The 226,493-nt window shown below is 60.5% G+C and carries 208 protein-coding genes, 5 tRNA genes, 6 pseudogenes and 1 riboswitch (2 of these 220 running past the window's edge); of the genes and pseudogenes, 108 read left to right on the forward strand and 111 right to left on the reverse strand.

Going from position 1 to position 226,493, the window contains the following annotated elements; all coding sequences use genetic code 11:
* The 3 genes from ampE to QCL65_RS21375 form a co-directional block, all read right to left on the reverse strand.
* Positions 1–317: the beginning of a regulatory signaling modulator protein AmpE gene (gene ampE, locus QCL65_RS21365; protein WP_407312345.1), read on the reverse strand. It extends 520 nt beyond the left edge of the window; 317 of the gene's 837 nt are visible here — the first part of the coding sequence; its start codon is at positions 315–317; its stop codon lies beyond the left edge, outside the window.
* On the reverse strand, positions 314–898 hold the full coding sequence (gene ampD, locus QCL65_RS21370; protein WP_407312347.1) for a 1,6-anhydro-N-acetylmuramyl-L-alanine amidase AmpD: 585 nt from the start codon (positions 896–898) through the stop codon (positions 314–316). Before ampD ends, ampE begins: the two co-directional genes overlap by 4 nt.
* Positions 899–981: 83 nt before the next feature.
* Positions 982–3,204: a DUF1631 domain-containing protein gene (locus tag QCL65_RS21375; RefSeq protein WP_407312349.1), complete on the reverse strand. Its 2,223-nt coding sequence runs from the start codon at positions 3,202–3,204 to the stop codon at positions 982–984.
* 279 nt (positions 3,205–3,483) lie between these two features.
* Between QCL65_RS21375 and nadC the strand changes: the two genes are divergently transcribed.
* Both nadC and QCL65_RS21385 read left to right on the forward strand, forming a co-directional pair.
* Entirely contained in the window at positions 3,484–4,332 is an 849-nt protein-coding gene (nadC, locus tag QCL65_RS21380) for a carboxylating nicotinate-nucleotide diphosphorylase (RefSeq protein ID WP_407312351.1), read from the forward strand.
* Between the two features lie 44 nt (positions 4,333–4,376).
* Complete coding sequence (locus QCL65_RS21385) at positions 4,377–4,652, forward strand: hypothetical protein (protein ID WP_407312353.1); 276 nt, start codon at positions 4,377–4,379, stop codon at positions 4,650–4,652.
* A gap of 14 nt (positions 4,653–4,666) precedes the next feature.
* Here QCL65_RS21385 and QCL65_RS21390 read toward each other — a convergent pair whose 3' ends face one another.
* Positions 4,667–5,452, reverse strand: coding sequence for an EAL domain-containing protein (locus QCL65_RS21390; protein WP_407312355.1), 786 nt, complete (start codon positions 5,450–5,452; stop codon positions 4,667–4,669).
* A gap of 199 nt (positions 5,453–5,651) precedes the next feature.
* Positions 5,652–5,879, reverse strand: coding sequence for a hypothetical protein (locus QCL65_RS21395; protein WP_407316969.1), 228 nt, complete (start codon positions 5,877–5,879; stop codon positions 5,652–5,654).
* 274 nt (positions 5,880–6,153) lie between these two features.
* Here QCL65_RS21395 and QCL65_RS21400 point away from each other — a divergent pair, with 274 nt between their 5' ends.
* On the forward strand, positions 6,154–7,347 hold the full coding sequence (locus QCL65_RS21400) for an O-antigen ligase family protein (RefSeq protein ID WP_407312357.1): 1,194 nt from the start codon (positions 6,154–6,156) through the stop codon (positions 7,345–7,347).
* Positions 7,348–7,359: 12 nt separating this feature from the next.
* Here the strand turns inward: QCL65_RS21400 and QCL65_RS21405 are convergent, their stop codons facing one another.
* Together QCL65_RS21405 and QCL65_RS21410 are read right to left on the reverse strand one after the other, a co-directional pair.
* Positions 7,360–8,250 carry a glycosyltransferase family 2 protein gene (locus QCL65_RS21405; protein WP_407312359.1) on the reverse strand — a complete coding sequence of 297 codons (891 nt, stop codon included), beginning with the start codon at positions 8,248–8,250 and terminating at the stop codon, positions 7,360–7,362.
* 60 nt (positions 8,251–8,310) lie between these two features.
* Positions 8,311–8,386 (reverse strand) — tRNA-Thr (locus QCL65_RS21410).
* Between the two features lie 254 nt (positions 8,387–8,640).
* Here QCL65_RS21410 and QCL65_RS21415 point away from each other — a divergent pair.
* Together QCL65_RS21415 and QCL65_RS21420 are read left to right on the forward strand one after the other, a co-directional pair.
* Positions 8,641–8,709: pseudogene (locus tag QCL65_RS21415) on the forward strand (transcriptional regulator); the annotation flags it as partial.
* A 14-nt stretch (positions 8,710–8,723) separates the two neighbouring features.
* Positions 8,724–8,906, forward strand: coding sequence for a hypothetical protein (locus tag QCL65_RS21420; protein ID WP_407317026.1), 183 nt, complete (start codon positions 8,724–8,726; stop codon positions 8,904–8,906).
* 436 nt (positions 8,907–9,342) lie between these two features.
* Here the strand turns inward: QCL65_RS21420 and QCL65_RS21425 are convergent, their stop codons facing one another.
* On the reverse strand, positions 9,343–9,822 hold the full coding sequence (locus tag QCL65_RS21425) for a pilin (protein ID WP_407312361.1): 480 nt from the start codon (positions 9,820–9,822) through the stop codon (positions 9,343–9,345).
* Positions 9,823–9,995: 173 nt separating this feature from the next.
* On the opposite strand from QCL65_RS21425, the gene pilB reads away from it, so the two are divergent.
* The 8 genes from pilB (at position 9,996) to QCL65_RS21465 (ending at position 18,005) form a co-directional block, all read left to right on the forward strand.
* A complete protein-coding gene (gene pilB, locus QCL65_RS21430; protein WP_407312363.1) occupies positions 9,996–11,696 on the forward strand; it encodes a type IV-A pilus assembly ATPase PilB in 1,701 nt (566 codons plus the stop codon).
* 2 nt (positions 11,697–11,698) lie between these two features.
* Positions 11,699–12,919, forward strand: coding sequence for a type II secretion system F family protein (locus QCL65_RS21435; protein WP_407312365.1), 1,221 nt, complete (start codon positions 11,699–11,701; stop codon positions 12,917–12,919).
* Positions 12,920–13,789, forward strand: a complete 870-nt coding sequence (locus QCL65_RS21440) for a prepilin peptidase (RefSeq protein WP_407312367.1) — start codon at positions 12,920–12,922, stop codon at positions 13,787–13,789. It abuts the gene before it with no gap.
* Positions 13,789–14,412: a dephospho-CoA kinase gene (coaE, locus tag QCL65_RS21445; RefSeq protein WP_407312369.1), complete on the forward strand. Its 624-nt coding sequence runs from the start codon at positions 13,789–13,791 to the stop codon at positions 14,410–14,412. The genes QCL65_RS21440 and coaE overlap by 1 nt, the downstream gene beginning before the upstream one ends.
* Positions 14,409–14,612, forward strand: coding sequence for a DNA gyrase inhibitor YacG (yacG, locus tag QCL65_RS21450; RefSeq protein WP_407312371.1), 204 nt, complete (start codon positions 14,409–14,411; stop codon positions 14,610–14,612). The genes coaE and yacG overlap by 4 nt, the downstream gene beginning before the upstream one ends.
* A 94-nt stretch (positions 14,613–14,706) precedes the next feature.
* Positions 14,707–15,336 (forward strand): DUF1780 domain-containing protein, encoded by a 630-nt coding sequence (locus QCL65_RS21455; RefSeq protein ID WP_407312373.1) that lies wholly within the window; start codon positions 14,707–14,709, stop codon positions 15,334–15,336.
* Between the two features lie 300 nt (positions 15,337–15,636).
* A complete protein-coding gene (locus QCL65_RS21460) occupies positions 15,637–16,935 on the forward strand; it encodes an NAD(P)/FAD-dependent oxidoreductase (protein ID WP_407312375.1) in 1,299 nt (432 codons plus the stop codon).
* Positions 16,936–17,300: 365 nt separating this feature from the next.
* Positions 17,301–18,005 carry an MgtC/SapB family protein gene (locus QCL65_RS21465; protein WP_407312377.1) on the forward strand — a complete coding sequence of 235 codons (705 nt, stop codon included), beginning with the start codon at positions 17,301–17,303 and terminating at the stop codon, positions 18,003–18,005.
* A gap of 138 nt (positions 18,006–18,143) precedes the next feature.
* On the opposite strand, the gene QCL65_RS21470 is transcribed toward QCL65_RS21465, so the two are convergent.
* The 7 genes from QCL65_RS21470 to rluD all read right to left on the reverse strand — a co-directional run bounded on the left by QCL65_RS21470 (position 18,144) and on the right by rluD (position 23,294).
* A tRNA-Pro gene (locus QCL65_RS21470) sits at positions 18,144–18,220 on the reverse strand.
* A gap of 96 nt (positions 18,221–18,316) precedes the next feature.
* Positions 18,317–18,392: transfer RNA gene (locus tag QCL65_RS21475), tRNA-Lys, on the reverse strand.
* Between the two features lie 5 nt (positions 18,393–18,397).
* Positions 18,398–18,474, reverse strand: a tRNA-Pro gene (locus QCL65_RS21480).
* A gap of 10 nt (positions 18,475–18,484) precedes the next feature.
* A tRNA-Asn gene (locus tag QCL65_RS21485) sits at positions 18,485–18,560 on the reverse strand.
* Positions 18,561–18,871: 311 nt separating this feature from the next.
* Positions 18,872–21,436, reverse strand: coding sequence for an ATP-dependent chaperone ClpB (clpB, locus tag QCL65_RS21490; protein ID WP_407312379.1), 2,565 nt, complete (start codon positions 21,434–21,436; stop codon positions 18,872–18,874).
* A 161-nt stretch (positions 21,437–21,597) separates the two neighbouring features.
* Positions 21,598–22,326, reverse strand: coding sequence for a peptidoglycan editing factor PgeF (gene pgeF / locus QCL65_RS21495; RefSeq protein WP_407316971.1), 729 nt, complete (start codon positions 22,324–22,326; stop codon positions 21,598–21,600).
* A 5-nt stretch (positions 22,327–22,331) separates the two neighbouring features.
* Positions 22,332–23,294, reverse strand: a complete 963-nt coding sequence (rluD, locus tag QCL65_RS21500) for a 23S rRNA pseudouridine(1911/1915/1917) synthase RluD (RefSeq protein ID WP_407312381.1) — start codon at positions 23,292–23,294, stop codon at positions 22,332–22,334.
* 149 nt (positions 23,295–23,443) lie between these two features.
* On the opposite strand from rluD, the gene QCL65_RS21505 reads away from it, so the two are divergent.
* The 4 genes from QCL65_RS21505 to QCL65_RS21520 all read left to right on the forward strand — a co-directional run bounded on the left by QCL65_RS21505 (position 23,444) and on the right by QCL65_RS21520 (position 27,705).
* On the forward strand, positions 23,444–24,439 hold the full coding sequence (locus QCL65_RS21505) for an outer membrane protein assembly factor BamD (RefSeq protein WP_407312383.1): 996 nt from the start codon (positions 23,444–23,446) through the stop codon (positions 24,437–24,439).
* Positions 24,440–24,543: 104 nt separating this feature from the next.
* On the forward strand, positions 24,544–24,780 hold the full coding sequence (locus QCL65_RS21510; RefSeq protein ID WP_407312385.1) for a PP0621 family protein: 237 nt from the start codon (positions 24,544–24,546) through the stop codon (positions 24,778–24,780).
* Positions 24,770–26,368 (forward strand): sensor histidine kinase, encoded by a 1,599-nt coding sequence (locus QCL65_RS21515; RefSeq protein WP_407312387.1) that lies wholly within the window; start codon positions 24,770–24,772, stop codon positions 26,366–26,368. Before QCL65_RS21510 ends, QCL65_RS21515 begins: the two co-directional genes overlap by 11 nt.
* Positions 26,365–27,705 carry a sigma-54-dependent transcriptional regulator gene (locus tag QCL65_RS21520; RefSeq protein WP_407312389.1) on the forward strand — a complete coding sequence of 447 codons (1,341 nt, stop codon included), beginning with the start codon at positions 26,365–26,367 and terminating at the stop codon, positions 27,703–27,705. The genes QCL65_RS21515 and QCL65_RS21520 overlap by 4 nt, the downstream gene beginning before the upstream one ends.
* Before the next feature lie 98 nt (positions 27,706–27,803).
* On the opposite strand, the gene thiO is transcribed toward QCL65_RS21520, so the two are convergent.
* The 7 genes from thiO to QCL65_RS21555 are packed head-to-tail and all read right to left on the reverse strand — an operon-like array spanning position 27,804 to position 34,585.
* Complete coding sequence (gene thiO, locus QCL65_RS21525; protein ID WP_407312391.1) at positions 27,804–28,919, reverse strand: glycine oxidase ThiO; 1,116 nt, start codon at positions 28,917–28,919, stop codon at positions 27,804–27,806.
* Positions 28,920–28,933: 14 nt separating this feature from the next.
* Positions 28,934–29,332, reverse strand: coding sequence for a type IV pilin protein (locus QCL65_RS21530; protein ID WP_407312393.1), 399 nt, complete (start codon positions 29,330–29,332; stop codon positions 28,934–28,936).
* 8 nt (positions 29,333–29,340) lie between these two features.
* Positions 29,341–32,415 (reverse strand): pilus assembly protein, encoded by a 3,075-nt coding sequence (locus QCL65_RS21535; protein ID WP_407312395.1) that lies wholly within the window; start codon positions 32,413–32,415, stop codon positions 29,341–29,343.
* Positions 32,402–32,929: a PilX N-terminal domain-containing pilus assembly protein gene (locus tag QCL65_RS21540; RefSeq protein WP_407316973.1), complete on the reverse strand. Its 528-nt coding sequence runs from the start codon at positions 32,927–32,929 to the stop codon at positions 32,402–32,404. Before QCL65_RS21540 ends, QCL65_RS21535 begins: the two co-directional genes overlap by 14 nt.
* Before the next feature lie 8 nt (positions 32,930–32,937).
* Complete coding sequence (locus QCL65_RS21545; protein ID WP_407312397.1) at positions 32,938–33,657, reverse strand: PilW family protein; 720 nt, start codon at positions 33,655–33,657, stop codon at positions 32,938–32,940.
* Positions 33,654–34,124, reverse strand: a complete 471-nt coding sequence (gene pilV / locus QCL65_RS21550) for a type IV pilus modification protein PilV (protein ID WP_407312399.1) — start codon at positions 34,122–34,124, stop codon at positions 33,654–33,656. Before pilV ends, QCL65_RS21545 begins: the two co-directional genes overlap by 4 nt.
* Positions 34,124–34,585 carry a GspH/FimT family pseudopilin gene (locus QCL65_RS21555; RefSeq protein WP_407312401.1) on the reverse strand — a complete coding sequence of 154 codons (462 nt, stop codon included), beginning with the start codon at positions 34,583–34,585 and terminating at the stop codon, positions 34,124–34,126. Before QCL65_RS21555 ends, pilV begins: the two co-directional genes overlap by 1 nt.
* Positions 34,586–34,730: 145 nt before the next feature.
* On the opposite strand from QCL65_RS21555, the gene QCL65_RS21560 reads away from it, so the two are divergent.
* Positions 34,731–35,231, forward strand: coding sequence for a GspH/FimT family protein (locus QCL65_RS21560; protein ID WP_407312403.1), 501 nt, complete (start codon positions 34,731–34,733; stop codon positions 35,229–35,231).
* A 9-nt stretch (positions 35,232–35,240) separates the two neighbouring features.
* On the opposite strand, the gene ispH is transcribed toward QCL65_RS21560, so the two are convergent.
* The 6 genes from ispH to murJ form a co-directional block, all read right to left on the reverse strand.
* On the reverse strand, positions 35,241–36,188 hold the full coding sequence (gene ispH, locus QCL65_RS21565) for a 4-hydroxy-3-methylbut-2-enyl diphosphate reductase (protein ID WP_407312405.1): 948 nt from the start codon (positions 36,186–36,188) through the stop codon (positions 35,241–35,243).
* A 22-nt stretch (positions 36,189–36,210) separates the two neighbouring features.
* Positions 36,211–36,648, reverse strand: a complete 438-nt coding sequence (locus QCL65_RS21570) for a peptidylprolyl isomerase (RefSeq protein ID WP_407312407.1) — start codon at positions 36,646–36,648, stop codon at positions 36,211–36,213.
* Complete coding sequence (gene lspA, locus QCL65_RS21575; RefSeq protein WP_407312409.1) at positions 36,641–37,156, reverse strand: signal peptidase II; 516 nt, start codon at positions 37,154–37,156, stop codon at positions 36,641–36,643. The genes QCL65_RS21570 and lspA overlap by 8 nt, the downstream gene beginning before the upstream one ends.
* Positions 37,149–39,980, reverse strand: a complete 2,832-nt coding sequence (gene ileS / locus QCL65_RS21580) for an isoleucine--tRNA ligase (protein WP_407312411.1) — start codon at positions 39,978–39,980, stop codon at positions 37,149–37,151. The genes lspA and ileS overlap by 8 nt, the downstream gene beginning before the upstream one ends.
* A gap of 11 nt (positions 39,981–39,991) precedes the next feature.
* A complete protein-coding gene (gene ribF / locus QCL65_RS21585; protein ID WP_407312413.1) occupies positions 39,992–40,930 on the reverse strand; it encodes a bifunctional riboflavin kinase/FAD synthetase in 939 nt (312 codons plus the stop codon).
* A 118-nt stretch (positions 40,931–41,048) separates the two neighbouring features.
* Positions 41,049–42,587 (reverse strand): murein biosynthesis integral membrane protein MurJ, encoded by a 1,539-nt coding sequence (gene murJ, locus QCL65_RS21590; protein WP_407312415.1) that lies wholly within the window; start codon positions 42,585–42,587, stop codon positions 41,049–41,051.
* A 253-nt stretch (positions 42,588–42,840) separates the two neighbouring features.
* On the opposite strand from murJ, the gene rpsT reads away from it, so the two are divergent.
* Positions 42,841–43,119: a 30S ribosomal protein S20 gene (gene rpsT / locus QCL65_RS21595; RefSeq protein ID WP_407312417.1), complete on the forward strand. Its 279-nt coding sequence runs from the start codon at positions 42,841–42,843 to the stop codon at positions 43,117–43,119.
* Between the two features lie 115 nt (positions 43,120–43,234).
* On the opposite strand, the gene QCL65_RS21600 is transcribed toward rpsT, so the two are convergent.
* The 5 genes from QCL65_RS21600 to rplU form a co-directional block, all read right to left on the reverse strand.
* On the reverse strand, positions 43,235–43,696 hold the full coding sequence (locus QCL65_RS21600; RefSeq protein WP_407312419.1) for a CreA family protein: 462 nt from the start codon (positions 43,694–43,696) through the stop codon (positions 43,235–43,237).
* An 18-nt stretch (positions 43,697–43,714) separates the two neighbouring features.
* Positions 43,715–44,833: a glutamate 5-kinase gene (proB, locus tag QCL65_RS21605; protein WP_407316975.1), complete on the reverse strand. Its 1,119-nt coding sequence runs from the start codon at positions 44,831–44,833 to the stop codon at positions 43,715–43,717.
* A 106-nt stretch (positions 44,834–44,939) separates the two neighbouring features.
* Positions 44,940–46,160, reverse strand: coding sequence for an Obg family GTPase CgtA (gene cgtA / locus QCL65_RS21610; RefSeq protein WP_407312421.1), 1,221 nt, complete (start codon positions 46,158–46,160; stop codon positions 44,940–44,942).
* A 194-nt stretch (positions 46,161–46,354) separates the two neighbouring features.
* Entirely contained in the window at positions 46,355–46,612 is a 258-nt protein-coding gene (gene rpmA, locus QCL65_RS21615; protein ID WP_407312423.1) for a 50S ribosomal protein L27, read from the reverse strand.
* Positions 46,613–46,645: 33 nt separating this feature from the next.
* Positions 46,646–46,960 carry a 50S ribosomal protein L21 gene (rplU, locus tag QCL65_RS21620; protein WP_003230856.1) on the reverse strand — a complete coding sequence of 105 codons (315 nt, stop codon included), beginning with the start codon at positions 46,958–46,960 and terminating at the stop codon, positions 46,646–46,648.
* Between the two features lie 239 nt (positions 46,961–47,199).
* On the opposite strand from rplU, the gene QCL65_RS21625 reads away from it, so the two are divergent.
* The 3 genes from QCL65_RS21625 (at position 47,200) to QCL65_RS21635 (ending at position 48,933) form a co-directional block, all read left to right on the forward strand.
* Positions 47,200–48,168: a polyprenyl synthetase family protein gene (locus tag QCL65_RS21625; RefSeq protein ID WP_407312426.1), complete on the forward strand. Its 969-nt coding sequence runs from the start codon at positions 47,200–47,202 to the stop codon at positions 48,166–48,168.
* A 105-nt stretch (positions 48,169–48,273) separates the two neighbouring features.
* On the forward strand, positions 48,274–48,615 hold the full coding sequence (locus QCL65_RS21630; protein ID WP_407312428.1) for a zinc ribbon domain-containing protein YjdM: 342 nt from the start codon (positions 48,274–48,276) through the stop codon (positions 48,613–48,615).
* Between the two features lie 75 nt (positions 48,616–48,690).
* On the forward strand, positions 48,691–48,933 hold the full coding sequence (locus QCL65_RS21635) for a hypothetical protein (RefSeq protein ID WP_407312430.1): 243 nt from the start codon (positions 48,691–48,693) through the stop codon (positions 48,931–48,933).
* A gap of 144 nt (positions 48,934–49,077) precedes the next feature.
* On the opposite strand, the gene QCL65_RS21640 is transcribed toward QCL65_RS21635, so the two are convergent.
* From QCL65_RS21640 to QCL65_RS21660, 5 genes are all read right to left on the reverse strand, one after another.
* Positions 49,078–49,695 carry an FKBP-type peptidyl-prolyl cis-trans isomerase gene (locus QCL65_RS21640; RefSeq protein ID WP_407312432.1) on the reverse strand — a complete coding sequence of 206 codons (618 nt, stop codon included), beginning with the start codon at positions 49,693–49,695 and terminating at the stop codon, positions 49,078–49,080.
* A 53-nt stretch (positions 49,696–49,748) separates the two neighbouring features.
* Positions 49,749–50,054 (reverse strand): DUF6482 family protein, encoded by a 306-nt coding sequence (locus tag QCL65_RS21645; protein WP_407312434.1) that lies wholly within the window; start codon positions 50,052–50,054, stop codon positions 49,749–49,751.
* Between the two features lie 14 nt (positions 50,055–50,068).
* A complete protein-coding gene (locus tag QCL65_RS21650; protein ID WP_407312436.1) occupies positions 50,069–50,557 on the reverse strand; it encodes a TIGR00645 family protein in 489 nt (162 codons plus the stop codon).
* A gap of 86 nt (positions 50,558–50,643) precedes the next feature.
* Positions 50,644–50,985, reverse strand: a complete 342-nt coding sequence (locus tag QCL65_RS21655; protein WP_407312438.1) for a hypothetical protein — start codon at positions 50,983–50,985, stop codon at positions 50,644–50,646.
* 154 nt (positions 50,986–51,139) lie between these two features.
* Positions 51,140–53,581, reverse strand: coding sequence for a Lon protease family protein (locus QCL65_RS21660; RefSeq protein WP_407312440.1), 2,442 nt, complete (start codon positions 53,579–53,581; stop codon positions 51,140–51,142).
* A gap of 279 nt (positions 53,582–53,860) precedes the next feature.
* Between QCL65_RS21660 and QCL65_RS21665 the strand changes: the two genes are divergently transcribed.
* The 3 genes from QCL65_RS21665 (at position 53,861) to QCL65_RS21675 (ending at position 57,171) form a co-directional block, all read left to right on the forward strand.
* Positions 53,861–54,349 (forward strand): DUF3015 domain-containing protein, encoded by a 489-nt coding sequence (locus tag QCL65_RS21665; protein ID WP_407312442.1) that lies wholly within the window; start codon positions 53,861–53,863, stop codon positions 54,347–54,349.
* Positions 54,350–54,422: 73 nt separating this feature from the next.
* On the forward strand, positions 54,423–56,276 hold the full coding sequence (locus QCL65_RS21670; RefSeq protein ID WP_407312444.1) for a DUF4105 domain-containing protein: 1,854 nt from the start codon (positions 54,423–54,425) through the stop codon (positions 56,274–56,276).
* A gap of 397 nt (positions 56,277–56,673) precedes the next feature.
* A complete protein-coding gene (locus tag QCL65_RS21675) occupies positions 56,674–57,171 on the forward strand; it encodes a GreA/GreB family elongation factor (RefSeq protein WP_407312446.1) in 498 nt (165 codons plus the stop codon).
* A gap of 92 nt (positions 57,172–57,263) precedes the next feature.
* Here the strand turns inward: QCL65_RS21675 and ettA are convergent, their stop codons facing one another.
* Positions 57,264–58,928 carry an energy-dependent translational throttle protein EttA gene (gene ettA / locus QCL65_RS21680; protein ID WP_407312448.1) on the reverse strand — a complete coding sequence of 555 codons (1,665 nt, stop codon included), beginning with the start codon at positions 58,926–58,928 and terminating at the stop codon, positions 57,264–57,266.
* Positions 58,929–59,980: 1,052 nt separating this feature from the next.
* On the opposite strand from ettA, the pseudogene QCL65_RS21685 reads away from it, so the two are divergent.
* Positions 59,981–62,599, forward strand: a pseudogene (locus QCL65_RS21685) (EAL domain-containing protein); the annotation flags it as partial.
* A gap of 123 nt (positions 62,600–62,722) precedes the next feature.
* Positions 62,723–63,976, forward strand: coding sequence for a serine hydroxymethyltransferase (gene glyA / locus QCL65_RS21690; protein WP_407312450.1), 1,254 nt, complete (start codon positions 62,723–62,725; stop codon positions 63,974–63,976).
* Positions 63,977–64,090: 114 nt separating this feature from the next.
* Here glyA and yjiA read toward each other — a convergent pair whose 3' ends face one another.
* The 3 genes from yjiA to QCL65_RS21705 all read right to left on the reverse strand — a co-directional run bounded on the left by yjiA (position 64,091) and on the right by QCL65_RS21705 (position 67,392).
* On the reverse strand, positions 64,091–65,056 hold the full coding sequence (yjiA, locus tag QCL65_RS21695) for a GTPase (protein ID WP_407312452.1): 966 nt from the start codon (positions 65,054–65,056) through the stop codon (positions 64,091–64,093).
* Between the two features lie 79 nt (positions 65,057–65,135).
* Positions 65,136–65,333: a YbdD/YjiX family protein gene (locus QCL65_RS21700; RefSeq protein WP_407312454.1), complete on the reverse strand. Its 198-nt coding sequence runs from the start codon at positions 65,331–65,333 to the stop codon at positions 65,136–65,138.
* Positions 65,323–67,392 (reverse strand): carbon starvation CstA family protein, encoded by a 2,070-nt coding sequence (locus tag QCL65_RS21705; protein ID WP_407312456.1) that lies wholly within the window; start codon positions 67,390–67,392, stop codon positions 65,323–65,325. The genes QCL65_RS21700 and QCL65_RS21705 overlap by 11 nt, the downstream gene beginning before the upstream one ends.
* Positions 67,393–67,553: 161 nt before the next feature.
* Here QCL65_RS21705 and QCL65_RS21710 point away from each other — a divergent pair, with 161 nt between their 5' ends.
* Together QCL65_RS21710 and QCL65_RS21715 are read left to right on the forward strand one after the other, a co-directional pair.
* Positions 67,554–68,015 carry a methyltransferase family protein gene (locus QCL65_RS21710; protein WP_407312458.1) on the forward strand — a complete coding sequence of 154 codons (462 nt, stop codon included), beginning with the start codon at positions 67,554–67,556 and terminating at the stop codon, positions 68,013–68,015.
* A 42-nt stretch (positions 68,016–68,057) separates the two neighbouring features.
* Positions 68,058–68,426, forward strand: coding sequence for a PilZ domain-containing protein (locus tag QCL65_RS21715; protein WP_407312460.1), 369 nt, complete (start codon positions 68,058–68,060; stop codon positions 68,424–68,426).
* 1 nt (position 68,427) lies between these two features.
* Here QCL65_RS21715 and QCL65_RS21720 read toward each other — a convergent pair whose 3' ends face one another.
* Positions 68,428–69,117 carry an HAD-IA family hydrolase gene (locus QCL65_RS21720; protein WP_407312462.1) on the reverse strand — a complete coding sequence of 230 codons (690 nt, stop codon included), beginning with the start codon at positions 69,115–69,117 and terminating at the stop codon, positions 68,428–68,430.
* A gap of 231 nt (positions 69,118–69,348) precedes the next feature.
* Here QCL65_RS21720 and vapB point away from each other — a divergent pair, with 231 nt between their 5' ends.
* Complete coding sequence (vapB, locus tag QCL65_RS21725) at positions 69,349–69,579, forward strand: type II toxin-antitoxin system VapB family antitoxin (RefSeq protein ID WP_407312464.1); 231 nt, start codon at positions 69,349–69,351, stop codon at positions 69,577–69,579.
* Positions 69,580–69,734: 155 nt separating this feature from the next.
* Here vapB and QCL65_RS21730 read toward each other — a convergent pair whose 3' ends face one another.
* Positions 69,735–70,019 carry a DUF6124 family protein gene (locus QCL65_RS21730; protein ID WP_407312466.1) on the reverse strand — a complete coding sequence of 95 codons (285 nt, stop codon included), beginning with the start codon at positions 70,017–70,019 and terminating at the stop codon, positions 69,735–69,737.
* 444 nt (positions 70,020–70,463) lie between these two features.
* Positions 70,464–71,831, reverse strand: a complete 1,368-nt coding sequence (gene radA / locus QCL65_RS21735) for a DNA repair protein RadA (protein ID WP_407312468.1) — start codon at positions 71,829–71,831, stop codon at positions 70,464–70,466.
* Positions 71,832–72,004: 173 nt separating this feature from the next.
* On the opposite strand from radA, the gene mscL reads away from it, so the two are divergent.
* Positions 72,005–72,415 (forward strand): large-conductance mechanosensitive channel protein MscL, encoded by a 411-nt coding sequence (gene mscL / locus QCL65_RS21740; protein ID WP_407312470.1) that lies wholly within the window; start codon positions 72,005–72,007, stop codon positions 72,413–72,415.
* A 76-nt stretch (positions 72,416–72,491) separates the two neighbouring features.
* On the opposite strand, the gene QCL65_RS21745 is transcribed toward mscL, so the two are convergent.
* Complete coding sequence (locus tag QCL65_RS21745) at positions 72,492–73,268, reverse strand: ferredoxin--NADP reductase (RefSeq protein ID WP_407312472.1); 777 nt, start codon at positions 73,266–73,268, stop codon at positions 72,492–72,494.
* Positions 73,269–73,414: 146 nt separating this feature from the next.
* Between QCL65_RS21745 and QCL65_RS21750 the strand changes: the two genes are divergently transcribed.
* Positions 73,415–74,539 carry a methyltransferase gene (locus tag QCL65_RS21750; RefSeq protein ID WP_407312474.1) on the forward strand — a complete coding sequence of 375 codons (1,125 nt, stop codon included), beginning with the start codon at positions 73,415–73,417 and terminating at the stop codon, positions 74,537–74,539.
* 4 nt (positions 74,540–74,543) lie between these two features.
* Here QCL65_RS21750 and QCL65_RS21755 read toward each other — a convergent pair whose 3' ends face one another.
* The 4 genes from QCL65_RS21755 to QCL65_RS21770 all read right to left on the reverse strand — a co-directional run bounded on the left by QCL65_RS21755 (position 74,544) and on the right by QCL65_RS21770 (position 80,241).
* Complete coding sequence (locus QCL65_RS21755; protein ID WP_407312476.1) at positions 74,544–75,908, reverse strand: DUF1329 domain-containing protein; 1,365 nt, start codon at positions 75,906–75,908, stop codon at positions 74,544–74,546.
* Between the two features lie 10 nt (positions 75,909–75,918).
* Positions 75,919–77,748, reverse strand: coding sequence for a DUF1302 domain-containing protein (locus tag QCL65_RS21760; RefSeq protein ID WP_407312478.1), 1,830 nt, complete (start codon positions 77,746–77,748; stop codon positions 75,919–75,921).
* Positions 77,749–77,877: 129 nt separating this feature from the next.
* Entirely contained in the window at positions 77,878–79,557 is a 1,680-nt protein-coding gene (locus QCL65_RS21765) for a fatty acid--CoA ligase (protein WP_407312481.1), read from the reverse strand.
* A gap of 51 nt (positions 79,558–79,608) precedes the next feature.
* Positions 79,609–80,241: a LysE family translocator gene (locus QCL65_RS21770; RefSeq protein ID WP_407312483.1), complete on the reverse strand. Its 633-nt coding sequence runs from the start codon at positions 80,239–80,241 to the stop codon at positions 79,609–79,611.
* Between the two features lie 110 nt (positions 80,242–80,351).
* Between QCL65_RS21770 and QCL65_RS21775 the strand changes: the two genes are divergently transcribed.
* From QCL65_RS21775 to QCL65_RS21785, 3 genes are all read left to right on the forward strand, one after another.
* Positions 80,352–81,317 carry a 2-hydroxyacid dehydrogenase gene (locus QCL65_RS21775; RefSeq protein ID WP_407312485.1) on the forward strand — a complete coding sequence of 322 codons (966 nt, stop codon included), beginning with the start codon at positions 80,352–80,354 and terminating at the stop codon, positions 81,315–81,317.
* 33 nt (positions 81,318–81,350) lie between these two features.
* Positions 81,351–82,349 (forward strand): methyltransferase, encoded by a 999-nt coding sequence (locus tag QCL65_RS21780; RefSeq protein ID WP_407312487.1) that lies wholly within the window; start codon positions 81,351–81,353, stop codon positions 82,347–82,349.
* A 38-nt stretch (positions 82,350–82,387) separates the two neighbouring features.
* Positions 82,388–82,509: riboswitch (yybP-ykoY riboswitch) on the forward strand.
* A gap of 89 nt (positions 82,510–82,598) precedes the next feature.
* Positions 82,599–83,186 (forward strand): TMEM165/GDT1 family protein, encoded by a 588-nt coding sequence (locus tag QCL65_RS21785; RefSeq protein ID WP_407312489.1) that lies wholly within the window; start codon positions 82,599–82,601, stop codon positions 83,184–83,186.
* A gap of 76 nt (positions 83,187–83,262) precedes the next feature.
* On the opposite strand, the gene QCL65_RS21790 is transcribed toward QCL65_RS21785, so the two are convergent.
* From QCL65_RS21790 to QCL65_RS21805, 4 genes are all read right to left on the reverse strand, one after another.
* Entirely contained in the window at positions 83,263–84,069 is an 807-nt protein-coding gene (locus tag QCL65_RS21790) for a M48 family metallopeptidase (RefSeq protein WP_407316977.1), read from the reverse strand.
* A 102-nt stretch (positions 84,070–84,171) separates the two neighbouring features.
* Entirely contained in the window at positions 84,172–84,792 is a 621-nt protein-coding gene (locus QCL65_RS21795) for an SOS response-associated peptidase (protein ID WP_407312491.1), read from the reverse strand.
* A gap of 30 nt (positions 84,793–84,822) precedes the next feature.
* Positions 84,823–85,083 carry a putative signal transducing protein gene (locus QCL65_RS21800; RefSeq protein ID WP_407312493.1) on the reverse strand — a complete coding sequence of 87 codons (261 nt, stop codon included), beginning with the start codon at positions 85,081–85,083 and terminating at the stop codon, positions 84,823–84,825.
* Entirely contained in the window at positions 85,083–85,265 is a 183-nt protein-coding gene (locus QCL65_RS21805; RefSeq protein WP_407316979.1) for a CPXCG motif-containing cysteine-rich protein, read from the reverse strand. Before QCL65_RS21805 ends, QCL65_RS21800 begins: the two co-directional genes overlap by 1 nt.
* Positions 85,266–85,368: 103 nt before the next feature.
* Between QCL65_RS21805 and QCL65_RS21810 the strand changes: the two genes are divergently transcribed.
* Both QCL65_RS21810 and QCL65_RS21815 read left to right on the forward strand, forming a co-directional pair.
* Positions 85,369–86,532 carry a 1-acyl-sn-glycerol-3-phosphate acyltransferase gene (locus QCL65_RS21810; RefSeq protein WP_407312495.1) on the forward strand — a complete coding sequence of 388 codons (1,164 nt, stop codon included), beginning with the start codon at positions 85,369–85,371 and terminating at the stop codon, positions 86,530–86,532.
* Positions 86,533–86,666: 134 nt separating this feature from the next.
* Positions 86,667–86,873, forward strand: a complete 207-nt coding sequence (locus tag QCL65_RS21815) for a hypothetical protein (RefSeq protein WP_407312497.1) — start codon at positions 86,667–86,669, stop codon at positions 86,871–86,873.
* Between the two features lie 3 nt (positions 86,874–86,876).
* On the opposite strand, the gene QCL65_RS21820 is transcribed toward QCL65_RS21815, so the two are convergent.
* Both QCL65_RS21820 and quiC read right to left on the reverse strand, forming a co-directional pair.
* Complete coding sequence (locus QCL65_RS21820; protein WP_407312499.1) at positions 86,877–87,548, reverse strand: TetR/AcrR family transcriptional regulator; 672 nt, start codon at positions 87,546–87,548, stop codon at positions 86,877–86,879.
* 85 nt (positions 87,549–87,633) lie between these two features.
* Entirely contained in the window at positions 87,634–89,544 is a 1,911-nt protein-coding gene (gene quiC, locus QCL65_RS21825) for a 3-dehydroshikimate dehydratase QuiC (protein WP_407312501.1), read from the reverse strand.
* 590 nt (positions 89,545–90,134) lie between these two features.
* On the opposite strand from quiC, the gene QCL65_RS21830 reads away from it, so the two are divergent.
* Together QCL65_RS21830 and QCL65_RS21835 are read left to right on the forward strand one after the other, a co-directional pair.
* Positions 90,135–91,415 (forward strand): MFS transporter, encoded by a 1,281-nt coding sequence (locus QCL65_RS21830; RefSeq protein WP_407316981.1) that lies wholly within the window; start codon positions 90,135–90,137, stop codon positions 91,413–91,415.
* A 96-nt stretch (positions 91,416–91,511) separates the two neighbouring features.
* Positions 91,512–92,333: an aldo/keto reductase gene (locus tag QCL65_RS21835; protein WP_407312503.1), complete on the forward strand. Its 822-nt coding sequence runs from the start codon at positions 91,512–91,514 to the stop codon at positions 92,331–92,333.
* A gap of 72 nt (positions 92,334–92,405) precedes the next feature.
* Here QCL65_RS21835 and pcaG read toward each other — a convergent pair whose 3' ends face one another.
* Positions 92,406–93,011, reverse strand: coding sequence for a protocatechuate 3,4-dioxygenase subunit alpha (gene pcaG / locus QCL65_RS21840; protein WP_407312506.1), 606 nt, complete (start codon positions 93,009–93,011; stop codon positions 92,406–92,408).
* A gap of 9 nt (positions 93,012–93,020) precedes the next feature.
* Positions 93,021–93,740 carry a protocatechuate 3,4-dioxygenase subunit beta gene (gene pcaH, locus QCL65_RS21845; protein ID WP_407312508.1) on the reverse strand — a complete coding sequence of 240 codons (720 nt, stop codon included), beginning with the start codon at positions 93,738–93,740 and terminating at the stop codon, positions 93,021–93,023.
* 154 nt (positions 93,741–93,894) lie between these two features.
* On the opposite strand from pcaH, the gene QCL65_RS21850 reads away from it, so the two are divergent.
* A complete protein-coding gene (locus QCL65_RS21850) occupies positions 93,895–94,788 on the forward strand; it encodes a neutral zinc metallopeptidase (RefSeq protein ID WP_407312510.1) in 894 nt (297 codons plus the stop codon).
* Positions 94,789–94,829: 41 nt separating this feature from the next.
* Here the strand turns inward: QCL65_RS21850 and QCL65_RS21855 are convergent, their stop codons facing one another.
* From QCL65_RS21855 to QCL65_RS21865, 3 genes are all read right to left on the reverse strand, one after another.
* Positions 94,830–95,417 (reverse strand): HAD family hydrolase, encoded by a 588-nt coding sequence (locus tag QCL65_RS21855; protein ID WP_407312512.1) that lies wholly within the window; start codon positions 95,415–95,417, stop codon positions 94,830–94,832.
* A complete protein-coding gene (tesB, locus tag QCL65_RS21860) occupies positions 95,414–96,283 on the reverse strand; it encodes an acyl-CoA thioesterase II (protein ID WP_407312514.1) in 870 nt (289 codons plus the stop codon). The genes QCL65_RS21855 and tesB overlap by 4 nt, the downstream gene beginning before the upstream one ends.
* A 100-nt stretch (positions 96,284–96,383) precedes the next feature.
* Positions 96,384–96,950 carry a GNAT family N-acetyltransferase gene (locus QCL65_RS21865; RefSeq protein WP_407312516.1) on the reverse strand — a complete coding sequence of 189 codons (567 nt, stop codon included), beginning with the start codon at positions 96,948–96,950 and terminating at the stop codon, positions 96,384–96,386.
* 75 nt (positions 96,951–97,025) lie between these two features.
* Here QCL65_RS21865 and QCL65_RS21870 point away from each other — a divergent pair, with 75 nt between their 5' ends.
* Complete coding sequence (locus tag QCL65_RS21870) at positions 97,026–97,943, forward strand: histone deacetylase (RefSeq protein WP_407312518.1); 918 nt, start codon at positions 97,026–97,028, stop codon at positions 97,941–97,943.
* 34 nt (positions 97,944–97,977) lie between these two features.
* Entirely contained in the window at positions 97,978–99,252 is a 1,275-nt protein-coding gene (locus QCL65_RS21875; protein WP_407312520.1) for a TIGR03862 family flavoprotein, read from the forward strand.
* Positions 99,253–99,416: 164 nt separating this feature from the next.
* Here the strand turns inward: QCL65_RS21875 and QCL65_RS21880 are convergent, their stop codons facing one another.
* Both QCL65_RS21880 and yedA read right to left on the reverse strand, forming a co-directional pair.
* Positions 99,417–100,751 (reverse strand): DEAD/DEAH box helicase, encoded by a 1,335-nt coding sequence (locus QCL65_RS21880; protein WP_407312522.1) that lies wholly within the window; start codon positions 100,749–100,751, stop codon positions 99,417–99,419.
* A gap of 50 nt (positions 100,752–100,801) precedes the next feature.
* Complete coding sequence (yedA, locus tag QCL65_RS21885; RefSeq protein ID WP_407312524.1) at positions 100,802–101,692, reverse strand: drug/metabolite exporter YedA; 891 nt, start codon at positions 101,690–101,692, stop codon at positions 100,802–100,804.
* A 149-nt stretch (positions 101,693–101,841) separates the two neighbouring features.
* Here yedA and QCL65_RS21890 point away from each other — a divergent pair, with 149 nt between their 5' ends.
* Positions 101,842–102,303, forward strand: coding sequence for an Lrp/AsnC family transcriptional regulator (locus tag QCL65_RS21890; protein ID WP_407312526.1), 462 nt, complete (start codon positions 101,842–101,844; stop codon positions 102,301–102,303).
* Here the strand turns inward: QCL65_RS21890 and QCL65_RS21895 are convergent.
* The 3 genes from QCL65_RS21895 to QCL65_RS21905 form a co-directional block, all read right to left on the reverse strand.
* Positions 102,230–102,895, reverse strand: a complete 666-nt coding sequence (locus QCL65_RS21895; protein WP_407312528.1) for a PolC-type DNA polymerase III — start codon at positions 102,893–102,895, stop codon at positions 102,230–102,232. The two genes, QCL65_RS21890 and QCL65_RS21895, sit on opposite strands and share 74 nt — an antisense overlap.
* Before the next feature lie 22 nt (positions 102,896–102,917).
* Positions 102,918–103,397 carry an NYN domain-containing protein gene (locus QCL65_RS21900; protein WP_407312530.1) on the reverse strand — a complete coding sequence of 160 codons (480 nt, stop codon included), beginning with the start codon at positions 103,395–103,397 and terminating at the stop codon, positions 102,918–102,920.
* Between the two features lie 101 nt (positions 103,398–103,498).
* A complete protein-coding gene (locus QCL65_RS21905; protein WP_407312532.1) occupies positions 103,499–104,206 on the reverse strand; it encodes a DUF2076 domain-containing protein in 708 nt (235 codons plus the stop codon).
* 198 nt (positions 104,207–104,404) lie between these two features.
* Between QCL65_RS21905 and QCL65_RS21910 the strand changes: the two genes are divergently transcribed.
* Together QCL65_RS21910 and QCL65_RS21915 are read left to right on the forward strand one after the other, a co-directional pair.
* Entirely contained in the window at positions 104,405–105,070 is a 666-nt protein-coding gene (locus QCL65_RS21910; RefSeq protein ID WP_407312534.1) for a YciC family protein, read from the forward strand.
* A 64-nt stretch (positions 105,071–105,134) separates the two neighbouring features.
* Positions 105,135–106,232 carry an endonuclease/exonuclease/phosphatase family protein gene (locus tag QCL65_RS21915; RefSeq protein ID WP_407312536.1) on the forward strand — a complete coding sequence of 366 codons (1,098 nt, stop codon included), beginning with the start codon at positions 105,135–105,137 and terminating at the stop codon, positions 106,230–106,232.
* 2 nt (positions 106,233–106,234) lie between these two features.
* Here the strand turns inward: QCL65_RS21915 and QCL65_RS21920 are convergent, their stop codons facing one another.
* Together QCL65_RS21920 and QCL65_RS21925 are read right to left on the reverse strand one after the other, a co-directional pair.
* A complete protein-coding gene (locus QCL65_RS21920) occupies positions 106,235–106,432 on the reverse strand; it encodes a hypothetical protein (RefSeq protein ID WP_407312538.1) in 198 nt (65 codons plus the stop codon).
* Between the two features lie 51 nt (positions 106,433–106,483).
* Entirely contained in the window at positions 106,484–107,362 is an 879-nt protein-coding gene (locus QCL65_RS21925) for a manganese catalase family protein (protein WP_407312540.1), read from the reverse strand.
* Between the two features lie 226 nt (positions 107,363–107,588).
* Here QCL65_RS21925 and QCL65_RS21930 point away from each other — a divergent pair.
* A pseudogene (locus tag QCL65_RS21930) lies at positions 107,589–108,020 on the forward strand (glutathione S-transferase); the annotation flags it as partial.
* Positions 108,021–108,077: 57 nt separating this feature from the next.
* On the opposite strand, the gene hrpB reads toward QCL65_RS21930, so the two are convergent.
* Positions 108,078–110,609 (reverse strand): ATP-dependent helicase HrpB, encoded by a 2,532-nt coding sequence (gene hrpB / locus QCL65_RS21935; RefSeq protein ID WP_407312542.1) that lies wholly within the window; start codon positions 110,607–110,609, stop codon positions 108,078–108,080.
* A 159-nt stretch (positions 110,610–110,768) separates the two neighbouring features.
* Here hrpB and QCL65_RS21940 point away from each other — a divergent pair, with 159 nt between their 5' ends.
* Together QCL65_RS21940 and QCL65_RS21945 are read left to right on the forward strand one after the other, a co-directional pair.
* Positions 110,769–111,188: a polyribonucleotide nucleotidyltransferase gene (locus QCL65_RS21940; protein ID WP_407312545.1), complete on the forward strand. Its 420-nt coding sequence runs from the start codon at positions 110,769–110,771 to the stop codon at positions 111,186–111,188.
* 9 nt (positions 111,189–111,197) lie between these two features.
* Positions 111,198–112,091, forward strand: a complete 894-nt coding sequence (locus QCL65_RS21945; RefSeq protein ID WP_407312547.1) for a cation diffusion facilitator family transporter — start codon at positions 111,198–111,200, stop codon at positions 112,089–112,091.
* On the opposite strand, the gene QCL65_RS21950 is transcribed toward QCL65_RS21945, so the two are convergent.
* Positions 112,084–113,085 carry a DUF6515 family protein gene (locus tag QCL65_RS21950; RefSeq protein WP_407312549.1) on the reverse strand — a complete coding sequence of 334 codons (1,002 nt, stop codon included), beginning with the start codon at positions 113,083–113,085 and terminating at the stop codon, positions 112,084–112,086. The genes QCL65_RS21945 and QCL65_RS21950 overlap by 8 nt on opposite strands.
* Positions 113,086–113,528: 443 nt before the next feature.
* Here QCL65_RS21950 and QCL65_RS21955 point away from each other — a divergent pair, with 443 nt between their 5' ends.
* Positions 113,529–114,005: an Lrp/AsnC family transcriptional regulator gene (locus tag QCL65_RS21955; RefSeq protein WP_407312551.1), complete on the forward strand. Its 477-nt coding sequence runs from the start codon at positions 113,529–113,531 to the stop codon at positions 114,003–114,005.
* On the opposite strand, the gene QCL65_RS21960 is transcribed toward QCL65_RS21955, so the two are convergent.
* The 3 genes from QCL65_RS21960 to QCL65_RS21970 form a co-directional block, all read right to left on the reverse strand.
* Positions 113,997–114,566, reverse strand: coding sequence for a pseudouridine synthase (locus tag QCL65_RS21960; RefSeq protein WP_407316983.1), 570 nt, complete (start codon positions 114,564–114,566; stop codon positions 113,997–113,999). The genes QCL65_RS21955 and QCL65_RS21960 overlap by 9 nt on opposite strands.
* Positions 114,567–114,623: 57 nt before the next feature.
* Positions 114,624–116,096 (reverse strand): AMP nucleosidase, encoded by a 1,473-nt coding sequence (gene amn, locus QCL65_RS21965; protein ID WP_407312553.1) that lies wholly within the window; start codon positions 116,094–116,096, stop codon positions 114,624–114,626.
* Between the two features lie 86 nt (positions 116,097–116,182).
* The gene (locus tag QCL65_RS21970; protein WP_407312555.1) at positions 116,183–118,570 is read right to left on the reverse strand and encodes a 7TM diverse intracellular signaling domain-containing protein; all 2,388 of its coding nucleotides are present in this window, start codon (positions 118,568–118,570) and stop codon (positions 116,183–116,185) included.
* A 257-nt stretch (positions 118,571–118,827) separates the two neighbouring features.
* On the opposite strand from QCL65_RS21970, the gene QCL65_RS21975 reads away from it, so the two are divergent.
* The 4 genes from QCL65_RS21975 to QCL65_RS21990 all read left to right on the forward strand — a co-directional run bounded on the left by QCL65_RS21975 (position 118,828) and on the right by QCL65_RS21990 (position 122,301).
* Positions 118,828–119,625: a hydroxymethylpyrimidine/phosphomethylpyrimidine kinase gene (locus QCL65_RS21975; protein WP_407312557.1), complete on the forward strand. Its 798-nt coding sequence runs from the start codon at positions 118,828–118,830 to the stop codon at positions 119,623–119,625.
* Between the two features lie 22 nt (positions 119,626–119,647).
* Entirely contained in the window at positions 119,648–120,274 is a 627-nt protein-coding gene (gene thiE, locus QCL65_RS21980) for a thiamine phosphate synthase (RefSeq protein WP_407312559.1), read from the forward strand.
* Between the two features lie 17 nt (positions 120,275–120,291).
* Positions 120,292–121,572 (forward strand): glutamate-1-semialdehyde 2,1-aminomutase, encoded by a 1,281-nt coding sequence (gene hemL / locus QCL65_RS21985; protein ID WP_407312561.1) that lies wholly within the window; start codon positions 120,292–120,294, stop codon positions 121,570–121,572.
* A 180-nt stretch (positions 121,573–121,752) separates the two neighbouring features.
* Positions 121,753–122,301: a tetratricopeptide repeat protein gene (locus QCL65_RS21990; protein WP_407312563.1), complete on the forward strand. Its 549-nt coding sequence runs from the start codon at positions 121,753–121,755 to the stop codon at positions 122,299–122,301.
* Between the two features lie 3 nt (positions 122,302–122,304).
* Here the strand turns inward: QCL65_RS21990 and QCL65_RS21995 are convergent, their stop codons facing one another.
* Positions 122,305–122,631: a DUF1820 family protein gene (locus tag QCL65_RS21995; protein ID WP_407312565.1), complete on the reverse strand. Its 327-nt coding sequence runs from the start codon at positions 122,629–122,631 to the stop codon at positions 122,305–122,307.
* A gap of 132 nt (positions 122,632–122,763) precedes the next feature.
* Here QCL65_RS21995 and miaB point away from each other — a divergent pair, with 132 nt between their 5' ends.
* From miaB to lnt, 5 genes are all read left to right on the forward strand, one after another.
* Positions 122,764–124,089, forward strand: a complete 1,326-nt coding sequence (gene miaB, locus QCL65_RS22000; RefSeq protein WP_407312567.1) for a tRNA (N6-isopentenyl adenosine(37)-C2)-methylthiotransferase MiaB — start codon at positions 122,764–122,766, stop codon at positions 124,087–124,089.
* Positions 124,090–124,190: 101 nt separating this feature from the next.
* A complete protein-coding gene (locus tag QCL65_RS22005; RefSeq protein WP_407312569.1) occupies positions 124,191–125,180 on the forward strand; it encodes a PhoH family protein in 990 nt (329 codons plus the stop codon).
* The gene (gene ybeY / locus QCL65_RS22010) at positions 125,173–125,667 is read left to right on the forward strand and encodes an rRNA maturation RNase YbeY (RefSeq protein ID WP_407312571.1); all 495 of its coding nucleotides are present in this window, start codon (positions 125,173–125,175) and stop codon (positions 125,665–125,667) included. The genes QCL65_RS22005 and ybeY overlap by 8 nt, the downstream gene beginning before the upstream one ends.
* A 5-nt stretch (positions 125,668–125,672) precedes the next feature.
* Entirely contained in the window at positions 125,673–126,512 is an 840-nt protein-coding gene (locus QCL65_RS22015) for an HlyC/CorC family transporter (protein ID WP_407312573.1), read from the forward strand.
* Positions 126,513–126,533: 21 nt separating this feature from the next.
* Positions 126,534–128,051, forward strand: coding sequence for an apolipoprotein N-acyltransferase (gene lnt, locus QCL65_RS22020; RefSeq protein WP_407312575.1), 1,518 nt, complete (start codon positions 126,534–126,536; stop codon positions 128,049–128,051).
* A gap of 29 nt (positions 128,052–128,080) precedes the next feature.
* Here lnt and QCL65_RS22025 read toward each other — a convergent pair whose 3' ends face one another.
* Together QCL65_RS22025 and QCL65_RS22030 are read right to left on the reverse strand one after the other, a co-directional pair.
* Positions 128,081–128,845 (reverse strand): YdcF family protein, encoded by a 765-nt coding sequence (locus tag QCL65_RS22025; RefSeq protein WP_407312577.1) that lies wholly within the window; start codon positions 128,843–128,845, stop codon positions 128,081–128,083.
* Positions 128,846–128,934: 89 nt separating this feature from the next.
* On the reverse strand, positions 128,935–129,252 hold the full coding sequence (locus tag QCL65_RS22030) for a hypothetical protein (protein WP_407312579.1): 318 nt from the start codon (positions 129,250–129,252) through the stop codon (positions 128,935–128,937).
* A 224-nt stretch (positions 129,253–129,476) separates the two neighbouring features.
* Here QCL65_RS22030 and leuS point away from each other — a divergent pair, with 224 nt between their 5' ends.
* From leuS to QCL65_RS22050, 4 genes are all read left to right on the forward strand, one after another.
* Positions 129,477–132,083, forward strand: coding sequence for a leucine--tRNA ligase (gene leuS / locus QCL65_RS22035; protein WP_407312581.1), 2,607 nt, complete (start codon positions 129,477–129,479; stop codon positions 132,081–132,083).
* A 78-nt stretch (positions 132,084–132,161) separates the two neighbouring features.
* Positions 132,162–132,767: an LPS assembly lipoprotein LptE gene (lptE, locus tag QCL65_RS22040; protein ID WP_407312583.1), complete on the forward strand. Its 606-nt coding sequence runs from the start codon at positions 132,162–132,164 to the stop codon at positions 132,765–132,767.
* A 38-nt stretch (positions 132,768–132,805) separates the two neighbouring features.
* Entirely contained in the window at positions 132,806–133,843 is a 1,038-nt protein-coding gene (gene holA / locus QCL65_RS22045; RefSeq protein WP_407312585.1) for a DNA polymerase III subunit delta, read from the forward strand.
* A 91-nt stretch (positions 133,844–133,934) separates the two neighbouring features.
* The gene (locus QCL65_RS22050) at positions 133,935–135,251 is read left to right on the forward strand and encodes a lytic murein transglycosylase (RefSeq protein ID WP_407312587.1); all 1,317 of its coding nucleotides are present in this window, start codon (positions 133,935–133,937) and stop codon (positions 135,249–135,251) included.
* A gap of 97 nt (positions 135,252–135,348) precedes the next feature.
* On the opposite strand, the gene QCL65_RS22055 is transcribed toward QCL65_RS22050, so the two are convergent.
* The 13 genes from QCL65_RS22055 to QCL65_RS22115 all read right to left on the reverse strand — a co-directional run bounded on the left by QCL65_RS22055 (position 135,349) and on the right by QCL65_RS22115 (position 147,731).
* On the reverse strand, positions 135,349–136,302 hold the full coding sequence (locus QCL65_RS22055; RefSeq protein WP_407312589.1) for an LD-carboxypeptidase: 954 nt from the start codon (positions 136,300–136,302) through the stop codon (positions 135,349–135,351).
* 132 nt (positions 136,303–136,434) lie between these two features.
* Entirely contained in the window at positions 136,435–137,466 is a 1,032-nt protein-coding gene (gene lipA, locus QCL65_RS22060; protein ID WP_407312591.1) for a lipoyl synthase, read from the reverse strand.
* A gap of 1 nt (position 137,467) precedes the next feature.
* The gene (gene lipB / locus QCL65_RS22065; protein WP_407312593.1) at positions 137,468–138,115 is read right to left on the reverse strand and encodes a lipoyl(octanoyl) transferase LipB; all 648 of its coding nucleotides are present in this window, start codon (positions 138,113–138,115) and stop codon (positions 137,468–137,470) included.
* Positions 138,115–138,390: a DUF493 domain-containing protein gene (locus QCL65_RS22070; RefSeq protein WP_407312595.1), complete on the reverse strand. Its 276-nt coding sequence runs from the start codon at positions 138,388–138,390 to the stop codon at positions 138,115–138,117. The genes lipB and QCL65_RS22070 overlap by 1 nt, the downstream gene beginning before the upstream one ends.
* Before the next feature lie 77 nt (positions 138,391–138,467).
* Entirely contained in the window at positions 138,468–139,628 is a 1,161-nt protein-coding gene (locus tag QCL65_RS22075; RefSeq protein WP_407312597.1) for a D-alanyl-D-alanine carboxypeptidase family protein, read from the reverse strand.
* A gap of 165 nt (positions 139,629–139,793) precedes the next feature.
* A complete protein-coding gene (locus QCL65_RS22080; RefSeq protein ID WP_407312599.1) occupies positions 139,794–140,816 on the reverse strand; it encodes a septal ring lytic transglycosylase RlpA family protein in 1,023 nt (340 codons plus the stop codon).
* Positions 140,816–141,826, reverse strand: coding sequence for a lytic murein transglycosylase B (mltB, locus tag QCL65_RS22085; RefSeq protein ID WP_407312601.1), 1,011 nt, complete (start codon positions 141,824–141,826; stop codon positions 140,816–140,818). The genes QCL65_RS22080 and mltB overlap by 1 nt, the downstream gene beginning before the upstream one ends.
* A gap of 17 nt (positions 141,827–141,843) precedes the next feature.
* Entirely contained in the window at positions 141,844–142,947 is a 1,104-nt protein-coding gene (rodA, locus tag QCL65_RS22090) for a rod shape-determining protein RodA (protein ID WP_407316985.1), read from the reverse strand.
* 31 nt (positions 142,948–142,978) lie between these two features.
* Positions 142,979–144,874, reverse strand: a complete 1,896-nt coding sequence (mrdA, locus tag QCL65_RS22095; RefSeq protein ID WP_407312603.1) for a penicillin-binding protein 2 — start codon at positions 144,872–144,874, stop codon at positions 142,979–142,981.
* A gap of 15 nt (positions 144,875–144,889) precedes the next feature.
* A complete protein-coding gene (rlmH, locus tag QCL65_RS22100) occupies positions 144,890–145,357 on the reverse strand; it encodes a 23S rRNA (pseudouridine(1915)-N(3))-methyltransferase RlmH (protein ID WP_407312605.1) in 468 nt (155 codons plus the stop codon).
* 9 nt (positions 145,358–145,366) lie between these two features.
* A complete protein-coding gene (gene rsfS, locus QCL65_RS22105) occupies positions 145,367–145,753 on the reverse strand; it encodes a ribosome silencing factor (protein ID WP_407312607.1) in 387 nt (128 codons plus the stop codon).
* 16 nt (positions 145,754–145,769) lie between these two features.
* A complete protein-coding gene (nadD, locus tag QCL65_RS22110; RefSeq protein WP_407316987.1) occupies positions 145,770–146,411 on the reverse strand; it encodes a nicotinate-nucleotide adenylyltransferase in 642 nt (213 codons plus the stop codon).
* A gap of 48 nt (positions 146,412–146,459) precedes the next feature.
* Entirely contained in the window at positions 146,460–147,731 is a 1,272-nt protein-coding gene (locus QCL65_RS22115) for a glutamate-5-semialdehyde dehydrogenase (RefSeq protein ID WP_407312610.1), read from the reverse strand.
* A 174-nt stretch (positions 147,732–147,905) separates the two neighbouring features.
* On the opposite strand from QCL65_RS22115, the gene QCL65_RS22120 reads away from it, so the two are divergent.
* A complete protein-coding gene (locus QCL65_RS22120; protein WP_407312612.1) occupies positions 147,906–148,625 on the forward strand; it encodes a DNA-3-methyladenine glycosylase in 720 nt (239 codons plus the stop codon).
* On the forward strand, positions 148,601–149,917 hold the full coding sequence (locus QCL65_RS22125) for a bifunctional DedA family/phosphatase PAP2 family protein (protein ID WP_407312614.1): 1,317 nt from the start codon (positions 148,601–148,603) through the stop codon (positions 149,915–149,917). The genes QCL65_RS22120 and QCL65_RS22125 overlap by 25 nt, the downstream gene beginning before the upstream one ends.
* Positions 149,918–149,953: 36 nt before the next feature.
* Here QCL65_RS22125 and QCL65_RS22130 read toward each other — a convergent pair whose 3' ends face one another.
* From QCL65_RS22130 to QCL65_RS22140, 3 genes are read right to left on the reverse strand one after another with little or no spacing between them, the layout of a single operon-like run.
* A complete protein-coding gene (locus tag QCL65_RS22130; protein ID WP_407312616.1) occupies positions 149,954–150,544 on the reverse strand; it encodes an LON peptidase substrate-binding domain-containing protein in 591 nt (196 codons plus the stop codon).
* Positions 150,545–150,553: 9 nt separating this feature from the next.
* Positions 150,554–151,270, reverse strand: coding sequence for an LrgB family protein (locus QCL65_RS22135; RefSeq protein WP_407312618.1), 717 nt, complete (start codon positions 151,268–151,270; stop codon positions 150,554–150,556).
* On the reverse strand, positions 151,267–151,629 hold the full coding sequence (locus tag QCL65_RS22140; RefSeq protein ID WP_407312620.1) for a CidA/LrgA family protein: 363 nt from the start codon (positions 151,627–151,629) through the stop codon (positions 151,267–151,269). Before QCL65_RS22140 ends, QCL65_RS22135 begins: the two co-directional genes overlap by 4 nt.
* Positions 151,630–151,772: 143 nt before the next feature.
* Here QCL65_RS22140 and QCL65_RS22145 point away from each other — a divergent pair, with 143 nt between their 5' ends.
* The 3 genes from QCL65_RS22145 (at position 151,773) to QCL65_RS22155 (ending at position 154,695) form a co-directional block, all read left to right on the forward strand.
* Positions 151,773–152,231: a MaoC family dehydratase gene (locus QCL65_RS22145; RefSeq protein ID WP_407312622.1), complete on the forward strand. Its 459-nt coding sequence runs from the start codon at positions 151,773–151,775 to the stop codon at positions 152,229–152,231.
* A 76-nt stretch (positions 152,232–152,307) separates the two neighbouring features.
* Complete coding sequence (locus tag QCL65_RS22150; protein WP_407312624.1) at positions 152,308–154,026, forward strand: C13 family peptidase; 1,719 nt, start codon at positions 152,308–152,310, stop codon at positions 154,024–154,026.
* A gap of 27 nt (positions 154,027–154,053) precedes the next feature.
* Positions 154,054–154,695: an oxidoreductase gene (locus QCL65_RS22155; protein ID WP_407312625.1), complete on the forward strand. Its 642-nt coding sequence runs from the start codon at positions 154,054–154,056 to the stop codon at positions 154,693–154,695.
* 3 nt (positions 154,696–154,698) lie between these two features.
* Here the strand turns inward: QCL65_RS22155 and QCL65_RS22160 are convergent, their stop codons facing one another.
* From QCL65_RS22160 to QCL65_RS22175, 4 genes are all read right to left on the reverse strand, one after another.
* Entirely contained in the window at positions 154,699–154,986 is a 288-nt protein-coding gene (locus QCL65_RS22160; RefSeq protein ID WP_407312627.1) for a YceK/YidQ family lipoprotein, read from the reverse strand.
* Positions 154,979–155,608, reverse strand: coding sequence for a flavin prenyltransferase UbiX (ubiX, locus tag QCL65_RS22165; RefSeq protein WP_407312629.1), 630 nt, complete (start codon positions 155,606–155,608; stop codon positions 154,979–154,981). The genes QCL65_RS22160 and ubiX overlap by 8 nt, the downstream gene beginning before the upstream one ends.
* The gene (mpl, locus tag QCL65_RS22170; protein WP_407312631.1) at positions 155,605–156,954 is read right to left on the reverse strand and encodes a UDP-N-acetylmuramate:L-alanyl-gamma-D-glutamyl-meso-diaminopimelate ligase; all 1,350 of its coding nucleotides are present in this window, start codon (positions 156,952–156,954) and stop codon (positions 155,605–155,607) included. The genes ubiX and mpl overlap by 4 nt, the downstream gene beginning before the upstream one ends.
* Before the next feature lie 136 nt (positions 156,955–157,090).
* Positions 157,091–159,019 (reverse strand): sigma-54-dependent Fis family transcriptional regulator, encoded by a 1,929-nt coding sequence (locus tag QCL65_RS22175; protein ID WP_407312633.1) that lies wholly within the window; start codon positions 159,017–159,019, stop codon positions 157,091–157,093.
* Between the two features lie 265 nt (positions 159,020–159,284).
* On the opposite strand from QCL65_RS22175, the gene QCL65_RS22180 reads away from it, so the two are divergent.
* From QCL65_RS22180 to QCL65_RS22220, 9 genes and pseudogenes are all read left to right on the forward strand, one after another.
* Positions 159,285–160,805 carry an aldehyde dehydrogenase family protein gene (locus tag QCL65_RS22180; RefSeq protein WP_407312635.1) on the forward strand — a complete coding sequence of 507 codons (1,521 nt, stop codon included), beginning with the start codon at positions 159,285–159,287 and terminating at the stop codon, positions 160,803–160,805.
* A gap of 144 nt (positions 160,806–160,949) precedes the next feature.
* The gene (locus tag QCL65_RS22185; RefSeq protein WP_407312637.1) at positions 160,950–161,597 is read left to right on the forward strand and encodes a DedA family protein; all 648 of its coding nucleotides are present in this window, start codon (positions 160,950–160,952) and stop codon (positions 161,595–161,597) included.
* Between the two features lie 6 nt (positions 161,598–161,603).
* Positions 161,604–162,416: a zinc-dependent peptidase gene (locus QCL65_RS22190; protein WP_407312639.1), complete on the forward strand. Its 813-nt coding sequence runs from the start codon at positions 161,604–161,606 to the stop codon at positions 162,414–162,416.
* Positions 162,417–162,522: 106 nt separating this feature from the next.
* Positions 162,523–163,050, forward strand: a complete 528-nt coding sequence (ppa, locus tag QCL65_RS22195) for an inorganic diphosphatase (protein WP_003317259.1) — start codon at positions 162,523–162,525, stop codon at positions 163,048–163,050.
* A 206-nt stretch (positions 163,051–163,256) separates the two neighbouring features.
* Complete coding sequence (locus QCL65_RS22200) at positions 163,257–163,976, forward strand: helix-turn-helix transcriptional regulator (RefSeq protein ID WP_407312642.1); 720 nt, start codon at positions 163,257–163,259, stop codon at positions 163,974–163,976.
* Between the two features lie 387 nt (positions 163,977–164,363).
* Positions 164,364–164,522 (forward strand): annotated as a pseudogene (locus QCL65_RS22205) (Arm DNA-binding domain-containing protein); the annotation flags it as partial.
* 283 nt (positions 164,523–164,805) lie between these two features.
* Positions 164,806–165,021, forward strand: a pseudogene (locus QCL65_RS22210) (DUF4433 domain-containing protein); the annotation flags it as partial.
* Positions 165,018–165,662: a DUF4433 domain-containing protein gene (locus QCL65_RS22215; RefSeq protein ID WP_407312644.1), complete on the forward strand. Its 645-nt coding sequence runs from the start codon at positions 165,018–165,020 to the stop codon at positions 165,660–165,662. The pseudogene QCL65_RS22210 and the gene QCL65_RS22215, both read left to right, overlap by 4 nt.
* Positions 165,659–166,747 (forward strand): macro domain-containing protein, encoded by a 1,089-nt coding sequence (locus QCL65_RS22220; protein WP_407312646.1) that lies wholly within the window; start codon positions 165,659–165,661, stop codon positions 166,745–166,747. Before QCL65_RS22215 ends, QCL65_RS22220 begins: the two co-directional genes overlap by 4 nt.
* Before the next feature lie 25 nt (positions 166,748–166,772).
* On the opposite strand, the gene QCL65_RS22225 is transcribed toward QCL65_RS22220, so the two are convergent.
* Positions 166,773–167,693: a LysR family transcriptional regulator gene (locus QCL65_RS22225; RefSeq protein WP_407312648.1), complete on the reverse strand. Its 921-nt coding sequence runs from the start codon at positions 167,691–167,693 to the stop codon at positions 166,773–166,775.
* 84 nt (positions 167,694–167,777) lie between these two features.
* Here QCL65_RS22225 and QCL65_RS22230 point away from each other — a divergent pair, with 84 nt between their 5' ends.
* The 7 genes from QCL65_RS22230 (at position 167,778) to QCL65_RS22260 (ending at position 177,875) form a co-directional block, all read left to right on the forward strand.
* A complete protein-coding gene (locus QCL65_RS22230; protein WP_407312649.1) occupies positions 167,778–168,596 on the forward strand; it encodes an NAD(P)H-dependent oxidoreductase in 819 nt (272 codons plus the stop codon).
* Between the two features lie 237 nt (positions 168,597–168,833).
* Entirely contained in the window at positions 168,834–169,529 is a 696-nt protein-coding gene (locus tag QCL65_RS22235) for a CPBP family intramembrane glutamic endopeptidase (protein ID WP_407312651.1), read from the forward strand.
* Positions 169,530–169,665: 136 nt separating this feature from the next.
* Entirely contained in the window at positions 169,666–170,013 is a 348-nt protein-coding gene (locus QCL65_RS22240) for a type 1 fimbrial protein (protein ID WP_407312653.1), read from the forward strand.
* Positions 170,014–170,163: 150 nt separating this feature from the next.
* Entirely contained in the window at positions 170,164–172,980 is a 2,817-nt protein-coding gene (locus QCL65_RS22245) for an ATP-binding protein (protein WP_407312655.1), read from the forward strand.
* Entirely contained in the window at positions 172,977–174,161 is a 1,185-nt protein-coding gene (locus tag QCL65_RS22250; protein WP_407312657.1) for an EAL domain-containing protein, read from the forward strand. Before QCL65_RS22245 ends, QCL65_RS22250 begins: the two co-directional genes overlap by 4 nt.
* A gap of 135 nt (positions 174,162–174,296) precedes the next feature.
* Positions 174,297–177,197, forward strand: coding sequence for an ATP-binding protein (locus QCL65_RS22255; RefSeq protein WP_407312659.1), 2,901 nt, complete (start codon positions 174,297–174,299; stop codon positions 177,195–177,197).
* A gap of 30 nt (positions 177,198–177,227) precedes the next feature.
* Positions 177,228–177,875: a response regulator gene (locus QCL65_RS22260; protein WP_407312661.1), complete on the forward strand. Its 648-nt coding sequence runs from the start codon at positions 177,228–177,230 to the stop codon at positions 177,873–177,875.
* Here the strand turns inward: QCL65_RS22260 and QCL65_RS22265 are convergent, their stop codons facing one another.
* From QCL65_RS22265 to QCL65_RS22290, 6 genes are all read right to left on the reverse strand, one after another.
* A complete protein-coding gene (locus QCL65_RS22265; RefSeq protein ID WP_407312663.1) occupies positions 177,876–178,358 on the reverse strand; it encodes a fimbrial protein in 483 nt (160 codons plus the stop codon).
* Positions 178,355–178,822 carry a fimbrial protein gene (locus QCL65_RS22270; protein ID WP_407312665.1) on the reverse strand — a complete coding sequence of 156 codons (468 nt, stop codon included), beginning with the start codon at positions 178,820–178,822 and terminating at the stop codon, positions 178,355–178,357. The genes QCL65_RS22265 and QCL65_RS22270 overlap by 4 nt, the downstream gene beginning before the upstream one ends.
* 7 nt (positions 178,823–178,829) lie before the next feature.
* Positions 178,830–179,741, reverse strand: coding sequence for a fimbrial protein (locus QCL65_RS22275; protein ID WP_407312667.1), 912 nt, complete (start codon positions 179,739–179,741; stop codon positions 178,830–178,832).
* Between the two features lie 3 nt (positions 179,742–179,744).
* The gene (locus QCL65_RS22280; RefSeq protein ID WP_407312669.1) at positions 179,745–182,348 is read right to left on the reverse strand and encodes a fimbria/pilus outer membrane usher protein; all 2,604 of its coding nucleotides are present in this window, start codon (positions 182,346–182,348) and stop codon (positions 179,745–179,747) included.
* A gap of 29 nt (positions 182,349–182,377) precedes the next feature.
* Positions 182,378–183,073 (reverse strand): molecular chaperone, encoded by a 696-nt coding sequence (locus tag QCL65_RS22285; protein ID WP_407312671.1) that lies wholly within the window; start codon positions 183,071–183,073, stop codon positions 182,378–182,380.
* A 67-nt stretch (positions 183,074–183,140) separates the two neighbouring features.
* Complete coding sequence (locus QCL65_RS22290; RefSeq protein ID WP_407312673.1) at positions 183,141–183,713, reverse strand: fimbrial protein; 573 nt, start codon at positions 183,711–183,713, stop codon at positions 183,141–183,143.
* A gap of 185 nt (positions 183,714–183,898) precedes the next feature.
* Between QCL65_RS22290 and QCL65_RS22295 the strand changes: the two genes are divergently transcribed.
* The 4 genes from QCL65_RS22295 to QCL65_RS22310 all read left to right on the forward strand — a co-directional run bounded on the left by QCL65_RS22295 (position 183,899) and on the right by QCL65_RS22310 (position 190,731).
* Positions 183,899–184,447, forward strand: coding sequence for a TetR/AcrR family transcriptional regulator (locus QCL65_RS22295; RefSeq protein WP_407312675.1), 549 nt, complete (start codon positions 183,899–183,901; stop codon positions 184,445–184,447).
* Complete coding sequence (locus QCL65_RS22300; protein WP_407312677.1) at positions 184,444–185,595, forward strand: YbfB/YjiJ family MFS transporter; 1,152 nt, start codon at positions 184,444–184,446, stop codon at positions 185,593–185,595. Before QCL65_RS22295 ends, QCL65_RS22300 begins: the two co-directional genes overlap by 4 nt.
* Before the next feature lie 265 nt (positions 185,596–185,860).
* Positions 185,861–187,348, forward strand: a complete 1,488-nt coding sequence (locus tag QCL65_RS22305; protein WP_407312679.1) for a SulP family inorganic anion transporter — start codon at positions 185,861–185,863, stop codon at positions 187,346–187,348.
* A gap of 71 nt (positions 187,349–187,419) precedes the next feature.
* A complete protein-coding gene (locus QCL65_RS22310) occupies positions 187,420–190,731 on the forward strand; it encodes a DEAD/DEAH box helicase (protein WP_407312681.1) in 3,312 nt (1,103 codons plus the stop codon).
* A gap of 126 nt (positions 190,732–190,857) precedes the next feature.
* Here the strand turns inward: QCL65_RS22310 and QCL65_RS22315 are convergent.
* The 5 genes and pseudogenes from QCL65_RS22315 to QCL65_RS22335 form a co-directional block, all read right to left on the reverse strand.
* Positions 190,858–191,292, reverse strand: a pseudogene (locus QCL65_RS22315) (PAAR domain-containing protein); the annotation flags it as partial.
* On the reverse strand, positions 191,289–191,900 hold the full coding sequence (locus QCL65_RS22320) for a DcrB-related protein (RefSeq protein WP_407312683.1): 612 nt from the start codon (positions 191,898–191,900) through the stop codon (positions 191,289–191,291). The gene QCL65_RS22320 and the pseudogene QCL65_RS22315, both read right to left, overlap by 4 nt.
* Before the next feature lie 12 nt (positions 191,901–191,912).
* On the reverse strand, positions 191,913–193,763 hold the full coding sequence (gene tssI / locus QCL65_RS22325) for a type VI secretion system tip protein TssI/VgrG (RefSeq protein ID WP_407312685.1): 1,851 nt from the start codon (positions 193,761–193,763) through the stop codon (positions 191,913–191,915).
* Between the two features lie 34 nt (positions 193,764–193,797).
* Positions 193,798–194,499 (reverse strand): hypothetical protein, encoded by a 702-nt coding sequence (locus QCL65_RS22330; protein WP_407312687.1) that lies wholly within the window; start codon positions 194,497–194,499, stop codon positions 193,798–193,800.
* A gap of 2 nt (positions 194,500–194,501) precedes the next feature.
* Positions 194,502–195,521, reverse strand: a complete 1,020-nt coding sequence (locus QCL65_RS22335; protein ID WP_407312689.1) for a hypothetical protein — start codon at positions 195,519–195,521, stop codon at positions 194,502–194,504.
* A 713-nt stretch (positions 195,522–196,234) separates the two neighbouring features.
* Here QCL65_RS22335 and tssB point away from each other — a divergent pair.
* The 13 genes from tssB (at position 196,235) to tssA (ending at position 215,200) form a co-directional block, all read left to right on the forward strand.
* Positions 196,235–196,768, forward strand: coding sequence for a type VI secretion system contractile sheath small subunit (gene tssB, locus QCL65_RS22340; RefSeq protein WP_407312691.1), 534 nt, complete (start codon positions 196,235–196,237; stop codon positions 196,766–196,768).
* 14 nt (positions 196,769–196,782) lie between these two features.
* The gene (gene tssC / locus QCL65_RS22345) at positions 196,783–198,285 is read left to right on the forward strand and encodes a type VI secretion system contractile sheath large subunit (RefSeq protein WP_407312693.1); all 1,503 of its coding nucleotides are present in this window, start codon (positions 196,783–196,785) and stop codon (positions 198,283–198,285) included.
* A 39-nt stretch (positions 198,286–198,324) separates the two neighbouring features.
* Positions 198,325–198,807, forward strand: a complete 483-nt coding sequence (gene tssE, locus QCL65_RS22350) for a type VI secretion system baseplate subunit TssE (RefSeq protein WP_407312695.1) — start codon at positions 198,325–198,327, stop codon at positions 198,805–198,807.
* Positions 198,807–200,627, forward strand: a complete 1,821-nt coding sequence (tssF, locus tag QCL65_RS22355; RefSeq protein ID WP_407312697.1) for a type VI secretion system baseplate subunit TssF — start codon at positions 198,807–198,809, stop codon at positions 200,625–200,627. Before tssE ends, tssF begins: the two co-directional genes overlap by 1 nt.
* On the forward strand, positions 200,591–201,661 hold the full coding sequence (tssG, locus tag QCL65_RS22360; protein WP_407312699.1) for a type VI secretion system baseplate subunit TssG: 1,071 nt from the start codon (positions 200,591–200,593) through the stop codon (positions 201,659–201,661). Before tssF ends, tssG begins: the two co-directional genes overlap by 37 nt.
* Positions 201,658–204,258 (forward strand): type VI secretion system ATPase TssH, encoded by a 2,601-nt coding sequence (tssH, locus tag QCL65_RS22365; RefSeq protein ID WP_407312701.1) that lies wholly within the window; start codon positions 201,658–201,660, stop codon positions 204,256–204,258. Before tssG ends, tssH begins: the two co-directional genes overlap by 4 nt.
* Before the next feature lie 25 nt (positions 204,259–204,283).
* Positions 204,284–205,006 carry a type VI secretion system lipoprotein TssJ gene (tssJ, locus tag QCL65_RS22370; protein WP_407312703.1) on the forward strand — a complete coding sequence of 241 codons (723 nt, stop codon included), beginning with the start codon at positions 204,284–204,286 and terminating at the stop codon, positions 205,004–205,006.
* Positions 205,003–206,346: a type VI secretion system baseplate subunit TssK gene (gene tssK / locus QCL65_RS22375; RefSeq protein WP_407312705.1), complete on the forward strand. Its 1,344-nt coding sequence runs from the start codon at positions 205,003–205,005 to the stop codon at positions 206,344–206,346. Before tssJ ends, tssK begins: the two co-directional genes overlap by 4 nt.
* Positions 206,343–207,059, forward strand: coding sequence for a type IVB secretion system protein IcmH/DotU (gene icmH, locus QCL65_RS22380; protein ID WP_407312707.1), 717 nt, complete (start codon positions 206,343–206,345; stop codon positions 207,057–207,059). Before tssK ends, icmH begins: the two co-directional genes overlap by 4 nt.
* Positions 207,060–207,086: 27 nt before the next feature.
* Positions 207,087–210,800, forward strand: coding sequence for a type VI secretion protein IcmF/TssM N-terminal domain-containing protein (locus QCL65_RS22385; protein WP_407312709.1), 3,714 nt, complete (start codon positions 207,087–207,089; stop codon positions 210,798–210,800).
* A 90-nt stretch (positions 210,801–210,890) separates the two neighbouring features.
* Entirely contained in the window at positions 210,891–213,365 is a 2,475-nt protein-coding gene (gene tssM / locus QCL65_RS22390) for a type VI secretion system membrane subunit TssM (RefSeq protein WP_407312711.1), read from the forward strand.
* Between the two features lie 151 nt (positions 213,366–213,516).
* Positions 213,517–214,035: an Hcp family type VI secretion system effector gene (locus QCL65_RS22395; protein WP_407312713.1), complete on the forward strand. Its 519-nt coding sequence runs from the start codon at positions 213,517–213,519 to the stop codon at positions 214,033–214,035.
* A gap of 97 nt (positions 214,036–214,132) precedes the next feature.
* Positions 214,133–215,200, forward strand: coding sequence for a type VI secretion system protein TssA (gene tssA / locus QCL65_RS22400; RefSeq protein ID WP_407312716.1), 1,068 nt, complete (start codon positions 214,133–214,135; stop codon positions 215,198–215,200).
* Between the two features lie 12 nt (positions 215,201–215,212).
* Here tssA and QCL65_RS22405 read toward each other — a convergent pair whose 3' ends face one another.
* On the reverse strand, positions 215,213–216,331 hold the full coding sequence (locus tag QCL65_RS22405) for a lactonase family protein (protein ID WP_407312718.1): 1,119 nt from the start codon (positions 216,329–216,331) through the stop codon (positions 215,213–215,215).
* A gap of 95 nt (positions 216,332–216,426) precedes the next feature.
* Positions 216,427–216,888, reverse strand: coding sequence for a winged helix-turn-helix transcriptional regulator (locus tag QCL65_RS22410; protein WP_407312720.1), 462 nt, complete (start codon positions 216,886–216,888; stop codon positions 216,427–216,429).
* 152 nt (positions 216,889–217,040) lie between these two features.
* Between QCL65_RS22410 and QCL65_RS22415 the strand changes: the two genes are divergently transcribed.
* From QCL65_RS22415 to QCL65_RS22450, 8 genes are all read left to right on the forward strand, one after another.
* Positions 217,041–218,297, forward strand: coding sequence for an MFS transporter (locus QCL65_RS22415; protein WP_407312722.1), 1,257 nt, complete (start codon positions 217,041–217,043; stop codon positions 218,295–218,297).
* Positions 218,298–218,336: 39 nt separating this feature from the next.
* On the forward strand, positions 218,337–218,699 hold the full coding sequence (locus tag QCL65_RS22420; RefSeq protein WP_407312724.1) for a 2Fe-2S iron-sulfur cluster-binding protein: 363 nt from the start codon (positions 218,337–218,339) through the stop codon (positions 218,697–218,699).
* Positions 218,696–219,448 (forward strand): hypothetical protein, encoded by a 753-nt coding sequence (locus QCL65_RS22425; RefSeq protein ID WP_407312726.1) that lies wholly within the window; start codon positions 218,696–218,698, stop codon positions 219,446–219,448. Before QCL65_RS22420 ends, QCL65_RS22425 begins: the two co-directional genes overlap by 4 nt.
* An 11-nt stretch (positions 219,449–219,459) precedes the next feature.
* Positions 219,460–220,815 carry an acetyl-CoA carboxylase biotin carboxylase subunit family protein gene (locus tag QCL65_RS22430; RefSeq protein WP_407312728.1) on the forward strand — a complete coding sequence of 452 codons (1,356 nt, stop codon included), beginning with the start codon at positions 219,460–219,462 and terminating at the stop codon, positions 220,813–220,815.
* 11 nt (positions 220,816–220,826) lie between these two features.
* Positions 220,827–222,140, forward strand: coding sequence for an acetyl-CoA carboxylase biotin carboxylase subunit family protein (locus QCL65_RS22435; protein ID WP_407312730.1), 1,314 nt, complete (start codon positions 220,827–220,829; stop codon positions 222,138–222,140).
* 25 nt (positions 222,141–222,165) lie between these two features.
* A complete protein-coding gene (locus QCL65_RS22440) occupies positions 222,166–223,395 on the forward strand; it encodes an acetyl-CoA carboxylase biotin carboxylase subunit family protein (RefSeq protein ID WP_407312732.1) in 1,230 nt (409 codons plus the stop codon).
* Positions 223,396–223,463: 68 nt separating this feature from the next.
* Complete coding sequence (locus QCL65_RS22445) at positions 223,464–224,360, forward strand: EamA family transporter (RefSeq protein WP_407312734.1); 897 nt, start codon at positions 223,464–223,466, stop codon at positions 224,358–224,360.
* A gap of 24 nt (positions 224,361–224,384) precedes the next feature.
* Positions 224,385–225,716: an aminotransferase class V-fold PLP-dependent enzyme gene (locus QCL65_RS22450; protein ID WP_407312736.1), complete on the forward strand. Its 1,332-nt coding sequence runs from the start codon at positions 224,385–224,387 to the stop codon at positions 225,714–225,716.
* Here the strand turns inward: QCL65_RS22450 and QCL65_RS22455 are convergent, their stop codons facing one another.
* A protein-coding gene (locus QCL65_RS22455) for a TIGR03915 family putative DNA repair protein (protein ID WP_407312738.1) crosses the window boundary here: on the reverse strand, positions 225,717–226,493 show its 3' portion. It continues 72 nt past the right edge of the window; only the last 777 of its 849 coding nucleotides appear in the window; the start codon falls outside the window, past its right edge — the gene reads right to left on this strand; it ends in the stop codon at positions 225,717–225,719.

The following is a 226,493-nucleotide window of genomic DNA, read 5'->3' on the forward strand; positions in this document are numbered from 1 at the left end:
CGGCGCCAGGCATCACGAAACGGCCCCAGGCTGCCCTGTAAATCGCCGCGGCCCAGGCTGTAGATCACCACCCAGAGGTGCACCGGCAGAGCGAGCAGGCCATAGGCGACGGGCTGCAAGATCATCAGCAGCAGGGCCAGCAGCACAGCGGGTAGCACCACGATGAGCAGCAAGATCGCCCACGGTGAGTCCGCCCATTTGCGCTGGCGTTGCAGGCGCTGCAGTTGGCCGAGGAAAAAACCGTCACGCTGGACACGTTGGCGCAGCGCGGAAAACTTCTCCACCCACAACACCAACATCAGTACCAGAAAACTCATGGTGCGCCTCTCTGCTTAACATGGTCAGCGGGTTCACCCGCCAGCAGGGCCCGGTAACGCGGCCAATCAAAACAAGGCCCCGGGTCGAACTTGCGACCTGGGGCGATATCACTGTGGCCACAAATACGCTCAGCCGTGATCGCCGGATACGCGGCCTGCAACTGCCGGGTCAGGTCCGCCAATGCCAGGTACTGCGCATCTTCGAACGGTTGCTCGCCGGTGCCTTCCAACTCGATGCCGATGGCAAAGTCGTTACAAGCCTCGCGCCCTTGAAAACTGGAGACACCGGCGTGCCAGGCGCGGTCTTGGCAGGACACGAACTGGGTAAGCGTACCATCGCGCTCGATCAAAAAATGCGCAGACACGCGCATTGCCGCAATCCCTTCGAAATAAGGGTGCTGGGTAGGGTCCAACTGGTTCTGAAAAAAAGCATGAACCTGGCCGGTGGCAAATTGCGCCGGCGGCAGGCTGATGTAATGGATCACCAGCAACGAGATTTCGCCACAGGGGCGCTCATTGAAGTTGGGCGATGGGCAGTGCGGGACGTCGTGGCACCAGCCAGTGGCGGGGTCCAGCTGCATGGGAGGATCCTGTGGCCTGAAAACGATGGCCCAGTATGCCGCGCGGGCGGCCCGCTGGGCAGCCCTGTCTGGTTAATGCTTGTTTACTTGGCGTTGTGCTTGCGCAGGTTATTGACCACCGAATCCAGCGCCCGGTCGAACAGCAAGGTGTCATCCAGAACCCGTACAGCCCCCCGACGAAACTCCACGGCCAGGCCCATGCGGGTTTTTTCCAGCACCTTCATGCCGGTGCGATTGACGAAAATATACTTGCCCGACGGCTCGATGATCGCCGTCAGTTTGCAGCGCAGCTTGTTCTCGGCATCTTCCTGCACCTCGACCCAACTGCCGACGCGCAGACGATCCACCTGTTGCAAGCCAATATCGTCGTCTGGCAGGCGTACCTGGGCCTCGGCACTGGCGGTCTCGCCTGGCATGGCCAGTACGATTTCTTCCACCAGTTCGTAGGACAAATCATCCTGCTGGGGATTTTCCGCACCGGTCTCTTCGGCGCCGCGCTGGAATGCCTGCAAATGCAGGATTTCCAGCTGGCTGAAGAATTCGCTGGTGGCGAACGGGTCGAACGCCGAACTGGTCAAGCCGTCGCGCAGGGACTTGAGCAACCCCGGTACCAACTCCAGCAAGCGCATACGCTCCTGGGGGTCATCATGGGGCTCGACGCTCCAGATCAACTCGTCCATGGTTTCCAGGCTGGCCTGCCACTCCTGGGATTGCGCACCGTGCTTGAGGCAGACCAACAGCAAGACCTTGCTCCAGGCCTCACGCAGCAGGCGCACCACCACGTGGGGCAAGCTGCGGCCCATCAGGCGCAGGTTGAGCTCTTCCTGCACTTTCAGGCGCGCCAACTGCGAGCGGGCCCGACCCTCTTCGGCATCGCGGGTGCGCTGCTCGAGCAGTTCGCTACGGCGGCGCTCATCACTGGTGTAGGCGAGGAAGTCCACCAATAGTTCGGAGAACAGCGCCGAATCGTCGACATAGTCGTTAAGCAAGCGCTGCACGATCTGCTCGATGCGCAGGTACAAGGCATCGCGCTGATAATCGTCGCGGTTGCCCCAGCCCATCGCCGCCGAGGCAATTTCGTTCAGCAGGCGCCGGGCGGGGTGGCTGCCACGGCTGAAAAAGCTTTTGTCCAACACCGCCACTTTGATCATGGGGATTTGCAGGCGGCCAATCAGGGCTTTGAGCGAATCCGGCAAGTTGCGGTCATCGAGAATGAATTCAAAGAGCATCGCCACCAGATTGATGACGTCTTCATCGACCACACCAACCACCCGGAACTTCCCGCTTTTCACACTGACGCGCGTGAGCAGTTGCTCCAGCTGCTGGCGCAGGTCGAATGCCTCACGCTCTTGCTTGGCGCTCGGCACGTACTGCTGCAGGTGCGACAACAAACGCATCAAGTCGCTGGTAGAAATCGGCTGCGCTTCGCGGCCCACGTCTAGCTTGGGCGCCACGCTGCCGCGCATGTCGTGCAACAGGTCTTGCAGGGAGGCAAAGACTTCTTTGACGCTCTCATCGATCTGCGCCGCTTTATGGGCGATTTCGCTGGGGGTCATCGGCTGCGTGGAACGCGGCCGATCAGTGGCGCGGTCGGCGGCGCGGCGCGTCGGCGCCATTTTCAATTCAGGAAGGATGTTCGCCGCAATGAGCAAGCGGTTGGCATCGCTGTACAGCTCGTCGGTTTCACTGAGGACGTACTTCTCGAACAATTTGAGGACGATCAGCTTGACCTTGATCTCCACCCCAAGGCTGCGCCCCGCCAACAAAAAGTAGTCGCACAGCAACGCTGGCCCCAACGGGTTAGTGGAGTCTTCCAGGCGCTTGGTGACCAGCACATTAAAGCGCGTGGTCAATTGCCCCAAGGCAAAGCCATCGCGGCTCAACACCTTGGAGACCATGGCGTCCAGCGCTACGGTGCGCTCCAACTCATCGTTGGGCACCAGCGCCAGCTTGTCGTAATTGACCGCATGGGCCACGCTGGGCTCGCTCACTTCGTACTGACCAATGCGCACGAACGCTTCGTTGAATTTTTCGAGAAAGCCACGCTCAATGCTTTTACGCTTTAACCGCAGGTCGCGCATGGCTTCGAAAAAGGTGTTCTGGTCGACGTTGTTTTGCGCCCGGTCGGCCATCTCGAAGAGTGTGTCATCGGCGTTGTCGAACAGCGCCTGCAAACCTTGGCGCAAGCGCTGGGCGGCTTTGTCACGTACCTGCAGGAGAACCACGGGCAGGCGAGCAAGCGGCGCCTGGCTGCCATTTTCGGCAGCCACTTGCTTTAAAGGCACCACTTTCCCGTCGTACGTCATTGCTATCCCCTGATACATGAAAGCCGTGAATGGAAAGAAGCCGGCGCCAACCCGATGACGCCAAATACATGGCAGCCATTATGTTGCAGAAGCTTTCTCTTACACCAGCGCCCATTGTGGCCACATTCTACTGTTGAGGCATAGACCACAAAAAAGCAAAAAAGCTCAGTACTGCAGGCAAATACCTGAACATTACCGCTTGGCGAAGTGTCACCGCCGGGGCTTCGCGCGCGCTAGCCGCCTGCCCTATAATCGCCGCTATCAATTAGGGAGCTACACATGCCGAACCTTCGCCTCGCCGACTTGCATGCCGAAATAGAGGCCAACGTGCGCCGTGCGCTGCTCGAAGACATCGGCAGCGGTGACATTACCGCACAACTGATCCCCGCCGAGCGCCTTGCCAAAGCCACGATCATTACCCGGGAAACCTGCGTAATGGCCGGCAGCGCTTGGGTCGACGCCGTGTTCCGCCAACTCGACCCACGCGTGGCCGTGCATTGGCAGGTTACCGATGGCCAGGTGGCCGACGCCAACCAGCCGTTGTTTCACCTCGAAGGCCCAGCGCGCTCGCTACTCACCGGCGAGCGCAGCGCACTGAACTTTCTCCAGCTGTTGTCCGGCGTCGCCACTCGCGCGCAGCACTTCGCTGCGCAGGTCGCGCACACCTCGGTCAAGTTGCTGGACACCCGCAAGACCCTCCCCGGCTTGCGCCAGGCACAGAAATACGCCGTGACCTGCGGCGGCTGCCACAACCATCGCATTGGCCTGTACGATGCCTTCCTTATTAAGGAAAACCATATCGTGGGCTGCGGCGGTATTGCCCAGGCGGTAGCGGCCGCTCATCGTATCGCTCCCGGCAAACCGGTAGAAGTCGAAGTCGAAAGCCTGGATGAGCTTAGAGAAGCGCTGGACGCTGGCGCTGACATCATCATGCTCGATGAGCTGAGTATGGACGACATGCGCGAAGCCGTACGAATAAATGCCGGGCGGTCGAAACTTGAAGCCAGCGGCGGCATTAATGACACAACATTAGTGAGCATTGCCGAGACAGGGGTGGATTACATTTCCATCGGCGCCATGACCAAAGACGTCAAAGCCATCGATCTGTCGATGCGATTGAGCCTTTAAAAAGCGTTTCACCGAACGACTCAACCAGGTATGGAGTTTTTGCAGTGACCAATACACAACACCCGGGCACCGACACCGTCTACGTGATCCGCATCGACGGCACCCGCTTCGGGCCCTTCGCCACCCAACTGGACTGCACCGAGGAGCCGAGCAAAGCGCTGATCTATGAGGTCACCCTCAACGCGGGCGGCGGAGACACGCTGGAATGGCACAAGGCCGAAGGTGGTGTGGAAAAATTCGACATCATTACCACCCACTTTCAACCGCAGATGCGCGACGTCAAAGCCCACTACACCTTGCGCCTGCGCGCACGGGGCTGATCCGGCTTGGGCGCCTAAGCCCCAAATGGGGCGATGGCCGGCAATACGCCCACTTCGGGCCTAGCGAACAAATAACCCTGCTGGTAGTGAATGCCCAAATCCAGCAGCGCCACGCTCTCCTGCTGGGTTTCCACGCCTTCGGCAATCACCTTGATGCCCAACTGCGCGGTGACCAACACAATCCCCGCCACAATAGCCTTGCGCACCGGGTCGGCATCGATGTGCCGAGTCAGGGCCATGTCGATTTTCAACACATCCGGCTGAAAAGTGGCCAACAGATTCAGCCCTGAATAGCCCGAGCCGAAATCGTCGATGGCCGTAGTAAAGCCTTGGCGCTGATATTCGGTAAAAATCGACTGCAAATGCGCGGGATCTTCGACCTTTTCGCCCTCGGTCACCTCGAACATCAGGCGCTCCAATGGAAAACCAAAGCGTTCGGCGGCCTGCAGGGTGGCGCGGATGCAGGTTTCAGCGCGATACACCGCCTTGGGCAAGAAATTGATGCTCAGCAAGCAGTCAGGGATCTCCAACAAACCCGCCGCCACCGCCAACTCGATCGCCTTGACCCGGCACGACTGGTCGAAACGGTAGCGGTTGGTGTCATTGACCTTAGCCAAAATGACACCGGCCGACTCACCATTGAGCCCACGCACCAGCGCCTCGTAGGCGTAGGGCAGGCGCGAACGCACGTCGATGATTGGCTGAAACGCCATTGTGAACTCAAAATCCAACCCCTCCAGATTGCGGCATTCAGCGCAGCCAACTGCCTTGAAAGGTTGCGCGAAGAGGGTCTGACCCATAAAACGAGCTCCTGCAGACAAACTTGAAATGATACGAATGATGGCATTGTGCCACGTTAGACCGGGAGCCTGACAGTTCGATCCATTCAACGGACCCATCCATGAAAAATATGTCACATGAGCCCAGTTTCGCAAAGTCGTGCAGGTAAAGTCGCCGCGAGGTGCTTTACCTGCATAACTCAGGCTCAGGTATCGCCCGCTACAAGTCCTTCTTTAATTCCTTATCAATATGCTTGTCTTCGCGGTGACGCTCTTTGTCATCATGCTTAAGGCCCTTATCCAGCTCCTTGCCGTCATGGGTCGCGCCCTTGTCGACCTCCTTAGCATCATGATCAACGCCCTTTTCCACTTCACGCCCATCATGGCGAATACCCTTTTCCAACTCACTCTCAGCAACGGCAACGGATGACAGGCCAATCGCGCCCATCAAAACAGCGGCCGAAAGGGCAATAAATGGCAGTTTTTTCACGATCTTTTCTCCTTGTTGGTAAAACCCCCGGCCAATCGTGGGCCGGTCACGCTAAACGGTAGACCAAAGAGAAATCAGAAGCGTGCGCTTCGTCGGGCAATGCGGACAAGCCATTTCAGACAACGCCTAAACTGCGCAGCCTACAGCGGCTGGCAAGGCCAGTAGCCTTTGGCATACAATCCGCGACCCACTAGGCCTCTTATTTGCGATTGATATGCAGACGCCCACAGCTATGCCCCCCACACACCGCCAGCGGGCTGTACAAGCATTCAACGCTTATATACTGCCCGCCGGCTGGGCCTTGTTCTTGACCGGGATGTTCTGGGCTTGGGACCGCACGCTTTACCATAAACTGTTTTACCTGTTCGTCGCCGCCCCGACCCTGATTGCCTTGGTGCTACAACCCAAGCACTGCAAAACACTGGTCTGCAACCCATTATTCGCAGCCTTCGCCTTATTTAGCGCCTATATGATGCTAACCCTCAACTGGACAGAGGGCGGTGATGATTTCGGGTCGCTCATCAAACGTCCGCTATATGTCGCCATGTTGTTAGGCGCTGCCGGCCTGATTGCTTTGAACCGGCCAGAGACATTGATGCGCTGCACCTGGATTGCAGGGCTAGTGGCCGCGCTAGCCGCTGGAGTCTCAGTGCTGTACTTCTACGCTGTAGATTTCAGCCCACTCATCCCGCGGCTGACCGGCTACGGGGCCCTATATAACCCACTCCTGACGGCCCATGTACTGGGTGCATTCGCCAGCTTCTGGCTCGCGACCTGGTTTCTGTCACACAAGTGGTGGGCACCCGTGCCGCTGGTGTGCTTGGCGATATTGGGCGTCGCGCTCCTGGCAACGGGCTCACGCACGCCTCTCGTGGGCCTGTCGGCGGTTATGCTCTGGCTGATGTTAGTGGGAGACAAAAAGCGCGCCGTGGCCATCATCGCCGCGCTGACATTAGCAGCACTGGCCATCGCCCTGATCGCGCCCGAAGTCTTTACCCAGCGGGGCGTGTCCTACCGCCCAAGTATCTGGATGAACGCCCTCGAGCAAATCAGCGCCAGGCCCTGGCTAGGTTACGGCTACGATTACCCCATGGTCATCGCCCTCCCCGAACGCGCTGGCCCCGCCCTAGCAGACCCGCACAACATCGAACTGGGCGTACTCTACGCAGGCGGCATTGTCGGGCTGACACTCTGGATGCTGCTGTATGGGTTAGCAGCTTACTTCTGCTGGAAAAACCGCCACGAGCCCAGTGTCGTCATCTGCGCCAGCTGGCTAATCTTCGGCTTCTTTTCCGGGCTGACAGAGGGCAATGCCTTTATGCCGCGCCCGAAAGAGCATTGGTTTTTGATCTGGATTCCCCTGAGCCTGATCTACGCTCAGTGGCTGGGTAAATGGCAAGGCTGGGCGTTAAAACGCCCTGCCTAATCACCCGCGATCTCAGGCGAATATCAACCGCCCTAAGCCACGTAACGTTTTCATATTCCAGTGGCTGAGCGGAATATTCGCCAATAACTCCTTGGCCAGGGCTTTATCAGTCTTCGCGCATTTCAAAAACATCGAATTGCGAAACTCGTTGCACACCTGGCCATAGGCGGGATGGTCGCGAAAAACCGCCAAGGTCTTGAGCATGCTATCCACCATAAACCGATGGTTCTTATAGGTGTTGGTGGGGTGCGTGCGGTACTGCGCCAAAGGCTCGCTCAGTACATCGATCACATAGCCAGCGCGGGTAATCGCCAATTCGATATAGACATCTTCCAGGCGAATATCAGGGTTGAACCCCCCTACCTTCTCCAGCGCCTCACGCCGAAACGTCAAAGTCGCCGCATTTGCACCCGGCTTGCGATTGAGAAAAACATCATCGAAGTCCAAGCGCCGGAACGGGTCGCTGCGCTTACTCTGATGACGCTCCCCCAGCAACTGCCCCTCGCTATCGATAAACTCGACATTGGCCGCACAAATACCCACCTCAGGCTTACCCTGCAGATACGCCACCTGCGTGGCGAGGCGATGGGGGTACATAATGTCGTCGGAGCCAAACGGGGCAATCAGCGTGCCGCGGCTGCGGGCAATCGCATCATTAAGCGTACGCGACAACCCCTGATTGGCCTGCAACCGCAGATCGAAACCATGCTGGGCACTCAGACGCTGCAACAGCTCGGGGCTACCATCGGTGGAGCCATCATCGATCACCAGCAACTCGATAGGGCTGTAGGTCTGCGCCAACACACTATTGATCGACGCCTCTATATAAGGGGCATGGTTATAGGAGGCGATGATGACAGTCACCAAGGGTTGGGCTGTGCTATCGACGGGATCGGCGGTCATTGTATGGGCTCTGATGGCGAAGCTATTCGAGTGCTGCGGGTGGCAGGAGAAAAGCAGAGATGGTGCCGGGGATAGGAATCGAACCTACGACCTTCGCGTTACGAGTGCGCTGCTCTACCGACTGAGCTACACCGGCGGTGGCGCGTAAATTAGCATTGCGGGGGTGGGGTGGGCAACTGGGGTTGATGTTCGTAATAGGGTGATAGCAGCCGCACCTGCATCCTATCTTGAGTCAATCTCGTGGGGCGGGGTTATCTTTAATGCTCATACGGGTCAACCTTATGGCGCTTAAGGCTCACCTTGGTAGGTATTATGAAAGGCTATTTTCCGGTCGATTGTGCGGATACGCTCAGTAAAATCGGGCTTTTGGTCAAAGCAAGGCGCCTGGCTATGGGCTTGCGACAGGCCGACCTGAAGAGCGCCTTGGGCGTATCGGCGCATACGTTGCGCAAGATCGAGAGCGGATCTGAGAAGTGGACCTTCGCTCATTTATGCTGGTGCTGTGGCGCCTTGGAATTAACGACACCCTGTTCGCCTCGATGGACGGTATTGAGGACCCCTCGCTGGTGACGCGCTATGCCAAGGGTGAGAATACACGGGAGAGTATTGCTTCACGGCGGGTAAGGCTCGTCAAATCGAAGCCTGAGGAGTTTTGATGTATGGTGACTATAGGGGATATCTAATGCAGGAGGCTGGTGGCAGTTGATAGGGTTGGCTATACAACTTACACCTATAGAGCTACGCCAACAGAAGAACAGAGCTTCCACCAATAAATATCTACACGGCCTAGCTCAACAAGCAATTGGCTTATATATTTTGCATACCACTAGCATTCAAGAAATTTTCTCTCATAGGCTGAACACTAGAAATGATAAAACTATAGAATAGTTATAATTAGTGGCCTACCCTACTGAACGCTTAGCCTAAACATCGGAAAGTTGGATATAAAAAATCAGTACTTCTAAATATAAAGCACCCTTGAGGACCAAACGCATAACCGCCTGACCAGGTTACAGCAAATGCTTTTGCCACGGGCGCAATTTTGTGCGAAAGCCCCTATCTAAAAATAGATAGGGGCTCGGTCACGCTTTTTTATGGACGGCAGCTAGCAGGGCGATATTTAGCATCGATAGAGCCCGCACAAGTCCAAGTTATCACGCCAGTTGCGTCTAAGAGTGGTGATAACGTTACAGTCTTCGCAGCGATGACGTTGTTCGCCGCGTTACCCGCAGTTGCCGTAATTTGACCTCCAGCACCGATGTTCACACTTGCGGTGTATTTGCCTGCAGCACCTGCAAAGTTATTAGCTGCCGCGTTATTGGCAGGTAGGATGCCGGTATTATGGTAAGCCTCGACGACCGCTACCTTAGCCCCCTCACTTACGGTGAACAGTTCACTCACCTGCGCCCGCACCGTATAATCCTGATAAGCCGGCAACGCCACCGCAGCCAAAATCCCAATAATCGCCACAACGATCATCAATTCAATCAGCGTAAAACCCTTTTGCCCTTTCATATCTACCCATCCTTTAATCGGAGCACCATGCCCCTTGACCTGAATGGGTAATTGCACAGCCCATGCCAAAACCCAAAACCAGCCAAATAACGCCTTTCCCCGCCCTGTTACTGTCACTTGTGAAGATACTCCGCGACACATACTGACAATTTACGTCACTCCGACGCCAGGCGTTTGGCACTGGGGCTTTACTAGGCTATAAATCACGCATCGCAAGCTCTGGTACCCCCATGAACGACATCGCCCTCACCGGTCTGGCCAAGCAATTGGTGCTGGCCGAGTTGATCACCGATCAAAGCGCCCAGCAGGCCTATCAACAGGCGCAGCGGGCGCGTATGCCGCTGGTGCATTACCTGGTGCAGAACAAGCTGATCAGTAGCCGGGACATTGCAGAGGTCGCGGCGGATCAGTTTGGCGTGTCGTTGCTAGACCTAGACACTCTGGATAAAGAGATTCAGCCCCGTGGCCTGGTGAGTGAGAAGCTGGTGCGTCAGCACCATGCGCTGCCGTTGTGGCGGCGGGGCAATAAATTGTTTGTGGGGGTGTCGGACCCAACCAATCACCAGGCGACGACTGATATTCAGTTCAGTACCGGGCTGACCACCGAAGCGATTTTGGTGGAAGACGACAAGTTGATGCACGCCATCGACCGCTTCTTCGACAATGCGGGCACGGGCCTGGAAGAGTTGACTGACGTTGACCTGGACGGGCTGGACGTCGAGACGGTGGACGAGAACGCCAGCGAAAACGTGTCGCGGCAAGATGCCGACGATGCGCCGGTGGTGCGTTTCGTCAATAAGATGCTGCTCGACGCGATTCGTGGCGGTTCTTCGGACTTGCACTTCGAGCCTTATGAAAAAACCTACCGGGTGCGGTTTCGTACCGACGGTATCTTGCGCGAGATGGCCAAACCGCCGATCAACCTGGCCGGGCGGATTGCCGCGCGCTTGAAGGTGATGGCCAGCCTGGATATTTCCGAACGGCGCAAGCCGCAGGATGGCCGGATCAAGATGCGCATTTCCAAGACCAAGGCCATCGACTTCCGGGTCAATACCTTGCCCACCTTGTGGGGCGAGAAGATCGTGATGCGGATCCTCGACCCGTCCAGTGCACAAATGGGCATCGACGCGTTGGGGTATGAGCCCCACCAGAAAGAGTTGTACTTGCATGCCCTTAGTCAGCCTCAGGGGATGATTCTGGTGACCGGGCCGACCGGGTCGGGTAAGACGGTATCTCTGTATACCGGGCTGAATATCCTCAATACCACCGATATCAATATCTCCACCGCCGAAGACCCGGTGGAGATCAATATGGAAGGTATCAACCAGGTCAACGTGAATAACCGCCAGGGCCTGGACTTTGCCCAGGCGTTGCGCTCGTTCCTGCGTCAGGACCCGGACGTGATCATGGTGGGTGAGATCCGCGACCTGGAAACTGCGGAGATCGCGATCAAGGCCGCGCAAACGGGGCACTTGGTATTGTCGACGCTGCACACCAACAGCGCCGCGGAAACCCTTACCCGTTTGCAGAACATGGGCGTGGCCAGTTTCAACATTGCCACCTCGGTGAACTTGATCATTGCCCAGCGGCTGGCGCGTAAGTTGTGCGGCCTGTGCAAGAAAGAACTGGAACTGCCCCGTGAAGTGCAGATCGAGGAAGGCTTCCCCGAGGCGCAGATTGGCACGTTCAAGATTTACCAGCCCGTGGGTTGTGACCAATGCAACGGCGGCTATAAAGGCCGTCAGGGTATCTATGAAGTCGTGAAAGTGACCAAAGAGTTGCAGCGCCTGATCATGGAGTCGGGCAACTCGATTGAGATCGCTGCGCAAATGCGCAAAGAGGGCTTCAATGACCTGCGCACCTCCGGGCTGGTCAAAGTAATGCAAGGCGTCACCAGCCTGGCTGAAGTTAACCGCGTGACCAAGGACTGATCATGGCGCCCAAAGCAGCCCCCAAGGTTCACCTGTTCGCCTGGGAAGGCGTGGACCGTAAAGGCACGAAAATGAATGGCGAGATGTCCGGGCACAACCCGGCACTGGTCAAGGCTCAGTTGCGCAAACAGGGGGTGAACCCCACCAAGGTGCGCAAAAAAGGCGTGCAGTTGTTCGGCAAGGGCAAACGTATCAAGCCCATGGACATCGCGATGTTCACCCGGCAGATGTCCACCATGATGCGCGCGGGGGTGCCGCTGTTGCAGTCGTTCGACATCATTGCCGAAGGCGCCGACAACCCCAACTTGCGCAAACTAGTGGACGAAATTAAGCAGGAGGTCGCGGCAGGTAATAGCTTCGCCTCGGCGCTGCGCAAGCACCCCAAGTATTTCGATGACCTGTACTGCAACCTGGTGGATGCGGGTGAACAGGCCGGTGCGCTGGAGACCCTGCTCGACCGGGTAGCGACCTATAAAGAAAAGACCGAACAGCTCAAAGCCAAGATTAAAAAAGCCATGACCTACCCCATTGCTGTGGTGGTGGTGGCGTTTATCGTGACCGGTATTTTGTTGATTAAAGTAGTGCCGCAGTTTCAGTCGGTGTTTGCCGGTTTTGGTGCGGAGTTGCCGGCCTTTACTTTAATGGTTATCGGCCTGTCGAACGTAGTGCAGGAATGGTGGTGGATTATCTTGCTCGGGTTCGTTGCTGCGTTCTTTACCTTCAAGCACTTCCATGCCAAAAGTGAGCGGCTGCGGGACTTCGTTGACCGTTCGTTGTTGAAGGTGCCGATAATTGGCAAGCTCTTGTACAAGTCTTCAGTGGCCCGTTATGCACGTACCTTGGCAACCACCTTTGCCGCGGGTGTGCCCTTGGTGGAGGCGCTGGATTCCGTGGCAGGCGCGACCGGTAATGTGATTTTCCGCAACGCGGTGAACCGTATTAAACAGGACGTTTCCAGCGGCATGCAGCTGAACTTTTCCATGCGTTCCACCGGCGTATTTCCTACCCTGGCGGTGCAGATGACCGCCATCGGCGAAGAATCCGGCGCCCTCGACGATATGCTCGGGCGGGTAGCGACGATCTACGAAGAGGAAGTGGACAACCTGGTCGACAGCCTCACCAGCCTGATGGAGCCCATGATCATGGCTGTGCTCGGCATTGTGGTTGGCGGCTTGGTGATTGCCATGTACCTGCCCATTTTCCAACTGGGTTCCGTGGTTTAAATGCCCCTACTCGACTACCTAGCCACCACCCCGCTGGCCTTCATCCTCTGCGCTTTGCTGCTTGGCCTGATCGTCGGCAGCTTCCTCAATGTAGTGATCCACCGCCTGCCGAAGATGCTCGAACGGGACTGGCAGGTCCAGGCGCGGGAAATCCTCAACCTGCCCGCCGAAACTGCCGCGCCCACCTACAACCTGATGTTGCCGCACTCCGAGTGCCCCCATTGCGCCCACCGCATTCGCGCCTGGGAGAACCTGCCCATCGTCAGCTATTTGGTATTGCGCGGTAAATGCTCTAACTGCCGCGCGCCGATCAGCCCGCGTTACCCGCTGGTGGAGCTGGCCTGTGGCGTGATCAGCGCCTTTGTGGCCTGGCACTTCGGCTACGGCTGGCAGGCCGGGGCATTCTTGCTGTTGAGCTGGGGGCTGCTGGCCATGAGCCTGATCGACGCCGACCATCAACTGCTGCCCGACGCCTTGGTACTGCCGTTACTGTGGCTGGGCTTGATCGCCAATGCCTTCGGCCTGTTCACCGACCTGCCCTCGGCCCTATGGGGCGCGGTGTGCGGTTACCTAAGCCTGTGGGCGGTGTTTTGGCTGTTCAAGCTAGTCACCGGCAAGGACGGCATGGGTTACGGCGACTTCAAGCTGCTAGCCATGCTCGGGGCCTGGGGCGGCTGGCAGATATTGCCGCTGACCATCCTGTTGTCATCGCTGGTGGGCGCGGTACTGGGGGTGATCATGCTGCGCCTGCGCAACGCGCAAACCAGCACGCCGATCCCTTTTGGGCCTTATTTGGCCATTGCGGGGTGGATCGCTTTGCTCTGGGGTGATCAAATAACCCGCTCTTATCTGCACTTCGCTGGCTTCTAATGACCGACGCTGTAAACAAACCCTGGATTCTCGGCCTCACCGGCGGCATCGGCAGTGGCAAAAGCGCCGCGGCCGAGCGCTTTGCCGAGCTGGGCATTCACGTGGTCGACGCCGACCAGGCCGCCCGCTGGGTGGTCGAACCGGGGCGCCCGGCCTTGGCTCTGCTGGCCGAACGCTTCGGTGCCAGCCTGCTGCAGGCCGATGGCAGCCTGGACCGTGCCGCGCTGCGCACAATCATCTTTGCCGACGCCGAACAACGCCGTTGGGTCGAACGCTTGCTGCACCCTTTGATCGCCGAGGCCATCAGCGCCTCGCTGGCCACGGCGCAGTCGGCCTATGCGGTGTTTGTTTCGCCGCTGATGATCGAGTCCGGGCAGTCGCGCATTACCCAGCGCTTGCTGGTGATCGACGCTCCCGAGGCGTTACGCGTAGCGCGCACTCTGGCCAGGGACAACACCAGCGCCGAACAGGTGCAGGCCATCCTCAAGGCCCAGGCCAGCCGCGAAGAACGCTTGCGGGTTGCCGACGATGTGCTGGTCAACGACGGCGACCTGGCCAGCCTACGCGCCGGGGTCGAGCGCCTGCACCTTTTTTACCTGACTTTGCGTGGAGGCCAACCATGAGCCAACCTTTGACCGTTGAATGCCCCACCTGCGGCGCCCCTGTCGAATGGGTCGCCAGTAACCTGCAGCGACCTTTTTGCTCGGACCGCTGCAAATTGATCGACCTGGGCGCCTGGGCTTCCGAAGAACATAAAATTCCGGTCAGCCCTGACGCGGAAGATGAGCTGTTTTCTGAAGATCTACCCCCCCGCGGGCACTGAACCTGAACGGGGCGCGGCCCAGGTCGCGCCCTATCAATAAGCAGCAGGCTGTTGCCGGTTCTATTTCGTCACCTTTGGGCGTTAAGATTGGCCCATGGATGACTCCGACTACCTACGCCTCCTCACCAGCCAGGCTGAGCAGGCCAATGCCTTTTTGTCCAATGCCCACAAATGGGAACGTGAGCGTTGGGTTTGCCAACGCCTGCTGCAAGGCCTGAATATCCCCCACCACGGCGAAGACTTCACCGCCGCCGGGCAAGAGCCACCCGACGTGCTGTTTCGCGATGCGCGCTTCGAAGTGTTTTTCGTGCTGGATGAAGGCCGGCGCCTCAACGATGAGTGGCGCGAAGAGCTACAACGGCGGCGCAGTGCGTTTTCCCTGCGCCAGCTAGTGCGCCGCGAAGCACGGCCTCGGCGCATCAGCGCGCCGCTGCTGTTACAGCGCCTGGGGCCGACCCTGGGTAAAAAGGCGCAGAATTATCAGGAACGAGGCATCGACCTTGGGCAGCTCGATATCGTCGCCTTCGCCAGCCTTAAACGCGAAGTGCTGGACCTCAACAGCCATTTCCCGCCCCCCATGGAATACCTGCGCCAGGGCTGGCGCTCGCTGTCATTGGTGGGGCCGACTTTTGCCAGGGTGTTATTCGCTCAGCCGAGCGCGCCGGATTTCCTACGCAGTAACCTGGGGCGCAGTATTGTGTTCGACGTAGGCATCAGCTTGTAATTGGCCACCCTGGCGTAATGGGCCAACGAGTGCTAAAAAGCTCCATCATTCGACTCTGCAAGGCTTTGAGCCCCACCGCGCCACGGAACCGTGCGAAAATTCCACAGTCTGAACGTCGCGCCCTCCGAGGCCCCATGCCCAAGCCGCTCACCCATCGCCAGTCGAGCACGCGTTTAACGCTTGCAGCTCCTGGCGCGCGCGTGCAGCGCAGGGCCAGAACCACCCAGTTGTCGGACGCTTTGAGCTGCCTTGCGCTCGCCCGCCACCTGCCGAATTCCTTAAGCCTTATGAGATATCCCTATGAAACATCGTATCGTTATTGTCGGCGGTGGCGCTGGCGGCCTGGAGTTGGCTACCCGCCTGGGTAAAACCCTGGGCAAGCGTGGCACCGCCAATGTCACCCTGGTGGACGCCAACCTCACCCACATCTGGAAGCCGCTGCTGCACGAAGTCGCGGCCGGCTCGTTGAACTCGTCCGACGATGAACTCAACTACCTGGCCCAAGCCAAGTGGAATCATTTTGAGTTCCAGTTGGGCCGCATGGCCGGCCTCGACCGCGCCAACCAGCAGATTCACCTGGCGGCGACCCTGGATGAAAGCGGTGTGGAACTGGTGCCGGCCCGCTCGTTGAACTACGACAGCCTGGTGATTGCGGTGGGCAGCACCACCAACGACTTCGGCACCCAGGGCGCTGCCGAACACTGCCTGTTCCTCGACACCCGCAAGCAGGCCGAGCGCTTTCACCAGCAGTTGCTCAACCACTATTTGCGCGCCCACGCTGGCCACGATGAGAGCCGGGCGCAGGTCAACGTGGCAATCGTCGGTGCTGGGGCTACCGGGGTCGAGTTGGCCGCTGAACTGCACCATGCTGCCCATGAGCTGGCGGCCTACGGGCTGGGCCGGATCAAACCGGAAAACATGCGCATCACCTTGATCGAAGCGGGCCCACGGGTGCTGCCGGCGTTGCCCGAGCGTATCGGCGGGCCCGTGCACACCACCCTGGAAAAACTCGGCGTCACGGTGCTCACCGGGGCGGCCGTAAGCGAAGTGACAGCCGACAGCCTGATCACTGCCAGCGGCCAGGTGATCCCGGCCGGGCTGAAAGTCTGGGCGGCGGGCATTCGCGCACCGGCGTTTCTGCAGGACATCGACGGGCTGGAAACCAACCGCATCAACCAGCTGCTGGTGCACACCACCCTGCAGACCACCCGCGATGAAAACATCTTTGCCTTTGGCGACTGCGCCGCTTGCCCGCAACCAGGCACCGAGCGCAACGTCCCGCCCCGCGCCCAGGCGGCTCACCAACAGGCCTCACTGCTGGCCAAGTCGCTGAAGCTGCGCATCGAAGGCAAGGCCCTGCCGGAGTACCGCTATAAGGACTACGGCTCGCTGATTTCATTGTCGAAGTTTTCTGCGGTGGGCAACCTGATGGGTAACCTGACCGGCAGCGTGATGCTGGAGGGATGGTTGGCGCGGCTGTTCTACGTGTCGCTTTATCGCATGCACCAGGCGGCGCTGTACGGTTTGTTTCGCACCGCGATGCTGATGCTCGGTAGCCGCATCGGGCGAGGCACCGAGCCGCGCCTTAAACTGCACTGATCTGCAGGCGTAAGCCCGGCGCCGCGGCGCCGGGCTTTACCCGTAACGTTTCATGAAGCATCTTCAACTTGACCCCCTCTTGCAGCGGGGGTATTTTTGCGCACGCATTACTGCACACCACACAGGAGTCCTGCATTGGACAGTAGCCCCAGTCGATTGCGACAGGCACACCCGGCGAGCTAGTCCAGCAGCACTGTCTGCCACTGCCTTGCCGAACCCGGCAGAGCGTGGCGCCCCCAACCTCATCTGAGGTGCCCCCTCTTCTACCTTGCCCCCTCTATCGAGGCGTGGCGTGCCTGCGCAATCCATTTTTTACCCGCGCCCTTGGCGCCTATACCAGCTATCGGCTGGCAAAAGGTAGACACATGGATTGGAAAGTATTTTTGCTGCGCGTTTCCGTCGCCCTCGTACTCGGCGCCCTCATCGGTGCCGAACGCCAACTGCGCCAACGCCTCACGGGCCTGCGCACCAACGCGCTGGTCAGCACCGGCGCCTGCCTGTTTGTTTTAATGACCCAAGCGGTGCCCGGCCTGGCGGGTGATGCCTCACGCATCGCCGCCTATGTGGTTTCGGGCATCGGTTTTCTTGGCGGCGGGGTCATCATGCGCGATGGCTTGAACGTACGCGGCCTCAATACCGCCGCGACCCTCTGGTGCACCGCGGCCATTGGTGTGCTGTGCAGCATGGGGCTGTTGCTGGAGGCCAGTGTCGGTACCCTGGTGGTGCTATGCGCGAATATCCTGCTGCGCGATATCGCCCAGCGCCTCAACCATCAGCAAGTACTGCCCGCCAATGAGGCCGAACAGCGCTACGAGGTGCATATCGTTTGCCGCGCCGAGGATGAAATACACGTACGCAGCTTAATGCTGCATAACATGGGCAACAGCGGCCTGCGCCTGCAGTCGTTGCACAGCCAAGACCAACCTGACCCGGTGCGCTTGGAGGTCCGCGCACAGCTGCTCGGCTGCCCACAGGCGCCTACCGAGTTGGAGCGCCTGGTGAGCCGGGTGAGCCTGGAGAAAGGCGTCAGCTCGGTACGCTGGCAGGTGTTCGAGGTGGCCGTCGACTGACCCTGGCAGATGCCAAATCACTTTCTTCGACCCAATAAAAAACGCCCGGCTCATCGGCTTTTCAGCGCGTGAGGCGGGCGTTTCAGGGTTACTGCATCGCTAGACCGGTAGACCGGTTTAGCGCTGCGTAACTGAATATGGTCGGGGTAAGGGGATTCGAACTCCTGACATCCTGCTCCCAAAGCAGGCGCGCTACCGGACTGCGCTATACCCCGGTACAAAAAAGGCACCTTAGAAAGGCGCCTTTTTTGGTGCCAACCGTGTTACGGGGTGGTCTTTTAAGATCTGACCCAGCGAACTGGAGCCAAAAATGGTGGGTCGTGTGGGATTCGAACCTACGACCAATTGGTTAAAAGCCAACTGCTCTACCAACTGAGCTAACGACCCAAAAATGGTCGGGGTAAGGGGATTCGAACTCCTGACATCCTGCTCCCAAAGCAGGCGCGCTACCGGACTGCGCTATACCCCGATATGAAATTTGGCTCCGCGACCAGGACTCGAACCTGGGACCCAATGATTAACAGTCATTTGCTCTACCGACTGAGCTATCGCGGAACTATCAATTTCAAGTACATCAATTTCAACTACAACATTTACCGCTTCGAAGGTTGTATCGCTACCGCCTTGAACTCTTCGACGTTTGCGCATCGCTGCGTTCGTGTCTCTGAGGCGCGCTATTCTACAATCTTCAAACTCTCTGTCAACCCTTAAATCGCTTTCAAGACACTGATTTGCAACTTTTTTTCAGAAACCCGATGAAGCCAGGGCCCTGCGGGGTAACGGACAGCGGGGCGCACTTTACAAGCGTTGTCGGAAAAATGCAATGGGCAGGTGGGCGGGTCGCCACCTACCTGCCCACTTCAACCTCAGTCGAAGACGATTTCGTCGTTCTCGACCCGCGCCGTCACCGCCGTGCCGGGCAACAGCTGCCCAGAAAGGATCAACTGGGCCAAGGGGTTTTCGATCCAGCGCTGGATCGCCCGCTTCAGCGGCCGCGCCCCGTAAACCGGGTCGTAGCCCACCGCGATCAGCTTGTCGAGCGCCTCCTGGCTTAGCTCCAGGCTGAGTTCACGCTCGGTCAAGCGGCTGCGCAGGCGGCCCAGTTGAATTTCGGTGATGCCGGCAATCTGGTCGCGTGCCAGCGGCTCGAAGATCACCACCTCGTCGATGCGGTTAACGAACTCGGGGCGGAAATGCGAGCCCACTGCGTCCATCACCGCCGCACGCTGTGCCTCGCGATCGCCCACCAACTCCTGGATACGCGCCGACCCCAGGTTGGAAGTCATGACGATCACCACGTTGCGGAAGTCCACGGTGCGCCCGTGGCTGTCCGTCAGTCGGCCGTCTTCCAGCACTTGCAGCAACACGTTGAAGACGTCCGGGTGGGCCTTCTCGACCTCATCCAGCAGCACCACCGAATAAGGCTTACGCCGCACAGCTTCGGTCAGGTAACCGCCCTCCTCGTAACCGACATAGCCTGGCGGTGCACCGATCAGCCGGGCCACGGAGTGCTTCTCCATAAACTCGGACATGTCGATACGCACCATGGCCTCTTCGGTGTCGAACAAGAACTCGGCCAGAGCCTTGCACAGCTCGGTCTTACCCACCCCGGTGGGGCCCAGGAACATAAAGGAGCCGCTGGGCCGGTTGGGGTCAGACAGCCCCGCCCGCGAGCGCCTTACGGCATTGGAGACCGCCACCACGGCTTCCTCTTGGCCGATCACGCGCTGGTGCAGCAGGCTTTCCATCTTCAACAGCTTTTCGCGTTCGCCTTCGAGCATTTTCGCGACCGGAATGCCGGTCCACTTGGACACCACCTCGGCGATTTCTTCCTCGGTCACCTTGCTGCGCAGCAACTGATTGTCGCTTTTGCCGTGCTGGTCGACCATCTGCAGGCTGCGTTCGAGGTCGGGTATCACCCCGTACTGCAACTCGGCCATGCGGCTCAAGTCGCCTTTACGCCGGGCCGCTTCCAGCTCTTGGCGAGACTGCTCGATTTTCTGCTGAATTTGCGCAGACCCCTGCACCTCGGCTTTTTCCGAGGTCCAGATTTCTTCCAAGTCGGCGTACTCGCGCTCCAACCGGGTGATTTCCTCGGTCAGCCGTTCCAGGCGCTTGATCGCTGCTTCGTCGTCTTCTTTTTTCAAGGCCTGGGATTCGACCTTCAACTGAATCAGGCGCCGCTCCAGGCGGTCGAGCACTTCCGGCTTGGAGTCGATTTCCATACGGATGCGGCTCGCGGCCTCATCAATCAGGTCGATGGCCTTGTCAGGCAATTGCCGATCGGTGATGTAGCGATGGCTTAACTTAGCCGCCGCAATGATCGCACCGTCGGTGATGGCGACTTTGTGGTGAACCTCGTAGCGTTCCTTGAGGCCCCGCAGAATCGCGATGGTGTCTTCCTCGCTGGGCTCTTCCACCAATACTTTCTGGAAGCGCCGCTCCAGGGCGGCGTCTTTCTCGATGTACTGGCGGTATTCGTTCAAAGTAGTGGCGCCCACGCAATGCAGTTCGCCACGGGCCAGCGCCGGCTTGAGCATATTGCCGGCGTCCATCGAGCCCTCGCCTTTGCCCGCACCGACCATGGTGTGCAATTCGTCGATAAACAGAATGATCTGCCCGTCCTGCTTGGACAGCTCGTTGAGCAGCGACTTCAAACGCTCTTCGAACTCGCCGCGGAACTTCGCCCCGGCAATCAGCGAGCCCATGTCCAGGGACAGCAAACGCTTGCCCTTCAAGCCATCCGGCACTTCGCCGTTGATGATGCGCTGGGCCAAGCCTTCGGCAATAGCGGTCTTGCCGACACCGGGCTCACCGATCAATACCGGATTGTTCTTGGTCCGCCGTTGCAGCACTTGAATGGTCCGGCGGATTTCATCGTCGCGGCCGATCACCGGGTCCAGCTTGCCCTCTTCGGCACGCTTGGTCAGGTCGACGGTGTATTTTTCCAAAGCCTTGCGCGATTCTTCGGCGTTCGGGTCGTTGACCGCCGCACCGCCGCGCAGGTTGCTGATGGCGTTTTCCAGGGCTTTTTTGCTGACACCCTGGCCCAGCAGCAATTTGCTCAACTTAGAGTTTTCGTCCATGGCGGCCAGCAGGACCAGTTCGCTGGAAATGAACTGGTCACCCTTCTGTTGCGCCAGGCGGTCAGCCTGGTTGAGCAGGCGCGCCAGTTCCTGGGACATATTGACGTCGCCCGTGGGGTTCTGGATTTTTGGCAAGCGGTCGAGCTCTTTGGTCAGCTCTTTGCGCAAGCTGGCCACGTCGAACCCCACTTGCATCAACAACGGCTTGATCGAACCGCCCTGTTGGTCGAGCAACGCCTGCAATAAATGCGCAGGCTCGATGGCGGGGTGGTCAAGGCCTACCGCCAGGGACTGAGAATCGGATAACGCTAACTGTAATTTACTGGTTAAACGGTCTATACGCATAAATCACCTTCCTGAAGGGCAGGCCGGAGCGATGGACACACCTTAAAAAGAAAACCTGCCAGAGATGTTCAAATAGATGCGGGCGTTTATTGAGTATTCAAGCAGATGTGCGCCAGGCGGGTGAAAAGATCGAAGCCAAGGCTACCGCCCTGGCCTTGTGCTCACCCCTGCAACCACACCAAAGAGGCAAAGCGGCCCGTGACCGGGGCGCGCCGGTAGGAGAAAAACTGCGGATCGGCCACGGTGCACAAGCCACCGCCGTAAACGGCCGTGACGCCTACCGCTGCCAGGCGCAGGCGCGCCAACGCGTAAATATCGGCAATGAATTTGCCTGGGCTCGCCCCTGGTACGAACGCCTGAGCGGTTTGCGGGTGGGTGGCCGTGAAGGCATCACGCACTTCGCTGCCCACTTCGAAGTTGCGCGGGCCAATGGCCGGCCCGAGCCAGACCAGTACATCCTCACCGGGCACCGCCAGGCTGGCCGCCGTGGCCTCTAGCACCCCCGCCGCCAAGCCTCGCCAACCGGCGTGGGCGGCGGCCACGCGGGTGCCGGCGCGGTCACAGAACAAGGCAGGCAGGCAGTCGGCGGTCATCACGGTACAGGCCACACCCGGGGTGCTCGTCCAACTGGCATCGGCCTCATCGACCTGCCCAGGCGTGGCATGCACGACATTCACGCCGTGCACCTGCTTCAGCCAGGCCGGCCGGATGGCAAAGTGGTCTGCCAGGCGTCGACGATTTTCCGCCACCGCAGGCGCGGCATCGCCCACATGGTCGCCTAGGTTGAGGCTGTCGAACGGCGCCGCACTGACCCCGCCTGCGCGGGTGGTCACGCACGCCCGCACCCGATCTGGCGCAGGCCAGTGCGGAATCAGCAGGGTGTGCGCCAGCGGGTTCACCCGACGAAGGCCTCGCGGTCCTGCTTGAGCAGCGACAGCAACCAGACGAAGTCGTCCGGTAGTGGCGATTCCCAGCTCATACGTTCGCCGGTGACCGGGTGGGTCAATTCCAGGAAGCGTGCGTGCAGGGCTTGCCGTGGAAAGGTCTTCAGGGCATCGACCATGGTCGCGCTGGCCGCCGGCGGAATGCGGAAGCGCCCGCCGTAGGCCGGGTCGCCGACCAGGGGGAAATTGATGTGCGACATGTGCACGCGTATCTGGTGGGTGCGCCCGGTTTCCAGCTTGACCCGCACATGGGTGTGGGAGCGGAAACGCTCCAGCACGCGGTAATGGCTGACCGCCGGCTTACCGCCTTCCATCACCGCCATGCGCTGGCGTTGCTGACCGTGGCGGCCGATCGGCGCATTGATTTTGCCGCCCGCGGTGACGACACCGATGACGATACATTCATAAATGCGACTAACGGTACGCTTTTGCAGCTGATCGACCAGCTGCGTCTGCGCCTGAATGGTTTTGGCGACCACCATCAGGCCGGTGGTGTCCTTGTCGAGCCGGTGCACGATGCCGGCGCGGGGCACGTTGACGATGTCCGGCACGTGGTGCAGCAAGGCGTTGAGCAGGGTGCCATCGGCATGCCCCACCGCCGGATGGACCACCAGGCCTGCTGGCTTGTTGATGACCATCAACTGGTCGTCTTCGTAGACGATGTCCAGTGCGATGTCCTGGGCCACCCACTCGCCCTGGGCTTCCTGCTCGGCCTCGAGCAGCAGCACAGCGCCGCCATGCACAATGTCACGGGGGCGCAGTACGTCCCCGTCCACAGTGAGACGGCCCTCTTTTATCCAGGCGGAAAGGCGCGAGCGCGAGTGCTCAGCGAATAATTGGGCGGCGACTTGGTCGAGGCGTTGACCGCCCAAATCGGACGGAACCTCTGCGCTAAGTTGTATGATCTCGGACATGCTCGGACTAGGCGGCGGCGTAGCCTTTGGTTTCGGCTGCGCGCTTGTGGTTAAATACGGCGTCTTTTGCCCCGAGGATTCCACGGGGCGCCCATCATAACAGGACGGCCACGCCCAAGACAGCGGCCGTCATAGGGACGCTAGCCGCCATGCAAGTGAAACACCTGCTGCTGATCGCCATCCTCGGACTCACCGCTGCCTGTTCATCGAAGGAAGTCGTCGACGAAAACCTGAGCGAGGTCGAGCTGTACCAGCAGGCGCAGGCCGACCTGGATAACAACAGCTATACGAGTGCCACCGCCAAGCTCAAGGCCCTGGAGTCGCGTTATCCCTTCGGGCGCTATGCCGACCAGGCGCAGCTCGAGCTGATCTACGCCAACTACAAAAACGCGGAACCGGAAGCCGCCAAATCGGCTGCCGAACGTTTTATCCGCCTGCACCCACAGCATCCGAACGTCGACTACGCCTACTACCTCAAGGGCTTGACCTCGTTCGACCAGGACCGTGGCCTGGTAGCGCGCTTCTTGCCGCTGGACATGACCAAACGCGACCCTGGCGCCGCGCGTGACTCCTACAACGAGTTCGCTCAGCTCACCAGCCGCTTCCCTACCAGCCGCTACGCGCCCGACGCCAAGCAGCACATGATCTACCTGCGCAACCTGTTGGCGGCGTATGAGATCCATGTGGCCAACTACTACCTCACGCGCCAGGCCTATGTCGCCGCCGCCAACCGCGGGCGCTATGTGGTGGAAAACTTCCAGGAAACCCCGTCCGTCGGTGACGGCCTGGCCGTGATGACCGAAGCCTACATGCGTCTGCATTTGGACGACCTGGCCGCCACTAGCCTGGAGACCCTGAAGCTCAACTACCCGAACCACCCCAGCCTGGACAACGGCGAGTTCGTGCCACAGCAGAACGAAGCCGACAACCGCTCCTGGCTGTCCAAGGCGACTTTGGGCCTGATCGAATCGTCGCCGCCGCTGCCACCGGGTGAAACCCGTGCCAACCAAGACGTGATTCGCCAGTACGAAGACGCCAAGGAAGCCATCCCGCGCGAGTTGCTGCCACCCGAAGCCGACGACGAAGCGGCGAGCAGCTCGGGCCGCTCCTGGTTCAGCTACATGACCTTTGGCCTGTTCGACTAAGCGCCGAGCGGTACCTGCTGATAAAAAAGAGGCCTGCGGGCCTCTTTTTCATTCCTGCCGTTCCACATACACTGCCGCCTCCCCCGCCACCGAAGCTTGCCATCATGATTCGCCTGATTTTCTGGATCGCCGTCATCTTTGTTGCCATCTGGCTGTGGCGCAAATTCAAGTCACCGGCCCGTGAAACGCCGCCCCGTAGCGAGCCAGGGCACACCCACGTGATGGTCCGCTGCGCGCAATGCGGCGTGCACCTGTCCCAGACCAGCGCCCTGCCCCACGACAACCAGTGGTACTGCAGCCGGCCGCACCTCGAGCAGGGCCCGAGTAGCCGTGCACGCTGAGTTTCCCCTGCAAGGCAACCAACAGGCGCGGCGCATGCTGCGCCTTTACCACCTGTATCGCCTGACCATCGGCATTACCCTGGTGCTGTTGATTTCCGCGGACATGGACAACCGCCTGCTGGAGCTGGCCGACGGCGATCTGTTCCGCCTGGGCAGCTGGCTGTACCTGATTCTGAATATTCTCGTGGTGGTGTTGCTCGACCGCCCGCGCAACCCGTTCCAGGTGTTCGGCCTGACCGTGGTCGATATCGTGCTGTTGGCCGGCCTTTTCTACGCCGGCGGCGGCACCCCCAGCGGCCTGGGCAACCTGATGGTCGCTTCGGTGGCCATCAGCAACCTGTTGCTACGGGCGCGCCTGGGCTTGTTGATCGCCGCCCTGGCAACCATCGGCATCATCTACCTGACGTTCTACCTGAGCTACAGCCGCCCCCAGGCGCTGAACGACTACGTGCAGGCCAGCACCCTGGGCGTGTTGTGCTTCGCCGTGTCTTTCATGGTGCAGGGCCTGACCCGCCTGCTGCGCACCAGCGAATCCCTGGCCGAGCAACGCGCCAGCACCGTGACCAACCTGGAGGCGTTGAACGCGCAGATTCTGCAGCGCATGCGCACGGGTATTCTGGTGCTCGACGCCCAGCTCCAGGTGCAACTGGCCAACCAAGGCGCCCTCACGCTGCTGGGCCAAGAGGACATCACCGGGCAGCCGATCGCCGACTACTGCGGCGAGCTGCTGGCGCGCCTGCAGCAGTGGCAGAACAACCCGGCCCTGCGCCTGAAAAGCGTCAAACTGAGCCCAGCCGGCCCCGCCGTGCAGGTCAGTTTCATTACCTTGCGCAACGGTGAAAACGAACAGACGCTGATTTTCCTCGAGGACCTGTCGCAGATCGCCCAACAGGCCCAGCAATTGAAACTGGCCGCCCTGGGCCGCCTGACCGCCAGCATTGCCCATGAAATCCGCAACCCCTTGGGCGCTATCAGCCATGCGGGGCAACTGCTGCAAGAATCCGAAGACTTACCGCCGGCCGACCGCCGCCTGACCCAGATCATCCAGGACCACAGCAAGCGGATGAACCTGATCATCGAGAACGTCTTGCAGTTGTCCCGCCGCCGCCAGGCAGAACCCGAACCGCTGGACCTGAAACACTGGCTGGAGCAATACGTTACAGAGTTTCGCGCCACCGCCCCCGCGCGCCAGCAATTGCACCTGTACGTCACGGATGGCGAACTGGAAACCCGCATGGACCCCCTACAGCTGGGCCAAGTGCTGAACAACCTGGTGCAAAACGGCCTGCGCTACAGCGCTCAGCACAATGACCACGCCCAGGTGTGGCTCAACTTATTCGTTGAACCGACCAACGGCTTACCTGCACTGGAAGTGCTGGATGACGGCCCCGGTTTTGCTACCGATCAATTGCAACATATCTTCGAACCCTTCTTTACCACCGAGGCCAATGGCACAGGCCTTGGGCTGTATATTTCTCGCGAACTGTGCGAAAGCAACCAAGCCCACCTAGACTACAAACCACGCGAGAACGGCGGCAGCTGCATGCGAATCACCTTCGCCCACGCACGCAAACAGAGCGCAACATGAGCCCACGGCAAACCATCCTGATCGTCGACGACGAGCCGGATATCCGCGAACTCCTGGAGATCACCCTGGGGCGGATGAAACTCGACACGCGCACCGCGCGCAACGTCAAGGAAGCCCAGGAATGGCTGGCCCGCGAGCCGTTCGACCTGTGCCTGACCGACATGCGCCTGCCCGACGGTACGGGCATGGACCTGGTGCAGCATATCCAGTTGCGTCACCCGCAAGTGCCGGTCGCCATGATCACCGCTTTCGGTAGCGTCGACACCGCCATTGGCGCGCTCAAGGCCGGTGCCTTCGATTTCCTCAGCAAGCCAGTGGATCTGGCGCGTTTGCGCGAGCTGGTCAGCACTGCGTTGCGCTTACAAACCGCTGGCAACGGCGCGCGCACCATTGATCAACAGTTGCTCGGCGAATCGCCGCCGATGCTGGCCCTGCGCAAACAAATCACGCGTCTGGCCCGTAGCCAGGCGCCGGTTTATATCAGCGGCGAATCGGGCAGCGGTAAGGAACTGGTGGCCCGCTTGATCCACGAACAAGGGCCCCGTGCCGAGCGGCCCTTCGTGCCGGTCAACTGTGGGGCTATTCCGTCAGAGCTGATGGAGAGCGAATTCTTTGGCCACCGCAAAGGCAGTTTTACCGGGGCGGTGGAAGACAAAATCGGCCTGTTCGGCACGGCCAATGGCGGCACACTGTTTCTCGATGAGGTGGCGGACCTGCCCTTGCCCATGCAAGTGAAGCTGCTGCGCGCCATTCAGGAAAAAGCCATACGCGCCGTGGGCGGGCAAAGCGAAGTGGTGGTGGACGTGCGCATTCTCTGCGCCACCCATAAAGACCTGGCCGCCGAAGTGACTGCCGGGCGCTTTCGCCAAGACCTGTATTACCGCCTCAACGTGATCGAGCTGCGCGTTCCGGCTTTGCGCGAGCGCCGCGAAGACATCGTGCAATTAGCCGCCAACGTGCTCAAGCGCCTGGCCGGGGGCAGCGGCCTGCCGCCTGCACGGCTGAGCGCCCAGGCCCTGGAAACCCTCAAGGCGTATCGCTTTCCGGGCAACGTGCGGGAACTGGAGAACATGCTCGAACGCGCCTACACCTTGTGCGAAAACGAGCGTATCGAGGCCGCCGACCTGCGCCTCACCGAAGCGTCAGGCAACACCCAGGAAGGCGAACCGAACCTGGCGCAAATCGATAACCTGGAAGACTACCTGGAGAGCGTCGAACGCAAGCTTATCCTCCAAGCCCTGGAAGAAACCCGCTGGAACCGTACGGCGGCGGCGCAGCGCTTGAATTTGTCGTTTCGCTCCATGCGTTACCGGCTGAAGAAGCTGGGCCTAGACTAGCCGTAGGAGGGGGCTCGCCCCCGAGCTTTTCGCATTCACCGAATTCTGGGCCTGGGATCAAAAGATCGGGGCCTAGCGGAGCGCCGCCCGGACCCCTCCTACAGTTGGGGGGGGTATAGAGTGTTGGTTGGGGAATACGGCTGGGGGTCGATAATCGGCGTTCGCCCCAGCAATAAATCGGCAAATAACTGGCACGACGCCGGTGCCAACACCAACCCATTGCGGTAATGCCCGCAGTTCAGCCAAAGCCCCGGCAGCTGCGGCACCGCGCCGATATAGGGAATACCCTCAGGCGACCCCGGGCGCAGGCCTGCCCATTGCCTGACCACCGCCGCATCGGCCAGGGCCGGCAGCAACTCAATGGCCGAGGCACGCAGGCTGGCCAACGCGACATCGGTGGGCGTCTTATCAAAACCGGCGTGCTCCAATGTGCTGCCGATCAAAATATGCCCATCTCGGCGCGGGATCGCATAGCGGCCCTTGGCCAAGACCATACTGGGCAAAAAGTCTGCCTCGCACTTGAACAGAATCATCTGCCCTTTGACCGGTTCCACTGGCAACTGCAAACCCAGGGTACGCAACAAATCACCACTCCAGGCCCCCGCCGTCAGTACCACATGATCGGCCAGCACATCGCCTGCTCCGGTGCGCACGCCCTGCACCTGGGCGCCACTGCGAACAAACCCGGTCACTTCGCAATGCTCGCGCACGCTCACATTCGGCAGCGCCAGCAAGGCCGCGCGCAGCGACTTGACCAAACGTGGGTTACGCACATTGGCCACCCCTGCCATATGCACCGCCCGGGAATACCCCGGCCCCAGTACCGGCACCGCGTCGTACACCGCCGACAGGTCCACCGCGCTCAGCGGCCGGCGCTCGCGCTCGGCCCAAGCCAATGCCTCGGCCTCATCGTCGAGGTCTAGCCAGTACAGCCCTGTGGTGTGCACCTCTGGATCAATGCCCGTACGGGCGAACAGTTCGCTGGCCAGGTGCGGATAGAAGTCTTGCGACCAATGCGCCAACGCCGTCACAGCCGCGCTATACCGCCAAGGGTACAAAGGCGACACGATGCCACCACCGGCCCACGAAGACTCCTGACCGACAGCGCCGCGGTCCAGCAGGGTGATATGGCGAACATGGGGGGCGAGGTTGAGCGCCGTGAGCAGGCCAATGGCACCGCCCCCGACGATCAATACATCTTGTTGCATGGGCATGAAGGGTCCAGGGGCTAGCGGCCCCAGCAGGTGGCGACGTCGGCACCGGTGTTGCCGCGCTCGCCGGTGTGAGTCAGTGTGAAATTACCGCATTTGTCACCGACCATCATCTGGCCAGCCTTAGGCTGGGCGGTCAGGGTGAATGTCTTCTCATTGCGAACAGCATCCAGCTTGTACCAGGTATTACCCGCCGACAGGTTGAGCTTATTGGTAGCGGTATCACTGTACTGGCCATTCTGCGAATAAAACCGCTCCAACTGCTGAGCCGCCTCCGTCATCGCGCCGGCGATCTCGGCCCGGTGGGTGCGTTTCACATACTCCATGTAACTGGGATAAGCGATTGCACCGAGGATGCCCACAATGGCCACGGTGATCATCAGTTCGATTAGGGTAAAACCGGTATTTTTGCGCATAGAGACACTCATTGTCGTTGTCGCCACATGATCCGTCGGTTGTTGATGATTACAGGCTCCGTGAAGCTCCCCAACGTACCGCTAGTGTCCTGATAAGTCGCTGTGCTTCCGCCCGCTGTCTGTATGAAGCCTGAGATGTTTGGCAACCCTGTATTGACTAGAATTCCGCTGATGCCACGGTTTCCAAATGCAGGAAAGTCGGTGAGAATCGAGCCATTCAGAGCATCCAATTGCAGAATCTTGCCTGATCCCGAGCTAGCGCACGGGTCAGTGGTATCAAGAATAGCGGTGGTGAAATAGATACGTCCAGTGACCAAATCAGCCTGATAAATTACCCGTTCGCCGGTGCTCGCTGAACCGTAAGTCAGGGGTATATACCACCCTTTTTGCGTGGTGTAATCCACCGTATTCGCACTAGTATAGACCTTACCGTCAGTGATATTCAGGATCGTCTGCCGCTGCAATTGCGACTCCGTGTAGTTGGTGCTGCTCGCGTTGCTGTCCAAGATGGCATAGAACGCCTGCCGAGTGGTCGTGGTTTTATCGGCGACCTCGTTTAACTTCCCGGTACCAAAATAGATCAGCTTCCGTCCACCGGTCATGTTACCCACAACCGGCTGGGCCGTGATCGCCTGGCTAGCACCGCCAGAGGCAGTGAACAATGGCGTAGTGGGTACAGCTCCGTTGCTGTTGGAGGTAAAATCGAACTTCCATAAGCGTCCCTTCAGGTCACCGCCGTAAGCCGCTTGTACAACACTCTGGGCATTGACCGACAGTTTTACCGACGACAAACCATTATCAGTTTCCCCAGCGACGACCACCGGCGTGGTGATTTTATTAATCAATTGGCCTGTCGCCAGGTTGACCACATACAGTACAGCTCTCCCAGTATTTCCCCCATAGCCATTACTGATGAATGCGGCCCAGGTCCCATTCGCCAACCGCGCAATCTCTGGCTTCGCGTAGGCATACCCCAGCTCATTGAAGCTGTCCGCAGCGTTGGCCGAGGTAGGAGCGCGAAGCTCCCACAAAGCTTTTATGCTGTTGCCAGCAGTGGCATCGAATAATTGCAGTGCGTAGAACGACTTACCCCCTGCCCCCACCCCACCCACCGCAACGGTTTTCCAGGTAGTTCCGAACTTCGCATCGGCGACGGTGATCGCGCCGTCATTCAGGAATTTATGCGAGGTCCCGTTGATGTAATCGGGGTCTGCAATTTGATACAGATTGGGAAGCACGCTAGACGGCATAAACCCATAACGTCGAGCTCCCGACGTGCTGATGACGTTGACGAAACCATCATTGGAGTTAACCAATAAATTGGGATTCATATTGCTTTTGGTTGTTAGGTAGGTGGTGTAAGTATTATCACCAGCGGAGTCTGATGCGGTTTGATCATTCGGTGAAGCATAAACGAGTGGCGAATTGATGATATCGCCCAGTAGCACCGTTCGCACTTTGAGGCCCGAACGGTTGGTCCCCTTGCTCCAATCAACCAAATTAGCGCCTGTAATACCACTTGGCAAATTGCTGTTTAACTGCGTCTTTTGCGCGTCTGAGAAGCTCGCGTAAGCCAACGGAATCACTGAGCCACTGCCACTGGTGTTCCATGACTCATAGGTCGCCGAGGACCCTGGCCTAATCGTATCGTCCGTCGACCAGACGGTCCGAGCCGTATTCACAGTCCCATCCTCGTTGAATCCAAAGGCTTTGATCGTTCCCCGCCAATCAGTTGGATCATAGAAGGTTTCGTAATACTGAGCATCGCTCGTATAGGTGAACGAACTCGCTACCCCTGCACCGCCGGAACCGGCCTTCGAAGAAATATCATTCAACGCGGCCGTCAAGGCGGTGTTCAAACCGTCCGCGTCGGAGGCTTGGTAATAGACCCCTTGACCGTAAGAGGCTGCATCGGACAACATTTGGTTGGCCGCCGTGAAACCGACGGTATAGGTCGACATGTTCTGCTTGATAAAACCCGTTTCATCCCAACTTTTTCCCGACGCATCCGTTCCGCCAGTACGCATGTCAATGTCATTGGCAAATTTGGCGATGTCATCGAGGTAAAGTGTGTCACCCTCACCATCGCCCTGGAGATTGTTGCTGAGACTGTCGTTATTTCGACCGTCCCAGTTAGGCAAATTCCCCTTACCTAATGGGTCGTCAGTCGGGAAGGTACGGTCGTAGGTTGGTAAACCGTCGGTGATCACTACGCCGTAATTTTTCTGGCAACGGTATTGGATCGGGCTGGTGTAGGTACTGGGTGTCGAGTTGTAGTAAGGCGCCATCCCCCTAAAGTAACGGGTCACTTCATAGTAGGTTTCGGCCAATGGAGTATTCGCAATAGCGCTCAGCCCGTTAATAGCGTTGATCAGTGCATTGTAGTTAGTGTTCGCCTGGGCCGCTGTTGTGGTGGCATTCGCGCTGAGGGCAGTAACACTTCTAGCAATATTGCCGCCTGGGCCCGGATTCCCACTGACGGGCGGGTTGAATGTCGCGAGCCCCATGCGCAGATTACGGTTAGCGGTCACCAATGCTGTAGCAGCGTCGCGCGCCACATTGATACGGTAATCGTTAGGTATGCTGCCATCAGTGTAATTCTTGGTTAGCGTCCCGATGGGCAATCTGTCGATCAGATAGGCGATGTACCGCGCCGAATAGCGCGTATCACCGCCTCCTACCGGGTCAGGAAGCTTGAGGCACCAAACGGTACTTCCTCCTCGTGTGAACCCGCTATAGCCGAAGCTACAGGTCCCCCGCCTGAACGAACTATAAAACACATTTTCGTTGTCACTTTTTATGATGTCGGCAGTTGATTGGCTGCATGAGGAAGATCCATCACAGATATAAACATCCCGACGAGCTACCGATTGGTCAAAATCTGCAGCGCGGATCAAGTTGTTCATACTGCCGGAGTTATCCACCATCAGCATCACATTGGGCGTCACTGCTCCAGCACTGACCAAGGGTGTTTCAGCAGGCGCGAAAGCATATACAGGGGCACTGATATAAAGTGCCCCTAGGACGCCAAGCCACATCTTGACCAGCCATGCCCGTGCTGAAGCCCAGCTATTGTTTCGCATAAATTGTCTCCAGCACCGTGCGTGTGGTGCCGCGAGTGGCGACCCCGGTAATTCTATAAAGTGTATAAGACACACCGTTTTCGGTAATCGGCGCTGAACCCGCCAAAATGACAGGGTCAGTGGTGGTGCCTATTTTCTGAATACCATAAAACCCCGTTCCGACCCCCTCGGTCCCTGGCGTAGCGAACCAGTTAACGCCCGAGGTGCCATTGACCCCAGCCTTCAAATCGGGGCTAGTTGCTTCAGCAGGCGGAGCACACTGCGTGGTGCCTGCACAAACGGGTATTGCGTAACTCGAGGCTGCCACCGCATTTTCACCAAGTCGCAAAGCGACTTCAGCGAGTTGAAACGATTCATTGCGAAACTTGACGCTTCCCGCCATTTTTTCTTGAAGGGTGGCATTCTGCATAGATGACACTCCGATCAGCGTCATCAGCAAGAGAAAAATCAGGCATACCACTAATGTCATACCCCGTTGACGAGCAACGGGTAGAGCGGACGGACCAATGGGCATGGGCATGTTCATAGAAGCCTGTTTCGCAATGAGGCGGCCACGTTGAAGGTCTGGGTACGAGTACGGCCATTAGGGTCTCTGAGTGCCAGCACTATACGCACGCTGCGAACCAATGCTGGGTTGGGCAGCACTGATACATAGCTGGATGCAAGGGTATCGGACGCCCTGGTCGCAACGCCGAACATGATCTGCAGGGAGTCTACGTTATTGACCAACCCAGCTTGGTTGGCCGTTGTGCTGCCCACACTCAGTTGATTGTTCTGGTACGTATACACCACCCGCCGCACCGGGAAAGCTATCTGGCCCGCTGTCAGCGCGGGGGTATTGCCGGCATCGAATGCGGTGGCGCTGGTGAGGCAGTCAGACACGATGTTCCACGTAGGAGTACCGCCTGATGTACCCACATCTGCGGTAACCAATGTTAGGGTAAACCCGCCTGCGGTGGCGGCATAGGTGATCGGCGAGTCAAAGACAGCACTGAATGTACCGCTGGCACTTGAGTCCGTGACGGTTGCTAAACAACCGAACATGCCGACCATGCGTATTTCCTGAAGCATCTTACTCAACAGAAAGCGTGCGTCTTCCTGGATGCCAGCGGACGCATTCTGAGATTGATAAGTAAGGCGCGCTGAAGAGAAGATCTGCGTCACGCCCAATACAACGATCAACCCCAGGGTCAGCGCGACCATCAGTTCGATTAGGCCAATACCGCGTGAAGCTCTTTTCATGGGATGCCCGTGTTGATTGCAACGCGACTGACTAATGTGTACGTCTGCGCCGCATTGGCAGTGTCGCTAGCATTGTTCGAGTTAGCGGCATTAGCGGCACGGCTGTCGTCCCAAGTAATGCTGATAGTGACCAACCGTCCGTTGATCGCAATGCTGCCCTTTGCAGTCGCTCCCCCCATCGCAGTTACGTTGGCTGCGAAGTCGGCGAGATCCTGAGCGCGGACATCCGTGAGATTAGCTGTCGGCGCCGCCGCTAGATTGTCCAGCTTATAGCTGGCGTCTGGGTTGGCGCGGATCCGGTCTAGCATGTCATAGGCGATAAAACTGGCCTGGCTTTGCAACGTCGAACTGTCGGTAAACTTCAACGCATTGAGCTGCATCGCTGCCGCCCCAAGCAAGCCAATGCCCAGCACCAGCAACGAGATCAGCACCTCGATCAAGGTGACACCGCCTTGCGTGCGTTTCATCAGCAACTGCCCCCCTGTACGATGCGGCCACTGAGGCACAGGCTGATGGTGCGGGTGGCGGCGCCGCGGGTGTAGGTCAGTACGGTGTTGACCCCTGGGTTGCTCAAGCCGCCCAGGTTGTTGAATTCGATGTAGGTGAGGGAGCCGGCGGCCAGTGTGGCATTGGCCGACAGGGCCGGAACCAGGCGCAGCGCATCGCCACCAGTGCTCAAAACCACCCTCAATTCGCCGGTCCAAATCGTCCCGGTGGCCGTGGGCCTGAGCTGCACATTCACCCCACGGTTGATCGCTTCCAGCCGCGTATAGCTCAACGCCCGGTAGATGTCGCCTATTTCCGTATCGGCGCGGGAGTTGTTGATCGCCGTGGTGAACGCCGGAACGGCGACGACGGCAAGCACGCCGACGATGGTCACCGTGACGATCAACTCGATCAACGTAAATGCCTTGATACGATGCCGCATTGAAAGCTCCCCTCAGATGCACCGACTATAAACCAGCCCAGACACTGCCCGATGCGGCCACGGGATATACGGTTGTTTGTGCAGGATCAGCGCACGGATCGCGCTCAAAGCCCACGGGCATCGGCCTCCATGGAAGGAGCAGATTATGCTGCAAGGCGGTTTTACGCTGGTGCAATTGCTGGTGGCATTGGTTGTGGCAGCGCTGCTGTTACACCTGGCGACACCGGCGTTTTATCCGCTGGTGCAGGGCCATCGGCGCCAGGTGGCGGCCAATGAATTGCTTAGCGGGCTACGCAGTGCGCGGGTGGCGGCGATTACCGAGGGGCAGCGAGTTTCATTAAGGCCTATCGAGGGTGACTGGAGCCGGGGCTGGCAGATGCTGGTGGAAGCCGAAGGCACCGACCCCGACCGTTATCCAGTGCTGGCGCACCGGCGTAGCAGCGGCGTGCGGATCGTGGGTAATCATTGGGTGGGCGAGGCGGTGCGTTTTAACTCGATGGGGGTGCCGGCCATGGCTAATGGCCGGTTTCACTTCTGCGACCCCGGCGAGGCGCTCAGCCACCTGCAAGTGGTGATCGCCCCCAGTGGGCGAATTCGTTTGCAGGCCGAGCCCAGCCAGCAGCCGCTCTGCGAAAAGGCGCCCTAGTTTCTGTGCCTAGATCAGCGAACGAACGCGCAGCTCTTTAGGCATAGAGAACGTGATGTTCTCTTCACGGCCCGCCAACTCGTCGGCCCCGGTGGCGCCCCAGGCATGCAACTGCTGGATAACACCGCGCACCAGTACCTCAGGGGCCGAAGCGCCGGCGGTGATACCAATGCGCTGAACGCCGTCGAACCAGGCACGTTGCAGGTCTTCGGCTCCGTCGATCAGATAGGCCGGGGTGGCCATACGTTCGGCCAGCTCGCGCAGACGGTTGGAGTTGGAGCTGTTGGGGCTGCCGACCACCAGCACCACGTCGCACTCGTCGGCCAATTGCTTGACGGCGTCCTGGCGGTTCTGCGTGGCGTAGCAGATGTCGTCTTTGCGCGGCCCGCCGATGGCCGGGAAGCGCGCCCGCAGGGCGTCGATGACCCGGCTGGTGTCGTCCATGGACAAGGTGGTCTGGGTGACAAAGGCCAGGTTTTGCGGGTTACGCACCAACAGGCTGGCCACATCGGCCTCGTCTTCGACCAGATAGATCGCACCACCCTTGCTGCTGTCGTACTGGCCCATGGTGCCTTCCACCTCAGGGTGGCCGGCGTGGCCAATGAGGATGCACTCGCGGCCATCACGGCTGTAGCGGGCCACTTCGATGTGCACTTTGGTGACCAGTGGGCAGGTGGCGTCGAACACCTTCAAGCCCCGCCCTGCCGCTTCGTGGCGCACGGCCTGAGACACGCCGTGGGCACTGAAGATCACGATCACATCGTCAGGGACCTGCTCCAGCTCCTCAACGAAGATCGCCCCGCGCGAACGCAGGTCTTCGACCACAAACTTGTTGTGGACCACTTCATGGCGCACGTAGATCGGCGGCCCGAAGACTTCCAGGGCACGGTTGACGATCTCGATGGCGCGGTCCACGCCAGCACAAAAACCACGGGGGTTGGCCAGTTTGATTTGCATAGTTGCCTCGTCCACGCGCGCCCTAGAGCGCCGTGACTGAAAGAATTTCCACTTCGAAGCTTAGCGTCTTGCCCGCCAGCGGGTGGTTGAAGTCCACGGTCACTTCAGCTTCATCGAAGCCTTTGACCACGCCCGGCAGCTCCGTGTTGGCCGCGTCGTTGAAAATCACCAGCAACCCTTCCGACAGCTCCATGCCTTCGAACTGCGAACGCGGCATAACCTGTACGTTTTGCGGGTTGGGCTGGCCGAAGGCGTTCTCCGGCAACACCGTGACGGTGCGCCGATCACCGGCTTTGAAACCGAATATGGCGGCCTCGAAGCCTGGCAGCAGGTTGCCGTCACCGACTTTGAACGTGGCGGGCGCTTTGTCGAAGGTGCTGTCGACGGTGTCGCCGTTTTCCAGGTTCAAGGCGAAATGCAGGGTCACCTCGGTGTTCTGGCCGATACGTTGCTCAGTCATGCGCAGGTTCTCCTGCCTTTTTGGATTTGAACATATCCAGGGCCAACATCACCGCGCCTAGGGTAATGGCGCTGTCAGCCAGGTTGAACGCGGGGAAATACCACTGGTTGCGCCAATGCACCAGGATGAAGTCCACCACATGGCCCAGCAGTACACGGTCGATCAAGTTACCCAGCGCGCCGCCCAGCACCAATGCCAGGGCTACGGCCAACCAGGTTTCATCGCGCCCCAGGCGCTTGAGCCAAACCACCAGAACGGTGCTGACCACAATGGCGATGAGGGCAAACAACCACCGCTGCCAACCGCCACTGTCGGCCAGAAAGCTGAAGGCCGCACCGGTGTTGTAAGCCAGGGTCCAGCTGAAGTAGTCGGGAATGACCACGATCTGCTGATACAGGCTGAGGGTGCCTTCGAAGTAGAACTTGGTGAACTGGTCCAAGACCAGCACCAGCAAGCTCAACCCCAACCAGGGCAAACGCCCGAAGCGGCCGACGGGCTGATTAAGCATAGTGGCGTACCTCGCCTGCACCGCTGATGTTGTCGACGCAACGCCCGCAGATCTCTGGATGCTCCGGGTTGACGCCCACGTCTTCGCGGCAATGCCAGCAGCGCGCGCACTTGGTGTAGCCAGATTTGAGCACTTTGAGCTTCATGCCCGACACCTCAGTCGCCACCGCATCGGCCGGGGCCTGGGCCAGAGGCGCCAGGGTAGCGGCCGAGGTGATGAGCACGAAGCGCAGTTCGTCGCCGAGTTTGCTCAGGCTGTCGTTCAGCGCGTCTTCGACGTAAAGGGTCACTTCGGCCTGCAAGTTACCACCGATGGCCTTGGCGGCACGCTGGTTTTCCAGCTCTTTGTTGACCGCGACCTTGACCGCCATGACCCCTTCCCAATACGAACGGCCCAGCTCGAAGCCTTCTGGCAGTTCGCTCAGGCCTTCGTACCAGGTGTTGAGCATGACCGACTCGTTACGCTCGCCTGGCAGGTACTGCCACAGCTCGTCTGCGGTAAACGCCAGGATCGGCGCGATCCAGCGCACCAGGGCCTCGCTGATATGGAACAGCGCGGTCTGGCAGGAACGCCGAGCCGTGCTGTTGGCGCCGGTGGTGTACTGGCGGTCCTTGATGATGTCGAGGTAGAAACCGCCGAGCTCCTGCACGCAGAAGTTATGCACCTTGGAGTAGACGTTCCAGAAGCGGTATTCGCCGTAGTGTTCTTCCAGCTCGCGTTGCAGCAGCAAGGCACGGTCGACGGCCCAGCGGTCCAGCGCGAGCATTTCTTCGGCCGGCAGCAGGTCGGTGGCCGGGTTGAAGCCGCTCAGGTTGGAAAGCAAGAAACGCGAGGTGTTGCGGATCCGCCGGTAAGCGTCGGCGCTGCGCTGCAAGATGGTTTCGGACACGGCCATTTCGCCGGAGTAGTCCGTGGCCGAGACCCATAAACGCATGATGTCGGCGCCGAGGGTGTCGTTGACCTTTTGCGGGGCGATCACGTTACCCAGCGACTTGGACATCTTGCGGCCGTTCTCGTCGACCGTGAAGCCGTGGGTGAGCAACTCGCGATACGGCGCATGCTCATCGATGGCGCAACCGGTCAGCAACGAGGAGTGGAACCAGCCGCGGTGCTGGTCGGAGCCTTCCAGGTAGAGGTCGGCCCGTGGGCCCTGCTCGTGGCCCATCGGGTGCGAGCCGCGCAGGACATGCCAGTGGGTGGTACCGGAGTCGAACCAGACATCCAGGGTGTCGCTGATCTTGTCGTACTGCGCGGCCTCGTCGCCCAGCAGCTCGGCGGCGTCCAGTTTGAACCAGGCTTCGATACCTTCGGCTTCGACGCGCTGGGCAACGGTTTCCATCAGCTCGACGGTGCGCGGGTGCAACTCGCCGGTGGCTTTGTGCAGGAAGAACGGGATCGGCACGCCCCAGTTTCGTTGCCGCGAGATGCACCAGTCCGGGCGGTTGGCGATCATCGAATGCAAGCGCGCTTGCCCCCAGGCCGGGACGAATTTGGTTTGTTCGATGGCGCTGATGGCGCGCTCGCGCAGGGTGTCACCGTGCACTGGGGCTTTGTCCATGCCCACGAACCACTGCGCGGTGGCGCGGTAGATCAGTGGGGTCTTGTGGCGCCAGCAATGCATGTAGCTGTGGCTGACCACTTCGGTGTGCATCAAGGCGCCGACTTCGCTCAGCTTGTCGACGATGTTTTGGTTGGCCTTGAAGATGAACTGGCCACCGAAAAATTCCAGGGAGTCGACGTACACGCCGTTGCTCTGCACTGGGCTGATGATGTCATCGTTGACCAGGCCGTACTGCTTGCAGATGTTGAAGTCGTCCACGCCATAGGCCGGGGAGCAATGCACCACGCCGGTGCCCGCGCCCAACTCCACGTAGTCCGCCAGGTACACCGGCGACAGACGTTCGTAGAATGGATGGCGGAAGTTGACCAGCTCCAGCTTGGCGCCAACGGTGGTGGCCAGCACCGAACCTTGCAGGTTGTAGCGCGCAAGAGAGGTTTCGACCAGCTCTTCGGCCAGCACCAGCAGGCGGTCGCCGACGTCGACCAGGGCGTAGTTGAACTCCGGGTGCACGTTGAGCGCCTGGTTGGCGGGGATGGTCCACGGCGTGGTGGTCCAGATCACGATGGCGGCGGGCTTGCTCAGCGCCGGCAAGCCGAAGGCGGCGGCCAAAGCTTGCGCGTCAGCGACCGGGAACGCCACGTCGATGGTGGGGGATTTTTTGTCGGCGTACTCGACTTCCGCCTCGGCCAGGGCCGAACCGCAATCGAAACACCAGTTCACAGGCTTCAGGCCCTTGAACACAAAACCGTTACGGACCATCTCGGCCAAGGCACGGATTTCACCGGCCTCGTTGCTGAAATTCATGGTTTTGTAGGGGTTGGACCAGTCGCCCAGTACGCCCAAGCGAATGAATTCGGCCTTTTGGCCCTCGATCTGCTCGCTGGCATAAGCGCGGCACAGCTCGCGGGTTTTATCACCGCCAAGGTTCTTGCCGTGGGTGACTTCGACCTTGTGCTCGATGGGCAGCCCGTGGCAGTCCCAACCCGGAACATAGGGCGCATCGAAACCCGAGAGGGTCTTGGAGCGCACGATCATGTCCTTGAGGATCTTATTGACCGCGTGACCGATGTGGATGCTGCCATTGGCGTACGGCGGGCCGTCGTGCAGGACGAACTTGGGCCGGTCTTTGCCAATTTCGCGAAGCTTCTGGTACAGGCCAATGCTGTCCCAGCGCTGCAGAGTTTGCGGCTCGCGCTGGGGCAGGCCGGCCTTCATTGGGAAGGCGGTGTCCGGAAGGTTTAGCGTGGCTTTGTAGTCGGTCATCTCAGGCTCTTTCAATTTAGCGGTTGGCCGTGCCAGTGGGCACGGGCGGCGGCGACATCCGCATCTATCGCCGACTTCAGCGCCTCAAGGGAGGCGAAACGCTGCTCATCACGCAGCTTCTGGTGGAACGCCACCGTCAAACGCCGGCCATACAGATCACCGGCAAAGTCCAGCAGATGCACTTCCAGGTGGGCTTTGCCATCACCTGCAACGGTTGGCCGCACGCCTATGTTGGCGACTCCCGGCCATTGCACGCCATCGATCGGCACACTGACCAGGTAAACCCCGGTCAACGGCACCCGACGCCGCTTGAGCTGCACATTGGCAGTCGGCCAGCCCAGTTGGCGCGCCAGTTTCTGCCCATGCAGCACCCGCCCGACAATGCGGAACGGGCGGCCGAGCAAACCCTCGGCCAGATTGAAATCAGCCGCCGCCAGGGCCTTGCGGACCTGCGTGCTGCTGACACGCACCCCTTGCAACTCGACAGTTTGCGCCGCTTCAACGGTGAAGCCACGGGTTTTGCCGGCCTGCTGCAAGAATGCGAAGTCGCCTACGCGGTCGCAACCAAAATGGAAGTCGTCGCCGACTTCCAGGTGCTTGATGCCCAGGCCGTCGACCAAAATGGTGTCGACGAACTCGCTGGCACTGAGCTTGCTCAGCCGCTGGTTGAAGGCCAGGCAGAGTACCCGGTCGACGCCCTCAGCGGCCAGCAGGCGCAGCTTGTCGCGTAAACGCGCCAGGCGTGCCGGCGCAGTTTGCGGGGCAAAGTACTCCCGCGGCTGCGGCTCGAAGATCACCACACAGCTGGGCAGGTCGAGTTCCAGCGCACGCTCGCGCAGACGCGCCAGGATCGCCTGGTGGCCACGGTGGACGCCGTCGAAATTGCCAATGGTGGCGACACAGCCCCGATCTTGGGGGCGCAAATTGTGGAGGCCTCGAACCAGCTGCATAACGCGCTTCTTGCTCATAAAGTGGTCGATTATAACCACACCCGCGCCGCAACGACAGGCAACTGCGTCGGCAATCAGCCGGGCCTTTTACAAAACCGACCGCCAACGCCCCTCTGGATCATGCCAAGCCGCGCCGAGCGAAATGCTTCAGGCGAAAGCCCAACGCGAACAGCACACCGAAATACACCAGCACGCCCGCCCCCACCAGCAGCCCCAGGCGCAGGAAACGCTCGAGCATTTGCCCGTCGGCCCACGCGGGCATGACCTGCAACAGCCCTAAAAGCACCGCCGACATGGCCGCTACCGCCAGGACCAGGCGCCCGAGAAAACCGCCCCACCCCGCTTGCGGCTGAAACAATTTTTGCTGGCGAAGCTTCCAATACAGCAAACCCGCATTCAGGCACGCGCCCAGGCTGATCGCCAGCGCCAGGCCGGCGTGTTGCAAATGGCCGATCAAGGCCAGGTTGAACAACTGCGTGGCGACCAGGGTGAAAATCGCAATCTTGACCGGCGTACGAATGTTCTGCTGGGCATAAAAACCAGGCGCCAGCACCTTGACCAGGATGATCCCGAGCAGACCGAAGGAGTAGGCGATCAAGGCCCGCTGGGTCATGGCGGCGTCGAACGCGCTGAACTTGCCGTATTGGAACAACGCCACGGTAAGCGGCTCGGCCAGGATCGCCAAGGCCAGGGCGCACGGCAACACCAGCACGAAACACAAGCGCAGGCCCCAGTCGAGGATGCGCGAATACTCTTCACGGTCTTTGCTGGCATAGGTTCTGGACAAGGTTGGCAGCAAAATCGTGCCCAACGCCACGCCCAGTACTCCGGAAGGCAGCTCCATTAAGCGGTCGGCGTAATACATCCACGACACCGACCCCGCCACCAGGAACGAGGCAAAAATGGTATTGATGATGAGTGAGATCTGGCTGACCGACACCCCTAGGATCGCCGGCAGCATCTGCTTCATCACCCGCAACGCGCCGGTGTCGCGCAGGCTCAAGCGCGGCAGCACCAGCAGGCCGATTTTTTTCAGGTGCGGCAGTTGGTAAAGCAACTGCAACAACCCACCGACCAACACCGCCCAACCCAGCGCCATCACGGGCGGGTTGAAATAGGGCGTCAGGAACAGGGCAAAGCCAATCATCGCCAGGTTCAGCAGCGTTGGGGTAAAGGCCGGCACCGAGAAACGGTTGTAGGTGTTAAGAATAGCGCCGACGAACGACGACAACGAGATCAGTAATATATAAGGAAACGTCACCCTTAATAGGTCAGTGGTGAGCTGGAATTTTTCCGGTGTGTCGGCGAAACCCGGCGCGGTGGCCCAGATCACCCAGGGGGCCGCCAGCACGCCCAGCACGGTCACCACCGCCAACGACAGCGTCAGCAGGCCGGCCACGTAAGCAATAAAGGTACGGGTGGCCTCCTCGCCCTGCTGGCTTTTGTATTCGGCGAGAATCGGCACGAACGCCTGGGAGAACGCGCCCTCGGCAAAGATGCGCCGCAGCAGGTTGGGCAACTTAAAGGCGATGAAAAAGGCATCGGTGGCGGTGCCCGCGCCGAAAATGCGCGCCAAAATGGTATCGCGGACAAAGCCCAACACGCGGGAAACCATCGTAATAGAGCTGACTGCAGCCAACGATTTGAGAAGATTCATCGAAAGATTTTCACGCCCGTAGACAAAGAGCCGCCAATGGCAGGCTCAGGTGTGCGATACTCCGCGCCGCATCAGCAGGCAGAGCCAAAACTCCGCGAGTTTACAGGTCGGGCAGCAGAAGTGAATGCACTTCTCGCCAGCGCGACCACTCAGCGGAACGTATCATGCACCCTTGACAACACGTCAACAGATCGGCATGATTCGCGGCCTTATTTGTTTGCTATTTCAAAAAAGTCTTTCGAGGAGCTCGACGGTGGCCAACACACCTTCCGCCAAAAAACGTGCAAAACAGGCTGAGAAGCGTCGCAGCCACAACGCCAGCCTGCGTTCCATGGTTCGCACCTACATCAAGAATGTAGTTAAAGCCATCGACGCAAAAGACGCCGAAAAAGCACAAGCTGCTTATGTTCTGGCCGTGCCAGTTATCGACCGTATGGCCGACAAAGGCGTGATCCACAAGAACAAAGCTGCTCGTCATAAAGGCCGTCTGAATGGCCACATCAAGGCGCTGAACCTGGCTGCTGCAGCCTAAGCGATACGCCGCGATGCAAAAAGCCGACCCCAGGGTCGGCTTTTTTGTGCCTGCATTTTCGCTATGAGCGTTTGCTGCGCAGGAGACCGAGGGCTCACCCCGGCCTCACCCAAGGTTACTCCGCCACCCAGGGCCGAATCGGAATGGCCGTGACCGCATTCTGCGGGCTGCCTTCGATGACCCGGTCGCTGTAAACCAGATAGACCAGGGTGTTGCGCTTCTTGTCGAGGAAGCGCACCACCTGCATGGTCTTGAAGACCAGCGAGGTGCGCTCTTTGAACACCACGTCGCCGTCTTTCATTTGCTCCGGCAACTTGATCGGCCCCACCTGGCGACAGGCGATCGACGCTTCGGCACGGTCCTCGGCCAAGCCAAGGCCGCCTTTGACGCCACCGGTCTTGGCCCGCGACAGGTAGCAAGTCACGCCTTCGACCTTGGGGTCGTCAAACGCCTCGACCACGATGCGATCGTTAGGCCCTACCCACTTGAACACCGTGGACACCTCGCCCACCACCTCGGCCGAGGCCAGCAGCGGCACACACAACAGCACACCCAGCAAGCCATTTAACCTTCGCATCATAGAACCCTTAGAGGATCAAACCAGAATCAGATTATCGCGATGAACCAGCTCGGGCTCAGCAATGTATCCGAGCAGCCCCTCAATGGCCTCGGAGGACTGCCCAATGATCTTTTGCGCCTCCAAAGCACTGTAATTGGCCAGGCCCCGGGCGACTTCGCGGCCATCGGGAGCCACGCAGACGACCATCTCGCCGCGGCGGAAGCTGCCCTGGACCTGCTTGACCCCTACGGGCAACAGGCTTTTGCTTGAGTGTTCCAAGGCACCCACGGCGCCCGCATCGAGCACCAGGGTGCCACGGGTCTGCAGGTGGCCGGCGAGCCATTGCTTGCGCGCCGCCAGCAGGCTGCGCTCCGGCGACAACAGCGTACCCAGGCGCTCGCCTCCGCGCAGCCGGTCCAGCACGCGCTCGATACGCCCACCGACGATGATCGTGTGCGCACCAGAACGCGCCGCCAGCCGCGCCGCGCGCAGCTTGGTTTGCATACCCCCGCGCCCCAGCGCACCGCCCGTGCCGCCAGCGACTGAATCCAGGGCCGGGTCATCGGCGCGCGCCTCGAAGATCAATTGGGCGTCAGGGTTATTGCGCGGGTCGGCATCGAACATGCCGTCGCGATCAGTGAGGATCACCAACAGGTCGGCCTCGACCAGGTTCGCCACCAGCGCCGCCAGGGTGTCGTTGTCACCGAAACGAATTTCGTCGGTGACCACCGTGTCGTTCTCGTTGATGACCGGCACCACGCCCAGCTCTACCAGCGTGCGCAGGGTGCTGCGCGCATTGAGGTAGCGCTTGCGGTCGGAAAGGTCGTCGTGGGTGAGCAGAATTTGCGCCGTGTGCCGGCCATGCTCGGCAAAGCTCGACTCCCAGGCCTGCACCAGGCCCATCTGGCCGATGGCTGCCGCCGCCTGCAACTCGTGCATGCCGCTGGGACGCTTGGTCCAGCCGAGCCGGCTCATGCCCGCTGCCACTGCACCCGAGGACACCAGCACCAACTCGATACCGGCGTTGTGCAGCGCAACCATCTGCTCGACCCACACCGCCATCGCTGTACGGTCCAGGCCCTTGCCATCGGCCGTCAATAGCGCACTGCCGATCTTGACGACCCAGCGCTGGGCACCTGTCACCTTGCTCCGCATCATGTTCGAACCTATAAGAAACCAAAACGCCGCTCGAATGAGCGGCGCTTAGTTTACTACGGGCGGCAAGATCAGGGGCAAGCCCCGTGATTGCGTGCGCGGGGTATCAATCGCGCACGTAAATGATCTCTGGGCCGTCCTCGGCGTCTTCTTCGTCCCAGTCATCGTCGTCGCCGATGTCATGAACACTCTTCACACCGGTACGGCGCAGGGCGCGCTGGTCATCCAGGGCCTGCAACTGGGCACGGGCTTCGTCTTCGATGTTTTGATCGAGCTCAGCCAGCGCCTGGGCATAGGCCGGGTCATGGGCCAAGCGGTCGGCACGGTCTTCGAGGTAGCGCATGATGTCACGGGTCAGGCGCTCGGTCCCTTCCTTGGCAATGGCCGAAATCACGTAGACCGGGCCTTCCCACTGCAGACGATCGACGATTTCCTTGACCCGCGCTTCGTGCTCCTCTTCGAGGATCTGGTCACACTTGTTGAGCACCAGCCAGCGGTCACGCTCAGCCAGCGACGGGCTGAACTTGGTCAGCTCACTGACGATGACTTCAGCGGCATCCGGCGCGCTGGTTTCGTCCAACGGCGCCATGTCGACCAGGTGCAGCAACAGACGCGTACGCGCCAAGTGCTTGAGAAAACGAATACCCAGGCCAGCACCATCGGAAGCGCCTTCGATCAGCCCTGGAATGTCAGCGATGACAAAGCTCTTCCAACGGTCGACGCTGACCACACCCAGGTTCGGGATCAAGGTGGTGAAGGGGTAATCGGCTACCTTCGGCTTGGCGGCCGACACCGAACGAATAAAGGTACTTTTACCCGCGTTCGGCAAGCCCAGCAGGCCCACATCGGCCAGCACTTTCATTTCCAACTTGAGGTCACGCTGCTCGCCGGGTTTGCCGGGCGAGGTCTGGCGCGGCGCACGGTTGGTGCTGGACTTGAAGCGCGTGTTCCCCAGACCGTGCCAACCACCCTGCACCACCATCAAGCGCTGGCCAGCTTTGACCAGGTCGCCGATGACTTCCTGGGTGGACGCATCGATCACCGTGGTGCCGACCGGCACCCGCAGCTCCATGTCTTCGCCCTTCTTACCGGTGCAGTCAGTGCTGCCACCGTTAGAGCCACGCTCGGCGTCGAAATGCCGGGTATAGCGGTAGTCCACCAGGGTATTGAGGTTTTCGTCGGCCACCAGATAAATGGAACCGCCATCGCCACCGTCGCCGCCGTTGGGGCCACCGTTTTCAATAAACTTTTCCCGACGAAAGCTCATGCAGCCATTGCCGCCATCGCCCGCCTTCACTCGGATCGATACTTCATCCACAAACTTCATAAAAATAACGCCTCTCGCCACATGGGCGAGCCAAAAAACCAAAAACAGGAAAGCATAAGACCCTTGCAAAAATGACCGCGGCAGACCGTGTGACGTTCCCGCGCCGACAGCCCCAGCAAACAGCTTTGCAAGAGACTCATCCCATAAACGAAAAAGCCCCGTCGCGAGACAGGGCTTCTCCAGCGATCTCGCGATTAAGCCGCGACAACGCTCACGTAACGACGACCGAAGGCGCCTTTGACTTCGAACTTGATCACGCCTTCGATTTTAGCGAAGAGGGTGTGATCTTTACCCATGCCCACACCGTAACCGGCGTGGAATTGGGTGCCGCGCTGACGCACGATGATGTTGCCCGGGATGATAGCCTGGCCGCCATACATCTTCACGCCAAGGCGTTTCGATTCTGAGTCGCGACCGTTACGGGTACTACCACCAGCTTTTTTGTGTGCCATGAGTCAATTCTCCTAGTGAGGATTAGGCTGAAATTAAGCCTGAATACCGGTGATTTTGATCTCGGTGTACCACTGGCGGTGGCCCATACGCTTCATGTGGTGCTTACGACGACGGAACTTGATGATGCGGATTTTATCGTGACGACCTTGGGAGATCACTTCAGCCACAACGGTGGCGCCAGCTACGACTGGGGCGCCGATGTTCACGTCGTCGCCATTGGCGACCAACAGAACGCGATCAAAAGTAACGGATTCGCCGGTGGCGATTTCCAGCTTTTCGATCTTCAGGTATTCACCTGGGGCGACCTTGTATTGCTTGCCACCGGTAACGATTACTGCGTACGACATGGTATTTCTCCGATAATCCTGCTCACCCAGCTCTTTATAAGTAGAGGTGTTGGCTGGCATGGCTGCGACGGGTTGGAACGCCCCGAATGCAATTGCGTAAGGCAGGTGCTGCCCAGGAAGTTAGGGTGCGCGATTGTACGCAAGGCTTGGGTTGATGGCAAGAGGTCAGGCCTTTGCCTTGACAGGGGTGTACCCGCAACCTAGCATGCCGCGCAACCCTTCTGGAGCAACAGTCGCTGATGCAACCCCAAGCTTTCTACCGTGCGGTAGCGGACGATTTTAGCGCCGTTGATGAAATCATCAAGAAACAGCTGACTTCGCGTGTACCGCTGGTGTCGAAAATCGGCGATTACATCACGTCCGCCGGGGGCAAACGCCTGCGTCCGCTGCTGGTTCTGCTGTGCGGCAAAGCGCTCGGCCGCGAAGGTGACGACCTGCGCCTGCTGGCCGCCACCATCGAATTCCTGCACACCGCGACCCTGCTGCACGACGACGTGGTCGACATGTCTGGCATGCGCCGCGGCCGCTCCACCGCCAATGCCATGTGGGGCAACGCACCCAGCGTGCTGGTGGGCGACTTCCTGTATTCGCGCTCGTTCGAGATGATGGTCGAACTGGGCTCGATGTCGGTCATGCGCATCCTCTCCCAGGCCACACGCATCATCGCCGAAGGCGAGGTCCTGCAACTGTCGAAAGTGCGCGACGCCAGCACCACCGAAGAAACCTACATGGAAGTGATTCGCGGCAAGACCGCCATGCTCTTCGAGGCCTCGACCCACAGCGCAGCGGCCCTCGCCGAAGCCAGCGACGAGCAGCGCGAAGCCCTGCGCACCTTTGGCGATCACTTGGGCGTGGCCTTCCAGTTGGTGGACGATTTGCTCGACTACCGTGGCGATGCCGAGACCCTGGGCAAGAATGTCGGCGACGACCTGGCCGAAGGCAAACCCACCCTGCCGCTGATCTACACCATGCGCGAGGGCACCGCTGAGCAGGCCGCGTTGGTCCGCCAGGCGATCCAGAAAGGCGGTATCGAGGACCTCGAGAGCATCCGCGTAGCCGTGGAAAGCTCCGGTGCCCTGGACTACACCGCCCAACTGGCGCGGGACTACGTCGCGCGGGCCATCGCCTGCCTGGAAACGCTGCCAGCCAGCGAGTACCGCGACGCCCTGGTAGAGCTGAGCGAGTTCGCGGTAGCCCGCACGCACTAAAGCTCCAAGTGGGGGGCAATGCTTCGCTTGCCCCCGCACCTGTTCGGCAGCGGTAAAAACCCTATACAATGCGCGCCTTTATTCCTCGTGACCTTAAGGATTCTCGTGAGCGCCCTTCCCGCCTGCCCGAAATGCAACTCTGAATACACCTACGAAGACGGCACGCAGCTGATCTGCCCGGAATGCAGCCATGAATGGTCGGCCAGCGCCGACACCGAGGCCGCCAGCGACGAGGCAGTGATCAAAGACTCGGTGGGCAATGTGCTGGCTGATGGCGACACAGTCAGCGTGATCAAAGACCTCAAGGTCAAAGGCTCGTCACTGGTGGTCAAGGTGGGCACTAAAGTAAAAAATATCCGCCTGTGCGACGGCGACCACGACATCGACTGCAAAATCGATGGCATCGGTGCGATGAAGCTGAAATCAGAGTTCGTGCGCAAGGTCTGAAGAACGATTCAGCAAATTGGTTCTTGCTATTTATTGAATAGGAATTATTCTCATTGAAAGCTCAAGGAGAATCACATGACCTATTTGATCGATGCATGGCTGGACCGCCCGCACCCTTACCTGCGCATTCTGCACCGGGACACCGGGGAGATCTGCGCGGTACTGCACGAAGAAGCACTGGATGAACTGCGCGAGCAGGGTGACCTGGATCTCAGCGGGCTGAGCTCCAGCGAGCCTGGGGTGCTCAAGGAGATGGTGCGTAATTTGTTTCTGTTCTGCTATGCGCGGGCTTTGCGGCCGGCTGGGGAATTGCATTGAGCGTGACAAGATCGGGGGCAAGCCCCCTCCTACCGGCGTGCCTGTCGGCGGCCGGCGGGGGAATTGCGTTAAGCGTGACAAGATCGGAGGCGAGCCCCCTCCTACCGGCGCGCCTGTCGTAGGAGGGGGCTTGCCCCCGATCCTTTACAGCACCTCTAAAAGCTCAACGTCAAACACCAGCACACTGTGCGGCGGGATGCTGCCGACGCCCTGGGCGCCGTAGGCCAACTCGCTTGGCACGTACAAACGCCATTTGCTGCCGGCCTTCATCAATTGCAGCGCCTCGGTCCAGCCCGGAATAACGCCATTGACCGGAAATTCAGCCGGTTGCCCACGGTCGTAGGAACTGTCGAACACGGTCCCGTTGATCAGGGTGCCGTGGTAGTGGGTCCGCACGTTGCTGTCAGCTTTGGGCGTAGCGCCGTCACCGCTGGTCAGCACTTCGTACTGCAGGCCCGAAGCCAGGGTGGTGATACCGTCGCGCTTGGCGTTGTCTGCCAGGAAAGCCAGGCCTTCGCCGGCAGCGGCTTGTGCTTTGGCTTGCGCCTCGGCTTGCATCACTTCGCGGATGACTTTGAAACTGGCGTTCAGGTCGTCATGGCTGACGCGGCTCGCCTGGCCGTTGAATGCATCGGTCAAGCCCAGCAGAATCGCGTCCAAGCTGGCGCCCGGTGGCGGGTTGTCACGCAATTGGTCGCCCAATTGGCGGCCGATGCCATAGCTGACACGGGTTTCATCGGTCGACAGGTTCACTTCGGACATTTCGCTGCTCCGCTTTTAAAAGGGCGAGCAGCCTAGCACACCCCAGTGGCGGGTTAGAACGACGGGCGCAGCGCGATGGGTACGCGCAGGGGCTCACCCGCTGCGGTACCCAGGCCACACATTTCGTCGTAGGCCGACGCGTGCACCAGAAAAAACGGCACCGGCGGCAGTTTTTCCAGCACGTTGCGCGCATGCTCGGCCGAGCGCAGGTGCAGGGCTTTGCCATTGTCCGACCTGAGCAACTGCGAGCCGTCACGCAGGTGCGCCTCAAGCAGATAGATACCGCCCTCGATCGAGATGAGGTCCAGGGTATTGACCTGGCCTTGGTGGGCGTACTCGGTCAGTTGCTCGACGTTCATGCAGGCAGCCCCCTTCAGTGTTTGGTGACTTTATCCAGATAGCCCATGGCAAAGGCCGAAATCACAAAAGTCATATGGATGATCACATACCACATCAAGTACTGCGGCTCGATGTTCTTGGCGTCCATAAAGACCCGCAGCAAGTGAATCGAGGAAATCGCCACGATCGACGCGGCGACTTTCATTTTTAGCGAAGAAGAGTCCATCTTGCCCAGCCAACTGAGCTTCTCGACGTCTTCATCGATGTCCAGTTGCGAGACGAAGTTCTCGTAGCCGGAGATCATCACCATCACCAATAAGCCGCCCACCAGCGACATGTCGATCAGCGACAGCAGCACCAGAATGACTTCGGACTCCGTCATGGCAAACACATTGGGCAAGACGTGGAAGACTTCCTGGAAGAACTTCAACGACAGCGCCAGCAACCCCAGGGACAAGCCGATGTAGATCGGCGCCAGCAACCAACGCGAGGCGTACATCGTTCGTTCGATAAACCGTTCCATTGCAACTCACAAGGTGACTAAAACCGGGCCCGATTATAGCCTTGTCGCCACGAACTAAACGAGGTGCGGCAAACCGCCACACACCTTCAAGTTTTTGGATGAAATTGGTAGTCGCCCAAATGCTGACAGCGCTCGCCATTGATTTCACGCAATTGGCGCTGCAGGTGCAGGCTCCAAATGGGCGGCTCGGCCGAGACGCCATAGCCGTGCATCGATAGGCTCTCAACGATCGCCTCCAGCACCCCCTGGGCCACTTGCGGGCCGTGAAACGGGCCCTGCGCCTTGACGGCCGAGGGCTGAGCGCCACCCATGCCCGCAGCGAACAGCAGGGTCCAGAGGCCCTTGTCACCGGCCAAAGGGCGAATCATGCATTCGATCCGGGTTTGCAGACCCAGGCATTCTCGTGTCAGGCAAAGGTTGCGCGGCATGGCTACGCTCCTCGATTGAAGCCAGCGTTCGGCCCACTGCGGGCGAGCCGTTGCAGTCCAGCACCTATGGGGATCCCTCCCCACAGAATAGAAGGCTTTACGCCATCTATCGGTTTTTTCGCCGGCACAGTGATCAACGGTCGCGCAGCAGGCCCTAGATAGAGGGTTTGATCTCAGCCAAATCCTGCTGCGCCAGCTCTTTCTCGACCTCTTTGAAATCATCCTCGCTGAGCATTTCGGAAATGACCCGCAACCGCTCAACCACCCGGGCGTTGACGCTGCCTTCCGGAAACTCGCCGTTTTCGTCTGGGGTACCGGCCGGTTCGCCCACCAGCAGGCTTAACGCTTCGTCGGCCTGGCGCACCGCATACACATGGAACTGCCCCGCGCGCACGGCTTGCAGTACGCGCTCGTCGAGCATCAGAGTGGCCACGTTGGCGTGGGGAATGATTGCGCCCTGCTCCCCCGTGAGGCCTCGGGCTTCGCACAGGCGGAAGAAGCCTTCGATCTTCTCGTTCACCCCGCCCACCGCTTGCACTTCACCAAATTGGTTGATCGAGCCGGTGATCGCGAAGCACTGCTTGAGCGGGGTGCGAGAAAGTGCGGAGATCAACGTGCAGGCCTCGCCCAGCGACGCACTGTCGCCGTCGACGTAGCCGTAGGACTGCTCCAGGGCAATGCTCGCCGAGATAGCCAGGGGAAATTCCTGCGCGTAGCGGCTGCCCAGGTAGCCGGTGAGAATCATCACGCCCTTGGAGTGGATTGGCTGGCCGAGGTTAACCTCGCGCTCGATGTCGACGATACCGCTGCCGCCCGGGTACACCGTGGCGGAGATACGCGCCGGTACGCCAAACGCCGAATCGCCCACCTCCAGGACCGTCAAGCCGTTGCACTTGCCGACGGCGGCGCCGTCGGTGTCGATGAGGATAATCCCGGCCAGCATGTCGTCGAGGATCCGCGCCGACACGCGCCCGGTGCGCGTAGCCTTGGCCCGCAGCGCGCGGTCGATATGCCCGGCATCGGTGCGTTCATCGTTGGCCAACTGGCGAATGAAATCGGCCTCGCTGACCAGCTGGAACAGGTCACCGATACGCGCCGAGAGGCGCCCTTGGTTTTCCGCCAAGCGCGCACTGTAGGTCGCCAGACGCGCCACCGCGTCGGCAGTCAGCGCCGCCATGCCCTCCTCGGACGTGCGGGTTTTGAGCAACTGGGCGAACTGCTCCAGGCTCTCGTCGACCATGGGGATGTCTTCGTCGAAGTCCACCAAGACCCGAAACATCTCCTGGAAGTCGGGGTCGGCATCCTGCAGGGCGTAGTACAGCTGGCGCGCACCGATGATGACCAATTTGACCTGCAGCGGAATCATCTGCGGCGTCAGGGTAACCGTGGCCAGGCGGCCGAACTCCCCCAGGGGCGACTCCATTTTCAGCTTGCGCGACTGCAATGCGCGTTTGAGCGCATCCCAGACAAACGGCTCGCTGAGCATTTTTTCCGCTTCCAGGATCAGGAAGCCGCCATTGGCTTTGTGCAGTGCGCCCGGGCGCAACTGGCGGTAGGTGGTGTACAGCGCGCCCTGGTCGGTGCTGTATTCGATACGGCCGAACAGGTTGTCGTAGGTGGGGTGCGGCTCGAACACCACCGGCGCGCCCGCGTTGGCCGGGTTACCCACCACCAGGCTGGGCGCGTATTGCTCTTCCAGCAGTTTGCGCGCCTGGGGGTCGGTCTTGCTGTCGTCGACCAATTGCTCGACCACCGTGCGCAGCAGGTACACCTGCATGGCTTGCAGGTAGCCGCACACACCGGCATTTTCCGCGTATTGCTCCGACAGCGGTGCCAGCAAGGGCTGCAGCGCGAGGGTGATGGTTTCTTCGTTCAACTGGCGCAACTGGTTGTTCGACTCACGCTTCCATTGCGGCAGGCTGGCGAGTTCTTCGTTAAGGCGCTCTTCGAGGTCAGAAATGTCGGTGTGAAAGCGCTCGCGGTCGACCTCCGGTAGCTGGGAAAACTCGGCCTCATCCAAGGCCTTACCGTCGAGCATCGGTGTGAACGCGATGTTGCTGTTGTCGCGATACAGGGCAATGTCTTTTTCCAGCGCCAGGCGCTCGATGACGTCCAGGGCACGGTCATAGCGCTGGTTAAACGCCCGGTCGATGGCGCTTTTCTTTTGCTGGTAGGACGGGTGCTCAAATACTGCGGGAAAGGTCGCCAGCAGGTTATCGATCAGCCCGTTGATGTCATTGATGAATGCCCCGGCAGTGCCCGGCGGCAACTCCAGGGCACGCGGCTCGCGGGGCTCGTCGAAATGATTGACATAGACCCAGTCGCTGGGCGCTTGCAAGCGTTTGCCTTCGGCCTTGAGGTAGCGTTTGACGAATGAAAAGCGGCCGGTGCCGGGCTCGCCCATGACGAATACGTTGTAGCCCGGGCGCGGCATGGCCACGCCGAACTGCAGGGCTTCGACGGCACGTTCCTGGCCCAGCACCCCACGGAAAGGCTCCAGATCATTGGTGGATGAGAAGCTGAACTGTTCAGCAGAGAACGGGCGAGTCAGCGCTTCGGGCGCTAGACGCAGGCTGGCAGCTACAGGATCAGGCATCGGGCATCCTTACTTCAGGCGGGGCAGATGGCCGCATTCTGGCGCTGGAAACAGGTGGCTGGCAAGGCGCATAGCCAAGCCCAATTAATACGGGCAGCAAACCCCAATGCGAATCGACCGATCGCAACTTACTTGATAGCAATATTTAGGAATTAATGACGGAACCCTAGGAACGTGCCTAAACTCCAAACTGCGCGGTCGGGAAACAACCGGCCCGACTCGGCCTATTACAGCCGAGCAACCCTGACCCTTGGTTTGCACACAAAAGAGAACAAAGCTATGAAACGGATTCTTCTGGGTACTCTGTTCACCGCCGTCTCGATCAATGCCATGGCTCAAGCGCCAGGTGGTCCAGATTGCGGTTGGGGCAACATGCTGTTCGAAGGCCAACGTGGGACTCCTGCTCACTTCCTGGCTTCCACCACCAACGGTACCTCCGGTAACGCCACCTTCGGCATGACCTCCGGCACCAATGGTTGCTCCACCAACTCGGCACTGACCTACGGTGGTAAGTCCTGGATTGCCATGAATGGCATGATGGACGAGCTGTCGGAAGACATGGCCAAAGGCCAAGGCGAAGCACTGACTACCTATGCGGTCGTCATGGGTGTTGCGCCGGAAGATCGCGCCTACTTCTCCTCCGTTACCCATCAGCACTTCCAGCAAATCTTCAGCAGCGCCGACGCGACCGCTGACGACGTGCACAACAACACCCTCGCAGTACTCAAAGGCGATGCCCGCCTGGCCAAATACGCCACCCCGGCATAAGCTTCACCACCCGCCCTCCGGGGCGGGTATTCCCACACCTTGCCCTTACCCTTTTCGACCTTAGTTGCCCACCATGCTCAAACGCCTTGCCTACCTGGCGCTCTGTGCCTGCGCCCCGCTGCATGCTGCGCCCCTCGTCGACAACACGCGTTTGCAAACATTGGCCAATGACCCGTTCTGGATTTCCCTGGGCCATTATGAAACAGCCAAATTGGGCGGCTGGCGAAGCTATGTGAACGACCCCAAATTTTTTCTCGCCGGCGATGGCGCGCACCAGCCTGCTGCCGAGCTGGAAGCCACCGTCAAGGCCCTCTACGCCCCTGCCAGCGCGGGCAACCAACACGCTCAGTGCGTGTTTCCGGCACGTACCCGCTGGCTGAAAAACCAGCTGCAATTGCACGATCTGCCGGCCGTGGACTGTGCCGAGTTCAAGCAGTGGTTCAAAGACGTCGCCCCCCACAGCGCGGTGATGATTTTTCCAGCGGCCTACTTGAACAGCCCATCGTCGATGTTTGGCCATACGCTGCTGCGTATCGACCAAGCCGATGTGCAACGTGACAAGACCGCCCTGCTCAGCTACGCGATCAATTTCGGCGCCTATATCGAAGGCAGCGACAACAGCATCCTGTATGCCTGGAAAGGCCTGGCCGGCGGCTACCCGGGGCTGTTCGCCCTGGTGCCCTACCAGGAAAAACTGTCTGAATACCGCAGCCTGGAAAACCGCGACCTGTGGGAGTACCGGCTGAACCTTACTGAAGAAGAAACCGGCCGCATGGTCGAACATGTCTGGGAACTGAAGCAAATTCGCTTCGATTATTTCTTCTTCGACGAAAACTGTTCGTATCGTTTGCTGGAGTTACTCCAGGTCGCGCGCCCCGGGTTGCGCCTGACCGAACAGTTCCCCCTGACGGCCATTCCCACCGACACGGTCAAAGCGGTGAAACAGGCCGGGCTGGTGGAAAAGATCGACTATCGCCCCTCGCGCGAGCGCGAACTGCTGGACCGCGCCAAGCCCCTCAGCGATGAAGAACAGGCCTGGGTATTGCAGCTCAGCAACGATACCGGCGTACTGAAAAGCCCAGCGTTCACGGCCTTGCCCCGTGAGCGCCAAGCCCTGATCCAGGATGCGGCCTACCGTCTGGAGCGCTATCGGGCCAACAACCAAGAGCGTGACCCTGAACGCAGCCGGCGCAGTTTCGAGCTGCTGCGCGCCATCAACGGCAACCCGCCGGCGCCTCTGGACATCCAGCGCCCTGGCTTACCCGAAGAAGGCCATGACTCGCGCACCTGGCAGTTGGCTGCCGGTACTCGTGAGGACCGAGCCTTTGCCGAGTATGGCCTGCGCATGGCCTACCACGACCTGAACGACAATGCGTACGGCTTCCCCCTGGGGGCACAGATCGAGATTCTTAACCTCAAGGTGCGCCAGTACGAAAACAACGAGTGGCAACTGCAGCGCCTGGACTTGGCCACCATTCGCTCGCTAACGCCGCGCAACGAGCTGCTGCAACCGCTGTCATGGCAAGTGACCGGTGGCCTGGAGCGCGTACCCGGTAAGCACGGTGATGAAAACCTGGTCAGCCATGTCAACGGTGGCGCCGGTGGCACCTGGCAGCTGGGCGAAGACGTGCTGGGCTTCGCCCTCGGCACGGCGCGGTTGGAACACAACAACGATTTCTCCGAGTTCGTTTCGCCGGCTGGCGGCTTCAACGCCGGTGTGCTGTGGCGTAACCCGCTGGGCAACCTCAGCCTGGAAGCCAAGGGCGATTACTTCCTCAACGGCGAAGTACGGCGTGGGATCAGCCTGAATCAGCAGTGGGAGCTGTCACAAAATCTCGGGCTGCGCCTGAGCGCGCAACGGGACTTCAGCCACTTCGCCGGGCCGCAGAATGAAGTCATGCTGCAATTGAAGTGGTACCACTACTGATCAACGGATTTATCACAAACCCTTGACGTCGCCCCCACGAATCAGCGCCTAGACTGTTTACAGGCCCCCTATCCAGCCGGGCCGTTCGGGAGTGAGCGTCCATGTGGCGGCGTTGTGGCTTGATTGTTGTGATGATGTGGATAGCGGGGTGCGCAAGCGCGCCAGCCCATGGCCCCGGTTGGGGCAATGGCACGCGGTATAGCTCGATGGAAACCGACCGTGACCGCTGGCTGTTTCAGCGCATGCTGGATGAGCGAGACCAGAAATGGCGCCAGCAGAAAACTCAAGGCGAAGGCCGCGCCTACCGCTCGCATTGAGCGGGTGCAACTAACACGGCGGTCTACAATCCAATTGTGACAGGGCCGTGAAGGCCCCTCCGTCCTGAGAGGAACCGCCCATGAGCCGCGCCTTTGTCAATGAAGATCAAGCCGCCGCCCAGGCGACCCAGCCGGTTGAGCGCAGCATTAGCGACCAGCCTAACTACGTGACCGAAAGTGGCTTGGCGCAATTGCAGGCCAAGCTCACCGAAGTTCAGGTGTTGCTCGCTGAGCAAACCGCGTTGGGCGAACGCGCCGACAAGCAACGCATCGCCGACCTTGAGCGCGACCTGCGTTATTTCCAGCAGCGCCTGTACAGCGCGCAGCCAGTGGCTGAAGTGACGTCGGTGGATAAAGTCCAGATTGGTAGCTGGGTGACCTTTGTCGACACCGAGGGCGAGGAACAGCGTATCTGCCTGGTGGGCGAAGATCAGGCCGATGCAGCAGTGGGCTTGGTGAACTGGGCTTCACCCCTGGGCAAGGCCCTGATGGGGTCTGAGGTGGGGGACGAAGTGGTGTGGCGAAGGCCGGCCGGCGAGTTGACGATCGAGATTATCGAGATATCTGCGCACGCTTGATCGTTTAGAGGATCGGGGCCGAGGGGCCTCGCTACGGGCGTAGGAGATCGGGGCCGAGGCCCCTCGCTACGGGCGGGGGGCCTTTTTTGCAATTACGCCAGCTTTTTGTGGCGCACGCGGTGCGGCTGGGCGGCAGCTTCACCCAGGCGTTTCTTACGATCGGCTTCGTACTCGGTGTAGTTGCCTTCGAAGAACACCGCTTGCGAATCATCTTCGTAAGCCAGGATGTGGGTCGCCACGCGGTCCAGGAACCAGCGATCGTGAGAGATCACAATGGCGGCGCCAGGGAAGTCCAACAGCGCTTCTTCCAACGAACGCAAGGTCTCGACGTCAAGGTCGTTGGACGGTTCGTCGAGCAGCAGGACATTGGCGCCTTCTTTGAGGGTCAGGGCCAAATGCAGACGGCCGCGTTCACCACCGGACAAGTCCTTGACGAACTTCTGCTGGTCGCCGCCTTTGAAGTTAAAGCGGCCCACGTACGTGCGCGACGGGATCTCGTAGTTGCCAATGCGGATCTGGTCTGAGCCATCGGAGATGATCTGGAACACCGACTTGCTGCCATCGAGGTCGTCACGGCTCTGGTCGACACAGGCCAACTGTACGGTTTCGCCGATCTCGATGCTGCCCGAGTCCGGCTGCTCCTTGCCCATCAGCATGCGGAACAAAGTCGACTTGCCCGCGCCGTTACCGCCAATCACCCCCACGATCGCGCCCTTGGGCATGGCGAATGACAGGTTGTCGATCAGCACGCGGTCGCCGTAGCCTTTGCTAACGTTCTTGAATTCGATGACCTTATCGCCCAACCGTGGCCCGGCAGGGATGTAGATTTCGTTGGTTTCTGAACGCTTCTGGAATTCCTGCGACTGCATTTCTTCAAAGCGCTGCAAACGCGCCTTGGATTTGGACTGCCGCGCCTTGGCGCCTTTACGCACCCATTCCAGCTCGTCCTTCATGGCCTTTTCATGGGCCGACTGCTGCTTGGACTCTTGGGCCAAGCGGTTGGACTTGGCTTCGAGCCAACCCGAATAGTTGCCTTCGTAGGGGATGCCAGCGCCACGGTCGAGCTCGAGGATCCAGCCGGCGACGTTGTCGAGGAAGTAACGGTCGTGGGTAATCGCGACCACGGTACCCGGGAAGTCGTGCAGGAAGTGCTCCAGCCAGGCGACTGAATCGGCGTCCAAGTGGTTGGTCGGCTCGTCGAGCAGCAGCATATCGGGGGCCGACAGCAACAAGCGGCACAGCGCGACCCGGCGCTTTTCACCACCGGACAAGTGTTCGACCTTGGCGTCCCACGCCGGCAGGCGCAAGGCGTCAGCGGCGACTTCAAGCTGGCGGTCCAGGTTGTGCCCGTCGCTGGCTTGCAGGATCGCTTCAAGCTTGGCTTGCTCAGCAGCCAATTTGTCGAAATCGGCGTCCGGCTCGGCATAAGCCGCATACACTTGATCAAGGCGGGCCTGGGCATCCTTGATTACGCTGACCGCTTCTTCGACGACTTCACGCACCGTCTTGGTAGGGTCCAGCTGGGGTTCCTGGGGCAAGTAACCCACATTCAGCTCGGGCATTGGCCGTGCTTCACCGTCGAACTCGGTGTCCACGCCGGCCATGATCTTGAGCAAAGTCGATTTACCCGAACCGTTGAGCCCCAGCACGCCAATTTTGGCGCCGGGGAAAAACGACAGGGAGATGTTCTTTAGAATTTCCCGCTTCGGCGGAACGACTTTGCTCAGCCGATGCATGGTGTAGACGTATTGAGCCATGGAAAACCTGATGTCAGAGACAGATAGAAAAATAGGCAAGAAGGGGCTCTGCGCGCTGGAGCCCTTGCGAGTGCGTCAAAACTACCGGAATGCGCCGTACAGGGCAAACCGACGACGAACCGCGCTGGCCAAGTGCCATAAACCAGGGCATGCTAGCCGCCCTTTGGGCGTGCGCTTATAGTGCGCCTAACCCAACCGGAAATGACACGCCGGCCCAGCCCGCAACGCAGTGGGATCGACGCTTGACCAACCTCTCCCCAACCCCGCCGCGCAACCTCTCAGGCCCATCGCCGGAAGCTGCCCCGCGTGGTTCACTGAAAAGCGCACTGGCCATACTGGTGCTGGTATTGTTGATGCTGCTGTTCTGGCAGCTGTTCGACCAATACCGCACTACCCTGGCCGAACAGCGCCAATACACTGAAGACTCGGCTCAAGACCTGGCCACTCATCTAGACCTGACCATCGCCCTCAGCGGCCAGCTTGCGCTGAACCAGTTGCCGAGCCTGCCGCCGGCCACCCCCCAGAACCTTGAGCCACTGCTCGATAAAGTGCGTGGGGTAGTGCCGGCCACGCAAGCGCTGGCCTGGCTAGATGCAAACGGGCAGGTATTGAGTGATACCGCCACGGCCGACGACCACCAGGCAATCCAGGCCCTCTGGGAACGTGGCCAGCGTCACCCTTTTTACTTCGGCAACAGCAGCGATGGGCAACAGGTTTATTTGTTGCTGCACGCGCCCAACGAGCTTGCCCCGGGTTTCTGGCTGCTGCGCATGAGCAGCGCCCTGTTTGCCGACCTGGCGCAGCAGAACGAACGCGGGCCGCATTTTGCCTGGCTCGTGAAAAACCGCTTGAGCGGCGCGCCCATCTACAGCAACAGCGGCCTGCGCCCTGAAGCGGTGGATTCGAACGAAACCGTGTTGACCGCATGGGTCGAACACAGCGACTGGCAACTGCAGGCGCTGTTTGATCTACAAGGCGCCCGCCTGAACCTGCTGCCCGCGCTGCTGGTTAAATACCTGCTGGGGCTGGCCTGCTCGCTGCTGCCGTTGATTGCCCTATTCAATATGCGCCGCCGCCACCGCGAACTGCGCGACGGCCGCCGCCGCTACCACGATATTTTCGAAGACACCGGCGTGGCCCTGTGCGTGCTCGACCTGGCTGGGCTGCAACACGCCCTCCAGCAAAACGAGCTGAACGACCCGCAGCGCCTGGACCAGTGGCTCGCACAGAACCCGGACGCTCAACACGCCCTACTACGCCATCTGCGTATCACTGAAGCGAATCAGGTTGCCCTGCGCCTGCTTCAGGTCGACTCCTGCGAGGGTGCCTGGCAGCGCCTGATCGATGGCCGTGCCAGCGCTACCGAAGGTGTCGGCTACGCGGTCATTAAAGCCCTGCTGGCGCGTACGCCCCTGCTCGAATTGGAGTTGACCTTGAGCGGCAGCAGTGCCGATGATCAACGCTTGTGGCTGACGGTGCACTTCCCTGAGCATCGCCATGACCTGCATCAGGTGATCCTCAGCATCACTGACGTCACCACCCAGATCAAAGCCAGCGAATCCCTGCGCGACAGCGAGCAACGCTACCGAATCCTGGCCGAAAGCATCAGCGACGTGATCTTTTCTGCCGACAGCCATTTAGCTCTTAATTACGTCAGCCCCTCAGCCCAGGCCGTGTTGGGCTACGACACCCAATGGATCATGGACAACGGCTGGCAGTCGATCATCGCCAACCCTCAGCAATTGACCGGCCTGTACGCCATGGTCGAGCAGTTGCGGCGCGCTAACGAGGAGCCCGACTCACTGGCGACCCTGCGTGAACAAGTGCACACCCAACTGTATCTGTTCGACTGCCTGCGGGCCGATGGACGCAAGATCCCCATCGAACTCCGGGTCGTGCTGGTTTGGGATGAGCAAGGCGGCTTCGAAGGCGTGCTGGGCGTGGGCCGCGATGTCAGCCAGCAGCGCCGCGCCGAAAAAGACATGCGCATGGCCGCCACCGTATTCGAGCACTCCACTTCGGCCATTCTGATCACCGACCCGGCCGGTTATATCGTGCAGGCCAACGAAGCGTTCAGCCGCGTCAGCGGCTATGCGGTGGCCCATGTACTGGACCAACTGCCGAACATGCTCACGGTGGACGAGGAACAGGACGCGCACCTGCGCTATATCGTCAAGCAACTGAACCTGCGCGGCACCTGGGAAGGCGAAGTGTGGCTCAAGCGCCGCAACGGCGAGCGCTACCCGGCGTGGGTCGGTATCACCGCGGTGTTCGACGATGAAGGCGACCTGGCCAGCTACGTGTGCTTTTTCAGCGACATCAGCGAACGCAAAGCCAGCGAGCAGCGTATCCACCGGCTGGCCTACTACGACGCCTTGACTCACTTGCCCAACCGCACCCTGTTCCAGGACCGCCTCTACAGCGCCTTGCAGCAGGCCGAACGGCAGAAGTCGTGGGTGGTCTTGATGTTCCTCGACCTCGACCGCTTCAAGCCCATCAATGACTCCCTGGGCCACGCCGCAGGCGACCGCATGCTGATGGAAATGGCCACGCGCCTGCTGGCCTGCGTGGACGACGATGACACCGTAGCGCGCATGGGCGGCGACGAGTTCACCTTGCTGCTGCAACCGCGTGGCAGCCGTGAACAGGCGCTGAACCAGGCCATCCACGTGGCCGAGCAGATCCTCGCCAGCCTGCACCAACCCTTTGTGCTGGAGAATCGCGAGTTCTTCGTCACCGCCAGTGTCGGCATCGCCCTGAGCCCCCAGGACGGCAACGAGCTGAGCCAATTGATGAAAAACGCCGATACGGCGATGTACCACGCCAAAGAGCGCGGCAAGAATAACTTCCAGTTCTATCAGGCCGACATGAACGCCAGCGCCCTGGAGCGCCTGGAGCTGGAAAGCGACCTGCGCCATGCCCTGGAGCAAAACGAATTCGTTCTGTATTACCAACCGCAGTTCAGCGGCGACGGCAAGCGCCTGACCGGCGCAGAGGCCTTGCTGCGCTGGCGCCACCCGCGGCGCGGGCTGGTGCCGCCGGGTGATTTCATTCCCGTGCTCGAAGAGCTGGGCCTGGTGGTGGACGTGGGCGACTGGGTTATCAGCGAGGCCTGCCGCCAATTGAAGCACTGGCACCAGGCACGCATCCGCGTGCCGAAAGTGTCGGTGAACATTTCCGTGCGGCAGTTTTCTGATGGGCAGTTGGGCACTCGGATTGCCACCATCCTTAAGGAGACTGGCTTGCCGCCGGCCTGCCTGGAGCTGGAGCTGACTGAAAGCATTCTGATGCGCGAGGTCAACGAAGCCATGGCGATCCTCGACACCTTGAAAAACCTCGGCCTGAGCATTGCGGTGGATGACTTCGGTACGGGCTATTCGTCGCTCAACTACCTTAAGCAATTCCCCATCGATGTGTTGAAAATCGACCGCACCTTCGTCGACGGCCTGCCGTCTGGCGAACAGGATGCGCAAATTGCCCGGGCAATCATCGCCATGGCCCACAGCCTTAACCTGGCGGTGATTGCCGAAGGGGTCGAGACCCACGAGCAATTGGAGTTTCTGCGCGAACACGGCTGCGATGAGGTCCAAGGCTACCTGTTCGGTCGGCCCATGCCGGCCAGCCATTTCGAGGCGCAGTTCAGCAATGATTCATTGCTGACGCTCGATTGACGGGCTGCCAACTGCCATCGTGAACACCGCTTGTCCATAGGATGACTGGCTTTCATATGCCAGATAAAAGCCGATAGGTTAGAATGCTCGTCTTTTCATCTGCCCAGATCCTTGAGGACCGCCATGTTCAGCCGTGACCTGACACTCGCCAAGTACGACGCCGATCTCTTTGCCGCCATGGAGCAAGAAGCTCAGCGCCAGGAAGATCACATCGAACTGATCGCCTCGGAAAACTACACCAGCCCTGCGGTGATGGAAGCCCAGGGTTCGGCGTTGACCAACAAGTACGCCGAAGGCTACCCAGGCAAGCGCTACTATGGCGGCTGTGAGTTCGTCGACATCATCGAGCAACTGGCAATCGACCGTGCCAAGCAGCTGTTCGGCGCCGATTACGCCAACGTCCAGCCCCACGCCGGTTCCCAGGCCAACAGCGCGGTCTACCTGGCCTTGCTGCAAGCCGGTGATACCATTCTGGGCATGAGCCTGGCCCACGGCGGCCACCTGACCCACGGTGCCAGCGTTTCGTCCTCGGGCAAGCTCTACAATGCCGTGCAGTACGGCATCGATGCCCAGGGCCTGATCGACTACGATGAAGTCGAGCGCCTGGCCGTAGAACACAAGCCGAAGATGATCGTCGCCGGTTTCTCTGCCTACTCGCAGATCCTCGACTTCCCGCGTTTCCGGGCGATCGCTGACAAGGTCGGCGCCTACCTGTTCGTCGACATGGCCCACGTCGCCGGCCTGGTCGCCGCCGGTGTGTACCCTAACCCGGTGCCTTTCGCTGACGTGGTCACCACCACCACCCACAAGACCCTGCGCGGCCCACGGGGCGGCCTGATCCTGGCGCGCGCCAACGCCGATATCGAGAAAAAGCTCAATTCCGCCGTGTTCCCAGGCGCCCAGGGCGGCCCGCTGGAGCACGTCATCGCGGCCAAAGCCGTGTGCTTCAAAGAGGCCCTGCAACCTGAGTTCAAGGTCTACCAGCAACAGGTCGTGAAGAACGCTCAGGCCATGGCGGGCGTGTTCATCGAGCGTGGTTTCGACGTGGTCTCAGGCGGCACTGAGAACCACCTGTTCCTGCTCTCGCTGATCAAGCAGGACATTTCCGGCAAAGACGCCGACGCTGCCTTGGGCCGCGCGTTCATTACCGTGAACAAAAACTCTGTCCCTAACGACCCACGCTCGCCGTTCGTCACTTCGGGCCTGCGCTTCGGCACCCCGGCGGTCACCACCCGCGGCTTCAAAGAAGCCGAGTGCAAGGACCTGGCCGGCTGGATCTGCGACATCCTCGACGACCTGAGCAACGAAGCGGTAATCGATGCCGTACGTGAAAAGGTCAAGGCTGTCTGCGCACGCTTGCCGGTTTACGGCGCTTAACACCGGCAAGATCAAAAGAGCGGGGCAAAGGCCCCTCCTACGCGGGCAGCGGCATATTCGATATTGGGTGTGCCGCGATGGGTAGGAGGGGGCTTGCCCCCGATCTTTTCCCGCTCACACAACCCCAGCAAACAGCCTGTCGAACCGCTCGCGGATCTTCGCCTCAGGCAGCTCGTCGGCGATAAACACCATCACGCTTTCGCGCGGCTCACCTTCCGCCCACGGCGTATCCCAGTCGAACCCATAAAGTTTAAGCACCCCTTGGAACACCAGGCGACGGTCTTCCCCGGCGATGCTTAACACGCCTTTGTAACGCAGTAGCTGCGTGCCATGCTCTTCGAGCAATTCGTTCATAAACGCGCTCAGGGTATCGATGTCCAGCGGCTGCTCGCTGCGCAGCACCATGCTGGAAATCCGATCGATGCTAGGCGTATTGCGCACGGGCCGCAGCTGCATACCGGCGTGCAAATTAAAACCGCGCACATCCAGTAATTCGGCCAGATCGATGCGGCCGTGCTCGACCACGCGGATCGGCGCACGGCGGTTGATACGCGTGAGGCGCTCGCTCAAGGCGTCGAACGCGGCTGGCTCGATCAGGTCAGTCTTGCTCACCAGCAGGCGGTCGGCGAAGCCCACTTGGGCCTGGGCAATGGTCTGGGCCAGGTGGGTGTCGGCATGGGCCGCATCGACCAGGGTCACGATCGCGTCGAGCACGTAACGCTCGCGCAATTCTTCGTCGATAAAAAATGTCTGCGCGACAGGTGCAGGGTCCGCCAGCCCGGTGCACTCGATGACTAACCGATCAAAAGCCAGCTCGCCGCTGTCGAGACGCTCCAGCAGCAGGTAAAGCGCTTTGGTGAGGTCGGTATGGATGGTGCAGCACACGCAGCCATTAGCCAGGGTCATGACCTGTACCGGTTCACTGCCGAGCAGCTGGGTGTCGATGTCGGCACCGCTGAATTCGTTTTCGATCACCGCTATTTTCAAGCCATGTTCAGCTTTGAGCAGGTGGCGCAAAAGGGTGGTTTTGCCAGCGCCAAGGAAGCCGCTGAGAATGGTGACGGGGATAGGGGATAACAAACAATAGCTCCTGTTTTGGGGGCTGGAATAGATCGGGGGCAAGCAGCACGCTGCTTGCCCCCGATGGGCTAACCGGCCGTCAACAACATTTCGGCCCGCCCTTGCCGCCGTAACGGGCTTCTTGGCGTTCGCGGAAGAACGCCTCGTAATCCATCATCGGCTTATCGGGGTGTTTAGTCTGCATGTGGCTCACGTAGTTATCGTAGTCCGGCATGCCGACCATGAGCCGTGCCGCCTGGCCCAGGTATTTACCGAGTTGGCTCAGGTCATTGAACATCGGGCAGCGCCTCGTAGGGGGCTTCTTTGTCGGACCGCTCTTTCTTGCCCCAGGCCGCTACGCCGACCTTCAGGGCAAAGAACAGGATGCTGAACACGACGCACAGGAACAACACGGTCAAGGTGGCGTTGGTGTAGGCATTGAAGATCACGTGCTGCATTTGCTCCACGCTTTTGGCCGGGGCCAATACCTGCCCCTGGGCCAGGGCATCGCTGTACTTGCGGGCCAGGGCCAGAAAACCAATGGCCGGGTTGGCATCGAACAGCTTGATAAAGCCGGCCGTGGTGGTGCAGATCAGCAGCCACACCGCAGGCAACAGAGTGACCCAAATGTAGCGCTGGCGCTTCATCTTGATCAGCACCACTGTGCCGAGCATCAGCGCGATACCGGCCAGCATCTGGTTAGAGATACCGAACAGCGGCCACAAGGTGTTGATGCCGCCCAGAGGGTCGATCACCCCTTGGTACAGCAGGTAACCCCACAGAGCCACGCATCCGGCAGTGCCGATCATGTTCGCGGTCCAGGACTCGGTGCGCTTGAGGGCCGGTACAAAAGTACCTAGCAGGTCCTGCAGCATAAAACGCCCGGCACGGGTGCCGGCGTCCACCGCCGTCAGAATGAACAGCGCCTCGAACAGGATCGCGAAGTGGTACCAGAACGCCATGGTGTTCTCACCCGGCAATACTTGGTGGAGGATCTGCGCGATCCCCACGGCCAGGGTGGGGGCACCCCCGGCGCGGGCCAGGATGGTGGTCTCACCGATATCATGGGCCACCGCCTGGAGCGCTTCGGGAGTAATGGCAAAGCCCCAACTGCTGACGGTGGTCGCCACCGACACCACGTCGCTGCCGACCACGGCCGCCGGGCTGTTCATAGCGAAGTAGACGCCCGGCTCGATTACCGAGGCAGCCACCATGGCCATGATCGCGACGAACGACTCCATCAGCATGCCACCGTAGCCGATGTACCGCGCGTTGGTTTCGTTGTCGAGCAGCTTGGGGGTGGTGCCCGAAGAGATCAGCGCATGGAACCCCGATACGGCGCCGCAGGCGATGGTGATGAACAGAAAGGGGAACAGACCGCCCTTCCACACCGGGCCCGTGCCGTCGGTGAATTGGGTCAATGCGGGCATTTTCAGGTCGGGCATGGTCACCAGAATACCGATGGCCAGCGCGATGATCGTACCGATCTTAAGGAAGGTCGACAGGTAGTCGCGCGGCGCCAGCACCAGCCAGACCGGCAGCACTGCGGCAACGAAACCGTAGCCAATGAGCATCCAGGTGATCTGCAGGCCGGTAAAGGTAAAGGCCTTGGCCCACACCGGGTCTGCGGCGATCTGCCCGCCGACGTAGATGGACAGCAACAGCAAAACCACGCCAATCAGGGAGATCTCGCCAATGCGACCCGGGCGGATATAGCGCATGTACACGCCCATGAACATCGCGATGGGAATGGTCGCCATCACGGTGAAAATCCCCCAGGGGCTCTCCGCCAACGCCTTGACCACGATCAACGCCAGCACCGCGAGGATGATGATCATGATCAGGAAACAACCGAACAGTGCGATGGTGCCGGGGATACGCCCCATCTCCTCACGCACCATGTCGCCCAAAGAGCGACCGTTGCGCCGGGTCGACAGGAACAGCACCATGAAGTCCTGTACCGCACCGGCCAGCACGACGCCCGCGATCAGCCACAGGGTGCCGGGCAGATAACCCATTTGCGCGGCGAGCACGGGCCCAACAAGTGGACCTGCCCCAGCGATCGCTGCGAAATGGTGGCCGAAAAGGATGTGCTTGTTGGTCGGGACGTAGTCCAGGCCGTCGTTGTTGACCACGGCCGGGGTCGCCCGCCGAGGGTCCAACTGCATCACATGGGTGGCGATGAATAGGCTGTAGTAACGATAGGCAACCAAATAGATGGCAACCGCCGCGACTACGATCCATAACGCGTTGATCGCTTCGCCCCGGCGCAGAGCCACTACGCCCAAGGCAAACGCTCCTACAACCGCTAGCACCAGCCACGGAACGTGGCGGGCCAAGCTATTATTATTTTTCATTTTTTTATTCCAGCAGGGTGGATATCGATGTTGGCCCTATCGAGTCTAGCGCCATTTACACCAACAGCCACCCCCACGTTGGTCTAGAGCCTTCGCTTAAGGCTGGAACGTCGCTTTTTCAGCGCGGTCGCAACAGGTAAGCCCTCTGATGGAAAGTCCCTATGCCGTCTCCTCCGGCCAAAGCGGCCCTCCCGCCTCCCGTGCTCTACGTGACCTGCATGGCCATAGCCATGATCCTCAGCCAGGTCGTCCCCCTGCCCCTTCCAAGCAACAGCTGGACACAAGCCTGCGGCTTTGCCGCCATCATCATCGGCCAGGGGCTGTCCTTCTGGGCCATGCTACGTTTCCGGCGCCAGCACACCACGGCCAGTAATTTCAACGCGCCGGACGAACTGCTTCAGGATGGCCCCTTCGCGGTTTCTCGAAACCCTATCAACCTGGGCGACACCCTCGCCTATGTCGGCATCGCAGGGCTACTGGCAGATATATGGCCATGGCTACTGCTGCCAATATTGCTGTACTTGATGAACTGGTTGGTGATTCGCCCGGACGAGAGGCAACTCAATGAGTTATTTGGGGAAACTTATCGTCAGTATTGTCGACGGGTTCGCCGTTGGCTTTAAGCCAGTACGCTATAGTCAGGTATACCTAGAGGGTTTTCCGACATGACTGAACAAGCACAAGAACGGCGCCGCTTTCAACGCTTCCCTTTCGATGCCGGCACCGAACTGAGCCAGGGCGACCAGGACTGGACGGTCAAGCTGGTCGACCTGTCGCTCAAGGGCGTGCTGATCGAGCGGCCCAAGCCCTGGGACGGCGACGAGAGCAAGCCCTTCACCATTCACATTCATCTGAGCACCAGCGATGACGTGGTCATGGAAGTCAAACTGGCCCATGACGATCACGAACAACTGGGCTTCGAGTGCAAGCACATTGGCCTGGACTCCATCGCGCACCTCAAGCGCTTCGTCGAGCTGAACAGCGGCGACCCCGACGAGATGAGCCGGGAGCTATCCGCTCTGGTACAGGACTGAGTCAGGCCATTTCCGGCAGGCCCCAGGGGCTCGCTTGAAATTGTGGCAGGCTTTCGATGATCAAATCGGCATGGGTGTAACGGTCGCGGCTCATGGCCGAGTCCGGTACAGCAATGGCCACCATGCCAGCGGCCTTAGCAGCCGTGACGCCGAAGGGCGAGTCCTCGAACACCAGACAGTCCTTGGGCTCCACCCCCAGCCGTCGGGCTGCGGTCAAGAAGATGTCCGGGGCAGGTTTGGCCGCCTTAACCTCGGGGTCGTCCGCCGTGACGATGGTGTCGAACAGGGCAAACCAGTCCCGGTGCAGAGTGGTCTTGAGGGCGAAATGGCCACTGCCAGAGCTGGTGCCCACCGCAATCGGCACCCCCGCCGCTTTCAAGTGCCGCACCAGGGCTTCAGCCCCCGCCATGGCAGCGGCCTTGGGAAAGCGCTCGGCCATAAGCGGCGCACGGGCCTCGATAAACTCATCGGGGGTGATGGGCAAATCCAGCGTCTCGACGATATAGCGCGACAAATCCGCAGCGCCCAAGCCAATGGTGTTCTGCTTGACACTCCAGTCGAACGTACGGCCATAACGCTCAGCAATGATCTGCGTCACCTCGGTGTAGATGCCTTCGGTGTCCAGCAACAGGCCGTCCATATCGAAAATAACGGCCTTGACCAGGCCTAAGCCCTGTTTCACTTCACCCATGGGGCATGCTCCTTGGTCGATAAGGCACGGCGGTGCAGCCGCCGCAATGCGAACAGTTCGCAGAGTGAAGCTATTGGGGCTGGGCTGCAAGGGCGTGTGAGCCCGGACCGCTCAAAATCTATCTGGGGTAGATGAAAAAGCTAAGGGGACTTCAGATACAGCTGCCTGCACGTACAGAGGTCGACCCACGTTGATATATTGCAAGGGTCAAGCACAGGCAGGAGTGACGTTATGCGCAAGGTATCAATTTTTAAGAGCGGCAAGAATCAAGCTATCCGCTTTCCTATCGACATGGCTTATGAGGATGTCGGGGAGCTGGAGATTACACGTATCGGCGACACGATCACCCTACGCCCGGTGCGCCCGGGTTGGCTGTCGCTGGCTGAGTTGCCAAAGGCTGACGTGGACTTTCTTCAAGGGCGTCCGAGCGTCATCAGCGATGAATGCAGTTCGCGTCTATGACCACATACATGCTTTAGCAGTTGTGCCATGCGCCTATCCGGCGGCCATGGCACACACATCCAAGCTCGATATTGAGCGTGCAAGCTCCGACATTCGCTACCAAATGAGGCGTATGCGCAATGCCTGCCTCGCTCAGCGGTCAGTTTATGCCCATGCTAGACCGATGATAGGCTCAGCCCAGCAATAGAAGCCTCAACCAACGCCCTGGCCACCTCGATCTGGTGCACCACCGCGCGCGCCAAGGGGCGGAACTCCAGGGCGATGTTATCCGCCGTTTCATAGGCCGTAGCGGCGGCGCAGCTTAGGTGTTCGCAGGCTTGCTCCAGGGCCTCGTCCACGCGAAAACCCTCGCGTACGTTGAACAGGGGGTTGTCGCCGAGGTTGTAGCCGAAAGGTTGGTGCTGGGTGAGATAGGGCGGGTGCGGGGTCGACTTGACCATGGTGGGGCTCCTTTTGCGGTTAAAGCCGGCAGTATCGCGACTAAACGATAGGTGGCGGCTGTACGCAGGTTAGTCGACCGGGGCAAAAGGCAAACCCGGCAGGGCCGAAGCCCTCCCGCGCACAGCCACCATGAGCACCACAACGTACGAGATACGTGTAATGAGATGGAGCGCTATGCGCCTTTGCCGACGGGCGACTAAACCCGGTCGCTGGCTGTGGCAGCGACGACCGAAGGTTAGCCGTGGCAATAGGCAGGCACAAGCGGCAGCGGAGGATAGCGTGAAGAAACAGAAACGTCCTACAAGAAACGTCTGATTCAACCCTTTTATGCCCCCTGCCCAAACCAATCGTAGGAGGGGGCTTGCCCCCGATCTCTTCGCGTTTTTACGCAAATCGGGTGGGCATTTGAAAAGATCGGGGCCAAGGCCCCTCCTACGCGGGTTTTATTCGAACAGCGCATCCAGCGCCTGTTCCAGGCGGGTTACCGCGATTACCTGCAGGCCTGGTGGGGACTCCTTGGGGGCGTTGCCTTTGGGCACGATGGCGCGCTTGAAGCCGTGTTTGGCGGCCTCCTTCAGGCGCTCTTGGCCGCTGGGCACCGGGCGTACTTCGCCAGACAAGCCCACTTCGCCGAACACCAGCAAGTCATGGGGCAGCGGGCGGTTACGCAAGCTGGACATCACCGCGGCCATCAAGGCCAGGTCCGATGCAGTTTCCAGCACTTTGACCCCGCCCACCACGTTGAGGAATACGTCCTGGTCGTGGGTCGGGATGCCGCCGTGGCGGTGCAGGACCGCCAGCAGCATGGCCAAACGGTTCTGATCCAGGCCCAGGGTGACTCGACGCGGGTTGGCCAGGTGGCTGTCGTCGACCAACGCTTGCACTTCGACCAGCATGGGCCGGGTGCCTTCCCACGTGGCCATGACCACGCTGCCAGGGACTTCTTCCTGCGCACGGGTCAGAAAGATCGCAGATGGATTGGACACCTCCTTCAAGCCGCGATCGGTCATGCCGAACACGCCAAGCTCGTTGATCGCACCGAAACGGTTTTTCACCGCCCGCAGCAAGCGCAAGCGGCCGTCGGACTCACCTTCGAAATACAGCACGGTGTCGACCATGTGCTCCAATACCCGCGGCCCGGCCAGGGCGCCTTCCTTGGTGACGTGGCCGACCAGGAAGATCGCCGTGCCGCTCTGTTTGGCGTAGCGCACCAGCAAGGCCGCACTCTCGCGCACTTGGGACACGCCACCGGGCGCCGATTGCAGATTTTCGGTGAAGATGGTCTGAATGGAGTCGATCACCATGACCTTGGGCTGCTCAACACGCGCGGTGGCAATGATCGCTTCAATACAGGTTTCGGTCATGACTTTGAGCTTGTCCTGGGGCAGCCCCAAGCGCCGGGCGCGCATGGCCACTTGCTGCTGGGACTCCTCACCAGTGACGTACAGCGCCGGCATGCGTGTGGCCAGGTTGCACAAGGTCTGTAACAGGATGGTCGACTTGCCGATGCCAGGGTCGCCGCCAATCAGCACCACCGAGCCGTCGACCAGGCCCCCGCCCAGCACGCGGTCCAGTTCACCGGACGCCGTGGAAAAGCGCGGAACTTCCTCAACGCTGACCTCGGCCAGGGTCTTGATTTGCGCCTGCTGCCCAGCCCAGCCGGTACGCCCACTGGGAGGCGCCGCCGCGCCGCTTTCGATGACGGTTTCGACCAGGGTATTCCAGGCGCCGCATTCGCCGCATTGCCCAGCCCACTTGGGAAACGTGGCGCCGCACTCGGTGCAGCCGTACAAGCGCTTTGCCTTGGCCATATGAATTCCTGCTGTGCAAAACCGCCATGATAGCGGAGCGCGGCCCACACCGGGCTTGTAGATCCGACAAAACTATTCGCGATGACCTGGGTCTTTTGCTAGGGCCAAGGGCATAAAGCCCGCAGCTGACTTAAACTGCGTTGACCAACCTCATCTGATACAAGGAACCCCCAATGAGCGTGCTAAGTGAATTCAAGGCCTTTGCGGTCAAAGGCAATGTAGTCGACATGGCCGTTGGTATTATCATCGGCGCAGCGTTCGGCAAAATCGTTTCGTCTTTCGTCGGTGACGTGGTCATGCCGCCCTTGGGGCTGCTGATCGGCGGGGTCGACTTCAGTGACCTGGCCATTACCCTCAAGGCCGCCCAGGGCGATGCTCCGGCGGTGCTGTTGGCCTACGGCAAGTTCATTCAAACGGTGATCGACTTCGTGATTGTGGCCTTCGCCATTTTCATGGGTGTGAAAGTGATCAACCGCTTGCGTAAACAGGAAGAAAAGAAACCCGCACCAGCTGCCCCGAGCAAAGAGCAGGTCTTGCTGGGCGAGATCCGCGACTTACTCAAAGAGCAAAACAACAAGGTCTAGCCGATCGGCCGGCCCCCCGCCACGGTCGCCTTGCGCGGCCACTGGGGGCCAGGCGGCCCAGCGCGCGCCCTGCTCCCTACCAGTAATTTTCCACTGCCACTTGGCCCGGCTTGCGGCTCAAGCTCAGGCGCATGTCACGGGTTTTCAGCAATTGGCGGGTGTCGTCGATCATCTGTGGGTTGCCACAGATCATCACCCGGGAATGCTCGGGCGACAGTTCCAAGCCAGCGACTTGTTCCAGTCGGCCATCCTCGATCAGTTGGGTAATTCGCCCGCGTAACGCGCCGGGGTAGTCCTCACGGGTGACCACGGGGATAAACTGCAATTTACCGGCATATTCCTGCAGATATTCGCGCTGTTCCAGGCCCGCCACCAGGTCCGTGTAGGCCAGCTCGGCGCCCTCGCGCACGCTGTAGACCAGCTTGATGGTCCTGAACCGCTCCCACACCTCGAAGTCTTGCAAGATGGAGAGAAACGGTGCCACCCCGGTACCGGTGGACAGCAGCCACAGGTCGCGACCGTCGGTGAAACGGTCCAGGGTCAGAAAGCCGGTGGCCTGTTTTTCGATCAGCAAGGTGTCGCCCACGCGCAAACGGCTGAGCTCGCTGGTGAATTCCCCCCCCGGTACGACAATGGAAAAAAACTCGAGAAATTCATCATGGGGCGACGACACCAAGGAGTAAGCGCGCCACACCACGCTGCCGTCGGCCTTGGTCACCCCAAGGCGGGCGAACTGCCCTGCGACGAAGCGAAAGCCCGCATCCCGGGTGGTGCGCAAGGTAAACAAACTAGGGGTGAGGGTTTGTACATCTAGCAAGGTTTGCCGAGTAAATTTGTCTGCGCTGGCGGTCATGGCGCGCTCCGTCGTATCGATTTAGCGCCTAGTGTCCCGCAAAGCCCCGCCGATAAACACTGTCGGTTTGTAATGGCATCGCCAGCGAAGCCCGGAAAAACCCCGTAGAATCACCGGCCTTAGCCGTTTTTCAGTGTTTGCCGCCCATGCCTGTGCTCACCTCGCCCTTCGCCGAACTCGACCTGATCCGCCAACCCGACCAGCCTAACGAACCGCTGCAAGCCTTCGATGCGGCAGATGAGTACCTGCTCAAGCACTTCGCCGAACAACAGCTGCCGACCAGCACGCGGGTGTTGGTGCTCAATGACAGCTTCGGCGCCTTGGCTATTAGCTTGCTCGGGGCCGCCCAGGTGGTCAGCAGCGGTGATTCGTACCTCGCCCGCCAGGGCCTGGAGAAAAACCTGGCGCGCAACGGCCTACCCTTCGATGCGCTGCCGTTCGTGCCCGCTAACGAAAGCTGGCACGGCCCATTCGATTATGTGCTCGTTCGCGTCCCCAAGACCCTGGCGTTGCTGGAGGAACAACTGATTCGCCTGCAGTGCCTGCTCGCCGAAGGCACGCCCGTGGTGGCCGCAGGCATGGTCAAGCACCTGCCCCACGCCGCAGGCGATCTTCTGCAACGCTACATCGGCCCGATGCAAGCGTCGCTGGCGGTGAAAAAGGCGCGCCTGCTGGTAGCGCGTTACCAGCCCGGCCCGGCTGCGGCATCGCCCTACCCCAGCCGCTACCGCCTGGAGCAACCGCCACTGGAATTGCTCAACCACGCCAATGTGTTTTGCCGCGAGGGCCTGGACATCGGCACCCGCGCGTTTCTCCCACACCTGCCGCAGAACCTGGGCAGCGCGCGGGTGGCCGATTTAGGCTGTGGCAATGGTGTGTTGGGTATTGTCAGCGCGTTGGCCAACCCGGATGCCCATTACACCTTGGTGGACGAGTCCTACATGGCGGTGCAATCAGCCCGGGACAACTGGCAGGCGGCCTGCGTGGGGCGTTCGGCGACCTTTCAGGCCGGCGATGGCCTGGCGGCGCAGCCGGCGCAATCCCTCGACGTCGTGCTGTGCAACCCGCCCTTTCACCAGCAGCAGGTGGTGGGCGACTTCCTCGCCTGGCGCATGTTCCAGCAGGCCCGCGAAGCGCTGGTGGTCGGTGGCGCGCTGTACATCGTCGGCAACCGCCATTTGGGTTACCACAGCAAGTTGGCGCGCTTGTTTCGCGGGGTGGAACAGGTGGCCGCCACGCCGAAATTCGTGGTACTCAAAGCGCGTAAGTAACGCCCTAGCGCACGCCTTCCTGGCGTAGCGCCGCCGGGGTGAACTCGCTGGTGCTGGCGCTGAAACCGAACACGTAGGCCTGCTTCTCTTCGTTTTTCATGCCCAGGGCCACGTAGCGCCCCGATTGCAGATCGTACAGCGTCTCCAGGGCATACCAGGGCACTTGCACATTGTAATAGTTAAGGGCGTGGGCTTCGGCCACCCGCCACAATTGGCCACGGCCATCGTAGTGGTCGATGACGGCCGCCTGCCAGGTGTCTTCGTCGAAGTAAAAATCACGCTTGGCATAAATGTGCCGCTGGCCAGGCTTCAGGGTGGCTACCACGTGCCAGACTCGGCGCAGTTCGTAGCGCGTCAAGTCTTGGTTGATATGACCCGGCTTGATGATGTCAGCGTATTTGAGGCTGGGTGAATCGAGCCGGTGGCTGTTGGCGGCGATGTACATCTCCTGCTTGCCCACTAAGGCCCAGTCGTAACGGTCGGGCGCGCCGTTGAACAGGTCGAGGTTGTCCGAGGTGCGCAAACCGTCGGCCGCCGTACCGGGGCTGTCGTAGGCCGCTTGTGGGGCCCGCCGGACGCGGCGCTGGCCAGCGTTATAGAGCCAGGCCGAGCGCGGTTCGGCGACTTGGTCGAGGGTTTCATGCACCAGTAGCACGTTACCGGCCAAACGCGCCGGTGCGGTCACGCTCTGCTTGAAATACACCAGGACGTTGCCGGGGTGCGCGGGGTCGAAGTCTTTCATTTTGTCGCGAAAGACAAATTCTTCGTAGAGCGAAACCAGGCTGTAGGCGCCATTGGCCTGGGGCGTCGCCTGGGTGACCCAGCGTTTGACGCTGCCGCCGCGATAGCGAGTGATGTGGTTCCACACCGCTTCGAGCCCGTTCTGCGGGATCGGAAACGGCACGGCGCTGCGAAAGCCGCTCAAACCGTTGCCGTCACTGACCAGCCGGGCCTGGGTGGCGTTGTCCTTGATAGCGGCAAATACCTCGTCGGGCACCGTAGCACCGCGGTGGGACGGGTACACCGGCATTTTGAAGGTGTCAGGGTAGCGCTGCAGCATCGCCACCTGGCCTGGAGCCAGCTTGCTTTGATACTGCGCCAGGTTTTGCGCGGTGATGGTAAACAAGGGCTTTTCGCCGGCGTAAGGGTCACTGAGAAACCCTCGCTCATCCACCCGCCCTGCGCTGCTTGGCTGCGGACTCCACGCGGGTATCGAGCCGTCGGCGTTCGCGGCTTTTTCCGCGCCCATGGGCGTCAGGCTGCTGCCCAGCCTGGCAGCATCGCTAGCGCAGACAGCCGCCACCGCGCCATTGGCAAGCGCTAACAGGCCGAGGGCTGCCAAGTGCAGTAACGTCTTGTGGATCATCATGGTCAGCGCCCTAGAAATTCACCCCGAAGCTCAAGGACATAAAGTCCCGGTCGCTCACGGTGCTGTACTTACCGTCGAAAAAGTTGGTGTACGACAGGCTCGCGGTATAGGTGTTCTGGTACTCCGCATCCAGGCCCAGGCTGACGGCTTTACGGCCCTCTTCGAAGTTGCCGCCCGGGCTGGGTGAATAGCCTTTGACGTCGTGGGACCAAGCCACGTTGGGCCGGAGATTGACCCCGGCGAACACGCTGTTGTAGTCCCAGATCGCGCGGGCGCGGTAGCCCCAGGAATTGGCAGTGGTGAAGCCGTCGTTTTCGCAATAACGGCTGGCATTGTTCTGCGCCGCACCGGCCAAGGCGCCTTGGTTGAGCGCGGCACACTGGCCATTGGGCAAAGGCCCGGGGCCATAGTTGGCGTCGCGGCCATAGCGCAGTTTCGACGGGCTTTCGAGCCCGCCGACATGGGTCCAGCCGACCTCGCCGACCAGGGTCAGGCGCTCGGCGCCCATGACTTGGTCGAAGAAGTGGGTCAGGCTGGTTTGCAACTGAGTGATTTCTTTGCGCCGGTAACCGGTCTGGTCCTGGCCTGGGGTACCAACCAACTGCGAGACGTTGTTCACCAGTGGCGATAGCCCGGAAAAGAGGATATCCGTGGTGTTGATCTGCACCGGGGCATTGGGCCGGTAACTGATCTCGCCGTTCCAGGCCGTGCCACTGGGCAAGGTGGTGGCAAAGCTCAGGCCGTAGAGCTGGATGTCCTCGGGGTACTCCACGTAATAACTGGAGTTGCCCGCCACCAGCAGGGCATTGCTGCCGGGCGCGGAAAAGATCGCCTGCGGCGCAGCGGTGCCGCTGAACATGGGCAGCCGGCTGTGGTAATTCATGAAGTAGGCACCGAATTCGGTGTCTAGCGGGTCGTACAGGTAGCGCAACGCCGCCCCGAACTGGCCACTGTCACGGGCATCGCGGTCGCCGCTACGGCGCACCAACACGCCTTCCTGATTGATATCGACCCCGGCGTTGCGCAACCCGGCCAGGGTCGCGGCGGGCAACCGGGAGGCCGAGCTGAGCACGCGCAAGTTGCCGTTGCAGCCATCGGCGACGGTGTCGGTGGGGGAGAAAAATGTCCCGCAGTTGTCAGCGACAGTCTGGTCCCACTCCAACTGATAAAAAGCTTCGGCCGAGAGGTTATCGGTCAGGCTTTGCGACAGGTAAAACATGTTGACTGGAATCAAGCCCTCCTTCACCTCGGCGCCCGGCCGGCGAAAGGCCGACACGTCGATGGGGTTGATCGAGTTGATACCGCCCTGGATGAACGTGCTCTCGCCCCAGCTCACCACTTGCTTACCCAGGCGCACCGAGCCCGGTAGGTCGGCGATGCTGTAGTTGTGGTAAATGAAGGCGTCGAGAATCTGCCCGCCCGAGGCCTGGGCCCCCTCTTTGCGTCCCGAATCGCTGATGTCCTTGAACGGCCGGCCCTCGTCTTTGAGCTCGAAGTCGTACCAATAACGGCCGCGGATGAACACCCCGGTGTCGCCGTACTTCAATTCGAGGTCGTGCAGGCCCTTGAAGATTTTCGAAAAGGTTTCGCCCTTCTTGAAGTTTTGCCGACCGTCGTCAGACGTCTGCGCCAAGCCCCTGCCGCCGCTGTTGGCGCCGATCAGGTTCTTGTCTGGGTTGGCCGTCGACCAACTGGCGCCCACCGACAGTGAGGAGTCGAACTGCGCTTCGATCTCACCGACATTGAAACTGACCGCCCAAGCAGGGCCGGCCAGTGACGAGGCAAGCCCGACGGCAAGCGGCAAGCGCGCCTTGCGCCAAGGCCGGGTGGGTGAAGTCATCAACACTACTCCGTGAATATTTGTTGTCAGGCGCCATCGCCCGCGCCGGGGGGCGGCGTAAAGTGCGCTGAATGTACCTGATTCGACACCAAGACGCTCCCCGCGCCTGGCCCGCCCCCCGCGCGCGACTCAGACCGGCGACAGGCTAGGGCTGTTATCGGCCTGCCATTGCAAAATCTCCAACCGGATACGCTTTTTATCCAGTTTGCCGACACTGGTTTTGGGAATCTCCGTGACCCAGGCGACTTGGGTAGGGATTGCCCATTTGTTGATCTGCCCCTGCGCTACGTAGGGTTGCAGGTGGTCTTTGAGCCCTTGGCCATCCAGGCTCTGGCCCTCGCGCAAAACCAGCAGTGCGACCGGCCGTTCGCCCCATTGCGGGTCGGGCATGCCGACCACCGCCACCTCGCGAATGGCGGGGTGCTGGCTGATCAGGCTTTCCAGGGCCAGGGACGACACCCACTCGCCGCCGGTCTTGATCACGTCTTTGATACGGTCACGAATATCCACCACGCCCATGCTGTCGAGGGTCGCGACATCACCGGTGTGCATCCAGCCACCCTGCCACAACTCGGCGCCTTTCTCGGGCTCGCGGTAATAGCCCTGCGTGAGCCAAGGGGCGCGCAATACCAATTCGCCCTGGGTGCTGCCATCGGCCGGAAGAAAGCGCCCTTCGGCGTCGACGATAGCGGTTTCCACCAAGGGCACGGGCACGCCGGCCTTGATGCGATAGGCCACCTGTTGTTGCGGGTCAGCCGCCAATAGTTCGTCGTTCAGGTGAGCGCAGGCAATCATTGGGCAGGTTTCTGACAGGCCGTAGGCTGCGGTCAGTTGAATGCCACGGGCCAAGGCCGCGTCATACAGGGCGCGGTTAAGGGCACTGCCGCCGATAACGATCTTCCAGCCGGCGAAATCCAATGACGCCCCCGCCGGGCAGTTCAGCAGCATCTGCAGGATCGTCGGCACGCAGTGGGAGAACGTGACGTTTTCGCTCTGCCAAAGCTTGATCAGCATGTCCGGCTCGTAGCGCCCTGGGTAGACCTGTTTGATCCCCAGCATAGTGGCCACATAGGGGATGCCCCAGGCATGCACGTGGAACATCGGCGTGATGGGCATGTACACATCGTCGCTGCCCAATAGCCGCACGCTGTCGATACCGCCCAGGGCCGAGGCTTCGGCAAGGGTGTGCAAAACCAGCTGCCGATGGGTGAAATAAACGCCCTTGGGGTTGCCGGTGGTGCCTGTGGTGTAGAACAAGGTCGCCACGGAGTTTTCGTCGAAATCGGCGAACTCGTAATGGGGGCTGGCGCGGGCCAACAGATCTTCGTACTCACCAACCCGCCCAGGCAGGTCACCGCTGTGGCCTGGCTCGTCGGTCAGCAGCAGGGTTTTCTCCACCGTTTCCAGTTGCCCGGCGATGCTTTGATAAAGGCCGATGAAGTCGCTGTTCACCAGCACGAAGCGGTCTTGGGCGTGGTTCATGGTGTAGAGGATCTGCTCGGGCGAGAGCCGCACGTTGACCGTGTGAATGATCGCGCCCAGCATGGGGATGGCGAACATGCATTCCAGGTAGCGGTGGCTGTCCCAGTCCATCACCGCCACCGTATCCCCCGGCCTGACCCCGGCGCTGCTGAGGGCGTTGGCCAGGCGGGCGATACGTTCAGACAACACCAGGTAGCTGTAGCGCATTTGGTCGCGATAGACGATTTCGCGGGTTTTCTCGTAGCGCTTGCCAGACAGCAACAGGCGTTTGATCAGCAGGGGGTAATGGTACGCCCCGGCGGCCGGCGCAATCACACGGGTGTGCATGGTGAAGCCCTTTTTGAGTGAGTGAATGCCCGGCGGTGCGGGCCGTGGAGGTCATTTCATTTGAGTAAAGGCTATCTTCACGCCCAGAGCTATCAACACCGCGCCCATGGCCCGGTCGAACCAATGGCCCATGCGGGTGAAGCCGGCACGTACCCTGGCTTGGCTGAACAGCAATGCCACCAGACAGAACCAGAAAGCGGTCGCAAAGGCCAGATAGGCGCCGTAGGCTGCCTGCACCAGCAACGGCGTGTGGGGGTTGATCACCACGGTGAACAGTGACAGGAAAAACAGCGTGGCTTTGGGGTTCAGCCCGTTGGTCATAAAGCCCGCCACATAAGCGCTGCGGGCGCTGCGCTGGGCCATGGCGGTCTCCACCGCAGCGCTGTCCGCGGGGTCTGCCGCACGCGCGCGCAACGCTTTGAAACCGATATACAGCAGGTAGGCCGCGGCCAACCATTTCAAGACGTTGAACAACAGGATGGACTGCGACACGATCAAGCCGATGCCCAGCAACGAATAGCCTACATGGAGAAAGATCGCCGAACCCACCCCCAGCGCCGTCCAGGTGCCTGCGCGGCGGCCATGGGCGACGCTCTCGCGCACCACCACGGCAAAATCAGGGCCCGGGCTGGCCACGGCCAGCAGGTGAATGAGCGCGACCGTGAAAAATTCCGTCCAGTACATTGTGACCTCCCAAGTTCAAGACGCTACCTTACCCTTCAGCCCTGATGGACGACAGCTACAATCAGGCGTGAATCTTCCACGCGCTTCGCCCCCTTTCCCCAGGAGCCACCATGCCTCAGACCCGCCGCGCCGCGTTCCTCGATTACAGCTCGCTGGACCTCGGCGACCTTAACCCCAGCACATTGCAAGGAAGTTTCGATGACTTGCAACTGTACCCCAGCACGCTGCCGGAGCAAGTGGTCGAGCGCCTGCAGGGGGTCAGCGTGGCCATCAGCAATAAGGTCCAGCTGGGGGCCGACACCTTTAAGGCCTGTCCCGATCTGAAGCTGGTATTGGTATCCGCCACGGGCACCAATAACATCGACTTGGCCGCCGCCCGCGAGTACGGCGTGGTGGTCAGCAATTGCCAAGGCTATGGCACCCCTTCGGTAGCCCAACATACGCTGATGCTGCTGTTGGCCCTGGCCACGCGTTTACCGGACTACCAACAAGCCGTGGCCCAGGGGCAGTGGCAACGGGCAGCGCAGTTCTGCCTGCTGGACTTTCCCATCGTCGAGCTGGCCGGCAAAACCCTTGGGGTGCTCGGCCATGGCGAACTGGGCAGCGCCGTAGCCCGCTTGGCCGAAGCCTTCGGCATGCGCGTGCTGCTGGGCCAATTACCCGGGCGCCCGGCGCGTACCGACCGTTTACCGCTGGCGCAATTACTGCCCCAGGTCGACGCCCTGACCCTGCACTGCCCGCTGAACGAGCACACTCGCCAGATGATCGGCGCGGCGCAATTGGCCTTGCTCAAGCCCACTGCGTTGGTAATCAACACTGCACGCGGCGGGCTGATCGACGAACAGGCCCTGGCCGATGCATTGCGCAGCGGGCATCTGGGCGGCGCCGCCACTGACGTGCTGAGCCAGGAGCCACCGGTTGACGGTAACCCGCTGCTGGCCGCCGATGTGCCCCGGCTGATCATCACGCCGCACAACGCTTGGGGCAGCCGCGAGGCGCGGCAACGGATCATCGGCCAGCTAGCCGAGAACGCTCAGCAGTTTTTCGCCGGCAGCCCGTGCCGGGTCGTGGGGTGATGATAAACTCCGGGCTTTTTTCAGGAGCCCGTCATGGACCCGCGCAGTGAAGTATTGCTTCGGCAGGCCGAGTTATTCCAAGGGCCCGTGTTGCTGGCGGGCTTGCCGGCGGACGACCTCCTCAGCCAGTTGCCCCAGGCCTGTGGCTGGAGCTGGCACGCAGGCGAGCATGCCGCGCTGGAGGGGCGCTTTGCCGGCCGTTGCCATTTCGGTGTAGAGCCGCCTGCCGTGGAGTTCGACGCGGCCGTGGTGTTTTTGCCCAAGTCGCGGGACTTGGCCAATTACCTGCTGCACGCCTTGGCCGCTCGCCTGGGGGGTCGGCGAATTTTTCTAGTGGGGGAGAAACGCGGGGGCATCGAAGGTGCCGCGCGGCAGCTCAATGCCCTGGGCCCCGCGCGCAAGCTGGACAGCGCACGCCACTGCCAACTCTGGCAGGTGACGGTGGATACCCCACCCGTGGCGCCCGTTCTGGAAAGCCTGGCACAACGCTTTGTGGTGCCTCTGCCAGAGGGTGATCTGAGTGTAATCAGCTTGCCAGGGGTGTTCAGCCACGGCCGCCTCGACCGTGGCAGCGCCTTGCTGCTTGAACAACTCGACGGCCTGGCTGGCGGCCATCTATTGGATTTCGGTTGCGGTGCCGGTGTACTCGGCGCGGCGCTCAAACGTCGTTACCCCGATAGCCAACTGACGCTACTGGATGTCGACGCGTTTGCAGCGGCCAGCAGCCGCCTGACCCTGGCCGCAAACGGCCTGCAGGCGGATGTCATCGTAGGCGACGGTATCGACGCCGCGCCCTTGGAGCTGGACGTGATCTTGAGCAACCCGCCATTCCACACCGGGGTGCACACGGACTACACCGCCTCGGAAAACATGCTGCGAAAAGCACGCCAACACCTGAAAAAAGGCGGTGAACTGCGCATTGTGGCAAATAGCTTTCTGCGCTATCAACCGCTGATCGAAGAGCACTTCGGCCCCTGCCGAGTACGTGCCGAAGGCCAGGGCTTCAAGATCTACCAAGCAAAAAGGAAATGAAACTTTGCTTGCCGAAAACGCTCCGCCTAGGCAGAATCCGCTCCGTCCTAGGGGAGTAGTCTCCCGCGAGCCATCTAGCTCGCACGGCGCACGTCAACATACTTGGCCCCCAGGCCATGGCGCGCGCGACCTGTAGGCCCGCACAGACGGGCCCCGGGTTTGACAAGACCTATGACACGCACACCTTACCCGGGGCGGGAAGGCTGTACGTGTCATAGCCGTGTCGACCCGCCCCCTACAGGTACCCTGATGTTGGAATCCCTTCTTATCCCCACAGCTGTCGTGGCGCTCGCAGAGATTGGCGACAAAACCCAATTGCTCGCGCTGGTGTTGGCTGCGCGCTTTCGCAAGCCCTGGCCGATCATCGCCGGCATCGTCGCCGCCACCTTGGCCAACCACGCCGCGGCGGGTGCAGTAGGCGCCTGGTTCAGTACCTTTTTCTCTGACGCAGTGCTGCACTGGATTCTCGCCGCGAGCTTCGCCGCCACGGCCCTGTGGACCCTGGTTCCGGATAAGCTGGACGACGAGGATGCCAGTACCGCCAGACGCTTCGGGCCTTTTCTCACCACGCTGATAGCGTTCTTCCTGGCGGAAATCGGCGACAAAACCCAGATCGCCACGGTGATGCTGGCCGCGCAATACCCGCACTTGTGGCTGGTGATCATTGGCACCACCGTGGGGATGTTGCTGGCGAACGTGCCGGTGGTATTGGCCGGTAACTTTGCCGCTGAAAAACTGCCCCTCACCATGATTCGCCGTTTGGCCGCGGCGGCGTTTTTTGTGTTGGCGTTTGTGGCGGTGTACAGGGCGATGCAGGTCAGCGGGTGGGTGGGTTAGGGTTGACGCGGTAAGATCAACAGATCGGGGGCAAGCGGAACGCCGCCCGGCCCCCTCATACATCACCGAAGGTTTATCAGGATTTCTTAGACTGCTGATACAACGGCATCACCTTGGGAATAGCCGCCTGCAGCGCGGCGATTCGGCTGGTGGAAGCCGGGTGGGTGCTCATGAACTCTGGCTGGCCGCCGCCACCGGACGCTGCGCTCATCTTGTTCCACAAGGTGATCGCGGCATTCGGGTTGTAACCACCGCGGGCCGCCAGCTCGAGGCCCAGCAGGTCTGCCTCGTTTTCGTTGCTGCGGCTATTGGGCAGGGTCAGGCTGTACTGCACCACAGTGTCGGCCAACGCCAGGCTATCCTGGCCCACCCCCAGCAGCGCCCCGGCGCCCTGGCGCGCCAGCTGTACGCCATATGCCTTGGACATCGCTTCGCGGCCATGCTCGCGCAGTGCATGGGCAATCTCATGGCCCATCACGGCCGCGATTTCATCGTCGCTGAGTTTCAGTTGGTCGATCAACCCGGTGTAGACAATAATCTTGCCCCCAGGCCCGCAATTGGCGTTGAGTTCGTCGCTCTTGATCAGGTTCACTTCCCACTTCCACTGCGCGGAATCCGGGCGCAGGGTCGGGGCTTGGGCGATCAAACGGTCGGCGATTTTTTGCACCCGCTTGGCCTCGGCGCTGGTTTTGTCGAGCACGTTTTTGCTCTGGGCCTCACCCAACGTTTTTTGATACGACTGCGCGTACATGTTGTTCACCTCATCGGTCGACAACATGCTGAACATATATTGCTTACGCTCAACACCCACCGCGCCCGCGCTGGTGGTGTTCACCGCCTGGCAGCCCGCCAGCAGCAGGCTGGCACTCAGCGCGGACACCATCAAAGTCAACTTGCCCATTACCCAACTCCGTGAAAATCTTCGTCGCTATCCTAGGCGGCGCGGCGCCAATACGCTACCGACTTTATGTCAGGGTCGACACACTCAGGCAGGCGTCAGGCATTCGGGGGCATTGAGTTTGGGATCGTTGACCAGGTTGGCCAGCGGGCGCTCGCGCAAGGCCGCTTGCGGGCCGGCGAGCAACGATTGCAGCACCGGCAACGGGGTGTCTGGGTCAAGCCAAGCCCGCTGGCCCGCCGCATCGAGGATCAACGGCCGACGTTGGTTGGCCGCCGCTTGGGTCACCACCGCGGTGCTGAGCCAGGTGTGGCCTTGCACTGGATAAGCCTCCCAAACGGCGGCAAAAAACAGCGCCGAGCCCTCGCCCGGAGTCAACCAGTACGGCTGCTTACGCACGCTGCCACGCCATTCGTAAAAGCCGTTGGCCGGTAACAGGCAGCGGCGCAGGCGCAGGGCTTCGCGAAACATCGGTTGTTCGGCGATGGTTTCGGCGCGGGCATGGGCTGGGGTACGCGACAGGTCGGTGAGCCAGGCTGGGGTCAAGCCCCAGCGCGCCGCCGCCAAGGTGGCCTGGCCGGCTTCTTGCCGCTGGATCAGCACCGTATCGCCGGGGGAGATATTCCATTGCGCTTTCTGCTCGGCCGGGAACCCCGGCAAGGCCGCAAATGCGGGCGACCAACGAAACAGCGCATAGCGTCCACACATCAGACAAACAACTCTATAAAGGGGCGGGTTTCAGCACAACAGTACGCCGGGATAGCTGTCAGGCTCTTCGCTGAACATCGGCAACGCGGCATTGTACTCGGCGATCAACTGCCGTGCCGCCTCAGCGTGCTCGTTGTCCACGCATACGCCCAGTAGGCCCATGGCCGGTAGCTCGCCCATGCCGCCCACCAGGTCACGGCCACTCAAATGCGCGGCGATGCCCTCGCTGTCGAGCATGGCCAGCAGCAATTCAGCCTCCATCAGGCTGCCCGGCTCATACACACGGCGCATTATTCGTTCTCACTGCGCACCTGCAGCGACCAGTGTTCGCCGTCGGTATTCAAAGTGAACTCGATGGGCCGGCAACAGACTGTGCAGTCTTCGATATACACTTGGTCCCCGCCTGACAAGTCGACCTGTGCCTCGTTGGGCTCACCACAGTAGGGGCAGTGGTAGCGTTCGCTTTCCAGCATCATCACGGTGTCTCCAGTGACTTGTGCGTATAATGGCGGGCCTAGTTCAGGTGGCTTTTATACACCTGCCTTAACCCCTAGCCGTTTCCAATAAGAGAGCATGATGGGCGAATTCGATGCCATCCGACCCTACGACGACGCCGAGGTGCCTGCCGTACTGGCACGCCTGCTCAGCGACAAGGCGTTTCTCGATATCCTCACCCACTTCCGTTTCCCCCGCCAGGCCGCCACATTGGGCTGGCTGCTCAAGCCTCTTATCGCGCGGCGGCTGCGCCGCGAGTTCAAGCACGTCAACAGCGTAGCGACGCTGCAAGACAAGGTGGAGTTCTATGTCGACCACACCATCGAGCGCGCCACTGACGGTGTGACCTACACCGGCGTCGAGCAGTTCAAGTCGGGCAGTGCGTACCTGTTTTTCGCCAACCACCGCGACATCGTGATGGACCCGGCCTTCGTCAACTATGCGGTATATCACGCCGGGCTGCCTACGCCACGTATTGCCATCGGTGACAACCTGCTGCAGAAGCCCTTCGTCAGCGACCTAATGCGTTTGAACAAGAGCTTTATCGTGCACCGCTCCATCGCTGGCCGTCGGGAAAAGCTGGCGGCGTATCAGTTGCTGTCTGCGTACATCAACCACTCGATCCGCAACGATTGCGCCTCGATCTGGATCGCCCAGGCCGAGGGCCGCGCCAAAGACGGTGATGACCGCACCGATTCGGCGATCCTCAAGATGTTCCACATGAGCCGCAAAGACGAGCCATTTGGCGCGGTCATTCAGTCGCTGAACCTCACGCCCGTGTCGATCAGCTACGAGTACGACCCGTGCGACCAGGCCAAGGCGCGGGAAATGTATATCCGTGCGACCACCGGCACCTACGCCAAGGCCCCAGGCGAAGATGACGTGAGCATTGCTCAAGGCATCACCGGTTATAAGGGCCGGGTGCACGTGAATTTCGCCGCCCCCATCGCCACCGCGTTCGAAGACACCAAGCTCTTGGCGGTAGAAATCGACAAGCAGATCCTCGCCGGCTACCGCCTATTCCCGGTGCACTACCTGGCGTACGCGCAGTGGGCTGAAGCCGACCCGCGCCTGCAGGTGCCCACCGCTGCCGAAGTCTTCCCGGCTGACGAGCTGCAAAAAGCCGAAGCCGAGTGGCAGCGCCGATTGCACGCATGCCCAGCGCCACAACGCCCCTTCCTGGTGCTGCAGTACGCGACGCCGGTGCGTAACCAGTACCGGGTCAAGGCCGGCTTACCCATGTAACAGCCTGAAACAGTCCGGCCAGTCCCGCTGGCCGGGCCTGCGTCCAAGGTTAATTTCCTACGTCACACGCTCGTCACATAAACAGGCCAGTCTTTTGCATCTCGCAACTGCTACCCCTAGTGACGGAGCCAGTCATGCTGCATGCGCAAAACCAGGATCGCCTCTATTTGATCGCGCCCAGCGACGAGCAAGAAGCGCTGATCGACGCCCTCGCCTTCAATGTTCAGGATCGCCATTGGGTGGTCTACTGCGCACTCGGCGGCCACCAACACAACGACTGGCCGGACCTGGACTCCAACACCGGAATCAGCATGCTCAGCTTCTACGCTGAAGCGGCCTAGCGGTCACGGCTTGAGAAAGCGCGTCAGCGACTCGCACAGCATGTCCCGGTGATGGGCTTTGAGTTGCGGGTCGGCAAAGTCCACCTGGAAGATCTCACCGAACGTGTGCTGGTTCGACACCCGATAAAAACAGAATGAGTTGATCAACAAGTGCACGTCGAGCGCGGTCAGGCCTGGGCGGAACACGCCCTGATCGGCGCCACGGCGCAACAATTCGTCCAACGCGTTGAGCACGGTGGTGTTCATGGAGCGAATGGCGCTGGACTGCTTGATGAACTCGCCTTTATGCATGTTCTCGTTGCACACGATGCGCACGAAGCCAACATTGCGGTCGTGGTGATCAAAGCAAAACTCCACCAACCGGCGAATGCCTTCCAAAGGCTCCAGCTCTTCCAAATGCAGGTTGCTTTCGGTGCCGCGAATGTCGCCGTAGAGCTTTTCCAACACTTCGACGTAGAGCTGCTCCTTGCTATTGAAGTAGTAGTAGATCATGCGTTTGGAGGTATGGGTGCGCTCGGCGATCGCGTCGACGCGCGCCCCCGCCAGACCTTGCTCGACGAACTCGTTGACCGCCGCCTGCAAAATGTCTTCGCGGGTTTTCTCGGGGTTGTTCTTGCGGCTCTTGCGTGGTTCTGGGACGGGCTCCACGGGGGCCTGTAGCTTTGTTGTTGTCATGGTGGGCTCACGGCCGGGGAACAGTGGCAATTATGCGGCGGGCGCGGCCCCCATGGGAAGCGCCCGCCCGCAGGCCTGCCCACTTTTACAGTTTGGCGTGGCGAACACCGCCCGCCCGGGCCTTGGCCATCGCGGACAGGCGCACGGCGACGTTGGCCGCGCCATAGCCGGCGTAACCGCCACGGCGCTGCAATATCTCGAAAAAGAAGCGGTCTTCGAACGGCTCGGTATAGACATGAAAGAGCTCGCCGCCATTGGCATCGCGGTCGTACAGCACGTTGAAGTAGGCCAACTCACTGAGGAATTCTTCGTCGAAATCGAAGCGCGCCGCCAGGTCGTCATAATAGTTGAGTGGGATATCCAGCAACGCCACACCGGCATCCTTGGCCTTACTGACGGCGGCAAAGATATCGTCGCAGTCGAAGGCGATATGGTGCACGCCTGAGCCCCGGTACGTGGACAACGCATGGGAAATAGCCGTGTTGCGATTTTCCGAAACGTTCAGCGGCAAGCGGATGGTGCTGCACCGGCTGCGCACCGCGCGGCTTTTCACCAAGCCATAGGGGTCGGGCAGGACCACTTCATCGTCAGCCTTGAAGTCCAGCACGGTCTTATAGAACAGCACCCAGCTGTCCAGCGTGTCCGGCGGGATAGCCATGGCCATGTGGTCGATGGACTTGAGAATGCCTGCATCGCCCACCTGGGCATTCAGGCTGAAGTCCGTTTCATACAGGGTCGGGCCGTCACCGACCTGATCGACCAGGTAGATCAAGCTGCCATCCAGCGCACGCACCGCCGCCAGCTCGCGTTCGTTGGGGCCCACCAGCCCGCGGAACGGCTGGGCTTTGAAGGCGACCGCGCGCTCCAGGGCCTTGCTGCTGTCTTCGACGCGAATCGCCGTGGCGCAGAGGGACGGGCCATGGGACTCGAAGAAGTTATGGGCGAAGGAATAGGGCTCGGAATTGAGGATCAGGTTGATGTCACCCTGGCGCAATAGGGTCACGCTTTTGGAACGGTGCTGCCCAGCTTTGCGGAAACCTAACTGCTCGAGCTGATGGGCCAACTTGGCGCCCAGCGCCTCGTCGACGGCGAACTCAAGGAACTCGATACCTTGGTATTTTTCCACCGGGGCAGCGCTGAACAAGATGTCCAGGTTGGCGGGAGGAGTGGCCTGCTGTTCGAGCAACTGGCGGGTTTTTTCCTCAAGGTACAGCAGCGAGCGCAGGCCATCGGCGGCGTTGGCCCGCGGCGGCGCGGCGCGGAAGCCGTCGTTGAAAATTTCCAGAGACAACGGCCCGGTGTAGCCCGACTGGATGATCGGCGCCAGGAACCCCGGCAGGTCGAACTCACCCTGCCCCGGGAAGCAGCGAAAATGCCGGCTCCACTCCAGCACGTCCATGGCCAGCACGGGGGCGTCGGCCATTTGCACGAAGAAGATTTTGTCACCGGGGATCTGCGCGATGGCGGCAGGGTCGCCTTTCAGGGAAAGGGTATGGAAGCTGTCCAGCAACACCCCCAGCGCCGGGTGGTCCGCTTGGCGGACGATGTTCCACACCTGTTGATAGGTGTTCACATGGCGGCCCCAGGCCAGCGCCTCATAGCCAATGCGCAGGCCGCGCTTGCCGGCGCGCTCGGCGAGCTGGCGCAGGTCATCGATAATCACTGGCTCATCGCCGGTGGAGTCGACCGCAGTGGTGCTGCACACCAGCACCAGGTCGGTGCCCAGCTCTTGCATCAGGTCGAACTTGCGCTCGGCCCGGTCGAAATTGCGTGGCATCCGCGCGCGCGGGCCGCCTTCGAAGTCGCGAAAAGGCTGGAACAACGTGATCGCTATGCCCAGGTCGGCGCACATTTGCCTGATTTCCCGAGGGCTACCGTCGTAGTACAGAAGGTCATTCTCGAAAATCTCGACGCCGTCAAAGCCGGCCGCGGCAATGGCTTCGAGTTTTTCCGGCAAAGTACCGCTAAGGGAAACGGTGGCAATCGAACGCTGCATGTTCAGCTCCATCAGACCACGCAGGGCGCCAACCGAAAAGGCGCTCGCCTACATGAATAATTCTTGGATATAAGGATTTATACCGCAAAACGAAGCGTACCAACCAGTTAGTTTTGCGTTCGATAATCGCCCATATTACCTCCCGCTCGATTGACGGCCCGGCGCCCATTGCTCAACATCAACCTACATTGAAGCGCTTCATTTGGCTAAAAGCCAGGTGCTAGACGCTGCCCTTGGCTCATCGAGCCAGCGTTGGCCCCATAAGAATTTCAAGAATCAGGTAAATGCTCATGCTAAAACTCCACACTAATGCCCTGCACTCCGTCCCCTTCCGATCCAGTCGCTTATAACCGCCTGACCTGGATTACACTGCCCGCCTGCGGCAGCCCCTGGCTTAACTCTACGCTTAGCCCCAACGGCCAGGCCAGTTAAACCTCGCCTTTAAAAAGGCGCAAGGCACCGCATACGCACAAGTCTACTACCCGCCTACAACGGGTAGCGAAAATGGATGGCCACCTATGTCACACCCTCCTAGCACTGCCCTGCCCCAGCAAGACACAACGCCACAACACCCCGGTCAACATGCCAGCATGGGCGACAAGATCCGTGGCGCCATGGCCGTGGGCAAGACCCGTTGGGGCATGCTTGCCCTGGTGTTTTTCGCCACCACCCTGAACTACATCGACCGTGCTGCCCTGGGCGTGATGCAGCCGATCCTGGCCAAAGAGATGAGTTGGACGGCGATGGACTACGCCAATATCAACTTCTGGTTTCAGGTGGGCTATGCCATCGGCTTCCTGCTGCAAGGCCGGTTGATTGACAAAATCGGCGTTAAACGGGTGTTTTTCGCCGCCGTGTTGCTCTGGAGCGTGGCTACTGGCGCCCACGGCCTGGCCACCTCGGCCGTGGGCTTTATGGTCTGCCGCTTTGTTCTGGGGCTGACCGAAGCGGCCAACTACCCGGCCTGCGTGAAGACCACGCGCCTGTGGTTCCCAGCGGGCGAACGCGCCGTGGCTACGGGTATCTTCAACGCGGGCACCAATGTCGGGGCGATGCTGACCCCCATGCTGCTGCCGTTGATCTTGACGGTGTGGGGCTGGCAGATGGCATTTCTGGCCATGGGCTTTTTGGGCCTGACCTGGGTCGTACTCTGGGGGCTCAAGTACTACAACCCTGAAGACCACCCGCGCCTGAAGAAAAGCGAGTTGGACTACATCCAGCAAGAAGTCGAACCTGCGCAAACTCGCGTACCGTTCCACCGGATCCTACGCATGCGCGGCACCTGGGCCTTCGCCCTGGCCTACTCAATCACCGCGCCGGTGTTCTGGTTCTACCTGTACTGGCTGCCGCCCTTTCTCAACCAGCAGTACGAACTGGGCATCAACGTTACGCAGATGGGCATTCCGCTGATCATCATCTACCTGAGCGCTGACTTCGGCAGCGTCAGTGGTGGGGTCTTGTCCTCGTTTTTGATCGGCCGTGGCATGCAAGCCGTCAAGGCGCGCCTGCTGTCGATGCTGGTGTTCGCCGTAACTATTATCAGTGTGGTGTTCGCCGCAGGCGCCGCCAGCCTGTGGATCGCAGTGCTGGCCATTTCCCTGGCGATCGCCGCGCACCAGGCCTGGACGGCGAACATCTGGAGCGTGGTGATGGACTACACGCCCAAGCATATGATGAGCACGGTATTCGGTTTCGGCGGTATGTGTGCAGCGGTAGGTGGGATGTTCATGACCCAGTTGGTCGGCCATATTCTGACGCTGACCCACAACAACTACACTGTGTTATTCCTGATGATTCCCGCGATGTACTTCATCGCGTTGATCTGGCTGTACCTGATGGCGCCACGCAAGGTGCCGGACCTGGCCGATTAAGCGCAGCACATTCGATAGAACAGCAGCGTCTCGCCGGGGTCAGGTTAGAAAGGGCCGTACACTGCCCCGGCGCGCCCACGCTATCGGAGAACTCCCATGCAGAACATCGTCAACCGCCACCACCTGAACATGCCCAAGCTCGGCTTGGGCACTTGGCCCATGCTGGGCGCGGAGTGCACCCAAGCGGTTATCCAGGCCCTGGAGCTGGGTTACCGGCACATCGACACGGCGACCATGTACAACAACGAGGAGGCGGTTGGCAAAGCCCTGCAAGAGTCCGGCGTGCCCCGCGAGCAGATCCACGTGACCACCAAGGTCTGGTGGGACAAGCTCAGCCCTGCCGACATGCGCGAGTCGCTCCAAGCCAGCCTTACCGCCTTGCGCAGTGAGTATGTCGACCTGTTTATGATTCACTGGCCTGCCAAGGACTGGGATTTGGCCAAGACCATCGAAACTCTGGTGTCCTTCAAGCAACAAGGGCTGGCGAAAAACATTGGCGTGGCCAATTTTCCGTTGCCGTTGCTGCGTACCGTAGTCGAAGAGTTGCACGCGCCCTTGTCGGCTATCCAGGTGGAATACCACGTCTGCCTGAGCCAAGACCCGCTGCTGGAATACGCCCGCCTGCACGACCTGGCGCTGACCGCCTACAGCCCGCTGTTGCGCAATAAAGTTTCGGAAATCCCCGAGCTACAAGCCATCGCTAAAAAACATGATGTGCTGCCAACGCAAGTGGCGTTGAAATGGCTGCTGGACCAACCCAATGTCGCCGCCATTCCGAAGGCGGCGAGCAAGGCTAATCAGCAGAGCAACCTGGACGCCTTGAGCGTGCGGCTGGATGCCGACGATCTAGCGCTGATCGCCGGCTTGCCCAAGGACCAACGCCTGGTTAACCCGGAGTTCGCCCCGCAGTGGGATTGACCGGCGTGCGGGGGGCGTCGACTGGTAGGAGGGGGCTCGCCCCCGATCTCTGCTCGCCCCCCGCCTACCCCATCAAAAATCGAAAAACACCGTCTCCCCTTCCCCCTGAATGCGTATGTCGAAACGATACGCTGCTTTACCTTCCACTTCGCAACGGCTCGCCACTAAGGTCTGCCGACGCGCCGGCTGCTCGATCAAATTGAGCACCGGGCACTTGGCATTGGCTTGAGCCTCGTCATCGAAGTACAGACGCGTCTGCAGGTGGATGTTGATCCCCCGGGCAAACAAGCTCACGTTGATGTGCGGCGCCATGGGCACCCCCGCGGCGTTTGCCACCACGCCCGGCTTAATGGTGTTGAGCGTCCATTCCCCCGCATCGAACGTGGTTGCTGTGCGGCCAAAGCTATTGAAGGGTTTTTCCAGGTCGTACTCGGTGTGGTAATGGCCGGCCGCATCCGCTTGCCAGAATTCCAGGAACGAGTCGCGTACCAGGTGGCCATTGCCGTCGTAGACATTCCCCAATAACAGAATGTGTTCACCCGGCGCACCCGGCTTGGCCATCTGATTCCAGATTTCCTGTTCCCGTGGCGGGTTACCGGCCGCCGATAGCGCCAGGCCGATATGCACGTAAGGGCCAGCGGTCTGGGACGGGGTTTCCTTGAGCAATTCGATAGGCATGGTCGGTCCTCAGCGGTTTTCGAAGTGGGTTTTGCGCTCGCCGCGCAGCACGATGTCAAAGCGATACGCCAGGCAGTCCATGGGGTTGGCATGGGCCATGTCCAGACGGGCGATCAGGCTTTGTACCGCATCGGGGTTGGCGATCGATTTGACGATCGGGCACATCGGGATCAATGGATCGCCTTCGAAGTACAGCTGGGTGATCAAGCGCGTGGAAATGGACGGCCCGCTGACCGACACGTGGATATGGGCCGGGCGCCAGTCGTTGGGGCCATTGCGCCATGGGTAAGGGCCGGGCTTGATGGTACGGAAGTTATAAAAGCCGTCACGGTCGGTGAGCATTCGGCCCACGCCACCGAAGTTGGGGTCCAGCGGCGCCAGGTAGCGATCGTTCTTGTGCCGATAACGGCCGCCCGCGTTAGCCTGCCAGATCTCAACCAAGGTATTGGGGATTGGTTTGCCGTATTGATCGCACACTCGCCCGGCCAAAATGATCCGTTCGCCGATGGGCAAGCCACCATTATTGAAATTCAGCAGCAGATCGTTGTCGTACTCGGAGAACTTGAGGTGGGAGAAATCCGGGCCGGTGGATTCGCTGGCCGACTGCGGGATGCTCACCAGCGCTTGGCGCGGGGAGCGCGGCACGGAAGTCTTGTAGTCGGGGGTCAGCGCTTTGGGATGCCAGTTGCGATCACGGATGACGAAACGACGGGTGTCTTGGGACGACATGCCGTTCTCCTCTTATTTTGATTTATGTAGGGACACCTGTAACAGGCTAGCGCCTAGTCTTGAACAAAACCCACACAACGAATACTGAAAATAGCAGTCTTATTCATAACCGTTTGGTTATGAATCAATTAGAGCCCATCGAGAGGAACTGGCAATGTTATGGAAGAAGGGGCGGCGTAGCGACAATGTCGTGGATGCGCGGGGTGAAAGCAGCGGCGGTGGTGGCGGTGGAATGCGCATAGGCGGCGGCAAGGGCCTCAGCCTGGTCGCTGTGGTCCTGATTGTGGGCTTTGGCCTGCTGACCGGGCAAGACCCGGGGCAGATCCTGGGCGAGCTGACCGGGCAAGCCACGCAAAGCTCGGCACCGGCCAGCCCCAGCACGCAACATGCGCCGCCGGCCGGCGACGAGCAGGCTGAGTTTGTCCGCTCGATTCTCGGTGACACCGAAGACACCTGGCGTCAGGTTTTCCAGGAAAACGGCCAGCAATATAAGGATCCTAAACTGCTGCTGTTCAGTGGTTACGTGAACACGGCCTGTGGTTCGGCCAGCTCAGCGAGCGGGCCGTTCTATTGCCCTGCGGACCAGCAGGTGTACCTGGACATGAGCTTTTTCGAAGAGTTGTCCGAGCGCTTCTCTGCCGCTGGGGATTTTGCCCAAGCCTATGTGATCGCCCATGAAGTCGGCCATCACGTGCAAACCTTGCTGGGCATCCCCCAGAAAGTGGCCGCCGCGCAGAAAAAGGGCCAACGCCTGGAAGGTGCCAATGGCCTGCTGGTGCGCCAAGAATTGCAGGCCGACTGCCTGGCCGGGGTATGGGCGTTCCACGCGCAACAGCGCTTGAACTGGCTGGAGCCCGGGGACATCGAAGAAGCGCTGAACGCCGCCAACGCCATTGGTGATGACCGCTTGCAGCAGCAGAGCCAGGGCCGTGTGGTACCCGACGCGTTCACCCATGGCACCTCGGCGCAGCGGGTCCATTGGTTCAAAGCCGGCTTCAGCGAAGGTAAGTTGCAACGCTGCGACACGTTCGCGGCCCAAGCGCTATAAAGCCAATGCCCGCGCGGCCTGGCTTGGTAGCGTTGCGCTGGTTAGAGCAAACGCCGCAGAGCCAGGCAGTCTTGGGCGTGCCAGTCGGTCAGCTCCGGCCACGGGTTGTGCGGCACATTGACTAACACGGTACGCGCACCTGCGGCGCGGCCGCAGGCCAGGTCGTTGTGGTAGTCACCCACCATCACCAACCGCTCGGGGGCAACGCCCCAGGCCTGCGCCAGGTGTAACAGGCCGTCGGGCTCGGGTTTTGGCTTGGCCTCGTCGCGGCCCAGTACTGCCGCCGGCTCAAAGCAGTCGGCCAGGCCAATCGCTTGCAATGTGATGTGCGCCAGTTCACGGGCGTTGCGCGTCAAAATACCCAAGCGATAGCCGCGCCCCGCCAGCTCGCGCACCAGCTCAACGGCACCGGCCGCAGCGGTCGATGCCACGGCCAGGGCGCGCTCGTGTTCCAATAACCAGGCATGTTTGGCCGCCGACTCGGCAGCCGGCAAGGCCGCCAGATGGCCCAGAATGTCGTCTTCGGCGGGAATGTCCAGCTCCCGGCGAATGGCCGCGAAGTCATGCACCGCCACGGTCAGGGTGCCGTCCATATCGAACACCCAATGCTGCACATCGCGCAGGCTCATGACCAGTCCTCACGGTGGCGGATCAAACCTTCCTGGGCGCTCGAGGCGACCAACTGCCCTGCGCGGTTGTAGATGCTGCCGCGGCAAAAACCCCGGGCATTCCCGGCCCAGGGGCTGTCGATCACATAGAGCAACCACTGATCGGCACTCAGATTGGAGTGAAACCATAACGAATGGTCCAGGCTGGCGATTTGCATATCCCGGTGCAGCACTGACTTGCCATGGGGCACCAGCGAGGTGGTGAGCAAATTGAAGTCCGACGCGTAGGCCAGCAGGTACTTATGCAGCGCAGGCGAGTCGGGCAAGCTACCGTCGGCGCGGAACCAGATATGGTTCACCGCATCCCCAGGGCGCGGGTTATACGGGTCGCGCGCGGCCACCGGGCGTACTTCGAGGGGTTTGGCGCACAGCAGTTTATCGCGCACCGTCTCAGGCATCAGATGGGCCACACGCTGCATCAACTCAAGTTCGGTGGGCAGGTTTTCCGGGCCGACTACGTCAGGCATGCTGGCCTGATGCTCGAACCCGCGCTCGTCATACTGGAAAGAAGCACTGCATGTGAAGATAGGTTTGCCTTTCTGCACCGCTGTCACTCGGCGAGTGCTGAAGCTACCGCCATCGCGCACTCGATCGACCATATACACCACCGGCAGTTGAGCATCACCGGGGCGCAGAAAGTAGCCGTGCAGGGAGTGCACCGGGCGCTCGGGCTCTACTGTCTGGCTGGCGGCCGACAGAGCCTGGCCGAGTACCTGACCACCGAACAGCTGCCGAAAGCCGAGGTCCTGGCTACGCCCGCGAAACAGGTTTTCCTCGATGGGCTCCAAGGTCAGCAATGCGACCAGATCGTCTAACACTCGGCTCATTACAACACTCCAGGTCCATGCTTAGGGGCGCAATGATACAAGCTTGTGCTCAAAAGCCGCCAAGGAACGTGCCATCACTAGCGGCAATCCACGCGGCAAATCAGCCATGCAAGGTTTCCAGCCACTGCTCGCGGTTAATTCGATACAGCATGTGCCGCTGCAAAGAGTGCCCTTGCAGGCAAGGGTGATCGAAGTCGTCGGCGGTGTTACGGCGCATGCCAATGGCTTTCATCACCTGCTCTGAGGCAATATTCTCCACCGCCGCCATGGCCACTACCTCGGCCAGTTGGAAACGCTCGAAGCCCGCCCCGAGCGCCGCCCAGGCCGCCTCGCTGGCAAAACCCAGGCCCCAATGTTCGCGCGCCAGGCGCCAGCTGATTTCCACGGCCGGGGTGAAAGGCGCGTCGAAACACACCTCGTTCAGCCCGGTGAAGCCAATAAAGCTTCCGCTGTCTTTGCGCTGCAACGCCCACAGGCCAAAACCGTGCTCGGCAAAATGGCCACGCACGCGGCCTATCAGCGCTGCACTTTGCAACCGGCTCAGGGTGTCGGGGAAGAAGCGCATGACCTGCGGGTCTTCGCATAGGCTGGCAAAGGCCGACAGGTCATCGTCATGCCATTGACGCAATATCAACCGGGCGCTTTCCAATTCCAGCATCGCTGCCATCCCTCCACTCCTTTTCAAAAAGCGCTGCTGTTCAAAGCTGGCGTAGGCCAGCCACTCACTGGCAAGATCAGCTCTATGCCATTACCGTTGATCTACCACGAAGACTACAGCCCTGACTTTCCGCCAGAGCATCGTTTCCCCATGGATAAGTTTCGTCTGCTACGCGACCACCTGGTCGACAGCGGCGTGACCCAGCCGGCCGACTTGCTGCGCCCGCAGCTTTGCCCTCGCGAGGTGCTGGCGCTGGCCCATTGTCCAGACTACATAGAGCGCTATCTGAGCGCAGAGTTGTCTCGCGAAGACCAACGGCGCCTCGGCTTGCCTTGGAGCGAGGCACTGGCCCGGCGCACGATTCGTGCCGTGGGCGGCTCACTGCTGGCGGCCGAGCAAGCGTTGCAACATGGCCTGGCGTGCCACTTGGCCGGTGGCACGCACCACGCCCACTATGATTACCCGGCGGGGTTTTGCATCTTCAACGACATGGCCGTGATCAGCCATTACCTGCTGGCTGCGGGCAAAGTCGGCAAGGTGTTGATATTCGACTGCGACGTACACCAAGGCGATGGCACCGCGCGGATTCTGGCCGACACGCCAGACGCCATCACGGTGTCGCTGCACTGCGAGAAAAATTTTCCCGCGCGCAAGGCGCAAAGCGATTGGGACATTCCGCTGCCCATGGGCATGGGCGACGCGGCCTACCTCGCGGTGGTCGACGATGCGCTGAACTACCTGTTGCCCCTGTACCGCCCCGATCTGGTCATTTACGACGCCGGCGTGGACGTTCACCAGGACGACGCCCTGGGTTATCTGAAACTGACCGACGCCGGCGTGACTGCCCGTGATGAGTGCGTAATGCGCCATTGCCTGGGCCGCGACATACCCGTGGTGGGCCTGATCGGCGGAGGCTACAGCAAGGACCGCCAGGCCCTGGCGCGGCGCCACGGGTTGCTGCACCACAGTGCCAAACGGATCTGGAGCGCCGACCTCGGGTAGAATGCTCACCCCCTCTCGCACCCGGCGCCTGTCCATGAACGATCTTTGCAAAACCCGCCACGCTGTCGTCATCGGCGGCGGCCCAGCCGGCCTGATGGCCGCAGAAGCCTTGAGCCAGGCCGGTGTCGCGGTGGACCTCTACGACGGTATGCCCTCGGTGGGGCGCAAGTTTCTCCTGGCCGGGGTGGGCGGCATGAACATCACCCATGCCGAACCAGCCCCGGCGTTTGTTTCGCGCTACGCCGAGCGCAGCGGGCCGGTGAGCGGCTGGCTGGCCGATTTCGACGCCGAGGGCTTGCGTGCCTGGATCCACGGGCTGGGGGTCGAGACCTTCGTGGGCAGTTCAGGGCGGGTGTTTCCAGCTGATATGAAAGCGGCGCCGTTGCTGCGGGCCTGGCTAAAGCGCTTGCGCGAACAGGGTGTGGTGGTGCATACCCGGCACCGCTGGCTCGGCTGGCACGCCGACGGCAGCCTGCGGATCTGCGCGGGTGGGGTGGAACAGGCGGTGCGCGCCGATGCGGTGGTGCTCGCCTTGGGCGGCGGCAGTTGGGCCCGGTTGGGCTCGGACGGGGCATGGCTACCCTGGCTGCAGGCGCGTGATGTGGCGGTCAAGCCGTTGCAGCCCAGCAACTGTGGCTTCGACGGGCCAGGTTGGAGCGACCTGCTGCGGGACAAATTCGCTGGTGCCCCGGTGAAGAACGTCGCCCTTGGCGTATCCGGGCAAGCGCCGCGCCTGGGCGAGTTCGTCCTGACGGCCAGCGGCATCGAAGGCAGCCTGGTCTATGCGCTGTCGGCGCCGCTACGCGAGCGCCTTAATAGCCATGGCACAGCCACGGCGTACCTCGACTTGTTACCGAGTAAAACCCTGGAAAACGTCCTCGTGGCCCTGCGCGCGCCACGGGGTTCGCGCTCCATGGCCAAACACCTGCACGGGCAGTTGGGCCTCGATGGGGTAAAGGCGGCCTTGCTACGCGAGTTGACCGATAAAGACACGTTCGCCGACCCCCGCCGCCTGGCCAAAGCGATCAAAGCCCTGCCCATCCCCCTGACCGCCACGCGACCCCTCGATGAGGCGATCAGCAGCGCCGGCGGCGTGGACTTTAGCGCGTTGGATGAGGGTTTGATGCTGCGGCAATTACCGGGGGTGTTTTGCGCGGGCGAGATGCTCGACTGGGAGGCGCCTACGGGGGGCTACCTGCTGACGGCCTGCTTCGCCAGCGGCCGCCGCGCGGGGTTAGCGGCGGCGGCGTTTATCGACCGGGTGCAGGATCAAGGGCTCGGGGCTGAAGCCCCTCCTACGATGTCGTAAACCATGTCCCCGGTTTCAACGCCCGTAGGAGGGGCCTTGGCCCCGAGCTTCACCGGCCCTGAATTGAATACCGGCAGGTTTCACCGACAAGCTTGTAAACCATGTCCCCGGTTCAACGCCCTTAGGAGAGGCCTTGGCCCCGAGCCGTTAATCAATCAACAAGATCACGGCTTGCGCTTGCGCGGCCCGGTGTTGAAGGCGGGCACCTTGCGCACCGGTTTAACCGCCGGCGCCGCTTCTGTCGGGCTGTCGCCGCTGTCCATCCATTTGCCCAGGCTGCGTTTGTTACCGCTGACCTTGGGCTTTTTTGGTTTCTTCGGCTTCTTCACCACTTCGCCATTGGCGTTGGTTTCCGGCACGCGGTGCTCGGGTTCGAAGTCGGGCTCTTCGACTCGCTTGAGGGTTTGCCGAGTCAGCGTTTCAATGGCTGAGAGCAACTGCACCTCGTCGGCACACACCAAGGAAATCGCCTCCCCGCTGGCCCCCGCGCGCCCCGTGCGACCGATGCGGTGAATGTAGTCTTCGGCGACGATGGGCAAATCGAAATTGACCACCAGCGGTAAATCTTCGATGTCCAGACCGCGGGCCGCCACATCGGTGGCCACGAGGATCTGCAATTCACTGGCCTTGAAACGATCCAGAGCGCGCTGGCGCGTAGCCTGAGGCTTATCGCCGTGGATGCCGTCCGCATTGATGCTCAGCCCCTGTAGGCGCTCGACCAGTTGGTCGACGCCATTGCGGGTCTTGGCGAACACCAGCACTTGCTTCCAACGCTGCTGCTTGAGCAGGTGGCAGAACAGCTCGGGCTTGCGTTTTTTATCGACGGTCACCACCCACTGCTTGACCGAACTGGCGGCCACGTTACGCGGGCTGACTTCGATACTCAGGGGATCTTTAAGGGCCTGGCCCGCCAATAGGCGAATGGCATCAGAGAAGGTCGCGGAGAACAGCAAGGTCTGGCGCTGCTTAGGCAACGCGGCATAAATGTCGCGTAACTCTTCGGAAAAGCCCAGGTCGAGCATGCGGTCGGCTTCGTCCAGTACCAGCGTTTGCAGCTGGTTGAATTTGACCGCGTTCTGCCGGTACAGATCGAGCAGCCGGCCAGGTGTCGCCACCAGCACATCGACCCCTCTGCGCAGTTTCATCATTTGCGGGTTGATGCTGACCCCGCCATAAGCCGCATAGGTGCTCAGCGGCAGATGCTCGGCGTAGGCCTGGATATTGGCATGCACCTGCTCGGCCAACTCGCGAGTGGGCACCAGCACCAGGGCACGCACGCAGTTGCTCGCCACCTTGGGCCCTTCCAGGGTCAGGCGTTGCAGCAACGGTAACGCAAAGCCTGCCGTTTTACCCGTGCCGGTCTGGGCCGCCGCCATCAGGTCGCGGCCCGCCAACACCGCGGGCACAGCTTGTGCCTGCACCGGGGTGGGCGTTTGATAGCCGAGGGTTTCGAGGACGCGCAGTAGGGGTTCGATCAGGCCAAGGGAGGCGAATGTCATGGGGTTACCGTCAGGAAAGGTTCAGCAATGCGCGCAGTTTACCCTGTCCGCTACGCTAATGCTTTCTTGCGCCAGTGTGGCAGGCCGATCAGCACCACCGCGCTGACGATCACTGCCATCGCCAGGCATTCCTGCCAGCCAATGCGCTCCCCGGCAAACCCCACCCCCAACAGCACCGCGACCACCGGGTTGACGTAGGCGTAGCTGGTGGCCGCCACGGGGCGCACATGTTTGAGCAAGTACATATAGGCACTGAAGGCCAGGATCGAGCCAAAACCGATCAAGTACAGCAAGGCCCCCCACCCCGCTGCACTGGGCATTTGCTCCATACGCTCGCCACTCAGGACGCTGGCCAGCAGCAAGGCCGCGCCGCCCACGAGCATTTCAGCAGCGCTGGCCATGGCGCCAGCGGGCAACTCGACGCGCCGGCTCCAGACTGAGCCGAAGGCCCAGGCTGCTGCGGCGGACACCACCAGGGCAGCCCCTAATGGACTGGCTTGCAGGTTCGGGCCCAGGTTGAGCAGGACAATGCCGATCAGCCCCAACGCAATGCCCGCCCATTCCAGCCGGGTCGACCCCGCGCCGCTCAGAAACATAAACACCAGGGTGAACAAGGGCACGGTGGCCACCGCCAACGCCGCCACGCCCGACGCAACCCCGGCATGCTCGGCAAGGGTCACCCCACCATTGCCACAACTGAGCAGCAGCACGCCGATCAGCCCTGCCCCGCGCCATTGCGCCCAGGTCGGCGCAGGTGCGCCGCGCCAGCGCAGAAAACCATAGAGCAGCAAACCTGCGACCACAAAACGCACCCCCGCCATCAACATGGGTGGCCACGACTCGATGCCAATGCGAATCACCAAATAGGTCGAGCCCCACACCAGGTAGAGCGCCAGAAACGCGCCGATCAATAACAGCGGGAAACGACGAGGGGCATCCATGGCAGGCTCATTAGCGAAAGAGAAGCGCTATTTTAGAAAGGCCACCGCGTCTTTTTAAGATCGAAGCGGGCGTTATATTGCGCGCCAGGCTTTTATTCGATGGTTTTAGCGCCTATAAAACAACTTTTCCAAAGGGGCACTTTTGATCCATGGACCGCTACGACCGCTTGCTGCTGGCTGAACTCTTGGAAAATGGCCGCGCCTCCTTTGCGCAATTGGCGCGCAAGGTCAATTTGTCTGCCCCGGCCGTGGCAGAGCGCGTGGCAAAACTGGAAGCCAGCGGGGTGATCACCGGTTACCGCGCGCAGATCGACTTAAGCAAAATCGGCCTGCCGATCCAGTGCGTCATCGAACTGCGCCTGGCCCAACATGGCAGCCAACAGGCCTACGAAGAACTGGCGAAAATCCCCCAACTTACGCAGTGCCATCGCGTCACCGGAGACCCCTGCGTGATCATGCAGGCCGCCGTCGGCTCGATGCCGGAGCTGGAAACCCTAATCGACCGCGTGGCGCAACTGGGCTTCAGCAAGACCGCGATCATTCTCTCCAGCGTTGTGACCGACCGGGTGCCGCTGGCGCAATTGGGGCTGCCGCCCCCCCGCGATGCTTGAGCAGCGCTTCAGCCAATTTGGCCGCGGGGACTTTCTGCAAGTTGCACAACAAGCGGTGCGACACTTCGCCCACCCCGTGCCGCTCACGCAACTGCTCAGCCAAATGCTGCGCCAGGTTGGCGGCCATCTCGGCGTCGGCCATGGCCCGGTGCGCCTGCCCGGTGTGGGGTAAGTTGGCCCAGCGGGTCAGGGTGCCAAGTTTATGGTTCGGCGCGCCGGGTAGCAGGCGCCGCGCCAGCAGCATCGAACAGGCGAAGCTCTGGCTGCGTTCGCGGCGCAACAAGCTGAGTTCGTAGTCCCAGAACTTTTGGTCGAAAGACGCGTTGTGCGCCAGCAGCGGCGTAGTGCCGACAAACTCAGCCACCTCAGCCATCACCTGGGCCGCCGGCGGCGCTTTGCGCACCATCGCCGTGGTGATGCCGGTCAGGCTGGCAATAAAACCGGGGATCGGTAGGCCCGCGTTCATCAGGCTCTGATAACGCCCGACGATCTGCCCGCCTTCAAGCATGACCACGGCAATCTCGGTCGCCCGGCACTGGCTATTGGGGGAGATACCGGTGGTCTCGAAATCGATGACGGCAATACGTTCCAAAACAGGCAACCCTCGTTTGAATCTAGTTTTTCAACAACAGCGCGCCTTCGATGGGCACATAACGGCTGGCCGCGCGAATCAGCGAGTTGGCGGTCAGGCCCGGTACGCCGTAAGCCACCGCCTGCACGCCATGTTTGTTGATGATACGGTCGAGCAACAGGTCGAAGTCACCATCGCCGGAAGCCAGTACCACTTCGTCGACGCGGTCGGCGACGTCCATGATATCGATGGTAATGCCCACGTCCCAGTCACCCTTGGCTGAACCGTCACTGCGCTGGATGTAGGGCTTGAGCTTCACGGTAAAGCCTAGGTTGCGCAGGATCTGCTGAAATTGCTGCTGTTTGCTGTCACCGCGGTCGATGGCGTAGGCGTAGGCCTCGACGATCTGCCCATGCTGGCTGATGTCCGCCCATAACGCTGCATAGTTGAAATGACAACCGTGGGCCTGGCGCACGGTGTAATAGAGGTTCTGCACATCGGCGAACACTGCGATCTTTTTCACCGGGCATCCTCTGGGGCTAAGCGAGTGGCCGCACAGTATGCCAGCAATCGAAAGGGAAAGATCGGGGCCAGTGCGGGCCCCGAGTCTCACCTCAAAGGGGCTTAAACGAAACTATCGTCGTCGGCAAAACCGCCGCCGTCGTCACCACCAAAGCCCAGGTCTTGGTCGGCGTCCCAGTTGTCGTTGCTGGTCACCTGCTCGGCGTTGTCATTCCAACCGCTGTCACTGCCCGCGTCACTGGCCGGGCTGGCCTGTTCTTCGATGACATTGACCACTTCCGTAGGCTGGTTCTGGTGAAACAGGCTACTGATGCCTTCAGCCAGCATCACCCCACCGGCCACGCCCGCCGCCGTTTGCAAGGCACCGCGCATAAATCCGCCACCCGCCGGGGCCTGCGCCCCAGGCTGGGCGTAGGGCTGCGCATACGGCTGTTGCATGGCTGGCGCCTGGGGCGGCGCGACGGACGAACGGGCAGGTTCGCGCCACCCGCCGCCAGTGGGCGCAGCCGGCTGGGTATCGCGGTTGCCAAAAATACTGGAGAGAAACCCGCCTGAGCCCGCAGCCTGCGGTTGGGCCGACTTGGCCTGGGCCAACTCAGCCTGCAACTGTTTGTTCTGTTCATCCAGGCGCTTGAGTGCGACTTCCTGCACCAGGATCGCCTGGGCCATGTAATAGGCGGCGGCCGGCTGGGTGCTCAAGTGCTCCTTGATCCGCGCGTCAGCGAGGGGGTCTCGCGGCGCGCCTTGGGCTTCGGCGGCCTTGAGCCGGGTAAAAAGTCCATCGATCAGGGTTTGCTCTTCGCTGTTCATGGCGACCTCGTAGATAGCCGGTAATAATTTGGGCCCGCTGAGATTCAACGTGCGCCTGCAACCACAATGGGGCGTGTGGGCAGGCCTTTCAATGGATGCCAGCGATGAAACTTTGTTCATCCCGGCCCCTGCCGATGGTTGGAGGCCCTGGGTTGATCGGCTAAAGTGGCGCCTCGCTTTTCCATCTCTGGCGCCTCAATGAACCTGCTTAGCGTGCTCCGCGACTCATTGTATTTCTTCCGCATCAACCTGCTGGCGATCGTCCGCTTGTGCTTACCGCTGGTGGTCGTAGAGACCGTGGTGACCCAGTGGGTTGGCCAGGTCGGCGGCGACGAGCGTGCGGTGTATTACGACGTGCTCGTCGGCCTGCTGTTCTACCCGCTCTATACCGGCGCGCTGATTCTCTTCCTCGATGCCCGCAGCGACGGTTACAGCCCATCGGGGCGCGACCTATTGGCCACCGCCCTGCGCTTGTGGCCCTCGTTCGCACTGCTGGCAGGTATGAGCACCCTGCTGATCATGCTGGGGATGTCCCTGTTTCTGCTGCCTGGGTTGTGGGTGATGGTCAAACTGGCGTTCGCCGAGTACCTGCTGGTATTGCATCAGTTGACGCCCATGGCGGCGATGCGTCAGAGCTTTGAAATGACCCGCGGGCATTTCTGGCTGATCATGGGCTGCGTACTCGCCGTGCTGGTCCCCCTATGGCTATTGGACGGCCTGGTCGCCCAACTGTTGCCCGCGCCGCAGCCGCTATGGGCGAGCCTGTTGCTGGGCAGCCTTAGCGGGTTCCTGCAGTTGTTCGTCAGCGTCGTGCTGTTCCGCCTGTTCATGCTGGTCAACGAAAGCGCCCGCCCACGCCCGTGAGCGCTGGGCGCATTGCGTATGAACGGTTATGCTCGGGTTTGACCCGTAGCCACCTATTGAGCCGATGATCCGACTTCTGCGCACCCTTGTGTTGATCCTGCTCATCTGCGCGGCGTTGCTTTATGCGCTGCTCCAGCAACTAGCATGGCGCCCAGCCCCACGGGAGGCGTTGCCGGTAGCCTGTACGCGCGAGGCGCCGCCTTTGCTGCCCGGCCAGGTGCTGAAGGTGATGACCTGGAACGTGCAGTACCTGGCCGGCAAGCGCTATGCATTCTGGTACGACCTGGTCAACGGCAGCGGCCCCGAGCAACGCCCCTCGGCGGAGGACTTGGCCTACAACCTGGACGAAGTAGCCCGCGTCATTCGCGCTGAAGCGCCTGATGTGGTACTGCTGCAGGAACTCGATAAAGGCGCCACAGCGACCGATCACCAAGATCAACTGGCGCTGCTGCGCGAGCGCCTCACCGACCTTTACCCGTGCGCCACGCAGGCGTACGACTGGCAGGGGCGCTTCGTGCCGTACCCTTCCGTGCTGGGTAGCGTCGGACGCCAACTGGCGACCCTAAGCCGCTTTCGCATTGGCCAGGCCGAGCGAGTGCAATTGGCAGAACGCCCAGCGCCGTTCTGGCAAACGCCTTTCCAGCCGCGCCGCGCCTTGCTCACAGCCTACCTGCCGCAGCAAGGCGGCGGTCAGGTCGCGGTGATCAATACCCACCTCGATGCCTACAGCGCCGCCGACGACACCCAGCTGCGCCAGGTACAAACGCTGTCCAAAACGGTGGATAAACTGGAAGCCCAGGGCACTGCTTGGCTGGTCGGAGGCGACCTGAACCTTCTACCCCTGGGCCAGCAACGGCGGCTCCCCAATGAACAACGCGATCGCTATTCACCCGCCAGCGACTTGCACCTGTTGTGGGACACCTATCCGATGATTCCCAGCAACAGCGAAGCCGCAGGCGCTGACCGGGCTGCCTGGTTGACCCACTTTCCCAATGATCCCAGCACTCACGCGCCCGACCGTACCCTCGACTATCTAGTCCATAGCCCGCGCCTACAACGCGTCGAAGGGAGGGTCCGGCAGGAGGACACCTTGAGTATTTCCGACCACCTGCCCGTGGTCGGGCGCTTCCTGTTGCCAGCGCCACCAGCAGTAAACGAATAAGGTCAGGCTTTGCTTGCGCTGTGCTCAAGGTTATTGGGCAACAAGGTGCCCACACCAAATACATTAACGGCCACCGCGACCCTTAACCCTCTGCGCGCGCGCATCGCCTCAACCTCGAAGCTCTGCAAGCGGGAGGCGAATAACTGGCCAAGCTCAGCTTTCGGTTGTTTGTTCGAACTATTCATCAGGTCGATCTCCATTGATTCCCGGCCCTTAAGCCGCCCGGCTTACACCGGGCGGCCATAGCAGGTTTAGGCGTCTTTGCCTTGCACCAGACCAGAGCCCAGGTCGGCGCCCGTTACCGGATTACTGGTGGGGTCAGAGGCGGTGCGCACTTTCATGGCTTCCAGCACGGCACTGTCCTTGCTGCTCAATTTCACCGAGGCAGAGCCGTCGCCACCATCTACCGCAGGCTCAGGCGACTCGACATACTCCCACTCGCCACCCTCGTTCCACGGGCCACGCATGCCGGGTTCCGACATATTGAAGTACTTGTTGGTGAACTCTGGCATGCCCGGCAATTTGCCCTGCGGGAAGTTAGGCTGAATCGCGTGCAGCGCCTTCTCGAACGACAACTGGTGGGCGATTTCCCGGGTCATCAAAAAGCCCAGGGCTTCCTTGACGCCCGGATCGTCCGTCACGTTCATCAAACGCTCGTACACAATCTTGGCCCGTGCCTCAGCCGCAATGTTCGAGCGAAAGTCCGCCGTTGGCTCGCCGATGGTGTCGATATAGGCAGCAGTCCAGGGCACACCGGCCGAGTTCACCAGCGGTGCACCGGCGCCGTACAACAGGCTAGTGATATGGGAGTCGTTACCGGCGCCGTTAATGGCGCGGTACAGATCACCCTCCTTTTCAACGCCTTCGGCCAGTTGGCCTTTGGCGCCCTTATTGAGCATCACAATAATGGAGCCCACGATCTCAAGGTGGCTGAGCTCTTCCGTGGCGATGTCCATCAGCAAGTCTTTGCGGCCTGGATCTTCTTCAGCCAAACCTTGGGTGAAGTAACGGCCAGCCGCAGCCAGCTCACCCTGAGCGCCGCCAAACTGCTCCAACAGCAGGTTGGCCAGGCCAGGGTTAGGGGCGGCTACACGGACGGTGTATTGCAGACGTTTGTTATGAATAAACATGTCGATCCCTCGGGCTTTTCTTAGGAAGCGTTAACCCCCTTGGCAGGGCCTACTACAACGCAGTCTTAAAATGAGAGGGTTGTCGGACGTCGTTTGATGTATTTCATTTGGGGCTGATGGACGGGTGGTAGGGAGCGGGAAGTTCCATATAATGCGGGGATCGAGTGGATAGATAGCACTAATCATCGTGGATCATGCGAAAAACCGCTGGGCGCCCCCTGAGGGGGAGAGCAACACCATCATCAGGTACCTGGCCAACCGCAACAACGCCCTGCACCTTTATCCACAAGACGCAAAAGCCAGAGCTCGGGTAGACCAGTGGATCGACTGGCAAGCCACCGACCTCAACAAGTCATGGAGTTATGCCTTTATGTCGCTGGTAAGGCGCTGCGTGGCCCATCAAGACCCCGAGGCCCTCGCCACAGGATGCCGTCAATGGTCCAGGCACATGCAGATTCTCGATCGACAACTCGACGCAACGGGCGCATACGTTAGCGGCAGCGAATTTTCGCTGGCAGACATCCCAATCGGCCTCTCAGTCAACCGCTGGTTTGAAACCCCACTGGCTCATCCGGATTTCCCGGCAGTCAGTGCCTACTACGATCGATTGGGCCAACGTGCCGGCTATCGACTGCATGGGCGAAACGGTACCCCGTGAAGCCTGCACTTCAGGCGCCCCATAAACAGCAAAACCACCCCCAACACAGTGCAGCCTTTAGGTACCCCGCGGCTTAGCCCGCGCCGTCGCTTCAGCAACAAGAGGATCCTCCGGCCAATAGTGCTTCGGATACCGCCCCTTAAGATCTTTTTTCACCTCGCTATACGTCGTGCGCCAGAAGTTGGCCAGGTCCTGGGTGACCTGGACCGGGCGGCGCGCCGGTGACAGTAGATGCAACTTGAGCACTTGGCGGCCGTTGGCGATTCGCGGGGTATCTGACAGGCCAAACAGCTCTTGCAGGCGCACCGCTAAAATGGGGGGCTGCTCGCTGTAGTCGATACGGATGTTCGAGCCCGAGGGCACTTGCAGGGTTGCCGGGGCCAGGGCGTCAAGCTGCTGGGGCAACGGCCAGGGCAAGCGGTTGCGCAGGATGGAGGGCAGGTCGAGTTGGGCGAAGTGGCTAAGCCGGGTGACTTTGCCCAGGTAGGGCATCAGCCAATCCTCCAGAGTTGCCAGGAGTGCCGAGTCGCTGAGGTCGGGCCACTGCGTTTGGCCCTGGCTGGCGGTATCGAGGTGGCGCAACAGGGCAACCCGAGCCTGCCACTGGCGCAGCTCCGGGTTCCATGCCAGCAGTTCCAGGCCTTTGCGGCGCACGTAGTTGACCAAGGCCTGGCTGCGCAGTTGCTCGTCCAGCTGGGCCAGAGGCGCACTGGCGATCACCAGTTCGCCCACCCGGGTCTGGCGTTCGGCACGCAACACGCCTTCGCGCTCGTCCCACTCCAGCTCGTCCACCTCGCTCACCTGCTCGGCCAGGACGGTGTCGAACAGGCCGGGGTCGAGCTCAGCGGCCAGGTAGATGCGTTCTTCGCGCTGGCCCTGGCGACTGCCCAGGTCGGCGACCACCAGCCAGGGGTGTTTCATTAGAGCATCCGGTTCGCCGAACTGGGCGGCGCGGCCATTGCTCAGGCGGTACTCACCGCCACCACTGCGGCGTTGTTGGGCGATGCGGTCGGGGTAGGCCAGGGCCAGCAGGCCACCGACCCACTTCGAGTGGTCAGGGTCTGGCACAGCCTGGGACGCACCGCCGCGCAGCAAAGATCGGTATTGCTTGGCCAACTGTTTGGCCCGCTGAGCGCCGCCCTGCTCCCCGCGTTGCGCCCGTTGCTGGCCCGCTAAAATGGCCAAGCGGCTATGCAGGTCGGCACCGGCGCCGCGCTGAATGTCCCGCTCACCGAGCAGCGCCGCCAGGTCACACGCCAGTTGCGCCAGACCCAAATCATGGCCCCGTAGAAGCAGGTGAGCAATGCGTGGGTGCGCAGGCAACTCGGCCATGGCTTGGCCGTGCGGGGTAAGCGGGCCTTGGGCTTGCACCGCACCCAGGCGCCGTAATAAATCGCAGGCCTGGGCATAGGCAGCTGCAGGCGGGGCGTCGAGCCAGGCCAGTTCGTGGGGCTGTACGCCCCACCGACCGAGCTGCAAGGCCAACCCGGTGAGGTCGGCCTGCTGTATTTCGGGGGCGCTGAAAGCGGCCAATTGCTCGTGCTGCGCTTCAGACCACAAACGGTAGCAGACGCCCGGCTCAATCCGCCCTGCCCGGCCCGCGCGCTGGGTGGCACTGGCCTTGGAAATGCGCTGGGTGTCGAGCCGAGTCATGCCGCTGCGTGGGTCGAAGCGCGGCACGCGCTCCAGGCCGGCATCGATCACCACCCGCACGCCGTCGATGGTAATACTGGTTTCGGCGATATTGGTCGCCAACACCACCTTGCGCACACCGGCTGCCGGTGGATCGATCGCTGCGCGCTGCTGTTGCAGGTCGAGCTCGCCGTGCAGCGGACACAGCAAAACATGTCGCCAGCGGGGCGAGTCGCCGAGGCTCTCCTGCAAGCCTTGGTGAACCCGGCGAATCTCGGCCTGCCCAGGCAAAAACACCAGCATGCTGCCGCTCTGCTGCTCCAGGGCATCCATGCACGCCGCCACCACCCGTGGCTCGATGTACTCACCCGGTTGCGCGGGTCGGCTCCACACGGTGTTCACCGGGTACATGCGCCCTTCGCTGGTGACAATCGGGGCGTCATCGAGCAGGCGCGACAAGCGCTCGCCTTCCAGGGTGGCCGACATCAACAGCACCTTGAGTGGCGCATCGTCGCGAAACAATTCGCGGCCATTGAGGGTGAGCGCCAAGGCGAGGTCGGCGTCCAGGTTGCGCAGGTGAAACTCATCGAAAATCACTAAGCCTACGCCTTCCAGGGACGGGTCGCCCTGCAGCCGGCGCGCCAGGATACCTTCGGTGACCACCTCGATGCGGGTGGCGGCGCTCACCTTGCTTTCAAGGCGAATCCGATAGCCCACGGTGGCGCCCACCTGCTCGCCCAACTCGGCGGCCATGCGCTCAGCCGCTGCTCGCGCGGCCAGGCGTCGAGGCTCCAACGTGATGATGGTTTGCCCGTTGAGCCACGGCTCATCCAGCAACGCCAGGGGCACCCGGGTGGTTTTGCCGGCACCGGGGGGCGCCTGGAGGACGACTTCGTGGCGGTCTTGCAGGGCTTTTAATAGGGCCGGTAGGGCGGCGTCGATGGGCAGTGCGATCATGGGGGCTCCCTGGCAGGCTGGGCAGTATAACGGCATGCCAGCGCAAACATAGGCAACCGGGTGCCAGGTGGGCCGGAAACCCAAGCGCCTAGCCACGGTCTGAGCTATGGCCCGAGACCATTTGCTTGTATCGTTGCGTCCTTAACTTCGGAGATTTCCATGCGCATTCCTTCTCGTTTGATTGGCGGTGTTTTGGTCGCCACCCTGCTGACTCAGTTGACCGCCTGCGGCACGCTGTTTTTCCCGGACCGCCGGGGCCAGATCGAAGGCAAAATCGACCCTGTGGTCGCGGCATTGGACGCCATTGGTATCTTGTTTTATGTGCTGCCGGGGCTGATCGCCTTTGGTGTCGATTTCGCCACCGGGGCTATCTATCTGCCAGGCGGCACCACCGCACAAGTCGCGCCGGAAAAACTGCGCGAAGCGGTGGGCAGCGATGGCCGGGTCGATAACCACCGGTTGCAAGCGATTCTGCAAACCGAGCTTGGCCAGAGCCTGCCATTGGACGATCCACGCCTGATCCAACATAAAGGCAGCGTCGAGCAACTGGCCGCTTACGGTTTGCGCCCCGCGGCCTAAGGAAGGCTGATGACCAGCAGCACGCGCCACGCCCATCTGCTCAAGTTGGCCACCCGTGCCTCACTGGCAGTGGCCAGTGTATTGATCCTGTGCAAGGCCATCGCCTGGTGGCTCAGTGGCTCGGTCAGCCTGTTGGCAGGGTTGACCGATTCGGTGCTGGATGGCGCAGCGTCGTTTATCAATCTGCTGGCCGTGCACTATGCGCTGCGCCCGGCCGACGACGATCACCGTTACGGCCACGGCAAGGCCGAAGCCCTGGCCGGCATGGCGCAAGCCATGTTTATCGGCGCCAGTGCTGTGCTGATCGGCTACCAGGCGGTGCAGCGCCTGCTCGACCCGCAGCCATTGGGCGAGGCCGGTGTGGGCATCGCCGTGATGGTGTTGTCGTTGGCGCTGACGGCCGGGTTACTGGCATTGCAATACAAGGTCATTCGCGAGACCGGTTCCACGGCCGTGCGCGCTGATTCCCTGCATTACCGCTCCGACCTGTTACTCAATGCCAGTATCCTGGTCGCCCTGCTGCTGGCCCGCTACGGCTGGCCGCAGTTGGACGCGATCTTCGGCCTGGGTATCGCCGTGTTTATCCTGTGGAGTGCGGGGCAGATCGCATTCGAAAGCACGGCCATCTTGATGGACAAAGAGCTGTCCACCGACGTTAGTGATGAGATGAGCGCGCTGGCACGGGGCATCCCAGGCGTACTAGGGGTGCACGATGTGCGTACGCGCATGTCGGGCAACCATTGGTTCGTGCAGTTGCACCTGGAGCTGCCGGGGCAGCTTAGCCTCTCGGCCGCCCATGCCCTATGCGACAAGGCAGAGGCGGCGATCAAGGCCCGCTATCCGAAAGCCGAAGTGCTGGTGCACGCCGACCCTCAGGAAGTGGTGGGCACGGCGGTCAGTTGATCTGATACCCGCGCGAAGCCAGGCAGTTGGCCAAGGACTGGCGGTATTGGTCGACGACCGTTTGAGCCGGGGCATAGCTGGCGGTGCGAGGGTCAAAACCGCTTTGGTCGGTTGACCAGCGCTGGCAATCGTAACGATCTTGCTGAATCTGCTGGGGCGTTTGCCCATTAATGGGGTAGAACGCCACGTCGTAGGGGCCGTTGGCAGGCTGTGGCGCCGAGGCCGGTTGCGGTGCCGAGGCCACCGGCTGGTTCACTACCACGTACTCCTGGCTGTCGTTCAGCCACTGGTAATAGGTGCCTGAAGCCTGGAAAAACACCGAATTACCCACCCACATCCGCTGCGCGTAGTCCGGCAGGTAGCGCACTCGCACGCCGTAGGGCGGGTTGACCACGACATAACGCGGGCCTTGCGGGCGGTACCAGTAGCCATCGGAAAAGAAGTAATCCTGGCCGCGATACGGCACCCGGTAGTTCTGCCCAGGGAAGCGGTCGATCACCTGCCCTGGGCGGTACTGCGGGCCATTACCCCAGCCATTGCCAGGGTTGCCGTGCCAGCGGTCATCGCCCGGGCGGCCGTTGCCGGCATTCCAATTGCGGGTGCCGCCATTTGGGTAGTTATTGTCGCGCCGTGGGTTGTTGTCGCGGTAATCGCCGTAACGCGGCTGCTGGGTCTGGCGCACCTCGTTGGGGCGGCTTTGAATGAGCTCATTGGTGCGCGGCGGCGAGCTGTAATACGCATCCGCTGGGCGCGAGGGGCCCCGGCGCGGCTCGTCCTGCCTATTGGGTGTAGGCTGAGGGCGGCTTTCACCACGCCCGCGCGGCTCTGAAGGCTGGGGCCGGTTTTGCGGCTGTGGCGCGGCCCTGGGCGCCTCTTGGGCACCACCCTGGGGTTTGCTGCCCATTAGCTCGCCCATGTCGGCGGCCAGGCTGTGGACACTCAGGCCTGCACAGAACAAACCAACACCGGCGATCCGCCAGATGCGCGATTTCATGACTTACCTCAACGGGTGTGAATATCCATAAGACTGGAAAATCGGCGGGCGGTTCTCCACCCTGCTGCCAGTCTGTCTGAAAGCTGTATCGGCGGGACCGACCGGTTACATGACCCAAATCCGAAGGATAAAAAAAGGAGGCCTGCTGGCCTCCCTTGGTGAACATCGTCCTGGCTCGGCGCTTGTGGCGTCGGCTCACTTCACGCCCTCTTGTGAAGGGTGTGCAGCCCGGGGGCCAGCCCGCCCCGGTGGGGTGCGGCGGCCGCGACCCGCGTGATTCGGCGGTTCGCAGTGGACTCATGTCCGGGCAGTGATTCTGTTAAAAAGAATAGCGCGCAAGCGGCGGGCAAAGATTGCGAAGGCTGGCTAGAAAAACATCACTTGCGCAATTAATCCCTTAGGAATGATAATTTTCAGCAATTCTATAAAACACAGGCGGATACATGAGCAAACTTGACCGGTATGACTTGAGTATTTTGACTGAGCTGCAACGCGATGCGCGCATTTCCAATCAGGAACTGGCCGAACGCATCGGCCTGTCCCCCTCCCCCTGCTCACGCCGGGTCAAGCAACTGGAAGACGACGGCTATATCACCCGCCAGGTCGCCCTGCTGGACCGCAAGAAACTTGGCTTGAGCCTGACCGCCTACGTGTTGATCGGCATGGACCGCCACACCCCGGAGCGTTTCGAGCATTTTGAAGCGACTATCCGTAACTTGCCGCAAGTGATGGAGTGCTGCCTGGTCACCGGGACGGACGCCGATTACCAGTTAAAGGTGGTGGTGCCGGACATGGACCACTACCAACAACTGCTGCTCGGCCACCTCACCCGCATTGAAGGGGTGACCAGCGTACGTTCCAGCTTTGTCCTGAGCCAGGTGCTGGCCAGTACCGAGCTGCCGCTGACTCATCTACGTTAGCCGGGGCGGAACCTCCGTCCAACAGCCTTGAGCCAGGTCACCAAGGCTCCAGTCGCCGATGCGCACCCGCACCAGACGCAATGTTGGCAGGCCGACCGCTGCGGTCATGCGCCTGACCTGGCGGTTGCGCCCCTCGCGAATGACCAATTCCAGCCATTGGGTGGGCACACTTTTGCGAAACCGCACCGGTGGGTCTCGTGGCCACAGTGCAGGCTCATCGAGCAGACGCGCTTGGGCGGGCAAGGTCATGCCATCGTTGAGCTCCACCCCGGCGCGCAAGCGTTGCAAGTGCGCCTCGCTGGCCTCGCCTTCCACTTGCACCCAATAGGTCTTGGCCAGCTTGTGCTTGGGGTCGGCGATGCGCGCCTGCAGTTGGCCGTCGTTGGTCAGCAACAGCAAACCCTCGCTGTCGCGGTCCAGGCGCCCGGCGGGGTAAACGCCAGGCACATCGATAAAGTCCTTTAAGGTCGCGCGGCCGTCGCCGTCGCTGAACTGCGTGAGCACGTCGAACGGCTTGTTGAACAGCAACAGGCGCGGTTCAGCCGGGGGCGCCTTACTGATACGGCGTTTTTCCGGTGCGCGCGGGCGGCCGGCGGGTTTGGCGGTTTTCATCGGCACCTAGCGGAACGGCGGTTCATCGAAGCTGCGCAGCTTGCGTGAGTGCAGCGCATGCAACTGCGTGCGCAACAGGTCGAGCGCAGCGATGCCGATGTTCAAGTGCTGGCTGACCGCGCGGTTGTAGAACGCATTGGCCGAGCCAGGCAATTTGATTTCCGAGTGCAGAGGTTTGTCCGACACGCAGAGCAAGGTGCCGTACGGCACGCGCAAACGGTAGCCTTGCGCAGCGATGGTGCCACTTTCCATGTCAACCGCGACGGCTCGCGACAGGTTGATCAATGGCCGTTCCTGAGCCCAGCGCAGCTCCCAGTTACGGTCGTCATAGGTCAGCACGGTGCCGGTGCGCAGGCGCTTTTTCAAGTCGTCGCCACGCTCGCCCGTGACTTGGGCGGCAGCTTCTTGCAAGGCCATCTGCACTTCCGCCAGGGCTGGAATCGGGATGTTCGGCGGCAGCACGCGGTCGAGAATACCGTCCTGGCGCATATAGGCGTGGGCCAGCACGTAGTCACCGATGGTCTGGGACTGGCGCAGGCCGCCACAGTGGCCAATCATCAACCAGCAATGGGGGCGCAGTACGGCCAGGTGGTCGGTGATGTTCTTCGCGTTCGAAGGCCCGACCCCGATGTTGACCAGGGTCACACCGTCGCCGTCGGCGGCGATCAGGTGGTAGGCGGGCATCTGATAGCGGTGCCATACCACACTGGCCACCAGGGCTTGCGCCTCACCGTTGTCCATGTGCTTTTCGATGATCACGTTGCCCGGCATCACCAGACGTACGAAGCGCGGGTCATTCTGCAGCTGTTCCAGGCCATGGGCGACAAACTGGTCGACATAGCGGTGGTAGTTAGTGAGCAGAATCCACGGCTGTACGTGGCGCCAGTCGCTGCCGGTGTAGTGGATCAGGCGGCGCAGCGAGAAGTCCACCCGCGCGGCGTCGAACAAGGCCAGCGGCAGCGGGTCGGCGGTGGCCCAGTCGTAGAGGCCGTCGGCGATGCCGTCGGTGGCGGCAGATAGGTCGGTGCTGGGGAACACCCGAGCCAGGGCCGCGGCGGTAACGCCGGTGCCGGCCAGCTCATCGCCTTGGTCGACGACATAGGGGTAAGGGATGTTCTGCTGGCTGACGCCCACTTCAATGACCACCGAGAAGTCCCGCATCAACGGGCGCAGTTGGTCGAGCAGATAGCTGCGAAAAGCGGCGGGCTGGGTGACGGTGACCGAGTAAGTGCCAGGCAGTTGGACCTTGGCGTAAGCGCGCGTGGTGGCGGGCACTTCACCGCTGTAGCGGTAGGTCAAGCGCAGCTCTGGGTAGCGAAAACCGGCACGCTGTTGGGCGTCGGGTTCACTGCGGTCCTTGAGGTAACGCTTGAGCGCCTGGCTCAGTGACTGGGTGGCGCGCTCATGCAGTTCGGCGAGCCGGTCGACGGCTTGCTCGGCGGTTTCTACAACTACGAAGGCATCGGCTGTGCTGGTCAAAGTGGATATCCTGGCTGATCTTGCAGGCGTCTATCTTGCCTGTAATGCCCAGCAAAGGCACGTTTGCAATTGCCTGGCAGCGCGCTTCAGACGCTCTCACCCTCGGCCAACAGCATCCCATGCAGAACGTTTTGCAACTCGTCGAAACGCACCGGCCCCACCAGGCATTTGGTGGCCCCGGCTTTATGGCAGCGCTCGCGCTCACACACTGATTGAGCGCTCACCACCACCAACACCGGCAACTGCACGCAGCCGGGCAGTTCGCGCAGGTTGCGGCAGGTGGCAAAGGCATCGGACAAGGGTAGCTGGCCGTCGAGCAGCACTGCGTCGAAGCGCTCGCGGCGCATCAGGTCAAGGGCGGCCAGGCCATCGTCGGTGGTGCGTACGCGGTAACCCAGCTTGAGCAACATGCCGCGTACCACCAGTTGATGGATGGAGTTGTCGTCGACCAGCAACACCGTGCAGTCCTGGGCACCCCGACGGGTTCCGAAGGTCTTGCCACCTGCGGCGAAGCCTTTGAGGGGGTGAGTATCCAGGGCCCCGAGGCGCACATTGAGCTCAAAGGTGCTGCCCCGTCCAGGCTCCGACTGGTGGCGCAGATCGCCCCCCAGCAACTCAGCCAACTGCCGGCAAATCGCCAGGCCGATGCCCAGGCCACCGTACTCCCGGGTCATCGAACCGTCGACCTGATAAAAGCGCTGGTACAGGGTTTCTTCGTCCAAACCGCCAAAGCCGATGCCGCTGTCGCGCACGGTGAAGCGCAGCTCAAAGCTGTCATCGCTGCCGGGCTGGCCGTCGACCTGGACCGTCACCGCGCCCTGGCGGGTGAATTTGATGCCGTTATCGATCAAGCAGCCCAAGCACAGGGCAAGCTTCTTGGCGTCACCCTGGAGCTTCTCCGGCAGCCCGGCACCGCGCTGCACGCTGAAGGCCAAGCCCTTGGCCCGCGCTTGGGCGGCGAATTGCAGCTGCATGCTGTCGAGCAAGCCCTGCAGGCTGAAGGGTTCGTAACGCGGGTAAAGCTTGCCGGCCTGCAGCTCGGTGAGGACCAAAATGTCATCGACCATGCGCATCATGTCCCGCGCGGAGCCTGATGCGGTCTGCTGGTATTGCGCCAGTTCGGCTTCCATCGGCACGGTCTGCATGAGCTCCAGCGAGCCGATCACACCGTTCATAGGCGTACGCAATTCGTGGGTCACGGTGGCCAGGAACTCGTCTTTCAAGCGGTTGCTACTGGCTAGCTGCTGGTTGAGCACTTCCAGCTTTTGCCCAGCCTCCAGCAGGGTCCGCGCCTGTTGCTCGCGCATGGTATTGATGCGGTCGGCCAGGGCCAGCGACAGCAGCCCCACTTCCAGCGCCGAGCCCAACTGGCTGGCGTACATGGTGATAAACACATTGGGCAGGTAACCGAGCACCATCAGGGTATTGACGATGCCGCCGATGAGAAACGCCGACCAGGCGATGATGAAGTAGCGTGCCAGGCGCAACCCGCGCCACCAAGCCATGATGCCAGCGCTGAAGATCACCACGGTGAACGCCAGGGCCAGGGCCGTGGCCAGGCGCAGCGCCAGGCCATAGCTGCTGGTCAGCGCGAGCACCATGACCGCCACGCCACAGGCCATCAGCGCCATCAACAGGCGGTCCATCGAGCGGCTGTGCTGGGCGGTCTGGAGGAAGCTGCGGGAAAATTGACAGCCAAAGAACGCCGCCGCGCCAATCAGGAACGGCGTGGCCGCGTTGGCCCACCAAGGGTTGTCGGGCCAGAAAAACTCCACGCCAGCGCCGTTCACCGAGACCTGATAAAGGCCGAACGAGGCGATATACAAGATGTAGTACAGGTAGCTGGTGTCACGCACGCTCAGGTAGATGAAGGTGTTGTACACCAGCATCCCCAAGAGTACGCCGTAGATCAGGCCCAATACATAAAGACGCGCAGGTTGGGCCTCCAGGTACGCCGTGCTAGACCACAGAGTCAGAGGTGCCTGGATCGAACCTTCACTTTGCAGGCGCAAGTAGACCGTACGTGGCTCGCCCGGCGGCAGCGGAATCTCGAATACGTAGTTGTTCTGCGCGATCTGCCGGCTGGAATAGGGCAAGGCGTCGCCAGTTTTCTGCGCCAGGGCCCAACGGCCTTGTGCGTCGGGCAGGTACAGTTCGACGTCATCCATGGGCGGATAGGCCAGCTCCAGCAACCAGTTACGTGGTGCACTGAAGCCGCGCGGGACATAGCGCAGGTCGACCTTCAACCAAAACGCCGAGGTGGAATAGCCCGCGTTGAGCACGTCTTTGCGGTTCGGCTGAAAATAATCCGCCAGCGCGCCGCCAGTCACTTGGTCAATGGTGGCGTTGCCCTGGGTGTCCTCAAAGACCTGCATGACTCGGCCAAGGGGGAGGTTTCGGGTGGAGTCGTCGAAATCGATCGCGCCAGCCAGCAGTGGTAGCCAGCCTAATAGAAGAATCAGCAAATAGCGCATACAGCCCCAACAAAGCCTGAACAGACACATCGGGAAGCCCCCTTTCCCTTTGAGACGATGGTCCGCAGCATCTGGATATCAGTGTTTTTCCACTTTAGCATAGCTAACAGGAAGCCGTTCCCCGTAATGGCACAAATGCTCCATCGCCCCTGAAAGCGTTCCGGGCTATGGCCTGTGGCGAACTAGGGCAAGGTTCTGGTGCCCCCTTGCGGTTTCCACGGGAACAATCCCCAAGACCCGTGATAAACTCGCGCTCCATGAATATCTATAGCTCGCGACCCGTTGTCCTTTGCCTTTCCGGCCACGACCCCAGTGGCGGCGCGGGCTTACAGGCAGACATCGAAGCCCTCCTCGCGCAGGGCTGCCATGCCGCGCCGACCATCACCGCCTTGACCGTACAAGACACGGTGAACGTCAGTGCCTTCCGAGTGCTTGACCGCGAGTGGATTCTCGCCCAAGCCAACGCAGTACTGGCCGACTCAACTGTGGCAGCGGTGAAGCTGGGCATGTTGGGCTCCACCGAAATGGTCGACACGGTGGTCGAGCTGCTTCAGGCCCACCCTCATTTGCCGCTGGTCTGCGACCCGGTATTACGCGCTGGGGGCGGGGGCAGCCTGGGCCGCGACGACGTCGGCTATGCCATGCGCGAACGGCTGCTGCCGCTCGCGACCATCGCTACGCCGAATTTGCCGGAAGCGCGCATTTTGGCCGAGCTGCCCGATGGCACAGCCGACGAATGCGCCGCCAAACTCTTGCCCTATTGCGCGAACCTGTTGATCACAGGCGGCCATGGCGAAGAGCAGCAAGTGCATAACCGCCTGTACCGGCGCGATGGCAGCCAGCAAACCTACACCTGCCAACGCCTGCCCGGCAGCTACCATGGCTCGGGTTGCACCCTGGCCAGCGCCCTGGCTGGCCGCCTGGCCCACGGCGAACACCTGACCAGCGCCGTACGTACGGCCCTCGACTACACCTGGCGAACCCTGCGTGACGCCGAACAGCTAGGCCGCGGGCAATACGTACCCCGCCGCCTGCCGCTGGATTTCTGCTCGTAACGCCACGCCGGAGGGCTTCCCTATGAAACTACGTGGCTTATATGCCATTACCGACAGCCAGTTGCTTGCCGGTAAATTCCTCGCTTATGTCCAAGCCGCCCTCGACGGCGGCGTCACCTTGCTGCAATACCGCGACAAGAGCGACGACCAAGCGCGCCGCTTGCGCGAGGCCGACACCCTGCTCAAGCTTTGCCAGCGCTATCAGACCCGCCTGATCATCAATGACGATGCAGAACTGGCCGCGCGCCTTGGCGTCGGCGTGCACTTGGGTCAGGGCGATGGCCCGCTGACACCGGCCCGCACGTTGCTGGGGCGCCAAGCCATTATTGGCGCCACCTGCCATGCTCGGCTCGACCTGGCCCAACAGGCGGCCAAAGAAGGCGCCAGTTATGTCGCTTTCGGCCGCTTCTTCAATTCCACGACCAAACCCGGCGCCCCCGCCGCGGGCCTGGAGCTGCTCAGCGAAGCTCGCGCTCAGCTCAAGCTGCCTATTGCGGTGATTGGCGGCATCACCCTGGAGAACGCCGAGCCACTGGTGAGCCACGGGGCCAATTTGCTGGCAGTGGTCCATGGCCTGTTCGGTGCCCCCACCCCGCAGGAAGTGACCCGCCGCGCCCGCGCTTTTAATGCGCTGTTCGAATCCGCCTGATTTTCAGAGAGTCCATTATGTCCCGCTCCGAAGACCTGTTCGCCCTCGCTCAAAAACACATCCCTGGCGGTGTCAATTCACCCGTGCGCGCCTTTAAAAGCGTTGGCGGTACGCCGTTGTTCTTCAAGCATGCGGCCGGCGCCTATGTGACCGACGAAGACGACAAGCGCTATGTCGATTACGTCGGTTCGTGGGGCCCAATGATTCTTGGGCACAGCCACCCCGAGGTGATCGATGCGGTGCGCCAGCAGTTGGAACATGGCCTCTCCTACGGTGCCCCCACCGCCATGGAAACAGACATGGCCGACCTGGTATGCGCGATCGTGCCCTCCATGGAAATGGTGCGCATGGTCAGCTCCGGCACCGAAGCCACCATGAGCGCGATCCGCCTGGCACGCGGTTTTACCGGCCGCGATAGCATTATCAAGTTCGAAGGCTGCTACCACGGCCACTCGGACAGCCTGCTGGTCAAGGCAGGTTCCGGCGCGCTGACCCTTGGGGTGCCCAGCTCCCCCGGTGTGCCTGCCGCCTTCGCCAAACATACCCTGACCCTGCCGTTCAACGACCTGGCGGCCGTCGAGCAGACACTCGCCGAGGTCGGCAGCGAAGTGGCCTGCATCATCGTCGAGCCGGTAGCGGGCAATATGAACTGCGTACCACCGGCGCCCGGCTTTCTCGAAGGCCTGCGCAGTGTTTGCGATAAGCACGGCGTGGTACTGATTTTCGACGAAGTGATGACCGGCTTTCGCGTCGCCTTGGGTGGCGCCCAGGCCCACTACGGGGTGACCCCGGACCTGAGTACGTTCGGCAAAATCATTGGTGGCGGCATGCCGGTAGGCTGCTTTGGCGGCAAGCGCGAAATCATGTCGCACATTGCTCCGCTTGGCCCGGTTTACCAGGCCGGTACCCTGTCAGGCAACCCATTGGCCATGGCCGCCGGGCTGACCACCCTGAAGCTGATCAGCCGCCCGGGCTTCCATGCCGAACTCAGCGACTACACCGCCCGCCTGCTCGATGGCCTGCAACAACGGGCTGATGCGGCCAAGATCCCATTCGTGACCACCCAGGCCGGGGGCATGTTCGGCCTGTACTTCAGCGGCGCTGACGAGATCGTCACGTTCGAAGATGTCATGAGTAGCGATGCGCAACGCTTCAAGCGCTTCTTCCACCTGATGCTCGACGGCGGCGTGTACCTGGCGCCCAGTGCATTCGAAGCGGGCTTCACTTCAATCGCCCATGGCGAGGCTGAATTGAAGATCACCCTGGATGCCGCCGAAAAAGCCTTCGCAGCGCTTTAACTGGAAAATAGACAAGGCCAGTAGTCTGCTGCTGGCCTTCGCTATAAACACAATAAGCCCCCTCTAAGCAGAAAAACGAGTAAAGACTTTGTAAGGTAGGCCCTGCTTATTTCATAATGCCGTTCTAGTCCGTTTTTCAGGCCGGGTTCGCCCGCCTTCTGCTGAGGTAAGTCGATTTCCATGAACCGCACCGGCTGCGCCCTTGCCCTGGGCTGCCTGTTGCTCCTTCAGCCGCTGCTGGCAACGGCAGGCGGTAACTCGTTGCTGATTCCAGCTGCGGGTCGCTGCACCCTGAATACTCAGCCAGAGAACCTGCCCCAAGCCCTCTCGAACTGCCAACAGGCGGCCCAATCGGGTGACGCCCAGGCGCAGTACGAACTCGGCCAGTTTTATTACGAAGGCAAAAATACGCCGCGCGAACTCGACAAAGCCCTGGACTACTTCGAGCAGGCCTCACTGCAAGGGCACGCCGACGCGCAATACCACTTAGGCATGATGTTCTTTAAAGGCGAAGGGGTACCGGCCAATAATGTGCAGGCCTATGTGGTCTTGAAGATGGCCGCGGTCAATGGCGCCGAAGATGCTCTGGACACCGCCGACCAGGTCTCCGCGCAGATGCGCCGGGATGAACTGGAAGTGGCCACCCAAGTGTTGGGCCAGATCTTTCGCAAGTACCTGCTGGAGTTGCAAACGGCCGACGGCCGCTCACCTTTCTCGCCCCTGCCGTAAGGGTTACTTGTCAGGCATCGGCATGGGGAACGGCATGACGTTGCTCATGCCCTTGGCCTCACTAATCTTCGGCGTGCCCAGGCGTTCGACTTCATCGATGCGCACGATCGAATGCATCGGCACGAAACTGCGCACTACCCCCTCGAACTGAGCCTTGAGTTTTTCTTCGCTAGGGTCGACCACCACTTGGGTGCGCTCGCCGAACACGAACTCTTCGACCTCTAGAAAGCCCCACAGATCGCTTTGGTAGATCTGCTTGGCATACATTTCGAATACCTGGCCTTGATTGAGGAAAATCACTTTGTAGATTGGGGCTTCGCGTTTGGTCATCTTAGGCGGGCAACACTGAGGGGTGTGTGAGAAAGGGCGCAAACTATAGCATAGCCACCCGACAGGCAATGCTAGGAACATGACGTCTGCGCCCTTATAATGCTCGGTTCTGCGAATCACTTGATGAAACCCATGGCCAAGAAGCTTTACATCGAAACCCACGGTTGCCAGATGAACGAGTACGACAGCTCGCGCATGGTCGACCTGCTGGGTGAACATCAAGCCCTGGAAGTCACGGCGCGCGCCGAAGACGCCGACGTCATCCTGCTCAATACCTGCTCGATCCGTGAGCGAGCGCAGGACCGCGTGTACTCTCAGCTTGGCCGCTGGCGCGAACTGAAGCTCGATAAGCCCGAACTGGTCATCGCCGTGGGCGGTTGCGTGGCGAGCCAGGAAGGTGAAGCGATTCGCCTGCGCGCGCCCTACGTCGACGTGGTATTCGGCCCGCAAACCCTGCACCGCCTGCCAGAAATGATCGACGCCGCACGCACCACGCGCCTGCCCCAGGTCGATATCTCATTTCCCGAGATCGAAAAATTCGACCACCTGCCAGAGCCTCGCATCGACGGGCCCACCGCTTATGTATCGATCATGGAAGGCTGCAGCAAATACTGCACTTTTTGTGTGGTGCCCTATACCCGCGGCGAAGAAGTCAGCCGTCCGTTCGATGACGTGCTGGCAGAAATCATCCACCTGGCCGAAAACGGTGTGCGCGAAGTCACCCTGCTGGGGCAGAACGTCAATGGCTATCGGGGCCGCACCCACGATGACCGCCTGGCCGACCTGGCCGAGCTGATCCACGTGGTCGCCGAGGTCGATGGCATCGAACGAATTCGCTACACCACTTCTCACCCCCTGGAGTTTTCCGAAAGCCTGATTCGCGCCCATGCCGAGGTGCCCAAGCTGGTCAAGCACCTGCATTTACCCGTGCAGTCGGGCTCTGACCGCGTGCTGGCGGCAATGAAGCGCAACCATACCGTGCTCGAGTATAAGTCCAAGCTGCGCAAACTGCGGGCGGCCGTGCCAGGCATCTGCATCAGCTCCGACTTCATCGTGGGCTTCCCAGGGGAAACCGAGAAAGACTTCGAACAAACGATGAAACTGGTCACCGACGTCGGTTTCGATTTTTCCTATTCGTTCGTCTATAGCCAGCGCCCCGGCACGCCGGCGGCCGACTTGCTCGACGAAACCCCAGAGGCCCTGAAAAAACAACGCCTGGAGCGCCTTCAGCACCAATTGAACCAACAGGGCTTTGAAATCAGTCGGCAAATGGTCGGCACGACCCAGCGCATTTTGGTCACCGACTACTCCCGTAAAGATCCGGGCCAGTTGCAGGGGCGCACCGAAAACAACCGCATCGTCAACTTCAGCTGTGACGACCCGCGCCTGATCGGCCAGTTCGTCGACATCCATATCGCCGAAGCGCGGCCCCACTCTCTGCGTGGTCAACTCTTGTAAGACCGTTTGCCCATCATTCACTTGCTGGGCCCTTTCGCCCCCGCCTCGCCGGGGTTATCCTTGGGTCCAACTCAATTGCCGTCGGGCGGCCATAAACGACCTTGAACGCAACCATAGAACCCCATCGCTTCACCCTCGAGCCCTTCGAAGCTCGCCGCTTCGCCAACCTGTGCGGGCAGTTCGACGAGCATCTGCGCTTGATCGAGCAACGCCTGGAAATCGAGATCCGCAACCGCGGTAATCAGTTCGAACTGCTTGGCGACCCTCAACACACCCAGTCCGCTGAAAACCTACTGCGCCGGCTCTACCGGGAAACCAAGGGCAGCGAGTTGTCGCCAGACACCGTGCATCTGTTTCTCCAAGAGTCAGCCATCGAAGAACTGGACAACCCCGCCGCTGGCGAGGTCCCCGTGGCCCTGCGCACGCGCAAAGGCATGATCAAGCCGCGCGGGCTGAACCAGCAGCGGTACGTCAAGGAAATCCTCGGCAACGACATCAACTTCGGCATCGGCCCAGCCGGTACAGGCAAAACGTACCTGGCCGTGGCTTGTGCAGTCGATGCGCTGGAGCGTGAACAGGTACGGCGCATTTTGCTGGTGCGTCCGGCCGTCGAAGCGGGCGAAAAACTGGGTTTCCTACCAGGCGATCTGGCCCAGAAAATCGACCCGTACTTGCGCCCGCTGTATGACGCGCTGTACGAAATGCTCGGTTTCGAGCATGTCGCCAAGCTGATCGAACGCCAAGTGATCGAAATCGCTCCACTGGCCTATATGCGTGGGCGCACGCTGAACAACAGCTTCATCATTCTCGACGAGAGCCAGAACACCACAGTCGAGCAGATGAAAATGTTCCTGACCCGTATCGGTTTTGGCTCCACGGCCGTGATCACCGGGGACATCACCCAGGTCGACCTGCCCAAGGGCACCAAGTCCGGCCTGGCCCACGTCACCGAAGTGCTCAAAGACGTACCGGGTATCAGCTTCACCCACTTCAAGCCCAAAGACGTGGTCCGCCACCCCTTGGTGCAGCGCATCGTAGAAGCCTACGAGCGTTTCGAGAATCGCCCCGAGGACAAGCCCGGCAATGCTTGAACTCGACCTGCAACGGGCCAGCCAAGCGCAGGGGCCTAGCGATGAGGCCTTTCGCCGCTGGTGCGAGCTGGCCCTGCGCCAGCGCGCAGCTGATTCGGAAATGACTATCCGCTTAGTGGATGAAACTGAAGCGCGCGAACTGAATCACACCTATCGTCACAAGGACTACGCCACCAACGTGTTGTCTTTTCCGGCCGACGTGCCAGACGACATGCTCGACATTCCGCTACTGGGCGACCTGGTGATCTGCAGCCAGGTGGTCGCGCGCGAAGCGCTCGAGCAAGGCAAGGCACTGGAAGCGCACTGGGCGCACTTGGTGATTCACGGCTGTCTGCATCTGCTTGGTTACGACCACATCGACGATGAAGAAGCCGATGAAATGGAAGCACTGGAACGAGAGTTGCTTGCTGAATTGGGCTATCCGGACCCTTATGCCGACGATGACGTCGACACTCCCATCAAAGATATTTGCAAGGACCACGAGTAAGCGCCATGAGCGAAGACCGATCGAGCAACGGGCAAAAGTCCTGGCTGGGTAAGCTCACCCAAGCTTTTGCCCATGAGCCGAAGAACCGCCAGGAACTCCTGGAGCTGCTACGCGAAGCCCACCAGAACAAACTGCTGGACAGCGAAGCCCTGACCATCGTTGAAGGCGCGATTCAGGTCGCCGACCTGCAAGTGCGTGACATCATGGTGCCCCGCTCCCAGGTCATCAGCATCAAGTCGAGCCAAACCCCTCGCGAATTCCTCCCCGCCGTGATCGACGCCGCGCACTCGCGCTTCCCGGTGGTGGGCGAGAGCCACGACGACATCATCGGCGTGCTACTGGCCAAAGACCTGCTCCCGTGGATCCTCAAAGACTGCGACGACAGCTTCAACCTGCGCGACTTGCTGCGTCCGGCCACGTTCGTGCCTGAATCCAAGCGCCTGAACGTGCTGCTGCGCGAGTTTCGCGCCAATCACAACCATATGGCCATCGTCATCGACGAATACGGCGGCGTGGCTGGCCTGGTCACCATCGAAGATGTTCTGGAGCAAATCGTCGGCGACATCGAAGACGAACACGACGTCGAAGAGGACAGCTACATCAAGCCGTTGCCCAGCGGCGACTTCCTGATCAAGGCACTGACCCCGATCGAGAACTTCAACGAGTTCTTCGACAGCGAATTTTCCGATGACGAATTCGACACCGTGGGCGGCCTGGTCATGAGTGCATTCGGGCACCTGCCCAAGCGCAACGAGACTACGGAAATAGGCGCTTACCGCTTCCGCATTCTCAACGCCGACAGCCGCCGGATACACTTGCTGCGCCTGACCCCCATCTCCCGCTAAGGCTCCACGCTAAGGATCATGATGCACTGGATCACCCGCCCCGGCTGGCCCGGCAACCTGCTAGCCGTGGTGGCCGGTGGCCTCACCACGCTTGCGCTGGCGCCTTTCGATATCTGGCCCATCGCCTTATTAGCGTTGGCGATCGCCTATCTGGGGTTGCGCGAGCTCAGCCCACGCCAAGCCCTGCTGCGGGGCTGGTGCTTCGGCTTTGGCTTGTTCGGGGCAGGCACCAGCTGGATCTACGTCAGCATTCATACTTACGGTGGCGCTTCAGTCTTGCTTGCAGGGCTGTTGATGCTGGCGTTTATTGCGGCCATCGCCTGGTTTTTCGCTTTGCCCGCTTGGCTATGGGCACGCTGGCTGCGCCGCAATGAAGCGCCGCTGGCCGATGCCCTTGGCTTTGCCGCATTGTGGGTCGCTCAAGAGGCTTTCCGCGGTTGGTTCCTGACCGGTTTCCCGTGGCTGTATTCCGGCTATAGCCAGCTCAACGGGCCACTGGCGGGCCTGGCACCCCTGGGCGGGGTGTGGCTGGTGTCGTTCGCCTTGGCATTGACGGCCGCTCTGGCCTGCAACCTCCATCGCTTGCGGCAGCGGCCCCTGTTTCTCGGCTTGGGCGCGCTGCTGTTGGCCGCGCCCTGGGTGGTCAGCCTGGCCCTCAAGGGCCATGCCTGGACTCAACCAGCTGGGGAACCCCTTAGCGTCGCCGCCCTGCAAGGCAATATCGAACAAAGCATGAAATGGGACCCGGCCAAACTGAACGATCAGTTAGCCTTGTACCGCGACATGAGCTTTACCGCCAAACGCACCGACCTGATCGTCTGGCCTGAAACGGCCGTGCCGGTGCTGCTGGATTCGGCCAAAGGCTACCTAGACGTCATGGGTCGCTTTGCGGCAGATCGGCAATCAGCGCTGATCACCGGCGTGCCGATTCGCCAGTTGGTACGCGGTGAGAAACGCTATTACAACGGCATTACCGTCACCGGCGAAGGCGACGGTATTTACTTGAAACAAAAGCTGGTGCCATTTGGCGAGTACGTGCCTTTGCAAGATGTACTGCGCGGGCTGATCGCGTTCTTCGACCTGCCAATGTCCGACTTCGCTCGCGGCCCCGCCGACCAGGCACTGCTGCAAGCCAAGGGCTATCAGATTGCCCCCTATATCTGCTATGAGGTGGTGTATCCGGAGTTTGCAGCGGGGTTGGCTGCGCAAAGCGACCTGCTGCTGACCATCAGTAACGACACCTGGTTCGGCACCTCCATCGGCCCCCTGCAACACTTGCAAATGGCCCAGATGCGCGCGTTAGAGGCCGGGCGCTGGATGATTCGCGCCACCAACAACGGCGTCACGGGGCTGATCGACCCCCAGGGCCAGATCACGGCGCGGATTCCCCAGTTCGAGCGCGGCATTCTGTACGGTGAAGTGGTGCCCATGCAGGGGCTGACACCCTACCTGCAATGGCGCTCGTGGCCGCTGATCATTCTGTGCGCGCTGGTGTTCGGCTGGGCACTGCTGGCCAGCCGGATCGCTAAGACGGTGTAACGCCGTTCGAGGGGCACGGCCCCTCGAACCTAGCGATAGAAAAGCTTGTAACCGATCAAACCCACGGCTTCGTTGAGCAACTGCCCATTGCGCTCGAACGCCCGACTCTCGGGGAGCCACCCACCCAGCGGTTGACCACCGTCGGTGCTACGAAAACCTACTGGCGCGCTGACCACGGTCAGCCCCGCCTGCTCGAAACTCCAGCGTGCGCGCTGCATGTGCCACGCCTGGGTCACCAAGACCACCCGCTCTACGCCCTGCGCCTTTAATAATTGCGCACTGAACTGCGCGTTTTCCCAGGTGGTGCGGCTAAGGCCTTCTTGCCAACGGGCAGTGACGCCAAAATCATCTTGCAAGGACGCCGCCATGATCGCCGCCTCACTGGGCGGTGCGCCGTAATGCAAGCCACCGGAGGTCATCACTGGCAGGCCAGATGCTTTGGCCAAGCGCGCCCCATAGCGCACCCGCTCCAGCGCCAGGCCAGTGGACTGATCGCTGCCGCCCCAGGCGGGGTCCGCACGCTCGCGGCCTGCGCCGATGATGACAATCACTTGAGCCTGTTCGGCGAGCGTCGGCCAGCGGGCCATGTTCAGAGCCGGCTCCGTTTCCAGTTGCCGCGCGGCAAACTCCACCACCGCCGGCAAGCTCATCATCCATAAACCGCCTAAGCCTAGGGTAAAGCACAGGGTGGCCAGCCGTGGTCGCGAGCGGCGTAACCACCAGGCGGCAAGCAATAAGAGAAAAAACAGGCCAGGGGGCAGCAGGCATTGCTTGATTATGTAACGAAAGCTCATCGGGCATCTCCGCAGGGAGCCCGCAGCCTATAGAGAAAAGGCGCCTGCCGGCAATACGGCAAGCGCCCCTGGCACTGCGCTAACCCCATTCAGCGCAGTGGCTGCTGGTAGAACACCGGGCCCGATTTGCGCGCGCCCTTGCGTTCGCCCTGGTCCTTGATCCAGATGACGTTGTCGGCGTGGCGTGGGCCTGGCACGTCGGCCACTACCGCGGGCAGTGGGAAAGACGCCAAATAGGCGTTGATCAGCGCATACTCGGCGCTACTGAGCCCCCGCAATTCCAACTCCACAGGGGCTTCATCGCGCAAGCGCGAAGCGGTCCTGGCGACATCCAGGGCCAACCCCAGCCGGTCGATCAAGCGCTCATACAACTCCGGATTCATTGCTTCAAGCTGCGACTCTAGCATCCGCTCACCTCGTTGGAAGATAAAACAGACTCCCCAGTCATCAGCTTAGCGGCAACCGCAAAATCAACCCGAAACTGCGACCAACGGCCAAGCCGGTGCAATCAAGGTTTCCCTCTGCCAAGGGGGGTCATGTATGCTACGGCGTTTATGATATTGACACGTTGTCGCCAGGCCCAAAGCTGTAGCCTGAACAAGGTCACCCCACTTCCTAGCGCAAAGTAGCCATGCACGAACTCTATACGCCCCGTGAAATAGAAGCCGCCGCCCAATCCTTCTGGGACGAGCAAAAGTCCTTTGAAGTCAGTGAACAACCCGGCAAAGATACGTACTACTGCCTGTCGATGTTCCCCTACCCCAGCGGCAAGCTGCACATGGGGCACGTGCGCAACTACACCATCGGCGACGTGATCGCCCGCTACCAGCGCATGCAAGGCAAAAACGTCTTGCAACCGATGGGTTGGGACGCCTTCGGCATGCCGGCGGAAAACGCCGCGATGAAAAACAACGTCGCACCGGCCAAGTGGACGTACGAAAACATCGCCTACATGAAGACCCAGCTCAAGAGCCTGGGCCTGGCCATCGATTGGTCACGGGAAGTCACCACCTGCAAGCCGGATTACTACCGTTGGGAACAATGGCTGTTCACCCGCCTGTTCGAAAAAGGGGTGATCTACCGTAAAAACGGCACAGTCAACTGGGACCCGATCGACCAGACAGTCCTGGCTAACGAGCAGGTCATCGACGGCCGCGGCTGGCGCTCCGGCGCGCTGATCGAAAAACGCGAAATCCCGATGTACTACTTCAAGATCACGGCCTACGCCGATGAGCTGCTGGAGAGCCTCGACGAGTTGCCAGGCTGGCCTGAACAGGTCAAGACCATGCAGCGCAACTGGATCGGTAAGTCCCGTGGCATGGAGGTGCAGTTCCCCTACCACCAGGCTTCGATTGGCGAAGCTGGGGCGTTGAAGGTCTTCACCACCCGCCCAGACACCCTGATGGGCGCGACCTATGTCGCAGTCGCCGCCGAGCATCCGCTGGCCACCCTGGCGGCGCAGAACAACCCTGAATTGCAAGCGTTCATCCACGAATGCAAAAGCGGCAGCGTCGCTGAAGCCGATGTCGCGACCCAGGAAAAGAAAGGCCTGCCGACCGGCCTGTTCGTCGAGCACCCGCTGACCGGCGAAACACTGCCAGTGTGGGTCGCCAATTATGTATTGATGCACTATGGCGACGGCGCTGTCATGGCAGTGCCCGCCCATGACGAGCGGGATTTCGAGTTCGCCAGCAAATACGACCTGCCGATCAAAGCGGTGGTGCGCACCAGCGCGGGGGATACGACCCCAGCCCCGTGGCAGGCCGCTTATAACGAACACGGTACTCTGATCAACTCGGGCGAGTTCGACGGCCTGGACTTCCAGGCTGGCTTCGACGCCATCGAAGCTGCCCTGCTGAAGAAAAACCTCGGTCAGTCCCGCACCCAGTTCCGCCTGCGCGACTGGGGTATCAGCCGCCAGCGTTATTGGGGCTGCCCGATCCCGATCGTGCACTGTGACGCCTGTGGCGATGTGCCCGTGCCCGAAGACCAGCTCCCGGTCGTGCTGCCGGAAGATGTCGTGCCCGACGGCGCCGGCTCGCCGTTGGCGCGCATGCCAGCGTTCTACGAGTGCCAGTGCCCCACCTGCGGGCAGCCTGCGAAGCGGGAAACCGACACCATGGACACCTTCGTCGAGTCGTCCTGGTATTTCGCCCGCTATGCCTCGCCTCACTATGAAGGCGGCATGGTCGACCCAGCGGCGGCCAACCATTGGCTGCCGGTGGACCAATACATCGGCGGTATCGAGCACGCCATCCTGCACCTGCTGTATGCCCGCTTCTTCCATAAATTGATGCGTGACGAAGGTTTGGTCAGCTCCAATGAGCCGTTCAAGAACCTGCTCACCCAGGGCATGGTCATCGCCGAAACCTACTACCGCCTTGAAGCCAATGGCAGCAAGACCTGGTTCAACCCTGCGGATGTAGAACTGGTACGCGACAGCAAGGCCAAGATCATTGGCGCCACACTGACCAGCGACGGCCTGCCGGTGGAAATCGGTGGCACCGAAAAAATGGCCAAGTCAAAGAACAACGGGGTCGACCCGCAGTCCATGATCGACCAATACGGCGCTGACACCTGCCGCTTGTTCATGATGTTCGCTTCTCCGCCGGACATGAGCCTGGAATGGTCAGACTCCGGCGTTGAAGGCTCGCATCGGTTCCTCAAGCGCGTTTGGCGCCTGGCCCAAGCCCACGTGGCCTCGGGCGACGCCGGCCCGCTGGAGGTCGCCGCGCTAGACGACGCACAGAAAACCATCCGTCGCGCTATCCACTTGGCTATCCGCCAGGCCAGCCAGGATGTGGGCCAGCACCACAAATTCAACACCGCCATCGCCCAAGTGATGACGTTGATGAACGTACTGGAAAAAGCCCCCCAAGCGACGCCACAAGACCGCGCATTACTGCATGAAGGCTTGGAAACCGTCACCTTGTTGCTGGCCCCGATCACCCCGCATATCAGCCATGAGCTGTGGCAGCAGCTGGGCCACGACACGCCGGTCATTGATGCGTCGTGGCCGGCAGTGGACGACAGCGCGCTGGTACAGGACAGCCTTCAACTGGTGATTCAGGTCAATGGCAAGCTGCGTGGGCAAATCGACATGCCTGCCAGCGCCAGCCGCGAAGAAATCGAAGCCGTCGCACGGCTCAATGAAAACGTGCTGCGTTTCACCGAGGGCCTGACGATCCGTAAGGTTATCGTCGTGCCGGGCAAATTGGTCAATATCGTCGCCAGCTGATCGAGCGGTAGCCTGCCCGGCCGGTTGCCGGGCTCCGTTCCAGAACATTGGCCCAGAAGGTTTCTAGGGAGCAACAAGATGATCAAACGCAATCTGCTGGTTATGGGGCTGGCCGTTCTGCTGAGCGCCTGCGGTTTTCAGCTGCGCGGTACCGGCACCAATCAAATGAGCATCACCGAGTTGGACGTCAGTGCGCGGGATGCCTACGGCGACACCGTCAAGCAACTGCGCAAGGCGCTGACCAACAGTGATGTCCGGGTTTACCAGGGCGCGCCTTACAAACTGGTGCTCACCCGTGAGGTCAGCAGCCAACGCACGGCCAGTTCCACCGGCTCGAGCCGCATTGCCGAGTACGAGCTGAGCACCGAACTGACCTATGAGATCCGTGGTGACCAAGACCGCGTGCTGCTCAGCGATGCGTTCGACATTCAACGCACTTATGCCCACGACGGCAGCAACTTGACGGGTTCGGATACCGAGTCCAAGCAGGTCAGTGCGGAAATGCGCCGCGAACTGGTCCAGCGCATGATGCTGCGCCTGGAGCAGATCACCCCGGCCCAATTAGAGGAGCTGCAGGCCAAAGCGGATGCCCGTGCCAAAGCTGAAGCCGATGCCGCAGAGGCCGCCCAGCGTGCCATGGAAGCACAGCCGCAGCAGTCGCCCATCCAGTTGCCTAGCCGGTAAACGGCAGGGGGCGCCGGTCAGGCGCCCTCTCTTTGACGATGAAGTTAGCCCCCGCCCAACTCAATAAGCACCTGCAAGGCGTCTTGGCCCCAGTTTATGTGGTCAGCGGCGACGATCCACTGCTGTGTCAGGAAGCGGCAGACGCCATACGCGGTGCCGCTCGCCAGCAAGGCTTTGACGAGCGCCAGGTATTCAGCGCCGACGCCAGCTTTGACTGGGGCACCCTGCTGCAGGCCGGCGCCAGCCTTTCGCTGTTTGCGCAAAAGCGTCTGCTGGAGTTGCGCCTGCCGTCCGGTAAGCCCGGCGACAAGGGTGCGGCCGCGCTCATGGAATATTGCGCACGCCCGGCCGAGGACACGCTGTTACTGGTGAGCCTGCCCAAGCTGGACGGCAGCGCACAGAAAACCAAGTGGGCCAAAGCCTTGATCGACGGCCAAGCCGTGCAGTTCATCCAGATATGGCCCGTGGACGCCGGGCAGCTACCGCAATGGATCCGCCAGCGCTTGTCGCAGGCGGGCCTGGCGGCTCAACAGGATGCGGTCGAGTTGATTGCTGCAAGGGTCGAGGGCAACCTACTGGCCGCCGCGCAGGAAATCGAAAAGCTCAAATTGCTCGCCGAGGATCACCAAGTCACCGTAGAGACCGTACAGGCGGCCGTGGCTGACAGCGCGCGTTTCGACGTATTCGGCTTGGTCGATGCTGTGCTCAATGGCCACGCCGCCCACGCTTTGCGCATGCTCGAGGGGCTGCGCGGCGAAGGCGTAGAGCCGCCCATCGTCCTTTGGGCGCTGGCGCGCGAGCTGCGCGTATTGGGTGGCCTGGCGCAACAGTACAGCCAAGGTGTGCCCTTGGACAAAGCCTTCAGCCTGGCCCGCCCACCGGTGTGGGACAAACGTAAGCCGCTGATGAGCAAAGCGTTACAACGTTATTCAGCGCAGCGCTGGGGGCAGTTACTGCAAGACGCCCAGCGCATCGATGCGCAGATCAAAGGGCAGGCTGCGGGCTCGCCCTGGACCAGCCTTTCGCGGCTTGCGTTACTGATGGCCGGGCAGCGCCTGGCGTTGCCGGTGGAGTAACGGCGCGCAGGACTTTTTCACCGGCCACAACCGCGAACAATCACAGGCATGATATGGTCCACTCCTGACCTGAAATGCTTGGACCTCCTGAATGTTTTCGTGCCGTTGTTCCCGCTGGCGGTTACGCCAGTTCGTCGTTGCCTCCAGCCTGATTTTTCTTGTCGCCTGCGCCCAAAAGCCGACTGCCGCCGATGCCCTGCCAATGCCGCCTACGCGCCCGGCACTGCCGGTGCCTATCGCCGTCGGCCCCATCGGCGTCGATACCCCGGTCCAGCCGACCCAATCGTTCGCCGAGTGGCAAGCCGGTTTCCGCCAGCAAGCCCTCCAGTCTGGGGTCCCCGCGGCCCTTTTCGACCGCGCATTCATGGGGGTCAGCCCGGACATGGCGGTGATCAAGGCCGACCGCAGCCAGCCGGAATTTTCCCGACCTGTGTGGGAATACCTGGACGGCGCAATTTCGCCCACCCGCGTGCACCGTGGCCAGGGCCTGCTCGGCCAGAACGCTGACACACTGCGGGACATCGAGGCGCGCTATGGCGTAGAGCCCAGGGTGTTGGTGGCGGTCTGGGGCATGGAGAGCAGCTTTGGCCAATTCCAAGGGGATAAATCGGTGATCCGCTCACTGGCCACCCTGGCCTACGAAGGCCGCCGCCCGGATTTCGCCCAGAGTCAGCTGTTAGCCGCCCTGCAGATTTTGCAAAACGGCGATATCCAGCCGGAGGCTATGTTGGGCTCTTGGGCCGGCGCCATGGGCCAGACCCAATTCATCCCAACCACCTATAACACCCACGCCGTAGACTTCGACGGCGATGGGCGGCGGGACATCTGGAACAGTTCCGCCGACGCCCTCGCCTCGACCGCGCACTATCTGCAAAGCTCCGGATGGAAGCATGGCCAACCTTGGGGGTTCGAGGTAAAGCTGGCCGAGGGGTTCGATTATGCCCTGGCTGATGGCACGCTGCGTAAGCCCGTGCGCGAATGGCTGCGTATGGGCATGACCTTGCCCGCCAGCGCGCCGGTGGCCAGCGACGTGCAGGAGCTGTCTGCGGCGCTGTTGCTGCCAGCCGGGCATCGCGGCCCGGCGTTTCTGGTGCTGGATAACTTCCGCGCCATTCTGAAGTACAACAATTCGTCGTCGTATGGATTGGGCGTTGGCCTACTGGCTGACCGTTTCGTCGGCGGTGGCTACATCAATGGCAGCTGGCCAAAAGATGAGCGGCCCTTGAGCCGCTCGGAGCGTATCGAGCTGCAGGCGCTGCTCAGCGCTCAGAATCACGATGCGGGCACGCCAGATGGCATCATTGGAGCTAACACCCGCAAGGCCATCCGTAGCGCCCAGCAGAGCCTGGGCTGGCCTGCGGACGGCTACCCGACGCAGAAGCTTTTGGAAAGTTTGCGTAGTCGTTAACAAGATCGGGGGCAAGCGGAACGCCGCCCGGCCCCCTCCTACACGCAGCCCGCGGCACGGCACGGTAAGAGGGGGCTTGCCCCCGATCTTTGCAAATTTAATTAGATGAGCAAACCACGTCCTGTTCCAAAGTGAGCCGCTGCTCACCGGCATCGAGCTTGACCATAGCGCCCAAAGGCAAACTAAGGTTGGGGTCACAGTGCCCACTGCGCCATCCCGCCAATACCGGAATGCGCAACGGCGCGAAGATATCCCGCAGCAGCGGCGCCATCTGCTCGACCGTAAGGCCGGCGAAATCACCCACCAACACCCCGCGCAAGCCCTCCAGCTTGCCTGCCAAGCGCAATTGAGTCAGCAGCCGGTCTACCCGGTACAGCGGCTCGTTGACGTCCTCAAGCACCAGGACACAGCCATCGGTATCGATTTCCCAGGGCGTACCCAGAGTGGCGCAGATCATCGTCAGGTTGCCACCTGTCAACCGACCACGGCATACCCCATGCTCGAGGGTGGTCAGGGGGTGGGCGACCGGGTGCGGCAGATCGTCCCCGGCACCGACTTGGCCCCTGAGCAAACGCAGAAGCGAGGCTTCGGTCGGGGGCTCTTTGTTTGCCAGTAAGTCGGCGTTGAGCAGGGGACCGTGGAAGGTGACAAAACCTGCGTAGCGCGCAATGGCCACGTGCAAGGCGGTGATGTCGCTATAACCTATGAACGGCTTGGGGTTCTCGCGCAGCAGGCCAAAATCCACCTGGTCAAGCAACCGTGGGGTGCCATAACCACCGCGCAGGCAGAGGATGGCGCTGATAGCGGGGTCCGCGAAAGCGGCGTGCAGGTCGCGCAGGCGTACGGCATCGCTGCCCGCCAGGTAGCCTTGTTTCTCGTGTACACCGGGGTAAATATGCAGGTGATAGCCGCGCTCACTGGCCCAACGGAGGGCGTGTTTCACATCGAGCGTGCCAGCACCGGCTGGGGCGATAACGGCGAGCGTTGCCTCGGGCTTGAGGCCGGGTACCACAGCGGCGTAACGGTCTTGAGTAGCGTCGGGGTGACTCATCCACGGTCCTCCTGGAATGGATACGCCGAGCACATTAGCGCCCTCGCCCTATAACGGACACGATTGTTTTGTTACCAGCCGTCTACCCCACCAATGCCGACGGCCTAAGCCGCCAGCACCGCTGCACAGCCGTTACAGCTTGATCTTGGCTTCGTGGGCTTGCTGGTCGGCATGGTAAGAAGAGCGCACTAAAGGCCCGGAGGCGACGTTCTTGAAGCCCATGCGCTTGCCCTCTTCGGCGAACCAGTCGAATACGTCCGGGTGCACGAAGCGCTGCACTGGCAAGTGGCTGCGTGATGGCTGCAGGTACTGGCCCAGGGTGAGCATATCGATGTTGTGCTCACGCATGCGCTGCATCACTTCGATGACTTCTTCATCGGTTTCACCCAGGCCCAGCATCAGGCCCGATTTGGTCGGGACGTGGGGAACCAGCTCCTTGAACTTTTGCAGCAGGGTCAGCGACCACTGGTAGTCCGAACCCGGCCGCGCCGCCTTGTAAAGGCGCGGCACGGTTTCCAGGTTATGGTTGAAGACATCCGGCGGCTCTTGGGCGGTAATCGCCAGCGCCACGTCCATGCGCCCACGGTAGTCGGGCACCAGGGTTTCCAACTGCACGCCTGGGGAGAGCTTGCGAATCTCGCGCAGGCAGTCGGCGAAGTGCTGAGCGCCACCGTCGCGCAGGTCATCACGGTCGACCGAGGTAATCACCACATACTTCAGACGCAGATCAGCGATAGCCACGGCCAGGTTCATGGGCTCATCGGCATCCAGCGCTTTCGGACGACCATGGCCAACGTCGCAAAACGGGCAACGGCGCGTGCAGATATCGCCCATGATCATGAACGTTGCCGTGCCGCCCGAGAAGCATTCGCCCAGGTTGGGGCAGGAGGCCTCTTCACAAACGCTGTGCAGTTTGTGTTTACGCAGTAATTGCTTGATACGGTCGACTTCCGGCGAAACCGGAATGCGTACCCGGATCCAGTCGGGTTTTTTCGGCAACTCTTCGGTCGGAATGATCTTCACCGGGATGCGCGCAACCTTCTCGGCACCGCGCAGCTTGACGCCGGCCTCGACCTTGGGGCGAGGCGTCGCCACTTTAGGCGTGTCTTCGCCGACAGTGCGGGTCGGGATGAGGGTTTGCACAGCTTCTGTTGCGGTAGTCATATCAGTCGATTCCGCCCTTGAGGGTCGTCTGCTCTGCATAGTCGAGGTGCCTGACAAGCTGCGTACGCAGCCGGGCGCTGACCTCGGCAAATTCAATCGGTGCGACATGATCGCACATCTGGGTCATGGCCAGGCCAGCATAACCACACGGATTTATCCGGGCAAACGGCCCGAGGTCCATCTGAACGTTCAGCGCCAGGCCGTGGAACGAACAGCCTCGGCGAATTCGCAGGCCGAGGGAGGCGATTTTCGCGCCCTGTACATACACACCCGGCGCATCAGCTTTGGCCGCCGCAACGATGCCGTAGCCAGCCAGCAGGTCGATCAGGCATTGTTCCATGCGACTGACCAATTCGCGCACACCAAAGCCCAGGCGCTTCACATCCAACAGCAGGTAAACCACCAGTTGGCCGGGGCCGTGGTATGTCACCTGCCCGCCGCGGTCCACCTTGACCACTGGGATATCCCCCGGCAGCAGCAAGTGTTCGGCCTTACCCGCCTGGCCCTGGGTGAACACCGGCGGGTGCTGCACCAGCCAGACTTCGTCGGGCGTGCTGGCATCGCGCTGGTCGGTGAACCGTTGCATCGCCTGCCAGACGGGCACATAGCCCTGCTCGCCGAGCTCGCGAAAGCCCAGGGTGCCCGGCATCAGAGCACCATGTGCACAGTGCCGGTGGCGCGCAGCTCACTGTTGATGTCGTACAGCTGTTCTTGGCCGGTGGCGACGATGTGCAACTGAATGGTGGTGTACTTACCATTGCTGCTCTGGCGCTCAGCCAACGTTTTGAGGTCGACCTCGGCGTGTTTTTGCACGATTTCGATCACTTTATCCTTGAACCCCACGCTGGTGTCGCCGATCACCTTGATCGGGTAGTCGGCGCAGGGAAACTTGATTTCGTGAGTTTTGGCGTCTGTTTCGATCATGGGGTAACGGCCTCGCAAGCCGTGAAAACAACAATGCTCCCGCCCTGTACCCGGGCGGGAGCATGCAGGTCACGATATCAGTTGAACAAGCCGTAGAAGAATAGACGAATGCTATCCCACACGCGGCGGAAGATACCACCTTCCTCAACGGCTTCGAGCGCGATGAGGTTAGCGCTGTGAACGACCTTGTCACCGTTCATGACGTCGACTTTACCAATGACGTCGCCCTGGGCAATCGGCGCGGTCAACTGGGGGGCCATGGTCATGGTCGCGGCCAGGTTCTTCAGTTGGCCTTTTGGCAAGGTCATGGTCAGGTCTTCAGCCAAACCGGCCTTGACTTGGCGCGCCTGCCCTTTCCATACCGCCGCCTGAGCCAGCTCGGTGCCCTTCTGATAGAAGGTCTGGGTTTCGAAGAAACGGAAACCGTAAGTCAGCAGCTTCTGAGTTTCGGCAGCGCGAGCCTGTTCGCTCGACGTACCGAATACCACAGCGATCAGGCGCATGCCGTCACGTACGGCCGACGACACCATGCAATAGCCGGCTTCTTCGGTGTGGCCGGTTTTCAAGCCATCGACCGTCTTGTCGCGCCACAGCAGCAGGTTACGGTTAGGTTGCTTGATGCCGTTCCAGAAGAACTCTTTCTGCGAGTAGATCGCGTAGTGAGCGGGGTCTTCGTGGATGATCGCCCGGGCCAGGGTCGCCATATCGTGGGCAGTCGAATAGTGCTCAGGGTTCGGCAGGCCAGTGGGGTTCATAAAGTGGGTATTGGTCATACCCAGTTTTTCTGAAGTTTTGTTCATCATGTCAGCGAAGCCGTCTTCGCTGCCGGCGATATGCTCGGCCAGGGCGACACTGGCGTCGTTACCCGACTGAATGATGATGCCATGCAGCAAGTCGCTGACCGACACTTGGGTGCCAACCTTGATGAACATCCGCGAACCACCGGTGCGCCAGGCGTTCTCGCTCACCGTGACCGGATCGTTTTCACCAATTTGGCCCCGGCGGATTTCCAGGGTGGCGATATAAGCGGTCATCAGTTTGGTCAGGCTGGCAGGAGGCAGGCGTTGGTCGCCATTGCTTTCGACCAGCACGTTGCCGCTGGAGGCCTCCATCAGCACATAGGACTTGGCCGCCAGTTGCGGTGGCGAAGGCATCATCTGCTCTGCCGCCCACGCGGTCGGAGCGATCATCAGCGGTACAAGCAAGCATAGGCGTTTGGCGAAGGTGGTGATGTTCATCCGTCTCTCGAAATTGCTAATGGGCACATGCCTTTTCGGCAAAGCGGGTTCCGGACAGCTAAGGCCCGGCAGGCAAACCCGCCCTTGTATCGGGCGGTGAATGTTACAGGCTGATGCGCCAGGCACCAACCCACAACGCCTCCGGCCGCGACCAGAGGCGAATAATCAGTCCAGGGTGACCATTTTCGGTTGGCCCAGATTAGCCAAGCGAACGCTGTCCTGGACCTGTTGCGCCTCGACCGGGGTGTTCATCGGGCCAAGGCGTACGCGATACAGCGTTTGCTGATTAAGCACTACCGGGCTGGTAAACGCCGGTGCCCGTACCATGGTGCTCAGTTTCGACCTCAACAGCTCCGCAGCGTCCGGGTTGGCGAACGCTCCCACCTGGAGATACAGGCCAGACACTCCCGCAGAAGCGTTTTTTTTTGCGTCCACCCGCGCCTGTACGGGCACCACAGGCGGCGCGTGCTGCTGAACCGGAGGGGTGTATTGTTCGATGGCGCCGGTGTTTGGCGTGAACGCCGGGCGCGCTTGAGCGACCTGGGGCTGGTTGAGCACCATCGGCGCCGGCTGGCCGCGTTGGGCCCACCACTCCTGAGGGTCGATGCCTTCTACGCGCACTCGCGCGGTGCCGCTTTCGGCGTAACCAAGCTTTTTCGCAGCCGCATAGGAAAGGTCGATGATGCGGTCGGAATAGAACGGCCCGCGGTCGTTGACCCGCAGGATCACGCTGCGATTGTTGTCCAGGTTGGTGACCCGCACATACGCCGGCAGCGGTAATGTTTTATGGGCAGCGCTCATGCCGTACAGGTCATAGACCTCGCCATTGGCGGTGTTCTGGCCATGAAATTTGGTGCCGTACCAGGACGCCGTGCCGGTGGCCACGTAACGCTTGGAATCACCCAGGGGGAAGTAGGTCTTGCCCAGCACCGTATAAGGGTTGGCCTTATAGGGGCCGGTGTGCAAGGTGGGCACTGCGTCGGGAATCTTCGACACGTCGACGTCCCACCACGGCGCACCGTCCTTGTGTGCACGGTTGATATCCAGCCCCGGCATCGCCCGCACCGTATTGCCCTGCTGGGCCGGTGCCGAGGTACGGCTGCTGGTGGAAGAGCAACTCGCTACCATCAAGCCCAGGGCGAGGTAGCCCATGAGCCGTAGAGGAGTGCCAATGGTGATTGCCCGCATTACTTGTCGCCCCGTGCTTTTGCCAGCTCGTCCGACAGCTGATGTACGGCCATGGCGTACATCACACTGCGGTTGTAGCGAGTGATTGCGTAAAAATTCTTCAGACCCATCCAGTATTCCGCGCCGTTGGCGCCTTCCAGGCGAAAAGCCGTGACCGGCAGGTCGTCGCGCAGCGCATCATGACTCGACCAGCCCAGCCCCCGCAACTCCCCCACCGTTTTCACGGGATCGATACCGGGGCTGAGGCCTTGGTCGACTTGCTCGCCGCGCACCGAAGCCCGGCTGACCACGGGCTCGCCGGCCACCCAGCCGTGACGCTTGAAATAGCTGGCAACACTCCCGATGGCGTCGTCCGCATCGGTCCAGATATTGATGTGCCCATCGCCGTCGAAATCCACGGCATAGGCGCGGAAGCTGCTGGGCATGAACTGAGGCAACCCCATGGCCCCAGCGTAAGAGCCTTTTAGGGTCATGGGGTCAATCTGCTCCTCGCGGGCCAGCAAGAGAAACTCGCGCAGCTCTTTGCGGAAGAACTCGGCCCTCGGCGGGTAATCGAAGCCCAGGGTCGACAACGCGTCGATCACTCGATAATTACCGGTGTTGCGGCCAAAGAAGGTTTCGACACCAATGATCGCGACGATCACCTGGGCCGGTACGCCGTATTCCTGCTCGGCACGGGCCAGGGCCGCTTCATGCTGACGCCAGAAATCGACACCCCTGGCGATGCGCGCATCGGTGATAAACATGGGGCGATATTCGCTCCATGGCTTTACCCGCTCGGCTGGGCGTGAAATCGCATCGAGGATGGCTTGCTTGCGCTCGACTTCACGAAACAGGCCCATCAATTGCTCGCCGGCAAACCCATAATCACGGGTCATTTCGCCGACGAACTCGGCGACCTGCGGCGAACCGTCATAGTCGCCCGCCGCTGCCTGCTGCGACGCCCCCAGGATGCCCACCAGGCCGAACCACGGAATGTATCGAGCAGCCCAGTTACGCGTCACTTGCATGAAATTGGTCACCTTGATCAAACCTGTGCGATCCACTTGCGATGGGTATGGATCGACATTAATACCCCAAACGCTGACAACAGCGTCACGAGAGACGTCCCGCCATAACTAATGAAGGGCAGCGGCACGCCGACGACGGGCAACAGGCCACTGACCATACCGATATTGACGAAAACGTAAACAAAAAAAGTCATGGTCAAGCTGCCTGCCAGCAACTTGCCGAACAGGGTTTGCGCCTGTGCGGTGATCACCAGCCCGCGGCCGATCAGTAGCATGTAGATCAGCAGCAGCACGCAAATACCCACCAGGCCGAACTCCTCACCCAACACCGCGATGATGAAGTCGGTGTGGCTTTCGGGCAAGAAGTCCAGGTGCGACTGGGTGCCCAGCAACCAGCCCTTGCCAAACACGCCCCCAGAGCCGATCGCGGCTTTGGACTGAATGATGTTCCAGCCGGTGCCAAGCGGGTCGCTCTCGGGGTCGAGAAAGGTCAAGACCCGCTGCTTTTGATAGTCGTGCATCACGAAGAACCACATGGCTACCGCCACCGGCACGGTGGCCGCGAGCACGCTGACGATCCAGCGCCAGCGCAGGCCAGCCATGAACAACACGAATGCCCCCGAGGCCAGGATCAGCAAGGAAGTCCCCAGATCGGGTTGGCGCACGATCAACACGAAGGGTATACCGATCAACATCAGGCTGGCCCCCACGTGCTTGAGCTGCGGTGGCAGGGTGCGTTTGGCCAGGTACCAGGCAATGGTGGCGGGCATCAGGATCTTCATGAATTCCGACGGTTGGAAACGAATGACCCCCGGTATGTTGATCCAGCGCGTGGCGCCCATGGCGTTATGGCCCATCACGTCCACCACCACCAGCAGCAGCACTCCGGCCACATACCCGGCCGGCACCCAGCGTGCCATGAAGCGCGGCTCCAGTTGGGCGATGACGAACATCGAAATCAGGCCCAGGCCAAACGAACTCGCTTGCTTGATTAGCAGGTCCCAGTTCTTGCCGCTGGCCGAATAGAGAACGAACAGGCTGCCGGCCGCCAGGGTCAGGAGCAGAACCAGCAAGGGGCCATCGATATGAATGCGCTGCAGAAACGTGGCGCGCCGGCGCATCACATCCTCGCTGGAGAGGATGCGGTCGAAATTACTCTTCACGTGCGGTCTCCAAAGCGGGTGCGCCGGTGGCGTATTCGGGTTTGATCCGACCATTGGCGTCCAGCAACCAGGCGTCCATGATCTGGCGCACCACCGGCGCGGCGACTCCGGAGCCGGACTCGCCGTTCTCCACCATCACCGACACGACTATTTTCGGGTTGTCGGCCGGGGCGAAGCCCACGAACAAGGCGTGGTCGCGGTGGCGTTCCTGCACTTTGGAGCGGTCGTACTTCTCGCCCTGCTTGATCGCTACCACCTGAGCCGTACCGCTTTTGCCGGCAATTCGGTACTGGGCGCCAATCGCCGCCTTGCGCGCGGTGCCGCGGGCGCCTTGCATCACTTGCTCCATGCCGTGGGTCACACGGCCCCAGTCCGCGGGGTTGCGCAGCAGAATGTCAGGCATCGGGTTGTCATCCACCGGCGGCAGGCCTTCGATGGTTCGGGCCAGGCGCGGGCGGTTCCATTTGCCTTTGTTGGCCACCAGAGCAGTGGCCTGGGCCAATTGCAGGGGGGTTGCCTGCATGTAGCCTTGGCCGATCCCCAGGATCAAGGTTTCGCCGGGGAACCAGGCCTGGCGGCGAGTCGCCCGCTTCCATTCACGGGAAGGCATTAACCCAGGCGACTCTTCGAACATATCCAGCGAGACTTTCTGGCCGATGCCGAAACGGTTCATGTAGGAGGCCAATTTGTCGATCCCCAGCTTGTGCGCCAGGTCGTAAAAATAGGTGTCATTGGAGCGCATAATTGCGGTGTCCAGGTCGACCCAACCGTCACCCGTGCGGTTCCAGTTGCGGTATTTGTGGTCATAGTTGGGCAACTGGTAGAAACCCGGGTCGAAAACGCGGCTGGAGGAGGTGACCACGCCACTGTCGAGACCGGCCACGGCCACCGCCGGCTTAATGGTCGAACCCGGTGGGTAAAGCCCACGCAGCACTCGGTTGAACAGCGGGCGGTCGATGGAATCGCGCAATTCGGCGTAGGCCTTGAAGCTGATGCCGGTCACGAACAGGTTAGGGTCGAAGCTGGGCTGGCTGACCATCGCCAGCACTTCGCCCGTGGCCGGGTCGAGCGCCACGATTGCCCCACGCCGCCCACCGAGCGCCGCCTCGGCGGCCTCTTGCAGTTTGATGTCCAGGCTCAACACGATGTCTTTGCCCGGCAGCGGGTCGGTACGCTTGAGTACGCGCAACACGCGGCCGCGAGCATTGGTCTCGACTTCTTCGTAGCCCACCTTGCCATGCAGCTCTGCTTCGTAGAAACGCTCGATACCGGTCTTGCCGATATGGTGCGTACCGCTGTAGTCCACCGGGTCCAGGGTCTTCAGTTCGCGCTCGTTGATACGCCCGACATAGCCCACCGAATGGGCGAAATGCGCGCCCTGGGGGTAATGCCGTACCAATTGGGCGACCACCTCTACCCCCGGCAGGCGGAATTGATTCACCGCTACCCGGGCGATCTGTTCTTCGCTCAGCTCGAACAGAATAGGCACCGGCTCGAATGGCCGGCGCCCTTGGCGCATGCGCTTCTCGAAGAGCGCGCGATCATCGGCGGTGAGCTGCAGCACTTCGACGATGACATCCAGCACCTGTTGCCAATCACCGGAACGCTCGCGGGTCATGCTCAGACTGAAGCTGGGCCGGTTGTCGGCCACCAACACGCCGTTGCGGTCGAAAATCAGGCCGCGGGTAGGCGGCACCGGCTGCACGTGCACCCGATTGTTTTCCGACAGCGTAGAGTGATAGTCGTATTGGATGACTTGCAGAAAATACAGCCGCGCCACCAACACACAGACCAGCAACAACACCGCGACAGCACCGAACACGACGCGGCTGCGCACCAGGCTGGCGTCCTTTTCGTGGTCCTTGAGGCGGATCGGCTGAGACATCGGCAGGCTTACGGATTATTTGTGATAAGGGTGCCCGGACAGAACCGTCCAGGCGCGATACATCTGCTCACCGATCAAGATCCGAACCAGCGGGTGCGGCAATGTCAAAGGCGACAGCGACCAACGTTGCTCGCTACGCGCACAGACTTCCGGCGCCAGGCCCTCGGGGCCCCCGACCATCAGATTGACCGTACGCGCGTCGAGCCGCCAGCGGTCCAGCTCGGCCGCCAACTGCTCGGTGCTCCAGGGTTTGCCCTGCACCTCCAGCGTGACGATGCGCTCGCCGGGTTGCACCTTGGCCAACATGGCCTCGCCCTCCTGACGGATCAACCGCGCCACGTCGGCATTTTTGCCACGGGTGTTCAACGGTATTTCCACCAGGTCCAGGGACAGCTCGGCGGGCAAGCGCTTGGCGTATTCGTGCCAACCCTCTTCTACCCATTTGGGCATGCGCGAGCCTACCGCGATCAAACGCAGACGCATGGCCGGCGCTTATTCGTGGCCGGGGGTGTGGTGCGCAGCGCTGGCAGCGCGGCTTTGCTCGGCGCCCTGCCACAGGCGCTCCAGGTCATAGAACTGGCGGGCAGCGGCCGTCATCATGTGGACGACTACGGTGTCCATGTCCAACAACACCCAGTCGCTGTCGCCACGGCCTTCTTCGCCCAATGGCTTGACGCCCTTGGCCTTGACCAGCTCGCGGACTTTTTCCAGCATCGCATTGATCTGGCGATTGGAAGTACCGGTGCCAATGACCATGTAATCGGTAATGGTGTTTTTGTCACGTACATCCATGACCTGGATGTCTTGGGCCTTGACGTCCTCAAGACCGGCCTTGGCCAGTTCGAGCAGTTCTTCGGTGGTGATAGCTTGGTTTGTCATATAAAACTCATTCAGTTCAATTGGACCCACGGTACAGCCCGTGCGCCTCGATATAGGCCAGTACCGCGTCAGGCACCAGGAAACGTACCGACTTCCCGCTGGCCAGCAGGTGGCGGATCTGGGTAGCCGACACCGCCAGGGGTGTCTGCCAGACAAAGGTAATCTGCCCGCCAGGCCCCTTGAGGCTCTGCGGGTCGCTGACCGAACGCGCAGCCAGTAGGTCGCGCAAGGCTTCCCCTGGTTCGCTGTTCGCGTCAGGTCGTTGCAGCACGAGGATATGGCAGTGCAGCAGCAGCTCTTCCCAACGGTGCCAGGAAGGCAGGCCACAAAACGCATCCCAGCCTAACAACAGTATCAACTGGTCCTGTGCGGCCAACTCGGCCCGCATCGATTCCAGCGTATCAATGGTGTAAGAGGGTTGCCCGCGGGACAGCTCGCGGGCATCCACCTTCAGTATGGGCAAACCCAACACCGCTTGCTCGACCATCGCCAAGCGATCCTGCGCCGCCACACTAGGCGCATCGCGGTGCGGTGGACGGCCGTTCGGCACCAGCCTTAGCTCATCCAGAGCCAGGGTTTCGGCCACCTCCAGCGCACCCCGTAGGTGGCCGATGTGCACCGGGTCGAACGTGCCACCCAACACACCGATGCGGCGCAAGGTGACAGGTTCGGCGGCGTGTGTACCCAACGGGTTCAGCTCGCCCAATCAGGCGGGCTCCTGGCCACGCAACTGGCCGTCGCCGATCACCACGTATTTCTCGCAGGTCAGGCCTTCGAGACCTACGGGGCCACGGGCATGCAGTTTATCGGTGGAAATACCGATCTCGGCGCCCAGCCCATACTCGAAACCGTCGGCGAAACAGGTAGGGGCGTTGAGCATGACCGAAGCGGAGTCCACTTCAGCCATGAACCGCCGGGCCTGGCCCTGGTGCTCGGTGACGATCGCGTCGGTATGGTGGGAACCGTAGTGATTGATGTGTTCAATGGCCTGGTCCAGCCCGTCGACCACGCGGATCGACAGGATCGCCGCCAAGTATTCGGTCTGCCAGTCTTGCTCGGTGGCAGGTATGGCACTGATGACATCACGGGTGCGCGCACAACCACGCAGCTCGACGCCTTTTTCGCGCAGCTGCGCGGCCATGGGCGGCAAAAACTCGCGGGCGACCGCTTGGTCGACCAACAGCGTTTCCATGGCCCCACAGATACCGTAACGGTAGGTCTTGGCGTTGAAGGCGATACGTTGCGCCTTAGCCAGGTCGGCCGCCGCGTCGACATAGACGTGGCAGATACCGTCGAGGTGTTTGATGACCGGCACCCGCGCCTCGCGGCTAACGCGCTCGATCAGGTTGCGCCCGCCACGGGGCACGATGATGTCGACGTATTCGGGCATGGTGATCAGGGCCCCGACCGCTGCTCGGTCAGTGGTTTCCACCACCTGCACGACGGCAGCGGGCAAGCCCGCCTCGGCCAGGCCACGCTGAATGCAGATGGCAATGGCCCGGTTGGAATGAATCGCTTCGGAACCGCCGCGCAAGATGGTCGCGTTGCCCGACTTCAGGCACAGACTGGCAGCATCGATGGTCACATTGGGGCGTGACTCGTAAATGATGCCGACCACGCCCAGGGGCACACGCATCTTGCCCACCTGGATACCCGACGGCCGATAGCTCATGTCGCGGATCGCCCCGACCGGGTCGGCCAGGCTGGCCACCTGGCGCAGGCCGACGATCATGCCGTCGATGCGCGCCGGGGTCAGGGCCAGGCGCTCCAGCATTGCCGGCTCCAGGCCGTTGGCCCGAGCGGCCGCGAGGTCCTGCTCGTTGGCAGCGGCCAATTCGGAGCGGGCGTTGTCCAACGCATCGGCCGCCGCGCACAACGCGCGGTTTTTCTGCGCGGTACTGGCACGACCGATCACGCGAGAAGCCTCACGGGCTGCGCGACCCAAACGGTTCATGTAGTCAAGAACGGACTCAGTCATGGTCTCTATAGACTTGGCGAAGAGGAAAGCGGCTGATTATAGCCGTCGTGGTCGTTCACTAACAGCGGTGACGGGCGGATGGTCGCAATCACTCATCTAATAACTACGTTCAGCTGCGTTTCAGACAGAAATTGCTATGATTCGCCGCCCTGCACTTTCTTGACCGGAACGCCCATGCTTAGCCCGCCCTGGCCCGATGCCCGCCCTTTGCCCGACAGCTTCTTCGACCGGGACGCCCAAGTGCTCGCCCGCGAACTGCTGGGCAAGGTTATTCGCCATCGCCAAGGGCCCTACTGGCTGGCCGCGCGCATCATCGAGACCGAAGCCTACTACTGCGCCGAGAAGGGCAGCCACGCCTCCCTGGGTTATACGGAAAAACGTAAGGCGTTGTTTCTGGGGGGAGGCCACATCTACATGTATTACGCCCGTGGCGGCGACTCCCTGAACTTCAGTGCCCAGGGGCCGGGCAATGCCGTGCTGATCAAGTCGGCCTACCCTTGGAGCGATCGCCACAGCGACGCCAACAGCCTGGCGCAAATGCTTCTGAACAACCCCGACGCCAGCGGCCGGCCCCGCGCTGAAACGCGCTTATGCGCCGGGCAGACCCTGCTATGCCGGGCGTTAGGCCTGAAGGTGCCGCACTGGGATGCCCGCCGCTTCGACCCCCAGGCGCTGTTCGTCGACGACGTTGGCATTATCCCGAAACACATTATCCAGACCACGCGCCTCGGCATTCCCGCCGGGCGCGACGAACATTTGCCCTACCGCTTCGTCGACGCCGACTTCGCTCGCTATTGCACACGGAACCCCCAGCGACGCGGGCAAGTCGAAGGTCGCGACTACTTTCTGCTCACTCAAGGAACCCCAACATGGGCGAATGGCTCGACAGCCTGACCGGCTGGCTGTCCCTCAACCCGCAATGGCTAGGCGCGGCGATCTTCATCGTGGCCTGCATCGAGTGCCTGGCCATTGCCGGCATTATCGTGCCGGGAACCGTGGTGCTGTTCGGTGTTGCCGTACTGGCGGGCAGTGGCGCCTTGTCGCTATGGGAAACGTTACTGTTGGGGTATACGGGCGGGCTGTTGGGAGATGTCCTGTCTTACACCATTGGCCGACGCTTCCATCAGAATATTCGCAAGCTGCCCTTGGTGCGCACCCATCCCGAATGGATTAGCACCGCCGAGAATTATTTCGAACGCTACGGCATCGTCAGCCTGTTGATTGGCCGCTTTATCGGCCCGTTGCGGCCAATGCTGCCAATGGTCGCGGGCATGCTGAAAATGCCTGTGCCGCGCTTCATTGGTGTGAGCCTGGTTTCTGGGGCGGGCTGGGCCGTGGCCTACCTGCTGCCGGGGTGGGCCACCGGGGCCGCGATTCGCTTGCCACTGCCTGACGGCTTCTGGCCACAGGCCGCCGTGGTGGCAGGTGGCATTGCGGTGCTGATCGGGTTGAGCATCCATACCACCCTGCGCAGCCCTACCCGTGGCACCCGGCTGATCGCCGCCGCCAGTCTGGTGATGCTGGCCGGGCTGTTTTTTGGCTGGCCCTACCTGCAACAGTTCGACCAAGGCTTGATGACCCTGATCCAGGAAAACCGGCAACAGGCCGCCGACGGTTTCGTGGTGATGGTGACCCGCATGGGAGACTTCCACACCCAACTGCAAGCCGCTGTTTTGCTGACGGTTCTGCTGCTGATCACCCGGCAATGGCGCCAGGCCCTATTCGCCTGCGCAGTCACCGGGCTGACGGCAATCGCCAATGGCAGCCTGAAGTGGCTGTTCGCCCGGGCCCGCCCAGAAATCCTCGCCGAACCGCTCACCACTTACAGTATGCCCAGCGGCCATAGCTCGGCAGCGTTCGCGTTCTTTTTAGCCCTGGCGGTGCTGGCCGGCCGGGGCCAGCCGCCACGGATGCGCCTGACCTGGCTGTTGTTGGGCTGCTTGCCGGCGTTGTCGATCGCCCTGTCGCGGGTCTACCTGGGGGTGCACTGGCCCACCGACATTCTCGCCGGCGCCATGCTTGCCTGCACAGTCTGCGCGGCGGTGCTGTCGGTGGCCCAGTTGCAGCAACCGCTGCCGGGCATGCGCTTGCGGGTATGGGGCCTGGTGGCACCCGCCTGTGCGGCGCTGCTGATATTCCACGCCTTGAACGCGTTGCCAGACGCCTTGCTGCGCTACCAATATTGAGCGCAGGGGCGGCGCGCAGCCGCCCCCTGAACCGGCTTAAGCAAACATGTCGCCCTGTAATTCGTCTAGCAGTGTCTGGATCAGATCCAGGCGCTCGTCTGGGTCGTCGATGCCCAGCAATTGGACCTTGGCTTCATTGGAAAACGGCAGCAGGTAGGCCAACTGGTTAGCCAGGGCCGCCTGCCCGTGCACATCGGCCGCCATGTCCAACGATGCCACCATGGGGTGCTCGGCCAGCGCCTGCATCAGCGCCTGCAGGTCTTGGTGGTGGTCTTCCAGAGGTTGCTCGGCCAGGTCTTCGAGCCACTCGACTTGGCCAATGATCAATTGGTCCGCTTGCACCTCAGTGGTAATCACCTTAAAGCGCCGGCCACCTTTAACGCGGATGCCCAGCAAGCCGTTGTCCTGCTGCTGAAAGTCATACACCAACGCCTCGCAGCCGATCTGGGCGAACGCATCCGCTGCCACCCCAGCTTCCTCGCCGCTGTGCAGGCAGACCACGCCGAAGCCGCTGCCCTGCTTCATGCAGCGGCCGATCATGTCCAGGTAACGCGCTTCGAACAGCTGTAAGTCCAAGGTACAACCCGGAAACAGTACGGTATTAAGGGGGAACAGGGGCAGTGTCATGGGCACTCCTTAGACGAACAGACTAATAGCCAGCGGCAACAAAATAGCCGTGGCAACTCCCATCAGGCTCATGGCCAGGGCGGCGAAGGCGCCGGTTTCTTCGCTTTCCTGCAAGGCAACCGAGGTGCCTACTGCGTGGGCCGTGAGGCCTAGGGCCATACCTCGTGCCTCGGGCTCCTTTACCTTGAGCAGGTCGAGCAACGCCGGGCCGAAAATTCCACCGATGACGCCGGTCATCAACACGAACACCGCTGCCAGGGCCGCCACTCCGCCGATCTGCTCGGCCACCAGCATCGCAATCGGCGATGTGACTGACTTCGGTGCCATGGTCATGAGGATCATCTTGTCAGCGCCCAAGGCCCAGCCCAAGAGTAGACACACGCCCGTAGCAAATGTGCCGCCTATCAACAGTGTCAGCAGGACTGGCCAGAGTAATTGGCGGATGCGCCGCAAGTTCAGAAACAGCGGCACTGCCAAGGCCACCGTTGCCGGCCCCAACAGCACACCGAGTATTTCCGTGCTCTTGCGGTACTCGGCATAGCTCACCCCGCAGGCGATCAACACGCCGATGACCAGCAACATCGACATCAATACAGGCTGCAAGAACACCCAGCGCGTGCGCTCGTAACCGGCTAGCACCAATTGGTACGCGGCCAGGGTGATGCCAATGCCGAACAGGGGGTGATGAATGACCGCCAGCGCTGCGCCGTACCAATGCAGGCTCATTGCGGCGTACCGCGGCGGCGCTGACGCTGGATCAGGCGCTGCATCAAATAGCCGCAAAACATCACAGACAGCAGCACAGACACCACCAACGAACCGACGATTGCCCAGAAGTCCTGGGCAATCTCCGCAGCGAAGACCATCACGCCTACCGCTGGTGGCACTAACAGCAGGGGCAAGTAGCGCAGTAGGCTATTGGCCGCCTCGCTGATGGGCTTGGCCACCTCGCCGCGCCACATCAGGTAGGCGAGCAACAGCACAAAGCCAATGATCGGCCCGGGCAATACCGATAAAAACAAATGATTGAGGGCTGTGCCCAAGAGCTGGAACAACACCAACCAAGTCAAACCACGTAACAACATGAGAACCTCCAACGAACGCGCAGCGCCATTATAAACACCCGCACCTGATTTAACCGGCACTTGCTCCGTGTCTGGTCTACGCTCGAAGCCAGGCGTGCGCCAAGCTCACCCAGCCGCTGGCGCTCAACACGGAGCGTGACCCCATGCATCAAGTGCCCCTCGAGCAACTTCAGGACTACGTGGGCAAAGACCTGGGCCACTCAGAGTGGCTTACCATCGACCAAGCGCGCATCAATCTGTTTGCAGAGGCCACGGGCGACTTTCAGTTTATTCATGTCGACCCGATCAAAGCCGCCAAAACACCCTTCGGCGGTACCATTGCCCATGGTCTGCTCAGCCTCGCCCTAGTACCCAAACTCCTGGAAAACCTGCTGGTCGTGCCTGAAGGGCTCGATCGGGTAGTCAACTACGGGCTCGACAACCTGCGCTTTCTCAACCCGGTCAAGGTGGGCTCGCGGGTACGCCTGAGCGCCCGGCTGCTCAGCGCCCGGGAAAAATCGCCCGGCCAGTGGCTGCTGAGGGTCCAGACCACCTTACGCATCGAGGGCGAAGAAAAACCGGCCTTCACTGCCGAACAGCTCTCACTCTGCTTCATTGGTTAGGTAAAGGGGTCGAACGACTGTTTCACCCAGGCGCGTTGCGCGGCATACTCCCGCGATCAATTATCCGGACTTCGTCATGCGCCCACTGCTGCTCCTTGCCCTGACCCTGCTACTCGCCGCCTGCGGCGATGGCGAGCCATTGGCACCGCCCGATGCGCGCCTGCCGGACGGCGGGCGCTACCGTGGCGAGGTGGTCAATGGCCTGCTGCAAGGCAATGGCCGCGTGGACTACCCCAACGGCAGCTGGTATGCCGGGCAGTTCCAAGAGGGTCAATGGCAGGGGACCGGGGAGTGGCACGGGCCCGCCGGGGAGGTCTATCGCGGCCAGTTCAAGCAAGGGCTGTTTCACGGCCTGGGCAGCCTGAGCGCCCACGGCAGCCACTACAGCGGCGGGTTCAACATGGGCCGCCGTGAGGGAGAAGGCACCTTCAAAGACGCCACTAGCCGTTACCGGGGCGGCTTCAAGAACGACCAATACACTGGCGCAGGCCAACTCGAACTCGAAGATGGTAGCCAATACCAGGGCGTGTTCAGCCGTGGTAAAGCCAACGGCGAGGGCGTGCGCACCGAGGCGAACGGCAGCCAGTACAGCGGGACTTTCGTCAATGGCCTGCTGGAGGGCCATGGCACCTACAGCAGCGGTGACGGCGACCAATACATCGGTGATTTCCGTAACAATCAACTGCACGGCCGCGGCCGCTATGAAAACGCCGAAGGGGATGTCTGGATCGGCCAGTTTCGCAACGGCCAGTTAACCGGTAAAGGCGAGCTGTTCAGCAGCCAAGGGGGCCATTACCTGGGCGATTTCGTCGAATGGCACTTTTCTGGCCAGGGCCGCCTGGCGCTGGCCGACGGCAGCCAGTATGTCGGCGGCTTCAGCAACGACACCTACCAAGGCCGCGGCACCCTGACCAACGCGGATGGCAGCGTCCAGGCCGGCCAATGGAGCGCCGGCCAACGGGTGCGCGACCCACAGGGCAAGCTCTTGCCCGATACCCTCGAACTAGGCCTGCTGCGCCAAGGCCAACTGCTCGACGACGCGCTGGCCGCCGTGCCCCGCTCGTCCCCCGAGGTCGAGCTGTACAGCCTGAGCCTGGCTGGGGACGGCAAACAAAGCGTGTTCATGCGCGAAGCCGACTATGTCACGCGCATGCTCGGCAGCCGTTTCGGTGCCATCGGTAATATCACCCTGACCAACCATCGCGATCGCCTGGCCGACCGCCCGATGGCCAGTCGGGAAACCCTGTCCCGCGCTGTCAAAACCCTGGCCGAGCGCAGCGGGCCGGAAGACTTGGTGTTCATTTACCTGACCAGCCACGGCACCTCGGATCACCAACTGGTGCTGGACCAACCTCGGCTGCAACTCTCCGACCTCGCCGCCGACGAACTCGCCAGTGTGCTGGCGCCCCTTAAACAGCGCGACAAGATCATTGTGATTTCAGCCTGCTACTCGGGCGGTTTCATTCCCGCGCTCAAAGACGAGCGAACTTTGATCATGACGGCTTCGCGCGCCGACCGGGTGTCCTTTGGCTGCTCCGAAGAGGCCGATTTCACCTACTTCGGTGACGCCCTCTTCGCCCAGGCACTGAACGAAACCGACGATTTGCAGCAGGCATTCGAACTTGCCCGGCGTCATGTTGCCGAACGGGAAAGCAGCGACAACTATGGAGCCTCTGAGCCGCAACTTTGGGCACCTAAGGCCGTGTTAGCACACTGGAAACGTCTGCGTCAGACCCAGGCCAAACAGGCGTTACAAAGTGCATCGGCAGAGGCAAAAAGTGCTACCAGCCACTAAGCTGATAGCAATCAAGGGAGAGCCATCATGTACCTCACGCCGCAGCACATTCTGATAGCAGGCGCCACTGGCTTGACCGGCGAACACTTGCTCGATCGCCTGCTCAGCGAACGCACCGTCACCCGCGTATTGGCCCCGACCCGCCGCCCCCTCGCCGAACACCCCCATCTGGAAAACCCCGTGGGTGACCTGCGCGACCTGCTGCCCAGCCTCGATGGCCAGATCGACGTCGCCTATTGCTGCCTGGGCAGCACCATTAGGGAGGCAGGCTCCCAAGAAGCTTTTCGCCAGGTCGACCACGACCTCGTCGTGGCCTACGCTCAGCGCGCGCGTGAGCTGGGCACCCGGCACTTGATCGTGATCAGCGCCATCGCTGCTGATGCCGAATCGTCGATTTTCTACAACCGCGTCAAGGGCGAGACCGAACAGGCGTTGAGGGCGCAGAACTGGCCGCAGTTGACCATCGTTCGCCCGTCGATTCTGCTGGGTAATCGCCCCCAACCGCGCCTTAGCGAACAAATTGCCGGGCCTTTGTCGCGGCTGATCCCTGGCAAATACCATGGCATCGAAGCGTGCCAGTTGGCCCGGGCGCTGTGGCGCTTGGCATTGGAAGAGCAAGACGGCATTCGCGTGGTTGAATCGGATGAATTGCGCAAACTGGGCAAATAAGCCTTAAAAGCCGCCGCGGGCCTGAAAACCCACCCCTGCCGCTGTCAACAACGACAGCGGCAATAGCAATGTATCCAAGAGCATGCTGGCCGGTAGGTCCACCCACGGCCAGTCCGGTGCCTGAGCGCCGAACTTATCCAGCGGGCAGCAGCCACCTTCGATCGCATACCAATCCAGGCGCGCCCCGGCATAGACCACCGGGGCCCCCGGCTTGGCCGCATTGAGGGTACGCACACTCGCGCAGCCGGCCAATTGCAGCACCAGTAGCACGCAGACCAATGGTTTATTCATCGGCGCCGTAGTGGTGCTCGCCCCAGCGCGGCAGCATGTCCTGGGGAATATTGAGCAGGTTGAGGATCCGCGCGACGACGAAGTCAATCAGGTCATCGATGGTCTGGGGCTGATGGTAGAAGCCCGGCGCGGCCGGCAGAATCACAGCGCCCATCTGCGACAGCTTGAGCATGTTCTCCAGGTGAATGGTCGAAAACGGCGCCTCGCGCGGCACCAAAATCAACTGCCGCCGCTCTTTCAGGGTAACGTCCGCCGCGCGCTCGATCAGATTGTTACAAGCCCCCGTAGCAATCGCCGACAGCGTGCCTGTGGAGCACGGCACCACAACCATGGCACTGGGCGCGCCCGAACCCGACGCCACGGGCGACATCCAGTCCTCTTTGCCATACACCCTGATTTGCCCGGCCGTGGCCCCCGTGTACTCATTGAGAAAGGCTTGCATGGCCTGGGGCTTGGCCGGTAAGAGCACGTCGGTCTCGGTGGCCAACACCAACTGCGCAGCCTTGGAGATCAGAAAGTGCACTTCGCAATCTTCACGCACCAGGCAGTCCAGCAGGCGCAAGCCATACTGGGCACCAGACGCGCCGGTCATGGCCAGGGTGATGCGCTGCGCCCCGCTCATCGCAGGGCCTCGGCCAGCAAGCCATGCAGGCCACCAAAACCGCCGTTGCTCATGACCACCACGTGGGTGCCCGGCGCGGCAAGGCTTTTGACCCGGGCGATGATCGCCTCCAGGGAGTCGGCGACCAGGGTCGGCACCGTGCTGGGCGCCACGCTAGCGGCCAGGTCCCAGCCCAGGTTAGGCGGCGCGTACCAAATAACCTGGTCGGCGTCGCCGACACTGGCCGGCAGCCCATCACGGTGCGCGCCCAGTTTCATGGAGTTGGAGCGAGGCTCGATCACCGCGATCACCTGCGCCGACCCGACCTGTTTGCGCAGCCCATCCAGGGTGGTGGCGATGGCGGTGGGGTGGTGGGCGAAGTCGTCATAGATGGTCACCCCATTGACCTCGGCGACCCATTCCATGCGCCGCTTGACGCTTTTGAAAGCACAGAGCGCCTCAATGCCCAAGGACGCCACCACCCCCACATGGCGGGCGGCTGCCAGGGTGGCCAAGGCGTTCGCCACATTGTGCTGGCCGGTCATGCCCCACTCCACGACACCTTGCACCTCACCGGCAAACACCACCTCAAACCGAGAGCCGTCATCACTTAGCAAGCGCGCCTGCCATTGCCCCCCGGCGCCGGTGGTTTGTACCGGCGTCCAACAGCCCATGTCCACAACCCGCTGCAGAGCCACTTCGGCGGCTGGATGGATAATCAGCCCAGCGCTGGGAATGGTGCGCACCAAATGGTGGAACTGCCGTTCGATCGCCGCCAGGTCTGGGAAGATATCTGCATGATCGAACTCAAGATTGTTCAAGATCGCCGTACGCGGACGGTAGTGGACGAACTTGGAGCGCTTGTCGAAAAACGCGCTGTCGTATTCATCGGCCTCGACCACGAAAAACGGTGTATCGCCCAAGCGCGCCGACACGGCAAAGTTCTGCGGCACACCGCCGATCAAAAAGCCCGGGCTCATGCCGGCATGTTCCAGCACCCAGGCCAGCATGCTACTGGTGGTGGTCTTGCCATGGGTGCCCGCGACCGCCAGCACCCAGCGGCCTTGCAACACATGGTCGGCCAGCCATTGCGGGCCGGAGACGTAAGGCAAGCCCTGATTCAAAACGTATTCGACCGCAGGGTTGCCCCGTGACAGCGCGTTGCCAATCACCACCAGATCAGGCGCAGGTTGCAACTGTTCGGCGTCGTAGCCTTGGGTCAGTTCGATGCCCTGGGCCTGTAACTGGGTGCTCATGGGTGGATAAACGTTGGCATCGGAGCCGGTCACGCGGTGACCCAATGCTTTGGCAAGGACCGCCAATGACCCCATGAACGTACCGCAGATACCGAGAATATGAATATGCATGATTGACCTCGAAAAACATCGAGGCAGGTTAGCCCAGGGTAGGAAAAATCTCACGTTTTAAAACCGTAGGAAGGGCCTCGGCCCCGATCTTTTCGGCCCTACGCCGAATCCCAGCAGATTGCCGAAAACCGCGAGATCAAAAGATCGGGGGCGAGCCCCCTTCTACCTGGCGTTGCTTTTCGATACCGTGCTTGCGCAGTTTTCGGTACAGGGTGTTGCGGCTTACCCCCAGCACCTGCGCTACTTGAGTCATGTGCCAGCGCTGTTGCTCTAACACGGCCAACAGCGCAGTGCGCTCAGCGCTGTCCAGCGGGGCCGCGGTGGTCGGCTGGGTAGCCTGCGCCGTGCGGACGCACGCGGGAAGCTCATCGAGCTCGATCACCCCACCTTCGCAAAGGGCCGCCGCCGTGCGGATGACATTGCGCAACTGACGCACGTTGCCCGGCCAGGTGAACGCCAGCAAGGCCTGGCGAGCCGCCGGCGCGAGCGAAACCGCTTCGCCCTTGGCTTCTTCAGCCAGCATAAAATCCAGCAACTGCGCTTTGTCAGTGCGCTCGCGCAGCGCTGGCAGAGTGACTTCGAGGCCATTCAAACGGTAGTACAGGTCCTCGCGAAAACTTCCCGCTTCAACCCGCGCCAACAGGTTGCGGTGGGTCGCGCTGATGATGCGTACATCCAACGGCTGAGGCTCACCGCCCAGGGGCACCACCAGGCGGTCTTCCAATACGCGCAGCAAGCGCGTTTGCAAGGCCAGGGGCATGTCGCCGACTTCATCGAGCAGCAGGGTGCCGCCGTCGGCCTGCTGCAACTTGCCACGCATGCCCTCCTTGCGCGCCCCGGTAAAGCTGCCACCTCGGTAGCCGAACAGCTCGCTCTCGATCAGGCTTTCGGGAATCGATGCGCAATTGAGGGCCACGAACGGGCGCGCTGCGCGCTGGCTGGACAAGTGTACCGCCTTGGCGAAGGCCTCTTTGCCCGAGCCGGTCTCGCCACTGATCAGTAGTGGCACGTCGCGCTCGAAGACCCGCCCGGCGCGGCGCAAGCTTTCCACCAGGCGCGGGTCGCCAAAGCAGGCCAATTCTGTAGCCACTGGCGCCGCTGGAGTGAGCGCGAGCGGGCGGCGCGGGGTGATCACCGGTGGCCCCTGCAGCGAGGCAAACAGCGCTCGCCCATCCAGGGTGCGCAGCGGCCATGAGGCCGTCGCCTCAGGGCAGGCGCGGCTGAGCAACTCACTCAATGGGCAGTCCAGAAATGTCTCGAGCCGCTGCCCACACAGATGCTCGCGGGCGTGGCCCAGCAGGTTCAACGCGCTTTGATTGGCCGCCAGAATGCGCCCTTCGCCATCGAACGCCAGCAAGCCTTCGCTGAACAACCCCACGGACTCAGCCTGCAAGTGGAAGCGCAACAACCACTGGCTGGGGAAGGCGTCACGGAAAAAACGGCTCTCGATCATTTTCGCCGAGAGGTTGACCAACGTCATGGTATGAAACTGGCTCTGCCGGCTGACCTCCCGGGCCGACGAGACATCCAGCACCGCTAACAACTGGCCGTGGGGGTCGAAGACCGGGCTGGCGGAGCAGGTCAGATGAGTGTGGCGGCCGCGGAAATGTTCGCCCTGATGGATCGTCAACGGCTGGCGCTCCACCAGGCACGTACCAATGCCATTGGTGCCTTCACGGGCCTCGCTCCAGTCGGCCCCAAGCCACAGGCCGGCTTGTTCGAACACCCGCCGTTCGGCCGGCGCCGTGATGCAATTAAGGATCACCCCGCGCGTATCCGTGAGCAGCACGGCATGGCCGGCGCCTGAGAGCTGCTGGTGCAGGCTGTTCATCTCCGCCCCGGCCACGCGCAAGACGTGCCGCAAGCGTTCGCGGCTTTCCAGTAGGCGTTCGTGCTCGAGCACCGTGGGCGCCACCGCCAAGGCGGGGTCCAGATGATAGTCGTCGAGGCAGCGTAGCCACGAGCGAGCAATCGAGGGGTCGCTGCCGGGGCCGTAGGTGGGCAGGTTGCCCTGGGCGACGGTCAACACCTGCTGGGCGTGACGGCTGAGGTGGTTGCTGTGCACTGTTATTGTCCTCCACTGGAGTTGCGAAACAGCATCCTCCTCAGCGCCCGCGAATGCAACGGCCCAGGCCAGGGCGAAAAGCCGTTGCAAAAACGGTACAAACTGTCACACCGGTGTGTCATCCATGAACGGGCAGCCAGCCCTACGTAGGTGCCCTAGCTTGATCCGGCGCGGTTGCGGGGCAATGGCCCGGCCTTTGCTCTACGCTATATAGCACCGCCGCCGTGCGGCCTCCGAAAAAACATAAAACCCAGGAGAAGTCACCATGCGTTATGCACACCCCGGCACCGAAGGCGCCAAGATTTCTTTCAAGTCCAAATACGGTAACTACATCGGCGGCGAATTCGTCCCGCCGGTCAAGGGCCAATATTTCACCACGACATCACCCGTTAACGGCCAGCCCATCGCCGAGTTCCCGCGCTCCACCGCCGAAGACATCGATAAAGCCCTCGATGCCGCCCACGCCGCCGCTGACGCCTGGGGCGCCACCTCGGTGCAGGCGCGTTCGCTGGTGCTGCTGAAAATCGCCGACCGTATCGAATTGAACCTGGAAACCCTGGCCATCACTGAAACCTGGGACAACGGCAAAGCTATCCGTGAAACCCTCAACGCCGACATCCCCCTGGCCGCTGACCACTTCCGCTACTTCGCTGGTTGCCTGCGCGCCCAAGAAGGCAGTGCCGCCGAAATCGACGGCAACACTGTGGCGTATCACATCCATGAGCCCCTCGGCGTGGTCGGGCAGATCATCCCCTGGAACTTCCCGATTCTAATGGCCGCCTGGAAGCTCGCGCCGGCCCTGGCAGCAGGCAACTGCGTGGTGCTCAAGCCCGCCGAGCAGACGCCCCTGGGCATCACCGTGCTGATGGAACTGATCGGCGACCTGCTGCCACCAGGCGTACTAAACGTAGTGCAAGGGTTCGGTAAAGAAGCCGGCGAAGCCTTGGCCACCAGCAAGCGCATTGCCAAAATCGCCTTCACCGGCTCCACCCCAGTAGGCTCGCATATCATGAAATGCGCCGCCGAGAACATCATTCCCTCCACCGTGGAACTGGGCGGCAAATCGCCAAATATCTTCTTCGAAGACATCATGCAGGCCGAGCAAAGCTTTATCGAAAAAGCCGCTGAGGGCCTGGTGCTGGCATTCTTCAACCAGGGCGAAGTGTGCACCTGCCCTTCCCGAGCGCTGGTGCAGGAGTCCATCTACCCAGCGTTCATGAAAGAGGTCATGAAGAAAGTCGAGCAAATCAAGCGCGGCGACCCGTTGGACACGGACACCATGGTAGGTGCCCAGGCGTCCGAGCAACAATTCGACAAGATTCTGTCCTACCTGGAAATCGCCAAGCAGGAGGGTGCCGAGCTGCTGACTGGCGGTGAGGTGCATAAGCTTGAGGGCAACCTGGCCAGCGGCTATTACATTCAACCGACGCTGCTCAAAGGCAACAACAAGATGCGCGTGTTCCAGGAAGAGATCTTTGGCCCAGTGGTGAGCGTCACCACCTTCAAGGATGAAGCCGAAGCACTGGCCATTGCCAACGACACCGAGTTTGGCCTCGGCGCTGGCGTCTGGACCCGCGACATCAACCGCGCCTACCGTATGGGCCGGGGCATCAAAGCCGGTCGCGTATGGACCAACTGCTACCACCTGTACCCAGCCCATGCCGCGTTCGGTGGCTACAAAAAATCCGGCGTCGGCCGTGAAACCCACAAGATGATGCTCGACCACTACCAGCAAACCAAAAACCTGCTGGTGAGCTACGACGTCAACCCACTGGGCTTTTTCTAGGTTCTCTAACTAAAGCAATGGCGGCGCCCCAGAGTTGGGACGCCGCCAGGCCGATGCCCAACGGCTGATAAATCCCGACATACACACCACTCCCCGCAGGCGATCTAGCCCTATAATGGCCACCGCTCAATTCAGGTGCCATTCATGGACTTCAACCCGCTCGACCTAATTCTCCACCTCGACGTCTACCTTGACCTAATGGTCAACCAATACGGCCCCTGGATTTACGCCATCCTTTTTCTAGTGATCTTCTGTGAGACCGGCCTGATCGTCATGCCGTTTCTGCCGGGTGACTCTTTGCTGTTTATCGCCGGCGCCATCGCCGCGGGCGGTGGCATGGATCCTGTCTTGCTGGCCGGGCTACTGATGTTGGCGGCCATTCTCGGTGACAGCGTCAACTACCTGGTAGGCCGTACCTCAGGCGAGCGCTTGTTCAGCAACCCCGAGTCGAAAATTTTCCGCCGCGACTACCTGCTGCAAACCCAACAGTTCTACGCCCGCCACGGCGGTAAAACCGTCACCCTGGCGCGTTTTCTGCCGATCCTGCGCACCTTCGCCCCATTCGTGGCCGGTATCGGGCGCATGCACTATCCGCGCTTTTTGGGTTTCAGCGTGTTGGGCACTGTGCTTTGGGTGGGCGGGTTGGTCACCCTGGGCTATTTCTTCGGCAACGTGCCGATCATTAAGCAGAACCTTACCTTGCTGATCCTGGCAATCATCGGCCTGTCGTTGGTGCCCATGATCATCGGCGTGATCAAAACCCGTGGCCGCCGCATCACCCCGCCTCTGTAACAGGCTATGTGGTCCTTTAGCGCCTGGCGGCGCCAACGCACTCTGGCCAAGCACCCCATCAGCCCTGAACTGTGGCGCCAGGTCAAACACGACTTGGCCATCCTCGACGCGCTCAGCGCCGATGAAGAACAGCGCCTGCAAGACGGCTGCATCCTGTTTCTGCACAGCAAGCACCTCAGTTGCCTGCCTGGCGTAGAACTCGATGACCACGGCCGCCTGCTGCTGGCCGCCCAGGCGCAACTGCCGTTACTGCACCTGGAAGACTTGAACTGGTATCAGGGCTTCCACGAAATCGTGCTGTACGCCGATGACTTCCTCAGCCCCCAGCGCTACCGCGACGCCAGCGGCGTGGAACACCAATGGGACGGCGAGCACAGTGGCGAAGCCTGGCAGCAAGGGCCGGTCATTCTGGCGTGGTCGGGGGTGCTCGCCAGCGGCGGCTGGGAGGGCTACAACCTGGTGATCCACGAGCTGGCACATAAGCTCGACATGCTCAACGGCGACGCCAACGGCCTGCCACCCCTGCACAGCGATATGCGCGTCAGTGCCTGGGCCAGCGCCATGCAGCAAGCCTATGACGACCTGAACCGGCAGCTCGATGCCGACCCCGAAGCCGACACCGCCATCGACCCCTATGCCGCAGAAAACCCCGCCGAATTCTTCGCGGTCACCAGCGAATACTTTTTCAGCGCCCCAGACCTGTTACACGCGGCTTACCCGCAGGTCTACGCGCAACTCCAGGCGTTTTACCGGCAAGACCCACTGCGGCGCCTGAACCACCTGAAGCAGAACCATCCAGACTATCGCGGGTCCGACTAACGTCTGTGGGGCATACGTGGCAAGCCCCTCGGAATATGCCTATAATCGCGACCACTTTTCGTCCAAAACGGCCGCTTCACCTGGCCTACAACGGGGGCAACGCCCAATGAGCTACAGCAAGATTCCGGCTGGCAAAGACCTGCCGAACGACATCTACGTCGCCATCGAGATTCCGGCCAACCACGCGCCGATCAAATACGAGATCGACAAAGACAGCGACTGCCTGTTCGTTGACCGTTTCATGGCCACCCCGATGTTCTACCCGGCCAACTACGGCTTTATTCCCAACACCCTGGCTGACGACGGCGACCCCCTCGACGTGCTGGTCGTGACCCCGTACCCGGTCACCCCAGGCTCGGTCATCCGCGCTCGCCCAGTTGGCATTCTGCACATGACCGACGACGGCGGCGGCGACGCCAAAGTCATCGCCGTACCCCACGACAAACTGTCGCAACTGTACGTCGACGTCAAAGAATACACCGACCTGCCTCCCCTGCTGCTGGAGCAGATCAAGCACTTCTTCGAGAACTACAAAGACCTCGAAAAAGGCAAATGGGTGAAGATCGAAGGCTGGGGCAATGCAGACGCCGCCCGCGCCGAAATCACCAAATCGGTCGCCGCCTACAAAGGCTGAGCCGACCGACAGAAAAACCCCGCCTGGCGGGGTTTTTTTATGCCCGCAGCCAACACCGCGTTTGCCCCTCCTACGCCAGCATCACCATCGCGGGCCATACCTTGTAGGAAGCGCCCCACAGCCCAGTAAAATCGCCCTTCATCCCGATTATTTTTGAACACCTTGTTTATTTGAAAGCGCTCGGCCGCCCTTTAAACTCTGTATCCATGAACACATCCGGTGACCGCCTCAGAGTACTCCTGCGCGAGTGCCAACTAACCGCTGCCGACTTTGCCGCCCACCGCAACGTCTCGCCGCAGCACGTCAACAACTGGTTCCGCCGTGGCGTCCCGCTGGCGCGCCTCGACGAAATAGCCGAGCTGCTGAGCGTCGAGCCGCGCTGGCTGCGTACCGGTGAGGGCCACAAATACCGCGACCCCCTCACCCCAACCCTGGCCGCCATAGCCTCCCTCGCCCAAAGCAATCAGGAGCTGGACTGGGCCAGCCTGGCAGCCAGCGACCACAGCGACGCCCTGCTGCCGTTCTTTCGTGAGCAAGACGGCCAACTGCAGTTACGCCCTGGGCATAACCTGCGCGTGCCCCTGGCCATCTTGCGCAGCCTGGGCGTAGAAAGCACCCGCGCTATCGCCCTGGCGATGCCCGACAACAGCATGGCCGAGCGCCTACTGCAAGGCTCCGCCGTGGCCGTCGAAAGCGCCTTCACCCACCCCGCCGAAGGCGAACCCCACGCCCTGCTGCACAACGGCATGCTGCGCCTGCGAACCCTCTACCGCCTGCCCGGCGGCAGCCTGCGCCTGCGCAGCTACAACCACCGCGAATACCCCGACGAAATCCTCAGCGCCGAAGATATCGAACAACAAAACCTGCAAGTCATCGGCTGGGCCTTCTGGTGGTCCACCACTAGCCCGCGCAAGCCACAACGCTAGGAAAGATTCAGGGTAGGCATTTCAAAGAGACTTGCGTAAGCTACGCACCCTTCGGGCATCCACTGCGCAACGCAGCGGCACCCAGGCAAAGCAGCCCACCGGCTGACCGCGCCAAAAGCCAGCGATGCTGGTTCCAACGTTTTGTAGGTGGTTGCGGCGCATCAAAAATGGGCCTGAACTGCTAGCGAGAAGCCGGCCACAAGCCGGCTTTTTATTGTCTTTTTGAAAGCTACTCTCATCTACTAAACCCGCCAGAGCCTTGCTAGATCAAGGGTTTCAGCCTTTTTTTGTTCGTGTGACTTCCGTTTTGATCCGAGGCACTCCACGCGTAAGTGGGGGAACAGAGGGCAAAAATGGGGCAAACTGACCGCCAATCAAATCAAAAATCTGGTTGAGACTGGGACGTACGAAGACGGTGAAGGGCTTCGTGTTTTGGTGAAACCCTCAGGACGAAAAACCTGGGTGCTCCGCTTTCAATTGAACGGCAAACGCAGGGAGATGGGTGTGGGGAGCTACCCCCAGCTCGACCTGAGACAAGCCCGCGCAGCCGCCTATGACAATAAAGTCCAGGTTCTCAATGGCACTGACCCACTCGCGAAACGACAGCCTGAACAAGCCGCTCAGCGGGAGGCCGCACGCCGGGATCTGGCGCAGCTGATTACCTTCGACAAGCTCGCCGCTGACTACCGAGACGCCCATGGATCAGGCTGGTCGGAAAAAAAGGCGCAAGGGCTGGCTGAGGAAACTCGAGTTCTAGGCTTTTCCTGCTATAGGGCTCGACAAGCTGGGGCTTGGGAAGGCCTACGTTCAGGCCAAGCGCTGGCGAATCATGAGGTGGGAGGTCATGAGTACTCGAGACTATCAAGACTCCGATTGCAAAAGCATCTGCATGGCAGAATGCCTCGCGCCTGGTATCGTCGCGGCGAAAGACTTTTGCATGCTTTTTGTCCCAAATTCTGAGGTCGAGAGCCTCTGCACGGAAAAAATGCTCAAGGCAGGTGTTAAGGTACATATCACCGTGAATCCGGGAATGTTTCGTAAATGATCTACAGCAGACTGAATCCAGAGAAGGCTCTGATTTGGCGTATCGTCCATCGCGATAACCTGCCTTGGATTCTGGACAACGGTCTGCACTGCGCAAATTCGGACGTGCAGGCACCGCAGTACGTGAATATTGGCAACGCTGACTTGATCGACAAGCGCCGATCCCGGCACGTCCCGATAGCACCGGGGGGGATGCTGGCCGACTACGTACCCTTCTATTTCACTCCCTTCTCCGTGATGATGAAAAACATTCATTCTGGGTGGAGTGTTCAGCAGCGCAGCAACGACGAGATCGTAATTCTGGTGTCCAGTCTGTACCGCGTCGAACAGCTTGGCCTACCGTTCGTCTTCACAGACGCACATGCCTACCCGGATTGGACAAACTATTACAGTGATCTCGCGAGTCTCGGCGAGATCGATTGGCCTATCCTTCAACAGCGCGACTTCAAACGTGATCCTGATGACCCTCGAAAGATGGAGCGTTATCAGGCCGAAGCGCTGATCCACCATCACCTACCGATTACAGGACTCCTTGGCATCATGTGCTACACCGATGCAATGAAAGAGTGCATAGAGGATGACGTGGCCGCTAGAGGTCTGACGTTGTCTGCTCATGTGCGTCCGGGATGGTATTTCCAATGATCAGATTTACCCACGGTAACCTTTTGGAAGCCAAGACCGAAGCCCTCGTCAACACGGTGAATACCGTTGGCGTGATGGGTAAAGGTATCGCGCTGATGTTCAAAGAGCGCTTCGCGGAGAATTACCGTCTGTACTTAGCTGCCTGCAAGGCTGGCGAAGTGGAAACAGGCAAAATTCACGTAACTGCAGTCAACGAACTGGAAGGCCCCCGCTGGATCGTAAACTTCCCTACCAAACGTCACTGGCGATCACCTTCGCAGATGGCTTGGGTGACGGAAGGCCTGCATGATCTGCGCCGTTTTTTGATTGAAAATCAGGTCAAGTCTGTGGCCGTCCCACCGCTGGGCGCCGGTAACGGTGGCTTGAAATGGCCTGAAGTCCGCGAACAGATTATTGCGGTGTTAAGTAATCTAGATGTGGATGTCTTAGTGTTCGAGCCTTCCAGCCAGTATCTGAATGTCGCCAAACGTAGCGGAGTGGAAAAGCTCACACCTGCTCGCGCGCTCATTGCCGAATTGGTTCGACGCTATTGGGTTTTAGGTATGGAATGCAGCCTCCTCGAAATTCAGAAGCTGGCCTGGTTTCTCGAGCGAGCGATAGTAAAACTGCCTGGCACCGAGAACCCTCTGGACCTTAAGTTCGTAGCTCATAAATACGGTCCGTATGCCAATCGATTGGAGCATCTACTCAATAGTCTCGATGGTAGCTATCTGCATTGCGATAAACGCATTAGCGATGCGGGGATCAGTGATGTGATCTGGTTTGACGAGGAGCGTAAATCCTTTTTGCAAACTTATCTTAAAACAGAAGCTAGGGAATATTCCCTGGCCTTGGAACATACTGTCGAGCTCATCGATGGCTTTGAGTCGCCCTTTGGTATGGAGTTGTTGGCAACGGTTGATTGGTTATTGAGCCAGAAGGGGGTCTCGCCGACGCTTCCTGCCGTGCGCGAAGCATTGGCGCAATGGGATGGTGGAACCGCTATTGCCTCTCGCAAAAGCAAGATTTTTGACGATCAGGCACTCACTATCGCACTGAAACGCCTTACCTCCAGTAGTTTTAGGCCTGAGATGGCTCCCTGCTAGCGCATGCGCGTTTTTTTTGAATCGATCAACCCTCAGCGTCAGCGCCACTTTGCAACGTCGAAGCAATGAGCTCGCGTAACCACATATGAGCGGGGTCTCGGTGCAGTCGCTCGGGCCATAACATGAGCATTTCAAACCCAGGAATAGCCAGTGGCGGCGCTTGGACGTAAAGGGTTGGCTCATGTCGCACCAGCCTTTCTGGGACCACCGCGACCAAATCGCTGTGCGTCAAGGCTGAGATGAGTGAGTTGAAATTAGAGACTGACAACACGACTTGTCGTTGCAGGCCCTTAGCCGCCAGTGCCTGGTCAGTACTACCCACGAAGCCGGCGCCATTGGGTGACACAACCGCATGTTCAAGGCCGCAGAACGCTTTAAGCGATAACTTGGTTGCTAACGCGGGATGGCCGCGCCGCCCTGCCAACACATAGCGTTCGTGCACCAAGGAGCGTTGTCGCAGTTTCGCTGGCGCTTCGTCGCGAGTGTGCAGTGCTAAATCGATCGCGCCGTTTTCCAGATCATTGGCAAGGCTGATGGGATGTTTGTTCAAGAGTGCCAAGCGAGTATTGGGGGCCAGGCGCCTGAGCCGTGCCAGTGACGGCCAGATTAAAGCGCTCGCGGCGTAGTCGCTGGCGGCGACCTTCCACGTCTGATTAGCCTGTGCGGGGGCAAAAGCGGTATTAGGGCTTAGCGCGCCTTCCAACGCGGTCAGCGCTTCACGCAATGGCCCACGCAATTCACAGGCACGCTGGGTAGGCGACATGCCGCGCGGCCCTGGCAGTAATAATGGATCGTCCAGAATGTCTCGCAGCCGGCCCAGTTGCAGGCTGACGGTCGGCTGCGCGAGATTGAGCGAGCGTGCGGCCCGGGTCACGTTTTGCTCAGACAACAACGCATCTAGCGTGACCAACAAATTAAGATCCAGACGCCGCAAGGTATTGTGCATGTAAATACCATATGTTTCGAAAATTCATTTCTAGCATACCGGGTTCTCCCCTAGGGTGAGGCATACATCCACTAGGAGCGCCCCATGAAACTACTGCTAATCTACGCCCACCCTGAACCTCGCTCGCTTAATGGCTCGCTCAGGGATTTCGCGGTCACCCATCTGAACGCTGCAGGTCACGAGGTCAAGGTTTCCGATCTATACGAGATGCGTTGGAAAGCGGCCATTGATGCCGACGACGCCCCAGGCTATGACGATGAAAAACCGTTCAACCCTGCCGTAGAATCCCAGCGGGTATTTGCCGTCGGCCGCCAACCGCCGGACATTGCGCAGGAGCAGGCGAAACTGCTGTGGGCGGATGCCATCATCTTCCAGTTCCCCCTGTGGTGGTTCTCGATGCCTGCGATCCTCAAGGGCTGGGTCGAACGCGTCTATGCCTACGGATTCGCTTACGGCGTCGGCGAACACAGTGAAAGCCACTGGGGCGACCGCTACGGCGAAGGCAGCATGGCTGGAAAGCGGGCGATGTTAGTGGTCAGCATGGGCGGCTGGGAGTCCCATTACAGTGGTCGGGGGGTGAACGGTGCGCTGGACGACCTGCTATTTCCTATCCAGCATGGGGTGCTTTTCTACCCTGGGTTCACGGTTATGCCGCCCTTCCCCATCTATAAAACCGGCAAAATGGACGCCACTCGGTTCCAGCAGCTCTGCACGGCCTATGCGGCTCGGCTGGATACCCTATTCAGTGATCAGCCCTTGCCGTTCCGCCGCCAGAACGGCGGAGACTACGACATTCCGGCGTTGACCCTAAAGCCGCATCTGGCAGCCGGGCGTCACGATTTGGGCATCCATCGCGATGATGTTATGGCGCCTGAAGGCAAGATGTCTGGGGAAGTAAGATGATCCTTTTCTGAAAGTTGAGCATTATTGCCCAAGCCGGGCAAAAGGCCGCGGCACCAGCTGCCGTGCCATGGATCACAGCGCGTGCCCTGTCTACGCCCAGCAACCCTTTCAGATACGTCTAATTCATCCGCCCCATCCAGCCCCCTACCTTTGCAGGTACCAAACGCATTCCATCAGGCGGCTACCGGCCGCTGACGGGATGTTGACCGGCAAACTTCATGGGTTGAGGAAAGGCTAATGACGTTCAAAGACCGCTTCAAGACCGCCCCGGTTGAAAGCATGCCTTGGCGCGTGGGCATCGCGGCCGTGGCGGTGGCTGGGTTTATCGGTTGCCACCTGGCGACCCCCGCCTTGGTAGGGGAGGCGCGCTGGGATCTGCTGTGGATGGCCGCAACCCAAGGCATTGTCGGCGCCTTACTGGTGGTGTTGGCCGCCCTGCAATACCGTCGGCGGGGTGGCCTTAAGGTGCTACTCGGGCATTCTGCGCTACGCGTATTGCCCTTGGGCGCGTCACTCATCATTGCCCTTTATCTGTTGGCCACCCTCATTGAGGCCGCCTTGGGGCAGACCCAGGGGCCGCTCATGGGACATGCCCTGCACGGCCTTTCAGCAGCGCAAATCATGCTGTTGTTCAGCATGCTGCTGGTGTTCCCAGCGATCGCCGAGGAGCTGTTGTATCGACATTTCCTGATTGGTTTGTTTCCCCTGACCCAGCGCACCTGGCAGGCTTTGGCGGTGTTCGTCACCACCGTGCTGTTCATGCTGCAGGGGCAGTCCTTGCACTGGCCCTCTTACGCCCTGATGGGCGCCCTGGGCGTGATTCTCGGGGTGGCACGGATCACCAGCGGCGGGCTCGCCGCACCGATATTGCTGCATGCCCTGGCCAGTTTCATGGGCATGTGCTCGGACCTGCTCCTGGCCAGCCTCGACTGAGCAGCGCCGACTGACCACTCAAGACGACAGCTCGTCGCCTTGCCCCTGCGTGCGCTTCAGATAATCGCCCGGCACGCCGATATCCAGGAAAGCCATTTTTTCCTGGGATATCACTGTGAGCTGGAAATCGTTCGGAATGAGTTTTGCCCTTTTTTCCAGCTTCAGTTCGGCGGGCCAGGCCGCGCAGCCCAACGGTCAAGGCGAGATCAGGTTCGCCGGCAGCGTTGTGGAAGCCGCTTGTTCGGCGCTCTCTTCGACAGATGGTTGGCGCCTGGACGGCTGCTCCGCTCCTGTGCGGGCACCCGATATCAATGTGCGCCGCATGGACACACCGGCTGCCGCCTCGGCTGACTCGTCGGTGCAGGCTAGGCTAATCGCCAGCAACGCCCAGGGCCGCTATTACAACCAGCAATACCGACTGGTCAACAGCACAGGCCAAACAGTAACCAGCGGTCATTACCTGGTGACCCTCACGGCCCCCTGAGCCCCCCTGTTAACTCAGCGTTGAGCGCCCCGCCCAGCGCCTGCGCTACCCGTCGGCCCTGGGCCGCTTGGCCAATGCAGCCTCGCCAGCCAATGGCGGTTTGAGATACGTCTTATTCAGATGTCATCTGGCCATCTCTACGCTGCAAGGATGAATCTCACACACTGTCCCCCTATCGCCGATTCGTCCTTTTCGACGCCCCAAGCCGCTCGCAAACTCTTGCGCCTGTTCGCCCTCGCGCTGGTGGTGGGGCTCTACATGGGCGCCTACACCTATCTGCACGCAGCATTCAACCAAGAGATTTCGCTGCGCCGCAGCTACATGAACGAGGCCGTCTCCGACGCCCAGAGTTTCTTCGTCAGCCGCCAAACCCTGCTCAAAGGCTTGGGGCTGTCGACGGTTCGCCACCTGACTGCCCCCCAGGGCAACCTCAATAGCGCGCCGGCCGAGGAAGTGCACATCAGCCTCGGCGAATCGGGCAATCTATGGAGCCTGTGGCTGACCCGGCGCATGCTCAGGCACCTGGAAACCAACCAGGTCAATCTGATCTACGTACCGCAACGCAAAACGCCCGAGGTCCAGCGCCTGTTCACCTCCGGCGACACCCCTCAGACGGTTCCTCTGGAGGTGCTGCAACGCTTGCTCACCGTTGATACCGGTCAGGTCTCGGTCAGTGACGAGCTTTGGTTGACCGAGCAGAGCAGACTCGACTCTGCGCTGTACATCTTTACCCGCCTGGATGAACGCACGCCTAGCTCCGGCTGGTTGGGCTTGGAGGTGGACGGCCCCGAGCTGGTCAGTGCCCTGCGCCACGAACAAGCCGGCGACTTCATGCTGCTCGACGGCGACGGCAAGCTGATCTTCAGCAGCGCGCCATACCAGCCCAGCGTCGTCCATGCCCTGCGCCTCGAACGCTCGACGGCCCGCTTCGGCTGGGAGGGCGGCGGCTGGCTGCCGGACCGTTTGGCCATCCGCAAGCACCTCAGCTATTCACACTGGCAGATCGTCTACAGCCTGGAGTTTCGCTCCCTGCTACCTAGCCTGGCCCTGCCGTTCGCCGTAAGTCTGGCACTGTGCGTGCTGGTCAGCCTGCTGATGCTAAGGCTGGTGCGGCGCATCGACCAGCGGCTGATCATTCCGGCCGCCAATCGTATCGAAGCCTTGGTGGAGAGCGAAGCCTTCAGCAGCACGGTTATCCGTATCGCACCGGTAGCCCTGTGCGTACTGCGCCGCAGTGATGGCGCCGTGGTGCTGGAAAACCCCCTGTCGCGGCAGTGGCTGGGTGACGGGAGCGAACGGGAGCAACTGTGTCATGGCTGGATCCGCCGTGCCTTCAATGACGCCGAGCAAGGCAGCACCGACGAGCTGCAAATGGCCGACGGACGCCACCTGTTTTTGAGCTTCGCCCCTACCCGCTATCAACGCGAAGACGTGCTGATCTGCGCGTTCAGTGACATCAGCGAACGCAAGCTGGTGGAACTGGCCCTGCAACAGGCGCGGGCCATGGCCGATGCGGCCAACGAGGCCAAAACGCTGTTCCTGGCGACCATGAGCCATGAAATCCGCACCCCTTTGTACGGCGTACTGGGGACCCTCGAGCTGCTTGGCCGCACTGACCTCGACAGCCAGCAACGCGGCTACCTGAATGCGATCGAAGGATCCTCCGCCACGCTGTTGCAACTGATTTGCGATGTGCTGGATGTTTCGAAGATCGAGGCAGGGCAACTGGCCCTGGAGCTGAGTGTGTTCTCACCCGTGGCGTTGGCCCAAGAGGTCATCCAGGGCTACATGGGAGCAGCCCAGAGCAAGGGCTTGCAGCTATTTGCCTGCATCGATCCGCAGTTGCCGGAGTACGCCCGCGGCGATGTTATGCGGATCCGCCAGATCCTCAACAACCTACTGAACAATGCGCTGAAGTTCACGGAGAGCGGCCGCATCGTGTTGCGCCTGCATGAAGAAAGCCGCGAGGGCGAGCGCACCCTGTTGCTGTGGCAGGTGACCGATACCGGCAAAGGCATCGCAGCGCAGGACCAGCCGTTTCTATTCGAGCCGTTTTTCCAGGCCAGCGGCAACGCTAACGTCGTGGCGGGCACCGGATTAGGCCTGTCGATCTGCAAGCGCTTGGTTCACCTGATGAACGGCACCCTACGGGTGTTCAGTGAACCCGGTTTGGGTAGCAGCTTCACCTTCGCCCTGCCGCTTGAGCAGGTCCAGGCAGCGCACCCTCGGGACTGGGCGCCGGCCTTGCTGAGCGAGCGCGTCTACGTGTGCTCGCCGGTGCAGGAACTGGCTGAGTGCGTAACCGGCTGGCTGCGCCGCTGGGGTGCGCAAGCCAGAGCGGGGCTACCGCCTCAGGCTGAACCCGGCGCCGTGCTAGTGGAGTTACACCCTGGGCCTGCCAGTGCGGCGCAATGGCAGCCATGGCCGGGCCCCCGCGTCATGGTCTGCGCCGACGCTCATACCCTCACGCGCGAGTCGCTAACCTGTTGGCGCACCGGCCTGAACAACTTGCAGGCGCTCCACCAGGCGGTCAGCCACGCTCAGGGGGTCACCGAAGCACAGTGCCAGGAACCTCGGGAAGCGGCCGTACACCCCAAGCTGGGCCTACACCTGCTGGTCGCTGAAGACAACTTGATCAACCAGTTGATCCTACGTGACCAGCTCGAAGAACTGGGTTGTACGGTGGTGCTAGCGCGTGACGGCGTCGAGGCCTTATCACTCTGGCAAGAAGCCGATTTCGACATCGTCCTCACTGACATCAACATGCCGCGCATGAATGGCTACCAGCTCACCGAGCAGTTGCGCCGCCTGGGCTGCTCGCTCCCCATTGTGGGTGCCACAGCCAACGCGATGCTAGACGAAGCGCAGCGCTGCCTGGGGGCCGGCATGGACAATTTCCTGATAAAACCTTTCACCCTGCGAGCGCTTTGCCAGTGCCTGCAGCCCTACCAGAGAAGCGAGCCTTGACTGTTTACCGTGTGCTCATCGTGGAGGATCACCCTTTTCAGCACCAATACCTGAGCAATGTCTTCCAGGCCGCAGGCGGCTTTGAAGTCGACCTTGCCTGGGATGGTGCAAGTGCCATCCAACGCCTGACGCAAAAGCGCTATGACCTGCTGCTAAGCGACCTGATGATGCCGCAAATGGACGGTGTCCAACTGATCCAGCAACTGGCGCAATTGCCGTCTGCCCCTGCCCTGGCACTGATGACTGTGGCCTCGCGACGCATGCTGGTTGGCTCTGGGCAGGTCGCCAAGAACCTGGGCCTACGGGTCGCCGGGTTGATCTCCAAACCAGTGAGCACGTTGGATGTTCGCGCGCTGCGCGAAAGCCTCGACCAGATAGCCGCGCAGGCCCGCACCCCACGCGAGCCACCGCGCGGTTGTCGCTCCCGGGACACGCTGTTGCGCGGCCTGGACAATGGCGAGATCCAGGCCTGGTTCCAGCCCAAGAAGTCGCTGCACAACGGCCGAATTGTGGCGGCCGAGGCGTTGGTGCGCTGGGTCCATCCAGATGAGGGCCTGCTGCTGCCCAGTGCCTTTCTTGACGAGCTCGAAGGCGCCGAGCTGGAAAACCAACTGCTGACCAGCATGCTCGGCCAGACGCTCGCAGCCCAGGCCCGCTGGGCGCAGCTGGGTTATCGGCTGCCTGTTTCGATCAATCTGCCGACCCACCTGCTAGACCAGGACGACCTGGTGGACCGCCTGCTCCAGCAAGTGCGCGCCTACCAGGCCGAACCGCGTCAGATCACCTTCGAGCTGATGGAAAACTCCACGACTCAGTTGTCCAGCAACTATTTCGCCGGAGCCTGCCGCCTACGCCTGATGGGCTTCGGCCTCGCGCAAGATGACTTCGGCAAGGGCTACAGCTCGTATTTCAACCTGGTCTCCACCCCCTTCACCGAGCTGAAAATCGACCGCTCGCTGGTCCACGGATGTGCCAATAACGATGGGCTGGCATCGGCTTTGCTTAGCATCGCAGAGCTAGGACGCAAACTTGGCTTGGTCACCGTGGCCGAAGGCGCGCAAACCCAGGAAGAACTGGCCGTATTGCGGCGCGTACGCTGCGACCAGGTACAAGGTTTTCTTATTTCCCAGGCCGTGCCACCTGACAAATTTACGACACTGCTACTGGAAGATGGCTCATAGCCAGCACCAATTTGAACGACTGCTGTCTTATGTCGTGCAGGCCCAAGGAGGGGCAGCCCTGAGTAACGGGGCGTTCGTTGCCGAGCACGTTGCGCATCGGCTCCACTACCCGAATCAGGTTGAGCGATAGTCATCATGAAACATGCAAGCCTGCGCCTGGACAAACTGGCGCAAAGCTCCCAGCGCCTGAACAAAGCCCTGCTGCTGCTCACGGTTTTGCTTTTGCTGCTGTCGAGTACTTGCTATTGGGCGGTGTCGCGCTTGCTAGAGTCAGAACAGCAACGGGTCGAGTTCCACTTCGCCCGGGTGCTGGAAATCGTCCGCGAGCATGAAACCTTCATGCGCAACGTGGCGGTGGGTTATCGACGGACCGACACCCCTCCCCTGGCCAATGTGCAGACGATCTCAATCATGAGCTCGCAGACAGATGGCGACCAGACCGTGCTCCAGGCCAAGGGTTTCGAGCTGTCGCTGCCCTTTACCTTGGCGCACACCGCGGCCCTTACCCCGAATGATATTCGCCGGGCGCTGGCCTTGGGCGTTCAGTTGACTGACTACTACGGCGGGTTTTGGGCAAACTCTTTCTATGCCTCACCGCAGTTGTTCGTATTGGCGCCAGAGGGTGATGCCAGCCTGGCCGTGCCCGGCATCGGCGATCTGCGCCAGCACCTGCCATTGCTGCCCGATCAATACCCCACCGTGGTCAGCCGCTTGCAGCAACTGCGCCAGACGCAAAGCATTTTGATGAACGACCGACGCGTTCGCTGGATGCGCGCGCCGCTCCAGCTTTACCATGGCAACCGCAGCATCGTGGCCATGATCGGCATCAATGCCGCCGACGCCCTGCTGCCCCCCGCGCGCGCCAAGGGGCTGCTAACCCTGACCGCGGTAGTCGACACGACCCAAGTCGATGAGTTCGAGCGGGTGTTGAGCCTCTCGGTGTACAACCAGTTCACCCTGATCTCTCCCGACGGCGACGTCATATTAGGCGACTTGGGCGAAGAAGCCCTGGCCCCCATGGGCCTGAGTTTCAACAGTCAGGGCTTGCGCTTCAAAATGGTCTCGCAAAGCGGTGAGCGCTGGACAGGCCTGTACGCCATCACCTACCAGGACTTTCTGCGCTACGCCAAGTGGCCGTTGCTGGGCCTGGCGCTGACCTTTATCGCCGCCGTGCTGGCGGCGATCTGGATCAACCACTGGTACAAATCGCGCATCGTCATCCCTGCCCAGCGCGCCCAGAATCGTCTGTTCGACAGCGAAGCCTTCAACCGCATCATGCTGCATAACGCGCCGGTGGGGCTCTGCGTGATTCGGCGCAGCGACCGGCACTTATTGCTGGAAAACCAGCGAGCGACACAACTAGGCGCCACAGCTCCCCTGCTGCAAGTGCTGGACACCATTGATGGCGAGCAGGTGCCGGGCGAAATGTGCGTGGCGGTCGGCGACCATTACCTGCAGGTGGTGGTGGTCGCCGCGCGCTACGAGGGCCAGGATGTGTTTCTCTGTGGCTGCAACGACATCACCCGCCAGGTGGACGAAACCCTGCTGCTCAACCAGGCGCATCGCCAGGCGACCGCCGCCAACGAAGCCAAGACCGTGTTCCTGGCGACCATGAGCCACGAGATCCGCACACCGCTGTACGGCGTGCTCGGTAACCTGGAGCTGCTTGGCCTCACCGAGATGAGCGAGCGCCAGCGCCAGTACCTGGAAATCATTCAGGGCTCGTCTACCGTCCTATTTCAGTTGATCAGCAATGTGCTGGACGTGTCGAAGATCGAGTCCGGGCAGATGGCACTGGAAATGGCGCCATTTGCCCCCGCCCAACTGGTCGAAGAAGCGGTGCTGGGCTTCACCGCCACGGCGCGCAACAAAGGGCTGGAGATCGAGGCGGAAATCGATCCCCAGGTGCCGCAGCAGATCGAGGGCGATGCAGGGCGGATACGGCAAATCCTCCATAACTTGCTAGGCAACGCGATCAAATTCACTGACTCCGGCCGCGTGCGCCTGCGTTTGACCGTACAGGCACTGACCGATAGGGACGTTTCGCTGCAGTGGCAGGTGACCGATACCGGCGTGGGCATTCCGGAAAAGGCCCTGGAACCCTTGTTCAAGCCTTTTTATCAGGTCGCAGCCGGCCAGGACGGCAATGGTGCGGGGCTCGGGCTGTCGATCTGCTCGCGCCTGAGCGAACTCATGGGCGGCAGCATGCGCGTGGTTAGCGAACCTGGCCTGGGCAGCAGCTTCTCGCTGCTCATCACCCTGCCGGTGGTGCACAGCCCGGTGCCGCCGCCGGCGCAGACGATGCTGGCGCCAGGTATGGGGGCGCCCTGCCTGAACGTGCGGGTGTTGGTGGTCGAAGACAACTTAGTCAGCCAGGCCGTGTTGCGCGAGCAGCTCGAGGCCCTGGGTGCCCACCCTACTGTCGCGCGTGACGGCCAGCAGGCGCTGCAAATCTGGAATGCACAGCCGTTCGATCTGGTGATCACCGACATCAACATGCCACGCATGAATGGTTACGACCTGGCCCGCGCCCTGCGCGAGCAGGGCGTGCAGGCGCCGATCATCGGGGTCACCGCCAATGCCCTGCGCGAGGAGGGTCGCAATTGCCTGGCCGCAGGCATGAACGCCTGGGTGGTCAAGCCCTTGAGCATGAGCCTGTTGCGTCAGACCTTGCTGTCGCACTGCAAGCGGGCCAGCGGCTTGGCGGTAGCGACACCCGAACGGGACAAGGACCGTGACGGCTGGATCGAACTCTCAGCGGCCATGCGCCAGTTGATGGGCGAGACCCTGCTGGCCGACGTGCAGCAGATCGAACAAGCCCTGGAACGCAATGACGCGCCCCAGGTTCAGCAACGCCTGCACAGCCTCAGCGGCGCCCTGGCCAGCGTGCACGCCGAAGCCTTGTATACCGCTTGCCAGCGCTGGGAGAACGCCTTGCACGAAGGACCGTTGAATGCCCACGCGGCCCAGCAGATCCGCTTAGTGTGCGCCCGGCTGTCTGCCGTGGCGCAGTGTCTGCTGGCCGAGCCGTCGTGATGATCAATGTCTTTTACAAGAGTAACCAACATGTCTGAAATGAACGTTGTCATCGCCGACGACCACCCCATCGTCCTGCTGGGTGTGCGCGAGATGGTCCAGCGCGACGCCCGCTGCACCCTCGTTGGCGAGGCCGTGAGCTCAAGCGAATTGGTGGAACAGTTGCGTAAGCATCGGCCGCAGTTGTTGATCACTGATTTCAACATGCCCGGCGATGCCACCTACGGCGACGGCCTAAAGCTGATCGAATACGTGCTGCGCCATTTTCCCGAGACCCAGGTGCTGGTGCTCACCATGATCTCCAACAACCTGATCCTGACCCGACTGGAAGAACTGGGCGTGGCCGGCGTCATCCAGAAAAACCATCTGCACGGTGAAATAGAGAAGGCGATCAGTGCACTCATTGCGCAGCGCAGCTACAAGAGCCCAGCGGCCGAAGCCCGCTCAGTGGTGAGCAACCCTTATCAGGTTGAAGAGCGCTTCAAAAGCCTCTCGCCTCGAGAGCTGGAAGTACTGCGCCTGTTCGTGACGGGTATGAGCGTCAGCGACATCGCCCGCCAGGTGTCGCGCAGCAATAAGACCGTCAGTGCCCAGAAGATCTCGGCCATGCGCAAGCTGGATGTGGACAGCGACCAAGCGCTGCTCACTTACTGCATCGAGGCCAGGCAGTTCCATTGATCACAGGTAAAGGATCTGCATTAACAAGGTCGCGCTGAAGCTGCCGGCGTCCGGCAGTGCACCCAGCGAAACCGGCTTGACCCGCAAGGTGAGCACCAACGGTTCACTGCCGGCGATCCAGTTACTGGTTTCGCCCAGGGTGAAACCGGGCTGGGTACCCACTCCAACCAAGCGCAACCCGAGGCCTTCACGACTGGTGCGCAGGGTCTGGCGGTCGACACCCCCCAACCCCGCCGACAGCGACAGGCTCACGCGGCTGTTGGCTCGGCAGGCGAAGGTCAGCGGGACCTCGGTCACGCTCGCACTATCATCGAGCAACTGGCGCACGTTGACCTCACCTAGTTTCACTTCCAGCGAGGTTGCGAACCCAGGCCTGCACGGCGGCGTAACCAGGGTGCCATTGACGTGCACCTGGGCGGTGTCTGCCGGTTGCGCCAGCGCGCTGCCAGCCACCGCAAGCAACATCCAAAGGAGCTTGTTCATTGGTAATTGATCGTCATGACAATGGCCGAGCTGAATTGCCCTGGGGCTAAGTCACCGCGTTTTACCAATTGCGCCTTTAGGCTGATATCCACGGTGCCGCTTTGGTTGTTGTAGGTTTTGCTGCTGCCTTGCAGGTTGGCAGGGGAATTGTCCGCCCACAGCAAGGAGACGCCCAGGTTGTTCGCCGTCGTTTTGGCCACTGTGGAGGTATAGGTACCGTTGCTGGAACTGAAGCTGACATTCAGCCCCGAGCCGGCCGGGCAGTTCAGGGTTACCGGCAGATTTTTCGTCGCGGTCTGCTCGACTTGGTCCGTGCGCACATTGCCGAAGTCCGCGGTGAGCGTCGTTGCTGAACTGAGCTGGCATGGCGGACGCACCAGCGTGCCGCGCACGTTGATGGTCACCATGTCAGCGGCGTTGACGTTGGCGCTGATAAAGCACAGCACGAGCCAGATTCTTTTCATGGAAACCTCAGAGGTAGTTGATAACCAGCGTGTATTGGCTCTGGAATGCACCGGACGGCGCCTGCGCGCCAGCCAGCTGGGGTTTGAAGGCCAGGTTCAGGGCGTTGGAGCCAGCCCGCAATTGCATGGGCAGCGGGCTATTGAGCGCTACCGGGTTGGCTGTACCGGCCCACAGCGTTTGCATATTCAGGCCCGTGAGTGAGGTGCGTGCCAGCCCGGCACTGGCGTTGACCACCCCTTGGTTGGGCACCAGAAAGACGCTGGCTGACTTCGCCGTAGGGCAATTGACCAGAACGCTGGTGGACTGGCTCTGGCTGCTCAGATTGGCGCTGCTGATACTGCCGAACGACAGGTCCACCGTGCTCGGCGACCGGACCGTGCAGCTGGTATCGGCGACCGTGAACTTGAAATTGACTTGATGTATCCACTCCGCGTAGGCCGGGTAGCCGATCGCGGTATAGCCCAGGCGCAGGGTGGCCTGGCGCACACCCGGTGACGTAGGCGCCTGGCCCACCACATAGAAGGTGTAGGAGAAACCCGCGCCAGGCGCCATGAAGCCGCAATAGGGGTTGAAGCAACTGCCGCCGTAGCTGCCCAGCGGCAACGCGGTGGGATGCATGTTGGTCGCAGGGTCCAGCAGTTGCAGTTGCACGCCGCTGCCCGAGGTCAGGTACAGCTCATGGTTGAGGGCAGCCCCGCTGGGAAAGATACGGATGGCCTGGCAATTGCCGCTGAACGCGATCCTCATCTGGGCACCTGGTTCAAAGGTGTAGCCGTTCACCGGAGTGCCCGACACACTGCAACTGATGCTGCCGCCGATCAGTGCCTGAGCTTGCCCGGCGAACAGCCAGCCCATAATCAGCAACAGGACGGCCGGCAGCTGGCGCCACGGGGTGAGTGGAGTAGCGTTGGCTTTCATGGTTTAGGCGTCCTTGGCGCTGGCCGTACCCGGCCAGCGCTCACATTGAAGGTTCATCTGGGTGATGCCGGCGGCAGCACCCTCGTCGTCGAGGTGCAGTTCACTGCTGCACCAGGGCTGGCCACCCGAGCTGACCTGGAGGCGCGCCTGCGTCGGTACGCCGGTCAAAAACGCCCGGCCGTTATCGGCCACTAGGGTGCTGCCCAGCGAGCGGCCGTCGGGCGCGAACAACTCGGCACTGGCGGCGAAAGGCGCCACCCGTCCCTCACGGTCACTGATGCGGAACAAGATCCGGCGGCCACTGCGGGTCTCGAAATCGGCCACCACGAAGGCACCGCGATTGGGGGTCACTTCCTGTACCAACTGCTGGATGTCGACATTCTGGGGAATTGTCTGGGTATCCAGTGATACCCGGTTCTTGCGATACGGCATGGCCGACGGCACGACCGTGTAGCCGTTGCCATTGGTGCGCACGCCACGGTTATTGGTCAGACTTACGTTCGCCGCCCCTGGGGCTGCGACGATCACATTGGTCTCACCCAGGGGCTGCGCGAAGATCAGCTGGCTGTCGTAGGCCACTACGGCCCCCTCCATCCCCAGGTCCAGTTGACGGTTGCCGCCGGCTTGGTTGTAGCCACCGTGGAAAGTCGCATTGGCCGCGTCGTACTGGGCGGCGAACGCACCGCCTGTGGTGCGCTGATCGGCACTGACCCGCTGGGTCACACCGGCGCTGTAGGCCAGCACGTCGTCTTGCAACGCGTTACCGCTCAAGGTGGCCATGTGCGAGGCATTGCCACGGGAACTGCGGCTGGTGGTCGCCGACAGCCGCCGGTTGCCCGAGCCGCCCAATGGCATGCTGATACTCAGTGTCAGGTTGCGATCAGGGGTCTGCCCCTGGATCACCCCCGCCCCCAGCGAGTACGAGATATCACCGGCGCTGAAGTTGTAACCCATTTGCAGGCTGGTATCGGCGGTGTTGCTGCCCCAGTAGGCGGTCTTGGACAGGGTGGCGTACATGGAGCCGTAGCTGCCCAACTGCTGGGAAACGTTGGCGTTGAGGTTACTTTTCATGTGGCCGCTGCGATAGCTGGCGGCGGGCGGCAGGTCACCGGGCTGACGATAAGGCTGGGCGACTTGTGCATTGGCGCGGCTGTCCAGCGCCTCGGCAAAAGCGTAGTAACCCGAGGTGGAGTAGCGATAGCCGACCAGGCTGAAAGTGGTGTTGGTGACCTCCAGCGATTTGGAATAGCGAAAGCGCAGCGACTGGCCACTTTGCGTGGGCTTGTCCGGCAGCACATCGGCCGCGCGGGCATGGGTGACATCGACGGAAACCGCACCGAAGCCGGCGAAGTCATGGGCGACGCCCACCAGCCCGGCGCTGTAGCCATCACTCAGCAAGGTGCCAGCAAATACCGTGGTGCCCTGGGCCAGCCCACGGCGTAGGGTGCCTTGCAAAAAGGTAGGAGTGTCTTGCCCAACGTCCGACGACGGGCGATAGCGACCGGCGTAAAGCGAATAGGTCTGCTGGCCTTCGCGCAGCATGTAGGGTACCGAGGAAAACGACTGGGTATAGACCTGCACTTGGCCATCGGCACTTTCAACGGTCACTTCAATGTCACCGTTGCTGGCGGTCGGGTACAGATCGGTCAGGGCGAACGGTCCAGATGGCACCCACTGCTCGTGGATAACGTAGCCGCGCTGGCGAATGATCACCCGCGAACGCCCATTGGCGATGCCACGGATCACTGGCGCGAAACCGCGCGCTTGGTCGGGCAGCATGTCCAGGTCCGAGGCGATGCCCACGCCGCGATAGGGAATGGCATCGAACAGATCGCCTTCGGTCGCTGCATCGCCCACCGTGGCCATCGCCATCATGTTGCCCAGGTCGCGCTGTGCGTAGGTTTCCAGTGACTCCCAACGCCCAGGCGTGTCAGTGCCCTTGCGCCAAGTGGAGAAGTTGCGCAGGCGCCAGGCCCCGGCATTCAGGCCGCTGCGAAAGCTGGCGAACTGGTCTTGGCGCCGCCCGGTCTCGGCCTGCACCGAGCTGCCAGACAGCGAATAGTGAGTGAACGCCACGCGCTCGCCATTACTCCATTGGCGGCGACGCACCTCGAAGGGGATCTCGCCCAAGTAAGCCTGTGGCACTTCGATCGCCAGCGTCTGCTGGTTAAAGTCGTAGTCGTAGCTGACACCCGCCAGGCCCTGATCGAAAAGCAGACACGTCGGATCGGCATCCGTGCGCTTGGCCAGCACCTCTGCGGCGACGCCTTGGCTACGGAAGAAATCGGCGTCCAGGCAGGGAAACAGGCCGGTGTCCGAGTGTTGAGCGCCGCTTGTGACGCGCACGAAGCGGATATCGCGCTGCTCGACAAAACGTTGATTGAGCGAAATGCCTACCCGGTAGACGCCTGGCAGTTGACCTTCGCTCATGGCGCCGATCTGTTGCTGGAGCTCGGCCGAACCCTGGCCACCGCCGATTTCCAGAAACGACGGATCGAACTGGAAAGCCGCTTGCGCCGACACCGAGTGCAGAGCCAGGAAGGTTGCCAGCGGGCAGCCAAAGGCCTTCACGGCGCCACGGCGCATGAGTGGGAGCGAAACGAACATGGGGTTTCCTGGGCGGCGAGTGCGGCGGATCAGTGCAGGTGAATCACCGGGGCGGTGATGTGGGTGCCGTAGTCGTCGATGTAGCTGAGCAAGACCTCGTCGCCAGCCTTGGCCTTGACGGCGAAGTCACGGTGCTCGCCGGGGCGCAGGGCGTCCATGGCTTGAGTGATGGCCTGGCCGTTGACCTTCAGGTCGCTGATGACCACGTGGAAACCGGAGGGGTTGTCGACCGCCAGCGTGCCGGCCTTCGCCGCCCAGCCCAACTGGGCCACACTGTCCTTGAGCGACCCCTTGAGGCCTGCGGGGCGGTAGAACAGTTTGATGGTGGTCTTGAGCGCGATCTGCAGGACGTTCTTGTCACGCTGCGCTTCACTCATGGCCGGGATCGCCTTGACGTTCATCAGAAACAGGCTCTCGCGGTCCTGGGGCACATCGGCCCCGCCGGTGAACACAACGCGCAGAATGTTCTCCTTATTGGCATCGAGCCTGAACAGCGGGGGCGTGACGATAAAGCTGTCGACACTGGCTTCGTTGCCGTTGTAGCGGCTCACCCAGGATTGCACCAGAAATGGCGAATCATCACCGCGGTTGCTGACCGCCAGGTTGGCCTCTTTCGAGGCGCCGTCGTAGACCAGCCGGGTGGCGCCCACCATCACGGCGGCATCGGCGTTAGCCAAGAACCACAGCGGCAGCAGGGCCAGAGACACAAAGAGCTTCAAGCGCATGATCGATAACCTTTAAGAACCGTGGGCCGCGCCAGTTCAAGCGGCCCACGGCAAGCAGGGAGAAGAATTAGCGGTAGGTCACATCGAAGGTGGCCAGGGCGTTGACCTGACCGGTGCCGATGCCAGAAACGGTCACCGCTTCATCGCCGCTCCCGGTGACGGTATCGGCGACGGTGCGCACGTAGGAGGCGGTGAAGTCGAAGGTGTTGCTTTGGTTACGCAGGGCATAGTTGACCGGCGCATTCAGGGCCACCTTGCTGCCGTCACGGCTATCGTCGATCTGGATAGCGATACCCTTGACCTGGCTGTCGCCCCGCAGACCCAGCAGGGTGGCATCGGTGGCGTCTGGCTGGCCGCTGAAGGTAATCGCCACGTTCTTCTTGGCCTCGGTGCTGCAGTTCTCCAGGTTCAGGGAAAACTTCTTCGGCTTAGCCTTGGAGCCTACCGAGGAGGCGAAGTCGGCGATGCGCACTGGGTCCAGAGCGACTGACTTGCTGACATCGGCGGTGCTAATGGTGCAGGCGTTATCGGTGACCGTACCGGTAAAGGCGATCTGGCCTTGATCGGCGAAGGAAGCGGTGCTAGCCAACAGGCAGGTGGCGCCGCAGGCGAGGGTGAATTTGCTCAAAGTGTTCAGCATGGCATTGCCCTTTTACGGTTGGAGGGTGGGTTACCGAGCACATCGGTAAGCCAGGCCATGGTGCATTGCCGCCGCGGCGGCAAACATTAGACAAATCTTAATTGGTGGCCGTATGCCTTTACCGGAGGAGGCAAGGCCCATTCCTGCCCCTTGACCTGTAAAGCGATCGTTTTACACTCAAGCCCATGGACAAACGAACCGCAATCATCGCCAGCGCCGAACGCATCTTCGAAGCCGAAGGCTTTCGTGGTATCGGCATCGACCGCATCATCGCGCCTTCTGGCGTGTCCACCCGAACCCTCTACAAGCACTTTGGCTCCCGGGACGGGCTGGTGATTGCGGTGCTGGAGGCCCGGCACCTGGCGTTTATGGCGCAACTTGCCGGCGAGGCATTACCGGCCGACCCCATTGGGTCGCTGTTCGATACGCTGCGGCGCTGGGTTGAGGTGCACGGCGCGCGCGGCTGCCTATTGTTGCGGGCCTATCATGAGTATGCCGAGGCTAACGAGGCCATCGTTCTGCTGGTTCAGCGGCAGAAGGTCGCGTTCCAGGCTGAGGTCACTCGGCGCGTGCAGGCTGCGCTGGGCCGCGACGAGGCCGAACTGGCTTCTCAAGTCTGGCTATTGCTCGAAGGGGCGACGGCGGCGGCGAGTGTGTCGAGGGCTTCGGTTATTAATGACGCCAAAGGGGCTGCGCTGGTTTTACTGGGCGGCGTCAGGGCACGCCGCCTATGAAGCGGGGTGTCAATCTGGTCGGGGCCGCCTTTGCCTTGACCGCTTTGTCATACGGGCTGGCGCGGTTTGCCTATGGCCTGCTATTGCCGCAGATCCGTGAGGATCTCGCCCTGGATGTGAGCACGGCAGGCTGGATTGGGGGCAGTGCCTTTGCCGCCTATTGTGTGGGCATCCTCTTCGCATTCGTCAGCAGTGGCGCGCTCAGCCCCCGGGCATTGGCCCTCATGGCGGGGCTGTCGGCAACGCTTGGGATGGGCCTGGTGGTGTGCGCATCATCGGCCTTACCCCTGGGCCTGGGTATCGCCCTGGCCGGGTTGAGCACGGGGCTGACCTCGCCGCCGCTCGCCAGTGCGGTGTCGGCCCAGTTCAGCGCTGACGCGCGCCCCAAAGCGAACGCCGTTATCAATGCCGGGACCGGCGCCGGAATTGTCTTATCCGGCTTAGCGGCCTTGGTCGCGGCGGGCGCGTGGCGGGAGTTGTATGCCCTGTTCGCGCTGGTCGGCGCAGGTATTAGCGTATGGCTGTGGTTCGCCATATCGCCGCGCAGGCACAGCGAAGCGGCGGGTGTTTTTTCCTTTAGCCGCCTACGCCGGCCTGGCCTGCTGGCCTTGTGCTGCAGTGCTTTTCTCATGGGGCTGGCGAGCACAGCGGTGTGGACCTTTGGTGCGGACATTTTGCGCAGTGAGGCTGGCTTCTCCCCGGCCTACATTGCCGCAGCCTGGATCGTCCTCGGTAGCGCAGGCCTCGGTGGTGCCTGCACTGGCACCCTGACCCAGCGCGTCGGTACGGGCAACCTGCTCACGGCGGCGCTGGTAGGCATCGCCATGGCCACCCTCGGCTTGGCAATAGTGGCCAATGCGCCCCTTGGCGGTTTTGCGGCCATGGGCGTATTTGGGGCCACTTATATCGTGGCCACTAGCGGCTATTTGATAAAAGGTATCGCCCTGCTGCCGGACCGCCCAGACCTGGGTATCGGCCTGCCGTTTCTTGTGCTCGCCCTTGGCCAAACGGTCGGTACACCGCTGTTTGGCGCCTTGCTGGAGGCCACTGGGGTGGTTAGCGCGTTGGCCACATTTGCGCTCGCGGCTTGCCTGGCAATCGTCGTTCAGCCGCGCGGGCGAGCGGTGCACTCGTCGGCTAGCGGTTGAATCTGCAACTTCTAGCCGGTTAACATTGTTTCTCGATTTTTCAACTAATCGAAGGAATCCGCCTTGCCTCGTTCCAACTGGCTGCCTACGCCGCCTTAGCGCTACGCCCCCTCGCAATACCTTGACCGCCACCTAGCTGCGGTCGCCCTTTGCTGTGCCCATCTTTTTGGTCGCCGCGCCCCCAAAACCTAATTGAATACAGACGCACGTGCATGGCTCAGCGCCCGACGCTGCGCGTTATGCCGTGCCTGCTATGGGTAAATAAATGCTCGAAAAAATCAAAGCGGCCTGGCTGTCGAATATCCGGGCTGATGTGCTCGCTGGCGTTGTGGTTGCACTGGCCCTTATTCCAGAAGCCATTGCGTTCTCCATCATCGCTGGCCTGGACCCTAAAGTCGGGCTCTACGCTTCATTTTGTATCTGTGCCGTCATTGCCTTCGTCGGCGGCCGCCCCGCGATGATCTCCGCCGCCACCGGCGCCATGGCGTTGTTGATGGTCAACTTGGTCAAGGATCATGGCCTGCAATACCTGTTGGTCGCCACGCTGCTCTGTGGCGTGTTGCAAATCATCGCGGGTTATCTGCGCCTCGGGGAGTTGATGCGTTTCGTCTCCCGTTCAGTGGTGACCGGCTTCGTCAACGCCCTGGCGATTCTGATCTTCATGGCGCAATTGCCGGAACTGACAAACGTCACCTGGCCGGTGTACGCACTGACCGCCGCTGGCTTGGCGATCATTTACCTGTTCCCCCGCTTGCCCGTGATCGGCAAATGGCTGCCCTCCCCGCTAGTGTGCATCGTGCTGCTGACCGCCTTTTCGGTGTACATGGGCCTGGACATCCGCACGGTGGGTGACATGGGCACGCTGCCCGACAGCCTGCCGGTATTCATGTGGCCCGATGTACCCCTGAACCTGGACACCCTGTGGATCGTACTGCCCTACTCGGCGGCGCTGGCCGTGGTGGGTTTGCTGGAATCCATGATGACGGCAACCATCGTCGACGATCTGACGGATACCACCAGCGATAAGAGCCGCGAATGCAAAGGCCAGGGCATCGCCAACATCGCCAGTGGGTTGCTTGGCGGCATGGCCGGTTGCGCCATGATTGGCCAATCGATGATCAACGTAAAATCCGGCGGCCGCACGCGCCTGTCGACCTTAAGTGCGGGGGTGTCCCTGCTGATCATGATGATCTTCCTCGGTGACTGGCTGGCGCGTATTCCCATGGCCGCCTTGGTGGCCGTGATGATCATGGTGTCGATTAGCACCTTTAGCTGGGCCTCGATTGGCAATTTGAAGCAATACCCGCTCTCGACCAACATCGTGATGGTGGTGACCGTGGTCGTAGTCGTCGCCACCCACAACCTGGCGTTCGGCGTGGTGGCGGGAACCCTGTTAGCGGCCATGTTCTTCGCCAACAAGATTGCCCACTACCTGGATGTTCGCTCGACACATGACCCTGCTCGCAGCCAACGGACTTACACGGTGGTTGGCCAGGTATTCTTCGGCTCGGCCGATCGTTTCACGGCGTCGTTCGACCTCGAAGAAGCCGTTGAAGCCGTGACCATCGACTTGCGCGAAGCGCACTTCTGGGACATTACCTCCGTCGCCGCGCTCGACAAAGTGGTATTGAAGCTGCGCCGTGGTGGCACCCAGGTCGAGGTGATCGGCATGAACCAGGCCACCGCCACCTTGGTGGACCGGTTTGGTGTGCACGACAAACCCGATGGCATCGATACGTTGCTGAGCCATTGAGCGAAAGGCCTGGCGGCCCTCAAGGGCCGCCTTCACGGTGTACACTGCCTACTTCGAAAACGGACAGTCGGATGTATACGTTGGCCTCGCACGATCAAGAAACATTGCTCGCCATTCTGGACTACTGGCATAAAGTCGAATTCTTTATCCCCTACGGCCTGGATCAACGCCTCGACGATCTCGAGCCATGGCAATTCAAACAGCTGCTGCGCGAGACGCTAAGCACTGACTCGCTGACCCTGGATGTACCCACCGACCGAGAAGTGCGCGGCTACACGCTGTACTTGGGCGTGTTCGACAAATCGGCCATCAGCCAAGTGTGCGACAGCCTGGCGTTGACCAATGACGAGCGCGCTGACCCTTTGCAGGCCTTTGAAGAAGAGGCGCGCGGCGACCTGGAAGGCATCAGCTGTTTTGCCAAGGTCGGCTTGGACGCCGCCGGGCATATTCGTCTGGACTCCGTATCCATTTCTACCGCGCCGTGGGCCATGGGCCAAACCCGCGCCCACGGCTTGAGCGCGCTGGGCTATGACGCCTTTGCCGCGGCGCAACAAAGGCTAATCGCGCTGTTGGGCAATTTTATGAGCGCGCGCGGCGGGCTGGCCGGGCAACCGCTGGCCGCTGAAGAAGTGGCTCAGTTGCATGGGTTATTGTGCAATTGGGCGGGTTTCTGGCCAGACGCCGAGCAGCCCCTAGCCATCCTGGAAGCCTGGGTCAAGCCCCGCACAGAGGCGAGCGAAGGTGAAAAATCACAGCCAGCTGCACAGGCGCAACCCGCCGCCGAAGAGGACGAAACAGAAGAAGAACCGGCCGACCTCGATATCCTCAACAGCTTCTACATCAAGGATATCGAGCGGGCCATTCAGAGCGTACGAAGCGGCGATATACCGGCCGCCCTGCACCGCTACCTCATCCCGCTGGCGCCACACGCGCGCATCGACCTGTACAGCGAACAGGGCCACGCCGCCTTGATGCAGGGGCTGCGCCCGGGTTTGATGAACCTCGGGCACTGGTTCGCGTCCCCCCGGCACCCCATGAGTTTGATGCAGCAGTTCGCCTTGAACCAAAGCCGTCTCGAACTCCAAAACAACGGTGTGTTCTCGGTAAACGGCCCGCCGGGCACAGGCAAAACCACGCTGTTGCGCGACATCTTCGCCGACAACATCGTACGCCGTGCCAGGGTACTGGCGGGCCTGGCCACGCCCGACGCGGGGTTCGTCAAAGACCGCATCACCGTACGCTTTAAAGGCGCGGATGAACCCGTGAAAGTGCGCCCCTTGATCGACGCATTGACCGGCTTCGAAATGGTCGTGGCCTCGACTAACAACGCCGCGGTAGAAAACATCTCGTTGGACTTGGTCAAGCGTAAAGCCCTGGATGAGGCCTGGCCAAACATCAGCTACCTGCAACCGGTAGCGCACAATTTGGCGTTGCAGATCAGTAAACAGGGGGTCAGTTCACCCGTGGGCAAGGAGATGCCCTGGGGCCTGCTGACCTGCGCCCTGGGTAACTCGCGTAACCGAAAACACTTCAAAGAGCGGGTGTTCATCAATGTGTTTGCCAGTGAAAGTGCTGAGACGCCGCTGACCCTATGGCGATGGCTGGCCACCCCGCACAAGACATCCTTCAATGCCGCCCAAACGGCCTTCCAACAAGCCGACCTGGCCGTTGAACAGGCGCTGGCGATGCGCGAGCGCCTGGCTGACTTATATGACCAACTGGGTCAACAAACCTACGAGGGCTACGTCGCGCAGTGCGTGGCCGAAACCGCCACTGCCCAGGGCACAGTCGACCAAATCAGCGCATCGTTGAACGAGGTCATCGCCCAGCAAAAGGCGCTGCAACACACCCTGCTCGGGCTTACTGAAGAACAGGCGCTCATCGACCGCACGGCTCCGCCATGGTGGGCCCGCTGGCTACGCATGGCCGAGGCGAAGGCCTACACCGAACGGCGCAAAGCCAACGCCCAGGAACAACTGGCCGCCCACGGTCAGGCCAAAGCGGCTGGCGTCGAGGCAACCCGGCTGGGCAAGGCACAGCGCGAGGCCGCAGACCTGTTGCACGCCAGCGAGCAGCGTCTCGCCGAGCGTACGGCAGCCTGGCAAGCGCTGCAGCAGGAACGCTTAGATCTTGAGCAACAGTTGGGCAAACCGGTACTACCTAGAGCGCTGGGCGAACTGGAAACCGATGCTTTCCAAGTGCAAGGCGTGTGGCACGACGAACCACTGGCAACCTTACGCTCGCAGCTCTTTGCCGCAGCCCTGGCGCTGCAAGAAGCGTGGCTCCACCAGGCCGGGCAAACAGGCGGCGCACTGCGCAGCAACCTGGTGGCCGTGTCCAAAGCCGTGGCGGGCGAACCCATGGAAGACCCACGCCACGCCCTGGCCATCTGGCAAAACCTGTTTATGGTCATCCCAGTGGTGTCCAGCACCTTCGCCTCCTTCGCCAATCAGTTCCGCGACTTGGGCCCGGGCGCACTGGGCTGGGTATTTATCGACGAAGCCGGCCAAGCGGTACCCCAGGCAGCGGTGGGCGCACTCTGGCGCGCCAAGCGTTGCATCGTGGTGGGCGACCCATTGCAAATCGAACCCGTGTTCACTCTACCCACACGCCTGATTACCGCCCTGGGGCAACTGTCGGCGGTCACCGCCAATGACCACTACGCACCGCACCGGGTGTCGGTACAAACCCTCGCCGACCAGGCCAACCGCTTTGGCACCTACGCGACTGTGCAGAATCAACGCCTGTGGATCGGCAGCCCGCTGCGCGTGCACCGGCGCTGCAACGACCCCATGTTCAGCCTGGCCAACCGCATCGCCTACGACGACAAAATGGTCTACGGCCTGGCGCAAAGGCAACCCAGCGCACCCACCCTGTTAGACCTGCCCAGTGGCTGGATCAACATCCCCGGCACGGTCGCCCGCAAACAAGTGGTCACGGCCCAGGTCACGTTTATCGCCGACACCATCGTCGCCCTGTTCCAGCGCGACCAAAAGCTCCCGGAGCTCTACGTCATCTCGCCCTTTCGCGCCATCCGCGATGCCGTTCGGCAAACCCTCATCCACGCCCAATGGCAAGGCCAGTCGCCGAGCAAAACCACCCTTCGGCAATGGCTGAAACGCAGTGTCGGCACCGTCCACACCTTCCAAGGCCGCGAACAGAAGACCGTCTTTATGGTACTGGGCACCGACCCCAACAACCTCGGCGGCGCCCAGTGGGCAGCGTCCAAACCCAACTTGCTCAACGTCGCAGTCACCCGCGCCCAGCACAAGGTATTCCTGGTGGGCGACGCACAGCTGTGGGGGGCCCTGCCTTATTTCAAGGATGCGCTGGTGGGGGATGTGGCGATGCCGGTTTGGGGGCGGGGGGATGTGAGGGTTTAGGGGGTGCTGGACAGGGCCAAGAGCCTGGGCGATGGCTTTATTGCTCAGGCTCTCAGGCAGCCACTTTGGATTGTAATAGGGGCTCAATGCTGAATTCTTTTTGGGACCTGGGGCCACTTCTGTTTAGCCGCCAATAAAAACATTAGCCGAGCCTGCACTAATCTTCGCATCGCAAGCGATCCGATCCCCTGCCCGAGCCGCGGGCATACTGTTTATGTAAACGCTGCTGCTGCCCTGAGCAATGACCCTCAACTTAGAGCTATGTTTATCGCACTTAGCAGTGTCCAGATGCGCCCTGGCCGCTGCTCTACCATTGATATGAACGTTACGGGAGCCGCTGGAAATCTGCCCAGCCATATGATCACTGGCAGACAGACTTGCAGACAATGCTTCTATTGCGCTCCCTGCTGCTACCGATGCCCCTACCATCACCGCCGCAGCTAACCCATTGGTACTGCCTATCGACGCGCCGCCGATAGCCCCGATGGCTAGCCCCGCCAGCAGTCCGGTTAATGAGCCGGTGTGCTCTACCGGGTCGGTGACCCTCGCGGCTTGGCTCATATATTCGTTGCCACTTCATCATCCACAGAGAACCGCTGCCTAAGCTGGATCGACTCAACAATTGAATAAAAGGCGGATCGCTCCTCAGGTGTCATCCCTTTTGGGTGATTACTGGTCCCGGTGACCTGCATCAACAGCGGCTGAGAATGCTCATCATAAAGTAAAAAAATTAACTGCAACTGGTGCACTAGCTGCCCCTGCTGACGCCAGGTGAACTCAACACGTCGAGCATCGATTCCAGCCACTATGGCAGGGCAAAGAGGCTCTACCCATTGGAGATGAAGTAATGACTTTGCAAGGTCTGCCAGCAATAGCTGCGTCATAGTTTCCAAGTCACTGTCGCCGCCGATGGGAGTACGACCTATGACAAGCGAGAAAGGGCTCGGCGCAATATCCGTCAATGTAAACACGTGGAAGGTCTTATCTGTGAAGCTGATGGGACGAACAAAACTCAATTCATTGGTAATAAACCGCTCGCAGCGTGGGGGCGTAGCCGCCGCAAGCCGCTTCTGCTCAGTATTTGCAGTTTTGGCGTGGAGCTGTTCCTGAGTGCGCTGTTCAGAAATACGATCATACATACTTCCCGTCTGAGATTTATATCGGCGCATACGGCTCGCCTTTTAATTCGCGGACTTGTTAAGATTGATGATGTTTTTCCCTTCGACGTTTACTGTAATACCCGACAAGTCTATGGTCCCATCGGCGCTCATGATGAGCTTACTGGAGCCCACCTCCATGACTATGGATGTCGCCGCCTTGATCTTGATCTCCCCGTTATCAGACGTCACGTAGTACGAACCCTTTTCGACAGCAATGCTGGCATCCAGCGTGATCGTCTCAGAATGCTTACCTTTGACTTTAATATTAAGATCAGCCCCGACTGCATGGCTTTCATCACCTTCAGTACTGATATCTAGATTACGCTCCGCGTGCAGGCTAACCTGCTCAGCACCGGCCTTGTCTTCGAAGCGAAAAAAATTAGCATTAGAGGCTTTTCCATTAATTGAGCGCGTGACAAAGCCAGTCTGGGTTTTGTTCTGCGGAAGCGTCCATGGAGGCATATTCTGACTGTTATATAAGCTACCCATGACCAAAGGCCGGTCAGGATCGCCGTCGAGGAATACCACCACTACTTCATCGCCAACGCGGGGTATCTGGATGCTGCCGAAACCGCCGCTGGCACCGGATTGGGCGACGCGAACCCAGCAGGAGCTTTTATCGTCGAACTGGCCCTGGCGGTCCCAGTGAAACTGCACCTTCACGCGGCCAAGGTTGTCGGTAAATATTTCTTCCCCGGCCGGGCCTACAACGATTGCAGTCTGAGGGCCACTGATGGCGGGTTTGCGAGTGTTCATTTGTGCGCGGTAGGCGATTTTCTTGCGCACGCATACAAATTTGTTGTGGTAACCGGCCTGCCCCCCGGTGAGGTAATTGTTGCTTCCACGATGCTCCACACTGATGAGCAGAAACTGTCTATCATCGACAGAACCGGCGTCGTGAACGTAGTGCTGGGTTAGTTCGAAGGTGGAACCCGGTTTCATGGCACGGCAGTTACTATCCCCGAAGAACGTCTTGCCTAACAACTCCAGCGCCTCGATGCGGTTACGCACCAGAGATTCGCCATCGGTGTAGGTTCCATGGGTATATTGGCCAGGGAAGTCATAGACTTCGTAACGGTCAACTTCGCCTTGCTGGGTCAAGCTGTCCATGGAAACCGGCAAGCGATTACGGGGCTGCCGGTAGTCGAATGTCTGAACCGAAATTTTACCCGCCAGCAAGCTCCGCTGTGCCGACCAATGGGTGATGGAATCCGAAGTCTCGGTCACTGAAGCCGTGTGGAAGCGGATCTGTGGTTGCTGGGTGAGCGGTGTCAGGGTATTGGAGTTGTCGGTTATCACCATCAAATGGGAATCGGCGGTGTGTTCAAAGTAGTAAAAAAGGCCGTCGCCTTCCAACAGCCGGTGGATAAAGTTTTGGTCACTCTCGCGGTATTGGGTGATGTAACTGTAGCGCTTGAGTGGCTTCTGCAGCCGAAACTCGTACTTGGGTAGCGCACCAAAATCGCTGAAAACCTCCACCACCACTTCTTCCACGGTTTTATCCTGGAAGATTCGCGAATCGAAGCGACGGCCGAGCATCCACAACCAAGGGCCCAAAATAGCCGAGTAACGGGAAATTCCACCGTCACTGCCTTGGGTAGCAAAGCTGTTGATGTATCCGTTCAGGTAGCGGGTGGCGCCATCGGCCAGTTCAATTTCGATTGTCGCCGAGCGGCCCATAAGCGATTTGAGCTCTACATCCGGCGTCTGACTTAGTAGAGAAAGCTCAAAATTGTAAGGCTTGGACAGCGCTTCATTGCCAAAAAAATGCTCTAACAACAGATCTTCCCCGGCCGCAGCCGCAGAAGTCGTGAACTTGAACAAGCGACGATTTTGCAAGTTCAGCAATGAACTGAGTTGTTCCATCAGCATGAAAATCTCCTGAAAAGCGTACCGCCATCCGACATCAATTGTGGCGCTGTGGTTTGAACAGACGGCCTATGACAGAAGCCATTCGCTTTTGCCGAATAGCCTCCAGCTCCATAAACCTGTAGTAGACACCTTCGCGCTCCTCTCGCGCCTTTAGCGTACGCAGTGCAGTAATATTGTGGCGATGGTAGACCAGCATAAACACTGAAAGGGCGAGGAACAGCAGCACTAGTAAGGTCGCTGTTGAGCGGTAGGCAATCAAAAAAGGCCCGAGCAACACGCCAAGCCCTGCACCAGTGCCGGCCAGGAGTCTACTGTCACATGGCATTTCACCAACCTCCACGCGCGTATCATTGAAATGCAACGGTGAAACCGGGCTACTCCACGCATATAGAGCGGCATACCCACCCGCTGTCGCTAGAGCCGGCAGTACACTCAACCCAGCAGACATTCCAGCACCGAGGTGCATTTGCTTGTGGAACACGATCATCAAGCCCAAAGCCGCCAATGCGGGCCCTATCGCCAAGTTACAGAACATCAGGAAGCTGCCATAAGTGCTGAGTCTTTCGGTGCGATAGGCGCACTGGACAGCACAGAAAAACAGCCCGACCAAGAATATTCCGACAGGGGCGGCTAATAATGTAGGGTACATACCAGCGTATAGTGAAAGGATGATCAAAAAGAACGCCCACGCAGCAAATACCTTGCTGATATACCGTTGCGGCTCGATAGTGAACATTGTCAGTTCGCCCCCGTTAACCAGTCACCAAACTCGGTACTCCAGCCTGTGACGCTATCGCTCATCGCGACGTGAATGATCACACCCGTGACCATTGTTACCGCAACCACGATAACCGCCGGCCCGCTGACCAGGGCGCCGACGACAATGCCGCTGCCAAAAGCCAAAGCGTTAGTAGGCTGGCTGTAGGCTGACTTCCTTAGAATTTCGCCCGGAGTTGAAGACGTACTAACGTCTATATATAACTGAGGGCCGAAAGCGAGCAGCCCGCCTACGCCAGGACTTGACAACACTTTGCCGACACCTTTGAGACCATAAGCTGCGGAATCCACATGCGCGCTATTGCGCAGAGCCTGAGCCGTATTAAAAGCAGGAACATGAACGACGTTTCCTACGCGTTTTCCTGCTACACGATATATATTGGCCTGAGCGTTGGCCGGAATTTCAAACATCAGCGCGCTCCCGACTCGCACCAGCTTTATACGGCCTTCAAAAGCACGACGCGCGGACTGGCTGCTCTTGACGCCTCGCGTGGCCGCCCACTCCTTCAACTTCTTCTTTAGGGGCTCGCTGAGGTCTAGAATATCCTCAACACTTTTAACTTTGCTGGCTGAATACCCAATCGCGGCAATATTAGCTAAAGTGCCTGGAAGGTTTGAACTTGAAAAGAGTGCGCCACCTACTACAGGGATGCTTTCAGCTTTAGCCTTGAGGGCAAGAAATTGCTCGGCCGAGACGTCGGCCGCTGTCCTCAGCTTGACCATGAGCTCGACCAATAGCGCCAAATAAATACTGGACTCGGCCCGGGTCAAATCGCTTTCGGCGTCAGTTAGCTCGCCGATGAGAAATTCGGCAGCGCTCAAGTCGTCAGTGGCATATAGCCCACCAATTCCGATGGTCGACGGGAATCGACGGGAAGCCACCACACTGGGCCAAGGCAAACTACCTTCCCCAAGTAAACCATCGTCAGGGTCCGCGCCCATGGGGTTAGCTGCTGTGCATGGGTAGAGTCCGCGGCTCATGGAAATAGCACCGTAGTCGTTGTTCTAGAGCCGGCACGGGCTGCGCGGGTATGTTCTCGATTCTCCATCAAAATGATTGAACTCCCCATTTCCATCTATGTTTAACCGACACTGTATCCACACCAAGCCCGTCCAGCTTCAAAGTATCTAAAGGAAACACCCGCCCTTAGTTTGATGTCAAGGGCAAGAATATTTCAGAGAAAAACATGGCTTTCTGACGCCACGTGAATCGCAAAGCTAAATGCCAGCTGAAATAATTCAGAAAAATGCCATTTAGCCATGTCCCTCAAAAACTTAAGGAGCTGTTACATTTTTTAACCCGCTGAGGCTTTCCTACAAAAGTTTATTTAGTAACGGATTGCCCGCTAGGCGCCATTGCGCTGCCGTCATCTGCAGACCGAACGCAGGCTGCAAACGGTTGGCTCGCAGCATAAAAACCATAGCTCAAGCGAGTGCATTAATAATAGAAACAAATTTCCCATGGATTAAAAGCTCGAACAAAGTATGTTCAGTTTCGGCATGGGCCACTCTCAGGATGAGGAAGAGATGATTCAAGCATTTGATATTGAAGTACTGGCTAATCTGAGGTCACAGATACTGTTCAGCGAGTATTTGCAATGCGCGCATTGCAGCCCGGTGATACGCATCACACGCGCCACGCAATGGGCCTTTACATAAACAATTTGCAACGAGTCACTGACACAGGAGGCACCATGGCGAAGCCAAAAAGTACACAGCACAAACTCAATCGCATCCGCGCGCCCCGTGTTCACATCACCTATGAAGTGGACATCGGCGATGCGCTGGAAAAGAAAGAGCTGCCCTTTGTCGTTGGCGTACTGGGCGACTTCTCAGGCAACCCGCTAGAACCCTTGCCGCGCTTGAAGGACCGCAAGTTTGTATTTATCGACCGCGACAACTTCAACGCAGTACTTAAGGGCATCAAACCTCGCCTGGCCTACTGGGTAGATAACACACTGGTCAAGAACGGTACCCAGTTGGGCGTCGAACTCAACTTCAATGCCATGGAGGATTTCGAGCCACAGAACGTCGTCAAGCAAGTCGAGCCGCTGCGCAAACTGCTGGAGGCGCGCAATAAGTTGGCCGACCTGCGCAACAAAATTGGCGGCAACGACAAGCTTGAGGAGCTGTTGATGAATGTGCTGCAGAACACTGAGAAGCTGAAGACGCTCGGCAAGGAATTCGGCCGTGAAGCCGCCATACCCGCCACCGACGGCAAAGCATGAGCAGGAGCCAGGCCATGACCTATAAGCAAGCAGCACTTCAGCAAGACAATGACCTGGTCGAAGTGGAAAACTTCGTGTCACAGGGGTCTTTGCTCGACAGCATCATTTCCGAAAGCCGTGTGGCCCGATCGCAAAGCGAACGCACCCGCACCCTTGACTTGATCGGCGAGCTGGTGAAGCAGGTCCTCGAAGGCGAAGTAACGCCAAGCAAGGACCTGATCGCCGTGCTCGACGCGCGTATTGCCGAAATCGACGCGATGCTTTCCGAACAGATGAACGAGATAGTGCACGCCAGCGAATTTCAGCAATTGGAAGCCTCATGGCGCGGTCTGAAATATCAGGTTGATCAGACCGAAACCAGCACTCTCCTGAAAGTCCAATTACTCAATACGTCGAAGAAAGATCTGGTCCGCGACTTGAAGTCGGCTTCCGAATTCGACCAGAGCGCGCTTTTCAAAAAGATCTATGAGGAAGAGTACGGCACGTTCGGCGGCGCACCGTTCGGCATGTTGCTTGGCGACTACGAGTTCAACCGCAGCCCGGAAGACATGTACCTACTGGAAGAAATCTCCCACGTGGCAGCCGCCGCGCATGCGCCCTTCATTTCCTCGGCGTCGCCTGAACTGTTTGGCTGGGACTCGTTCACCGACATGTCCGGCCCGCGCGATCTGGCCAAGATCTTCGACACCGTGGAATACGCTAAGTGGAAGTCGTTTCGCAACTCCGAAGATTCCCGCTACGTAGGCCTGACCTTACCCCACGTACTGGGTCGCCTGCCCTACGGGCCAAATACCACACCGGTCGAAGAATTCAACTTTGTCGAAAGTGTCGATGGCCGCGACCATGACAAGTATCTGTGGATGAACGCTGCTTATGCGCTGGGCACCCGGGTCACTGATGCATTCTCGCGCTATGGCTGGTGCGTGGCGATCCGTGGAGTTGAAGGCGGTGGTTTGGTTGAAGGGCTGCCGACCCACACGTTCAAGACCGATGACGGCGAAGTGGCGCTTAAATGCCCAACTGAAATCGCTATCACCGACCGCCGCGAAAAAGAGCTATCGGACCTGGGCTTTATACCCCTGGTGCACTGTAAAGGCACCGACTATGCCGCCTTCTTCGGCACCCAATCGGCGCAGAAGCAAAAGCTCTACAACACTGACATCGCCAACGCTAACGCCCGACTTTCGGCGCAATTGCAGTACATCTTCGCCACGTCGCGCATCGCCCATTACATGAAGGCGATTATGCGCGACAAGATCGGTAGCTTCGCTTCGCGCAAAGATGTCGAGTTGTTCCTGAACAAGTGGCTGTCCAGTTATGTGCTGTTGGACGACACCGCCAGTCAAGAAGCCAAAGCCAAGTTTCCTCTGCGCGAAGCCCGGGCCGAAGTGTTCGAGGTACCGGGCAAACCTGGTGTGTACAAGGCCGTGACTTACCTGCGGCCACACTATCAATTGGATGAGCTGACCGCGTCGTTGCGCTTGGTCGCTGAACTGCCGCAATCGACCCGTAACTGATAGAAATCTTGCTTCACCCCACTGGCTAGGGAGGCCCGCATGAGTAGTCCAAATCGACTGTTGCCATCGTTACTCGACCGGCTGCTTGACGACCGTCCGCAAGAGTCGGTCGAAGCGGCCGACCAGCTGTTGTGCACAGTCAGCGAGTACAAGGCGAGCATTGTTCGCGACCTGGAAACCCTCGTGAACACGCGGCAGAACCTGGTGGCGGGCGAACTCAAGGGCTTCGCGCAACTGAGCGGCACCATTCTGGAGTACGGCATGCCCGACTTCACCAGCAAGGGTGTGCTGAACCCACAGGATCGCCTGTTGATCCAGCGGCAACTGGAAACCGCCATTGCCCAAGGAGACCGCCGGTTCAGCCGAGTGAAAGTACAGCTCATGGCCGAGCAAAAAGGCCAGCGGCTGCTGACGTTTCGCATCAATGCTGTCCTCAGCCTACGGGATATCACCCGCCAGGTATCGTTCGATGCGGTACTGCAGGTCAATACCCAGGAATATAAAGTGCAGAACCTAATCTGATGCTCGACGATCTGCTGCCCTATTACGAAAAAGAACTTTCGCACCTGCGCTTCCTCGGCCAGGAGTTCGCCCAGGAGTACCCAAAGATTGCGTCGCGGTTACTGATCGAGGGCGATAATTGCGAGGACCCGCACGCCGAGCGCTTAATCGAGGCTTTTTCGTTTCTGGCCGCACGAGTGCACAAGAAACTCGATGACGAGTTTCCAGAAATCGTCGAGGCGTTCCTGGAAGTGCTCTACCCGCATTACCTGCGGCCCACGCCGTCGATGTCCATCGTCGAGTTCAACATGGGCAAAGTGGAGAAGGTGACCGAGCCTTACCACATCGCCCGGCACACCGAACTGCATGCCAACCCGGTGGAAGGCATCGTGTGCAAATTCCGCACGTGCTACCCAGTGCAGTTGGTCCCGCTGCAAGTGCATGAAGCAGCGTTCATCGAGATGGAGCGCTCCGCCTTCAACGGCCACAGCGCCGACATGGTCGCTCGGTTGCAGATCGGTTTACGCAGCCTGTCGGAGGCATCTCTGGGGCAATTGCCGTTCGATGAGTTGCGCTTTTTCATCGACGGCGAAAGCACATTGATGCTGCAACTGTATGAGTTGTTGTTCAACAACTTGGCCAAGGTAACGCTGAGCTTCGACAACGAAGGGCGGCGGCAGGAAGTCACGTTGCCGTCCAACGCATTGAAGCCCGTGGGCTTTGGTCTAGATGAAGGCCTAGTGGACTATTCGGAGCGCTCGTTCATGGGCTATCGCCTGCTGCACGAGTATTTCACCTTCCCCGATAAATTCATGTTTTTCGATTTGTCCGGTTTTGCCCGTACGCTCGCAGGCAAGGCCTTGGACAGCATCGAGATCAACTTCTATTTCACGCACTATGAGTTGGGTGACCGCTTGACGCGCCTGACGCAAAACATCGGGCGGCAAAACTTCAAGCTGAACTGCGCTCCCGTGATCAACTTGTTTCGCCAGCAAGCCGAGCCGATCAAACTCAGCCACGCCCAACACGAGTATGCGGTCGTGCCCGACTTACGCCTGCAGCGCCAGGCCGAAGTGGTCTCTATCGACCGGGTGCAGCGGGTCAAGAAGGTGGGGAGCCAGGAGCAGGCAGGGCCCTGTCATGCGTTCTTCGAGCCCCGTGGCACCCAGGCTGCGGGGGCCAGTTATTGGCTCGCGCGGCGGCAACCGATCCAGGGCGGCTCGGATATGTTTATCCGAGTGGTCGACCGCGACCTGGAACTACTCGACTCAAGCGAAGATACCCTGAGCATTCGCCTGACTTGCAGTAACCGCGACCTGCCGCAACTGCTGCCTTTCGGCGGCGAGCGGGGTGAGTTCAATATTCCGTCGAACTCGGTGATCCAGGATATCCGCTGCTTGCGCAAACCTACCGCGACGGTGCGCGTACCTCTGGGCAAAGGTTTGATCTGGCGCCTGATTTCTCACCTCTCACTCAACCACATGTCGCTGGTTGGCCAGGGCCGTGAGGTATTGCTGGAATTGTTGTCGCTCTACAACCACCGCAACACCACGGCCATGCGCAAACAGATCAATGGCGTCGTCTCGGTCAGCAGCGAGCCGATCGTGGCTCGCATTGGCCACCCACGGCCAAGTTTTGTCCGCGGCGTTGGCGTGACGTTAACGCTCGACGAAACCCAATACACCGGCAGTGGTGTGTTTCTGTTCGCCATGGTGCTGGACCGCTTCTTCGGCCAGTACTGCAGCCTTAATAGCTTCACCCAATTGACCCTTTGCACGTTGCAGCGCGAAAAGAGAGTAGCCCAATGGCCCCCAAGAACCGGCGATCAACCCTTGGTCTGATCGACCAAGCGAGGGCAGAGCCATACCGATTCGAGTTTTTCCAATTGGTACGGTTGCTGCGTTTGCACTACAGCCGCGCTGGCCGGGTAAACCCGGAGACGCGGCCACACGACGACCCGCTGCGCTTTCGCTCGCAATTGTCGCTGAACTTCCCTGCCAGTGAAGTGAGCGATTTGCGCTTCGAACGCGCCGAAGGCTTGTCGACCAATGGGCAACCGTTGTCGGAATTGCATGTAACTTTCATGGGGTTAGTGGGGCCATCCGGGGTACTGCCGCGCCCGTACACCGAGCTATTGATGGACCGTCATATTCAACACCGTGACGACGCCGCCCATGCTTTTCTGGATGTGTTTTCCCATCGCATGGTGGCGCTGTTTTATGAAGCTTGGCAGAAGTATAAGTTTCACATCGAGTACGAGCGCAACGGCTCATCGAAATTCGACCGTCACTTGCTTAGCTTGGTGGGGTTTGGGCCGCAGGCGCAAAAGCTCAAGTTCGACGAGCATGACGCCCGTCTGCAGCGTGAGCTGTTCAGCTACTTTTCGGGGTTGTTTGCGCAGAAGCCGTGTAATGCGCTGAACCTGCAGGCCATGTTGGGCTTTTATTTCTCGCTGCCATTCCACGTCAAACCATTCGCCGGGCGCTGGCTAAAACTTGCGCCTGAGCAGTGCACCCAGTTGGGCCACAAGAACTGCGCCTTGGGCCAGAGCGCCGTCGCCGGTCACCGCGTCTGGGACTACCAGTCGTGTGTCTGCATAGAGATTGGCCCATTGGAGCTGCACGACTTCGCGCGTTTTCAGCCCGGCCACAAAGACTACCGCAAGCTGCTGGAACTGGTGCGCTTCTTTGTAGGGGTGGAACTCGACTTCCAGATCGCGCCGCGCCTTAAGTCGCAGGCAGTGCCATTGGCCCAACTGGGTCGCCAGGGCAACGTGGCGCTGGGTTGGCTCGGCTGGCTCAAACGCCCGGGCAATGGGGTGCAACCGAATCGCTACGCGCTCTTCAACATTCCTTTTGATGGGGTCTCCCTGTGAACCTGAATTCCCTCTTTGCCAAGCTGAACGATACCTGTCGCACTGCCACAGAAAGCGCCGCAGCTTTGTGCTTGGCCGAGCGTCATTACGAAGTGGATGTGGAGCACGTACTGCTGCAACTGCTCGAAAAAATTGACAACGACCTGCCCGCCATCTTGCGCCATTACGAGGTGGTGCCAGAGCGGTTGGAGACACAGTTGGTGACCGCACTCGGGAGATTTAAAAGAGGTAATACCCGCACTCCTGCCCTTTCGCCCCATATTACTCGGCTCATCGAGCGCGCCTGGGTGCTGGCGTCCATCGAGTTCGGCCAAGGGCAGATTCGCAGTGGCTACCTGTTGCAAGCCCTGCTGGATGACGACGAGCTACGCGGGGCGGTCGTGGCGAACGCCGCCGAGTTGGAAAAGATCAACGTTGGCGACCTGCGGGTGAATTTTACGGCCTTGACCGTAGGCAGCGCTGAGTCTCACCAGGCTCAAACACTCGATAACCAGCCCAGCGCCAAGCAGGGCGTAGTTAAAGGCAATGGCAAGACCCCGGCTCTGGACCAGTACACGGTCAACCTCACCGACAGTGCCCGTGAAGGTCGCATCGACCCGGTGCTGGGCCGTGAGTTCGAAGTGCGGCAGATGGTCGATATTCTCACCCGTCGTCGCCAGAACAATCCTATTCTGACCGGTGAAGCCGGCGTGGGCAAAACCGCCGTAGTTGAAGGCTTGGCCCTGGGCATAGCCAATGGGAATGTGCCTGACGTGCTCAGGGACGTAGCCATCCACACCCTGGACTTAGGCCTGCTGCAAGCCGGTGCTGGGGTCCGGGGTGAGTTTGAAAATCGCCTCAAGTCCGTTATCGAAGAAACCAAGCGCAGCCTGCACCCGATCATTCTGTTTATCGACGAAGCCCATACGTTGATTGGTTCCGGTGGCCAGGCGGGACAAAACGACGCTGCCAACTTGCTCAAACCGGCCTTGGCCCGTGGCGAACTGCGCACCATCGCTGCCACGACCTGGGCCGAGTACAAGAAATACTTTGAGAAAGATGCCGCCTTCGCCCGGCGCTTTCAAGTGGTCAAGGTCGAGGAGCCCAGCGAGGAACAGGCAATCCACATGCTGCGTGGCTTGCTCGGGAAGATGCAAGAACACCACAAGGTGGCGGTCATGGACGAGGCACTGGTGATGGCTGTGCGCCTGTCCAACCGCTACATCACCGGTCGGCAACTTCCGGACAAGGCCGTCAGCGTGCTCGACACTGCCTGCGCCCGCGTAGCCTTGGCGCAGTCCGCGCAGCCTGGTCGGCTGGAAGACAGCGAACGGCGCATCAACACCCTGCAAGCTGAAATCAAGGTGCTCGAACACGAGACCCTGCGCGGTAGCGACCACGCCCGCCGCCTCGCCACCCTGGCCAGTGCACTGGAGGCCGAGCAGGCCGCCCGTGAAGCCTTGCGTCAGCAATGGCAGCAAGAATTGGAATTGGTTAAAAACATCAGCCAACTGGGTGAAAAAGCCGACCCCGCTACGGCTGAAAAGCTCGCTAGCTTGCGCACAGACTTGGGCCGGATCCAGGGTGAACAGCCTCTGGTGCACGCGCGGGTCGATGGCGGCACCATCGGTGAGGTCATTTCAGGATGGACCGGGATCCCCTTGGGCAAAATGCTTCGCGACGAAATCGACACCGTGCAAAACCTGCCCAAGCTGCTGGGCGAGCGTGTCCTCGGGCAAGACCACGCGCTGGAGGAAATTGGCAAGCGCATCAAGGTATCTCGCACGCGCATGGAAGACCCCAACAAACCGATTGGCGTATTTCTGCTGCTTGGCCCCAGCGGTGTCGGCAAGACCGAAACCGCGCTGGCGTTGGCAGACACCCTGTACGGGGGCGAGCGCAATCTGATCACCATCAATATGTCCGAGTATCAAGAAGCCCATACCGTTTCCAGCCTCAAGGGTTCGCCACCTGGCTATGTAGGCTACGGCGAAGGCGGTGTGTTGACTGAAGCAGTGCGACGCAGACCCTATAGCGTGGTGTTGCTCGACGAAGTGGAAAAGGCCCACCCGGACGTGCTCGAACTGTTTTTTCAAGTCTTCGACAAGGGCGTGCTGGATGACGGTGAAGGCCGTGAGATTAACTTTCGCAACACCGTGATCATTCTTACCTGCAACACCGGCACCGAGCGGATTATGCAGTGGTGCCTGGATAGCGAGACGCCGCCGAGCCCCGAAGAAATCGTCAAGGGCCTGCGCGAGGAATTGAACCGGGTATTCAAGCCAGCGTTCCTCGGGCGTTTGAGCATCGTGCCCTACTACCCGGTCAAGGACACCATTCTCGAACGAATCGTCGCCCTTAAGTTGGAACGCATTCGCCAGCGCTTCGAGCGCAATCACCAAGCCGTGCTGAGCTACGACACCGAACTGATCAGCGCAATCGCTGCGCGCTGTACCGAAGTCGACAGCGGCGCACGCAACATCGACAACATTTTATCCAAGACCCTCATGCCCGAACTGGCGCAGCAGGTGTTGGAGTGTATGGCTAGGGACAAGCCGATCCATAGCCTGAGTATCAAGCTGGGCAGCGATGGCGATTTCGCCTACCGCCTGCGCTGATAGCGGCTACCACAGGTATCTCATGATGAGTCACGTACCCACAGCGTTCACCCGCTACCTGTTGTTGTTGGCGCTTGCGCTTGGCTTGAGCGCATGCGGCGTCACTGAGCGGATGGGCAAACGAGTCGACAACACCTGGGCCGGCGACGTGCTGTTCAGTAGCGCCGACAAACTGGTCTTGACCAGCGACGCCGGCAACCACCTGAACCCAGATGAGGCTGGCAAACCGCTTTCAGTGGTACTGCGGGTGTATCAGCTCACGTCCCTGGAACGCTTTGCCACGGTCAATGCCGACAGCCTCTGGCTGGAGCCGCAGAAAGCCTTGGGCAGCACGCTGGTCGATAGCCGGGAGCTGACCTTGCGGCCTGGCATCGGCCAGGTCGACACCATTGTACTACCGGCCAGTATTGGCTACGTCGGGGTAGCCGCTTTCTTCCGTAATGAAAAAGACAGCCGCTGGAAGGTGGCTTTCGACGCCAAGTCGTTGCGCAAGGAAGGGGTGTGGTCATCAGAGAAAGGGCTGCGCCTGCTCGTCGACAATAACTACATCTTGGCGACGCGAGGCAAGGATGTACTGGCCACGCCAATCACAGAGCGAGCGCTGGCCCGGGGCAACCCGATACCGGCGTCATCTACCCATCAAAAAGTGCAACTGCCCGTCGAGGACCAGGCGATCCGCTCGGCCAGGGACGCTGGCCAGAAAACGTTTGGCGCAAAATTCGATTCACGGATGGAAGACAGTCGATGAGCAAGCAAAGCAGGGTCATGTGGTCAGAAGGTATGTTTCTGCTGCCGCAACATTTTCAATACCAAGACGAATTCCATCAGCATCAGTTGGCCCAATCGATCCTGCGCAGCAGCCCGTTTCACTGGGGCGTGCAAACCCTGGAAGTAGATGAGGACGCCCTGACAGCTGGCTCCCTTCAGCTCAAGCGACTAAAACTGGTATTCCCAGATGGCAGCCTGTATGACGCGCCGCAGCAAGATCCCTTACCTGCCGTCCGGGACTTGCGCGAGCTACTGCAGGGCAACGACTTGAAGGTCTACGCAGCGTTGAAACTGGCCGAGCCATTTGGCCGCAATTATGTGGAAGACGGCCATGAAGGCAAAAGCGCGCGGCGCTTTCGTAAGTTTTACGACACCCTGCCGGACCTTAATGAAGGCGACCTGGAAAATGAAATCACCAGTCTGCGCCTGAACGTGACGATGCTCATAGATGGCGACAACCTTGACGGTTACTCGTGGTGTCCGGTGGCCAGGCTGTCTCGCAACAACATTGGTGGTTTCAACCTGGACTCGCATTTTGTTCACCCCACACTGCACTTGGGAAACCACCCAACACTGACGGCCATAGCCCGGCGACTGCTCAGTATTTTGCAAGCCAAGAGCAATGCTTTGTCCGGTCGCCGCCGTGAACGCGCCGACCAGATCGCCGAGTTTGGCACCAGCGACGTCAGCCTATTTTGGCTGCTTTATACCGTCAATCGCACCTGCCCCCACCTAGCACACCTGCTGGCGCACCCCCGCTTGCATCCAGAGCGGCTGTACCTGTTTTTGGCCGAGTTGGCGGGCAGCCTACTGACGTTTTCGCTCAATACCCAGCTCGCTGATATTCCCGAGTACGACCATCACGACCCCGCAGCGTCCTTGGTCAAACTCGAGGAATTGATAAGGGTGTTGCTGGATAACGTCATTCCCGACAAGTGTGTCGTGATCAACCTGACCCAACCCAAACCAGGCTACTGGCAGGGCCAGTTACTCGACCCGCGCCTGACGGTTGCCGACTTCTATCTTTCGGTACACGCCGATATGCCGAACTCGAGCCTACTGGAACTGGTGCCGCGAGCCATCAAAGTCGGCTCGCCGGAAGACATTGGGGTGGTGGTCAACAGTGCCATGCCTGGCGTGACGCTGGTGCATGCGGCCCGTGTGCCCAGCGATATCCCTGTGCGCCTGGACAACCAGTACTTCGCGATAGAACCCCATGGACGCGTGTATGAACGGATGATGGACGCGCAAGCCGTCTCTCTCTATGCACCCAGCGCGTTTATCAACCTCAAGCTCGAACTGATGGCGGTGCTCAGATGACCGAAGCCGTGCTGCAAAACTCCCCAAGAGCGGCCATTGAAAAGCCGGTGCTCAAGGACCTGGTTAAAGACTTCATGAGCATGGCGCTGATCATCCGTCATGGCCGTGAAGTGACGTCCAGTGCCGAGTTTGAAGACAGGGTGGACGCGTTCTTCCAACGCCTAGAACACGAAGCCCGTACCGCTTACTACAGCGCGGCGCAGGTCAAAGACACCCAATACGCGCTGTGTGCGTTTCTTGACGAGAGCGTGTTGCGTTCGGGCGAGCATAGTCTGCGCTTGCCATTCGAAATGCGCCCCATGCAATTCCGTTACTTCGGTGTGCATCTGGCGGGCGAAGGCTTTTTCGAAAAAATCGACGCACTGCGTAGCGATGTACGCGCCAACCTCGAAGTGCTTGAGGTGTACCACCTGTGCCTGGCATTAGGTTTCGAGGGCAAGTTCAGCATGGGTAGCCAGGACCAGCTGCGCTACCTCGCCAATACACTGGGGCAGGACATCGGCCGGTATCGCCAGGCGCCGAAAACCCTCTCGCCAGATTGGGAACTGCCTGACCCAGTGGCGCAGATGCTGCGTTATGAAGTACCGGTCTGGCTTTACTGGGTGGTGATCGCCCTGATCTGCCTGGGGGTCTACCTGACGCTGGACTGGATGTTGAGCAAAGACGTAGCGGCTTTGGCCGAGCAAATCAACCATTTGTTCGGTGCGGGTTAGGCGGCCAGGTTATTGGGTCAGGAAGACATGAAGACATTACTCCGTACATCAAGAAGCTTCTGGTTCATCGTGTCCGTGCTCTGCGCCTTGAGCCTGTTGCTCTGTTGGTTTATCGCTCAGCGCTTGGCGTGGTCGCGTGAATACGTACTGCAAGCCATGGCGCTGATCAGCGCCATGTACCTGTTGCTCATCGTCATGCGCCAATACCAGTGCGTCCGGGCGGAACACAACATCGAAAATCTGCTACAGCGGGAAAACAACCGCTCGCTGAAACGGACCGGTGAGTTTTGCGACCACCAGGTACTGCGCGAACGCCTCAAGCTCGCCATCGCCACGTTGAGTGCCGATCGCGCGGCGGGCGGTGGCAGCATACCGGCGCCGTCCACCCTCCCCTGGTATCTGGTGATGGGCATGTCCGCGTCCGGCAAGACGTCACTGCTGACCCGCTCGGGTCTGTTCGCGAACATCGCAAGCGACAGCACGGTAAGTAACAGCGGTACGCAACACTGTGATTGGTATTTCAGCCCTGACGCCGTGCTGATCGATACGGCCGCGCGCTACCTGCACGACGATCAGTCGGCCCGTGAATTTGCGCAATTCTTGCAACTGCTGAAAAAGCAGCGCAAGAAATCGCCCATCAACGGCTTGGTGCTGGTGGTTAGCCTGCCGGAGCTATTGGAGGCCGGTGTCGAAAAACGTGCCGAGTTGGCAACGAACTTAGCCACACGGCTGCACGAATATGCCGACAGCCTGGGCAGCAACCCTCCAATCTACCTAATGCTGAGCAAAACTGACCAATTGCCTGGCTTCGAGCAAGCATTCGAAAACCTCGACCCAGATGCTCGCAAGCAGCCGTGGGGCATGACGTTCGGGCTGCCGGAGCTGGCCCAGCAAGACCTGGGGGCAATACTAGAAAGCAAGCTCAAAACCCTCTACGGTCGCCTATGCAACCACGTGGATGCCGAGATCACGAGCCGGAGTGAGGGTGCCGCCAGTGCCCTGCTCAACTTTCCACGCTACTTCGAGGGTTTGTCGCAGGTACTCGGCCAATTTCTCAGCCACTTCAGCCAAGCCAGTCGTGGCGCTCCGCTGCTCTTGCGCGGCGTGTATTTTACCAGTGCGGTACAGACCGGCGAGCAACTCAAAAGCGTATACGACGAAATCATGGCGGAGTCATTCGCCCTGAAACCCGGCCTTGAAAGCACTGAAGGCCAACCCTGCGGACAAAAACGCGCCGAACGCAGCTACTTCATTACCGACACCTTCCGCCGGATCATCTTCCCCGACCGAGACCTGAGCCTGTACCAAGCCCAGTCGAGTGGTCAGCCAGTGACCCCGGCGCTTATCGCTCTGACGCTGCTGCTGGGCCTGAGCCTTCTGGGCTGGCAAGCGTTATCTTTTCAGGGCAACCGCCACTGGGTGGCCCTGCTGCAACAGCAATTGAAAGATTTCCAGCACTCCCCTGAGCACTCGCAGCCTTTGGCTTCCGGCGAAGGCCTGGACCTGCTGGGCGAGCAATTGGCGCGCATTGATGAACACCGCGTCCAAGGTGTGCCGTTAGGCCTCAGCGCCGGGCTGTATCGCGGAGCTGATATCTATCAGATCACCCGAACGGCGTATCTGCAGCGATTACGTGTCCAGGTGTTGGAGCCTGTAAATAAAGACCTGCAGTTACAACTGCGTGCGTTCAACGACTTCGCCCAGTCAATGGAACAGCAGCGGAGCAACCCTGCCCCGCGCACGCCAGCCCAGGCCAGCGACGCAGCCGAGCTTTCCGCGGCCACCGGTAGCTTGTCGCTGTCCGAAGAAATGCTTGGACGCCTGGACGAACATCAGGTGGCATCTATCATCGAGGCCTACAACGCCCTCAAACTGTACCTAGTTCTTACCGAGCCGAAGATCCACCCCGACAGTGAGTTCGTCAGCATGGCCCTGCCCGCCGCCTGGGCAAGAACGGCCAGCGCAGCGTCCGCCACCGACGCGCAAATCATCGACAACCACACTCCAATGTACGTGCAGTTACTCAAGGCCGGCCATGCGCCCAGCCTGTCCCGTAACGAGCAATTGATCAGCCAAACCCGCGAAAGCCTGAAATCCTTCATGGTCTCAAGCTCTTTGGTTGACCGCGAGTACTTGCGGCTTCAGCTGGAGTCAAGCCGGCAGTTCCCACCGTTGAGCCTGAGCGACCTAGTTCCGCTCCCGGGCCGCCAGTTGCTGTATGGCACCGAAGCGGTTCCGGCAATCTATACCCGTCAAGGCTGGGAGCAGTTCGTCAAGCCGGAGCTGATCAAGCTGGTTTCGAGCGACCTGCAAAATGAGAGCGACTGGGTGCTGGACGGAGATGGAGGCGACTCCATCGTGCAGAAATCCATATTCATGCGCGAATTCATGAGCCGCTACAAACGCGATTACGCCCAGGCCTGGTACACCCTGGTAGACAGGGTTGGAGTACGTGATTTCACGGACATGGGCAATGCCGCGCAGAAGCTATCGCTGCTCAGCGACGTGCAGAATTCGCCAGTCAAATTGCTGCTGATGCAGGTCAATGAGCAAACCTCGTGGGACCTCCCGGCGCCCCGTGACACCCAGGCCCTTGGCGACAAGCTGGCGGACAATTTCTGGAGCAAGGTCACCGGCGTGCTCGATCATAAAAGCCGCAATGCCGCCCAAGTGGTCTCGCCACTGCCGCCAGTCGACGACGGTACTTTGGCCAAACGCTTCGAGCCGGTGGCCCGTATTTTCGCCCAGCAAAACGCCGATGGTGGCAACGGCACCGTAATGGACCGCTACCTGGCCGCATTGCGCAAACTCAAAGTACGCATCCATAACATCCAGCGCTCCCAGGACATCGGCAAGAGCAGCAAGCAATTGATCAGCGAAACTCTGGAGGGACAGCCCAGCGAGGTGGCCGACGTACGCAATTACGTCGAGACCAGCGTCGACATCAGCCAGGGCGGAATCTCGGCCTCGCTACAGAAGCTTTTCAGCCTACCGATCCAGTTCGCCTGGAATACCTTGCGTGCTCCTGCGGGCAAACAGATCTCTCAGGCCTGGGCCCAACAGGTCGCGCGCCCTTGGGAGCGGGTCATGGCGCACCGCTTCCCCTTCACGGCGAATAGCCGCAATGAGGCATCGGTGAAAGATCTGCAACGCTTTGTCGACCCGGAGTTGGGCCTGCTACCGAACTTCAAGCGCAATGAAATTGGCAATCTCTCCGGCGGCGAAGGCCTGGGGATGGGCGGCAGTGGGAGGCAGGCTGCGCTCGTCGACACACGGATGCTCAATAGCATCGACCACGCCAGCGCACTTGGACAAGTGATCGCTAGCCTATCGGACCGCGAGAACGGCTTCGAGATCATGCTCGAACCCGCACCGAACCTCACCGATATCATCTTTACCTTGGACGGCCAGGTACAGCACTACCGTAACGGCCGGACCAGTTGGGAGCGGTTTTCCTGGCCCGGCACTACGACCGCGCCCGGTGCGCGCATGGATGTCATCACGCTCAGCGGTGAGCGCGTCACCGTGTTCGACTTTCCAGGCCGCTGGGGCTTGCTGAAGATGAGCGATAGCGCCCGCGTGGCCGACCTGGACGGCATCCAACAGCGCCTGAGTTGGAACGCAAAGACCGGGCGGGTCAGTCTGTTGGTGCGTAACTATGGTGGCGTCAAGCTGACGGACCTGGCCAACGTGAAGGCCCTGAATGCGCTCAACGACAGCGGGGGGCGCTACAACCGATGATTAACTGCTTAGGCAAAATGACCGCCAGCGCGGGCTTCATGAGCCTGCGTGAGGCCGCCGATAAGGTACGCGGGCTCGATGGTTGGCCGTATGAATAAGATCAAGAATTACTTTACGCGCTATAAGCCGTACGTACTGGGCATATGTTCTTTGCTGTCGATTATCGTCGTCTGGTCGGTTGGCCACTCCTTAGGGTTCAGCTCGCTGAACGCGTTGATAGCTGGCATCGGGCTGTTCGTGCTGCTTTCGGCGATCTATGTACTGCTGCTTTATCGCGGGGCGTCGCAGCATGACCTCGAAGCTTCACCGCGCGAAGACGCCAGTCAGGCCACGCTCAAGGCCATCCCTCAAGACACATCAGACGTCAGCCTGTTACGCGAGCGCTTACTGCAAAGCCTCGAACGCCAAAAGGGTGATAAAGGATCGAAGTTCAGCCATACGGATTCCCTTTGTGCCTTGCCTTGGTATTTGGTGATCGGGCAACCGGCCGCGGGCAAGAGCACTATGCTTTACCAATCCGGGCTTAACTTCCTCTACACCGAACGCGAAAGCGTGCGGCTGGCTGGCTTGGGCGGAACGCGTGATTGCGACTGGTTTTTCAGCTCAGAGGCCGTGCTGCTGGACACAGCAGGTCGCTACATGGCCAACCAGGAGGATGCCGGTCAGTGGCGGGCGTTTCTGGGGCTGCTACGGCAACATCGGCAAAAGCCCCCCCTTAACGGTTTGATCGTAACAGTAAGTATTGATGACGTCGTGCGAGGCTCTTTAGAGGAACAAGAGCGCATGGCCAAGCGCCTGCGCGAACGCATCCAAGAAACCCACGCACTGCTCGAAGTACGCTTGCCCATCTACCTGGTCTTCACCAAGTGCGATCTGATACCAGGGTTCATGCCCTTCTATGGTCAATTGGAGGAGGCTACTTTTGGTGAGGTAATGGGCAACACCTTTGCCCATGAAGGCTATGCCACAGCGGATTGGGGCCTGCGCTTTGAAGTGGCAATGACCAAGCTGGTTCGCCACTGGCATGCGGTGGCTAGCCAGCATTTGGTCGCGCAAGATATCCACGTGACCCGCCAAGACCCAGCGCTGTATCGCTTCCCTCTCGAGCTGGAAGGCCTGCAACCACATCTCGTCGCATTCGTCGATACTTTGCTCAAGGCCAACCCCTATCAAAGTGCCGAACTGCTGCGCGGATTCTACTTCACCTGCGCTCTGGATGCCGACCAGCCGCAGTTGAGCGGGCACTCCAAGCGCGTGGCCGAGCGTTTCTGCCTGACCCACGCTGGTGAACGTCCCCCTGGCGGAGGCCGCCAGCAGTCGCTATTCATCCATAGCCTATTTCGCCAGGTGATCATTCCAGACCAGCACTTGGTTAATCTGTACAGCACCAATTACCGTAAACGTCGCCGCACGGCGCGGTGGGTGGCGGCCACCTCGCTGGTCGCCCTCCTACTGTGCAGCTTGTGGGGCTGGAGCTACTGGCATAACCACGCAGCTGTGAACGCGATCTACAGCGAGCTGGCCCAGGCCGCCGAGCAGGATCGCCTTGAATCGAGCCGCTACACATCATGGCAAACCCTCGACTGCATGCGGTTTTGGACCGCTCAGTATTACACCTGGCACCACGACGCAGGCGTGCCACTGCGTATGCGCATGGGCCTCTATCAGGGCTATAAAGTGGAATCAGTACTGCGCCGTACGTACTTTTCAGAGCTTGAATCGGTCATGCTCAAGCCCACTGCCGACAACCTGACTCGATCGCTTTACCTACTGCCCACTATCAAGGTGTACCAGCGCGACGCCAAGGTGCTCGCCGCGGTCAAGGCTATCGACAGCATCGAGCCACGGGCCCTGCCGGCGGATAACCGTGCGCATTCAGTAGCCGAGTTCGGCAAAGCCACCCTGGACACCTACCTGATGCTGTCGCGATCACAGCGCGAGAAAGCCGAGCCGGCCTTTCTCAAAGCGAAGATTCCAGACTACTGGTACCCCACCATCGCGCGTCACTTCGGTACCCCCGCCGATTCCGTGAACACCGATTATGGCTTCGCCAGCCGGCAGATCGATTTTTATAGCGAGCAAATCCACGAGCCCGACGTACCTCGCATCATGAACAACGCCTTTTTGGTATCGAGTTCGCGCAACTACATCAACAGTTTGCTCACGCAGTCATTGCGCTCCATAGAAACCATCTCACTGGAGTCCGACACGCTGTTCGCTTTCGCCCGCTCGGACTTCCAAAGCCTGAAAAGCGAGGGCCAGCGGCAGTTGAACGCAATCGCCGGCAAGCTCTTGAGTACGCCCAATGTGGGCAAGATCGTCATCGCCGGTCACGCCGACCCGCTAGGGGATCTTCAGGGCAACCTGCAGGTGTCCAGGGAGCGCGCGCAGACGGTCAAGACCTACCTCATTGGCAAGGGCGTGCCTGCCGAGCTAATCGACGCGGTGGGTGAAGGTAGCGATAAACCGTTGGTCAGGTGCGACATGCAGCAATCCAGGGCACAACTGATTCAGTGCCTGGAGCCTAATAGACGGGTCGAGATCGAGGTGCGGGCGCGTAATTAAGCGGCCGCCGGGATACACCAAGGCTGGGCGGCTCGACGGTCGCCCGAAGCCTGGTTACGAACCTCCTTGACTGTTCAAAGGGGTTAAACGAAGGGCGACGATCTAGCGATAGATCGATGGAAGCTCTACATGCATAAAGGAGATTAAGACCATGGCTTTTGACGCATATATCAAGATCGACGGTGTCGAAGGGGAAGTATTGGACGCGGCCCACAAAGATTGGATCGAGGTACTGGGCTACGAGTACGGTGCAACCCAGCCGACCTCGGCGACCGCCAGTTCTTCGGGCGGCGCGTCTTCGGAGCGGGTGTCGTTGAGCGACTTCAGCATCCGAAAGTCGGTAGATAAGGCCTCTGCTAAGCTCTTCGAAAAATGCTGCCAAGGCGCCCACATCAGCGAGGTCAAGCTGGAAGTATGCCGCGCCGGTGGCGATAAACTGGCCTACCTGATCATTGATTTGGAAGAGGTAATAGTGTCTTCGGTGAATCTAATCGGTGGTGGCAACCAGGGCAGCGAAGACAAGGCCGTCAGTGACCTGCCGGTCGAAGAAATCAAGTTCAACTTCGCTAGCATCAAGATCACCTACATCCAGCAGAACCGTGCCAGCGGTCTGGGCGGCGGTCAAATGGTCGGCGGCTGGAATCGCGCCTTGAACACAACCGTCGGTTGATGGCTTGAACCTAAGCGCCGCCCATGTCTGCGGCGCGTGACGGACATTGTGCCCCTTCTGGGCGCAATATCCTTGACCCAACGACCGCGAGTTCGTTATGCCTGAATTTCCCAATGGTTTATCGCTGACCCGCTTAACGGCACCCATTAACGGATCGAGCGGGGAAGACCTGAGCTTTTCGACCTTGTTTGACCAGATCAAAGAGGCCCGCCGCGCAGATCCCGAGTACCTGACCCAAGGTGACTGGCAAACCGACCTGAAGTCATCGGACTGGGACCTCACCATTGACTTGGCCAACCAAGGCCTGATGCAGCAGAGTAAGGACCTGATGCTGGCCGCCTGGCTCGGCGAAGGCCTGGCGCACAAGTACCACTTCGTCGGCATCACCTTCGCCCTGACCCTGGCTGAACAGCTGCTAGACCAATACTGGGCAGACCTCTACCCCGCCCTCGAAGAAGGCGTAGAGCAACGAGCCGCCCGGTTGGCCTGGCTCAGTGCAACGCTGGCCGACGTCGTCGGCGGCTTACCGGTTACCCAAGGTGAACAATACGGGCTGCTACGCTACGACGAGTCGCGCCACATTGAAAACCTAGCTTTGCAGAATATCAATGCGATGCGCCAGGCCTTGAACGAGGGCAAGATCAACGCTGAGATTTTCCAGCGCTCGGTGGTACTGACCGACACCGATTACTTGCGCACCAAGGCCGGTGAAATCGAAGACAGCCTGAATGCCTGCCACGCCCTGCAACGCACCGTCGACCGGCTGTTAGGAAATGACGCCCCGAGCTTCACGGCGCTGAACGAGATTCTCGTGCGGGCCTGGCAATTGACCGAGCGCATGCTGAAAGAACGTGGCGTCGATTCAGCCCCAGCGCAAGCCACTGCGACCGAAAACCCTGCCCCGGACGATACCGCGCCAGCGCCAGGCAGTGTCTTGACCGCCCTACGCACTGACCCACTCAGCCGTGAAGAAGCATTCACCATGCTGGCCAGCGTCGCCCAATTTTTCAAACAAGTCGAACCTCAAAGCCCGGTGCCTTACCTGGTAGAGCGCGCCATCAAATGGGGCAATATGCCGCTGGAGGGTTGGCTGAGCGATGTCATCAAGGACAGCAATGTGGTCGACAGCATTCGTGACGTATTGGGCACTAAAGAAGCCAAATAACCCCACCCTCAGTCACTTCACCTCGATCCACAACGCCCCTACCCCTGCCGGAGCTTCGCCGACGCGTTTGAGCCCGCCTTCGGGCGACACGGCGTAGCTGCCGATCACATCGCTCTTCTCCCCCGACACCAGCAGCCAATGGCCATCTGGTGAAAAGGCGATGTTACGCGGCTGTTTTTCCTGCACTGAGTAGTTTTCCAGGTAGGTCACCTTGCCATCCTCGGGATCGAGTTTGAACGCCGAGACCGAGCTGCTGGTGCGCTCGGAAATGAACAGCAGCGTGCCGCTGGGGGCAATGCGAATGTCTGCGGCCCAGATGCGAGGCGTGGGGTCGTCCTTGCCATCGTTGTTGCGCGAATCGCGGATGATCCCAGCGCTCAGGCCCAGCCGCTCAGGTATGCCTTGGGCGCTAGAGACTTGGGTCAATGCGCCGGTCTTCGCGTCGATGGCATAGCTCAACACCGCGCCGGCCATTTCGCCGACCACGTAAAGGTATTTGCCGTTGGGTGAGAATGCCAGGTGGCGCGGGCCGAAATTGCTAGGCGTAGCGATAGAGCCCTGGCCGATGGGGGTCAGCGTGCCCGCTTGGGCGTCCAGGCGGTATTGCAGCACTTGGTCCACGCCCAGGTTACCGGCGTAAACGAAACGGTTACTGGGGTCGCTGCGCACGGAATGGGCGTGCAGGCCGGTTTTGTAGATTTGCGGAGCTTTGTCGCCCAGCAGGTGATCGGCAGCAATGGCCTGCAGGCTGATAAGGTCGCCGCCGTAGGACGCGGCCATCAGCCATCGGCCGCTGCGGTCGGTCGCCAGGTACGCCATGCTGTCGGCCAAGGGGGCTTCGGATTGGGCTTTCAATTCCCCACTTTGTGGGTCGATCTGGTAGCCCACCACCTTAAAGGGCTTGGCGCGAACCGCGGCGAACAGGGCCTTGCCGTCGGGGGTGATGGCGCTGGGGCCAACCTGCGCGCCAACACTGGTCTTGTTTACCACGCTCAACGCCCCCGTCTGATCGTCAAAGCGATACTGGGTGATCAGGCCGTCGCCCGGGCTAGAGACATAGACGAAATGGGCGGCAGATGCCTGAAAGGAAACAGCGACCAGAACGGCGGCCAGCAGCGGTGCTTTTTTCATGAACGTGCCTTTGATTATTTTTATGGTGGTACGTCATCATATGACTGTAACGAGGGACCGGCAAGGTCTCTGTAATCGCGCTTTTTAAAGGGCGATCAGGCCCTTGGTTCTCTGACGATCCGGCGCCGGTGAACATCGCGCGGCCCCAGCAAAGTGCCGCGGATCGAGCGCACCGCAATTGGCTCTACCGGCTGGGAACGATCGTTGTCGAGCAGAATAGAATGCACCTCACCACTTTCGAACAAGTAGCGCTCCCCCCATTGCCGCAGGCTGACCACAATGGGGAAGACGGCGCGGCCCTTTTCGGTCAACGCATACTCCTTGTAAGCGCTGCCGTCCGAGGCTGGTTGTATGACGAATATGCCGATTTCGACCAATGCTTTTAAGCGGGCCGCCAGAATATTCTTGGCCAGGCCCAGGCTTTTCTGAAATTCGCTGAAACGTCGAATATCGTCGAAAGCGTCACGAATAATCATTAATGACCAGCGATCACCTATGGCCTCCAATGTTCGGGCCACCGGACACTCGCTGCATTCCAAAGACGCTTGTTTAGCCATTTACCCATTCCACCTCATGATGATATTCGAGCGAAGCGGTGTGCATCTGTGTAGGAAATTTCACAAAAAAGCGGTTGCAGATAAAAACCAGGTTTGTTAGAAAACCAACCATTGGTATTCAAACGAAACCAGTTCGCTTCCAAGGACGGCTTATGACACTTCACCGAAGTGCGCAATTTGGACCGCTGCCCCCTCGCTCGACCCCCGGATCCGCAGACGAATATCTCACATTACCCACGTCTGAAAATTCTTTGACAAACACAATGACGTTATTGTTCGCCGCAACGTGCGGTCTGGCTGTGGCCAACGTCTATTTCGCTCAGCCCTTGTTAGACGCTATGGCTCGCAGCCTAGCGGTTTCGCCTAGCGCTATCGGTATTGTAGTCACCGCTACGCAGCTCGGTTATGCCGCAGGCTTGCTGCTGATCGTGCCCTTGGGGGACATGCTCAATCGTAAAGCCCTCATCCTCGGGCAGTTGGTCGTTTCAGCCCTGGCCCTGGCGTTGGTAGCAATGGCCGCGCAATGGGCGGCATTGCTTGGCAGCTTGGTGGTTGTGGGGCTGATGGCGGTGGTGGTGCAGGTATTGGTGGGCTATACCGCCGCCCTCGCCCGCCCGGAGCAACGCGGACGGGCCATTGGCCGGGTCACGAGCGGGATCGTATTGGGCATCCTGCTGGCACGCCTGGCCTCCGGCGTGATCGCTGACCTGGCAGGCTGGCGGGCCGTTTATTTCACCTCGGCCGCGCTGATGCTGGGGATGGCCGGCGTCCTATGCAAGGTGATGCCCGCACCCCCGCAGGTCACGCTGAAACTGTCATACGGGCAACTGCTGAAATCGGTGCTCCTGCTATTCGTGAGCGAGCGCGTACTGCGCGATCGGGGGGTGCTGGCGCTGTTGATCTTTGCGGCGTTCAGTGTGCTGTGGACCGGTATGGCGCTGCCGCTCAGCGCGCCCCCGCTGTCACTGTCTACTTCCCAGATTGGCCTATTCGGCCTGGCTGGCATCGTCGGTGCTTTAGCCGCGAGTCGAGCCGGCGTCTGGGCTGATCGTGGCCTTGGCCAGCGCACCAGTGGCATCGCCCTGGCCCTGCTCTGCCTGGCCTGGCTGCCGATCGGTTGGGGCGAACAATCGCTGCTGGCCCTGGCCGTCGGCGTAGTGATGCTGGATTTCGCCGTGCAGGCGGTGCACGTGACCAATCAGAGCTTGATCTTCGCCGCGCGCCCAGACGCGCAAAGCCGGTTGGTGGGCGCCTATATGTGCTTTTACTCGATAGGCAGCGCCCTGGGGGCGGTTTCTGCCACCCAGACCTATGGGCTCTGGGGCTGGGCCGGGGTGTGCTGGCTAGGTGGGTTGATCAGCCTGGCCGCAGGGCTCTACTGGCTGACCCTGAGTTTGACCGGGCGCTGAGTCCACTGCCCAGACTTTTAACGTGACATTGAGGCTTACATGGCTTGCCACAAACTGAGCATCGCCTGCCGCGAGCTGGAATTTCTGCTGCCAGAAAAAGCGCGAATGACCGACATCGAATACGAGCCCGACGGCCAAGGGGTCATCCCATTTGGCTGCCGCAGCGGTGCCTGTGGTACCTGCGTGATCAAGGTGCTCGCGGGCGCAGAGCAACTCGACGCCATGGGCAATGACGAGAAGGACTTTATCGAAATGCTCGGTTATTGCAGTGCAAGCCATCGCCTGGCCTGCCAGACCCGCTTGCACGGGGCAGTGACGATCGCAGCCGCGGAGCAGGCAAGTCTCTACACACCTTCTTCCCAAACCCCTTGTTCCCTAGAACCGAAAGGAGTCAAACCATGAACAACCGCGTCAAGCATGTCGGCTACGGCGACCGCACCCCCTACCTCGGCGCCGCCGGCGCGCAAACCCTGCGTGAGCGGATTGACGGACAGATCGATCGACAGATCAAGCAGTGGTACGCCACCGTGCCCGAAGCGGCGCACCTGGAGGGCAAGAAGGTCGACAGCCATTACTACCAGCGCCACTTGATCGAGACCGCCTGGCGCATTCGCTTGCTGCGGGTCAGCGAGGCTAAGGCGCTGGCCGAAATCGCCAAAGTGAGCCCCGAGGCTGCGCAAATTTGGGCGCACTACGAACAAGAAGAAATGCTCCACGACGAATTGTTCATCCAGGACCTGCAACGCGCCGGCGTGAGCCGTGAGCGCTTCTTGGCGACCGAACCCTACCTGTCGACCAAACTGCTGAGCGGTTTTTTCTCCTACCTGCTCGACCACGAAGGCCCACTGGGCGTTGTCGCTTATTCGTATTTGGTGGAATACGTCAACGTCAAACTGGAGCCACGCAAACTCGACGCGCTGAAGGGCTCGGTGGGGGCCGGCAACATTGCCGGGCAAGTCTCCCATTCACACACCGACGTAAACGATGACCACCCCGGCGAAGTCTGGGCGGCCTTGCGCTTTTTGATCAAAAACGACGACGACATCGTTTCGCTCGAACGTTATCTGGCCGAGCACCAACGGATCCTGGCCATGTACTTCACTGAGTTGTACCAAGACACCCTGGCCGAAAAACACGGCCAAGCAGCCTGAGGGAAATGGTGATGGAAGATGAAGCGCACGGCGTTTTGCTACTGAGCCACTGCGGCTATTCATTTCTGGAAGACCTGCGGGACCTATTACTGGCGCGTAACGTCAAGTGTTTCGTGCTGTCGTCGCAGCCCCTGCCAGCCGACCCCACCCGGCTGAAGCAGATCGAGGGCTGGAGCGACCGCCTCTACGCCACGGCAAGCCACCAACTGGAGTGGGCCGATGTCCAGCGCACCTTGGAGGCGCTGCACGCCGAAGGTGAAAAGGTGCGCTGCTGTATCACGGTGTGGGAGGGTTATCGCCATTTGATGGCCGGCGCCAATCAGGCTTTGAGGATTCACGACCTGCACCCTGACAAAGTGCTGGATCTGCGCGACAAATTGCGTACCCGTCGCGAACTGTTCAATAAAGACTTGTCTCGCTGCCGTGGCGAAAAACTGACCCAAGCCAAGCTCGACCACCTCAAGCAAGACGGCCGGCGCTACTTTATCAAGCCGGTGCACGGTATCGCCTCCTATGCCGCCTTCCCCATGCGGCCCGATACCCAGTGGTCGACGCTCCAGCAGATCGCCCGGGACGCTGCCCAAGACACCGTGTACGCCTCTGCTTTCAATGGCGAGCTGGAGTTCATGGTCGAAAGCTATATCGACGGCAAAGAATTCAGTTTTGAGGTCATGGCGGTGGGCGGCGACATTTACGTCGTAGCCATTCACGAAAAATGTGAGCTCACCGAGACTGCCGACACGGTATTGGAAAACTGCTGTATCAGCCCTCCTGTCAGCCTGAGCCAAGGGGAAGTTGCCCAGGGCATCAGCTGGGTCGCCCGAATGCTCGAGCACCTGAAGCTGCTATGGGGTTGCTTTCATATCGAGGCGCGTTACACCAATGCCGGCTGGGACCTCATTGAGATCAACCCGCGCGTGGGCGGCGCTCTGATTTCCCATAGCGTGGCGCAGATGAACCACGGTTGCGGCATTTTGGCGATGTGGCTCGATTTGCTGCGTTGGGGCAGCGGCCCCAGTGACGCCCGGCGAAAAACTTACAAAGAGCGCCTTGCCGGGGCCTCGTATAACTCCGAGGGTCATCGGGCGGGCAAAGTTGGTACGTTTTTCCGGGTGTATTTCGCGCAGCCGGGCGTGCTTGAACGGGTCGATGTGCAACCGTTAGAGCTGCAGCCGGTAGTAAGTCACGTGCTGCTCAAAGCCGGCGACGAGATAGTGCCCCAAGCCCGGGAAGTCTTCCTCGGGCAGATGCTCTGGAAGTACGACCTGGAGCACCAGACCCGCACGTTCAAAAAGCTCGTCGGCCTCTCGGCGCAGGCCATCGATATCCGCTACAGAGAACCCGTTCACCAGACAACCTTGGCTTGAGGGAGGCCACGATGCGCGCTATGGCACCTGCGTTACTGATCATCGACTACAACTTGAGCCGGGTCGGCGATGTGGCTCATCTGCGCGAGTATGCTCGCCGCGCCTATGGATTACAGACCTGGTTGATCCGTCATCATCCAAGCGCCCATGACCTGGCCATGTGCGACCAGGTGTTCGACCTCGACCCACTGGCGCTCGACTTCGTCGAGCAAGCCTGCCAGGCCCTCGGCCAACAGGCCTCATGCATCCGTGCAGGCCTGGTATTTTCCGATAATGCCGTGGCCAGCGGCGCACGCTTGCTCGAACGCCTGGGCCTACTGGTAGACGACGCCGCTCTGGCGGCCGGAGCGTTCGACAAGTACCAATATCGCTGCAGCGAAACCGCTCGGCAGGCTGAACTGGCAGGCACTGGCCTGATGCTGCCAGCGTACGTCGCCGTGCGCAGCATCGACGACCTGCTGGGCTTCGCTCAGGGGCAACCGCAAGGTTTCGTGGTCAAACCCATGTGTGAGGGGAATAACCGCGGCGTGGTGCGCGTCGAGCCCGGCACCGACGTACGGTCGGCGTTCGCGGAAGTTGCCCACTTTGTGCCGCAGGGGGTGATCGCGGAACAGGTGATCCCCTATGCCCGCGAATACTCTTGGGATGGCTTGGGCGAACTGGCTTTTATCACCGAAAAGGTCAGCGCCAGTGGCCGTTACCCCGTCGAGGTCGCGCAGATCCTGCCTGCGCGCCTGAACGCTCTGGAGCGAGAAACCCTGAGCCGCGCCGGCGGGCAGATCAACCGCTTGATCGGGCAACGGCATGGCCCTTTTCATAACGAAATCAAACTCAGCGACGACGGTACCCGCGCCGCGGCGGTAGAGCCGAATCGACGCCCCGCCGGCATGAAAATCTGGACACTGGCCCGCTGGGTGTATGGCGTCGACCTCTATCGGGCATGGGTCGATTCCCTCATGGGCCAGGCACTGCCCACTACGCTGGGAACGCCCCGATGTGCCGCCGCGACAGTGATGCTCGGGGTGCCCGAGGACCAGGTGTTTACCGCGTTTGCGCAAGAACCGCAGGTATTGCTGGCGGCGCTGCTGGCGACTGCGTCCTGTCACCACCTGGCACCCGATGAACTGGAGGCCCACCACTTCACTTGGCTCGACCCCAAGCCACGGCTCATCCACCGGATCGCACGCGACAACAATGATTTTGCCGCCCAGGTGTGCATCGTACTGCGTAACCCGGCCGCCGACATCCACGCGGTAGTCAACACCTTGCGTGGGCAATGGCTAACCGCGCTGCAGGCCGCCCCTAAATCACTTAAGGCCTCGTGAGGCCGCCCTCGCTAAGGAAGCGCCGATGAACATTTTGATCCTGCACCGCGTGCCGTATGCGCGTATCGAGTACCACCGTGGCATCGACCATAACCTGCACCAGGTGACCTACTTCGGCAAACAAGCGGCCATCGACAGCTTGCCCCCCACATTGCGTTGCCGCGCGGTGGTGCGCGCCGGCGCGGCGAGCGCGTTCGAAGAAGCCAGCGCGTGGCTGCGCCAATGCCCCCAGCGCTTCGACCGGATCATTTCGCTTTCCGAATACGAATTGCTGGACGCCGCACAATTGCGCGAAGCCTTCGCCGTGGCGGGCCCCTGCGTGCGGGAAGTCACCCTGGTGCGGCACAAAGTGCACATGAAAGAAGCCGTCGCGCGCCAAGGCTTGCGGGTGCCGCGCTTTATGCCGATGGTCACTTTTATCGACCGCCCACAAAGCATCCCCTGGGCGGGTAGGACCGTGATCAAACCCCATAGCGGCGCCTCCAGCGTAGACGTTGAGATTCACCCCACCCCGTTGGCTGCCTGGGAACGTGCGGCATTGCAAATGGCTAGCGGGGGTTGGGCAGTGAACGACTTCCAAGTGGAGGAATACATTGACGGCCCAGTCCGCCACTTCGACGGGTTGGTGCAGGACGGGCAACTGCTTGCCTTGATCGCCAGCGAATACGTCGGCACTTGCCTGGCCTATATGGCGCAGGGCGCCCCCTTGGGCTCGGTGCAACTGGACACGGACGCCCGCCAGCGGCAGTGGGTCGAGCGCGTGCTTAGCGCGGTGGAAATCACCCAGGGCGCCTTCCACCTGGAAGCAATCATGGATGGCCATGAGCCGGTGTTTCTTGAAGTCGGCAACCGCGTGGGTGGCGCGGATGTAGTGACGACGTTCGAAATGGCGACGGGTATTCACTTGCCCTCCTTTGAGCTGCGCATCTTGACCGATGGCCAGCCGGTCCAGCCCTGGCTGCCCAAGCAAGCCGTTACGCCGGGCTTCGGTTGGTTCGCGTTTGCCGGGCATACCCTGCACCCAGCAACGTTCAACGGGCTCGTAGGAGCCGAGCCTTTTCGCAGCAGCGAGGCGATCGTGCAATGGCATGAGTTGCCCTATGGCAGCGCCCTGCCCGCCCATGTCACCTACTCCGCCCACGAAGCGCCGCTCACCGGCATTGTGCGGCATAGCGACGCCGCGAAAACCCGGGCTTGGTTGCAGCAGCTATTGGCCACGGTCGGTTTGGCCAAAGGTAACGCCGCGGTCGCCTGACGGCACAAGGATGGGCGCGTGAAGCCTGCGCGCCCAACACGGATCACACCTGCAAGGTTATGCAATCCATGAAACTTCGACATTTGCTGCTAGCGGTTCTGATCACTGCCATATGGGGCCTGAATTTCTCGATCATCAAGCTGGGCCTGGCGACGGTCGACCCTTTTATCCTGGCGGGTATCCGTTTCACATTGTGCGCCTTGCCGGCGGTGTTTTTTATCCGCAAGCCTAATGTGCCTTGGCAATACTGGGTGGGCTACGGCCTGATCTTCGGGATCGGGCTATGGGGCATGGTCAACTTGGGGATCAAGACCGGTCTGTCAGCCGGCATTGCCTCACTGGTGCTACAGTTCAGTGCGTTTTTCACCTTGTTGCTGGGCTCATGGGTGTTCAAGGAGGCACTGACCCGCTATCAATTGGCCGGCATGGCCATTGCGCTCAGCGGATTGATCTGCGTCATCTTCATCATTGATGGCTCGGTCACCCTTACAGGCCTGGCCCTGGTGCTTTTTGGCGCCGCCGCCTGGAGCGTAGCCAACATCATTAATAAGAAAGCCAGCACCCGGGAAGTGTTTGCGTTTCTGGTGTGGTCGAGCCTGGTGTCGCCCATCCCCCTCTTCGCCCTGGACTACGCCGTCAACGGCACGGCCGGCTATGTCGCCCTTGCTCAGCAGTTGGACATGACCGCTGTGGTGTCGATCCTGTTTCAGGTTTACCCCAATACCCTGTTTGCCTACTGGGTATGGAATTCGCTGCTCAAGACTTATCCGGTTTCCACCGTCGCGCCACTGTCATTACTGGTGCCCCTGTTCGGCATGCTGGGTTCGGTGCTGATCTTCGATGAAAGCCTCCCAGCCACTAAGGCGTGGGCCATGTTGTTGATCGTGCTGGGGCTGATAGTGGGCCTGTACGGCCAGCGCTTGGCGCGCCTGCTGGCAAGCCGACGGATTCAACCTGCCGCCTGATTTTTCTGACAAGGAGCGTTATAAATGTCTTTCCCCCGCCGTGGTTTCATCAAAGCTGCCGTCACCGCTGGTATGGTGACCAGCCCACTGCTGGGCACTGCCAGCCCGGCCGCCGAGAGGAGCACCATGCCCCCTATGAACCCCGCCGATTGGGCTTCGGTCAGAAGCCAATTCAGCCTGTCCCCTGAACAGGTGCACCTGTCCAATTTTTTCCTGGCTTCCAACCCTTTGCCGGTGCGTGAAGCCATGGCGCGACACCGTGAGGCCTTCGATCGCAACCCCTACACCTACCTCGAAGACCACATGTTCGCCAAGCCAGAAGACATGCTTTGGCGCCAGGTGACCAGCGCTGCAGCCCGCTACATCGGCGGGCGCCCTGAAGACGTGGCGCTGACCACCAGCACCACCCAGGGCTTGGCGCTGATTTACAACGGCCTACGCTTGCGCCCAGGTCAGGAAATCCTCACCACCGAACACGAGTGGTACACCCATGACGAAGCCATGCGCCTGGCGAACCTGAAGAGCGGTGCGAGCATTCGGCGCATCAGCCTTTATGGGCAGCGCAGCGACGTGAGCGCCGAGGCCATGGTGGCCAAGGTTCAGGCGGCGGTGCGCGCTAATACGCGGGTAGTGGCAATGACCTGGGTGCACTCGGGCAGTGGCGTGCGCCTGCCCATTCAAGCCATGGCCCACATGCTCGCCGAAGCTAACAAGCAGCGTAGTGAAGACCAACAGATTCTGTTCGTGGTCGACGGCGTTCATGGCTTTGGTTGCGTGGATGAGGACGTTGCCCAACTTGGCTGCGATTTTTTCAGCGCCGGCACCCACAAATGGATTCTAGGCCCCCACGGTACGGGCGTGCTGTGGGCTAAACCGGAACGTTGGAAACTCATCAGCCCGACGATCCCCAGCCTGATGGCTCCGGAACTGAACAACGCCTGGCGCCAGGAACGCGCCCCACAAGGGCCAACAGAAGCCGCTTGGGTCAGCCCGGGCGGTTTCATGGCCTTCGAAAACCAGTGGGGCACGCTGGAAGCGTTTGAATTTATCCAGCGCATCGGCCGCCAACGCATCGCCGAGCGTGTGGCCGAACTCAACGGCCAGCTCAAGCAGGGCTTGTTGGCGATGCCCCACGTGACCTTGCACACGCCGTTGGAGGCCCAGCACTCAGCGGGTATCGTGTGCTGCGAAGTTCAGGGGCGAACGCCGCGCGAGGTCGTCGCCGAGTTGAAACAGCAAAACATCATTGCCAGTGCGACGCCCTACCGGCACTCGACCGTGCGGTTCTCCGCAGGCATCGTCAACAGCCCCGCCGATATTGATAAAGCCCTGGCCGCCATGGCCAAACTGGGCTGACTAGGTTTTACCGAGGCGGATCTGCTTGCCTTCGCGCGCGCCGATCAAGCTAGCCTGGCCGTCACGCTGCTTGCCGTGCCGGGCCTCGCTGATCAGGGCAGGGATCAATGGCCCCTCAGGCAGGTTCTTCCAGAACCGCGCGGGCAAATGCCCTTGCATAACCTTGGGGTTGAGCCGGGCCGGGTTGAAAATGTGGCTGTAGTAGGTGAGCCATAATGCGCCGTGGGGGTCTTCCACCTGTTGCGCCAACTGTTGCCAGGCCGGGGGGCACTGGCGTTGGTGATGCAGTTGCTCACCGTCAAAATAAACCCCATCCCCAGGGGTTGCGATCAACCAGCGATGCCGACCCATGCGCCCGATAAAGTGTTCGCTGGCGCTGCGCAGAATGTCATGGTCCGGCTCATGCCAGGCCACGTACTGCGGCTGCGCGATGGCTTCGGCGGCCTCTGTTTGCGGTAATTCCACAAAACGTAAAAACGCATGCAGGTGGTGCGCTTCACGGCGCACCTGTTTGAGCCGCCGATGCAACTCGCTGCCCAGGCGATCACCGGCCAGCATCGCGGTACGGTCGCCATGACTGACGCGCCAAAGCACCTCATACAGCAGGCTCCAGCGCTGCTCCCCACGATACTGGGCAGAGCTTTCCAGCAGTTCCAGTAGCTGTCGTGGAATGCGTACCACTAAAGGCCCCAGCGCCTCGGGGTATTGCTGGTCGGTGGCGAAGAGATCGGCCGCCTCGGGGGCGGCCCAACTGACCTGGCTAGGGTCTACCTGATG

It is taken from the genome of Pseudomonas sp. nanlin1 (assembly GCF_045571515.1).
In the GTDB taxonomy this organism is placed as follows: Bacteria; Pseudomonadota; Gammaproteobacteria; order Pseudomonadales; family Pseudomonadaceae; genus Aquipseudomonas.

Excerpts from the sequence above, each read along its gene's own strand:
- ampD (WP_407312347.1), bottom strand. The coding sequence starts at position 898 with ATGCAGCTGGACCCCGCCACTGGCTGGTGCCACGACGTCCCGCACTGC.
- QCL65_RS21375 (WP_407312349.1), bottom strand. The coding sequence starts at position 3,204 with ATGACGTACGACGGGAAAGTGGTGCCTTTAAAGCAAGTGGCTGCCGAA.
- nadC (WP_407312351.1), top strand. The coding sequence starts at position 3,484 with ATGCCGAACCTTCGCCTCGCCGACTTGCATGCCGAAATAGAGGCCAAC.
- QCL65_RS21390 (WP_407312355.1), bottom strand. The coding sequence starts at position 5,452 with ATGGGTCAGACCCTCTTCGCGCAACCTTTCAAGGCAGTTGGCTGCGCT.
- QCL65_RS21395 (WP_407316969.1), bottom strand. The coding sequence starts at position 5,879 with ATGGGCGCGATTGGCCTGTCATCCGTTGCCGTTGCTGAGAGTGAGTTG.
- QCL65_RS21400 (WP_407312357.1), top strand. The coding sequence starts at position 6,154 with ATGCCCCCCACACACCGCCAGCGGGCTGTACAAGCATTCAACGCTTAT.
- QCL65_RS21405 (WP_407312359.1), bottom strand. The coding sequence starts at position 8,250 with ATGACCGCCGATCCCGTCGATAGCACAGCCCAACCCTTGGTGACTGTC.
- pilB (WP_407312363.1), top strand. The coding sequence starts at position 9,996 with ATGAACGACATCGCCCTCACCGGTCTGGCCAAGCAATTGGTGCTGGCC.
- QCL65_RS21435 (WP_407312365.1), top strand. The coding sequence starts at position 11,699 with ATGGCGCCCAAAGCAGCCCCCAAGGTTCACCTGTTCGCCTGGGAAGGC.
- QCL65_RS21440 (WP_407312367.1), top strand. The coding sequence starts at position 12,920 with ATGCCCCTACTCGACTACCTAGCCACCACCCCGCTGGCCTTCATCCTC.
- coaE (WP_407312369.1), top strand. The coding sequence starts at position 13,789 with ATGACCGACGCTGTAAACAAACCCTGGATTCTCGGCCTCACCGGCGGC.
- yacG (WP_407312371.1), top strand. The coding sequence starts at position 14,409 with ATGAGCCAACCTTTGACCGTTGAATGCCCCACCTGCGGCGCCCCTGTC.
- QCL65_RS21455 (WP_407312373.1), top strand. The coding sequence starts at position 14,707 with ATGGATGACTCCGACTACCTACGCCTCCTCACCAGCCAGGCTGAGCAG.
- QCL65_RS21460 (WP_407312375.1), top strand. The coding sequence starts at position 15,637 with ATGAAACATCGTATCGTTATTGTCGGCGGTGGCGCTGGCGGCCTGGAG.
- QCL65_RS21465 (WP_407312377.1), top strand. The coding sequence starts at position 17,301 with ATGGATTGGAAAGTATTTTTGCTGCGCGTTTCCGTCGCCCTCGTACTC.
- clpB (WP_407312379.1), bottom strand. The coding sequence starts at position 21,436 with ATGCGTATAGACCGTTTAACCAGTAAATTACAGTTAGCGTTATCCGAT.
- rluD (WP_407312381.1), bottom strand. The coding sequence starts at position 23,294 with ATGTCCGAGATCATACAACTTAGCGCAGAGGTTCCGTCCGATTTGGGC.
- QCL65_RS21505 (WP_407312383.1), top strand. The coding sequence starts at position 23,444 with ATGCAAGTGAAACACCTGCTGCTGATCGCCATCCTCGGACTCACCGCT.
- QCL65_RS21510 (WP_407312385.1), top strand. The coding sequence starts at position 24,544 with ATGATTCGCCTGATTTTCTGGATCGCCGTCATCTTTGTTGCCATCTGG.
- QCL65_RS21520 (WP_407312389.1), top strand. The coding sequence starts at position 26,365 with ATGAGCCCACGGCAAACCATCCTGATCGTCGACGACGAGCCGGATATC.
- thiO (WP_407312391.1), bottom strand. The coding sequence starts at position 28,919 with ATGCCCATGCAACAAGATGTATTGATCGTCGGGGGCGGTGCCATTGGC.
- QCL65_RS21530 (WP_407312393.1), bottom strand. The coding sequence starts at position 29,332 with ATGCGCAAAAATACCGGTTTTACCCTAATCGAACTGATGATCACCGTG.
- QCL65_RS21535 (WP_407312395.1), bottom strand. The coding sequence starts at position 32,415 with ATGCGAAACAATAGCTGGGCTTCAGCACGGGCATGGCTGGTCAAGATG.
- QCL65_RS21540 (WP_407316973.1), bottom strand. The coding sequence starts at position 32,929 with ATGCCCATTGGTCCGTCCGCTCTACCCGTTGCTCGTCAACGGGGTATG.
- QCL65_RS21545 (WP_407312397.1), bottom strand. The coding sequence starts at position 33,657 with ATGAAAAGAGCTTCACGCGGTATTGGCCTAATCGAACTGATGGTCGCG.
- pilV (WP_407312399.1), bottom strand. The coding sequence starts at position 34,124 with ATGAAACGCACGCAAGGCGGTGTCACCTTGATCGAGGTGCTGATCTCG.
- QCL65_RS21555 (WP_407312401.1), bottom strand. The coding sequence starts at position 34,585 with ATGCGGCATCGTATCAAGGCATTTACGTTGATCGAGTTGATCGTCACG.
- QCL65_RS21560 (WP_407312403.1), top strand. The coding sequence starts at position 34,731 with ATGCTGCAAGGCGGTTTTACGCTGGTGCAATTGCTGGTGGCATTGGTT.
- ispH (WP_407312405.1), bottom strand. The coding sequence starts at position 36,188 with ATGCAAATCAAACTGGCCAACCCCCGTGGTTTTTGTGCTGGCGTGGAC.
- QCL65_RS21570 (WP_407312407.1), bottom strand. The coding sequence starts at position 36,648 with ATGACTGAGCAACGTATCGGCCAGAACACCGAGGTGACCCTGCATTTC.
- lspA (WP_407312409.1), bottom strand. The coding sequence starts at position 37,156 with ATGCTTAATCAGCCCGTCGGCCGCTTCGGGCGTTTGCCCTGGTTGGGG.
- ileS (WP_407312411.1), bottom strand. The coding sequence starts at position 39,980 with ATGACCGACTACAAAGCCACGCTAAACCTTCCGGACACCGCCTTCCCA.
- ribF (WP_407312413.1), bottom strand. The coding sequence starts at position 40,930 with ATGCAGCTGGTTCGAGGCCTCCACAATTTGCGCCCCCAAGATCGGGGC.
- murJ (WP_407312415.1), bottom strand. The coding sequence starts at position 42,587 with ATGAATCTTCTCAAATCGTTGGCTGCAGTCAGCTCTATTACGATGGTT.
- QCL65_RS21600 (WP_407312419.1), bottom strand. The coding sequence starts at position 43,696 with ATGCGAAGGTTAAATGGCTTGCTGGGTGTGCTGTTGTGTGTGCCGCTG.
- proB (WP_407316975.1), bottom strand. The coding sequence starts at position 44,833 with ATGCGGAGCAAGGTGACAGGTGCCCAGCGCTGGGTCGTCAAGATCGGC.
- cgtA (WP_407312421.1), bottom strand. The coding sequence starts at position 46,160 with ATGAAGTTTGTGGATGAAGTATCGATCCGAGTGAAGGCGGGCGATGGC.
- rpmA (WP_407312423.1), bottom strand. The coding sequence starts at position 46,612 with ATGGCACACAAAAAAGCTGGTGGTAGTACCCGTAACGGTCGCGACTCA.
- rplU (WP_003230856.1), bottom strand. The coding sequence starts at position 46,960 with ATGTCGTACGCAGTAATCGTTACCGGTGGCAAGCAATACAAGGTCGCC.
- QCL65_RS21625 (WP_407312426.1), top strand. The coding sequence starts at position 47,200 with ATGCAACCCCAAGCTTTCTACCGTGCGGTAGCGGACGATTTTAGCGCC.
- QCL65_RS21635 (WP_407312430.1), top strand. The coding sequence starts at position 48,691 with ATGACCTATTTGATCGATGCATGGCTGGACCGCCCGCACCCTTACCTG.
- QCL65_RS21640 (WP_407312432.1), bottom strand. The coding sequence starts at position 49,695 with ATGTCCGAAGTGAACCTGTCGACCGATGAAACCCGTGTCAGCTATGGC.
- QCL65_RS21645 (WP_407312434.1), bottom strand. The coding sequence starts at position 50,054 with ATGAACGTCGAGCAACTGACCGAGTACGCCCACCAAGGCCAGGTCAAT.
- QCL65_RS21650 (WP_407312436.1), bottom strand. The coding sequence starts at position 50,557 with ATGGAACGGTTTATCGAACGAACGATGTACGCCTCGCGTTGGTTGCTG.
- QCL65_RS21655 (WP_407312438.1), bottom strand. The coding sequence starts at position 50,985 with ATGCCGCGCAACCTTTGCCTGACACGAGAATGCCTGGGTCTGCAAACC.
- QCL65_RS21660 (WP_407312440.1), bottom strand. The coding sequence starts at position 53,581 with ATGCCTGATCCTGTAGCTGCCAGCCTGCGTCTAGCGCCCGAAGCGCTG.
- QCL65_RS21665 (WP_407312442.1), top strand. The coding sequence starts at position 53,861 with ATGAAACGGATTCTTCTGGGTACTCTGTTCACCGCCGTCTCGATCAAT.
- QCL65_RS21670 (WP_407312444.1), top strand. The coding sequence starts at position 54,423 with ATGCTCAAACGCCTTGCCTACCTGGCGCTCTGTGCCTGCGCCCCGCTG.
- QCL65_RS21675 (WP_407312446.1), top strand. The coding sequence starts at position 56,674 with ATGAGCCGCGCCTTTGTCAATGAAGATCAAGCCGCCGCCCAGGCGACC.
- ettA (WP_407312448.1), bottom strand. The coding sequence starts at position 58,928 with ATGGCTCAATACGTCTACACCATGCATCGGCTGAGCAAAGTCGTTCCG.
- glyA (WP_407312450.1), top strand. The coding sequence starts at position 62,723 with ATGTTCAGCCGTGACCTGACACTCGCCAAGTACGACGCCGATCTCTTT.
- QCL65_RS21700 (WP_407312454.1), bottom strand. The coding sequence starts at position 65,333 with ATGTTCAATGACCTGAGCCAACTCGGTAAATACCTGGGCCAGGCGGCA.
- QCL65_RS21705 (WP_407312456.1), bottom strand. The coding sequence starts at position 67,392 with ATGAAAAATAATAATAGCTTGGCCCGCCACGTTCCGTGGCTGGTGCTA.
- QCL65_RS21710 (WP_407312458.1), top strand. The coding sequence starts at position 67,554 with ATGCCGTCTCCTCCGGCCAAAGCGGCCCTCCCGCCTCCCGTGCTCTAC.
- QCL65_RS21715 (WP_407312460.1), top strand. The coding sequence starts at position 68,058 with ATGACTGAACAAGCACAAGAACGGCGCCGCTTTCAACGCTTCCCTTTC.
- QCL65_RS21720 (WP_407312462.1), bottom strand. The coding sequence starts at position 69,117 with ATGGGTGAAGTGAAACAGGGCTTAGGCCTGGTCAAGGCCGTTATTTTC.
- vapB (WP_407312464.1), top strand. The coding sequence starts at position 69,349 with ATGCGCAAGGTATCAATTTTTAAGAGCGGCAAGAATCAAGCTATCCGC.
- QCL65_RS21730 (WP_407312466.1), bottom strand. The coding sequence starts at position 70,019 with ATGGTCAAGTCGACCCCGCACCCGCCCTATCTCACCCAGCACCAACCT.
- radA (WP_407312468.1), bottom strand. The coding sequence starts at position 71,831 with ATGGCCAAGGCAAAGCGCTTGTACGGCTGCACCGAGTGCGGCGCCACG.
- mscL (WP_407312470.1), top strand. The coding sequence starts at position 72,005 with ATGAGCGTGCTAAGTGAATTCAAGGCCTTTGCGGTCAAAGGCAATGTA.
- QCL65_RS21745 (WP_407312472.1), bottom strand. The coding sequence starts at position 73,268 with ATGACCGCCAGCGCAGACAAATTTACTCGGCAAACCTTGCTAGATGTA.
- QCL65_RS21750 (WP_407312474.1), top strand. The coding sequence starts at position 73,415 with ATGCCTGTGCTCACCTCGCCCTTCGCCGAACTCGACCTGATCCGCCAA.
- QCL65_RS21755 (WP_407312476.1), bottom strand. The coding sequence starts at position 75,908 with ATGATGATCCACAAGACGTTACTGCACTTGGCAGCCCTCGGCCTGTTA.
- QCL65_RS21760 (WP_407312478.1), bottom strand. The coding sequence starts at position 77,748 with ATGACTTCACCCACCCGGCCTTGGCGCAAGGCGCGCTTGCCGCTTGCC.
- QCL65_RS21765 (WP_407312481.1), bottom strand. The coding sequence starts at position 79,557 with ATGCACACCCGTGTGATTGCGCCGGCCGCCGGGGCGTACCATTACCCC.
- QCL65_RS21770 (WP_407312483.1), bottom strand. The coding sequence starts at position 80,241 with ATGTACTGGACGGAATTTTTCACGGTCGCGCTCATTCACCTGCTGGCC.
- QCL65_RS21775 (WP_407312485.1), top strand. The coding sequence starts at position 80,352 with ATGCCTCAGACCCGCCGCGCCGCGTTCCTCGATTACAGCTCGCTGGAC.
- QCL65_RS21780 (WP_407312487.1), top strand. The coding sequence starts at position 81,351 with ATGGACCCGCGCAGTGAAGTATTGCTTCGGCAGGCCGAGTTATTCCAA.
- QCL65_RS21785 (WP_407312489.1), top strand. The coding sequence starts at position 82,599 with ATGTTGGAATCCCTTCTTATCCCCACAGCTGTCGTGGCGCTCGCAGAG.
- QCL65_RS21790 (WP_407316977.1), bottom strand. The coding sequence starts at position 84,069 with ATGGTGTCCGCGCTGAGTGCCAGCCTGCTGCTGGCGGGCTGCCAGGCG.
- QCL65_RS21795 (WP_407312491.1), bottom strand. The coding sequence starts at position 84,792 with ATGTGTGGACGCTATGCGCTGTTTCGTTGGTCGCCCGCATTTGCGGCC.
- QCL65_RS21800 (WP_407312493.1), bottom strand. The coding sequence starts at position 85,083 with ATGCGCCGTGTGTATGAGCCGGGCAGCCTGATGGAGGCTGAATTGCTG.
- QCL65_RS21805 (WP_407316979.1), bottom strand. The coding sequence starts at position 85,265 with ATGCTGGAAAGCGAACGCTACCACTGCCCCTACTGTGGTGAGCCCAAC.
- QCL65_RS21810 (WP_407312495.1), top strand. The coding sequence starts at position 85,369 with ATGGGCGAATTCGATGCCATCCGACCCTACGACGACGCCGAGGTGCCT.
- QCL65_RS21815 (WP_407312497.1), top strand. The coding sequence starts at position 86,667 with ATGCTGCATGCGCAAAACCAGGATCGCCTCTATTTGATCGCGCCCAGC.
- QCL65_RS21820 (WP_407312499.1), bottom strand. The coding sequence starts at position 87,548 with ATGACAACAACAAAGCTACAGGCCCCCGTGGAGCCCGTCCCAGAACCA.
- quiC (WP_407312501.1), bottom strand. The coding sequence starts at position 89,544 with ATGCAGCGTTCGATTGCCACCGTTTCCCTTAGCGGTACTTTGCCGGAA.
- QCL65_RS21830 (WP_407316981.1), top strand. The coding sequence starts at position 90,135 with ATGGGCGACAAGATCCGTGGCGCCATGGCCGTGGGCAAGACCCGTTGG.
- QCL65_RS21835 (WP_407312503.1), top strand. The coding sequence starts at position 91,512 with ATGCAGAACATCGTCAACCGCCACCACCTGAACATGCCCAAGCTCGGC.
- pcaG (WP_407312506.1), bottom strand. The coding sequence starts at position 93,011 with ATGCCTATCGAATTGCTCAAGGAAACCCCGTCCCAGACCGCTGGCCCT.
- pcaH (WP_407312508.1), bottom strand. The coding sequence starts at position 93,740 with ATGTCGTCCCAAGACACCCGTCGTTTCGTCATCCGTGATCGCAACTGG.
- QCL65_RS21850 (WP_407312510.1), top strand. The coding sequence starts at position 93,895 with ATGTTATGGAAGAAGGGGCGGCGTAGCGACAATGTCGTGGATGCGCGG.
- QCL65_RS21855 (WP_407312512.1), bottom strand. The coding sequence starts at position 95,417 with ATGAGCCTGCGCGATGTGCAGCATTGGGTGTTCGATATGGACGGCACC.
- tesB (WP_407312514.1), bottom strand. The coding sequence starts at position 96,283 with ATGAGCCGAGTGTTAGACGATCTGGTCGCATTGCTGACCTTGGAGCCC.
- QCL65_RS21865 (WP_407312516.1), bottom strand. The coding sequence starts at position 96,950 with ATGGCAGCGATGCTGGAATTGGAAAGCGCCCGGTTGATATTGCGTCAA.
- QCL65_RS21870 (WP_407312518.1), top strand. The coding sequence starts at position 97,026 with ATGCCATTACCGTTGATCTACCACGAAGACTACAGCCCTGACTTTCCG.
- QCL65_RS21875 (WP_407312520.1), top strand. The coding sequence starts at position 97,978 with ATGAACGATCTTTGCAAAACCCGCCACGCTGTCGTCATCGGCGGCGGC.
- QCL65_RS21880 (WP_407312522.1), bottom strand. The coding sequence starts at position 100,751 with ATGACATTCGCCTCCCTTGGCCTGATCGAACCCCTACTGCGCGTCCTC.
- yedA (WP_407312524.1), bottom strand. The coding sequence starts at position 101,692 with ATGGATGCCCCTCGTCGTTTCCCGCTGTTATTGATCGGCGCGTTTCTG.
- QCL65_RS21890 (WP_407312526.1), top strand. The coding sequence starts at position 101,842 with ATGGACCGCTACGACCGCTTGCTGCTGGCTGAACTCTTGGAAAATGGC.
- QCL65_RS21905 (WP_407312532.1), bottom strand. The coding sequence starts at position 104,206 with ATGAACAGCGAAGAGCAAACCCTGATCGATGGACTTTTTACCCGGCTC.
- QCL65_RS21910 (WP_407312534.1), top strand. The coding sequence starts at position 104,405 with ATGAACCTGCTTAGCGTGCTCCGCGACTCATTGTATTTCTTCCGCATC.
- QCL65_RS21915 (WP_407312536.1), top strand. The coding sequence starts at position 105,135 with ATGATCCGACTTCTGCGCACCCTTGTGTTGATCCTGCTCATCTGCGCG.
- QCL65_RS21920 (WP_407312538.1), bottom strand. The coding sequence starts at position 106,432 with ATGGAGATCGACCTGATGAATAGTTCGAACAAACAACCGAAAGCTGAG.
- QCL65_RS21925 (WP_407312540.1), bottom strand. The coding sequence starts at position 107,362 with ATGTTTATTCATAACAAACGTCTGCAATACACCGTCCGTGTAGCCGCC.
- hrpB (WP_407312542.1), bottom strand. The coding sequence starts at position 110,609 with ATGATCGCACTGCCCATCGACGCCGCCCTACCGGCCCTATTAAAAGCC.
- QCL65_RS21940 (WP_407312545.1), top strand. The coding sequence starts at position 110,769 with ATGCGCATTCCTTCTCGTTTGATTGGCGGTGTTTTGGTCGCCACCCTG.
- QCL65_RS21945 (WP_407312547.1), top strand. The coding sequence starts at position 111,198 with ATGACCAGCAGCACGCGCCACGCCCATCTGCTCAAGTTGGCCACCCGT.
- QCL65_RS21950 (WP_407312549.1), bottom strand. The coding sequence starts at position 113,085 with ATGAAATCGCGCATCTGGCGGATCGCCGGTGTTGGTTTGTTCTGTGCA.
- QCL65_RS21955 (WP_407312551.1), top strand. The coding sequence starts at position 113,529 with ATGAGCAAACTTGACCGGTATGACTTGAGTATTTTGACTGAGCTGCAA.
- QCL65_RS21970 (WP_407312555.1), bottom strand. The coding sequence starts at position 118,570 with ATGCGCTATTTGCTGATTCTTCTATTAGGCTGGCTACCACTGCTGGCT.
- QCL65_RS21975 (WP_407312557.1), top strand. The coding sequence starts at position 118,828 with ATGAATATCTATAGCTCGCGACCCGTTGTCCTTTGCCTTTCCGGCCAC.
- thiE (WP_407312559.1), top strand. The coding sequence starts at position 119,648 with ATGAAACTACGTGGCTTATATGCCATTACCGACAGCCAGTTGCTTGCC.
- hemL (WP_407312561.1), top strand. The coding sequence starts at position 120,292 with ATGTCCCGCTCCGAAGACCTGTTCGCCCTCGCTCAAAAACACATCCCT.
- QCL65_RS21990 (WP_407312563.1), top strand. The coding sequence starts at position 121,753 with ATGAACCGCACCGGCTGCGCCCTTGCCCTGGGCTGCCTGTTGCTCCTT.
- QCL65_RS21995 (WP_407312565.1), bottom strand. The coding sequence starts at position 122,631 with ATGACCAAACGCGAAGCCCCAATCTACAAAGTGATTTTCCTCAATCAA.
- miaB (WP_407312567.1), top strand. The coding sequence starts at position 122,764 with ATGGCCAAGAAGCTTTACATCGAAACCCACGGTTGCCAGATGAACGAG.
- ybeY (WP_407312571.1), top strand. The coding sequence starts at position 125,173 with ATGCTTGAACTCGACCTGCAACGGGCCAGCCAAGCGCAGGGGCCTAGC.
- QCL65_RS22015 (WP_407312573.1), top strand. The coding sequence starts at position 125,673 with ATGAGCGAAGACCGATCGAGCAACGGGCAAAAGTCCTGGCTGGGTAAG.
- lnt (WP_407312575.1), top strand. The coding sequence starts at position 126,534 with ATGCACTGGATCACCCGCCCCGGCTGGCCCGGCAACCTGCTAGCCGTG.
- QCL65_RS22025 (WP_407312577.1), bottom strand. The coding sequence starts at position 128,845 with ATGAGCTTTCGTTACATAATCAAGCAATGCCTGCTGCCCCCTGGCCTG.
- QCL65_RS22030 (WP_407312579.1), bottom strand. The coding sequence starts at position 129,252 with ATGCTAGAGTCGCAGCTTGAAGCAATGAATCCGGAGTTGTATGAGCGC.
- leuS (WP_407312581.1), top strand. The coding sequence starts at position 129,477 with ATGCACGAACTCTATACGCCCCGTGAAATAGAAGCCGCCGCCCAATCC.
- lptE (WP_407312583.1), top strand. The coding sequence starts at position 132,162 with ATGATCAAACGCAATCTGCTGGTTATGGGGCTGGCCGTTCTGCTGAGC.
- holA (WP_407312585.1), top strand. The coding sequence starts at position 132,806 with ATGAAGTTAGCCCCCGCCCAACTCAATAAGCACCTGCAAGGCGTCTTG.
- QCL65_RS22050 (WP_407312587.1), top strand. The coding sequence starts at position 133,935 with ATGTTTTCGTGCCGTTGTTCCCGCTGGCGGTTACGCCAGTTCGTCGTT.
- QCL65_RS22055 (WP_407312589.1), bottom strand. The coding sequence starts at position 136,302 with ATGAGTCACCCCGACGCTACTCAAGACCGTTACGCCGCTGTGGTACCC.
- lipA (WP_407312591.1), bottom strand. The coding sequence starts at position 137,466 with ATGACTACCGCAACAGAAGCTGTGCAAACCCTCATCCCGACCCGCACT.
- lipB (WP_407312593.1), bottom strand. The coding sequence starts at position 138,115 with ATGCCGGGCACCCTGGGCTTTCGCGAGCTCGGCGAGCAGGGCTATGTG.
- QCL65_RS22070 (WP_407312595.1), bottom strand. The coding sequence starts at position 138,390 with ATGATCGAAACAGACGCCAAAACTCACGAAATCAAGTTTCCCTGCGCC.
- QCL65_RS22075 (WP_407312597.1), bottom strand. The coding sequence starts at position 139,628 with ATGAACATCACCACCTTCGCCAAACGCCTATGCTTGCTTGTACCGCTG.
- QCL65_RS22080 (WP_407312599.1), bottom strand. The coding sequence starts at position 140,816 with ATGCGGGCAATCACCATTGGCACTCCTCTACGGCTCATGGGCTACCTC.
- mltB (WP_407312601.1), bottom strand. The coding sequence starts at position 141,826 with ATGCAAGTGACGCGTAACTGGGCTGCTCGATACATTCCGTGGTTCGGC.
- rodA (WP_407316985.1), bottom strand. The coding sequence starts at position 142,947 with ATGCGCCGGCGCGCCACGTTTCTGCAGCGCATTCATATCGATGGCCCC.
- mrdA (WP_407312603.1), bottom strand. The coding sequence starts at position 144,874 with ATGTCTCAGCCGATCCGCCTCAAGGACCACGAAAAGGACGCCAGCCTG.
- rlmH (WP_407312605.1), bottom strand. The coding sequence starts at position 145,357 with ATGCGTCTGCGTTTGATCGCGGTAGGCTCGCGCATGCCCAAATGGGTA.
- rsfS (WP_407312607.1), bottom strand. The coding sequence starts at position 145,753 with ATGACAAACCAAGCTATCACCACCGAAGAACTGCTCGAACTGGCCAAG.
- QCL65_RS22115 (WP_407312610.1), bottom strand. The coding sequence starts at position 147,731 with ATGACTGAGTCCGTTCTTGACTACATGAACCGTTTGGGTCGCGCAGCC.
- QCL65_RS22120 (WP_407312612.1), top strand. The coding sequence starts at position 147,906 with ATGCTTAGCCCGCCCTGGCCCGATGCCCGCCCTTTGCCCGACAGCTTC.
- QCL65_RS22125 (WP_407312614.1), top strand. The coding sequence starts at position 148,601 with ATGGGCGAATGGCTCGACAGCCTGACCGGCTGGCTGTCCCTCAACCCG.
- QCL65_RS22130 (WP_407312616.1), bottom strand. The coding sequence starts at position 150,544 with ATGACACTGCCCCTGTTCCCCCTTAATACCGTACTGTTTCCGGGTTGT.
- QCL65_RS22135 (WP_407312618.1), bottom strand. The coding sequence starts at position 151,270 with ATGAGCCTGCATTGGTACGGCGCAGCGCTGGCGGTCATTCATCACCCC.
- QCL65_RS22140 (WP_407312620.1), bottom strand. The coding sequence starts at position 151,629 with ATGTTGTTACGTGGTTTGACTTGGTTGGTGTTGTTCCAGCTCTTGGGC.
- QCL65_RS22145 (WP_407312622.1), top strand. The coding sequence starts at position 151,773 with ATGCATCAAGTGCCCCTCGAGCAACTTCAGGACTACGTGGGCAAAGAC.
- QCL65_RS22150 (WP_407312624.1), top strand. The coding sequence starts at position 152,308 with ATGCGCCCACTGCTGCTCCTTGCCCTGACCCTGCTACTCGCCGCCTGC.
- QCL65_RS22155 (WP_407312625.1), top strand. The coding sequence starts at position 154,054 with ATGTACCTCACGCCGCAGCACATTCTGATAGCAGGCGCCACTGGCTTG.
- QCL65_RS22160 (WP_407312627.1), bottom strand. The coding sequence starts at position 154,986 with ATGAATAAACCATTGGTCTGCGTGCTACTGGTGCTGCAATTGGCCGGC.
- ubiX (WP_407312629.1), bottom strand. The coding sequence starts at position 155,608 with ATGAGCGGGGCGCAGCGCATCACCCTGGCCATGACCGGCGCGTCTGGT.
- mpl (WP_407312631.1), bottom strand. The coding sequence starts at position 156,954 with ATGCATATTCATATTCTCGGTATCTGCGGTACGTTCATGGGGTCATTG.
- QCL65_RS22180 (WP_407312635.1), top strand. The coding sequence starts at position 159,285 with ATGCGTTATGCACACCCCGGCACCGAAGGCGCCAAGATTTCTTTCAAG.
- QCL65_RS22185 (WP_407312637.1), top strand. The coding sequence starts at position 160,950 with ATGGACTTCAACCCGCTCGACCTAATTCTCCACCTCGACGTCTACCTT.
- QCL65_RS22190 (WP_407312639.1), top strand. The coding sequence starts at position 161,604 with ATGTGGTCCTTTAGCGCCTGGCGGCGCCAACGCACTCTGGCCAAGCAC.
- ppa (WP_003317259.1), top strand. The coding sequence starts at position 162,523 with ATGAGCTACAGCAAGATTCCGGCTGGCAAAGACCTGCCGAACGACATC.
- QCL65_RS22200 (WP_407312642.1), top strand. The coding sequence starts at position 163,257 with ATGAACACATCCGGTGACCGCCTCAGAGTACTCCTGCGCGAGTGCCAA.
- QCL65_RS22215 (WP_407312644.1), top strand. The coding sequence starts at position 165,018 with ATGATCTACAGCAGACTGAATCCAGAGAAGGCTCTGATTTGGCGTATC.
- QCL65_RS22220 (WP_407312646.1), top strand. The coding sequence starts at position 165,659 with ATGATCAGATTTACCCACGGTAACCTTTTGGAAGCCAAGACCGAAGCC.
- QCL65_RS22225 (WP_407312648.1), bottom strand. The coding sequence starts at position 167,693 with ATGCACAATACCTTGCGGCGTCTGGATCTTAATTTGTTGGTCACGCTA.
- QCL65_RS22230 (WP_407312649.1), top strand. The coding sequence starts at position 167,778 with ATGAAACTACTGCTAATCTACGCCCACCCTGAACCTCGCTCGCTTAAT.
- QCL65_RS22235 (WP_407312651.1), top strand. The coding sequence starts at position 168,834 with ATGACGTTCAAAGACCGCTTCAAGACCGCCCCGGTTGAAAGCATGCCT.
- QCL65_RS22240 (WP_407312653.1), top strand. The coding sequence starts at position 169,666 with ATGAGTTTTGCCCTTTTTTCCAGCTTCAGTTCGGCGGGCCAGGCCGCG.
- QCL65_RS22245 (WP_407312655.1), top strand. The coding sequence starts at position 170,164 with ATGAATCTCACACACTGTCCCCCTATCGCCGATTCGTCCTTTTCGACG.
- QCL65_RS22255 (WP_407312659.1), top strand. The coding sequence starts at position 174,297 with ATGAAACATGCAAGCCTGCGCCTGGACAAACTGGCGCAAAGCTCCCAG.
- QCL65_RS22260 (WP_407312661.1), top strand. The coding sequence starts at position 177,228 with ATGTCTGAAATGAACGTTGTCATCGCCGACGACCACCCCATCGTCCTG.
- QCL65_RS22265 (WP_407312663.1), bottom strand. The coding sequence starts at position 178,358 with ATGAACAAGCTCCTTTGGATGTTGCTTGCGGTGGCTGGCAGCGCGCTG.
- QCL65_RS22270 (WP_407312665.1), bottom strand. The coding sequence starts at position 178,822 with ATGAAAAGAATCTGGCTCGTGCTGTGCTTTATCAGCGCCAACGTCAAC.
- QCL65_RS22275 (WP_407312667.1), bottom strand. The coding sequence starts at position 179,741 with ATGAAAGCCAACGCTACTCCACTCACCCCGTGGCGCCAGCTGCCGGCC.
- QCL65_RS22280 (WP_407312669.1), bottom strand. The coding sequence starts at position 182,348 with ATGTTCGTTTCGCTCCCACTCATGCGCCGTGGCGCCGTGAAGGCCTTT.
- QCL65_RS22285 (WP_407312671.1), bottom strand. The coding sequence starts at position 183,073 with ATGCGCTTGAAGCTCTTTGTGTCTCTGGCCCTGCTGCCGCTGTGGTTC.
- QCL65_RS22290 (WP_407312673.1), bottom strand. The coding sequence starts at position 183,713 with ATGCTGAACACTTTGAGCAAATTCACCCTCGCCTGCGGCGCCACCTGC.
- QCL65_RS22295 (WP_407312675.1), top strand. The coding sequence starts at position 183,899 with ATGGACAAACGAACCGCAATCATCGCCAGCGCCGAACGCATCTTCGAA.
- QCL65_RS22300 (WP_407312677.1), top strand. The coding sequence starts at position 184,444 with ATGAAGCGGGGTGTCAATCTGGTCGGGGCCGCCTTTGCCTTGACCGCT.
- QCL65_RS22305 (WP_407312679.1), top strand. The coding sequence starts at position 185,861 with ATGCTCGAAAAAATCAAAGCGGCCTGGCTGTCGAATATCCGGGCTGAT.
- QCL65_RS22310 (WP_407312681.1), top strand. The coding sequence starts at position 187,420 with ATGTATACGTTGGCCTCGCACGATCAAGAAACATTGCTCGCCATTCTG.
- QCL65_RS22320 (WP_407312683.1), bottom strand. The coding sequence starts at position 191,900 with ATGCGCCGATATAAATCTCAGACGGGAAGTATGTATGATCGTATTTCT.
- tssI (WP_407312685.1), bottom strand. The coding sequence starts at position 193,763 with ATGCTGATGGAACAACTCAGTTCATTGCTGAACTTGCAAAATCGTCGC.
- QCL65_RS22330 (WP_407312687.1), bottom strand. The coding sequence starts at position 194,499 with ATGTTCACTATCGAGCCGCAACGGTATATCAGCAAGGTATTTGCTGCG.
- QCL65_RS22335 (WP_407312689.1), bottom strand. The coding sequence starts at position 195,521 with ATGAGCCGCGGACTCTACCCATGCACAGCAGCTAACCCCATGGGCGCG.
- tssB (WP_407312691.1), top strand. The coding sequence starts at position 196,235 with ATGGCGAAGCCAAAAAGTACACAGCACAAACTCAATCGCATCCGCGCG.
- tssC (WP_407312693.1), top strand. The coding sequence starts at position 196,783 with ATGACCTATAAGCAAGCAGCACTTCAGCAAGACAATGACCTGGTCGAA.
- tssE (WP_407312695.1), top strand. The coding sequence starts at position 198,325 with ATGAGTAGTCCAAATCGACTGTTGCCATCGTTACTCGACCGGCTGCTT.
- tssF (WP_407312697.1), top strand. The coding sequence starts at position 198,807 with ATGCTCGACGATCTGCTGCCCTATTACGAAAAAGAACTTTCGCACCTG.
- tssG (WP_407312699.1), top strand. The coding sequence starts at position 200,591 with ATGGCCCCCAAGAACCGGCGATCAACCCTTGGTCTGATCGACCAAGCG.
- tssJ (WP_407312703.1), top strand. The coding sequence starts at position 204,284 with ATGAGTCACGTACCCACAGCGTTCACCCGCTACCTGTTGTTGTTGGCG.
- tssK (WP_407312705.1), top strand. The coding sequence starts at position 205,003 with ATGAGCAAGCAAAGCAGGGTCATGTGGTCAGAAGGTATGTTTCTGCTG.
- icmH (WP_407312707.1), top strand. The coding sequence starts at position 206,343 with ATGACCGAAGCCGTGCTGCAAAACTCCCCAAGAGCGGCCATTGAAAAG.
- QCL65_RS22385 (WP_407312709.1), top strand. The coding sequence starts at position 207,087 with ATGAAGACATTACTCCGTACATCAAGAAGCTTCTGGTTCATCGTGTCC.
- tssM (WP_407312711.1), top strand. The coding sequence starts at position 210,891 with ATGAATAAGATCAAGAATTACTTTACGCGCTATAAGCCGTACGTACTG.
- QCL65_RS22395 (WP_407312713.1), top strand. The coding sequence starts at position 213,517 with ATGGCTTTTGACGCATATATCAAGATCGACGGTGTCGAAGGGGAAGTA.
- tssA (WP_407312716.1), top strand. The coding sequence starts at position 214,133 with ATGCCTGAATTTCCCAATGGTTTATCGCTGACCCGCTTAACGGCACCC.
- QCL65_RS22405 (WP_407312718.1), bottom strand. The coding sequence starts at position 216,331 with ATGAAAAAAGCACCGCTGCTGGCCGCCGTTCTGGTCGCTGTTTCCTTT.
- QCL65_RS22410 (WP_407312720.1), bottom strand. The coding sequence starts at position 216,888 with ATGGCTAAACAAGCGTCTTTGGAATGCAGCGAGTGTCCGGTGGCCCGA.
- QCL65_RS22415 (WP_407312722.1), top strand. The coding sequence starts at position 217,041 with ATGACACTTCACCGAAGTGCGCAATTTGGACCGCTGCCCCCTCGCTCG.
- QCL65_RS22420 (WP_407312724.1), top strand. The coding sequence starts at position 218,337 with ATGGCTTGCCACAAACTGAGCATCGCCTGCCGCGAGCTGGAATTTCTG.
- QCL65_RS22425 (WP_407312726.1), top strand. The coding sequence starts at position 218,696 with ATGAACAACCGCGTCAAGCATGTCGGCTACGGCGACCGCACCCCCTAC.
- QCL65_RS22430 (WP_407312728.1), top strand. The coding sequence starts at position 219,460 with ATGGAAGATGAAGCGCACGGCGTTTTGCTACTGAGCCACTGCGGCTAT.
- QCL65_RS22435 (WP_407312730.1), top strand. The coding sequence starts at position 220,827 with ATGCGCGCTATGGCACCTGCGTTACTGATCATCGACTACAACTTGAGC.
- QCL65_RS22440 (WP_407312732.1), top strand. The coding sequence starts at position 222,166 with ATGAACATTTTGATCCTGCACCGCGTGCCGTATGCGCGTATCGAGTAC.
- QCL65_RS22445 (WP_407312734.1), top strand. The coding sequence starts at position 223,464 with ATGAAACTTCGACATTTGCTGCTAGCGGTTCTGATCACTGCCATATGG.
- QCL65_RS22450 (WP_407312736.1), top strand. The coding sequence starts at position 224,385 with ATGTCTTTCCCCCGCCGTGGTTTCATCAAAGCTGCCGTCACCGCTGGT.